This window comes from Telluria sp. RT2P19 (genome assembly GCF_059685725.1).
Window position 1 is genome coordinate 56,261 of record NZ_JCASIL010000002.1, and the last position, 227,599, is coordinate 283,859.

At 65.0% G+C, this 227,599-nt stretch carries 203 protein-coding genes, 1 tRNA gene, 1 pseudogene and 1 other annotated feature (1 of these 206 only partly in view); of the genes and pseudogenes, 87 read left to right on the forward strand and 118 right to left on the reverse strand.

The window, feature by feature from the left end; translation table 11 throughout:
- Positions 1-471 precede the first annotated feature (471 nt).
- The 10 genes from miaB (at position 472) to AC56KW_RS02425 (ending at position 11,508) form a co-directional block, all read left to right on the forward strand.
- The gene (gene miaB / locus AC56KW_RS02380; protein WP_497169127.1) at positions 472-1,833 is read left to right on the forward strand and encodes a tRNA (N6-isopentenyl adenosine(37)-C2)-methylthiotransferase MiaB; all 1,362 of its coding nucleotides are present in this window, start codon (positions 472-474) and stop codon (positions 1,831-1,833) included.
- Complete coding sequence (locus AC56KW_RS02385) at positions 1,830-2,924, forward strand: PhoH family protein (RefSeq protein ID WP_497169128.1); 1,095 nt, start codon at positions 1,830-1,832, stop codon at positions 2,922-2,924. Before miaB ends, AC56KW_RS02385 begins: the two co-directional genes overlap by 4 nt.
- The gene (ybeY, locus tag AC56KW_RS02390; protein ID WP_497169129.1) at positions 2,899-3,366 is read left to right on the forward strand and encodes an rRNA maturation RNase YbeY; all 468 of its coding nucleotides are present in this window, start codon (positions 2,899-2,901) and stop codon (positions 3,364-3,366) included. Before AC56KW_RS02385 ends, ybeY begins: the two co-directional genes overlap by 26 nt.
- Before the next feature lie 93 nt (positions 3,367-3,459).
- Complete coding sequence (locus AC56KW_RS02395) at positions 3,460-4,338, forward strand: CorC family transporter (RefSeq protein WP_497169130.1); 879 nt, start codon at positions 3,460-3,462, stop codon at positions 4,336-4,338.
- Complete coding sequence (gene lnt, locus AC56KW_RS02400; protein ID WP_497169131.1) at positions 4,338-5,906, forward strand: apolipoprotein N-acyltransferase; 1,569 nt, start codon at positions 4,338-4,340, stop codon at positions 5,904-5,906. Before AC56KW_RS02395 ends, lnt begins: the two co-directional genes overlap by 1 nt.
- Positions 5,907-6,110: 204 nt before the next feature.
- The gene (glyQ, locus tag AC56KW_RS02405) at positions 6,111-7,025 is read left to right on the forward strand and encodes a glycine--tRNA ligase subunit alpha (RefSeq protein ID WP_497169132.1); all 915 of its coding nucleotides are present in this window, start codon (positions 6,111-6,113) and stop codon (positions 7,023-7,025) included.
- A gap of 17 nt (positions 7,026-7,042) precedes the next feature.
- Positions 7,043-9,151 carry a glycine--tRNA ligase subunit beta gene (gene glyS / locus AC56KW_RS02410; protein WP_497169133.1) on the forward strand — a complete coding sequence of 703 codons (2,109 nt, stop codon included), beginning with the start codon at positions 7,043-7,045 and terminating at the stop codon, positions 9,149-9,151.
- 34 nt (positions 9,152-9,185) lie between these two features.
- Entirely contained in the window at positions 9,186-9,761 is a 576-nt protein-coding gene (gene gmhB, locus AC56KW_RS02415; protein WP_497169134.1) for a D-glycero-beta-D-manno-heptose 1,7-bisphosphate 7-phosphatase, read from the forward strand.
- Positions 9,762-9,826: 65 nt separating this feature from the next.
- Entirely contained in the window at positions 9,827-10,567 is a 741-nt protein-coding gene (locus AC56KW_RS02420) for a lysophospholipid acyltransferase family protein (protein ID WP_497169135.1), read from the forward strand.
- A gap of 41 nt (positions 10,568-10,608) precedes the next feature.
- On the forward strand, positions 10,609-11,508 hold the full coding sequence (locus AC56KW_RS02425) for a M48 family metallopeptidase (protein WP_497169136.1): 900 nt from the start codon (positions 10,609-10,611) through the stop codon (positions 11,506-11,508).
- Positions 11,509-12,256: 748 nt separating this feature from the next.
- On the opposite strand, the gene AC56KW_RS02430 is transcribed toward AC56KW_RS02425, so the two are convergent.
- From AC56KW_RS02430 to AC56KW_RS02455, 6 genes are all read right to left on the reverse strand, one after another.
- Positions 12,257-12,718 carry a YcxB family protein gene (locus tag AC56KW_RS02430; protein ID WP_497169137.1) on the reverse strand — a complete coding sequence of 154 codons (462 nt, stop codon included), beginning with the start codon at positions 12,716-12,718 and terminating at the stop codon, positions 12,257-12,259.
- Between the two features lie 143 nt (positions 12,719-12,861).
- On the reverse strand, positions 12,862-14,148 hold the full coding sequence (gene waaA / locus AC56KW_RS02435; RefSeq protein WP_497169138.1) for a lipid IV(A) 3-deoxy-D-manno-octulosonic acid transferase: 1,287 nt from the start codon (positions 14,146-14,148) through the stop codon (positions 12,862-12,864).
- An 8-nt stretch (positions 14,149-14,156) separates the two neighbouring features.
- On the reverse strand, positions 14,157-15,137 hold the full coding sequence (waaC, locus tag AC56KW_RS02440; RefSeq protein WP_497169139.1) for a lipopolysaccharide heptosyltransferase I: 981 nt from the start codon (positions 15,135-15,137) through the stop codon (positions 14,157-14,159).
- Positions 15,138-15,147: 10 nt separating this feature from the next.
- Entirely contained in the window at positions 15,148-16,530 is a 1,383-nt protein-coding gene (locus tag AC56KW_RS02445; protein WP_497169140.1) for a phosphomannomutase/phosphoglucomutase, read from the reverse strand.
- 265 nt (positions 16,531-16,795) lie between these two features.
- Positions 16,796-17,107 (reverse strand): H-NS histone family protein, encoded by a 312-nt coding sequence (locus AC56KW_RS02450; protein ID WP_497169490.1) that lies wholly within the window; start codon positions 17,105-17,107, stop codon positions 16,796-16,798.
- A 101-nt stretch (positions 17,108-17,208) separates the two neighbouring features.
- Entirely contained in the window at positions 17,209-18,303 is a 1,095-nt protein-coding gene (locus AC56KW_RS02455) for an MraY family glycosyltransferase (RefSeq protein ID WP_497169141.1), read from the reverse strand.
- A 301-nt stretch (positions 18,304-18,604) separates the two neighbouring features.
- On the opposite strand from AC56KW_RS02455, the gene AC56KW_RS02460 reads away from it, so the two are divergent.
- Positions 18,605-19,453 carry a symmetrical bis(5'-nucleosyl)-tetraphosphatase gene (locus tag AC56KW_RS02460; protein WP_497169142.1) on the forward strand — a complete coding sequence of 283 codons (849 nt, stop codon included), beginning with the start codon at positions 18,605-18,607 and terminating at the stop codon, positions 19,451-19,453.
- Here the strand turns inward: AC56KW_RS02460 and AC56KW_RS02465 are convergent.
- From AC56KW_RS02465 to AC56KW_RS02490, 6 genes are read right to left on the reverse strand one after another with little or no spacing between them, the layout of a single operon-like run.
- Positions 19,450-20,181, reverse strand: coding sequence for a lysophospholipid acyltransferase family protein (locus AC56KW_RS02465; protein WP_497169143.1), 732 nt, complete (start codon positions 20,179-20,181; stop codon positions 19,450-19,452). The two genes, AC56KW_RS02460 and AC56KW_RS02465, sit on opposite strands and share 4 nt — an antisense overlap.
- Before the next feature lie 54 nt (positions 20,182-20,235).
- Complete coding sequence (locus tag AC56KW_RS02470) at positions 20,236-21,519, reverse strand: dihydroorotase (protein WP_497169144.1); 1,284 nt, start codon at positions 21,517-21,519, stop codon at positions 20,236-20,238.
- Positions 21,516-22,490: an aspartate carbamoyltransferase catalytic subunit gene (locus AC56KW_RS02475; protein ID WP_497169145.1), complete on the reverse strand. Its 975-nt coding sequence runs from the start codon at positions 22,488-22,490 to the stop codon at positions 21,516-21,518. The genes AC56KW_RS02470 and AC56KW_RS02475 overlap by 4 nt, the downstream gene beginning before the upstream one ends.
- On the reverse strand, positions 22,474-23,001 hold the full coding sequence (pyrR, locus tag AC56KW_RS02480) for a bifunctional pyr operon transcriptional regulator/uracil phosphoribosyltransferase PyrR (protein WP_497169146.1): 528 nt from the start codon (positions 22,999-23,001) through the stop codon (positions 22,474-22,476). Before pyrR ends, AC56KW_RS02475 begins: the two co-directional genes overlap by 17 nt.
- Positions 22,988-23,392, reverse strand: a complete 405-nt coding sequence (gene ruvX, locus AC56KW_RS02485; protein ID WP_497169147.1) for a Holliday junction resolvase RuvX — start codon at positions 23,390-23,392, stop codon at positions 22,988-22,990. Before ruvX ends, pyrR begins: the two co-directional genes overlap by 14 nt.
- A 14-nt stretch (positions 23,393-23,406) precedes the next feature.
- Positions 23,407-24,063: a YqgE/AlgH family protein gene (locus AC56KW_RS02490; protein WP_497169148.1), complete on the reverse strand. Its 657-nt coding sequence runs from the start codon at positions 24,061-24,063 to the stop codon at positions 23,407-23,409.
- A 193-nt stretch (positions 24,064-24,256) separates the two neighbouring features.
- Here AC56KW_RS02490 and AC56KW_RS02495 point away from each other — a divergent pair, with 193 nt between their 5' ends.
- Positions 24,257-25,732, forward strand: a complete 1,476-nt coding sequence (locus AC56KW_RS02495) for a cryptochrome/photolyase family protein (protein ID WP_497169149.1) — start codon at positions 24,257-24,259, stop codon at positions 25,730-25,732.
- Between the two features lie 15 nt (positions 25,733-25,747).
- On the opposite strand, the gene AC56KW_RS02500 is transcribed toward AC56KW_RS02495, so the two are convergent.
- The 6 genes from AC56KW_RS02500 to AC56KW_RS02525 form a co-directional block, all read right to left on the reverse strand.
- Positions 25,748-31,033 carry a hybrid sensor histidine kinase/response regulator gene (locus AC56KW_RS02500; protein ID WP_497169150.1) on the reverse strand — a complete coding sequence of 1,762 codons (5,286 nt, stop codon included), beginning with the start codon at positions 31,031-31,033 and terminating at the stop codon, positions 25,748-25,750.
- 7 nt (positions 31,034-31,040) lie between these two features.
- Positions 31,041-33,314, reverse strand: coding sequence for a methyl-accepting chemotaxis protein (locus AC56KW_RS02505; protein WP_497169151.1), 2,274 nt, complete (start codon positions 33,312-33,314; stop codon positions 31,041-31,043).
- A 39-nt stretch (positions 33,315-33,353) separates the two neighbouring features.
- Positions 33,354-33,899: a chemotaxis protein CheW gene (locus tag AC56KW_RS02510; RefSeq protein WP_497169152.1), complete on the reverse strand. Its 546-nt coding sequence runs from the start codon at positions 33,897-33,899 to the stop codon at positions 33,354-33,356.
- The gene (locus tag AC56KW_RS02515) at positions 33,896-34,282 is read right to left on the reverse strand and encodes a response regulator (RefSeq protein ID WP_497169153.1); all 387 of its coding nucleotides are present in this window, start codon (positions 34,280-34,282) and stop codon (positions 33,896-33,898) included. Before AC56KW_RS02515 ends, AC56KW_RS02510 begins: the two co-directional genes overlap by 4 nt.
- A gap of 25 nt (positions 34,283-34,307) precedes the next feature.
- Complete coding sequence (locus AC56KW_RS02520; RefSeq protein WP_497169154.1) at positions 34,308-34,703, reverse strand: response regulator; 396 nt, start codon at positions 34,701-34,703, stop codon at positions 34,308-34,310.
- 147 nt (positions 34,704-34,850) lie between these two features.
- Positions 34,851-35,003, reverse strand: a complete 153-nt coding sequence (locus AC56KW_RS02525) for a rubredoxin (RefSeq protein WP_497169491.1) — start codon at positions 35,001-35,003, stop codon at positions 34,851-34,853.
- A 98-nt stretch (positions 35,004-35,101) separates the two neighbouring features.
- On the opposite strand from AC56KW_RS02525, the gene thiD reads away from it, so the two are divergent.
- Both thiD and hemL read left to right on the forward strand, forming a co-directional pair.
- Positions 35,102-35,911: a bifunctional hydroxymethylpyrimidine kinase/phosphomethylpyrimidine kinase gene (gene thiD, locus AC56KW_RS02530; RefSeq protein ID WP_497169155.1), complete on the forward strand. Its 810-nt coding sequence runs from the start codon at positions 35,102-35,104 to the stop codon at positions 35,909-35,911.
- A gap of 44 nt (positions 35,912-35,955) precedes the next feature.
- A complete protein-coding gene (gene hemL, locus AC56KW_RS02535) occupies positions 35,956-37,254 on the forward strand; it encodes a glutamate-1-semialdehyde 2,1-aminomutase (protein WP_497169156.1) in 1,299 nt (432 codons plus the stop codon).
- Positions 37,255-37,383: 129 nt separating this feature from the next.
- On the opposite strand, the gene AC56KW_RS02540 is transcribed toward hemL, so the two are convergent.
- The 9 genes from AC56KW_RS02540 to mpl all read right to left on the reverse strand — a co-directional run bounded on the left by AC56KW_RS02540 (position 37,384) and on the right by mpl (position 46,030).
- Positions 37,384-37,620, reverse strand: coding sequence for a hypothetical protein (locus tag AC56KW_RS02540; RefSeq protein WP_497169157.1), 237 nt, complete (start codon positions 37,618-37,620; stop codon positions 37,384-37,386).
- A gap of 27 nt (positions 37,621-37,647) precedes the next feature.
- Entirely contained in the window at positions 37,648-38,613 is a 966-nt protein-coding gene (gene corA / locus AC56KW_RS02545; RefSeq protein WP_497169158.1) for a magnesium/cobalt transporter CorA, read from the reverse strand.
- A 151-nt stretch (positions 38,614-38,764) separates the two neighbouring features.
- On the reverse strand, positions 38,765-39,481 hold the full coding sequence (gene mtgA, locus AC56KW_RS02550) for a monofunctional biosynthetic peptidoglycan transglycosylase (protein WP_497169159.1): 717 nt from the start codon (positions 39,479-39,481) through the stop codon (positions 38,765-38,767).
- A gap of 6 nt (positions 39,482-39,487) precedes the next feature.
- Positions 39,488-40,321, reverse strand: coding sequence for a shikimate dehydrogenase (aroE, locus tag AC56KW_RS02555; RefSeq protein ID WP_497169160.1), 834 nt, complete (start codon positions 40,319-40,321; stop codon positions 39,488-39,490).
- Entirely contained in the window at positions 40,318-41,175 is an 858-nt protein-coding gene (locus tag AC56KW_RS02560; protein WP_497169492.1) for a TonB C-terminal domain-containing protein, read from the reverse strand. The genes aroE and AC56KW_RS02560 overlap by 4 nt, the downstream gene beginning before the upstream one ends.
- A 229-nt stretch (positions 41,176-41,404) precedes the next feature.
- Positions 41,405-43,447 (reverse strand): ribonuclease catalytic domain-containing protein, encoded by a 2,043-nt coding sequence (locus tag AC56KW_RS02565; RefSeq protein ID WP_497169161.1) that lies wholly within the window; start codon positions 43,445-43,447, stop codon positions 41,405-41,407.
- Positions 43,448-43,449: 2 nt separating this feature from the next.
- Positions 43,450-44,052: a chorismate--pyruvate lyase family protein gene (locus AC56KW_RS02570; RefSeq protein WP_497169162.1), complete on the reverse strand. Its 603-nt coding sequence runs from the start codon at positions 44,050-44,052 to the stop codon at positions 43,450-43,452.
- Positions 44,049-44,651, reverse strand: coding sequence for a YqiA/YcfP family alpha/beta fold hydrolase (locus AC56KW_RS02575; protein WP_497169163.1), 603 nt, complete (start codon positions 44,649-44,651; stop codon positions 44,049-44,051). Before AC56KW_RS02575 ends, AC56KW_RS02570 begins: the two co-directional genes overlap by 4 nt.
- A complete protein-coding gene (mpl, locus tag AC56KW_RS02580; RefSeq protein WP_497169164.1) occupies positions 44,648-46,030 on the reverse strand; it encodes a UDP-N-acetylmuramate:L-alanyl-gamma-D-glutamyl-meso-diaminopimelate ligase in 1,383 nt (460 codons plus the stop codon). The genes AC56KW_RS02575 and mpl overlap by 4 nt, the downstream gene beginning before the upstream one ends.
- Positions 46,031-46,119: 89 nt before the next feature.
- Here mpl and AC56KW_RS02585 point away from each other — a divergent pair, with 89 nt between their 5' ends.
- The 8 genes from AC56KW_RS02585 (at position 46,120) to AC56KW_RS02620 (ending at position 53,096) form a co-directional block, all read left to right on the forward strand.
- Positions 46,120-46,749 carry a hypothetical protein gene (locus AC56KW_RS02585; RefSeq protein WP_497169165.1) on the forward strand — a complete coding sequence of 210 codons (630 nt, stop codon included), beginning with the start codon at positions 46,120-46,122 and terminating at the stop codon, positions 46,747-46,749.
- 10 nt (positions 46,750-46,759) lie between these two features.
- Complete coding sequence (locus AC56KW_RS02590; protein WP_497169166.1) at positions 46,760-47,317, forward strand: TlpA family protein disulfide reductase; 558 nt, start codon at positions 46,760-46,762, stop codon at positions 47,315-47,317.
- A gap of 143 nt (positions 47,318-47,460) precedes the next feature.
- On the forward strand, positions 47,461-47,892 hold the full coding sequence (gene aroQ / locus AC56KW_RS02595; protein ID WP_497169167.1) for a type II 3-dehydroquinate dehydratase: 432 nt from the start codon (positions 47,461-47,463) through the stop codon (positions 47,890-47,892).
- A 96-nt stretch (positions 47,893-47,988) separates the two neighbouring features.
- Positions 47,989-48,453: an acetyl-CoA carboxylase biotin carboxyl carrier protein gene (gene accB / locus AC56KW_RS02600; RefSeq protein WP_497169168.1), complete on the forward strand. Its 465-nt coding sequence runs from the start codon at positions 47,989-47,991 to the stop codon at positions 48,451-48,453.
- 112 nt (positions 48,454-48,565) lie between these two features.
- A complete protein-coding gene (gene accC, locus AC56KW_RS02605; protein WP_497169169.1) occupies positions 48,566-49,966 on the forward strand; it encodes an acetyl-CoA carboxylase biotin carboxylase subunit in 1,401 nt (466 codons plus the stop codon).
- Positions 49,963-50,913 (forward strand): 50S ribosomal protein L11 methyltransferase, encoded by a 951-nt coding sequence (gene prmA / locus AC56KW_RS02610; protein ID WP_497169170.1) that lies wholly within the window; start codon positions 49,963-49,965, stop codon positions 50,911-50,913. The genes accC and prmA overlap by 4 nt, the downstream gene beginning before the upstream one ends.
- Before the next feature lie 6 nt (positions 50,914-50,919).
- Positions 50,920-52,143, forward strand: coding sequence for a DUF3426 domain-containing protein (locus tag AC56KW_RS02615; RefSeq protein ID WP_497169171.1), 1,224 nt, complete (start codon positions 50,920-50,922; stop codon positions 52,141-52,143).
- 11 nt (positions 52,144-52,154) lie between these two features.
- Positions 52,155-53,096 carry a carbohydrate kinase family protein gene (locus AC56KW_RS02620; RefSeq protein ID WP_497169172.1) on the forward strand — a complete coding sequence of 314 codons (942 nt, stop codon included), beginning with the start codon at positions 52,155-52,157 and terminating at the stop codon, positions 53,094-53,096.
- Between the two features lie 97 nt (positions 53,097-53,193).
- Here the strand turns inward: AC56KW_RS02620 and AC56KW_RS02625 are convergent, their stop codons facing one another.
- On the reverse strand, positions 53,194-53,721 hold the full coding sequence (locus AC56KW_RS02625) for a YggT family protein (protein WP_497169173.1): 528 nt from the start codon (positions 53,719-53,721) through the stop codon (positions 53,194-53,196).
- 115 nt (positions 53,722-53,836) lie between these two features.
- On the reverse strand, positions 53,837-55,276 hold the full coding sequence (locus AC56KW_RS02630) for a hypothetical protein (RefSeq protein WP_497169174.1): 1,440 nt from the start codon (positions 55,274-55,276) through the stop codon (positions 53,837-53,839).
- Between the two features lie 720 nt (positions 55,277-55,996).
- Here AC56KW_RS02630 and AC56KW_RS02635 point away from each other — a divergent pair.
- Positions 55,997-56,425, forward strand: a complete 429-nt coding sequence (locus AC56KW_RS02635; protein WP_497169175.1) for a DoxX family protein — start codon at positions 55,997-55,999, stop codon at positions 56,423-56,425.
- Between the two features lie 30 nt (positions 56,426-56,455).
- Positions 56,456-58,342 carry a tetratricopeptide repeat protein gene (locus tag AC56KW_RS02640; protein ID WP_497169176.1) on the forward strand — a complete coding sequence of 629 codons (1,887 nt, stop codon included), beginning with the start codon at positions 56,456-56,458 and terminating at the stop codon, positions 58,340-58,342.
- Between the two features lie 17 nt (positions 58,343-58,359).
- Here the strand turns inward: AC56KW_RS02640 and AC56KW_RS02645 are convergent, their stop codons facing one another.
- The 10 genes and pseudogenes from AC56KW_RS02645 to AC56KW_RS02690 all read right to left on the reverse strand — a co-directional run bounded on the left by AC56KW_RS02645 (position 58,360) and on the right by AC56KW_RS02690 (position 70,671).
- The gene (locus tag AC56KW_RS02645; protein WP_497169177.1) at positions 58,360-58,800 is read right to left on the reverse strand and encodes a hypothetical protein; all 441 of its coding nucleotides are present in this window, start codon (positions 58,798-58,800) and stop codon (positions 58,360-58,362) included.
- A gap of 69 nt (positions 58,801-58,869) precedes the next feature.
- A complete protein-coding gene (locus tag AC56KW_RS02650; RefSeq protein WP_497169178.1) occupies positions 58,870-60,597 on the reverse strand; it encodes a PQQ-dependent sugar dehydrogenase in 1,728 nt (575 codons plus the stop codon).
- Positions 60,598-60,741: 144 nt separating this feature from the next.
- A pseudogene (locus AC56KW_RS02655) lies at positions 60,742-61,026 on the reverse strand (IS1595 family transposase); the annotation flags it as partial.
- Between the two features lie 193 nt (positions 61,027-61,219).
- Positions 61,220-62,326, reverse strand: a complete 1,107-nt coding sequence (locus AC56KW_RS02660; RefSeq protein ID WP_497169179.1) for a ribonucleotide-diphosphate reductase subunit beta — start codon at positions 62,324-62,326, stop codon at positions 61,220-61,222.
- 202 nt (positions 62,327-62,528) lie between these two features.
- Complete coding sequence (locus AC56KW_RS02665) at positions 62,529-65,459, reverse strand: ribonucleoside-diphosphate reductase subunit alpha (protein WP_497169180.1); 2,931 nt, start codon at positions 65,457-65,459, stop codon at positions 62,529-62,531.
- A gap of 591 nt (positions 65,460-66,050) precedes the next feature.
- A complete protein-coding gene (locus tag AC56KW_RS02670; protein ID WP_497169181.1) occupies positions 66,051-67,520 on the reverse strand; it encodes a sigma-54-dependent transcriptional regulator in 1,470 nt (489 codons plus the stop codon).
- Between the two features lie 3 nt (positions 67,521-67,523).
- A complete protein-coding gene (locus AC56KW_RS02675) occupies positions 67,524-69,161 on the reverse strand; it encodes a sensor histidine kinase (protein ID WP_497169182.1) in 1,638 nt (545 codons plus the stop codon).
- Positions 69,162-69,164: 3 nt separating this feature from the next.
- Positions 69,165-69,413, reverse strand: a complete 249-nt coding sequence (locus AC56KW_RS02680; protein ID WP_497169183.1) for a PP0621 family protein — start codon at positions 69,411-69,413, stop codon at positions 69,165-69,167.
- A 1-nt stretch (position 69,414) separates the two neighbouring features.
- Positions 69,415-70,218, reverse strand: a complete 804-nt coding sequence (locus tag AC56KW_RS02685) for a cytochrome C assembly family protein (RefSeq protein WP_497169184.1) — start codon at positions 70,216-70,218, stop codon at positions 69,415-69,417.
- 147 nt (positions 70,219-70,365) lie between these two features.
- Positions 70,366-70,671 carry a hypothetical protein gene (locus AC56KW_RS02690; RefSeq protein ID WP_497169185.1) on the reverse strand — a complete coding sequence of 102 codons (306 nt, stop codon included), beginning with the start codon at positions 70,669-70,671 and terminating at the stop codon, positions 70,366-70,368.
- A gap of 246 nt (positions 70,672-70,917) precedes the next feature.
- Between AC56KW_RS02690 and ffh the strand changes: the two genes are divergently transcribed.
- Together ffh and AC56KW_RS02700 are read left to right on the forward strand one after the other, a co-directional pair.
- Positions 70,918-72,285, forward strand: a complete 1,368-nt coding sequence (ffh, locus tag AC56KW_RS02695) for a signal recognition particle protein (protein ID WP_497169186.1) — start codon at positions 70,918-70,920, stop codon at positions 72,283-72,285.
- Positions 72,286-72,514: 229 nt separating this feature from the next.
- Positions 72,515-72,898 carry an SWIB/MDM2 domain-containing protein gene (locus tag AC56KW_RS02700; RefSeq protein ID WP_497169187.1) on the forward strand — a complete coding sequence of 128 codons (384 nt, stop codon included), beginning with the start codon at positions 72,515-72,517 and terminating at the stop codon, positions 72,896-72,898.
- 129 nt (positions 72,899-73,027) lie between these two features.
- On the opposite strand, the gene AC56KW_RS02705 is transcribed toward AC56KW_RS02700, so the two are convergent.
- From AC56KW_RS02705 to AC56KW_RS02745, 9 genes are all read right to left on the reverse strand, one after another.
- Entirely contained in the window at positions 73,028-74,593 is a 1,566-nt protein-coding gene (locus tag AC56KW_RS02705; RefSeq protein ID WP_497169188.1) for a glucosyltransferase domain-containing protein, read from the reverse strand.
- Positions 74,590-74,970 carry a GtrA family protein gene (locus tag AC56KW_RS02710; protein WP_497169189.1) on the reverse strand — a complete coding sequence of 127 codons (381 nt, stop codon included), beginning with the start codon at positions 74,968-74,970 and terminating at the stop codon, positions 74,590-74,592. The genes AC56KW_RS02705 and AC56KW_RS02710 overlap by 4 nt, the downstream gene beginning before the upstream one ends.
- A 1-nt stretch (position 74,971) precedes the next feature.
- Complete coding sequence (locus tag AC56KW_RS02715) at positions 74,972-75,928, reverse strand: WxcM-like domain-containing protein (RefSeq protein ID WP_497169190.1); 957 nt, start codon at positions 75,926-75,928, stop codon at positions 74,972-74,974.
- On the reverse strand, positions 75,912-76,859 hold the full coding sequence (locus AC56KW_RS02720) for a glycosyltransferase family 2 protein (protein ID WP_497169191.1): 948 nt from the start codon (positions 76,857-76,859) through the stop codon (positions 75,912-75,914). The genes AC56KW_RS02715 and AC56KW_RS02720 overlap by 17 nt, the downstream gene beginning before the upstream one ends.
- Positions 76,860-77,963 carry a DegT/DnrJ/EryC1/StrS family aminotransferase gene (locus AC56KW_RS02725; protein WP_497169192.1) on the reverse strand — a complete coding sequence of 368 codons (1,104 nt, stop codon included), beginning with the start codon at positions 77,961-77,963 and terminating at the stop codon, positions 76,860-76,862. It abuts the gene before it with no gap.
- Between the two features lie 210 nt (positions 77,964-78,173).
- Positions 78,174-79,556 carry an alkaline phosphatase gene (locus tag AC56KW_RS02730; RefSeq protein WP_497169193.1) on the reverse strand — a complete coding sequence of 461 codons (1,383 nt, stop codon included), beginning with the start codon at positions 79,554-79,556 and terminating at the stop codon, positions 78,174-78,176.
- Between the two features lie 19 nt (positions 79,557-79,575).
- A complete protein-coding gene (locus tag AC56KW_RS02735; RefSeq protein ID WP_497169194.1) occupies positions 79,576-81,021 on the reverse strand; it encodes an alkaline phosphatase in 1,446 nt (481 codons plus the stop codon).
- 170 nt (positions 81,022-81,191) lie between these two features.
- Complete coding sequence (locus AC56KW_RS02740; RefSeq protein ID WP_497169195.1) at positions 81,192-81,866, reverse strand: lytic transglycosylase domain-containing protein; 675 nt, start codon at positions 81,864-81,866, stop codon at positions 81,192-81,194.
- Positions 81,866-83,587, reverse strand: coding sequence for a proline--tRNA ligase (locus AC56KW_RS02745; RefSeq protein ID WP_497169196.1), 1,722 nt, complete (start codon positions 83,585-83,587; stop codon positions 81,866-81,868). Before AC56KW_RS02745 ends, AC56KW_RS02740 begins: the two co-directional genes overlap by 1 nt.
- Before the next feature lie 206 nt (positions 83,588-83,793).
- Between AC56KW_RS02745 and AC56KW_RS02750 the strand changes: the two genes are divergently transcribed.
- Positions 83,794-84,423, forward strand: a complete 630-nt coding sequence (locus AC56KW_RS02750; protein WP_497169197.1) for an RNA pyrophosphohydrolase — start codon at positions 83,794-83,796, stop codon at positions 84,421-84,423.
- A gap of 107 nt (positions 84,424-84,530) precedes the next feature.
- Positions 84,531-84,959, forward strand: a complete 429-nt coding sequence (locus tag AC56KW_RS02755; RefSeq protein ID WP_497169198.1) for a DUF1841 family protein — start codon at positions 84,531-84,533, stop codon at positions 84,957-84,959.
- A 24-nt stretch (positions 84,960-84,983) separates the two neighbouring features.
- Here the strand turns inward: AC56KW_RS02755 and AC56KW_RS02760 are convergent, their stop codons facing one another.
- From AC56KW_RS02760 to AC56KW_RS02770, 3 genes are all read right to left on the reverse strand, one after another.
- On the reverse strand, positions 84,984-86,504 hold the full coding sequence (locus AC56KW_RS02760; protein WP_497169199.1) for a SulP family inorganic anion transporter: 1,521 nt from the start codon (positions 86,502-86,504) through the stop codon (positions 84,984-84,986).
- A gap of 212 nt (positions 86,505-86,716) precedes the next feature.
- Complete coding sequence (locus AC56KW_RS02765) at positions 86,717-87,055, reverse strand: c-type cytochrome (protein ID WP_497169200.1); 339 nt, start codon at positions 87,053-87,055, stop codon at positions 86,717-86,719.
- Positions 87,056-87,063: 8 nt separating this feature from the next.
- Positions 87,064-87,420, reverse strand: coding sequence for a c-type cytochrome (locus AC56KW_RS02770; RefSeq protein ID WP_497169201.1), 357 nt, complete (start codon positions 87,418-87,420; stop codon positions 87,064-87,066).
- 191 nt (positions 87,421-87,611) lie between these two features.
- Between AC56KW_RS02770 and AC56KW_RS02775 the strand changes: the two genes are divergently transcribed.
- The 4 genes from AC56KW_RS02775 to AC56KW_RS02790 all read left to right on the forward strand — a co-directional run bounded on the left by AC56KW_RS02775 (position 87,612) and on the right by AC56KW_RS02790 (position 92,201).
- Complete coding sequence (locus AC56KW_RS02775) at positions 87,612-88,457, forward strand: AAA family ATPase (protein ID WP_497169202.1); 846 nt, start codon at positions 87,612-87,614, stop codon at positions 88,455-88,457.
- A gap of 31 nt (positions 88,458-88,488) precedes the next feature.
- The gene (locus tag AC56KW_RS02780) at positions 88,489-89,658 is read left to right on the forward strand and encodes a vWA domain-containing protein (protein WP_497169203.1); all 1,170 of its coding nucleotides are present in this window, start codon (positions 88,489-88,491) and stop codon (positions 89,656-89,658) included.
- A gap of 223 nt (positions 89,659-89,881) precedes the next feature.
- Positions 89,882-91,072, forward strand: a complete 1,191-nt coding sequence (locus tag AC56KW_RS02785; protein WP_497169204.1) for a cation:proton antiporter — start codon at positions 89,882-89,884, stop codon at positions 91,070-91,072.
- Positions 91,062-92,201: a YbdK family carboxylate-amine ligase gene (locus tag AC56KW_RS02790; protein WP_497169205.1), complete on the forward strand. Its 1,140-nt coding sequence runs from the start codon at positions 91,062-91,064 to the stop codon at positions 92,199-92,201. Before AC56KW_RS02785 ends, AC56KW_RS02790 begins: the two co-directional genes overlap by 11 nt.
- Before the next feature lie 9 nt (positions 92,202-92,210).
- On the opposite strand, the gene AC56KW_RS02795 is transcribed toward AC56KW_RS02790, so the two are convergent.
- A complete protein-coding gene (locus AC56KW_RS02795) occupies positions 92,211-92,549 on the reverse strand; it encodes a hypothetical protein (RefSeq protein WP_497169206.1) in 339 nt (112 codons plus the stop codon).
- Here AC56KW_RS02795 and AC56KW_RS02800 point away from each other — a divergent pair.
- The gene (locus tag AC56KW_RS02800) at positions 92,548-92,724 is read left to right on the forward strand and encodes a hypothetical protein (RefSeq protein ID WP_497169207.1); all 177 of its coding nucleotides are present in this window, start codon (positions 92,548-92,550) and stop codon (positions 92,722-92,724) included. The genes AC56KW_RS02795 and AC56KW_RS02800 overlap by 2 nt on opposite strands.
- Positions 92,725-92,733: 9 nt before the next feature.
- On the opposite strand, the gene AC56KW_RS02805 is transcribed toward AC56KW_RS02800, so the two are convergent.
- Positions 92,734-93,735, reverse strand: a complete 1,002-nt coding sequence (locus tag AC56KW_RS02805) for a gamma-glutamyl-gamma-aminobutyrate hydrolase family protein (RefSeq protein WP_497169208.1) — start codon at positions 93,733-93,735, stop codon at positions 92,734-92,736.
- A 66-nt stretch (positions 93,736-93,801) separates the two neighbouring features.
- A complete protein-coding gene (locus AC56KW_RS02810) occupies positions 93,802-94,620 on the reverse strand; it encodes a response regulator (protein WP_497169209.1) in 819 nt (272 codons plus the stop codon).
- Between the two features lie 178 nt (positions 94,621-94,798).
- On the opposite strand from AC56KW_RS02810, the gene AC56KW_RS02815 reads away from it, so the two are divergent.
- The gene (locus AC56KW_RS02815; protein WP_497169210.1) at positions 94,799-96,796 is read left to right on the forward strand and encodes a DNA topoisomerase IV subunit B; all 1,998 of its coding nucleotides are present in this window, start codon (positions 94,799-94,801) and stop codon (positions 96,794-96,796) included.
- Between the two features lie 33 nt (positions 96,797-96,829).
- The gene (gene parC / locus AC56KW_RS02820) at positions 96,830-99,157 is read left to right on the forward strand and encodes a DNA topoisomerase IV subunit A (protein ID WP_497169211.1); all 2,328 of its coding nucleotides are present in this window, start codon (positions 96,830-96,832) and stop codon (positions 99,155-99,157) included.
- A gap of 68 nt (positions 99,158-99,225) precedes the next feature.
- Here the strand turns inward: parC and AC56KW_RS02825 are convergent, their stop codons facing one another.
- Together AC56KW_RS02825 and AC56KW_RS02830 are read right to left on the reverse strand one after the other, a co-directional pair.
- Positions 99,226-99,720, reverse strand: a complete 495-nt coding sequence (locus AC56KW_RS02825; protein WP_497169212.1) for a hypothetical protein — start codon at positions 99,718-99,720, stop codon at positions 99,226-99,228.
- 145 nt (positions 99,721-99,865) lie between these two features.
- Entirely contained in the window at positions 99,866-101,278 is a 1,413-nt protein-coding gene (locus AC56KW_RS02830) for an IgA Peptidase M64 (protein ID WP_497169213.1), read from the reverse strand.
- Positions 101,279-101,425: 147 nt separating this feature from the next.
- On the opposite strand from AC56KW_RS02830, the gene AC56KW_RS02835 reads away from it, so the two are divergent.
- The gene (locus AC56KW_RS02835) at positions 101,426-102,457 is read left to right on the forward strand and encodes an alpha/beta fold hydrolase (RefSeq protein WP_497169214.1); all 1,032 of its coding nucleotides are present in this window, start codon (positions 101,426-101,428) and stop codon (positions 102,455-102,457) included.
- Positions 102,458-102,469: 12 nt separating this feature from the next.
- Here AC56KW_RS02835 and AC56KW_RS02840 read toward each other — a convergent pair whose 3' ends face one another.
- Together AC56KW_RS02840 and AC56KW_RS02845 are read right to left on the reverse strand one after the other, a co-directional pair.
- Positions 102,470-103,690 carry a cyanophycinase gene (locus tag AC56KW_RS02840; protein ID WP_497169215.1) on the reverse strand — a complete coding sequence of 407 codons (1,221 nt, stop codon included), beginning with the start codon at positions 103,688-103,690 and terminating at the stop codon, positions 102,470-102,472.
- Between the two features lie 67 nt (positions 103,691-103,757).
- Positions 103,758-104,195, reverse strand: a complete 438-nt coding sequence (locus AC56KW_RS02845; protein ID WP_497169216.1) for a GNAT family N-acetyltransferase — start codon at positions 104,193-104,195, stop codon at positions 103,758-103,760.
- A gap of 174 nt (positions 104,196-104,369) precedes the next feature.
- Between AC56KW_RS02845 and argH the strand changes: the two genes are divergently transcribed.
- From argH to AC56KW_RS02860, 3 genes are all read left to right on the forward strand, one after another.
- A complete protein-coding gene (gene argH / locus AC56KW_RS02850) occupies positions 104,370-105,767 on the forward strand; it encodes an argininosuccinate lyase (protein ID WP_497169217.1) in 1,398 nt (465 codons plus the stop codon).
- A 173-nt stretch (positions 105,768-105,940) separates the two neighbouring features.
- Positions 105,941-106,606, forward strand: a complete 666-nt coding sequence (locus tag AC56KW_RS02855; protein WP_497169218.1) for an HAD-IA family hydrolase — start codon at positions 105,941-105,943, stop codon at positions 106,604-106,606.
- Positions 106,607-106,671: 65 nt separating this feature from the next.
- Positions 106,672-106,899 (forward strand): hypothetical protein, encoded by a 228-nt coding sequence (locus AC56KW_RS02860; RefSeq protein WP_497169219.1) that lies wholly within the window; start codon positions 106,672-106,674, stop codon positions 106,897-106,899.
- 9 nt (positions 106,900-106,908) lie between these two features.
- On the opposite strand, the gene AC56KW_RS02865 is transcribed toward AC56KW_RS02860, so the two are convergent.
- From AC56KW_RS02865 to paaA, 13 genes are all read right to left on the reverse strand, one after another.
- Entirely contained in the window at positions 106,909-107,376 is a 468-nt protein-coding gene (locus AC56KW_RS02865) for a cupin domain-containing protein (protein WP_497169220.1), read from the reverse strand.
- Positions 107,377-107,417: 41 nt separating this feature from the next.
- Complete coding sequence (gene paaZ, locus AC56KW_RS02870; protein WP_497169221.1) at positions 107,418-109,469, reverse strand: phenylacetic acid degradation bifunctional protein PaaZ; 2,052 nt, start codon at positions 109,467-109,469, stop codon at positions 107,418-107,420.
- Between the two features lie 21 nt (positions 109,470-109,490).
- A complete protein-coding gene (gene paaY / locus AC56KW_RS02875; RefSeq protein ID WP_497169222.1) occupies positions 109,491-110,090 on the reverse strand; it encodes a phenylacetic acid degradation protein PaaY in 600 nt (199 codons plus the stop codon).
- A gap of 2 nt (positions 110,091-110,092) precedes the next feature.
- A complete protein-coding gene (gene pcaF, locus AC56KW_RS02880; protein ID WP_497169223.1) occupies positions 110,093-111,298 on the reverse strand; it encodes a 3-oxoadipyl-CoA thiolase in 1,206 nt (401 codons plus the stop codon).
- Positions 111,299-111,322: 24 nt separating this feature from the next.
- Positions 111,323-112,636, reverse strand: coding sequence for a phenylacetate--CoA ligase PaaK (gene paaK / locus AC56KW_RS02885; protein WP_497169224.1), 1,314 nt, complete (start codon positions 112,634-112,636; stop codon positions 111,323-111,325).
- A gap of 24 nt (positions 112,637-112,660) precedes the next feature.
- Entirely contained in the window at positions 112,661-113,098 is a 438-nt protein-coding gene (paaI, locus tag AC56KW_RS02890; protein WP_497169225.1) for a hydroxyphenylacetyl-CoA thioesterase PaaI, read from the reverse strand.
- Complete coding sequence (gene paaH / locus AC56KW_RS02895) at positions 113,088-114,617, reverse strand: 3-hydroxyacyl-CoA dehydrogenase PaaH (protein ID WP_497169226.1); 1,530 nt, start codon at positions 114,615-114,617, stop codon at positions 113,088-113,090. The genes paaI and paaH overlap by 11 nt, the downstream gene beginning before the upstream one ends.
- Before the next feature lie 2 nt (positions 114,618-114,619).
- Positions 114,620-115,411: a 2-(1,2-epoxy-1,2-dihydrophenyl)acetyl-CoA isomerase PaaG gene (gene paaG / locus AC56KW_RS02900; protein ID WP_497169227.1), complete on the reverse strand. Its 792-nt coding sequence runs from the start codon at positions 115,409-115,411 to the stop codon at positions 114,620-114,622.
- Between the two features lie 153 nt (positions 115,412-115,564).
- A complete protein-coding gene (paaE, locus tag AC56KW_RS02905; protein ID WP_497169228.1) occupies positions 115,565-116,641 on the reverse strand; it encodes a 1,2-phenylacetyl-CoA epoxidase subunit PaaE in 1,077 nt (358 codons plus the stop codon).
- Positions 116,642-116,682: 41 nt separating this feature from the next.
- A complete protein-coding gene (paaD, locus tag AC56KW_RS02910) occupies positions 116,683-117,195 on the reverse strand; it encodes a 1,2-phenylacetyl-CoA epoxidase subunit PaaD (protein WP_497169229.1) in 513 nt (170 codons plus the stop codon).
- Positions 117,195-117,947 carry a 1,2-phenylacetyl-CoA epoxidase subunit PaaC gene (paaC, locus tag AC56KW_RS02915; RefSeq protein WP_497169230.1) on the reverse strand — a complete coding sequence of 251 codons (753 nt, stop codon included), beginning with the start codon at positions 117,945-117,947 and terminating at the stop codon, positions 117,195-117,197. Before paaC ends, paaD begins: the two co-directional genes overlap by 1 nt.
- An 8-nt stretch (positions 117,948-117,955) precedes the next feature.
- Complete coding sequence (paaB, locus tag AC56KW_RS02920; RefSeq protein ID WP_109346252.1) at positions 117,956-118,240, reverse strand: 1,2-phenylacetyl-CoA epoxidase subunit PaaB; 285 nt, start codon at positions 118,238-118,240, stop codon at positions 117,956-117,958.
- Between the two features lie 89 nt (positions 118,241-118,329).
- Complete coding sequence (paaA, locus tag AC56KW_RS02925) at positions 118,330-119,319, reverse strand: 1,2-phenylacetyl-CoA epoxidase subunit PaaA (protein WP_320467449.1); 990 nt, start codon at positions 119,317-119,319, stop codon at positions 118,330-118,332.
- A 118-nt stretch (positions 119,320-119,437) separates the two neighbouring features.
- Here paaA and paaX point away from each other — a divergent pair, with 118 nt between their 5' ends.
- Positions 119,438-120,373: a phenylacetic acid degradation operon negative regulatory protein PaaX gene (paaX, locus tag AC56KW_RS02930; RefSeq protein ID WP_497169231.1), complete on the forward strand. Its 936-nt coding sequence runs from the start codon at positions 119,438-119,440 to the stop codon at positions 120,371-120,373.
- On the opposite strand, the gene AC56KW_RS02935 is transcribed toward paaX, so the two are convergent.
- Positions 120,374-120,856, reverse strand: a complete 483-nt coding sequence (locus AC56KW_RS02935) for an NAD(P)-dependent oxidoreductase (RefSeq protein WP_497169232.1) — start codon at positions 120,854-120,856, stop codon at positions 120,374-120,376.
- Between AC56KW_RS02935 and AC56KW_RS02940 the strand changes: the two genes are divergently transcribed.
- The gene (locus tag AC56KW_RS02940) at positions 120,845-121,123 is read left to right on the forward strand and encodes a LysR substrate-binding domain-containing protein (RefSeq protein ID WP_497169233.1); all 279 of its coding nucleotides are present in this window, start codon (positions 120,845-120,847) and stop codon (positions 121,121-121,123) included. The genes AC56KW_RS02935 and AC56KW_RS02940 overlap by 12 nt on opposite strands.
- 65 nt (positions 121,124-121,188) lie before the next feature.
- Positions 121,189-122,322 (forward strand): M14 family metallopeptidase, encoded by a 1,134-nt coding sequence (locus AC56KW_RS02945; protein WP_497169234.1) that lies wholly within the window; start codon positions 121,189-121,191, stop codon positions 122,320-122,322.
- 337 nt (positions 122,323-122,659) lie between these two features.
- Here AC56KW_RS02945 and AC56KW_RS02950 read toward each other — a convergent pair whose 3' ends face one another.
- Positions 122,660-122,902, reverse strand: coding sequence for a hypothetical protein (locus AC56KW_RS02950; protein ID WP_497169235.1), 243 nt, complete (start codon positions 122,900-122,902; stop codon positions 122,660-122,662).
- Positions 122,903-122,916: 14 nt separating this feature from the next.
- A complete protein-coding gene (gene pmbA / locus AC56KW_RS02955; RefSeq protein WP_497169236.1) occupies positions 122,917-124,269 on the reverse strand; it encodes a metalloprotease PmbA in 1,353 nt (450 codons plus the stop codon).
- A gap of 94 nt (positions 124,270-124,363) precedes the next feature.
- On the opposite strand from pmbA, the gene yjgA reads away from it, so the two are divergent.
- From yjgA to AC56KW_RS02970, 3 genes are read left to right on the forward strand one after another with little or no spacing between them, the layout of a single operon-like run.
- On the forward strand, positions 124,364-124,963 hold the full coding sequence (gene yjgA, locus AC56KW_RS02960; protein ID WP_497169237.1) for a ribosome biogenesis factor YjgA: 600 nt from the start codon (positions 124,364-124,366) through the stop codon (positions 124,961-124,963).
- A complete protein-coding gene (mog, locus tag AC56KW_RS02965; protein WP_497169238.1) occupies positions 124,941-125,573 on the forward strand; it encodes a molybdopterin adenylyltransferase in 633 nt (210 codons plus the stop codon). Before yjgA ends, mog begins: the two co-directional genes overlap by 23 nt.
- A gap of 12 nt (positions 125,574-125,585) precedes the next feature.
- Positions 125,586-126,254 (forward strand): alpha/beta hydrolase, encoded by a 669-nt coding sequence (locus tag AC56KW_RS02970; RefSeq protein WP_497169239.1) that lies wholly within the window; start codon positions 125,586-125,588, stop codon positions 126,252-126,254.
- A gap of 70 nt (positions 126,255-126,324) precedes the next feature.
- Here the strand turns inward: AC56KW_RS02970 and AC56KW_RS02975 are convergent, their stop codons facing one another.
- Positions 126,325-127,653: an aspartate aminotransferase family protein gene (locus AC56KW_RS02975; RefSeq protein ID WP_497169240.1), complete on the reverse strand. Its 1,329-nt coding sequence runs from the start codon at positions 127,651-127,653 to the stop codon at positions 126,325-126,327.
- Between the two features lie 165 nt (positions 127,654-127,818).
- On the opposite strand from AC56KW_RS02975, the gene AC56KW_RS02980 reads away from it, so the two are divergent.
- Positions 127,819-127,977 carry a hypothetical protein gene (locus AC56KW_RS02980; protein ID WP_497169241.1) on the forward strand — a complete coding sequence of 53 codons (159 nt, stop codon included), beginning with the start codon at positions 127,819-127,821 and terminating at the stop codon, positions 127,975-127,977.
- 59 nt (positions 127,978-128,036) lie between these two features.
- Here the strand turns inward: AC56KW_RS02980 and AC56KW_RS02985 are convergent, their stop codons facing one another.
- The 3 genes from AC56KW_RS02985 to AC56KW_RS02995 form a co-directional block, all read right to left on the reverse strand.
- Complete coding sequence (locus tag AC56KW_RS02985; RefSeq protein WP_497169242.1) at positions 128,037-128,885, reverse strand: fumarylacetoacetate hydrolase family protein; 849 nt, start codon at positions 128,883-128,885, stop codon at positions 128,037-128,039.
- 71 nt (positions 128,886-128,956) lie between these two features.
- Positions 128,957-129,319: a c-type cytochrome gene (locus tag AC56KW_RS02990; protein WP_497169243.1), complete on the reverse strand. Its 363-nt coding sequence runs from the start codon at positions 129,317-129,319 to the stop codon at positions 128,957-128,959.
- A complete protein-coding gene (locus AC56KW_RS02995) occupies positions 129,316-129,888 on the reverse strand; it encodes a c-type cytochrome (protein ID WP_497169244.1) in 573 nt (190 codons plus the stop codon). The genes AC56KW_RS02990 and AC56KW_RS02995 overlap by 4 nt, the downstream gene beginning before the upstream one ends.
- Positions 129,889-129,974: 86 nt before the next feature.
- On the opposite strand from AC56KW_RS02995, the gene AC56KW_RS03000 reads away from it, so the two are divergent.
- The 4 genes from AC56KW_RS03000 to AC56KW_RS03015 are packed head-to-tail and all read left to right on the forward strand — an operon-like array spanning position 129,975 to position 134,177.
- On the forward strand, positions 129,975-130,370 hold the full coding sequence (locus AC56KW_RS03000; protein WP_497169245.1) for a c-type cytochrome: 396 nt from the start codon (positions 129,975-129,977) through the stop codon (positions 130,368-130,370).
- Complete coding sequence (coxB, locus tag AC56KW_RS03005) at positions 130,367-131,329, forward strand: cytochrome c oxidase subunit II (protein WP_497169246.1); 963 nt, start codon at positions 130,367-130,369, stop codon at positions 131,327-131,329. Before AC56KW_RS03000 ends, coxB begins: the two co-directional genes overlap by 4 nt.
- Positions 131,326-133,848, forward strand: coding sequence for a cytochrome c oxidase subunit I (gene ctaD, locus AC56KW_RS03010; RefSeq protein WP_497169247.1), 2,523 nt, complete (start codon positions 131,326-131,328; stop codon positions 133,846-133,848). Before coxB ends, ctaD begins: the two co-directional genes overlap by 4 nt.
- Positions 133,849-133,850: 2 nt before the next feature.
- On the forward strand, positions 133,851-134,177 hold the full coding sequence (locus AC56KW_RS03015) for a hypothetical protein (RefSeq protein WP_497169248.1): 327 nt from the start codon (positions 133,851-133,853) through the stop codon (positions 134,175-134,177).
- A gap of 141 nt (positions 134,178-134,318) precedes the next feature.
- Here the strand turns inward: AC56KW_RS03015 and AC56KW_RS03020 are convergent, their stop codons facing one another.
- From AC56KW_RS03020 to AC56KW_RS03030, 3 genes are read right to left on the reverse strand one after another with little or no spacing between them, the layout of a single operon-like run.
- Positions 134,319-135,635, reverse strand: coding sequence for a PQQ-dependent sugar dehydrogenase (locus tag AC56KW_RS03020; protein ID WP_497169249.1), 1,317 nt, complete (start codon positions 135,633-135,635; stop codon positions 134,319-134,321).
- 57 nt (positions 135,636-135,692) lie between these two features.
- The gene (locus AC56KW_RS03025; RefSeq protein WP_497169250.1) at positions 135,693-136,988 is read right to left on the reverse strand and encodes an MFS transporter; all 1,296 of its coding nucleotides are present in this window, start codon (positions 136,986-136,988) and stop codon (positions 135,693-135,695) included.
- Entirely contained in the window at positions 136,985-138,379 is a 1,395-nt protein-coding gene (locus AC56KW_RS03030; RefSeq protein ID WP_497169251.1) for a KamA family radical SAM protein, read from the reverse strand. Before AC56KW_RS03030 ends, AC56KW_RS03025 begins: the two co-directional genes overlap by 4 nt.
- 285 nt (positions 138,380-138,664) lie before the next feature.
- Between AC56KW_RS03030 and AC56KW_RS03035 the strand changes: the two genes are divergently transcribed.
- Together AC56KW_RS03035 and AC56KW_RS03040 are read left to right on the forward strand one after the other, a co-directional pair.
- On the forward strand, positions 138,665-139,120 hold the full coding sequence (locus tag AC56KW_RS03035) for a cache domain-containing protein (protein WP_497169252.1): 456 nt from the start codon (positions 138,665-138,667) through the stop codon (positions 139,118-139,120).
- 58 nt (positions 139,121-139,178) lie between these two features.
- Entirely contained in the window at positions 139,179-140,879 is a 1,701-nt protein-coding gene (locus AC56KW_RS03040) for a methyl-accepting chemotaxis protein (protein ID WP_497169253.1), read from the forward strand.
- A 90-nt stretch (positions 140,880-140,969) separates the two neighbouring features.
- Here AC56KW_RS03040 and AC56KW_RS03045 read toward each other — a convergent pair whose 3' ends face one another.
- Positions 140,970-141,539, reverse strand: a complete 570-nt coding sequence (locus tag AC56KW_RS03045) for a DNA-3-methyladenine glycosylase (protein WP_497169254.1) — start codon at positions 141,537-141,539, stop codon at positions 140,970-140,972.
- A gap of 160 nt (positions 141,540-141,699) precedes the next feature.
- Between AC56KW_RS03045 and AC56KW_RS03050 the strand changes: the two genes are divergently transcribed.
- Both AC56KW_RS03050 and AC56KW_RS03055 read left to right on the forward strand, forming a co-directional pair.
- Entirely contained in the window at positions 141,700-142,557 is an 858-nt protein-coding gene (locus AC56KW_RS03050) for an HDOD domain-containing protein (protein WP_497169255.1), read from the forward strand.
- A 68-nt stretch (positions 142,558-142,625) separates the two neighbouring features.
- Positions 142,626-143,804, forward strand: a complete 1,179-nt coding sequence (locus AC56KW_RS03055) for a tetratricopeptide repeat protein (RefSeq protein ID WP_497169256.1) — start codon at positions 142,626-142,628, stop codon at positions 143,802-143,804.
- Positions 143,805-143,808: 4 nt separating this feature from the next.
- On the opposite strand, the gene AC56KW_RS03060 is transcribed toward AC56KW_RS03055, so the two are convergent.
- The 6 genes from AC56KW_RS03060 to AC56KW_RS03085 all read right to left on the reverse strand — a co-directional run bounded on the left by AC56KW_RS03060 (position 143,809) and on the right by AC56KW_RS03085 (position 151,824).
- On the reverse strand, positions 143,809-144,309 hold the full coding sequence (locus tag AC56KW_RS03060) for a DNA-deoxyinosine glycosylase (protein ID WP_497169257.1): 501 nt from the start codon (positions 144,307-144,309) through the stop codon (positions 143,809-143,811).
- A gap of 114 nt (positions 144,310-144,423) precedes the next feature.
- A complete protein-coding gene (locus AC56KW_RS03065; RefSeq protein WP_497169258.1) occupies positions 144,424-145,923 on the reverse strand; it encodes an efflux transporter outer membrane subunit in 1,500 nt (499 codons plus the stop codon).
- Between the two features lies 1 nt (position 145,924).
- Positions 145,925-149,104 carry an efflux RND transporter permease subunit gene (locus tag AC56KW_RS03070; protein ID WP_497169259.1) on the reverse strand — a complete coding sequence of 1,060 codons (3,180 nt, stop codon included), beginning with the start codon at positions 149,102-149,104 and terminating at the stop codon, positions 145,925-145,927.
- A gap of 6 nt (positions 149,105-149,110) precedes the next feature.
- Positions 149,111-150,352 (reverse strand): efflux RND transporter periplasmic adaptor subunit, encoded by a 1,242-nt coding sequence (locus AC56KW_RS03075; protein ID WP_497169260.1) that lies wholly within the window; start codon positions 150,350-150,352, stop codon positions 149,111-149,113.
- A 402-nt stretch (positions 150,353-150,754) separates the two neighbouring features.
- Positions 150,755-151,600 (reverse strand): alpha/beta hydrolase, encoded by an 846-nt coding sequence (locus AC56KW_RS03080; protein WP_497169261.1) that lies wholly within the window; start codon positions 151,598-151,600, stop codon positions 150,755-150,757.
- Positions 151,597-151,824 carry a hypothetical protein gene (locus AC56KW_RS03085; protein ID WP_497169262.1) on the reverse strand — a complete coding sequence of 76 codons (228 nt, stop codon included), beginning with the start codon at positions 151,822-151,824 and terminating at the stop codon, positions 151,597-151,599. Before AC56KW_RS03085 ends, AC56KW_RS03080 begins: the two co-directional genes overlap by 4 nt.
- A gap of 154 nt (positions 151,825-151,978) precedes the next feature.
- On the opposite strand from AC56KW_RS03085, the gene AC56KW_RS03090 reads away from it, so the two are divergent.
- The 4 genes from AC56KW_RS03090 (at position 151,979) to AC56KW_RS03105 (ending at position 154,992) form a co-directional block, all read left to right on the forward strand.
- A complete protein-coding gene (locus AC56KW_RS03090) occupies positions 151,979-152,956 on the forward strand; it encodes a LysR family transcriptional regulator (protein WP_497169263.1) in 978 nt (325 codons plus the stop codon).
- Positions 152,957-152,998: 42 nt separating this feature from the next.
- Positions 152,999-153,445, forward strand: coding sequence for an Mpo1 family 2-hydroxy fatty acid dioxygenase (locus AC56KW_RS03095; RefSeq protein WP_497169493.1), 447 nt, complete (start codon positions 152,999-153,001; stop codon positions 153,443-153,445).
- A gap of 117 nt (positions 153,446-153,562) precedes the next feature.
- On the forward strand, positions 153,563-154,501 hold the full coding sequence (locus tag AC56KW_RS03100; protein ID WP_497169264.1) for a DMT family transporter: 939 nt from the start codon (positions 153,563-153,565) through the stop codon (positions 154,499-154,501).
- A complete protein-coding gene (locus AC56KW_RS03105; protein ID WP_497169265.1) occupies positions 154,498-154,992 on the forward strand; it encodes a GNAT family N-acetyltransferase in 495 nt (164 codons plus the stop codon). The genes AC56KW_RS03100 and AC56KW_RS03105 overlap by 4 nt, the downstream gene beginning before the upstream one ends.
- Positions 154,993-155,266: 274 nt before the next feature.
- On the opposite strand, the gene hutI is transcribed toward AC56KW_RS03105, so the two are convergent.
- The 8 genes from hutI to ada form a co-directional block, all read right to left on the reverse strand.
- Positions 155,267-156,490 (reverse strand): imidazolonepropionase, encoded by a 1,224-nt coding sequence (hutI, locus tag AC56KW_RS03110; protein ID WP_497169266.1) that lies wholly within the window; start codon positions 156,488-156,490, stop codon positions 155,267-155,269.
- Positions 156,483-157,088: a HutD/Ves family protein gene (locus AC56KW_RS03115; RefSeq protein WP_497169267.1), complete on the reverse strand. Its 606-nt coding sequence runs from the start codon at positions 157,086-157,088 to the stop codon at positions 156,483-156,485. The genes hutI and AC56KW_RS03115 overlap by 8 nt, the downstream gene beginning before the upstream one ends.
- A gap of 15 nt (positions 157,089-157,103) precedes the next feature.
- The gene (locus tag AC56KW_RS03120; RefSeq protein WP_497169268.1) at positions 157,104-158,486 is read right to left on the reverse strand and encodes a formimidoylglutamate deiminase; all 1,383 of its coding nucleotides are present in this window, start codon (positions 158,484-158,486) and stop codon (positions 157,104-157,106) included.
- Entirely contained in the window at positions 158,483-159,271 is a 789-nt protein-coding gene (gene hutG, locus AC56KW_RS03125) for an N-formylglutamate deformylase (RefSeq protein ID WP_497169269.1), read from the reverse strand. Before hutG ends, AC56KW_RS03120 begins: the two co-directional genes overlap by 4 nt.
- A 50-nt stretch (positions 159,272-159,321) precedes the next feature.
- A complete protein-coding gene (hutH, locus tag AC56KW_RS03130; protein WP_497169270.1) occupies positions 159,322-160,866 on the reverse strand; it encodes a histidine ammonia-lyase in 1,545 nt (514 codons plus the stop codon).
- Between the two features lie 11 nt (positions 160,867-160,877).
- The gene (gene hutU / locus AC56KW_RS03135; protein ID WP_497169271.1) at positions 160,878-162,587 is read right to left on the reverse strand and encodes a urocanate hydratase; all 1,710 of its coding nucleotides are present in this window, start codon (positions 162,585-162,587) and stop codon (positions 160,878-160,880) included.
- 92 nt (positions 162,588-162,679) lie between these two features.
- Positions 162,680-164,362: an amidohydrolase gene (locus tag AC56KW_RS03140; protein WP_497169272.1), complete on the reverse strand. Its 1,683-nt coding sequence runs from the start codon at positions 164,360-164,362 to the stop codon at positions 162,680-162,682.
- Between the two features lie 115 nt (positions 164,363-164,477).
- On the reverse strand, positions 164,478-165,569 hold the full coding sequence (gene ada, locus AC56KW_RS03145) for a bifunctional DNA-binding transcriptional regulator/O6-methylguanine-DNA methyltransferase Ada (RefSeq protein WP_497169273.1): 1,092 nt from the start codon (positions 165,567-165,569) through the stop codon (positions 164,478-164,480).
- Positions 165,570-165,728: 159 nt separating this feature from the next.
- Between ada and hutC the strand changes: the two genes are divergently transcribed.
- The 10 genes from hutC (at position 165,729) to AC56KW_RS03195 (ending at position 174,167) form a co-directional block, all read left to right on the forward strand.
- Entirely contained in the window at positions 165,729-166,430 is a 702-nt protein-coding gene (gene hutC / locus AC56KW_RS03150; protein WP_497169494.1) for a histidine utilization transcriptional repressor HutC, read from the forward strand.
- Positions 166,431-166,520: 90 nt separating this feature from the next.
- Positions 166,521-166,922: a response regulator gene (locus tag AC56KW_RS03155; protein ID WP_497169274.1), complete on the forward strand. Its 402-nt coding sequence runs from the start codon at positions 166,521-166,523 to the stop codon at positions 166,920-166,922.
- 230 nt (positions 166,923-167,152) lie between these two features.
- Positions 167,153-167,479, forward strand: coding sequence for a thioredoxin TrxA (trxA, locus tag AC56KW_RS03160; RefSeq protein WP_005665082.1), 327 nt, complete (start codon positions 167,153-167,155; stop codon positions 167,477-167,479).
- Positions 167,480-167,605: 126 nt separating this feature from the next.
- Complete coding sequence (gene rho, locus AC56KW_RS03165) at positions 167,606-168,868, forward strand: transcription termination factor Rho (protein WP_005665081.1); 1,263 nt, start codon at positions 167,606-167,608, stop codon at positions 168,866-168,868.
- A gap of 188 nt (positions 168,869-169,056) precedes the next feature.
- The gene (locus AC56KW_RS03170) at positions 169,057-169,326 is read left to right on the forward strand and encodes a type B 50S ribosomal protein L31 (protein WP_497169275.1); all 270 of its coding nucleotides are present in this window, start codon (positions 169,057-169,059) and stop codon (positions 169,324-169,326) included.
- A 112-nt stretch (positions 169,327-169,438) separates the two neighbouring features.
- Positions 169,439-171,160: an ArnT family glycosyltransferase gene (locus AC56KW_RS03175; protein ID WP_497169276.1), complete on the forward strand. Its 1,722-nt coding sequence runs from the start codon at positions 169,439-169,441 to the stop codon at positions 171,158-171,160.
- A 266-nt stretch (positions 171,161-171,426) separates the two neighbouring features.
- The gene (locus tag AC56KW_RS03180; RefSeq protein ID WP_497169277.1) at positions 171,427-171,894 is read left to right on the forward strand and encodes a hypothetical protein; all 468 of its coding nucleotides are present in this window, start codon (positions 171,427-171,429) and stop codon (positions 171,892-171,894) included.
- A gap of 139 nt (positions 171,895-172,033) precedes the next feature.
- Positions 172,034-172,118, forward strand: a tRNA-Leu gene (locus AC56KW_RS03185).
- A 162-nt stretch (positions 172,119-172,280) separates the two neighbouring features.
- Positions 172,281-172,916, forward strand: coding sequence for a tyrosine-type recombinase/integrase (locus AC56KW_RS03190; RefSeq protein ID WP_497169278.1), 636 nt, complete (start codon positions 172,281-172,283; stop codon positions 172,914-172,916).
- Positions 172,917-172,944: 28 nt separating this feature from the next.
- Positions 172,945-174,167 (forward strand): IS3 family transposase gene (locus AC56KW_RS03195; protein ID WP_497169279.1). Its coding sequence is split into 2 segments (ribosomal slippage): positions 172,945-173,233 and positions 173,233-174,167, totalling 1,224 coding nucleotides; the frame shifts between segments, so codons are not numbered across the junction.
- Positions 173,223-173,339, forward strand: a sequence feature (AL1L pseudoknot). It overlaps the preceding gene by 117 nt.
- A 36-nt stretch (positions 174,168-174,203) precedes the next feature.
- On the opposite strand, the gene AC56KW_RS03200 is transcribed toward AC56KW_RS03195, so the two are convergent.
- On the reverse strand, positions 174,204-174,848 hold the full coding sequence (locus AC56KW_RS03200; RefSeq protein WP_497169280.1) for an integrase domain-containing protein: 645 nt from the start codon (positions 174,846-174,848) through the stop codon (positions 174,204-174,206).
- A gap of 1,000 nt (positions 174,849-175,848) precedes the next feature.
- Here AC56KW_RS03200 and AC56KW_RS03205 point away from each other — a divergent pair.
- The 3 genes from AC56KW_RS03205 to AC56KW_RS03215 are packed head-to-tail and all read left to right on the forward strand — an operon-like array spanning position 175,849 to position 177,218.
- Positions 175,849-176,145 (forward strand): hypothetical protein, encoded by a 297-nt coding sequence (locus AC56KW_RS03205; protein ID WP_497169281.1) that lies wholly within the window; start codon positions 175,849-175,851, stop codon positions 176,143-176,145.
- A 60-nt stretch (positions 176,146-176,205) separates the two neighbouring features.
- A complete protein-coding gene (locus tag AC56KW_RS03210; protein ID WP_497169282.1) occupies positions 176,206-176,925 on the forward strand; it encodes a hypothetical protein in 720 nt (239 codons plus the stop codon).
- 2 nt (positions 176,926-176,927) lie between these two features.
- The gene (locus AC56KW_RS03215; protein WP_497169283.1) at positions 176,928-177,218 is read left to right on the forward strand and encodes a hypothetical protein; all 291 of its coding nucleotides are present in this window, start codon (positions 176,928-176,930) and stop codon (positions 177,216-177,218) included.
- A gap of 355 nt (positions 177,219-177,573) precedes the next feature.
- Here AC56KW_RS03215 and AC56KW_RS03220 read toward each other — a convergent pair whose 3' ends face one another.
- Positions 177,574-178,155, reverse strand: a complete 582-nt coding sequence (locus tag AC56KW_RS03220) for a recombinase family protein (RefSeq protein ID WP_497169284.1) — start codon at positions 178,153-178,155, stop codon at positions 177,574-177,576.
- Positions 178,156-178,289: 134 nt separating this feature from the next.
- Here AC56KW_RS03220 and AC56KW_RS03225 point away from each other — a divergent pair, with 134 nt between their 5' ends.
- Both AC56KW_RS03225 and AC56KW_RS03230 read left to right on the forward strand, forming a co-directional pair.
- A complete protein-coding gene (locus tag AC56KW_RS03225) occupies positions 178,290-178,748 on the forward strand; it encodes a hypothetical protein (RefSeq protein ID WP_497169285.1) in 459 nt (152 codons plus the stop codon).
- Positions 178,749-179,070: 322 nt separating this feature from the next.
- On the forward strand, positions 179,071-179,943 hold the full coding sequence (locus AC56KW_RS03230) for a tetratricopeptide repeat protein (RefSeq protein WP_497169286.1): 873 nt from the start codon (positions 179,071-179,073) through the stop codon (positions 179,941-179,943).
- A 116-nt stretch (positions 179,944-180,059) separates the two neighbouring features.
- On the opposite strand, the gene AC56KW_RS03235 is transcribed toward AC56KW_RS03230, so the two are convergent.
- Positions 180,060-180,887, reverse strand: a complete 828-nt coding sequence (locus AC56KW_RS03235; RefSeq protein WP_497169287.1) for a hypothetical protein — start codon at positions 180,885-180,887, stop codon at positions 180,060-180,062.
- On the reverse strand, positions 180,887-181,597 hold the full coding sequence (locus AC56KW_RS03240; RefSeq protein WP_497169288.1) for a hypothetical protein: 711 nt from the start codon (positions 181,595-181,597) through the stop codon (positions 180,887-180,889). Before AC56KW_RS03240 ends, AC56KW_RS03235 begins: the two co-directional genes overlap by 1 nt.
- A gap of 624 nt (positions 181,598-182,221) precedes the next feature.
- Between AC56KW_RS03240 and AC56KW_RS03245 the strand changes: the two genes are divergently transcribed.
- Complete coding sequence (locus AC56KW_RS03245; protein WP_497169289.1) at positions 182,222-185,569, forward strand: MHYT domain-containing protein; 3,348 nt, start codon at positions 182,222-182,224, stop codon at positions 185,567-185,569.
- Complete coding sequence (locus tag AC56KW_RS03250; RefSeq protein WP_497169290.1) at positions 185,566-186,561, forward strand: response regulator; 996 nt, start codon at positions 185,566-185,568, stop codon at positions 186,559-186,561. The genes AC56KW_RS03245 and AC56KW_RS03250 overlap by 4 nt, the downstream gene beginning before the upstream one ends.
- 138 nt (positions 186,562-186,699) lie before the next feature.
- On the opposite strand, the gene AC56KW_RS03255 is transcribed toward AC56KW_RS03250, so the two are convergent.
- The 5 genes from AC56KW_RS03255 to AC56KW_RS03275 all read right to left on the reverse strand — a co-directional run bounded on the left by AC56KW_RS03255 (position 186,700) and on the right by AC56KW_RS03275 (position 193,648).
- A complete protein-coding gene (locus AC56KW_RS03255; protein WP_497169291.1) occupies positions 186,700-187,869 on the reverse strand; it encodes a glycosyltransferase family 4 protein in 1,170 nt (389 codons plus the stop codon).
- A gap of 12 nt (positions 187,870-187,881) precedes the next feature.
- Complete coding sequence (locus AC56KW_RS03260) at positions 187,882-189,021, reverse strand: glycosyltransferase family 4 protein (RefSeq protein WP_497169292.1); 1,140 nt, start codon at positions 189,019-189,021, stop codon at positions 187,882-187,884.
- Entirely contained in the window at positions 189,018-189,980 is a 963-nt protein-coding gene (locus tag AC56KW_RS03265; RefSeq protein WP_497169293.1) for a GDP-mannose 4,6-dehydratase, read from the reverse strand. The genes AC56KW_RS03260 and AC56KW_RS03265 overlap by 4 nt, the downstream gene beginning before the upstream one ends.
- 1 nt (position 189,981) lies before the next feature.
- On the reverse strand, positions 189,982-191,022 hold the full coding sequence (gmd, locus tag AC56KW_RS03270) for a GDP-mannose 4,6-dehydratase (RefSeq protein ID WP_497169294.1): 1,041 nt from the start codon (positions 191,020-191,022) through the stop codon (positions 189,982-189,984).
- Between the two features lie 313 nt (positions 191,023-191,335).
- Positions 191,336-193,648 (reverse strand): NADP-dependent malic enzyme, encoded by a 2,313-nt coding sequence (locus AC56KW_RS03275; protein WP_497169295.1) that lies wholly within the window; start codon positions 193,646-193,648, stop codon positions 191,336-191,338.
- A 136-nt stretch (positions 193,649-193,784) separates the two neighbouring features.
- Here AC56KW_RS03275 and thiL point away from each other — a divergent pair, with 136 nt between their 5' ends.
- Entirely contained in the window at positions 193,785-194,753 is a 969-nt protein-coding gene (thiL, locus tag AC56KW_RS03280; RefSeq protein WP_497169296.1) for a thiamine-phosphate kinase, read from the forward strand.
- 227 nt (positions 194,754-194,980) lie between these two features.
- On the forward strand, positions 194,981-196,144 hold the full coding sequence (locus AC56KW_RS03285; RefSeq protein WP_497169297.1) for an acyltransferase family protein: 1,164 nt from the start codon (positions 194,981-194,983) through the stop codon (positions 196,142-196,144).
- Between the two features lie 190 nt (positions 196,145-196,334).
- Here the strand turns inward: AC56KW_RS03285 and AC56KW_RS03290 are convergent, their stop codons facing one another.
- Positions 196,335-198,947, reverse strand: a complete 2,613-nt coding sequence (locus AC56KW_RS03290; RefSeq protein WP_497169298.1) for an EAL domain-containing protein — start codon at positions 198,945-198,947, stop codon at positions 196,335-196,337.
- Positions 198,944-200,989 (reverse strand): sensor histidine kinase, YfiR-like protein-associated, encoded by a 2,046-nt coding sequence (locus tag AC56KW_RS03295; RefSeq protein ID WP_497169299.1) that lies wholly within the window; start codon positions 200,987-200,989, stop codon positions 198,944-198,946. Before AC56KW_RS03295 ends, AC56KW_RS03290 begins: the two co-directional genes overlap by 4 nt.
- A gap of 314 nt (positions 200,990-201,303) precedes the next feature.
- On the opposite strand from AC56KW_RS03295, the gene AC56KW_RS03300 reads away from it, so the two are divergent.
- From AC56KW_RS03300 to AC56KW_RS03310, 3 genes are read left to right on the forward strand one after another with little or no spacing between them, the layout of a single operon-like run.
- Positions 201,304-201,786, forward strand: coding sequence for a CinA family protein (locus tag AC56KW_RS03300; RefSeq protein WP_497169300.1), 483 nt, complete (start codon positions 201,304-201,306; stop codon positions 201,784-201,786).
- 8 nt (positions 201,787-201,794) lie between these two features.
- On the forward strand, positions 201,795-202,736 hold the full coding sequence (locus AC56KW_RS03305) for a metallophosphoesterase family protein (protein ID WP_497169301.1): 942 nt from the start codon (positions 201,795-201,797) through the stop codon (positions 202,734-202,736).
- 14 nt (positions 202,737-202,750) lie between these two features.
- The gene (locus tag AC56KW_RS03310) at positions 202,751-205,594 is read left to right on the forward strand and encodes a M16 family metallopeptidase (RefSeq protein WP_497169302.1); all 2,844 of its coding nucleotides are present in this window, start codon (positions 202,751-202,753) and stop codon (positions 205,592-205,594) included.
- Here AC56KW_RS03310 and fdhD read toward each other — a convergent pair.
- Positions 205,591-206,481, reverse strand: coding sequence for a formate dehydrogenase accessory sulfurtransferase FdhD (fdhD, locus tag AC56KW_RS03315; protein ID WP_497169303.1), 891 nt, complete (start codon positions 206,479-206,481; stop codon positions 205,591-205,593). The genes AC56KW_RS03310 and fdhD overlap by 4 nt on opposite strands.
- A gap of 160 nt (positions 206,482-206,641) precedes the next feature.
- Between fdhD and AC56KW_RS03320 the strand changes: the two genes are divergently transcribed.
- Both AC56KW_RS03320 and AC56KW_RS03325 read left to right on the forward strand, forming a co-directional pair.
- The gene (locus AC56KW_RS03320) at positions 206,642-206,974 is read left to right on the forward strand and encodes an ArsR/SmtB family transcription factor (RefSeq protein ID WP_497169495.1); all 333 of its coding nucleotides are present in this window, start codon (positions 206,642-206,644) and stop codon (positions 206,972-206,974) included.
- Positions 206,971-207,960, forward strand: a complete 990-nt coding sequence (locus tag AC56KW_RS03325; RefSeq protein ID WP_497169304.1) for a cation diffusion facilitator family transporter — start codon at positions 206,971-206,973, stop codon at positions 207,958-207,960. Before AC56KW_RS03320 ends, AC56KW_RS03325 begins: the two co-directional genes overlap by 4 nt.
- A gap of 28 nt (positions 207,961-207,988) precedes the next feature.
- Here the strand turns inward: AC56KW_RS03325 and cysK are convergent, their stop codons facing one another.
- The 3 genes from cysK to tcdA are packed head-to-tail and all read right to left on the reverse strand — an operon-like array spanning position 207,989 to position 210,437.
- On the reverse strand, positions 207,989-208,933 hold the full coding sequence (gene cysK, locus AC56KW_RS03330) for a cysteine synthase A (protein ID WP_497169305.1): 945 nt from the start codon (positions 208,931-208,933) through the stop codon (positions 207,989-207,991).
- A 28-nt stretch (positions 208,934-208,961) separates the two neighbouring features.
- The gene (locus AC56KW_RS03335; protein ID WP_497169306.1) at positions 208,962-209,495 is read right to left on the reverse strand and encodes an FKBP-type peptidyl-prolyl cis-trans isomerase; all 534 of its coding nucleotides are present in this window, start codon (positions 209,493-209,495) and stop codon (positions 208,962-208,964) included.
- A gap of 42 nt (positions 209,496-209,537) precedes the next feature.
- Positions 209,538-210,437, reverse strand: a complete 900-nt coding sequence (gene tcdA / locus AC56KW_RS03340) for a tRNA cyclic N6-threonylcarbamoyladenosine(37) synthase TcdA (RefSeq protein WP_497169307.1) — start codon at positions 210,435-210,437, stop codon at positions 209,538-209,540.
- 98 nt (positions 210,438-210,535) lie between these two features.
- On the opposite strand from tcdA, the gene pdxH reads away from it, so the two are divergent.
- The gene (gene pdxH, locus AC56KW_RS03345) at positions 210,536-211,735 is read left to right on the forward strand and encodes a pyridoxamine 5'-phosphate oxidase (RefSeq protein WP_497169308.1); all 1,200 of its coding nucleotides are present in this window, start codon (positions 210,536-210,538) and stop codon (positions 211,733-211,735) included.
- Positions 211,736-211,785: 50 nt separating this feature from the next.
- A complete protein-coding gene (locus tag AC56KW_RS03350; protein WP_497169309.1) occupies positions 211,786-213,021 on the forward strand; it encodes a class I SAM-dependent methyltransferase in 1,236 nt (411 codons plus the stop codon).
- A gap of 39 nt (positions 213,022-213,060) precedes the next feature.
- Here the strand turns inward: AC56KW_RS03350 and msrA are convergent, their stop codons facing one another.
- Positions 213,061-213,603, reverse strand: coding sequence for a peptide-methionine (S)-S-oxide reductase MsrA (gene msrA, locus AC56KW_RS03355; protein ID WP_497169310.1), 543 nt, complete (start codon positions 213,601-213,603; stop codon positions 213,061-213,063).
- Between the two features lie 155 nt (positions 213,604-213,758).
- Here msrA and AC56KW_RS03360 point away from each other — a divergent pair, with 155 nt between their 5' ends.
- A complete protein-coding gene (locus AC56KW_RS03360; protein WP_497169311.1) occupies positions 213,759-214,271 on the forward strand; it encodes a flavin reductase family protein in 513 nt (170 codons plus the stop codon).
- A gap of 106 nt (positions 214,272-214,377) precedes the next feature.
- Complete coding sequence (locus AC56KW_RS03365) at positions 214,378-215,571, forward strand: acyl-CoA dehydrogenase (RefSeq protein WP_497169312.1); 1,194 nt, start codon at positions 214,378-214,380, stop codon at positions 215,569-215,571.
- On the opposite strand, the gene AC56KW_RS03370 is transcribed toward AC56KW_RS03365, so the two are convergent.
- The 5 genes from AC56KW_RS03370 to AC56KW_RS03390 form a co-directional block, all read right to left on the reverse strand.
- A complete protein-coding gene (locus AC56KW_RS03370; protein WP_497169313.1) occupies positions 215,572-216,420 on the reverse strand; it encodes an oxygenase MpaB family protein in 849 nt (282 codons plus the stop codon).
- A 27-nt stretch (positions 216,421-216,447) separates the two neighbouring features.
- Entirely contained in the window at positions 216,448-216,795 is a 348-nt protein-coding gene (locus AC56KW_RS03375; protein ID WP_497169314.1) for a hypothetical protein, read from the reverse strand.
- 61 nt (positions 216,796-216,856) lie between these two features.
- Entirely contained in the window at positions 216,857-217,957 is a 1,101-nt protein-coding gene (locus tag AC56KW_RS03380; RefSeq protein WP_497169315.1) for a chemotaxis protein CheB, read from the reverse strand.
- A gap of 1 nt (position 217,958) precedes the next feature.
- Positions 217,959-222,125 (reverse strand): CheR family methyltransferase, encoded by a 4,167-nt coding sequence (locus tag AC56KW_RS03385; RefSeq protein ID WP_497169316.1) that lies wholly within the window; start codon positions 222,123-222,125, stop codon positions 217,959-217,961.
- A 140-nt stretch (positions 222,126-222,265) separates the two neighbouring features.
- Positions 222,266-224,554 carry a DOMON domain-containing protein gene (locus AC56KW_RS03390; protein WP_497169317.1) on the reverse strand — a complete coding sequence of 763 codons (2,289 nt, stop codon included), beginning with the start codon at positions 224,552-224,554 and terminating at the stop codon, positions 222,266-222,268.
- 265 nt (positions 224,555-224,819) lie between these two features.
- Between AC56KW_RS03390 and AC56KW_RS03395 the strand changes: the two genes are divergently transcribed.
- Complete coding sequence (locus tag AC56KW_RS03395; protein ID WP_497169318.1) at positions 224,820-226,925, forward strand: putative bifunctional diguanylate cyclase/phosphodiesterase; 2,106 nt, start codon at positions 224,820-224,822, stop codon at positions 226,923-226,925.
- 602 nt (positions 226,926-227,527) lie between these two features.
- On the opposite strand, the gene AC56KW_RS03400 is transcribed toward AC56KW_RS03395, so the two are convergent.
- Positions 227,528-227,599, reverse strand: partial view of an OmpW/AlkL family protein gene (locus AC56KW_RS03400; RefSeq protein WP_497169319.1) — the end only. 612 nt of this gene lie beyond the right edge of the window; 72 of the gene's 684 nt are visible here — the last part of the coding sequence; its start codon lies off the right edge, out of view; the stop codon is at positions 227,528-227,530.

Here is a 227,599-nt window from a genome sequence, read left to right on the forward strand (position 1 = left end):
GCCCACAGTGCTCCATTTCTTTCCGCATGCGCACTTGTCTTTCAAACAAATTATCAGCCGCTCACGCCAGTGCGATCACGAACCGGCGCATGTGACTCCTTGTCGGAAATCAAGCTATCGTGTGGAAAGCTTGTCACGTTTGCATTTCAGCACATGGGGCTCAATTGTGGCGCACGCAAGAGATTTCTTGGATAAATTTTGTAAATCGGAATCCACTCCGAAGTCATTGTTTTACATAGAGAAACACTTCATGCCGCCATGCCTATGTGTTGTCAATAATAAAGTATGTGCATTCGCGAACTTTTAACAATCTGAGCATTACTGCAATTACTTTAGGTAAAGAAATTAACATTTCCGTGTGACATCAAAAGAGTGCACACACCCGTGATGTGAAGAGATGGTGACCGAATTACGGTAAACTGACCCGTTCCCGCCTTGTCGATGCAGTGCTCGCCCCCAATTAGCAATTTCATGCAGAAAAAAGTATTCATTAAAACCTTCGGCTGCCAGATGAACGAGTACGACTCGGACAAGATGGTCGATGTCCTTGGCGCCTCGGATGGACTGGTGCGCACCGACACGCCGGAAGACGCGGACGTCATCCTGTTCAATACCTGCTCGATCCGCGAAAAATCGCAGGAAAAAGTATTTTCCGACCTCGGTCGGATCAAGCAGCTCAAGCGCGACAAGCCAGACCTGGTGATTGGCGTCGGCGGTTGCGTGGCGTCGCAAGAAGGCGACGCCATCGTCAAGCGCGCGCCATTCGTCGATGTCGTCTTCGGCCCTCAGACCCTGCACCGTCTCCCCCAATTGATCCAGGAACGGCGCCAGTCAGGCAAGGCGCAGGTCGATATCAGCTTCCCCGAGATCGAAAAATTCGACTTTTTGCCGCCGGCGAAAGTCGAAGGCCCGGTTGCCTATGTCTCGATCATGGAAGGCTGCAGCAAGTACTGCAGCTATTGCGTGGTGCCGTACACCCGGGGCGAGGAAGTCTCGCGCCGCTTCGAGGACGTGCTGACCGAGGTTGCCGGCCTCGCCGCCCAGGGCGTGAAAGAAATCATGCTGCTGGGCCAGAACGTGAATGCCTTCCGTGGCGCCATGGAAAGCGGTGACACCGCCGACTTCGCCCTGCTGCTCGACTACATCGCCGAGATTCCCGGGATCGAGCGCCTGCGCTTCGTCACCAGCCATCCGAAGGAATTCAGCCAGCGCCTGATCGACGCCTATGCCAGGATTCCGCAGCTGGTCAGCCACCTCTACCTGCCGGTGCAGCACGGTTCCGACCGCGTGCTCAACGCCATGAAGCGCGGGTATACCGGCCTCGAGTACAAATCGATCATCCGCCGCCTGCGCGCGGTGCGTCCGAACATGACGTTCTCGTCGGACTTCATCGTTGGCTTCCCGGGCGAGACCGAGGCCGACTTCGAGGCCATGATGAAACTGGTCGAGGACGTGAATTTCGATAACAGTTTCAGCTTCATCTTCAGCAAGCGTCCGGGCACCCCGGCCGCGAACCTGGACGACGACACCCCGCATGAGGTCAAGCTGGCGCGCCTGCAACGCCTGCAAGCCCTGATCGACGCCAATACGCGCAAGCACAGCGCCGCCATGGTAGGGTCTGTGCAGCGGGTGCTGGTCGAAGGCGTCGCCAAGAAGGACGCCACCCAATTGCAGGGCCGCGCCGAGAACAACCGGGTGGTCCTGTTCCCGCTGGACGCGACGAATGCCGCACTGATCGGCCAGTTGGCCGACGTGCGCATCGCCGCCAGCCACGATTACTATTTGCGCGGCGAACTCGTCGCCAACCTCGATACGATAGCCAAAGCCAGTTGAAAACACAGCCAACCCTGCCCTCGTACTTCATTCCCGAGCCGCTCGACAATACGCGGCTTGCCCACCTGTGCGGTCCACTCGACGAGAACCTGCGCCAGATCTCGGCCGCACTCGACGTCACGGTGTTTCGCCGCGGCGAGAAATTCATCGTCACCGGCGCCAATTCCGAGCGCGCCGTCGAATTGCTGGAACGTTTTTATGCGGTCGCCAACAAGGTCGTGCCGATCGAAGAGGTGCAACTGGCCCTGGTCGAGCAGCGCGCCGGCCTGAAGCCGCGCGCCGCCGCCGACGCCGCGCCTGCCGAACAGCCGGCCAAGGCGGATGCCCCGGACGAGGACGGCGTAGAAGCGGCGCCGGAAAGCCTCGAAAGCCCGATCCTCAAGACGCGCCGCAGCGACCTGCGCGGCCGCACGCCGCACCAGATCCAGTACCTGAACGCGGTGCTGAACCACGACATCAGCTTCGGCATCGGCCCGGCCGGCACCGGCAAGACCTATCTTGCCGTGGCCTGCGCGGTCGACGCCCTCGAGCGCGACGCCGTCAAGCGCATCATCCTGACCCGTCCGGCGGTCGAGGCCGGCGAGCGCCTGGGCTTCCTGCCGGGCGACCTGGCGCAAAAGGTGGATCCGTACCTGCGTCCTTTGTATGACGCGCTGTACGACCTGCTCGGCTTTGACCGCACGCAGAAGCTGTTCGAGAAGCAGGTGATCGAGATCGCGCCGCTGGCCTATATGCGCGGCCGCACGCTGAACCACGCCTTCGTGATCCTGGACGAAGCCCAGAATACGACCGTCGAGCAGATGAAGATGTTCCTGACCCGGATCGGCTTCGGCAGCAAGGCCGTCGTCACCGGCGACGTGACGCAAGTCGACCTGCACAAGACCCAGCGCAGCGGTCTGGTCGACGCCATGCACGTGCTGAAAGACGTGCGCGGCATCGCCTTCACCCAGTTCTCGAGCGCCGACGTGGTGCGCCATCCGCTGGTGGCGCGCATCATCGATGCCTATGACAAGGATATGTCCGTCCAGGAACTGGGCGCCCTCCCCAAACCGACCCCGGTGAAACATGCAAGAAAAAAAACATCCTCTTGAACTCGAAGTCCAGTTCGCCGATACGCGCCTCGAAGGCGAGATCACCGAAGCCAAGCTGCAGCGCTGGGTCGAGGCGTCCCTGCTCGGCCCGGCCGAGCTGACCATCCGCTTCGTCAATGCCGAAGAAGGCCAGGCCCTCAACAAGGCCTACCGCGGCAAGGACTACGCCACCAACGTCCTGACCTTCGCCTATAACGAAGAGGAAGAACTGGGCGAGGACGATCCGACCCAGGCCGACATTGTGCTGTGCACCGACGTGCTGCAGCGCGAGGCCGAAGAACAAGGCAAGACGGTCGAGGAACACGCGGCCCACCTGGTCGTGCACGGCGTGCTGCACGCCCAGGGCTGGGACCACGAAAACGACGATGACGCCGAAGAAATGGAGCAGTTCGAACGCGACATCATGGAGGTGCTGGGGTTCCCGGATCCGTACGCGGATTGAGACGGCCGGCCGGGCGCGCACTGCTGTAAATACTGGGTGCGCGCCTATTTGGTGTATCCTACACCCCATTGCAACAACGGCTTCCCGCCAACTATGCCCGAGTATCCCAGTGACGTCCGCCAGGACGCCAAACCCCACAGGTCGCTGCTGGAACGGCTGACCGCCTTCATCTCCCCCGAGCCCGAAAATCGCGCAGAGCTCCTCGAAGTGCTGCACGATGCCCATGAACGCAACCTTCTCGACGCCGATGCGCTGTCGATGATCGAGGGCGTGTTCCAGGTGTCCGACCTGTCGGCGCGCGACATCATGGTTCCCCGCTCCCAAATGGACGTGATCGACATCACGAAGCCGATCGAGGAGTGGATGCCCAGCGTGCTCGAAACCGCCCACTCGCGTTTCCCCGCCATCGAAGGCGAGCGCGACAAGGTGGTCGGCATCCTGCTGGCCAAGGATTTGCTGCGTTATTACGCTGAAGAATCGTTCGACGTGCGCACCAAGTTGCGCCCCGCGGTCTTCATTCCCGAATCGAAACGCCTGAACGTGCTGCTGCGCGACTTCCGCGCCAACCACAACCACATGGCGATCGTGGTCGACGAGTATTCCGGCGTCGCCGGCCTGATCACCATCGAGGACGTGCTCGAGCAGATCGTCGGCGATATCGAGGACGAGTACGACTTCGACGAAGAAGAAGACAACATCATCTCGATCCGCGAAGGCCAGCACGGCCCGCGCTGGCGCATCAAGGCGCTGACCGAGATCGACCAGTTCAACGAAGAACTCGGCACCAGCCTGCCGGACGACGAGGTCGACACCATCGGCGGCCTGATCGCGAGCTACCTGGGCCACATGCCGCACAAGGGCGAAGTGGTCGACCTGCACGGCTTGCGCTTCGAGATCCTGCGCGCCGACGCGCGCCAGATCCACGTCCTGCTGGTCGAACAGCTGCCTCCGGCTCAAGACGACCGCGATTGATGCTGCGCCGCCGGACCCAGCCCACGACAGCGTCCGATCCGGCGCTGCGCGGCAGCAAACCTTCTGCGCTGCTGCTGTTTACCGCCGTCCTGGCCGGCGCTTCTTCCATCCTGTCCTTCCAGCCCTATGGCTGGTGGCCGCTGCAATTGCTGTCGCTGGCCTGGTTTTTCTACCAGGTGGGCATGGGAAGTTCCGTCAAGCGTGCAACCCTGATCGGCTGGGCCTTCGGCTTTGGCTGGACCCTTGCCGGCGTGCACTGGCTATACGTCTTTGGCACCCGCTTCGCCCACTTGCCAGCCGTGCTGGCAGTCGTGGGTCTGGTCCTGCTGTGCCTGTACATGGGCCTATTCGGGGCACTGACGGCCGGCGCCGCGACCTGGCTGCGCAAGCGCTGGTCGCTGCCGGTGCCGGCCTTCCTGCTGCTGGTACTGCCCACCACCTGGGGCGTGTCGGAGTGGCTGCGCGGCTGGGTGTTCACGGGATTCCCCTGGGCGTCGTCGGGCTATGCACACGACCTCGCGCCGCTGGCGGGCTTCGCCCCGCTGCTTGGCGTGTACGGCATCGGCATCCTGGTCGGCGTCGGCGCCGGCTGCATCGCGATGCTGACCCAGCGTGCGCGCTGGCCGGCGATCGGCCTGCTGGCCGGCCTGATGCTGGCCGGCGCCGGCCTGCGCACGGTCGAGTGGACCCATGTCAGTGGCCAGCCGATCACCGTGCGTCTCTTGCAAGGTAATATCCCGCAAGACAGGAAATTCGATATGGAATTCCTGAGCAGCATCGTGACGCGCTACCAGGCCATGATCACGGCAGCCCCGGCCGACCTGATCGCCACGCCGGAAACCGCCCTGCCCGTCTTCCCGCACAACTTGCCTGCCGGCTACCTGGACGGCCTGCAGCGCTACGCCACCTCGACCGGCAGCACGCTGGCGATCGGCATGCCCTTGTTCGACAGCCCGGAAAAATACGGCAACAGCCTGATCACGATGAGCCCCGCGCCCAAGCCTTACCGCTACGACAAGGCGCACCTGGTGCCGTTCGGCGAATTCATCCCGCCGGGCTTCCGCTGGTTCACCAACATGATGAACATCCCGCTCAACGACGCCACCCGCGGCGCCGCGCTGCAGGCGCCGTTCCAGGTCAAGGACCAGTGGGTGCAGCCGAATATCTGCTACGAGGACGTATTCGGCGAAGAGATCGCCCACCAGCTGCGCAATGCGCAGCACCCGGCGACCCTGCTGCTGAACGTGTCGAACCTGTCGTGGTATGGCCAGTCGGTGGCGATCCCGCAGCATTTGCAGATCTCGCGCATGCGCACCCTGGAAACGGGCCGTCCGATGCTGCGTTCGACCAATGACGGCGCCACCGCCGTGATCGACCACCGGGGCAATATCACGCACCTGCTGCCGTTCTATGCCGACGGCGTGCTCAGTGCGACGGTGCGCGGCGCAAGCGGCATGACGCCCTTCATCCGCCTTGGCAGCGCAGCGTTCCTGCTGCTGGGAGGCGTGATGCTGCTCGGTGCGTGGATTGCCGGCCGCCGCTATCGCAAAAAGTCCGCGGCATCGTAGGGTGGACGGCCATGCCGTCCACGCGTCGATTGTCAGCGTTTCCCTGGTCGTGCCGGATGATTTTTCAGCTAACTATCACCGCGTGGACGGCGAAGCCGTCCACGCTACGTCAAATCACCTCCCAGTGGGGTGAAGAAATTCAGTAGAATTAGTCATTTGGCAAACATACCGCGTTCGCGGCCCCAGGGCCGCGTCCCATTCGAGATGCTCACATTCCAACAAATCATCCTTACCCTGCAGACCTACTGGGACAAGCAGGGCTGCGCACTGCTCCAGCCCTATGACATGGAAGTCGGCGCTGGCACCTTCCACACCGGCACCTTCCTGCGTGCGATCGGCCCGGAGCCGTGGCGCGCCGCCTATGTGCAGCCGTCGCGCCGGCCGAAGGATGGCCGCTATGGCGAGAATCCGAACCGCCTGCAGCACTATTACCAGTACCAGGTGGCACTGAAGCCGGCGCCCGAGAACATCCTCGACCTGTACCTCGGCTCGCTCGAAGCCCTGGGCCTGGACCTGAAAAAGAATGACGTGCGCTTCGTCGAGGACGACTGGGAAAGCCCGACCCTGGGCGCCTGGGGCCTCGGTTGGGAAGTCTGGCTGAACGGCATGGAAGTCACGCAGTTCACCTATTTCCAGCAGGTCGGCGGCCTCGATTGCAAGCCGGTGCTGGGCGAGATCACGTATGGCATCGAGCGCCTGGCCATGTACCTGCAGGGCGTCGAGAACGTGTACGACCTGGTGTGGACCGAATGGGAAGAAAACGGGGTTCGCAAATCCCTGAGCTACGGCGACGTGTTCCACCAGAACGAAGTCGAGCAGTCGACCTACAACTTCGAGCATTCGAACACCGAGATCCTGTTCCAGGCGTTCAACAACCACGAATCCGAAGCCAAGCGCCTGGTCGAACTGCAACTGACCCTGCCCGCCTACGAGCAGATCATGAAGGCCTCGCACAGCTTCAACCTGCTGGACGCGCGCGGCGCGATCTCGGTGACCGAACGCGCCGCCTATATCGGCCGCGTACGCACACTGTCGCGCCTGGTGGCGCAAGCCTATTACGATTCGCGCGAGAAGCTGGGCTTCCCGATGGCTCCGAAGACCGAACCAGCTGCAGCTTGAAAAGAACAGAACAGACCATGAACCAAACACTCCTCGTCGAACTGCAGACCGAAGAACTGCCGCCGAAGGCGCTCGTCAAGCTGGGCGCGGCCTTTGCCGCCGGCATCTCGAACGGCCTCAAGACCCGCGATTTCCTGGAAGCCGACAGCAGCGTCACCACCCACGCCACCCCGCGCCGCCTGGCGGTCACGATCACGAACGTGCGCGACACCTCGCCCGACAAATCGATCCGCGAGAAAGTGCTGCCGGTGTCGGTGGCGCTGGACAAGGAAGGCAATCCGAGCGCGCCGCTGGCCAAGAAGCTGGCTGCGCTGGGCTTTCCCGACCTGACGATCGACCAGCTCGAACGGGCGCAGGACGGCAAGGCCGAGAGCTTCTTCTACACCCATACCGCCGCCGGCAGCGCCCTTGCCGGCGCCCTGCAGGACGTGCTGCTCGATACGGTGGCCAAACTGCCGATCCCGAAGGTCATGAGCTACCAGCGCCCGAGCGGCGACACCGTGCAGTTCGTGCGTCCGGTGCACCTCCTGACCGCGCTGCACGGCGACCAGGTGCTGCCATTGACCCTGCTGGGCCTCACCGCCGGCCGCACCACCATGGGCCACCGCTTCCTGTCGCACGGCGGCGCGATCACCATCGAGCATGCCGACAACTATGCAAACGTGCTGGAAGCCGAAGGCAAAGTCCTGTCGTCGCCTGATGCGCGCAAGGAAAGCATCCGCACCCAGTTGCTGGCAAAAGCCGGCCCCGACCAGGTCCTGATGCCGGAAGCGCTGCTGGACGAAGTGGCGGCCCTGGTCGAGTGGCCGGTGGTCTATGAATGCCGCTTCGAAGAGGAATTCCTGGCCGTGCCGCAGGAATGCCTGATCCTCACCATGCAAACGAACCAGAAATACTTCGCGCTGACCGACAGCGAAGACAAGCTGCGCTCGCGCTTCCTGATCGTGTCGAACATCGCGACCGACGACCCCACCGCCATCGTCGGCGGCAACGAGCGCGTGGTGCGACCGCGCCTGTCGGACGCCAAGTTCTTCTTCGAGCAGGATAAAAAGAAAACGCTGGAGTCGCGCCTGCCGCAGCTGGCCAGCGTCGTGTACCACAACAAGCTGGGCTCGCAGGCCGAGCGCAGCGAGCGCGTGACCAAGCTGGCGACCTATATCGCCACCCGCCTGGGCTTCGACGCGGCGCTGGCCGAACGCGGCGCGCGCCTGTCCAAGGCCGACCTCCTGACCGACATGGTCGGCGAGTTCCCCGAGCTGCAAGGCATCATGGGCACGTATTACGCGCGCCACGACGGCGAGCACGACGAAGTGGCGCGCGCGGCCTCGGAGCACTACCAGCCGCGCTTCGCCGGCGACGCCCTGCCGGCCACCAACACCGGCCTGGCGGTCGCACTGGCCGACAAGCTGGAAACCCTGGTCGGCATCTGGGCCATCGGCCTGCAGCCGACCGGCGAGAAGGATCCGTTCGCGCTGCGCCGCCACGCCATGGGCATCATGCGCATGCTGGTCGAGAAGCGCCTGCCGCTGTCGATCGCCGACATGCTGGCCGACGCGGTCACCGCTTTCGCCGACCAGAGCGCGCGCATCGGAGAACTGCGGGACCCACGCGCGGAAGTCACGGTCTTCATGCTGGACCGCCTGCGCGGCATGCTGCGCGAGCGCGGCTTCTCGCCGAACGAGGTCGAAGCGGTGCTGGCCCAGAATCCCGACCGCGTCGACGACGTGGTGCAGCGCCTGGAAGCTGTGCAGGCCTTCGCGGCGCTGCCCGAGGCGGCCTCGCTGGCCGCCGCCAACAAGCGCATCACCAATATCCTCAAGAAGAACGAGGAAGCGATGCCGGCCAACGCCGCGATCAACCCCGCCCTGCTGCAGGACGAGGCCGAGAAGGCACTGGCGGCCGCGGTCACCCGTGTGCAGCCCGACGTCGACGCGGCGTTTGCCGCCGGCGACTTCAGCGGCACGCTCAAGACCCTGGCGCAGCTGCGCGACCAGGTCGACGCCTTCTTCAACGACGTGATGGTGATGGTCGACGACATCAATCTGCGCAACAACCGCCTGGCCCTGCTGGCGGTCTTGCACGGCATGATGAACCGCGTGGCCGACATCTCGAAGCTGGCGGCATAAGATGGGGCACGAGCGAGCCAAGGAAGAACGGGCGATGAAGCTCATCATCCTCGACCGGGACGGCGTGATCAATCACGATTCACCGGACTTCATCAAGTCGCCGGCGGAGTGGATCCCGATCCCCGGCTCGCTCGAGGCGATCGCCCGACTGAACCAGGCGGGCTACCGGGTCGTGGTCGCCACCAACCAGTCGGGCGTCGCGCGCGGCCTGTTCGACATCACGACCCTGAACGCCATCCACGCCAAGCTGCATGCCAGCGCCCAGCTGGTGGGCGCCGACATCGACGCCATCTTCTTTTGCCCGCATGCGGCGATCGACGGCTGCGATTGCCGCAAGCCCAAGTCGGGCATGTTCGAAGAGATCGGCAAGCGCTTCAAGGTCAACCTCAAGGGCGTGCCCACCGTGGGCGACTCGCTGCGCGACCTGCAGGCGGGCTTCAACCGCGGCTGCACGCCCTACCTGGTGCTGACCGGGAAAGGCGAGAAAACGCAAGCGACCGGCGGCCTGCCGCCCGGCACCCAGGTGTTCCCGGACCTGGCGGCGATGGTGAACGCGTTCCTGAAGCCTTCGAGCCCGCCCTCTGGTGCAACCGGCGCGCAAGCTGCATAATTAAGCCATCATAAAAAAAGTAGTCCCGCACCATCCAGAACCAGATCGATTTGTCCGGAGCCCCTTTGCGTAACTTCAGTTTGTTCCTGCGTTCCCTGCTGTTCACGATCGTCATGATCGTCGCTACCGTCATCTGGGCTTGCCTTTGCTTCCTGGCCGCGCCGCTGTCGTACAACAAGCGCTTCTGGTTCACCTCGCGCTGGAACGTCTTCATCATCTGGTGCGCGCGCGTCATCTGCGGCATCCGCTACCAATTCAAGGGCTACGAGAACCTGCCGGACGCGCCGGCCATCGTGCTCTCGAAGCACCAGTCGGCGTGGGAAACCATCTTCCTGCTGCCGAATCTCACGCGCCCGCTGGTCTACGTCTTCAAGAAGGAAATCCTGTACATCCCCTTCTTCGGCTGGGCCATGGGCCTGCTGCGCATGATCCCGATCGACCGCAAACAGGGCAAGAATGCCTTCGGCGCCGTCGTTCGCCACGGCAAGCGGCGCCTGGCCGACGGGCAGTGGATCATCATGTTCCCCGAAGGGACCCGCATCCCGGTCGGCCAGAAGGGCAAGTACAAGAGCGGCGGCACACGCCTGGCTGTGGAAACCCAAGCGGTGGTGGTGCCGATCGCGCATAATTCGGGCGAGTGCTGGCCCAAGAATTCATTCATCAAACGGCCCGGATTGATCACGGTCTCGATCGGCAAGCCGATCTCGCCCGAAGGCCATACTCCCGACAGCCTGATGCAAGAGGTGGAAAATTGGATAGAATCCGAAATGCGCGTCATTTCGCCCCACGTCTACAGAGGTGGTTGAGCGACGTCAGCGCCCAGATTCGTGAGTCGAGGCCACAGACCATGGCCTCGTCGAAAGTCGACGGGCACCAGCTGGAATTGTTTGCACAAGAATTCTTCGCGGCGCTGAAGCCTTCCGACAGGCCGGCGCCGCCCGCGCAGCCATTATTCAAGGCGCCGCCGGCGCCGCCCCGTATCAAGCTTCCCTCGCCGCCCGTTGGCCCGCAAGACCCTCCCCTGAAACGCATCACTCTCGGCCACCACACGATCGAGTACGCCCTGCGCCGCTCCTCGCGTCGCTCGATCGGCTTTACGATCGATGACGACGGCCTGCGCGTGACGGCGCCGCGCCGCGTGACGCTCGAGGAAATCGACAACGCCCTGCGCGCCAAGCAGCGCTGGATCACGGCCAAGCTGCTCGAACGGGGCGAACGGCGCGACCAGCGCCAGCAACGGCAACCCATCGAATGGAAGGATGGCGCGCGCCTGCCCTACCTGGGCGGCGACATCGTGCTGCGGCTCGAGGAAGCAGCGCGCAGCCACTGCCAGTTCGATGCGGCGAACAAGGAATTGTGGATCGGCGTGGTGCCGGGGCTGTCGGAATGGCAGCTCAAGGAGCGCGTGAAGATCTGGTTCCAGGCCGAGGCCAAGCGTCTGTTCCGCGAGCGCCTTGACCATTTCGCCCCGCAGCTGGGCGTGAGCTACAGCAGCTTTACCCTGTCGTCGGCCGGTTCGCGCTGGGGGTCGTGCACGGTAGGCGGCAGCATTCGCCTCAATTGGCGGCTGATCCACTATCCCCTGTCGCTGATCGACTACGTGGTGGCGCACGAACTGGCCCACCTGCGCGAGATGAACCACAGCCCGGCGTTCTGGGCCACGGTGGGCGAGGTGTATCCGGATTACGACGGCGCGCGGCTGGCATTGCGCCGCCGCTCGCACGAGATGCCGGTGTTGTTCGAGTAGGGTGGACGGGTCTCCCGTCCACGCGTCCGACACCGCTCGCTGACCGCGAAAATTCAGCGCAACGCCAGCTCGTGCCGCGCCGCCGCTCGCACGAGATGCCCGTGTTGTTCGCGTAGGGTGGACGGGTCTTCCGTCTACGCGTCCAACACCGCTCGCTGGCCGAGAAAATTCAGCGCAACGCCAGCTCGTGCCGCGCCGCCGCTCGCACGAGATGCCCGTGTTGTTCGCGTAGGGTGGACGGGTCTCCCGTCCACGCGTCCAACACCGCTCGCTGACCGGGAAAATTCAGCGCAACGCCAGCTCGTGCCGCGCCGCCGCTCGCACGAGATGCCCGTGTTGTTCGCGTAGGGTGGACGGGTCTCCCATCCACGCGTCCAACACCGCTCGCTGACCGCGAAATTCAGCGCAACACCAGCGCGTGCCGCGCCGCCGCTCGCACGAGATGCCCGTGTTGTTCGCGTAGCGTGGACGGGTCTCCCGTCCACGCGTCCAACACCGCTCGCTGGCCGCGAAAATTCAGCGCAACACCAGCTCGGGCCGCGCCGCCGCTCGCACGAGATGCCGGTGTTGTCCGCGTAGGGTGGACGGGTCTCTCGTCCACGCGTCCAACACCGCTCGCTGGCCGCGAAAATTCAGCGCAACGCCAGCTCGTGCCGCGCCGCCGCTCGCACGAGATGCCCGTGTTGTTCGCGTAGGGTGGACGGGTCTCCCGTCCACGCGTCCAACACCGCTCGCTGGCCGCGAAAATTCAGCGCAACGCCAGCTCGTGCCGCGCCGCCGCCAGCTCGCGCATGGCGTCCACCTGCCGCTCCGACAGGCAGCGGAACGGAATCGGCAAGGTGCCGCGCTTGAGCACCATCATGAAACCGCGCGAGTAGGTGCGCACGGCGGCCACGTCTTCCCAGTCGATCAAGGTCACGCCGCCGCTGGTGCGCACGATGCCGTGTTCATCGATGGTGAATTCATAGGTACGGCGCCCGCGTCCGAGCAGGACGAAGTTCAGGGCCGCGCTGAAGGTGCTTTTCAGGCGCAGGAACAGGCTGGCCGGCCAGCGCACGCGCCGGCGGCGAATCAGGAAGCCGCCGTGCTGCCACATGAAACTGGTGTACTCGCGCAGCGTATAGCGCACGAAGAAATGCAGCGCATCGAGCGGGAGCGCGCCGCCGGCGCGTGGCGGCGCCGAGACGTCGGTCGCCGGTGATGCGGTCATGATGGCCTCCAGCGCCTCTGCCGCCTGTTCTTGGACCAGTACAGCGACGGGCTTCCCTGTGCCGACCGGCCTCGGGTGATTTAACGACAACATGGCGCATCCCCTTTTGTTTTGTACCGTGCAGATTGGAATGGTATCAAAACCTACCGGATATACCGTTGCACGAGTTCAACAGTGCGCAGGGTCGCGCCGCGGTGGCGGTTGGCGAAAGCCAGCGCCTTTTCACCCATCGCCACCCGCGCCGTCCGGTCGCGCAGCAGGCCTGCCGCCGCCGCCGCCAGGGCGTCGGCATCAGGCAGCCGCAGTGCGGCGCCGTCGCCCACGGCTTCATTGGTGGCGTCGAGGAAGTTGAAAGTGTGTTGGCCCACCAGCACCGGTTTGCCCAGCGCGCAGGCTTCGATCAGGTTCTGGCCGCCCAGCGGCAGCAGGCTGCCGCCGATATACGCGCAATCGCAGGCGGCGTAATAGGCGAACATCTCGCCCATCGAGTCGCCCAGCAGCACGTCGGCGCCCTCCACGCCGTGGTCGAGATCGAGTTGCGAACGCCGCGCCAGCGTCAAACCGCGCGCCGCGGCCAAGAAAGCGACTTCGTCGAAACGCTGCGGATGGCGCGGCACGATCGCCAGCAGCGCGCCGGCCGGCTTGTCCGCCAGGCGCTGCCAGGCGTCGAGGATCAGCGCCTCTTCGCCTTCACGGGTGCTGGCGCACAGGAATACGGGCCGTTCCGGGCCGCCGGAGCGGATGCGGCTGCGCAGCCAGTCGCCCTTTTCCAGCGCCGCCGCTGGCGGCGTCACGTCGAACTTGACGCTGCCGGTGACCACCACGTTCGGCGCGCCGAGCGAGCCTATACGCTCGGCGTCCGCTTGGGTCTGGGCCGCGACCAGCGTGAAGCCGCGCGCCGCCTCCAGCATCACGGCGCCGGCCTTGCGGCCCCGCTTCAGGGATTTCTCGGACAGGCGGGCATTGGCCAGGACGACCGGCACGCCCTGCTGGTTACAGGCGCGGATCAGGTTGGGCCAGACCTCGGTCTCCATCAGGATGCAGGCGCGCGGGCGGTGACGGCGCAGGAAGCGCCGCGTCATCGCCCCTGTATCGTACGGCAGGTAGCTCTGCACCACGCGCTCGCCGTGGTGGGCGAACAGCGATTTGCCGGTGGCGCGGCCGGTCGGCGTCATATGGGTCAGCAGGATGCGGCAGTCGGGATAGGCGGCCAGCAGCGCATCGATCACCGGTTCGGCGGCGCGCGTTTCGCCGACCGAGACGGCGTGCACCATGATCGTGAAGCGTCCGGCCGGCGCCGGGCCGCCGAGGGCCAGGCGTTCGCCCCAGTGCTCGCGATAGCCCGGCTCCATGCGTCCGCGCCACCACAGGCGGCCCAGCACGACCGGCAATGCGAGCCACCACAGGCCGGAGTACAGCGTGCGATTCATGCCTTGTCCTATGCCAGTTCCAGCAACCGGCGTGCGGCTGCCAGCACCTCGTCGACGGATGGCGGCGCACCCAGTTCGCCAAGATTGACGATGCGTTCGGACCAGTTGCCTTCGGTCTTCCACTTCGGCGAATCACAATAGATTTCGATCGTCGGCCGCATGAAAGCGGCGGCGATGTGGGTCAGGCCGGTGTCGACGCCCACCGCGAGCCGCGCATGCTGGGCCAGCGTCACGGCGTCCATCATCGACAGCCTGGGCAGCACGCGCGCGTTCGGCATGCCGGCGGCCAGCGTCTCGGCGTCGATGCGTTCGGCTTGCGAACCCCAGGGCAGCAGCACCGGCATCGGCGCCAGCGCGTTGCCCAGCGCGATCCAGTTGGCGTCGGCCCACTTCTTGGCCGCGCGCGCCGTGCCGTGGAAGAACACGGCGTAATCTTCATGTGGCAGGAAATCCGGCCGCGCCGCCGCATCCGGCGCCGGCAAGCCGAAGTCGGGCGCCGTGTCGACCGGATAGTCGAGCGCCGCCCCCGCCACCAGCCGCCCACGCGCTACCGCGTGCGTGCGCGGGCTCAGGGGAATGCTGTCGGTGTGGAAGATGCGCGAGATGCCTTCATAGCCCGAGCCTTCGCTGCCGTTGGCCAGGCCGACTTTCTTGCCGCCCTTGCGGATGCGGGCGGCGCCCATGATGATGCCGGTCTTGAGCAGGCCCTGGGTGTCGAACACATAATCGTATTCTTCTTCGCGCAGCGTACGGAAGAAGCCCCTGATCTCGGCCCGTGTTTCCGTATTTCCGAGGCTCTTGCGCCAGCGCCGCAAGGCCCAGGGGATGATCTTGCGCACGTGCGGATTCAGGCGCACCAGGCTCACATACCCCTCCTCCACCACCCAGTCGACGGTGGCGCCCGGATGGCGGCGCAGCAGGTCGGCCACCATCGGCAGGTTGTGCAGCACGTCGCCCAGGGACGACACGCGCACCAGCAGGATTTTCAAGCGAAGGTCCTTAGAAAGGCAGTTCGGCGTCCGGCTTGGCGGCCAGGATCACGCTCTTGAATTCGCCCTGGATGCGCGCCAGCGCTTCCGGATTCTCGCCTTCGAAACGCAGCACCACGACCGGGGTCGTGTTCGACGAACGTGCAAGGCCGAAGCCGTCCGCGTACTCGACGCGCAGGCCGTCGATGTCGTTGATCTTTTCCGAGGTCGGGAAGGTGGCGTCACTGCGCAGCTTGTCGATCAGGGCGAAGTTCTCGCCTTCCTGCAGGTGCAGGTGCAGTTCCGGGGTGCTGCTGGCGATCGGCAGGCCGTTGAGCAGCGCCGTCGGGTTCTGGCCCTTGGTCAGGATCTCGAGCATGCGCGCGCCGGCGTACAGGCCGTCATCGAAGCCATACCAGCGGTCCTTGAAGAAGATATGGCCGCTCATCTCGCCGCCCAGCGGCGCGCCGGTTTCCTTCAGCTTGGCTTTCACCAGCGAGTGGCCGGTCTTCCACATCAGCGGGCGGCCGCCGTTCTTCTCGATGTACGGCGCCAGGTGACGCGTGCACTTGACGTCGTACAGGATCTCGGCGCCCGGGTTGCGCGACAGGACGTCGGCCGCGAACAGCATCATCTGGCGGTCCGGGAAGATGATCTGGCCATCCTTGGTGACGATGCCGAGGCGGTCGCCGTCGCCATCGAAGGCCAGGCCGATCTCGGCGTCGGTCTCTTGCAGGGCCTTGATCAGGTCTTGCAGGTTTTCCGGATGGGCCGGGTCCGGGTGGTGGTTCGGGAAGGTGCCATCGACTTCGCAGAACAGCTCGACGACTTCGGCGCCCATGCCGCGGAACAGCTCGGGGGCGAAGGCGCCGGCGACGCCGTTGCCGCAGTCGACCGCGATCTTGATCGGACGCGCCAGCTTGACGTCGCCCACGATGCGCTCGATGTAGGCGGCGCGGATATCGTGCGTGCTGTAGTGGCCGCGCTGGTCGGCGATCTTGCCGTCATAGGCGGCGATACTGTCGTGCAGGGCGGTGATGGCGTCGCCGTAGATCGCCTCGCCGGCCATGACCATCTTGAAGCCGTTGTAGTCGGGCGGGTTGTGGCTGCCGGTAACCATGATGCCCGAACGGGTATCCAGCACATTGGTACCGAAATACACCATCGGGGTGGCGACCATGCCCAGGTCGATCACGTCGACGCCGGCGTCGCGCAGGCCATCGCTCAGGGCGGCGGTCAGTTCCGGCCCCGACAGGCGGCCGTCGCGGCCGATCACGACCTTGCGCTCTCCCTTGGCCAGTGCGGCGCTGCCGAACGCGCGGCCGATGTGGCGCGCAATGCCCGCATCCAGCGTCTTGTCGATGATGCCGCGAATGTCATAGGCCTTGAAGATCGTTTTTGAGAGAGCAACCATGTTCTTCCTTGGAATTCTTGAGGGCATGCAGCGGTCTTGCTCGACCGTGGACAGCGCCGGATGTTGGAGGAATGATAAAAAAATTGCTTGCTATTGTACCGGCAAGCGCTGGCCCGTGGGAATGGCGCGCGGATGATGGGTAATGCGGGGAATTGCGTGATGTGCGGCTGGAGAGGGGCAGCAGCTTGCCGGCGCCGGCGTTGCGAAAGTGAGGTTCCGCAATGCCCTGCGCCACGCTCTGGCTTAAGCCAGAGCCGGGAAATGCTTAAACGCGCAGGTCGTCGATCGACTTGCCGCCTTCGACCCATTCCTTGACCCACTTTGGCTGGCGGCCACGGCCGGTCCATTGCAGGTTGGAATCGTCTGGGTGGCGATAGCGCACGGCGACGGTGGCGCCTTTCGAACCGCGGCCAGTGGTGGCCATCAGGTCTTTCAGCGGCATGCCGACGCTTTGGGCGATGGCCAGGATTTGTTCGCGTGCTTTTTGCACTTCCTGGACTTCACGCTTCTTCATCTCCTGCTTGATTTGCTCTTGCAGGTTGCGCAAATCGCCTACGGACATATTCGACAGATCCATCATCGTTCCTCGTTCGTTAAAAATTAAATGCAGATTCAGCAATTACCGAATCTAGTGAATTCTCACTAAATGTCGCAATATAATACAACAATAAACCTTGCTCAGTCTTTCTTGCTAAAAAAAAGCCACCGGGGAGACTTGAATCGAACAATACGGCCATACAACCAGAGGTAACTGATTATGAACAACAAACAGAAGAACATCAGGGCCGTGGTGTTTTTCCAGAACACCGTTGCCGGTATCACCGCCAGGAGTGAAAAGAGCCATAAATAAGGGGAAGTCCGTGCATTGCGCTTCATCAATGCCCGTGCTTCTCGTGGCCCTACCGTCCATTGCACGATACGGCGGAATATCAAACTGTGCAGGTGAATACCATCGGGCATCGTGGGCGACTTACCGCGCACAAACATGCGGCGATAAGCGGAGAATATCGTTTCGAAAGCCGGATAAATCAGTAACAGCGCCGCATACCAGGTCGAGACGCCCGGATTGCGCATCACCAGCAGCAGCGCCAGTTCGCCCAGCAGGAATCCAAGGAAATACGCGCCGCCATCGCCCAGGAAGATCAGGCCTACCGGGTAGTTCCAGATCAGGAAGCCCGCGGTGGCGCCGGCCACGATCAGCGCGGCCACCAGCACGAACATATCGCCCACCTGCAGCGCCACATACGACAGCGACAGCAGCATGAATACGCTGATCACGCCCGCCAGGCCATTGAAACCGTCGATGATGTTGATGGCATTGGCGATGCCCGCCACCGCCAGCATCGTCAAGGGCAGCACGATCCACACTGCCTCGATCGGGACCACGGTCCACGGCAGGTCGAGCCGGCCGACGCGGGCGTCGAGCAGCCAGTAGCCCAGCGCCGCCGCGATCATCGTCAATACCAGCCGGCGCAGTGGAGACACGCGGCCGGTGTAATCCTCGGCGATGCCGCCCGAGAGTGCGATGGCGGCGCAGGCAATCAGGCTGGCGAGCCATCCCATCATTTGCGGCTCGCGCAGGATCGATATCCCGGAGGCCACCACCACCGCGAGGAAAATCGGAATGCCGCCGATACGCGCGACGACATGCGAGTGCACTTTCTGCACACCGCCAAAATCGCCATCGAGCCCCAGCCCATGTTTTCGCGCGGTCTTGATTACCAGCAGCGTCAGCAATGCGCAGGAAAGGAAGCTCACGAAAAACGAGAACATTATTGTTTTCTTTCGATGCCTGTATGTGGAGCCCAGCTGGCAGCGGCTGGCAAATGGACGGCCATGGCGCGCTATTCATGAAGGAAAGCCGGATTCATTGTACCGGAATGGAAGGGCAATTCCGGACGCACGTATTAAGCGCGTTCGCAGTGTTGGAAGTGAGTCAAGAAACCACCTATTTCACGCATTTTTCAGGCCCGCGGCAACAGCGCGACTCGGCAAATCAGAGGCCACCGCCCGCTGGCGAGTAAAATCATCCGGTATCCGCAATAGACGCTGCTCATCAGCCAAACTCGAGAATATGAAAACCTATGCCATTGGCGACTTGCAGGGCTGCGCGCACGAGGCGCAACTGCTACTGGAGCGCATCTTCGACGAAGCGGGCAATGACGCCCGCATCCTGTTCGTCGGCGACCTGATTAATCGCGGTCCCGATTCGCTGACCGCGCTGCGGCGCATGAAGGCGCTGTCCGAATCGAGCGGCGGCCGTATCGAAGCCCTGCTCGGCAACCACGACCTGCACCTGATCGCGGTGGCCGCCGGCGCCCAGCGCATCAGCCGCTCCGACACCCTCGACGAGATCCTGGCCGCGCCCGACCGCGATGAGCTGGTCGGCTGGCTGCGCCGGCGTCCGCTGGCGATGTTCGTCGACGCCCACCTGCTGGTGCATGCCGGCGTGGCGCCGCAATGGGATGCGCGCCAGACCATGGCGCTGGCCGGCGAGGTCGAGGCCGCGCTGCGCGGCGACGGCTGGCTCGACTTCCTCGCCGCGATGTACGGCAACCAGCCCGACCGCTGGGACGATGGCCTGGCGGGCCATGAACGCCTGCGCTGCATCGTCAACGCCCTCACCCGCATGCGCCTGTGCGCGCCGGACGGCACGATGGACTTCGAGCATAAGGAAAGCGACGCCGGCCCGGCCGGCACCGGCCTGCTGCCATGGTTCGACTTGCCGGGACGCGCGACCCAGGACGTGACGGTGGTGTTCGGCCACTGGTCGGCGCTGGGACTGGTGCAGCGGCCGAATTTGATCGGGCTCGATAGCGGCTGCGTGTGGGGCGGCAAACTGACGGCGGTATGCCTGGATGACCGCACCTTGCTGCAGGTAGACTGTCCCGAATACCGGGAACACGGCGGCAAGAAGCGTTAAATCTTCACTGCCGTGGCCACCGCGTCCTGCGCCGCCAGCGCCAGCTCGCGCCGGTGCGCGCCGCTACTCTCGAGCGGCGCCAGGCAGGCCAGGCGCGCCGTCACGGGCGGGCCCTGCAGGATCCGCAGCAGGCTGTCGACGAACGTCGTGTCGCCCACGTATTCGATCGACGGGTGCAGGCCGCCACGCGCGTCCACGTACGACAGCGCGTACGGCTGCACCGGCACGCCGGCATCGATCGCGGCCTCGAACAGGTTGGCGTGGAACGGCAGCACCTGGCCCTGCAGGCCGGTGGTCCCTTCCGGGAACAGGGCGACCCGCTCTCCCGCCTGCAGCACCTCGACCAGGCCCTTGAACACATGGCGCAGCTCGCGCCGGTTGCCGCGCGCGATGAACACGGTGCCGGCACCGGCCGCCAGCCAGCCCATCACCGGCCAGGAGCGGATCTCGGCCTTGGCCACGAAGCGGCACGGGTCGAGCGCATTGATGACGAAGATGTCGAGCCAGGACACATGGTTGGCCACCACCAGCGCGTGTTCGAGCGCCGGCACGCCGCCGGCATGCTCGACGCCGACCCGGCACAGGCGCAGCAGGCGGCGCGACCAGCCGCGCGTCAGGCGCGATCGCAGCGCCGAGGAAGCAAAAGGGAAAACCAGCGCGCAGGTCGCCAGTCCTTCGCACAGATGGATGGCGACACGCGCGAGGCGCCAGGCAAGCCGGATCTTCAAGGTAGTGAAAACGAAGCGGACGGCGGCTTCATGAAAGCGCACCGTCCCGGTGGATCAGCGCTGGTACGCCACGCGACCGCGCACGATGGTGGCCCTGACCTGCCCGGCCAGTTCATAGCCGAGGAAAGGCGTGTGCTTGCCCTGGCTGGCCAGGGTCTTGCCCTCGACCTTCCAGCGCGCGGTCGGATCGAACAGCACCACGTCGGCCGCGGCGCCCACGCCCAGGGTGCCAGCTGGCAGGCCGGCGATGCGGGCCGCGTCGTGCGTGATGCGGCTGAGCGCCAATGGCAGCGCCTTGCCGGCGTCCTGTTGATCCTCGGCCCACTTGAGCGTGAGGCTGAGCAGCAGTTCCAGGCCGGTGGCGCCGGGCGAGGCTTCGCCGAACGGCAGCAGCTTCTCGTCATCGTCGACCGGGGTGTGGTCGGAGCAGACCGCATCGACCGTGCCATCGAGGACGGCGGCGCGGATCGCATCGCGGTCGCGCTGGGCGCGCAGCGGCGGCGTCAGGCGCGCGTTGGAATCGAAGAAGCCGATGTCGGCGTCGGTCATGTGCAGGTGGTGTACGCCAACATCGACGCTGACGTCCAGTCCTTCCTTCTTGGCGGCGCGGATCAGGTCCAGGCCGGCGGCGGACGAAATGCGGCACAGGTGCACGCGCGCGCCGGTGGCGCGCATCAGTTCAAAGATCGTGTGCAGCGCGATGGTCTCGGACATCACCGGCACGCCCGACAGGCCCAGGCGCGACGCCAGCGGGCCGCTGTGGGCCACACCGCCGCGGCCGATGTGGGCGTCTTGCGGACGCAGCCACACGGTGTAGCCGAAGGTCTTGGCGTACTGCATGGCGCGCAGCAGCACATTGGTGTCGAGGATCGGTTCCTCGGCCTGGGCGAAGCCGATGCAGCCGGCTTCGGTCAGTTCTGCCATTTCGGTCAGCGCCTGGCCCTTCAGGCCGACGGTCAGCGCGCCCAGCGGGTGCACATTGGCCTGGTCCACGATGCGCGCGCGGTGCTTGAGCATCTCGACCAGGCCCGGCTCGTCGAGCACCGGGTCGGTGTCGGGCGGGCACACGAGCGTCGTCACGCCGCCCTGCATCGCGGCCTGCAGCTCGGATTCGAGCGTGGCCTTGTATTCGTAACCCGGCTCGCGCAGGCGCGCCGACAGGTCGACCAGGCCGGGAGCGACCACCAGGCCGCTGGCATCGATGCTGCGGTCGGCGGTGAAGCCATCGGGCGCGGTGCCCACGGCGGCGATCCTGCCGTCGACGATGTACAGGTCTTGCGTGGCGTCGATGCCGTTCGCCGGGTCGATCACTCGCCCGTTCTTGATATGAAGTTTCATGCGTGGGTTCCTGCCAAAATGCTCATCACCGCCATCCGTACCGCGATCCCGAAGGTCACCTGCGGCAGGATCACCGCCTGGCTGCCGTCCGCCACCGCCGAATCGATCTCGACGCCGCGGTTCATCGGGCCCGGGTGCATCACGATCGCGTCCGGTTTCGCCAGCGCCAGGCGCTCGGGCGTCAGGCCGTAGCTCTTGAAATATTCTTGCGCCGACGGCAGCAGCGCACCGCTCATGCGCTCGTTCTGCAGGCGCAGCATGATGATGACGTCGACATCCTTCAAGCCTTCATCCATGTTGGTGAAGGTGCGCACGCCCATCTGTTCCAGACCGCCCGGCAGCAGCGTGTGCGGACCGATGGCGCGCACTTCGGGCACGCCCAGCGTGGTCAGGGCGTGGATGTCCGAACGCGCCACGCGGCTGTGCAGGATGTCGCCGACGATGGCCACGCGCAGGTTCGTGAAGTCTTTCTTGTAGTGCCGGATCGTGTACATGTCCAGCAGGCCCTGGGTCGGGTGGGCGTGGCGGCCATCGCCGGCGTTCACGACGTGCACGTCCGAGCGGGTGCGGTTCAGGTGCTGGGCGATCATGTACGGCGCGCCCGACTGCGAGTGGCGCACCACGAACATGTCGGCATGCATCGCGGCCAGGTTGTCGATCGTGTCGAGCAGCGATTCGCCCTTGGTGGTCGACGAAGCCTGGATATTCAGGTTGATGACGTCGGCCGACAGGCGCTTCGAGGCGATCTCGAAGGTGGTGCGGGTGCGCGTCGAGTTTTCGAAGAACAGGTTGAACACGCTCTTGCCGCGCATGAGCGGGACTTTCTTCACTTCGCGGTCGGAGATGCCGACGAAGCTCGATGCGGTGTCGAGGATGTGGTCGATGTGCGACTTCTTGAGTCCCTCGATGGTGAGCAGGTGCTGCAGCTCGCCGTTCTTGTTCAGTTGCGGGTTGTTAAGCAGGATCGGCATTGTCTTCTTCGATGGTCAGCGAGAGTTGGCCTGTTTCATCGCGCTGCAGGCACAGCGACTGGTTTGCCTCGAGCGAGGTGCGGACGCCGACAAAATCTGCCGCCACCGGCAGTTCGCGCCCGCCGCGGTCGGCCAGCGCGGCCAGTTTGATGCAGGCCGGCCGACCGTAGTCGAACAGCACGTTGATCGCGGCGCGCGTGGTACGGCCCGTTTGCAGCACGTCGTCGACCAGCACGATGGTCGCGCCATCGACCGCGAAGCGGATATGGGTCGGCTTCACGTCAGGGTGCAGGCCCTTGCGCGCATAGTCGTCGCGGTAGAACGACACATCGATCGAGCCCAGGCGGGCGGTCAGGTCGAGGTCGCGCGCGAGCCGTTCGGCCAGCCAGGCGCCGCCGGAATGGATGCCGACGATGGCGGCATCCTGGACGCCGTCCAGGCCCGCGCGGACCTGGCCCAGCAACTCGCGGTACAGCGCCTCCGCGTCGAGGTTGAGGTTAGTTGTTGGCATTAGGTGGGGAAAATGCGTCAAAGTATTGTTGCAAAATAATGGCGGCCGCCTTGTCGTCGATGACCTGGCCACGCTTCGAGGCGATCACGGCCGAGGAATAGCGTTCGTCGACCATGTCCACCGGCAGGTTGAAGCGGCCATGCAATTGGTTGGCGAAGCGGCGGCTGCGCAGGGTCATGTCGTGCTCGGCGCCGTCGCGATGGCGCGGCTCGCCGACCACCAGGCGCGCCGGCGACCACTCGGCGATCAGTTCGCCGATGATCTTGAAGCGGGTGGCGTTGTCGATGGCGGAAATGACGCGCAGCGGCTGTGCCTGCCCGGTCAGGGTATTGCCCATGGCGATGCCGATCCGCTTGACGCCGAAGTCGAAGCCGAAAACGATATCAACCATGCAAGTACGGCGATTTACGCATGTCCGGCTTCAGTGGCGAGCATGAAGGGGTCGATACCCAGCAGTTTGATGGCGGCGTTGTAGCGCTCTTCGATCGGCAGTTCGAACAGCACGCGCGCGTCGGCGCCCACCGTCAGCCAGCCGTTGCGCGAGATTTCTTCTTCGAGCTGGCCGGGGCTCCAGCCGGCGTAGCCGATCGAGACCAGCATGCGCGCCGGACCGCCGCCGCTGGCGACAGCTTCGAGCACATCGATCGACGTCGTGAAGGCGACGTCGTCGGTGACGGAGAGCGAGGATGAATAGCGACCGCCCGGCGAATGCAGCACGAAGCCGCGGTCGTCCTGCACCGGGCCGCCGAACATGATCGGTTCATCGACCACGGTCGCGCGCAGGCCTTCGGCTAGCTTCAGGTCGACGCGGTCGAACAGCGTTTCCATTGTCATGTCGGTCGGTTTGTTGATGACCACGCCCAGCACGCCCTTGTCGTTGTGCTCGCAGACATAGACGACAGTGCCGCCGAAGATCGGGTCCTGGATCGATGGCATGGCGATCAGGAAGTGATTCGCCAGGTTCAGTCCGGATGCTGCCGGGCCGGCCTTGGCGAGGGGTTCGTCCTGCTCCCGGGGCATGCCCGGCATCGGTAGAGTTTTGCCAACTTTGGTCTTTTTCATACGGATACTCTCAAAAGGCGCACTCTCGCGTTAACACTTCGATGAACGACTGCCGAGGTTCTGCAGCACAACGTTACGCTTTTCCCTAGTTTACACCTATTTGGTCCAGGGACCCTCGGAACCATCGCGACATCGATACCACGGCCCGATGCTGGGCAGTAAAATCTGTTCCCGCCTTGACCCTGCACATGTGATGAATTTGAGCAATTCTTTAGTCTGGTTCCGCCGCGATCTGCGCGCTTTCGACCATGCCGCCCTGCACCATGCCCTGCGTTCGTCGCAACAGGTGTACTGCGTTTTCGTGTATGACACCGGCATCCTCGACGGGTTGCCGCGCGATGACCGCCGCCTGCGTTTCATCCACGCGAGCCTGGCCAGCCTGGATGCGGAGCTGCGTCGTTTAGGAGGCTACCTCATCGTGCGCCACGGCAGCGCCCGGGACGAAATCCTTGCATTGGCGAAAGCGCTGGAAGTCGATACGGTGCATGCCTGTAGCGACTATGAACCGCTGGCGATCGCGCGCGACGCCGAGGTGGCCGAGCAGCTTGCCGCACAAGGGCGCGTCTTTCGTTCGTACAAGGACCAGGTCATCTTCGAAAAAGGTGAAGTGCTGACGCTCTCGGGCCAGCCGTTCTCGGTGTTTACGCCCTACAAGAATGCCTGGCTCAAGCGGCTGGCGGCGCGGCCCGATACGCTCGCGGCGTATCCGGTCGACGCGTACGCGCATGCGTTTGCGGCGCCTTCTTCGCGCTCCGCCTTGCCGGCGCTGGAAGACATCGGCTTCGATTCGGGTGAACCGCCATTGCCGGCTGGCATGGAAGGGGCCGAAGGATTGTTCGAGGCCTTCGTGGCCGACATCGCCGACTATGGCCGCGCGCGCGATTTTCCGGCCGAGGATGGCACATCGCGCCTGTCGACGCACCTGCGCTTCGGCACTACTTCGATCCGCCACCTGGTGCGCACGGCGCAGCAGCTGATGCAGTCGGGCGCCGGCGGCAATGGCGCATCGGTATGGCTGTCCGAACTGGTCTGGCGCGATTTCTATGCGATGGTGCTGGCGCAGAATCCGCACGTGGTCGAGCGTTCGTTCAAGCCGGCCTTCGATGCGGTGCAGTGGGATGACGATGTCGATGCGGATGCGTTGTTCGCGACCTGGTGCGAAGGCCGCACCGGGTATCCGCTGGTCGACGCGGCGATGGTGCAGCTCAATACGACGGGTTTCATGCACAACCGGCTGCGCATGGTGACAGCCAGTTTCCTGACCAAGGACCTCGGCGTCGACTGGCGCCGCGGCGAGCGCTATTTCGCGTTGAAGCTGAACGACTACGACATGGCCTCGAACAACGGCGGCTGGCAATGGGCGGCGTCGACCGGCTGCGATGCGCAGCCGTGGTTCAGGATTTTCAATCCGGTGACGCAGTCGACGCGCTTCGATGCGCGTGGGGAGTTCATCCGGCGTTATCTGCCGCAACTGGGTAGGCTCGACGGCAAGCAGATTCACGCGCCATGGCTGGTGAAAGCCGAGGCGCTGGCCGAGCGCGGCGTGGTGCTGGGGCGGGATTATCCGGCGCCGGTCGTGGACCATGACATGGCGCGCAAGCGCACGCTGGAGCGGTTCGCGGTGGTCAGGAAAACGGTGGCGGCCGACGGGAATGCCGGGGACGATTAAGGCCCGGCCACCCCGTCACGCCACCTCGCGATTCAGCAGCCCGGCAATCGCCGCCAGCAGCACCGGCTCCTGATAAGGCTTGCCGTAGTAGGCATTCACCCCCAGCCCCATGGCCACATTGCGGTGCTTGTCGGCCGTACGCGACGTGATCATGATGATCGGAATATCCCTGGTCGCCTCATTGCCGCGCACATGGCGCGTCAGGTCGAAGCCATCCATGCGTGGCATCTCGATATCGACCAGCATCAGGTCGGGCGCGCCCCGCTTGACCAGGTCCAGCGCCTCGACGCCATCCTTGGCCAGCTGCACGCGATAACCCTCGCGCTCCAGCAGGCGCTGGGTCACGCGGCGCACCGTGAGCGAATCGTCGACCACCATCACGGTCGGCCGCCGGACCTGGCGCGCCACCTCTTTCTTCAGGGGCACCGCCGCCTCGGGCTGCTGCGCCAATGCCAGCGGATCGAGGATCAGCACGATCTCGCCCGAACCCAGCACCGTCGCACCGGCAATGCCCGGCACCCGCGCCAGCTGCGGACCGATATTCTTGACCACCACCTCGCGGTTGCCGAGCACCTCGTCCACGCGCAGCGCGATGCGCAGGCTGGGCCCGTTCAGCACCAACACCGGCGTCGAGCGCTGGGTCGCCGGCCGCTCCTGCTCGTCCTCGCCCAAGAGGCCAGGCAAGGCGTGCAACGCCAGCGCCTCGCCGCCCAGCACGATGCCGCCGGCGTCGATCGCCGCCGCCAGATCCAGCGCGCGCACCTGCTCTACCCGTTCCACCAGCGTCGACGGCACCGCATGGGTGCGCCCGCCCGCCGTCACCAGCACGACTTGCGCGACCGCGAGGGTCAGCGGCAGGGTAATGGTGAAGCGGGCGCCCTGCCCCGGCTCGGACACGATCGCCACCCGGCCACCGAGCGCCCGGGCTTCGGAGCGCACCACGTCCATGCCGACGCCGCGGCCGGCCAGTTCGGTCAGCGTGTCGGCGGTCGAGAAGCCCGGCTCGAAGATCAGCTCGGCCACGTCCTGGTCGGACGCCTCCTCGCCTTCGGCCAGCAGGCCACTCGCCACGGCCTTGGCACGGATGCGTTCCAGGTCCAGGCCGGCCCCGTCATCGCCGAACACGATCATGACTTCGTTGCCATGCTGGCTGACCTGCACCAGCAATTCACCGGTTTCCGCCTTGCCCGCGTCCTGGCGCGCCGCGCGCGGCTCGATGCCGTGCACGATCGCATTCCGCAGCAGGTGCTCGAATGGCGCCGCCATCTGCTCCAGCACGCCGCGATCGATTTCCACGGCGCCGCCGCGGATGTCGAGGTTGACGCGCTTGTCGGTTTCCTTCGCGGTCTGGCGCGCGACGCGGAACAGGCGTTCCGACAAGCTGGCGAACGGCACCATCCGCACCCGCATCAGGTCGCGCTGCAGGTCGCGCGTCATGCGCGCCTGGCTCGCCAGTTCGTCGTTGGCGCCGTCGACCGCACGCGCCAGGCTTTCCTGGAACGAGGCGACGTCGTCGACGCTCTCGGCCAGCATGCGCGTCAGTTCCTGCAGGCGCGTGAAGCGGTCGAATTCGAGCGGGTCGAATTCGCGCTCGCCCGAGATCGACAGGCGTGACGCAATCTGCGACTCGGCCTGCATCTCGATTTCGCGCAACTGGCGCCGCAGGCGCGACACATTGTCCGAGAAGTCGCCCAGCGAGCCCTTGAGCGCGCCCATCTGGTTTTCCAGGCGCGAGCGCGTGATCGATACTTCGCCCGCCTGGTTCACCACGCGGTCGAGGATATCGGCGCGCACCCGCACCAGCGGCGAACGGGCCGGCTCGGCCGGCGCCGGTGCCGCCTCGGCCTGCGCCGTGGTGTGCGGCGCGCCTGCGGCGCGCTGCTGCAACTGTTCGAACAGCAGCAGCGCCGCGTCGTAGTTGGCCAGCAGCTCGTCGAACGCGGTGGCCGGCAAGGTCGAGGTCCCGGCATGGACCATGTTCTCGATCTGCGTTTCCAGTTCGTGCGCGTGCTGGCCCAGACGCATCGCACCGGCCATGCGCGCGCTGCCCTTGACCGTATGCAAGTCGCGCTGCATGCCCTGCGCGATCGCGGTATTGGATGGCTCCTGCTGCCACTGGCGCAGGTCATGGCCGATACGCGGCAGCAGGTCGGCCGCTTCTTCCAGGAACACCGGCAGCAGGTCCTGGTCGATTTCGTCGGCATAGCTGGCGCCTACCAGCTCGGGCTCGGGCTCGGGCTCGGGCTCGGGTCCGGCCTTGTACTCCGGTTCCGGCTCGGGCTGCGCTTGCGCCAGCACCGCTTCATCCGGCGTCACGGCCACGAACCCGGGGTTTGGCAGCGGCAGGTCGGGCTGGGGAACAGCCTGGTCCAGTTCCGGCGCGGCAAACGCGTCGTCGACGAAGGAGTCGAACAGGTCGTCGACCTCGTCCGTCACCGCCCTGTTCTGCTCGCGCACGGACGCCGGGGGCGCCTCGAACGCGGGCGGGTCGGCCAACAGCTGCTCGTAGGCCGCCGTAAACAGCGCGTCGAGCTGTCTGGCCAGCGCCGGGGCGGCCTCGCCATACAAGGCCGCCGCCTGCTGGCTGGCCAGGCGCTCGCGCAGCGCCGCCAGTTGGTCGACCAGGTCGGGCTGGTTCGGGGCCAGCTCTCCCAGGGTGAACACCTGCAGCATCGTGCGCATGCGCGACAGGGTCGCGTCGAACAGGTCGACCTGGCCGTCTTCGAGCTCCGTGCCGGGCGCCGCCAGCTTCTCGAGCGTCGTCTCCAGCGCATGCGCGAGGTCGCGCAAGGCGCTATAGCCGACCGTGGCCGAGGTGCCGGACAGCGTGTGCGCGGCCGTCACCGCATCCTGCACCGATCCGCCATCGAGGCCGCGGCGCAACGCGCCGAAGGCCTGCTCCAGGTTGGCGCACAGCGCCTCGGTTTCGCCCAGGTAGACGTCGTGCAGCGCCTGCGGGATGGCCAGGTCGCCAACGCGCCTGACGCCATCGTCCATGCCCAGCGGCTCGTCGAGCAGCGGGATGTCAGCGAGCGCCGGCGCTTCGATGATGTCGTCCAGCACCAGCGGTTCGGACGCCTGAACGTCATCCGCGGGCGGCTCGAACGGCCCGCCCTCCTGCACCCGCGCGGCGGCCTCGACCAGCGCCGCGCCATCGCGGTCAGGCGTACGCCCGGCGGCCAGTTCGGCCACCCAGGCATCCAGTTCGGCATAGGCGTGGGCCAGCAGCGCCAGCAGGTCGGCGGTGGCCGAGCGGCCGTCGGCCAGCCAGACATTCATCACGCGTTCGATGGCGGCGGCGGTGGCGCCGAAGGCATCCAGGTCCACCATGCGGCTGCTGCCCTTGAGCGTGTGGAAGCTGCGGCGCAGCAGCGTCAAGGTTTCCTGGTTGCCCGGCTCGTCGGCCGCGCGCGGCAGGGTCTCGACCACGAAGGCCAGCACTTCCTGCGCTTCGGCGATGAAGATCCCGAGCAGTTCGGCATCGGCGCCGTCGGCTTCGTGCGCCACGGGAGCCTCATCGGTCTCGACCTCGACCGGGGCTTGCGCCCTGGCCTCGACGAACTCGAACGGCAGCTCGCGCAGCAGGCGCTTGTCGGCGTCGAACGTGAAGCGGCCGCGCGCGGCCTCGCTGTCCTGGGCCAGCAGGTCGGCGAAGAAGCCGAGCGCGCCGATGTTCTGGGCGATATTGTGCAGCGCAGCGTGCTGGCTGGTCACGTCGGCCGCGCTGGAGGACAGCGCGCGCACCGCCTGCTCGACATGGTCGACGGCCAGCACTGCCTGGTCCTGGTCGAGGATGGCGAACGCCCCCTGCAACTGGTGCAGGATCGGCGCCGCCTGGTCGAGCACCTGGCGCTTCGACGGGTCGTCGTAATAATCGTCGAGCAGCTTCTCGATCTGGCGCAGTCCCGTCTTGACCTCGTTCGCCAGCACGGCCACGGTCTGGCCCTGCTGGATCTGGCGCGCCAGTTCGCCCTGCCAGTGCGGGGCGTCGGGCGGGGTTTCGCCGGCGGCCAGCGCCAGCAGGCGCGCGCCGACGGCTTCGGCGTTCTCCGCGAAATCCTCGGGCAATTGGCGCAACTGGTCCAGGCCGTTCTCGACGAACAGCATGGCGGCCGCCATCTCGAGCCCGAACTGGTCGTCGCGGCCCGACTGCACCGAGTCGCTGGCCGCGCGGCCCAGTTCGCGCAGCAGCTGGGCCAGCGCGGGGGCGCCCAGCTTTTCGCTGGCGCCCGCCAGGCGCGCCAGCGCGTCGTTGAAATCGTGCTCGACCTCGGCATTTGGCGTGTCTTCGCCGGCGATGCGGTCCCAGTCCGACTTGGTGCGCGCCAGCGCTTCGCGCGCCTCTTGCAGGGCGTGGCGGTCGAGCTTGCCGTAGCGGCGCTCGGCATAGTCGGGCGGCACGGCGCCGTCCAGGTCCAGGGCCTCGCGCAAGGCACGCGCCTCGGGTCCCGGCGCGCGCGCGGCGGCGATGAAGAACAGCGCGTCGCGCAGCATGGCCTCGGGCGCATCCTGTTCGCCCTTGGCCAGGCGCCGCAACTGCAGGTTGACCTGACCGAACAGCTGCTTGATGTAGAGGTCGCTCTCGACCTGGCCATCGGCCACCACGGTGGCGAAGGCGTGCATCGCCTGCCAGAACACGCGCGCGCGCGCGTCTGTCTGCGTGGCGCCGATCGGCGCGATGGCGGCCGCCAGGTCGGCGGCGTGGATCTGGCGACCGGCGTCATCCCCGGCCTTCAGGTAGGGCAGCAGCGCTTTTTCGAAACGGCCGCGGCAGGCCGCGATATCGGCCCCGCCCGCGCCTTCTGGGGCGGGCAGCGCGGGCAGCGATGACAGGTCGAGCGGCAGCAGGTCGGACGGGTGGACCTTGCGCTCGCCCTGGCGCTCGACCATGTCGCGGTAATACGGGAACAGGCGCGCCGGCTGCTGCGGCATGCCGGCCAGGAGTTCGTCGAGGTATTCGCCCAGGGCGACGAAGGCGTCCAGCACCACCTGCACGCTATCCGGGGTGCATGGCAGCTGCCGGTCCTTGAACCGGTCGAGCACCGCCTCGGCCGCGCCGGTGTACACCCCGACGCTCTCGACGTCGACCATCTGCAGGGCGCCGTGCGCCTGGTGCAGGTGGGTCTTGGCGTGCAGCAGCAGGGTCGGCTGGGCCTCGGGAGCGCGCTCGGCGGCCTCGCGCAGGGAAGTGGACGCGCGCGCCAGGGCGTCGCGGATCTCGCCGATGACCCAGGACAGCGGGCCGGTATCGAAGCTGGTGCGGCTCAGGGGCGCGGTCAAGGTCGGGCTCGGGATAACCATGGGCCGCTCAGGATACCACGCGGAAGCGCGACACCGAATCCTTGAGCTCCTGGGCCAGGCTGGCCAGTTCATGAATCGATTGCGCGGTCTGGCGGGTGCCCTGCTGGGTATGCTCGGTCACCGACAGGATCTGTTGCATCTTGTCGGCCACGCCGGTGGCCTTGGTGGCCTGGCGCTCGGTCGCCGTCGACATGTCGCTGATCAGCTCACCCAGGCGGTTCGACACGCGCGAGATGTCCGACAGCGCGGCGCCGGCGGCGTCCGACAGGCGCGCGCCCTCGACCACGCCCTGGGTCGATTTTTCCATGGCCGCCACCGCGTCGTGGGTGTCGGCCTGGATGGTGCGCACCAGCGCGCCGATCTGCTTGGCCGCGTCGCCCGAGCGTTCCGCCAGGCGCTGCACCTCTTCGGCCACCACCGAGAAGCCGCGGCCGGCCTCGCCGGCCGACGCGGCCTGGATCGCGGCGTTCAGCGCCAGCACGTTGGTCTGCTCGGTAATGTCCGAGATCAGCTCGGTGATCTCGCCGATCTCCTGCGACGATTCGCCCAGGCGCTTGATGCGCTTCGAGGTTTCCTGGATCTGCTCGCGGATTTCCTGCATGCCGCGAATCGCGTTCTGCACCGCGGTCGCGCCCTGCTCCGCCGCCGCCACCGACTGGCGCGCCACGTCGGCCGATTCGAGGGCCGAGCGCGACACGTCGGTGATCAGGCCGGCCAGGCGCAAGGTCGTGCTCGACGCGTCCTGGATCTCGCGCGACTGCTGCTCGGCGGCGCCCAGCAACTCGGTCGACACGGTCTGTGCGCCGTTCGAGGCGCGCGCCACCTGCTCCGAGGTCTTGATGACGCGCACCACCAGCTCGCGCAGTTCCTCGACCGTGTAGTTGACCGAGTCGGCGATCGCGCCGGTGATGTCTTCCGACACCGTGGCCTGCACGGTCAGGTCGCCGTCCGCCACTTCTTGCAGCTCGTTCATCAGGCGCAGGATCGCGGTCTGGTTCTGTTCATTGGTGGCCTTGGCTTCTTCTTCCTTGGCCTGGGCCAGCTGGCGCATGGCTTCCGCTTCGCGGCGGCGTTCCTCGGCGCTGCGCGCGCGTTCGGCGGCGTCGCCCAGCATGGCGCGCGAGATGCCCAGCGCCGCCACCAGCGTGAACAGGGCGGCGCAGACGGCCAGCCAGAACCAGCCGCTGGTGCCGGCCTGGTCGCGCTGGTAGTTCTGGTGCAGCCCGGCCAGCATGACGCGCAGCTGTTCGCTGTCGCGCGAGATCACGCGCTCGGCGGCGCGCGCGCTGGCGTAGTTGGTCAGGTTGCCCAAGAGCGGGGTAATGGTGGCGACGTATTCCTGGAAGCTGTCGCGGATGCGCGCCAGGCGCAGGCGCTGCTCGAGATCGGTCAGTGGCGCCAGGCCCAGCTTGCCGCCGCCGTCGAGCAGGCCGTCGATGATCGCATTGAGCGAGGCGATGTCGCCCATGATGTAGGTTACCGCGTTCTGGGCCGAACCCGGCGTGGTGAAGGTCTGGGTGCCGGCCGACAGGCGCTGGGCCAGCGACTGCATGCTCAGCGCCGCCACCTGGCGCCGGGCGTCGGTCGATTCGTCGCGCTGCAGGCGCTCGGCGATCGCGGTCAGTTCCGGACCCACCTCTTCGTACTGGCGCAGGCTGACGCCGAAGGCCAGCAGGTTGCGCTTGTTGGAGAGGATGCTGGCGGCGGCCTTGGACGACGCGTTCCACAGCACGATCGCCTTTTGCAGGTCGGTGGCGCGCTGGCCGCTGGCGGCCGGGATGCGGCCGGTCGGCGACTGGCCGCCACGCGCCAGCAGATCCAGTTCGCGGCCGAGCTGGGTGCGGCTGTCTTCGAGCTGGGCGAAGGCGGCGGCGTCACCGCGCAGGGCGATCGGGGCCGCCTTGGCGAAACGCTGCGAGTGCATCACGGCGTCGCCGGTCACCTGGCTCTGGCCGGCCAGGCGGGCGTCGTAGGCCGAGTTCTGCCAGGCCGCCAGCATGGTCAGCAGCACGCCGCCGACGAAGGCGCCGAGCAGCAGGTTCAGGCGGCCCGGCTGGAACTGCGCGCCGAACGGGGTCGCGCGCAAGTCCTGGCCGCTGTCCGCCGCCAGCGCCTCGTTGGCGCTGCGGCTGCGAAAACCCCCGAGGCGGCGCGCGGCCGCGGTGGCCGAGCCGCCCACGTCGGGATGGGATTCCAGTGCAGACTCGCCGGCCGGCGCCGGCGCAAGGGCGGCGTCGCCCTTCGCGAAGAAGTTCGTGGTCAGTTTCGAAGCGAATCCCATTGCGGCTCCCTGTTGCTGCTATAAGTATGGTTGTATGAACTAGCGGGCCACTTGCAGGAAGCGCTGTTCCCGCACCAGCGCCGCCAGCGACAGCGGCGTCCACGTGTTGCCGTCGGCGTCGCGCAGGGCGTCGCCCGCGCGCTGCATCGCGCTTGCCTGGCGCAGGCCATGCACGTTCGACGCCAGCAAGGCGCAGTTGACGCCGAGATGCGCTGCGAACACCGCCAGGCGCGGCGTCGCGGCGCTGTCGGCCGGCGTGTCCTCGCCCAGGTAGCGCGCCAGGTCGATCACGCCCAGCAGGCTGCCGCGCACATTGGCCAGGCCGAGGTACCAGGGCTGGGTCAGCGGGACGGCGGTCAGCGGGACGGGGGCGACGATTTCGCCGACCTCGAGCAGGTCGACCAGGTAGCGCGTGGCGCCGATCGACAGGCCCAGCTGGCCGGAACTGGCGCCGGCGCCCGTTTTGGCGGCCTGCATCTTTTCGAGCAGCTGCTCCTGGTAGAGACGCAGGCGGGTGCGCCGGGCCGCGGGATCGCGCCGGCCGCCCTGTTCGCTGTCGCTGTCGCCGCCCGCCGCCGAAGTCATGCGCTCACGCCACCGGCGCTGGCCAGGGCCGCGATGCTGGCCAGCAGGCGCTCCGGATCGACCGGCTTGACCAGATAGTCCCTGGCGCCCTGGCGCATGCCCCAGATGCGGTCGGTTTCCTGGTTCTTGCTGCTGCAGATGATGACCGGCAGCCCCGCCAGTTCCGGGTCGCGCGCGATGGCGCGCGTCACCTGGAAGCCATTGGCGCCCGGCATGACCACGTCCATGAGGATCAGTTCGGGCCGTTCGGCGCGGATGCGCTCGATGGCTTCGTCGCCATTCACGGCGGTGCTGACGGCAAAGCCGTTCTTTACCAGGATGTCGGTCAGGTACAGGCGTTCGGTCGGGGAATCGTCGACGATGAGGATCTTGTTGATGGCCACTTACGGCTCCGGCTCGGTAATGATGTCAGTCCTGCGGCGCTGCGTGTTCGCGCACGGCCGCCAGCAGACTGTCTTTGGTAAAGGGTTTGGTGAGATAGGCGCTGGCGCCGACCATCGCGCCGCGCGCACGGTCGAACAGGCCGTCCTTGGACGACAGCATCAGCACGGGCGTCGCGCGAAAGCGCGCACTCTTCTTGATCAGGGCGCAAGTCTGGTAACCGTCCAGGCGCGGCATCAAAATGTCGCAAAACACCAGCGCCGGATGATGGTCGTTGATCTTGGCCAGGGCGTCGAAGCCGTCGTCGGCCAGCACCACCTGGTAACCGGCCTGGTTCAGGAAAATCTCGGCGGAGCGGCGGATCGTGCTGCTATCGTCGATTACCATGATGGTCAGGGCCGTGGATTGCGGCGAGGTCGTCATTGTCGTTTCACTTCGGCTTGAAGCGTCACGATAGCACAGGGAATCTTTCTTGTGGGCAAAGTGTTGCAACGAGTCAACTAGCCTGGAAGATGGCACCGCGCCTATAGACGAGATGCCATTATCAAGCTGATCACGTTGCTGACTTTTTTATATCGCCGTCATCTCGAAATCGTCCTTGCGCGCGCCGCATTCCGGGCATGTCCAGTTCATCGGAACGTCGGCCCAGCGTGTGCCGGGGGCGATGCCATCGTCGGGTGCACCGACTTCCTCGTCGTAGACCCAGCCACAAATCAGGCACATCCAGGTCTGGAAAGGCGCGGTGGATTCGGTACTCACAGTATTGGTCCTTGTATCTAGTAAAATGTGGAATCGGAATCCGGCATCTTAATCTACCCGACGTGCAAAACCAAACGTTCCCCCTCATCCTGAGCTTCGGCGTCTGCGATCCCGTCGGCGCCCTCGGCGTGCAGGCGGATTGCGCCGCCTTCTCGGCCCTCGGATGCCATGGCCTGTCGGCCATCGCCGGCCTGCTCGTCTCGGACAGCGCGCGCATCGAGAATATGTACGAGCTCGACAGTGACTGGATGGCCGAGCAGGCGCGTACCCTGCTGGAAGACATGCCGATCGCCGCCTTCAAGGTGGGCGCCGTCGGTTCGGCCCTGCACCTGGCCGCGATCGCCGAGATCGTGTCCGACTATCCGGACGCGCCGCTGATCCTCGATCCCTTCCTGTCGGCCCTGCCCGACGCCGGCCTGGGCGACGAAGAAATGCTGTCGGCGCTGCGCTCGATCCTGGCGCCGCAGGCCACCGCCCTGATCCTGTCCCAGCCCGAACTGGGCCGCATGGCCGAATTGTGGCGCGACGGCGCCGACGGCGAACATGGCGCGCTCGAGGAAGACGTGGCCGAACTCGTCTCCAGCGGCCTGCAATATGTGCTGGTCACCGGCAGTCGCGACGAACTTGGCACCTGCTCGAACCGCCTGTACGACGCCAGCGGCGAAGTCGCGCGGGTCGAGTGGCAGCACCTGCCCGGCCCCTTCCTGGGCGCCGGCAACACCTATTCGGCCGCCTTCACCGCCTGCATGGCGCGCGGCATGGACGCGCCGCAGGCGCTGGCGCTGGCCCAGGAATACACGAACGGCGCGCTCGAGCATGCGCAGCGCTTCGGCATGGGCAAGTTCATTCCCAGTAAATTCTTCCGTCCCTAGTCGCCTCGCGCGGACGGGTTCTTTTCCATCACGAAGCATCGATCATGACCACTGAACAATCCACCTCGCGCAACGACACCCTGTTCGCCCGCGCCCAGCAATCGACCCCGGGCGGCGTCAACTCGCCGGTGCGCGCCTTCCGCTCGGTGGGCGGCACGCCGCGCTTCATCGAGCGCGCCAAGGGCCCGTATTTCTGGGACGCCGACGGCAAGCGCTACATCGACTACATCGGTTCCTGGGGTCCGGCCATCCTCGGCCACGCCAGGCCCGAGGTGGTGAAGGCGGTGCAGGCGGCGGCCGAGAATGGCCTGTCGTTCGGCGCGCCGACCGAGGGCGAGATCGAGATCGCCGAGGAAATCTGCCGCCTGCTGCCGTCGATCGAGCAGGTTCGGCTGGTCTCGTCGGGCACCGAGGCGACCATGAGCGCGCTGCGCCTGGCGCGCGGCGCCACCGGCCGCGACAAGATCGTCAAGTTCGAGGGCTGCTACCACGGCCACGCCGATTCGCTGCTGGTCAAGGCCGGCAGCGGCCTGCTCACCTTCGGCAATCCGACCTCGGCCGGCGTGCCGGAAGACTTCGTCAAGCACACGCTGGTGCTCGACTACAACAACGTCCCGCAGCTGGAAGACGCCTTCGCCTCGATGGGCGACACCATCGCCTGCGTGATCGTGGAACCGGTGGCCGGCAATATGAACCTGATCCGCGCCACGCCGGAATTCCTGGGCCGCATGCGCGAGCTGTGCACCGAACACGGCGCGGTGCTGATCTTCGACGAGGTGATGTGCGGCTTTCGCGTGGGCCTCGAAGGCGCCCAGGGCATGTACGGCATCACGCCCGACCTGACCGCGCTGGGCAAGGTGATCGGCGGCGGCATGCCGGTGGCGGCCTTCGGCGGCCGTCTTGACCTGATGCAGAAAATGGCGCCGATCGGCCCGGTGTACCAGGCCGGGACCCTGTCGGGCAATCCTGTCGCGGTGGCGGCCGGCATGACTACCCTCAAGCTGATCCAGGAAGAAGGTTTTTATGAGAAGCTGACGGCGACCGCCGACCGCCTGGTGACGGGACTGACCGCGGCCGCGCAGGAAGCCGGCATCGATTTTTGCGGTGACTCGGTCGGCGGCATGTTCGGCATGTACTTCTCGAAGGACATCCCGGGCAGCTACAGCGAGATGATGGCGGGCGACAAGGAGCGCTTCAACCGCTTCTTCCACGGCATGCTCGAAGAAGGCGTGTATTTTGCGCCGGCCATGTTCGAGGCGGGCTTCGTGTCGATCCAGCACGACGACGCCGTGATCGACGAGACGATCGAGGCGGCGCGGCGCGTGTTCAAGCGGATCGGCTGAGGAACGGGGACGGCGCAATGCCGTCCTGCTCAATCCAGTGCCCGCTTACGCACGTGGTTCCCTTGCCCGGGCGCTTCGCCCGGGCCGCCAGCCGGTCTGGCCTTGAACTGAGGCGTCATCGTCCGCCGGCTAGCGGTTTTCGGGATCGGCGCGTCGCTCGGGAGGGTCGCCCTCTTCAAAGCCGGCGACAAACACCATGAGCAAATCGCTGGCAACCTTCTCATGCCCCGCTTCGAGCAAGCGGTTCGCCATCCTCGTCAGCGCGATCGGATCGATCTTGCCGCTGGCGTCATCGACCGCACGCCGCGTTACCTTGCCAAGCTCGAATGCCAGCTCTGCAGTTGCGGTGTTTCCTTTGTCACTCATGGACTATCCTTTCATTTGCGGCATGGTTTATTTCAGCCACCCGCGCCGGCGGAAATACCATAGCGGCGCCACGCCGCAGCCGATCATCAGCGCCACCGCGAACGGGTAGCCGAAACGCCATTGCAGCTCCGGAAACACCGTGAAGTTCATGCCATACACGCTGGCGATCAGGGTCGGCGGCAGGAAGGCGACCGAGGCCACCGAGAAGATCTTGATGATCTTGTTCTGGTTGATGTTGATGAAGCCGACGGTGGCGTCCATCAGGAAGTTCACCTTGTCGAACAGGAACGACGTGTGGCCATCCAGCGACTCGATGTCGCGCAGGATCTGGCGCGCTTCCTCGAACTGGTCCGAGTTGAGCAAGCGGCCGCGCATCAGGAAGCTGACCGCGCGCCGGGTATCCATCATGTTGCGGCGGATGCGGCCGTTCAAGTCTTCCTCGTGCGCGATGGCGTTCAGCGCGGCGGCCGCGTCCTGGTCGGTGAATTCCTTCTGCAGCACGCGGGTCGAGACTTCTTCGAGGCTTTCGTAGATGCCTTCGAGCGCGTCGGCCGAATACTCGGCATCGGTCGCGTACAGGTCGAGCAGCACGTCCATATAGTCTTCGATCGAGCCGGGCCGCGAACGGGCGCGCATGCGCACCAGGCGGAACACGGGCAAGTCGTCGTTGTGGACCGAGAACAGGATTTTGCCGGACAGGATGAAGGCCACCGTGATCACCCGCGACGGGCCGTCTTCTTCCTCGAGCAGGAAATCGGTGCGCAGGTGCAGGTCGCCGTTTTCGGCTTCGTAGTAGCGCGCCGAAGCCTCGATGTCCTGGACCTCGTCCTCGCCCGGCAGGGTTACGCCATACTTGGACTTGACCCAGGTGCGCTCTTCCTCGCTTGGGTCGGTCAGGTCGACCCAGACCGGCGCGACGTTCTCCAGGTCTTCCCGGGAAGCGATCGTTGCCTGGTTCAGGCGGCCATTCTGTAGGACAAATACGTTGATCATGCGCTCAGGTCTCGTTCGCGATTTCTTGCCGGGTCGGAAAGTAGCGCAAGTGTAACCGTTCGTCCCGCAAGGGGCCAACCCCGTACCGACAATTTCGCCCCGAACGCCTAATTAGCGGACGATCGTTCGCCTTCAGGCCCGAGCGATCGGATCAAGGCACGTCGGCGAACCGCATCTGGCGCATGATCGCGTTGGTGCGGCGCTGCAGGTAGTTGGTCGTGCCGTGCTTGTCGTAGTAGCGCGGATTGGGCAGCATCACCGCCAGCCGGGCCGCCTGGGCCTGGCTCAGGCTGGCGGCCGAGGTCTTGTAGTAGTGGCGCGCCGCTGCTTCCGCGCCGAACACGCCACGGCCATATTCGACCACGTTCAGGTAGAGCTCGAGGATGCGCTCCTTGCTCATCACCGTCTCGAGCATGAAGGCGATCACCAGTTCCTGGCCCTTGCGCAGATAGCTGCGCGAGCCGGACAGGAATAGGTTCTTGGCCAGTTGCTGGGTGATCGTCGAGCCGCCGCCGACCACCTTGCTGCGCCGGTTGTTGCGCTCGTAGGCGCGCTCGATCCCTTCCCAGTCCACGCCATTGTGCACGCTGAAATTGGCGTCTTCCGACGCCACCACGGCGCGCTTCAGGTGGCGCGAAATGCGCGCGTACGGCACCCACTGGTGCTTGAGCGTCGCGTTCGGATTCTTTTCGCGCAGCTGGGACAGCTGCTCGCGCATGAAGCTGGTCGAGCCGGGATTGAACTGGGAATACCAGCACACCATGGCGAAGAAATACAGCTGGACCAGCAGCACCAGCAGCAGCGGGCCCAGGAAGATCCACTTGATCCAGCGGCGCCCGGTCGGCGCGGCCTTGCGCGATTTAGCCATGCCTGATTATTGTTGCATCGGTTGACGCATCGACGCCAGGACCTCATCGGTGCCGGGCCGCACGCCGCGCCACAGCAGGAAGGCCTCGGCCGCCTGCTCGACCAGCATGCCCAGCCCGTCGCGCACGCTGGCGCCACGGCTCGCTGCGAATTCCATGAAGACGGTTGGTTTATTTCCGTACATCATATCCAAAGCCAGCACGCCGGGGCCGAATACCGGGGAAGGCACCGGCGGCACGTCGGCCGCCAGGCTGGCCGAGGTGGCGTTGACGACCACGTCGAAGCCGCCCTCCACGTCGGCGAAAGCGCTCACGGCCAGGCGCTGGGCGTGATCTTTGAAATCGGCCACCAGCCTGTCGGCGGTCGCCAGCGTACGGTTGGCGATGACGATCTGGCGCGGGTTTTCCAGCAACAGCGGCAGCAGCGCACCGCGTGCGGCGCCGCCGGCGCCCAGCAACAGGATGCGCTTGCCGGCCAGCGGCACGCCGGCATTGCGCACGATGTCGGCCACCAGGCCGGGGCCATCGGTGTTGTCGCCGACGATGTCGCCGTGCGCGAAGATCAAGGTGTTGACGGCGCCGGCGGCCTGGGCGCGTGGCGCCAGCCGGGTCGCCAGCGTCGCCGCTTCGAGCTTGAACGGCACGGTGACGTTGGCGCCGCGATAGCCTTCGGCCACCAGGCGCTGCACGGTGGCCGCGAACCCGTCGACCGGCGCCAGGCAGCGTTCATACGTCAGGTCCTGGCCGGTCTGGCGCGCGTAGGCGGCGTGGATCTGCGGGGATTTGCTGTGGGCGATCGGATTGCCGATGACGCAGTATTTGTCGGTCACGGGGCGGCTCATTGCCTGCCTTCGCCAAGGGTTGCCTGCATCTTGTCCTCACGGGTGAATCGGAAACGGGTAAACACTTCCCACAGGTCGTCCTTGCCCTGGCTGCGCATATTGGACGGGAAGGCGCCGAACGGCGCCGAGCGACGGACGATCTCGAGCGCGGCCTTGTCGAGGGCCGGATTGCCCGAGCTGCGCTCGACGCGCGGGCCGCCGTCCTTCAGGTACAGGGTGCCGTCCTGGAACACGGGGATATAGACCACCAGGTCGCCGTACAGCTTGCGGCCGGCCTGCTGGGGGAAATTCAGGGTGCCGATTTCCTCGATGCGCTTTTGCATCGCCTTGTAGTAGAGCGCATAGCCGACCTGGCGCGTGCTGGGCGTGATCTGGGTGCGCTTGGGCCGGCGGTTTTCTTCCTCGATGCGCTCGAAGATCTCGGCGCTGGTGCGCGAGATGGCGCGGGTGGTGTCAAGGTTGTCGTTGCCGGTGCGGGTCGGGTCGGGCTTTTCTTGCTCGGTGACGGGCGGCGCACTGAAATTGCCGCCGCTGCGGGCGCGCGTCAGCACGTTCTGCTGCAAGCGCTCGAGTTCGGCGATGCGGCGCTGCAAGGCCTTGATGCTGTCACCGTCCTCGACCTTGCGCAGGTCGGGCAGCGGCGACTTGGCCCGGCCCGCTTCCGCCGTGCCGCCGCCGTCCAGGTTGGCCTGGGCCAGTGCGTCGGCCTTGGCGGGGGCGCGGTCGTGCTTGGCGTTGACCAGCACCACTTCCAGTCCGGGATCGGCCGGCCGCTGGCGGAAAGCGTCCGGCGCGGCAAAGCGTATCGCCAGCAGCCCGGCGTGGGCAGCCACCGATACGGCCAGGGCGATCATCAGGGGACGGTTTTGGAGGAAAGACTTCACGCGCTACGGGTGGCCTGGTGGGGCAATTGAATCAGAGAATTGATCCATTCTAACCCGGCGGGGGCGGATGAGGGAGGGTGAACAATGCGGGGGCAAAGCGATGTGGTTGGTTCGATAACGTGGGGAGCTTCGGCGCGGGGCGCGGGTTCCGCCTTTGCGGGAACCCACGTTTCCTGCGCTATTCGCGCGCAGCGCGAATCTATTGCGCCGACGCTGGCGCCGGCTGCGGCGCATCCCCGGTATCGACCGCCGCCACCGCGCCTTCGGCCTCGACCACCTCGGCCACCGCGGCCTCGCCGGTGTCCGTTTCTTCTTCATAGTCGAGCGAGGCATCCGGCTCGGCCGCCGCCACTTCGAGCAGGCGCGCTTCCAGGGTCAGCTCGACTTCGTCCCAGCGCACGATGTCGAGTTTCACCTGGGCGCCGCGCGCCACCTGGGGCATGCCGGTCAGGCGCACCACCAGCGGCACGTCGACCAGGCGCACCAGATCCTCTTTCAGCACGACGGCCTCGGCCTGCTTGACGTTCTCCTGCCCCAGCCAGCGCAGGCACCAGTAGCGTTCCATGTTCTGCTGGAAGTCGTTATAGGCCGCATACGCCGCATCGAACGCCGAGACGATGGAGAACAGCGTCGCGTCGCGGTGCTTGAACGGCGCCACCAGCGGCGCCGTCACGCCATTGGATGCGCAGGCCAGGATCTGCCACTGGTTGATCAGGTCGGTGTAGCGGCGCAGCGGCGAGGTGCTCCAGGCATATTGATCCACGCCCAGGCCCTGGTGCGGCGCCGCGTGCGTGACCATGCGCACCTGCATCTTGGCGGCCCAGCCGCCGGCGCCCGGCGTCTGCGAACGGTAGATGCCCGGCACGCCCGAGTCGTGCAGCAGCTTGCCCCAGGTGCTGTTGGCGAAGATCATCAGCTCGGCCACGATCTTGTCCAGCGGCGCGCCGCGCTTGCGGCGCACGATCGAGACCACGTCGTCCTCGACGTAGAAATTGAAGTCGACCCGATTCGCCTGCTCGGGCTTGAGACCGAACGCTTCGCGCTTCTTCATGCGGCCCGCTTCGAGCTGCAGCGCCCACTGCCAGATCAGGCCCAGCTCGTCCTTGTGCGGATAGTCGCCCTCGCCGCTCTCGAGGGTTTGCTCATTGACCAGGTCGTCCAGGTCGTTGTGGCGCAGATTGCTCTTGACCGGCACCCGCTCGGCGCGGGTGGTGGTCGACTTGACGCTCCAGTCGCTCGGATCGAGCACGGCGTACAGCGACAGCGCCGGGCAATCGTTGCCCTCGGCCAGGGTGAAAGCGTTCACCACCTCGTCCGGCAGCATGGTGATCTTGTCGCCCGGCATATACACGGTGGACATGCGCGCGCGCGCGATCTTGTCGATCGCGTCGTCCGGGCGGATGCCCAGGCCGGGCGCCGCGATGTGGATGCCGACCTTGACCGTGCCGTCGTCCAGGCGCACGACCGAGAATGCATCGTCGATCTCGGTGGTGGTCACGTCGTCGATCGAGAAGGCGGCGACGTCGGCCAGCGGCAGGTCGCCTGGCGCGGTCGGGATTTCCACCGGCGCAAAGCCGGCGCCGCGCGGGAAGTTCTCGAACAGGAAGCGGCCCATATGCAGTTCCTTGGGCGAGGCCAGGCCGCCCACGTCCAGCATCAGGCGCTGCGGGCTGGTCTGCAGTTCGCTGGCCGCCGTCTCGAACGCCTTGTATTCGATGGTGTTCTTGTCGGGCTTGAACAGCAGCTGGTGCACGATCGGCTGCATCGACGGCGGCAGCTTGCCCGCCTTCAGCGCCTCGACATAGCCGGCCTGGATGATGGCTTGCTGCTTTTTCTTTTCGATGCCGGCCAGCGCCGCTTTCAGCGACTGTTCCGGCGCCGCCTTGTAGCGTCCACGGCCCTTCTTGTAGAAATAGATGGGCGAGCCGTGCAGGGCCAGCACCAGGCCGGCGGCCTCGTGCGGCAGCGGCGCGTGGCCGAAGTACTCGGCGCCGAGTTCGGCGAAACCGAACTCTTCTTCGCCGGCGACTTCCCACAGGAAATCGAGATCGACTTCGGCGACGATGGCCTTGGCCGCGTCGAGCAGGGCTTGCGGATCGGGCTTCTCGAACTGCAGCAGCACGTCGCGCGCCTTGACCTTGGTGCGCTTACCGCTCGGCATCTCCACCTGATAGGCCTCGCCCGCGTGCGACAGGATGGCGCCGACCTTGAAGTCGCCCGATTCCTCGAAAAATACGTTCATATTTACAGTATGTTCTTCATGGTTGCGGCCGCTCCCAGGTCTAGCACCGCGGGCAAGAATACCTCGGTGACCAGGAGCAGGCCTTGACGGCGGCGATAGACGCAGCGCCGCGCGTAATAAATGTTCGTGTCGGTGTCGCCCTGTTTGCCGAGCGCCGCGTGCGCACGGCGCACCAGCGGATGGACCGCAGACAGGCGCGCGAATTCCAGTTGCCCGCGCCGCACCAGCGGGTCGTAGAACAGCGTCGTGCCCAGCGAGCGCTCGCCCAGCGCCGAGAATAGCGGCCAGTCGGTGGCGTCGCAATCCATCGGCACCACCGTGTGGGCGAACACCACCGGCTTGCCGTCGCACTCCAGCAGCACTTCGCGTTCCCAGGCCCGCTGCACACGGGGCAAGCCGATCGCCGCGGCTTCGTCCACCAGGCACGGCGCGCTACGCTGGTGCAGGCGGCGCACGCGGAAGGCGGCGCTACTCGCCACCAGGCGCGCCGTCAGCGAACCGGGCGTGACCAGCCAGTCGTGCATTTGCTGTGGCGCGCGCACCGCGCTCGCGTGCGGCCGCCAGGCAGCCAGGCGGTAGGATTTGTTGCACCCTGCGCCCTTCACTGCGCCGCGTCCGCCGGGCCGAAGCCGCAGAAGGCCAGCACCTCATCCACGTACTGCGCGAATTCGGGAATCGCATGGTCGCTGCCGTCGATCACGTGCTGGCGTGCTCCCGCATAGTGGGCCACCATGTCGCGGTAGTCCAGCACTTCGTCGCCGGTCGCGGCCAGCAAGAAATAACGCTCGGGCCGCGTGATGCGTTGCGTGCGCAGCGCGGCCAGTTCGCCGACATACTCCTCGCGAAAATCGAACGGTTCGTCCGAATGCCAGGCGGTGGTCACGCCGACATGCTGCGACAGGTTGCGGGTCGGGTCGACCGAGGGATTGATGACGACCGCGCGCACGCCCAGGCGCTCGGCCAGCCAGCTTGCATAAAAACCGCCGAGCGAAGAGCCGACGATGGCTAAATGATCCGGCGCGTGGCGTTCGACCAGCCCGAGGGCCAGGTCCATCGCCGCTTTCGGCGAAGCCGGCAGCTGCGGACAGATCAGGCGTTCGCCCAGGCCAGCCTGCCCGAGCCTGTCCTGCACCACGCGCGCCTTGAACGAGCGCGGCGAGGACCGGAAACCGTGCAGGTACAGCAGATACGGGGCCGAACTCATGGCGCCAGCGCGTCCAGCAGTTTCTGGTGCACGCCGCCAAAGCCGCCATTGCTCATCACGAGGATGTGGTCACCCGGCTGGGCCTGCTGCACGATGGCTTGCACCATATAGTCGATCTGGTCGAAACTGTGCGCGATCTTGCCCAGCGGTTGCAGGGCGTCGGACAGCGACCAGCCCAGCGCCTGCTGGCTGCCGAAGCCGAACACGAGGTCGGCATCCTTCAGGCTGCCCGGCAGCGCATCTTTCATGGCGCCCAGCTTCATCGTGTTCGAACGCGGCTCGAGCACGGCCAGGATGCGTCCGCCCGTGGCGCCAGCGGCGCCGAGCTTCTGGCGCAGGCCGCCGACCGTGGTGGCGATCGCCGTCGGATGATGGGCGAAATCGTCGTACACGGTAATGCTGTTGACCACGCCGCGCACTTCCATGCGGCGCTTGACGTTCTGGAAGCGCGACAGCGAGTCGATCGCCTGCGCCACCGGCACGCCGACGTGGCGCGCGGCGGCGATCGCGGCCAGCGCGTTCGAGCGGTTGTGCTTGCCGGTCAGGTCCCAGTGCACGGTGCCCTGGAGTTCGTTATTGAACAGCACGTCGAAGCTGGCGCCGCCCGGATGCTCGACCATATTCCAGTCGACGCCGTCGGCCGAGCCGAAGCTCTCCTTCTCGCTCCAGCAGCCGCGCTTGAGCACACGGCCGATCGACGCTTCGTCGCCATTCACGACCAGCCGCCCCACGCCCGGCACGGTGCGCACCAGGTGGTGGAACTGGGTCTCGATGGCGCCGATGTCGGGGAAGATGTCGGCGTGGTCGTATTCCAGGTTGTTCAGCACCGCGGTCTTGGCGTGGTAGTGCACGAACTTGCTGCGCTTGTCGAAGAAGGCGGTGTCGTATTCGTCGGCCTCGATCACGAAGAAGTCGCTCGGCTTGTCGCCATGCAGGCGCGCCGAGACGCCGAAATTCATCGGCACGCCGCCGATCAGGAAGCCCGGCGCATAGCCCGCGTCTTCCAGGATCCAGGCCAGCATCGAGGTGGTCGTGGTCTTGCCGTGCGTGCCGGCCACGGCCAGCACCCATTTCTCGCGCAGGATGTGCTCGCCAATCCACTGGGGGCCGGAGACATATTTCAGGCCGCGGTTCAGGATCTCTTCGATCAGTGGATTACCGCGCGTCATGACATTACCGATCACATACAGGTCGGGATTGAGCGCTACCTGTTCCGGGCCATAGCCCTGGATCAGTTCGATCCCCTGGCTTTCGAGCTGGGTGCTCATCGGGGGATAGACGTTGGCGTCGCAACCGGTCACACGGTGGCCCGCCTCCTTGGCCAGGACGGCCAGGCCGCCCATGAAGGTACCGCAGATGCCGAGGATATGAATGTGCATGGATAAAATATCTAGCCAGGGGTGAATGGACGAATACGCGATTCTACCCGAGCCGCTGTCATTTTCCGTTCAAGAGTATGATCCAGGGCATGACGCCGAACTTGAACAACGATCTTCTCCAGCTGCGTAACGAGATCGCGCTGGCTGCCGCGCGCATGATTGCGCAGGATGGCGCCGATCTCGATACCGCACGCCGCAAGGCCGCCCGCCAGGTGCTCGGCGTGACCCCTTCGAGACCGAACATGATGCCCGACGACGCCCAGATAGAGGACGAGGTGCGCAAGTACCTGGACTTGTTCGGCGGCGCCGCCCATACCGAACGCCTGGCGTCCCTGCGCGCCACCGCGCTGCAGGTGATGGAAGCGCTGGGCGAGTTCAACCCCTACCTCACCGGCCCGGTGCTGAACGGCCTCGCGGCCGAGCACGACGCCATCCATCTCCAGCTGTTCGCCGACAGCGCCAAGGAGGTGCAGATCTACCTGCTCAACCGGAATGTTAATATCGACATCTCGGAAACCCCGCATTTCAAGGGGGGCCGCCATGCACCGGTCGAGACCGTGAGTTTCCCGTGGATGAAAGAGACGGTGCATGCCGAGCTGTATGAATACCAGGACTTGCGCGGCGCGCTCAAGCCGCGCGCCGACGGCCGCCCGCAGCGCATCGACACTGCCGGCCTGCGCGCCCTGATCGGGGCGGACAACAAGACTGATACTGAGTGAAAGCTGAAGAATGAACAAGAAACACCTCGCTGCCTACGCGGCCGTCGCCGTGCTGTTCGGCGTGATGGGCGCCATGGTGGCGCTCTACAAGAAGCCGGCGCCGGTGGCGCCGGCCACCGTCGCCACCGAAGGCCAGGTCACCAATCCGGTGACCAACCTGTATGCACAGTCGCTCAACGACCTCGAAGGCAAGCCGCAGCCGCTGGCGCAGTGGCAGGGCAAACCCCTGCTGGTCAATTTCTGGGCCACCTGGTGCGGGCCTTGCGTGCGCGAGATGCCCGAGCTGTCGCACCTGGCCGGCGAAGACGGCGGCAAGCGCTTCAACGTCATCGGCATCGGCATCGATTCGCCGACCAATATGAGCGAATTCGCCGCCAAGATGAAGATCGCCTATCCGCTGTACGTGGGCGGCATGGGCGGCACCGAGCTGTCGCGCGGATTCGGCAATACCAACGGCGGTTTACCGTATACCGTGCTGATCGGCGCCGATGGCCAGGTCATCAAGACGTATCTCGGCGAACTGAAGTTCGACGAATTACGCGCCGACCTGGCGAAACTGGGGTCGTGAACCCGACTTTGGCCAGCGGGATTACGAACGACCGTACGATTCTAAATGCCGCCAATTCCTCGTATCGACGGGCTATTTTACTGCTTGCCAATAGCTGAGCTAGGCGGCACAATGCCTGACTTTCGGGCTTCCAGACTCTCACCATGGCGAAAAAGCTACTGCTGCTGAACGGCCCCAACCTCAATTTATTGGGGACGCGGGAACCGGCGGTGTACGGCACGACCACGTTGGCCGACATCGAAGAAGCGGCGGTTGCGCAGGCGAATGAAGCCGGCGCGGCGCTGGAATACTTCCAGAGCAACCATGAGGGAGCGTTGATCGACCGCATCCATGCCGCCCGTACCGAGGGCGTGGATTTCATCGTCATCAACCCTGGTGGCCTGACCCATACCAGCGTAGCCCTGCGCGATGCGTTCGCCTCGGTGGCCATTCCTTTCGTCGAGGTGCATATTTCAAATGTCCACCAACGCGAATCCTTCCGGCACCATTCCTACCTGTCCGGCATTGCGCGCGGCGTGATCTGCGGGCTGGGAGTGGACGGATATCGGTTTGCCATCGACTTCGCACTTAAATAGCGTTAATCTACGTCAACTTCATGTAACAGCGGCCGCACGGTGCATTTTGGGTGCAACGGCCTGCTCTCTAAAACGAATAATTCCAAGGGGTTTCACATGGATCTACGAAAACTCAAGACCTTGATCGACCTGGTCGCTGAATCGGACATCGCAGAACTCGAAGTGACCGAGGGCGAAAGCAAGGTTCGCATCGTCAAGTCGTCCGCAATCCCGCAGAACCAGATGGTCATGCTGCCGCATCAAGGCGTCCAGCAATACTCGGCGCCTGCACAAGCGCCTGCGGCTCCTGCCCCTGCAGCCGCACCGGCCGTCGCCGCCGAGCCGACCGGCCATGTGGTCAAGTCGCCGATGGTCGGCACCTTCTACCGCTCGTCGGCCCCTGGCGCGGCCGCCTTCGTCGAAGTCGGCCAGAGCATCAAGGAAGGCGATACCCTGTGCATCATCGAAGCGATGAAGCTCCTGAACGAAATCGATGCCGACCTCTCCGGCACCGTCACCAAGATCCTCGTGGAAAACGGCCAGCCGGTCGAATTCGGCCAGCCACTGTTCGTGATCGGCTGATCTGCCTTTAAAGCAGACGGCGCGCAAGCCGCGCTGCCTGCTTACCTCCATGACGTGTCCGGCGCCGCTTGTATTCCAGCCGCGCCGGTTTTCACTGAATACCGGACCTACCATGTTTGAAAAAATCCTCATCGCCAACCGTGGTGAAATCGCGCTGCGTATCCAGCGCGCCTGCCGCGAGCTGGGCATCAAGACGGTCGTCGTGCACTCCGAGGCCGACAAGGACGCCAAGTACGTGAAGCTGGCCGACGAATCGGTCTGCATCGGACCGGCGCAATCGAGCCTCAGCTACCTGAACATGCCCGCGATCATCAGCGCGGCCGAAGTGACCGACGCCGAGGCGATCCACCCTGGCTACGGCTTCCTGTCTGAGAACGCCGACTTCGCCGAGCGCGTCGAGAAATCCGGCTTCGTCTTCATCGGCCCGCGCTCCGACTCGATTCGCCTGATGGGCGACAAGGTCTCGGCCAAGCAGGCGATGATCCGCGCCGGCGTGCCGTGCGTGCCGGGCTCCGACGGCGCCCTGCCGGACGATCCGAAAGAGATCGTGCAGACCGCGCGCCGCGTCGGCTATCCGGTCATCATCAAGGCCGCCGGCGGCGGCGGTGGCCGCGGCATGCGCGTGGTGCATACCGAAGCGGCGCTGCTGGGCGCCGTGCAGATGACCAAGACCGAGGCCGGCACCGCCTTCGGCAATCCTGAAGTCTATATGGAGAAGTTCCTGGAAAATCCGCGTCACGTGGAAATCCAGATCCTCGCCGATGAACACAAGAACGCCGTCTGGCTGGGCGAACGCGACTGCTCGATGCAGCGCCGCCACCAGAAGGTGATCGAGGAAGCGCCGGCGCCGGGCATCCCGCGCAAACTGATCGAAAAGATCGGCGACCGCTGCGCCGAAGCCTGCCGCAAGATCGGCTACCGCGGCGCCGGCACCTTCGAATTCCTGTACGAGAACGGCGAGTTCTACTTCATCGAGATGAACACCCGCGTCCAGGTCGAGCACCCGGTCACCGAGATGATCACCGGGATCGACATCGTCCAGGAACAGATCCGCATCGCCTGCGGCGAGAAACTCCGTTTCCGCCAGCGCGACATCATGTTGTCGGGCCACGCGATCGAATGCCGCATCAATGCCGAGGATCCGTTCAAGTTCACCCCGTCGCCAGGCCGCATCACCGGCTGGCACCCGCCGGGCGGCCCTGGCATCCGTGTCGATTCGCACTCGTATGCGGGCTACTATGTGCCGCCTCATTACGACTCGATGATCGGCAAGGTAATTTCGTACGGTGCGACCCGTGAGCAGGCGATCCGCCGCATGCAAATCGCGCTCTCCGAAATGGTGGTCGAGGGTATCCTCACCAATATTCCGCTGCATCGCGAACTGATGGTCGACGCCCGGTTCATCGAAGGCGGCACCAATATCCACTACCTGGAGCAGAAACTGGCCGCCAAGCCCGACCTGCCGAAGGAAACGGCGCTCGGCGCCAAATCGGAAGCCAAGGTACAAGAATGAGCTGGACTGAAGTCGTCATCGAGATCGCCCGCGACCACGCGGAAGCGCTGTCCGACGCCCTGATGGAAGCCGGCGCGCTGTCGGTGTCCGTCGAGGACGCCGACGAGGGCACCGAAGACGAAAAACCCCTGTTCGGCGAGCCGGGCATGGAACCGACCCAGGCGGCCTGGGACCACAGCCGCGTCGTGGCCCTGACCGATACGGATGCCGACCAGCTGGCGATCGTCACCGAAGCCGCGCAGGCGATCCGGCTCGACATCGTGCCGGCCTTCACCACCCGCAAGGTCGAAGACGCCGACTGGGTGCGCCTGACGCAGTCGCAGTTCGAGCCTATCCACATCGGCAAGAATATCTGGGTCGTGCCGAGCTGGCACGAGGCGCCCGATCCGTCCGGCCTGATCCTCGAACTCGATCCGGGCCTGGCCTTCGGCACCGGCAGCCATCCGACCACCCGTCTGTGCATGGAGTGGCTCGAGGCCCATCCGGCGCCGGGCAAGTCGGTGCTGGACTACGGCTGCGGCTCGGGCATCCTGGCGATGGTGGCCAAGAAGCTCGGCGCGCACGACGTCGCCGGTGTCGACATCGATCCGCAGGCGATCGAGTCGGCGCGCGCCAACGCCGAACGCAATAACGTCGAGATCGACTACTACCTGCCCGACACCTTCGCCGCCTCCGGCAACGAGCGTCATGCGGGTGGCAAATTCGATATCGTGGTGGCCAATATCCTGTCGAGCCCATTGAAGCTGATGGCGCCGATGCTGGCCGGCCGCGTGGCCGCTGGCGGTTCGCTCATCCTGTCGGGCGTGCTGGCGCGCCAGGCCGAAGAAGTCGCCGCCGCCTACGCGCCTTTCATCAAGCTGGGCGTCTGGGCCGAGCAGGACGGCTGGGTTGCCCTTCACGGCACGCTTGGCCAGGACAGCGCGCCGCCGCCCCGCTCCCAGGGCTAGGCCGGCATGGCGCTCGCCACCCAATGTCCCCACTGCGGCACGCTGTTCCGCGTCGCCGCGGACCAGCTCAAGCTGCGGGGGGGCATCGTGCGCTGTGGCGCGTGCCAGCAAGTCTTTGACGGCAATACGGGGCTGGTCGACCTGACCGCCCCGCCGTCTTCTCCTGCTCCCCCTTCTCTTCCTGCGCCAGGCGCCGGACCGGCCGCCACGCAAGACGCGCCCGAGACCGGCGCCGCCGGTGCTCCCGATACCGATCAAGACGGCGAAGAGCCGATCTACACGCTCGAATTCGACCGTGCGCTGTCGCCCTACGGCATCCTGCCGCATGCCTCGAATGCACAGGACGACGAGCCGGAGGTGGCGGTGGAGGCCGAACCCGCACCTGCCCCTGTGGCCGACCTCCAGGTCGATGAAGAGATCGTCGCGGCCCCGCCGCCGGACGCTGGCCACGATCACGACGACGCACCCGGGCCGGTCGAAGAAGCGCTGGCGAGCGCCGAGCCCCCGGCGCCGCGCCAGCCGGCGCCAGACGCGCCTCCACTGCTGCTGCGCGAATCGGCCGGCGGCTCGCCGCCGATCGTCTCGCCCGCCGCGCTGCCCCCCCCCCCAAAACCCGCGCGCACCCGCGCCGCCGAAGCCCGTGCGCGCCGTTCCAAGCTGACCCCGACCCGGATCGAAGACACGCCCAGGCTGCGCGTGCCCGAGATCGACGAACCCGAGTTCGTGCGCCGCGGCCGCCAGCGCGAGCAGTCCGGCAAGGCCGTGCGCATCGCGCTGGTCGCCGGCAGCGTGCTGTTGCTGGTGGCGCTCGTCCTGCAGGCGATGATGAGCTCGCGCGACGTGCTGGCGGCACGCTATCCGGCCCTGCGTCCGGCCCTGGCCTCGACCTGCGCCGTGTTCGGCTGCAAGGTCGGCCTGCCGGCGCGGCCGGACGCGCTGGTGATCGAAACCGGTGAGCTGATCACCCTGGGCGGCAACGCCTATACCCTGAGCACCGTGCTGCGCAACGGCGGCGACCTGGCGCTGGCCTGGCCCAGCATCGAGCTGACCCTGAACGACGCCGACGACCAGCCGCTGGTGCGGCGCGTGTTCGGCCCGCGCGACTACGCGCCCCAGGCCGCAACCGCCCCCACCGGCTTCGGTGCGCGCGCCGAGCAGCCGGTCAAGATCCATTTCAGGCTGGAAGGACTCGAACCTTCCGGCTACCACATTGCCGTTTTCTACCCCTGAAGGCCCACCCCATGACCAAAACCGCCCTGATCTGCGGCTCGCTCGCATTCGACAAGATCATGCAATACCACGGCCGCTTCGGCGACACCCTGCTGGCAGACCAGCTGCACCGCGTGAACGTGTCGTTCCTGGTGCCGACCCTGCGCACCGAATACGGCGGCTGCGCGGCCAATATCGCCTACAACCTCAAGCTGCTGGGCGGCGAACCGCTGATGATGGGCACCCTGGGCATGGACGGCGGCGACTACCTGAAGCGCATGGAAGAACAGGGGCTGCAGACGCGCGGTATCCGTACCATCGCCGACGCCTATACCGCGCAGTGCTTCGTCACCGCCGACCAGGACAACAACCAGATCAACGCCTTCCACCCGGGCGCGATGCAGTTCTCGCATCAGAACAACGTGGCCGACCAGGGCCCGCTGCGGGTCGCGATCATCTCGCCGGACGGCCGCGATGGCATGATCAAGCACGCGCGCGATTGCGCCGAACAGAAGATCCCGTTCATGTTCGATCCGGGCCAGCAGCTGCCGATGTTCTCGGGCGACGAGCTGCTCACCTTCATCGGCCAGGCCAGCTACCTGGCGTGCAATGACTACGAATTCGAGATGGTGATGGACCGCACCGGCTTGAGCCAGGCCGAGATCGCGGCGCGCCTCGACGCGCTGATCATCACGCGCGGCGCCGAAGGCTCGGACATCCACGCCGGCGGCGAGCACCACCGCATTCCAGCCGTGCAGGCCGCCAACGTGGTCGACCCGACCGGCTGCGGCGACGCCTACCGCGCCGGCCTGCTGTTCGGCATCACCAATGACCTGGACTGGGCCACGAGCGGCCGCATCGCCAGCCTGCTGGGAGCGATCAAGATCGCCTCGCAGGGCGGCCAGAATCACGGTTTCACGCCGCAGGAGTTCGACCAGCAGTTCGAGGCGGCGTTCGGGTTCAAGTTCCGCTGATGACGCGGGCCGTGCGATGGCACGGCCAGGTCGTCACGGGATAAAAAAAATGGCCTTGCGTATGCAAGGCCATTTGCATTTGGCGCAGCGACGGCGGCTAGAAGCCGAACACCTGCCGCAACACGAACAGCAGGATCTGGATCAGCACCAGCGCCACCAGCACCGACAGGTCGATGCCGCCGATCGGCGGGACCACGCGCCGGATCGGACGCAGCACCGGCTGGTTGAGTGCGTGCACGAACGGCGCCAGCGGGGCGTTCGGGTTCACCCAGCTGAAGATCGCCTCGATGATCAGGAGCGCCATGAAGCCATACAGGATCCAGTTCAGGAAGCGGTGCAGCGCATACAGCAGCATCATCTCGCCGCTGCCGCCGCGCAGCAGCAGGAGCGCGCTGGCCACCAGCACCACCAGGAAGGCGCCGATCAGGCTCGCCCAGTCGTAGCCCCGGGTACCCGGCACCACGCGCCGCAGCGGCATCACCAGCCAGTCGGTAATGGTGTGCACGAACTGGCGGATCTGGTCGGGCAGGCGCACGCGGATCGCGTTCGTCCAGAAGCGCAGCAACAGCACGCCCCCCAGCAAGCCTGCGACGATATCGACGATAAACTGAAGAATGGACAGCACGGACTCTCCTCAAAAAAAAACCGCTGTGCGAACAATCACACAGCGGCATTGTGCCTGAAGCAGACCCGACTTGCCATGCGCACACTGTGCGCCGCAAGCCGGACCTCGTCCGGTATTAAGGACGGCTGCTGGTCGGGAACGGCCATGCGGTCGGCGCCAGCACGGTCTTGGCAGGAGCGGCGCTTGGCGCTGCCGTAGGCGCTGCCGCCGCCCCTGCAGCAGCGGCTGCCGGTTGCGCGGCGGTCGTCGCTGCCGGCTTGGCGGCCGGCTTCTTGGCGGCCGGCTTCTTGGCGGCCGGTTTGGCTGCCGCAGGCTTGGCTTCCGGCTTGGCTTCCGGCTTGGCGTCCGCCTTGGCTTCCGCCTTGGTGTCGGCCTTCGCTTCGGTCTTGGCGTCGGGCTTCACTTCCGGCTTGGTATCGGCCTTGGTGTCGACTTTTGCTTCCGGCTTGGCATCGGCCTTGGCTTCCGCCTTGGCGTCCGCCTTGACGGCGACAGGCTTGCTGGCAACGGTTTTGGTCGCAGCAGCTTTCACTGGAGCAGCTTTTTTGGTGGCTGGAGCAGCCTTTTTCGACGCCGGCGCAGCTGTATTAGCGGCCGGCGAGGCTTTTTTTGCTGCAGGCGTCGCTTTCTTGGCTGCTGGTTTGGCGGCGGTTTTGGTGGCGGTCGCTTTTTTAGCTGCCGGTTTGGCGGCGGTTTTGGTGGCGGTCGCCTTTTTAGCTGCCGGTTTAGCGGCGCCTTTGGTGGCGGTCGCTTTCTTGGCTGCCGGTTTGGCGGCGGTTTTGGTGGCGGTCGCTTTCTTGGCTGCCGGTTTGGCGGCGGCTTTGGTGGCGGTCGCTTTCTTCGCTGCCGGTTTAGCGGCGGTTTTGGTCGCGGTCGCTTTCTTGGCTGCCGGTTTTGCGGCGGCTTTGGTCGCGGTCGCTTTCTTTGCTACCGGTTTAGCGGCCGATTTGGTTGCGGTCGCTTTTTTCGCGGCTGGTTTAGCTGCGGCTTTGGTCGCGGTTTTAGCGGTCGACTTGGCGGCTGGTTTAGCTGCGGCCTTTTTCGCTGCAGGCTTTGCTGCCGGTTTGGCGGCTGCTTTCTTTGCCGCCGGCTTGGCTGCCGATTTAGCTGCCGATTTAGCTGCCGATTTAGCGGCCGGTTTGGCTGCCGGCTTGGCGGCGGCTTTCTTCGCTGCCGGCTTGGTTGCAGCTTTTGCTGCCGGTTTAGCGGCGGCTTTCTTCACTGCAGGTTTTGCTGCAGGTTTTGCTGCCGACTTGGCTGCCGATTTGGCTGGCGATTTGGTCGCGGTCTTGGCCGTTGCTTTGGTAGCAGTGGTTTTGGTCGCGGCGGTCTTGGTTGCGGTAGCTTTCTTTGCAGCAGGCTTAGCAGCGGTTTTCGCCGCCGGCTTGCTCGCAGCCTTGGCTGCCGGCTTGGCGGCTGCCTTGGTGGCGGTGGTCTTGGTCGCTGCTTTCTTGGCGACTGGTTTCTCTGCTGCAGCTTTTGCGGTCGTCTTCGTCGTGGACGAAGGCGCGCTCTTTGCTGCTGCCTTTGCTGCTGGTTTCTTAGCGGTTGCCATTCTTGTTCTCCTTCATCTGCGATGAGAAATACGCCCAGGGTTTAAAACCCGCCGGATCAATCCCGGCGAATTATTCATCGGACCAAAGCAAGCGTCGATTTAGGCCAATGAATCCGGCACCGGCTGAACTGCTGCAACTCCTCACAGTGGCAGCGCTTCAGCCAACGTCGACAGGACACCGTCCCAGCGTTTCACATCGCTACCCTTCCGGGTGCGAAAAGAAAAAGCCGCCTTGCCTGAGCAATTGGTCAGACAAGCCGGCTTGTTCTTTTCGCGTCGCTTCCGTGCATACTGTTTGGTTCAGCGTCCTATTATTCGATCGATTTTGCCCGATGCCCGCGACAATATCACATCTTCTCGATTTGACAAATTCAATCACGTAAAGTACGCGCATTCTTTGTGAGCGCGCAACCGTGAATCGCAAATGAAGTCGCGTGATTTGGACGATGAATTGGGCAAGCGCGAACCAATCACCCGCATGCCCGACATGCGCTACCGCCTTTACCTATCGGGTTTCAACTCATCGATAAGCTGAACTCACGCTGGAATCACCCCGGCGCCATACCGCCGCCAGCACGCCATATTCCTCGATCCGCCTCCGCATCACCGCAAAGCGCCTGTCATCGCGCTGCTGCATCTGAATCAAGGTCATCCGAGTAAGTCTGACTGTACGCAAGCCGTATTCTGCGCGCCCGATCACGCCCTTCGAAAGGACCATCCATGCAACACCATCCCCCCCACGATAATCCCTCGGCCATTCCGATACTCGGCCGCATCATGATGGCCATCCTGTTTCTCTTCAGCGGCATCGAAAAGGTGCTGGACCCGGGCCACACCATCGAGGCGATCCGCTCGGTCGGCCTGCCCTTCCCCCACCTGGGTCTGGCCATTGCCATATTGCTTGGGCTGGGCGGCGGTGCGATGCTTGTCCTGGGCATCAGGACGCGCATGGTGGCGGTCGTCCTCGCGGTGTACTGCGTGGTCGCCGGCGTCATTTTCCACAACCCATTCGAAAGCATTCCGCAGGCTATCCAGCTGATCAAGAACGTCGCGATCGCCGGCGGCCTGCTGCAGGTGGCGGCATTCGGCGCGGGCCGCTACGCGCTCGACCGCATGTCCACGGGGCGCAAGCTCACCCACCGGGCGTAAGGCCCTGCCACCCCAGAAGGAGACCAGACCATGAACGATGACGCTACCCGGACCCGACGTCCGGTCACTGCGCCGCTCGCACGCATCCTCGCCGGCGCCGGCGGCGTCGGCATCGCCGTCGCCGTCATCTGTGGCGCGACGCTCGCCGCCAGGGATGCGCCGCCATCCGACCGCAGCACGGCCGCCCCGGACTTCGATCCCCTGTTCGGGGACGTGATCTGCGCTCCCGGCCGCGCGGGTCCGCCACCGCTGCTGGCCCACCTGGTACGGGCCCAGGCCCAGCCGCCGGGAGAAACCGGCCCCTTCGTACCGGGTCGGCAAGCACCGGTCACGCCCACTGTCGGTCCGGGCCTGGCGACGCCGCCGCCCCTGTATGACAACCTGGGCAAGCTGCATATGCCGATCACCACCAGGAACCCACGCGCCCAGGCCTATTTCGACCAGGGCATCCGCCTGGCCTTCGCCTTCAACCACGCCGAGGCGGCGCGCGCCTTCCGCGCCGCCCAGGACATCGACCCCGCCTGCGCCATGTGCTACTGGGGCGAAGCCCTGGTGCTGGGCCCGAATATCAATGCCCCGATGTTCCCGGAAGCGGTCGCGCCGGCGCTGGCCGCCGCGGCCGAGGCGAGCCGGCTGGCCGCGCGTGCCCGGCCCGAGGAGCAGGCCGTGATCCGCGCCATGGCGCTGCGCTACAGCGCCGATCCGAAGACGGAGCGGCCCGCGCTCGACAAAGCCTACGCCGATGCGATGGCCGACGCCGCGCGCGACTTCCCGCAGCACGACAGCCTGCAGGTGCTGTTCGCAGAATCGCTGATGAACCTGTCGCCCTGGGACTACTGGGCGGCCGGCGGCGCCCAGCCGAAGAACCGGACCGCGGAACTGGTCGCCGCCCTCGAACGGGTGCTGGCGCGCACCCCGACCCATCCCGGCGCCGCCCACTACTATATCCACGTGATGGAAGCATCGAGCCGGCCCGACAAGGCGCTGCCGGCGGCGCGTCTGCTGGCGCGCCAGATCCCGGGCGCCGGCCATATCGTGCACATGCCGTCGCATATCTACTACCGGCTGGGCATGTATCGCGAATCGCTGCAGGCGAACCTCGACGCGGTCGCCGTCGACGAGCGCTATTTCAGCAAGGCCGCCAGCGATCCCATCTACCGCGGCGCCTACTACCCGCACAATATTCATTTCGTGATGGTGTCGGCCCTGATGGGTGGCGACGGGCGTGCGGCGCTCGCCGCCGCGGACAAGCTCGACAAGGAAATTCCGCCCGAACTCCTCAAGTCCGTCGGCGCACTGCAGCCGGTCAAGTCGGCGCCCTACTTCGCCCATGTCCAGTTCAGCGACGCCGATACGCTGCTTGCGCTGCCCGATCCGGGGTCCGAGTTCATCCTGGTGCAGGCCATGTGGCGCTACGCCCGCGCCGTGGGACATGCGCGCAAGGGCGCGCTGGACGCGTCCCGCGGCGAGATCGCCGCGCTCGAGCGCATCGAAAAGCGGGGCGACTTCAAGCCGCTTGCCGACTGGGCCGTGCCTGGCGCCGAAATCGTGCGGACCGCCCGCCTCGTCGCACAGGCGCGCCTGGCCGAGGCCGAAGGCGACCTGCCGCGCGCCATCGGCGCCTACCGCGAGGCGGTAGCGGTACAGGACGCGCTACCCTATACGGAGCCGCCCCACTGGTACTATCCGGTGCGCCAGTCGCTTGGCATGGTCCTGCTGCGCGCCGGCCAGCTTGAAGCGGCGGAGAAGGTGTTGCGCGAGTCGCTCGTGCGCACGCCGAGCAACGGTTGGGCGCTGCGGGGCTTGATGGAGGTGTATCGCGAACGGGGCGACGAGAAAGCACTCGTCGCGACCCGGAAGCAGTTCGCGAACACCTGGCTCGGCAAGCCCGGCGGGCCGCCGCTGTCGGTGCTCTAGCAGGCCGCGACGGCCCGTCAGAGCACGAAAGGCCCGTACCAGTAAGTGATGTCGATGACGCCGCCACGCTTGGACACATAGGCCTGGCGCGTCTCGCAGTTGACGTAGAGCGAGCGGAAGGTGCCATCCAGTTGCCGGATCAAGGGGCCGGCCGGATGGCTGCCATAAGGGATCAGCACGTGGTTCGGCGTTTCCCGGACCTGCGACTTGCCGGGTTTCGGATACGTGTTCGTATTGAGCATGCCGACCAGCTTGAAGCCGCCCTTGACGTCGCGCTCCACAGCCTGCTCGATCAGGCTGTCGCAGGCCGGGTTGCGCGGTGTGTCCTTGTCGTAGCCGCCCAGCACCAGCGGCGGCATGACGAGGGGGGCTGCCTGCTTGCTGGCGCAGGCCGTGAGGATGCAGGTCGCCAGGATGGCGAGCCGGCCATACGTGGATGTGGCAGTCGGTTCACGCATAATTGCCTCCGGGGGATCGGTGCCGCAGCGCCGCATCGATCCCATCTTAGCGCAAGGCCCGGCGCCGATCTAGCGTTTCGGCGCAGGCTTGGGTACGACGCGCCACACCGTGCCGCCGGCGTCGTCCACCACCAGCAACGCGCCGTCCTGCGCCACTTCGACCGCGGCCGGCCGGCCCCAGACGTCGCGGTCGCTGATCACCATGCCGCTCATGAAGTCCTGGTACTGCCCGGTCGGCACGCCGTCCTTCATGAACACGCGCGCCACCTTGTAGCCGGTGCGCACCCCGCGGTTCCAGGAACCGTGCAGCGCGACGAAGATGTCGCCCTCGTACTCTTTCGGGAACGCGTGTTGCGCGCCTTTCGGTGCGTGATACACCACCATGCCCAGCGGCGCCGAGTGGGCCTGCAGCAGCACGTCCGGGGTGATCGTCTTGCCCTTCAGGTCCGGGCGGATACCTTTCTGGCGCGGGTCTTCATTGTCGCCGATGTAGTACCACGGCCAGCCATAGAAGCCGCCCTGCTTCACGCGCGTCAGGTAGTCCGGCGGCAGGTTGTCACCCAGCGCATCGCGTTCGTTCACATTGCACATCACGTCGCCGGTCGCCGGATAGACCAGCATGCCGACGCAGTTGCGCAGGCCCGTCGCATAGGTGCGGCGGTTCTTGCCGTCCGGGTCGAAGGCCATCACGGTGGCGCGGTCGGTCTCGACGCCCCAGGCGGCGCCGAAGCCGTGCTGCTTCTCCCATTCGGGCAGCGGCAGCGGCGGCTTGGGTCCGATGTCGCTGGCGACGTTGGTGGCCGAGCCGATCGACAGCAGCAGCGTCTTGCCGTCCTTCGAGAACGCCAGGGTGCGGGTGGTGTGGCCGCCGCTGGTCTCGGACAGCTCCGGGATCACCACCTCGGCCTCGGCGCGCGCCTTCAGGTCGCCGTTGCGATATGGGATGCGCACCACCGAATTGACGCCCGCCACGTACAGATAGCGCGGATCGGCGCCCGACGGCCAGAAGGCCATGCCGTAGGGACGCGACAGGCCGCTGGCGAATACCGCTGCGGTATCGGCCTTGACGCCGTTCTTCGAGCGCAGCACCTTGACTTCGCCGGCGCCGGTCGCGGCCAGGAACACGTCGCCGTTCGGCGCGCGCAGGGCCACGCGCGGCTTGTCGTCATCCTGGGCGAACACGCCGACCTCGAAGCCGGGCATCACGACCGGCATCGAGCCGTTCGGACGCGCCTGCACGCGCGGGCCGTTGCCCGCGCTCTCGGTGGCGAACGGTCTGGCCAGCTCGCTCGGCTTGAAGTGGAAGACCTTGCCGGGCTGGGTGTCGTCCCAGGAACCGGCGCGCTGGGCCGGCTTGGCGGTGGCGGCCGGCGCAGCGGCACCGGCGCCAGCGCCGGCGGGGCCTTGCAGGCTGGCCAGGTAGTCGATCAGCGCCGTGCGCATCTGCTGGTCCGGCAGGCCGACCGGCATCGTGGTGCCGGGCACCCGTTTGGACGGGTCAAGCAAGAACACGTCGAGTTCCTCCCGGGTCCAGACCGTGCCCGCCGCGCCGGCCTTGGCAAGCGCGCCCGAATAATTAAAACCGGGGACGCCGGCGGCCTTGCGGCCGACGACGCCGAACACGCCCGGGCCGGCCAGCGGCGACAGTTTGGCATCGACCGTATGGCAGCTGGCGCAGTTGTTCTGGAAGATAGTGCGGCCGGCGGCGACCTGGGGCGCGGGTGCGGCGTGGGCGACGGATACCGTCGCCAGGCTGGCGAGCATGAGGGCATGCAGCGTCAGGGGTTTGGCTTGCAAGATTGTCTCCTGGTCAGGCGTAAAAAACCGCCATCATAGGTCAACTCTTGCCCCTTGCGCGCATTCCATATGTATCAAGTATCTGGCGAATAGGGACATGGCGGAAGAGCCAAAAACAAGGCGCTGCCATCGTTCGCTGTGGCTGACTCCGAATATGCTACGCAGCAATTGCTCGACGGGTAGTGACTCGCCCACCATCGAGTGCCCAATGCCATCCCAGGTAATTGATAGACGACGCGGCGTCACGCCATGAAACCGTGCCAGCTATTGCTTGAATCGCCGGTGGCAGGCATGGACGTTTTGCACCTGGACGGCGCCTTGGGCACTGCTGCGAACCCGTGCGCCGGCGCTGACATTGACGGCCTGGTGCGCAATACCGTGGGCACGGGCGAAGGCGGGTTAGGCTGCATTGGCGTCGCTCGGCACCAGCTGGGAGAACAGCGTGGCGAACAACGGGGCTTTCACCGTGCGCTCCTATCGACGTCGACAGGAGTTGGACCGCCGATCAGCTCAGCAGTTCAGCAGTTCAGCAGTTCAATGCTCATCCACAGCTAACGGGTACAGCGCAAAAAACAAAACCCCGCGCTTGCGGGGTTTGTCGTTCATGCGATGCGGGTAGCCATCAATCCCAGCTCAGCGTACCGCCGGTCTGGTACTCGGTCACACGCGTCTCGAAGAAGTTACGTTCCTTCTTCAAGTCGATCATCTCGCTCATCCACGGGAACGGGTTCTCTTCGTTCGGGAACAGCGGCTCCAGGCCGATCTGCACCGCGCGGCGGTTGGCGATGAAGCGCAGGTAGCCCTTGAACATCGGGGCGTTCAGGCCCAGCACGCCGCGTGGCATGGTGTCTTCGGCGTAGCGGTATTCCAGGTCGACGGCCTGCAGGAACAGGGCCTTGATCTCTTCGCGGAAGGCCGGGGTCCACAGCTGCGGGTTTTCCATCTTGATCGTGTTGATCAGGTCGATGCCGAAGTTCACGTGCATCGACTCGTCGCGCAGGATGTACTGGTACTGCTCGGCGGCGCCGGTCATCTTGTTCTGGCGGCCCAGCGCCAGGATCTGGGTGAAGCCGACGTAGAAGAACAGGCCTTCCATCAGGCAGGCGAAGACAATGATCGACTTCAGCAGCTTCTGGTCGTTTTCCAGCGTGCCGGTCGTAAATTCAGGGTTGGTCAGGACGTCGATGAACGGGATCAGGAACTGGTCCTTGTCGTGGATCGATTCGATCTCGTTGTAGGCGTTGAAGATCTCGCCTTCGTCCAGGCCCAGGGATTCGACGATGTACTGGTAGGCGTGGGTGTGGATCGCCTCTTCGAAGGCCTGGCGCAGCAGGTACTGGCGGCACTCCGGGGCGGTGATGTGGCGATAGGTGCCCAGCACGATATTGTTCGCGGCCAGCGAATCGGCGGTCACGAAGAAGCCCAGGTTACGCTTGACCAGGCGGCGCTCGTCTTCCGACAGGCCGTTCGGGTTCTTCCACAGCTCGATGTCGCGCTGCATGTTCACTTCTTGCGGCATCCAGTGGTTGGCGCAGCCGGCCAGGTATTTGTCCCATGCCCATTTGTATTTGAACGGTACCAGCTGGTTCACGTCGGTCGCGCCGTTGATGATGCGCTTGTCGTCGGCGTTGACGCGCTTGGCCACCTCAGCGGCGGGCGCGGCGTCAGGATTGGCGGTGGTTTGCGGGGCGCGCGGGGCGCTGGTTGGTTCGTCGTCCCAGGAGAGCATGGTGATTTCCTTCCGGTGTGAGTCTGTCGCGGGCAATCGCGTCACAGATCACACATAGTGTTGTTGGCAGTCGTCCGCCAGGGGGAACCTTTGACGTTTGCGAGGTGCGGGCAAACTTGGGTTCCCGCCTGCGCGGGAACGACGGTGTTAAGAGTCGTGGTGCAAGCCGGCGATCACGCCAGCCCGCACTTGCTACGGCGGATTACTGGCAGGCTTCGCATTCCTCGAAACCGTCGTCGCCCGGACGCAGGTAGCAGGCAGCGCCTTCATCCATTTCGGCGACGGCTGCGGTTGGCGCTGCGGCGACTGGCGCTGCGGCTGCCGGTGCTGCATGGCCGCCGGTCAGGCCGCCCGAGACCGACACCGCGTTCAGGGCGCCGGTGCGGGTGGTCGACTTCTCCAGGTGGGTCGCGGCGATCGTGCGCAGGTAGTAGGTGGTCTTCAGGCCACGCAACCACGCGAGCTTGTACGTTTCATCGAGCTTCTTGCCCGAGGCGCCGGCCATGTAGATGTTCAGCGACTGCGCCTGGTCGATCCACTTCTGGCGGCGCGAGGCGGCTTCGACCAGCCACTTCGGCTCGATCTCGAAGGCGGTCGCATAGATGTCGCGCAGGTCTTGCGGCACACGGTCGATCTTGCTCAGCGAACCGTCGAAGTACTTCAGGTCGGCGATCATGACTTCGTCCCACAGGTCGCGCGCCTTCAGGTCGCGCACCAGGCAGGCATTGATCTCGGTGAATTCGCCCGACAGGTTCGACTTCACGTACAGATTCTGGAAGGTCGGCTCGATGCAGGCCGACACGCCGATGATGTTCGAGATGGTCGCGGTCGGGGCGATCGCCACGCAGTTCGAGTTACGCATGCCGAACTCTTTGATGCGCTCGCGCACCGGGGTCCAGTCCATCGATTCGCTGGTGTCCTGTTCCAGGTAGCCGCCGCGTTCTTCGGCCAGCAGCTTGATCGAATCCTGCGGCAGGATGCCGCGGTCCCACAGCGAACCTTCGTAGGTGTCGTAGCGGCCGCGCTCTTCGGCCAGCTCGGTCGAGGCCAGGTAGGCGTAGTAGCAGACCGCTTCCATCGAGGTGTCGGCGAACTTCACCGCTTGTTCTGACGCGAACGGGATGCGCATCATGTGCAGGCAGTCCTGGTGACCCATGACGCCCATGCCCACCGGACGGTGGCGCAGGTTCGAGTTGCGCGCTTTTTCGACCGCGTAGTAGTTGATGTCGATGACGTTGTCGAGCATGCGCATCGCGGTGCGGATGGTCTTTTGCAGCTTGACGTGGTCCAGGCCATCGCCCTTCATGTGCTGCGGCAGGTTCACCGAGCCCAGGTTGCAGACGGCGATTTCGTCGGCGCTGGTGTTCAGGGTAATCTCGGTGCACAGGTTCGACGAGTGCACCACGCCCACGTGCTGCTGCGGCGAGCGGATATTGCATGGGTCCTTGAAGGTGATCCATGGGTGGCCGGTTTCGAACAGCATCGACAGCATCTTGCGCCACAGGTCCAGCGCTTCGATCTTCTTGAACACCGACATTTCGCCGTTGGCGGCCTTGGCTTCATAGGCCAGGTAGGCTTTTTCGAAGGCCTTGCCGGTCAGGTCGTGCAGGTCTGGCGTCTCGGATGGCGAGAACAGGGTCCAGGCGCCCTTCTCCATCACGCGCTTCATGAACAGGTCGGGAATCCAGTTCGCGGTGTTCATGTCGTGGGTGCGGCGGCGGTCGTCGCCGGTGTTCTTGCGCAGGTCCAGGAATTCTTCGATGTCCAGGTGCCAGGTTTCCAGGTAGGCGCAGACCGCGCCCTTGCGCTTGCCGCCCTGGTTCACCGCCACGGCGGTGTCGTTGACCACTTTCAGGAACGGGACCACGCCCTGCGAACGGCCGTTGGTGCCCTTGATGCGCGAACCCAGCGCGCGGACCGGGGTCCAGTCGTTGCCCAGGCCGCCGGCGAACTTCGACAGCAGTGCGTTCTCTTTGATGGCGTCGTAGATGCCTTCCAGGTCGTCGCCGACGGTGGTCAGGTAGCACGACGACAGCTGCGAGCGGCGGGTGCCCGAGTTGAACAGGGTCGGGGTCGAGCTCATGAAGTCGAACGACGACAGCAGGTTGTAGAACTCGATCGCGCGCGCTTCACGGTCGTCTTCGCGCAGGGCCAGGCCCATCGCGACACGCATGTAGAAGGCCTGCGGCATTTCGATGCGCACGTCGCGCACGTGCAGGAAGTAGCGGTCGTACAGGGTTTGCAGGCCGATGTAGCCGAACTGCAGGTCGCGGTCGGCGACGATGGCTTTCGCCAGGCGCTCGAGGTCGTACTTGCCCAGTTCTTCGTCCAGCAGCTCGTTCTGGATACCCTTCGCGATGTATCGCGGGAAGTAGGTGAGGTATTCGGCGGCGGCGCCAGCTTGCGGCACTTCGTGTTCGAAGACTTCCTTGCGGATGGTGTGCAGCAGGATGCGGGCCGTCACCTGGCTGTAGGCCGGGTCCTTTTCCATCAGGGCCCTGGCAGCCAGGATGGCGGACTTGTACAGCTCTTCGACCGGCACGCCGTCGTACAGGTTCTTGAGGGTCTCGGCGACGATCGCGTCGGCGTCGACGTGCTTTTCCAGGCCCGAGCAGGCCGCATTGACCAGGGCGTGGACGTCGTTGATGTCCAGCAGGCGGCGCTCGCCGCCATCGATCACGTGGATCTGCGGCGCGGCGACCGGGGCGCCGCCCGCGGCTTCCTTGGCGGCGCGGCGCTCGTCCATGCGCTTGGCGCGGTACAGCACGTATTCACGCGCGACGTCGTGTTCGCCCGAACGCATCAGCGACAGCTCGACCTGGTCCTGCACGTCTTCGATGTGGAAGGTGCCGCCGTTCGGCTGGCGGCGCACCAGTGCGGCCACGACGTTACCGGTCAGCTGTTCCACCAGTTCGCGGATGCGCGCCGACACCGCGCCCTGGCCGCCGGCCACGGCCAGGAAAGCCTTGGTCATCGCGACCGAGATCTTGGTCGGCTCGAAAGCGACGACGGCGCCGTTGCGGCGGATGACGCGATAGTCGCCGCGCGCGACGATCTCGGTCGGGGTCGGTCCGGTCGACGTCGATCCTGGGGTGACGTGTTGGTTGATCGAGATGTTCTGTGCTGTGTGCATTGCGCCTCCAGGTGCGCGGTCAAGACCGCTGCTTGTTTACATGGCGACCGTCTTGCAGCCTCGCGCAACCCGGTCCGTCAACAAATTAAAAGAAAAGCGATACCCCGCCAGCCGATGGCCCACGCTGGCATACGGAAGAAGCAGGGTACAAATAATTAAATAAAGCGTATCGGCAAGTGCTAAATCGACAAATCTAGGAACAAATTTGTGGGCAACTTGTGGACAACCTACGGACAACTCACGGATAACTATTGCACTAGTGTCTTTCCGTCTACTACCACTACATCTAGTGCCTAGCTTTGATATGAGACTAATTGTAGTACCTGATTTGCGGTACAGGCAAGCGAATAAATGGTCAAAATTTTCGGTTTCGAGGTCTGTGCAGTCTTGACATTTGGCCGCCCCCCAATAGACGGGGACCTCGCAGTGAGCAAGTACTAACATCCAAAATCGGCTAAAAAAGATATCCTGCTATCAGTACGTTGTCTCACTCGTCAATATGAGGCGGTATGCGCTGCAGGCGTGCATCATGCCCCTGCTTAGTTGCTGAAGAGAAACAAGCAGAATGCCCATGCGGCGTTGTGCGCGCGGTCAATCGTCCGGCGCGCAAATATCGAGCTTCTGCATTTGATAGCGCAGCTGGCGCACGCTGATACCGAGCAGGTTTGCCGCCTGGGTGCGGTTGAACTGGGTCTGCTGCAGCGCGCGCTGGATGATGTCGCGCTCGACCTGTTCAAGATATTCGGGCAGGTTGCTCGGCAGTTCCGCAGGACCGCGGGCGACCGGGGCCGCAGATTTGACAGGCGCGGCGGACACGGCGCCCGCAGCCGGGATCGCACCGGGACCCGGGATCGGCGGCGCCGGTTCCGGTGCGCCCGCCGCAGCAAGCACCTCGCCCTGCCCTGCTTCCGCCAACCTTGCCGCCTTGAGCGACAAATCGCCCACCTGGATCACGCCATCGTTGGCAAACGCCAGCGCCCGCTCGAGCACATTCTCCAGCTCGCGTACATTGCCCGGGAAGGTGTACGCCTTCAAGGCCTCCAGTACGCCCGGCCCGAGCGACGCCTGGCCAGGCCCGGCCAGCCGGTTCAGGATGCCGCCGGCCAGCAGGGCCAGATCGTCGAGCCGCGCGCGCAGCGGCGGCAGCGCCAGCTCGATCACGTTCAGGCGATAGAACAGGTCCTGCCTGAACTTGCCGGTTTCGACGCAGCGCGCCAGATCCTGGTGGGTGGCGCTGATGATGCGCACGTCGACCGGTTCCTCGCCCGTGGCGCCGATCTTGCGCACGCGCCGTTCCTGGATCGCGCGCAGCAGCTTGACCTGCATCGCCAGCGGCAAGTCCGCCACTTCGTCCAGCATCAGCGTTCCGCCATTGGCGGCCTGGAAGAAGCCGTCGCGTTCCTCGGCCGCGCCGGTGAAGGCGCCCTTGCGGTAGCCGAAGAACTCGGCCTCCATCAGCGTCTCGGGAATCGCGCCGCAGTTCACCGCCACGAAGGGTTTGCCGGCGCGCGAACTCTGGGCGTGGATCTCGCGCGCGGCCAGTTCCTTGCCGCTGCCGGATTCACCCGTGATCGAGATCGGCGCCATCGAGCGCGCCAGGCGCGCGATCTGCGCCCGCAGCGACTGCATCGCCGGCGAGTGGCCGATCATGCGCGACTCGACCACGCCGCCATCCTGGGCCGCGGCGCCGCCTTCCGACAATTTCAGGGCCGAGCGCACCATCACGCGCAGCGCGTCGAGCGCCACCGGCTTGGCGATATAGTCGAAAGCGCCGGCCTTGAGCGCCACCACCGCGTTCTCGGCGCTGCCGTAGGCCGTGATCACGGCGACCGGCGTGCCCTTGCCCGAGGCGGCGATCTCGCGCACCAGTTCCAGGCCCAGGCCATCGGGCAGGCGCATATCGGTCAGCACCAGCGCGTATTCGTGCTCGTCGAACAGGGCGCGCGCCTGGCGCAGGGTGGCGGCGCTGTCGACGTCGAGACCCATCTTGAGCAGGGTGATCTCGAGCAGCTCGCGCAGGTCGGCTTCGTCGTCGAGCACCAGGATGCGGGGCGCGCTCATGGCTTACTCGAGCGCGAAGGTGATGACAAAGCGGCCGCTGGCCTTGCGCGGGCCCAGCGCGATTGGATCGAACCGGTATTCATAATCGAGTTTCGCATCGTTGTTCAGGCACAGTTCACGCGCCAGGTAGAGTCCCAGGCCGGTTCCCTTGCTCGAGGTGGTATAGAACGGCTCGAACAGGTGGTCGCGCACTTCGGGCGTGATGCCGGGGCCGTCGTCCTGCACGTGCAGCTCGCGCCGCCCGGCGGCGTCGCGCGCGGGGAAGATGCGGATGCTGGCCGGCTGGCGGCTGGCGTAGCGCACCGCGTTGTTCAGCAGGTTGAGCAGCACCTCGTGCAGGTGCAGCGGATCGAAGCGCACCGCACTGCCGCCGGGCTCGCCTATATGGACTATATCACTCGCCAGGCCGTGGATTTCGCAGAATTCGGCTTTCAGCTCTTCCAGGAAAGCGGCCAGCGGCACCGGCCCGCCATTCGGCTGGGCCTTGCGCGACAGCTGCAGGATGTCCTCGACCATGCGGTTCACGCGCGTGACGTTGTCGCGCACGATCTTCAAGAGCCGCACCTCGGCCGGGCCGTGCAGGTCTTCGGCCAACAGGTCGGTGGCGTGGCCGATCGCCGACAGCGGGTTGCGCACCTCGTGCGCGATGCTGGCGGTCAGGCGGCCCATCGAGGCCAGCTTGAGTTGCTGCGCCTGGTTCTCGATGGCGCTCACGTCCTGCATGAAGACCACGCTGCGGCCCGCGGCCTCGAAGCCATCGGCCACGCGCGCGAAGCGCAGCTTGAGGTGCACCGGCTGGTCGCGCCGGCCGCGCACTTCACCGGCGCCGTCGCCTTCGCGGTAGGGTTTCAGGGTGACGAAGAATTTGTCGTTGTCGGGCACGGCCAGCCAGGCGTCGAAAGCCAGCGCCACCGGCTCGAAGGCCGGCGCCGCGCGCAGCGAGAACACCGAGGTGTCGGCCAGGCCCAGCATGCGGCGCGCCGCCGGGTTGCCGGTGAAGACGGCGCCGTCCTCCCCCACCACCAGGATGCCGTCGCCGACGTCGGCGATCACGATCTCGTTGATCGCCTGCTGGATGCGCAGGTCGGCGCCACGCTCCGCCGCCAGCTCTTCCTGCTTGAGCAGGCGCGCCGCCAGCCGGTTCACCATCAGCACGCCGGCGAAGAAGGCGGCGCCGAACAGGCCGGCCTGCATCAGCGGCGGGTCGCGGCCGTCGATCACCAGCTGCCAGACGTTCAGGCCGAGCAGGAACAGGGTCGCGACCGCCGCCGAGAACAGCGCCAGCACCAGCGGCGCCAGGATCGCGGCGCCGGCCAGCGGGAACAGATACAGGATGCCAAGGCCGCTGCGCATGCCGCCGGCGGCGATGTAGAGCAGCGAGATCACCGCCAGGTCGATCCCGATCTGCACCCCGAGCTGGATCAGGAAGCGGCGCTGCCAGCGCGCCGCCAGCGCGAACAGCGCCGCCGCCGCCACATAGAAGACGCAGGTCTCGGTATTGACCGGGTCGGGCCGCAGCTGTCCGCTTTCAAGGTCGACGCCCAGGTATAGCAGCAGCACCAGCGCAATGACGATGCGGGTGACGGTGAAGGTCTGGAGCGAACGCCACAACGTGACCCGCGCTCCCATCGACAATGGCATCGACTACTTGGGCGGCAGGCGCACGTGGCCTGGCGAGCAGTAATCCAGGCCGTCGGCGTGCACCGACTCGGAGGCCGGGAAGTACATGCCGCAGTGCGCGCACTGGGCCATGGCCTCGATCTGGCCGGCCGGCGCGGCCGGGCCGCGCGCCGTGTTGGGAGGAACCCCGTTGCGCTTGGCAAGCGCGCGCAGCTTGCTGCGCACGGCGAAGACGATGAGGACGATGAGGGCAATCCAGAACAAGATACGCATATCAGTAGACTCCCCGGTGCAGGACGACTTCGAGCACGAAGCGGCTGCCGACGTAGGCCAGCGCCAGGGTGGCGAAGCCTGCCAGCGTGAAGCGCAGCGCGGTCTTGCCGCGCCAGCCCTGCCACCTGCGCCCGGCCAGCAGCGCCGCGAACAGCGCCCACGAGAGCAGCGCGAACACGCTCTTGTGGTCGAGCAGCAGCGGCCGGCCGAACACCTGTTCGGAGAACACGAAGCCCGACAGTACCGTCAGGCTGAGCAAGACGAAGCCGATCCAGATCACACGGAACAACAGTTTTTCCATGGTGAGCAACGCCGGGAGCTGGTCGAGCGCGGAGCCAAACCAGCCGCCGCCGGCGGTGCGGGTGTGCAGCCGCGTCTCTTGCAGTGCCATCAGCACGGCGTGGAACGCGGCGATGGTCAGGGTGCTGTAGGCCAGCACCGCGACCGCGATGTGCCAGCCGAAGGCGGCGGTCTTGCCGGCCAGCGGCGTCAGGGTGCCCGGGAACAGCAGCGGCAGCAGGGCCGCCGCGAAGGCAAACGGCATCACCAGGCGGCGCATGCCGTCGAGGGCGAAATTACGGTTCTCGGCCCAATAGGCGGCCACCGACACCCACAGCGCGCTGGACAGCATGATGGCGAAGCCGACCCGCAGCCGTCCCGGCACCATCATGTCCATGCCGAGCGCGACGCCGTGCAGGGCCCAGGCCCCGGCGGTCACGCCCGAGATGACGGCGCCCAGGCGCGATGGCAGCAGGGCGCATACCGCGTACAGCAAGGCAGCGGCAAGGAAGAGGGAATTCTGCATAATAAGAGTCTACACCATCGGCGCGGGCCGGGGGCAAGCCCCCTCCCCGCCGATGACCGCGCCCACATAGGTACACGCCGGGCGTTCAATCGACCGCTGCCATGCGCAACCCGTCATCGTGATGCCGCTCCTGCTCTTCCATCACCGTCAACCCCAGCTCACGCTCGAGCACGTTGAACACCGGCGCCGCCGGACCGCGCGGGCGCGGATCCGGCCGCCGTCCGTGTACTGCGCGAACGGCTCCAGGAGTAGCAGGTAGTCGACCCATTTGCCCCACACATTCAGCGGCGAACGCGCCATCCGCCTTGCCACGGCTTGCGCCATGAGGTCGGTCGTGACCTGGATGTGCTGGGACGTGATGCCATGGAAATGCGGCGGGTCGGCCATCGCCGCGCTGCCAGCGGCAACCGTCAGGGAGAACGCGACCAATGTCTTGCCGACCAACCTCACCATGATGGTTCTTCCTGTTTCGTTGAACTAACGCTTGCCGCAAAGGCAAGTCGACAATACACCATGGCCGACATTGGTCGTGTTTGCGGTATGCCAAAAGGCGACAGCATCGGCAGGAATTGGCCGGGACAGGACAGGTTCGGCGTGAGGGGCTATGCAGCGAGGCGGCGCTGCAAGGTAAAATGATGCGTTGGCGACTGCGCCAAGCCTGAATTGCGCTTCTTTCTCGCTTCTTTCTATTAGGTAGACATGTTAGATAACCTCACCCAACGCCTTGCCAAGGTCGTCAAGACCATGCGCGGCGAGGCCCGCCTGACCGAGGCGAACACCGCGGAAATGCTGCGCGAAGTACGCATGGCCCTGCTCGAGGCCGACGTGGCGCTGCCGGCGGTGCGCGAATTCATCGCCAAGGTCAAAGAAAAAGCCCTGGGCGAAGAAGTCGTCGGCTCGCTGTCGCCCGGCCAGGCCCTGGTCGGCGTGGTGCAGAAAGAGCTGGCCGCCCTGATGGGCGCCGACCTCGGCCCCGAGGCCACCCAGCTCTCCTTCGCCCAGCAACCGCCCGCGATCATCCTGATGGCCGGCCTGCAGGGTGTGGGCAAGACCACCACCACCGGCAAGCTGGCCAAGTACCTCAAGGAACAGAAAAAGAAGAAGGTCCTGACCGTCTCGGCCGACGTCTATCGCCCTGCCGCGATCGCCCAGCTGGAAGCAGTGTCGAAGCAGGTGGGCGCCGACTTCTTTCCCAGTACCGCCAGCGACAAGCCGGTCGACATCGCCCGTAACGCGCTCGACTGGGCCAAGAAGCACTACCACGACGTCCTGATCATCGACACCGCCGGCCGCCTGGGTATCGACGAGGCGATGATGCAAGAGATCGCCGCCGTGCACGGCGCCGTCAATCCGGTGGAAACGCTGTTCGTGGTCGACGCCATGCTGGGCCAGGATGCGATCAACACCGCCAAGGCCTTCAACGACGCCCTGCCCCTGACCGGCATCGTGCTGACCAAGCTCGATGGCGATTCGCGCGGCGGCGCGGCGCTGTCGGTACGCCACGTGACCGGCAAACCAATCAAGTTTGCCGGCGTGTCCGAAAAACTCGACGGCCTGGAAGCCTTCGACCCCACCCGCATGGCCAACCGCGTGCTGGGCATGGGCGACATCCTGGCGCTGGTCGAAGAAGCGCGCAAGGGCGTCGATGCCGAGGCGGCGGCCGAACTGGCCAACAAGATCAAGGTTGGCGGCCGTTTCGACATGAACGACTTCAAGGCGCAGCTGACGCAAATGAAGAAAATGGGCGGCATGGCCGGCCTGATGGACAAGCTGCCGGCCCAGTTCCAGCAGGCCGCAAGCGGCGCCAATATGGACCAGGCCGAAAAATCGGTGCGGCGCATGGTGGGCATCATCGATTCGATGACCCCGCACGAGCGCGCCAAGCCCGAACTGATCAAGGCCAACCGCAAACGCCGCATCGCGGCCGGCGCCGGCGTCCAGGTGCAGGAAGTAAACCGCATGCTGAACCAGTATGATCAGATGCAGACCATGATGAAAAAACTCAAAGGCGGCGGCTTGATGAAGATGATGCGCGGGATGAAGGGCATGATGCCCGGCATGCGTTAATCTGTATGTCGATAGAGACCGCGCAAAGTATCGCTTTGCGCGGTTTTTTTTACGTTCCTTGTCAGCGAATTTTCGTTCTCATGCGTTGTTGTGTGCGATAACGCCCATTTGGTGGGTTTTACGAGTGAAAAAGTTTTGAAAAAGGCTTGCACGATCTGTAAAACGCTACCAATATAGGCGTGCGATAAATTACGCACTTTTCCACGTGTTCGTTTTAGGAGGCTCGAAGATGGCAACAGCCAAAAAAACCACTGCAGCGCCAGCAAAAAAAGCCGCTGCCAAGCCTGCTGCAGCGGCCAAGCCGGCAGCAAAAAAGGCAGCACCAGCAGCGAAATCCGCTGCTGAAAAACCGGCGGCAGCACGCAAGCCGAACGCTGCGTTCATGAAAGCCATGACCCCGTCCGCCACGCTCGCTGCCGTCGTCGGCGACAAGCCGCTGCCGCGTACCGAAGTCACCAAGAAAGTCTGGGATTACATCAAGTCGAAAGACCTGCAAGATCCGGCAAACCGTCGCATGATCAATGCCGACGACAAGCTGAAAGCGGTTTTCGGCGGCAAAGAGCAAGTCTCGATGTTTGAAATGACCAAGCTTATTTCGGACCACCTGAAATAAACCACGGTCATATTTCATAAGCTCGGCATGCATGAAAGCCCCGGATTAATCCGGGGTTTTTTATTATTTAGAAGCACATGATTTTCTTGAATCGGATTTCAAGAATTGCGGGAATAGCCGTGCATTGTTTCACTTTGTTCGGCCTGACAACCCAAGATGCGCGCTATCGGGTCGGTTTCCAAGCTTGAGCAGGTAGACATCGCCAACGCGGCGCAGTGACCCTTCATGAGGCCACACCGGCATTTGCTCGAATTGACCGATGAGCGCAGTGCGCGTGGCCGGTGGTGCGGCTTGTACCCGGTCGAAACCCAACACCCGGAAATAGGCCGTGATTCGATTCAGGTTGCCGTTATCCCATCCGAAGAACGAACCTCGGGTAACGCTGGTTTTAGCGGATGCAAACACGCTCGGACGTTGCGATTCGCCATACCCATAAACGTCGAGCCAAAGCGGCGCGCCGGCATCGGCGTCGGCCCCCAACTGGCGCAAGCGCGCGCCGATCTCGAAGCCCATGAAGCGGTCCTGTTGTTGCACCATCGTGGCAGCAGCCACATATTGCGATGTCAAATTGATGATCTGCAGCTGGAAGAGCGCGAACACTGCCAATCCGATCATCCAGGCAGTACTTTGCCGGGACGTGAATGCGAGAAGTGCGCATAACCAGATAACATAAGGCAGAGCAACCATGGAGCGCAGCGGCAAATCCCACGTACCTGTCACCAGGTTCAGCAAAAACGGGGTACCCAGCAACACCAGGAACAGCAGCAGGTGTGGCAATGCCAAGCCAAGGCGTGCACGGGCGACGGCGATGGCGGTGCATGCCAGCGCCACGACAGCGGCTGGCATGGCGGCACCGAATAGATCGGCGCTGCCGGAATAGACAGCCCAGGCATGCATGGCAATCGTGCCAACCAGCCACCGAGTGGCTTTCAGGTTATCCAGATTGATGAAACCCGCAACGTACACAGGCTGAATGCCGGATGCAGCCATCGCGAGTTTGTTAAAGACGTAATACAGTATCGTGCCCGCCAGAAGACAAACACCGCTGTACAAGAATTGGCCCACGATGTGCCGTAATGGAAATGGACCGGTGCCATTCATCGAACGGCACAGCGCCACACCAATCGTTCCACAGGCGAACATCACCAGGAATGCCTGATAAAGACCCGCGCATAGCGCCAGCAGCAGTCCGATCCCCAGCAACCGGCCCGCCTCCAGACGCGAAAAGCGCAGCGGAGCTCCATGCGGCCTCGCAGCGTGCAACGCCAGTGCAGCGGCAACCAGCACGAAGCCCACGCCAATGGCAGGCACATTGGCCGAGAACTCGGCGATCAACCACAAGGTTGGATAAGTGACGAAGAAACCAAACGCCGCATAACTGCGCCAGCCTGGCACCATACCGTGTGCGCGCACGAGAAGCATCTGCGACAAGGCCGCCATGACAGACAGGAACAGGTAAGGGCTGAATGGAATCGATGGCTGCGGGAACAGCAAGGTCTCTATCAGGTAAGTGGTAAAACGTCCCTGTGCGATCCAGATCTCGCTACTGGTGCGCACCGCAGCCAGTTCATCATCAATAGACGGCGAGTAATTGCTTAAAAAGTAAATATTAGAGAGCGCGGCAATCAGCGCCAGCACCAGAAACTCGCGCCAACTGAAGCGCTGCCGTTGTATCCACAAAGTGAGTGAACTCATCGCATCTTTCCGACAAATGCAAATTTTGAAAGAAGGTATGTGACTGGCATGGTTACCATGATAGCAATGGCCGGGGCCAATATCGGGTGCTGGTGCAGTCCCTCGACCCAGGCCCACACCACTGCCGCGCCGGTCAAGTATTGAAGCAGATAGATGAGGGGCAGCATCAGCGCGGAGCGGTATCCCCGGTGAGATTTGAAGACGAAAACACGACCAAGAACATAGCTGATCGCGATGCCAATGACAAAGGCGATCGCGTAGCTGACCTGGACGGTTGTTATCCGTAACAGGCCTAGATATATCACATAGGTGATTAGAGTATTGAGGCCCCCTGCAAGCAAGAAGCGCAGGCCGGCACCGCCGCCACTCTCATGCATATCAGTGCGGCATCAACTTGACGTATTCGTCATAACTACGAATGTAATCGGCATCGTCATAATGGTGCGACGCGAATACCAGCAGCACCGCATCGCTTGAGTATTTGTACTGGATACCCCATGTCTTCGGAGGCAAATACAGTCCAGTCGTTGCGGTGTCCAATACAAATTCCTCGCGTTTTTTGCCGTCGAACGCAACCACGTTGACCGAACCCTTGATAGCGATTAAAAATTGATGACATTCATGATGTGCATGCTCGCCACGCGTCTCTGCTGTTGGTACGCCATACACCAAGAAATAGCGCAAGGGTACGAATGGAATATCCCGGTCAAATTCACCCACTGACAGACTGCCGCGAATATCGGCGGCTTCCTTCATCTTGTGCAGGGTAACGCCGGATACCTCGGTAGTCATGACGTTCGATGAAGGTCGCTTCTGGCCCGACAAATCGCCCTGGAAGCCGGTTACTGCGACTGGCTTGGCATCCACGTAACCGACGATCTTGGCAGGATTGCCGACCACGATCGCATTCGGCGGCACCGAGCGGGTAACCACGGCGCCTGCGCCGATCATCGCGCCTTGCGCGATGCTAATACCCGGCAGGATAGTCGCATTGGCGCCAATGGAAGCGCCACGGCGGATGACTGTACGCGCAAATTTTTCTGGAAACTGTTTACTACGCGGGAAAATGTCATTTGTAAATGTGACGTTCGGTCCAACAAAAACGTCGTCTTCCAGCGTTACCCCGTCCCACAGCTGGACGCCACACTTGATGGTGACACGATCACCTATCGTCACATCATTTTCAATAAAAACATTGTCACAAACATTGCACTCCCGCCCGATATGCGCCCCAGGTAGGACATGGGCAAAGGCCCACACCCGTGTACCCGCGCCGATATAGGTCGATTCGCACAAAGCGCGTTCGTGAACAAAATAATCAGTGTCGGTGTGCATGGGCGCCTTCGAAAACGTGAGATTGACGGTGAATGGCGTTGGGTCGCTGCTTGGTGTTTTCGTAAGTACGCCAGGCATACACGCCAACGATGCCGAGTCCGAGCAGGTTCATCGAACCGAGCAGCGCGATGGTCAAGATGGTCATCGCATAGCCGGGTACCGTAATCAGCCCGTTCAAACGCGCCACGAGAACGACCATTCCCAGCGCGGCAACGAACACCGTACCCGCAGCGCCAATTCGGATCAGCAATTTGATGGGAAGGTCCGTGAACGAGAACACACTATCCATCAAGTACTTCCACTTTTTCTTGAACGTCCAGCCTGACTTTCCATGCTGGCGCTCCAAGCGCGTATAGCCCACGACCTTGCGGCGGTAGCCAATCCAGAAAAGTTGCCCGATCAGCGAGGAATGCTGTTCTTCGAGAGTAAGCAGCGTATCGCGGACATCGCGATTGCAGCCGAACATGTCCACGCCGCCAGGGGGGATCTCATTCATGACGAATTTGCGGTACAGCCCCCAGAAAGCGCCTGACATCAAACGTGAAACGAGCGGATCGTTCCGGCCTTCCCGCACACCCACGACCACATCGGCTTCGTTGCGCCGCAAGATAGCGTCCATTTGCAGTACCAGCTCTGGCGGCTCTTGTAAATCCGCCGCCATCACGGCAAAGCGTTGCCCCCTGGCGAACTGGAAACCCATGCGAATGGCTGAAAACGAGCCGAAATTTCGTGAAAGCAATATCAATTGCGATCGAAATGTTTGCTGTGGCAATTGCTGACGCAATAACATGTAGCAATTGTCAGGGCTGGCGTCGACGACCATCACCGCTTCAAAATCACCGCCTTGACGATCGTTCAGGTTCGTGAGCGCGCTCAACAACGCTGGCAGCGAACCTTCATTCCCATAGACAGGAATAATCAAGCTGAGCATTTACTTGCCGGATTCAAAGTAGCCCCGGACCGCCGCGATGACGCGCTCGACACTATCGCTATCAAGGCCGGGGAAACATGGCAGCGTCACGACGGTTGCGCTGGCGCTGTCCGTCACCGGTAAAGAGACCGCCGCGGACGCCGGATAGGCGGCCTGGCGATGATCGGGGACCGGATAATGAATATCGGTCGTGATGCCCGCCAGCGCCATGGCGGCCATGAACGCCGCGCGGTCCTGCACCCGGATCACGTACAGGTGAGCGACGAAATCGTCAGCGGTCGACGCTGGCAACAGCACGGGCAGGTCTGCGAAGGCAGCGTTGTAGCGCATGGCGATATCCCGCCTCTGCGCATTCCAGCTGTCGAGCATGGGTAATTTTTCGCGCAGCACCGCGGCTTGCAGCTCGTCGAGGCGGCTATTGCGTCCACCCGCTTCAGCAACGTGGTATTTGCTGCCCCATCCGTATTGTCGGAGGCGGCGAGCGCGTGTTTCCAATTCAGCGCTATTGGTGGTCATTGCACCGCCATCGCCGATGGCGCCAAGATTCTTGGTCGGATAAAAGCTATAGCAAGCAAGGTCGCCAAAGCTGCCCGCGCGCTTGCCAGCGCGTATGGCGCCATGCGACTGCGCGCAGTCCTCGATCAAAGGCACATTGGCGTCGGCCGCCATCCCGACCAGCGCCTCGATATCCGCCATTTGCCCATACAGATGCGTCACGATGACGGCATCGATGCCACCGGCCAGCGCTGCCTGCAAGGCTGCAGGGGCCATCGTCAGCGTGGCAGGATCGACGTCCACATAGACGAGCTCAGCGCCAACGGCATGCGCGGCGGTGCTGCCATAGAAGCCGGCATTGGCAACCAGTGCAACCCGCTTGCCAGGACCGATGTTGAGTGTACGTAATGCAATTTCTAATGCATCAGTCCCGTTAGCTACCGAGATACACGCTTCGACACCCTGAAAAGCGGCAAATTCCGTTTCAAAGGCGTTGACCTCCGCCCCGAGAACATACCAGCTACGCTCGACGACACGCGCCATCGCCCCCAATAGATCGATGCCGGCGTCGGCAATTTTTGACGAAAAAAGCGGGATTTTGCTAGCCATGAGTTGGATTAAAAACACCGATTGACGAAAAGCTATTGAAATAATGATACCGTAGTTTTTGGATGAATTAACAACAAATCATCAAAACCACAGTGTTTTTTCGCTACAGATTATCGACAATCAAAATAGCAACCCGATTGTCATGGCAGGTCGTAGCACAAAGGTCTATCGCACCACTGGCAGGCCGTCATATCGGCCGGCAGGCCTTGCTTACAACCCCGCCGCCGCCTTCATCAGGTGAAATACCCGGGTATTCTCGATCGTCCCCTTGAACGGCGCCGATCCCGCCCCGGTCGCATACAGTTTCACGTCGCCGCCGCCATGGGTTTCCGACGACTTGTGCACCCCGGTCTCCTGGTGATAATCGTCGCTCTGCGCCACCACGCTGTCGACGTCGGCGCGTACATCAGGACGGTTCGGGCCGTTACCGAACACCAGCGTCGTAAAGGTCTTGCCGTCCGCGTCCTTCCGCGGCTCTCCCGTGGCATAGTCGCGCACGATGTCCGTGATCGGATTGCCGCGCTTCGGATAGCCGTTGATCTGCATCGTGTGGTCATGGTCGGCGGTCAGCACGATCAACGTGTTCTGCAGGCCAGGGTCGATCACGCGCATGCGTTCGATCGCCAGCTGCAGGGCGTCGTCGAAGGCCACCGTCTCTTCCAGCGCATGCTTGGCGCGGGTATCGTGCAGGGCGTGGTCGATCTTGCCGCCTTCGACCATCAGGAAGAAACCGTTCGGATTCTTCGACAGCAGGTCGATCGCCTTGCCGGTCATCTCGGCCAGCGTCGGCTGTTCGGGACGGCGCTGGTATGAATAATCGAGGTGGCTGGTGGCGCTGAATATGCCGACGAACTTGCGGCCCGGCTGGGCCGACATCATGCCGGCGCGGGTGCCGGCCACGTAGTAGCCGGCGCCGGCGAATTCAGCCATCAGGTCGCGCCCGTCGGGGCGGCCCTTCGGATTGGTGGCGGGATCGACCGGCGTGAAGTGGTTGCGCCCTCCTCCCATCAGCACGTCGACGCCGTCGCCCAGCGCCTTGTTGTAGCCGGCGCCGCCGGGCACGATCTGCTGCGCGATCGTGTACACCGCGTCGCGGCTGCAGGTGTGCGCGAAGGTCGACGCCGGCGTGGCGTGGGTCAGCTCGGTGGTGGTGATGGCGCCGGTGGCCTTGCCCTGGGCCTTGGCCAGCTCCAGGATCGTCACGGCCGGCGCGCCATTGTCGGCGCCGCACTGGTCGACGCCCTCTTTCGTCGGCGCGATCGGACGCGCGCCGGCCTGCGAGATGACGTCGTTGTTCAGCTTCAGGCCGGTCATGTAGGCGCCCATCGACGGCGCGCTGTCGGTGGTCTGATAGTCGAGCGAATAGGTCTTGATGCGCGCGGTGCGCTCCATCAGGCGCTCGAAATGCAGCAGGCTGTCCTCGCCGCCGCGATAGATGCGGGCGGCGGTGATCGTGGTCGGGCCCATGCCGTCGCCCAGGAAGAAGATGATGTTCTTCGCCTTGTGCTGGGCGGCTGCGGGAGTCGACAAGGCTGCGGCAAGGGGAACGAATGCGGCGGCCAGCAGCAGCGGGGTAAAGCGTTTGAAAGTCATGGAGGCTCCTGGTCGCGGCTTACAGGCCGGCGGCGGTCTTGATCAGGTTGAACACGCGGGTGTTGTCGATGGTCCCGCGGAACAGTTCAGCGTTGGCGCCGGTCGCGCCCAGGTAGACGTCGCTGCCGCCATGGGTCTCGGCGCCCGTGCGGGTGCGCACCACGGCTTCCTGGTGGTAGTCATCGCGCGTCACGACATCGTCGGTCAGGTGCACGCTGCGGTCGCCCGCGTGGCGCTGCTCGCCGGTGCCGAAGCCGATGATCGTGTACGGCTGGCCCTTGCCATCCAGGGTCGGTTTGCCATCGGCGGTGCGCACCAGGCCCAGCACCCCGGGATTGGTCGGCGTAGTCTTGCCGGTGCGGGCCGCATATCCGTTGAGCAGCAAGGTGTGGTCATGGTCGGCGGTGGCGACGATCAGGGTGTTCTCGAGGCCCGGATCCAGCGCTTCCATGCGCTCGATCACCGCCTGCAGCGCCGCGTTATAGGTCACGGTCTCTTGCAGCGCGCGCTGGCCGAGGGTCGCGTGCAGCGCGTGGTCGATCAGGCCGCCCTCGACCATCAGGAAGAAGCCGTTCCTGTTCGGCGCCAGCAGCTCGATCGCCTTGGTCGCCATCGCCGGCAGGGCCGGCTGGCGGCCTGGATCGCGGGTGGCGTCGTAGTCCATGTGGTTGGGTGCGAACAGGCCGACCGCCGGCTGGCCCGGTTGCAGGGCCGCGAACTGCGCGGTGTCGTTCACCACGCGGACACCCTGCGAGCCCAGTTCGGCCAGCAGGTCGCGGTTGTCTGCGCGCTTGCCGCCCTGTGCGAATGGCGTGAAGTTCTGGGCGCCGCCGCCGAACAGCACGTCCAGGCCACGCTCGCCGAGCGCCTTGTTGTAGCCCGCGCCGCCCGGCACCAGGCTGGCGGCGATGTCGGTTTCCAGCTTGCGGTGGCAGGCGTGGGCATAGGTCGAGGCGGGGGTGGCGTCGGTGACGCTGGTATTGGTGACCACGCCGACCGCCATGCCGCGGCGCCTGGCCAGCTCCAGCAGCGTGGTCGCGGCCGTGCCGTTCTCGCAACGGCTGACCAGGTTGTTGCCGTTGGCGTCCTTGCCAGGTGCGACCGAGCGGGTGCCGAAGGACATCGAGACCACGCCATTATTGTGCTTCACGCCGGTCATGTAGGCGGCCATCGAGGCGGCGCTGTCGGTGACTTGCGCATCGTTCGAGAAGGTTTTCACGAACGCCGATTCGGGCAGCCTGTCGATTGCCAGTTCGCCGTCTTCGCCGGCGGCGAAGATGCGCGCCGCGGTCAGGGTGTTGATCCCCATGCCGTCGCCGAGGAAGAAGATGACGTTCCTGGCGCGATGGTCGACGGCGTTGACGCCTTGCGCGGTGACGGTGGATGGGGGCGAAGCGGGCGGCGTTGCCGCGCAGCCGGCGAGCGTCGCCAGCAGCGTGGCGGCGGGCAGAAGGGTCAGTCGCATGCAGTCCTCACGTTGGAAAGAGGAAAGTTTACACTGCCCAGGTGACCAGATGGTGAACTGATATGTTGGGGATTTGTACGGCGGATTCGTTTGTTCGGCGGCGGGCTGGACGCGTGGACGGCAGGGCCGTCCACGCTACATCGCCGCCAATCAGTCGCAGGGCTGGCAAATCAGCTGCCGGCGCGTTCGGCCGGCGCGGGCGGCACCTGCGCACGCACCTTCGCCGCCGGAGCGAACTCCCACTTCTTCCACGCCGCCAGCACCGCATTCGGGTACTTGGGCTTGCCCCGGCTACCGTTATAACGCCCCAGCGCCAGGTACAGGTCGCCCCGTTCCATGTCGATATACATGCGCAGGATCGCGCAGCCGTAGCGCAGGTTGGTCTGCATGTGGAACAGGCGGCGCCGGTCGCCGTCGCCGATCACGCGGGTCCAGAACGGCATCACTTGCATATAGCCGCGTGCGCCGGCGATCGAGATCGCGTACTTGCGATAGGCCGATTCAACCTGGATCAGGCCCAGCACCAGCCCGGGATCGAGGCCGGCGCGGGTCGATTCATACCAGACCGTCTCGAGGAACTCGGTGCGGGTCTGGACGTCGGGCAGGCGCCTGGCGAGCCGGCCTGACATCTCCTGGAGCCAGGCCTGGTAGCGCGAGCGCGCCGCCTCGCTGCGGAAAGTCGGCCGCGGCGGACGCGCGTCGGCGATGGCGTTGGCCAGCGCCAGGCGCACCGAGTCCGACAGCGCTTCTTCTTTCTGGTTGCCGGCAACCGCCTCCCCGCCACCCAGGCCGAAGGCGCATGCCAGCACGGCGCCCCCTAGCCGGGAGGCGAGGCGCACACGCATCACTTGCCCAGCTTGCCCTTGATGAAGGCGACCATGTCGGCCACGGCCACGGCGCTGGCCGCTTCGTCGCGGCGGCCCTGGTATTCCAGGTTGCCTTCCTTCAGGCCGCGCTCGCCGATCACGACGCGGTGCGGCACGCCGATCAGTTCCCAGTCGGCGAACATCGCCCCCGGACGCAGGCCCCGGTCGTCGACGATCACGTCGACCCCAGCCGCCTGCATCTCGGCGTACAGCTGTTCGGTGGCTTGCTTGACCATCTCGCTGCGATCCAGGCCCATCGGGCACAGCACCAGCTCGAACGGCGCGATGGAATCAGGCCACACGATGCCCTTGTCGTCGAAGTTCTGCTCGATCGCCGCGCCCAGGATGCGGGTCACGCCGATGCCGTAGCAGCCCATCTGCAGCGGCGCGGGACGACCGCCTTCGTCGAGGAAGGTCGCGCCCATCGCTTCGGAATAGGCGGTGCCGAGCTGGAACACATGGCCCACTTCGATGCCGCGCTCGATCGCCAGCACGCCCTTGCCGTCCGGCGAAGCGTCGCCCTCGACCACGTTGCGCAGGTCGGCCACCACGGGTTCCGGCAGGTCGCGGCCCCAGTTGGCGCCGGTGTAGTGGGCATCGAGCTCGTTGGCGCCGCAGACGAAGTCGGCCATGTTGGCGACGGTGCGGTCGGCAACCACATTGACCGGCAGCCTGGTATTGATCGGACCCAGGTAGCCCGGCACGGTGCCGAACACCTCGAGGATCTCGGACTCTAGCGAGAAGCGGAAGTCCTTCAGGCCCGGCACTTTCGACACCTTGATCTCGTTGAGTTCATGGTCGCCGCGCAGCAGCAGCACCCAGAAGCTCTTCTTGCCTTCTTCGCTCTCGACGGTCAGGGCGATGGTCTTGACGGTCTGCGCCAGCGGCAGGTTCAAGAACTCGGCCACGCTTTCGCACTTGGTCTTGCCCGGGGTCGGGGTCTTGGCCAGTGCTTGCGTGCCGGCTGCGCGTTCGCCGCTGGCGACGGCTTCGGCCGCTTCCATATTGGCCGCGTAGTCCGAGTCCGGGCAGTACACCAGCGCGTCTTCGCCGGTGCTGGCGATGACGTGGAATTCATGCGAACCGGTGCCGCCGATGGCGCCGTTGTCGGCCGCCACCGCGCGGAACTTCAGGCCGAAGCGGTTGAAGATCCGGGTGTAGGCGTCGAACATGGTCTGGTAGGACTTCTGCATGCCTTCCAGGTCGCGGTCGAACGAGTACGCATCCTTCATCGTGAATTCGCGGCCGCGCATCAGGCCGAAGCGCGGACGGCGCTCGTCGCGGAACTTGGTCTGGATGTGATAGAAGTTGACCGGCAGCTGGCGGTACGACTTGATTTCGCTGCGCACGACGTCGGTGACCACTTCCTCGGAGGTCGGCTGGATCGCAAAATCGCGGCCGTGACGGTCCTTGACGCGCATCAGCTCGTCGCCCATCTTGTCCCAGCGGCCGGTTTCTTGCCACAGTTCGGCTGGCTGGACCAGCGGCATCAGGAGTTCGATGGCGCCCGCGCGGTTCATTTCTTCACGGACGATCGCCTCGACCTTGCGGATGACGCGCAGTCCGACCGGCATATAGGTATAGATGCCGGAACCCAGGCGCTTGATCATCCCTGCGCGCATCATCAGCTTGTGGCTGACGATCTCGGCATCGGAAGGCGCTTCTTTAAGAGTTGAAATAAAAAATCGTGAGGCGCGCATATCAGTGAATTCTTTTTAAAAAGAGAGGGTTATAATCGACCTAATTTTAAAGGATTAGCCGGCTGATGCGTCCAATCTTTCTACAAACAGGGTCCGCAAACAGCAGCATCCACCGCGCGAGCGGTGCGCAAGACCCACGGGCGTACAGAATTTGTAGGTAAAAATATAAGGGACGATCCGCCGGCAGAAAGTATCGAGGTGCACTTATGCTCGACCGTGAAGGGTTCCGGCCCAACGTCGGCATCATCTTGCTGAACGCTAACAACGAGGTTTGGTGGGGCAAGCGGGTGCGCGAGCACTCATGGCAATTCCCGCAAGGGGGTATCAAGTACGGAGAAACGCCAGAACAGGCAATGTACCGCGAGCTCGAGGAAGAAATCGGCCTGCGCCAGGAGCACGTCAAGATCGTGGGACGAACCCGCGACTGGCTGCGCTACGAGGTGCCCGATCACTTCATCAAGCGCGAGATCCGTGGGCACTACCGCGGCCAGAAGCAGATCTGGTTCCTGTTGCGCATGGTTGCGCGCGACAACGAGGTCAATCTGCGCCTGACCGACCATCCCGAGTTCGATGCCTGGCGCTGGCACGATTACTGGGTGCCGCTGGATGTGGTGATCGAGTTCAAGCGCGACGTCTACCAGCGCGCCTTGCAGGAACTGTCGCGTTTCGTCACCTGGCCGGCCAAGGGCCAGCACGGCGAACGGCGCCACAGTGCGCGCTACCTGCGCCAGCCGCACGGCCGCTCGCAGGGTGCCAAGCCGGGCCAGGACATGGTCGCGGCCAACGGGGGCAATCCGGCCGGACCGGAAACGCTGGTGTTGGCGCCGAATAAATAGTCATGTGGCCACTACCGGGGAAGCGCACGCCGCTTCCCCGCGTCCCTGCGGGCGGCGCGCGCGCCATCGCGCTACAATGCCCGCTTTCTTCTTTTCCCCTCCCCGCCATGTTCACTCCGTCCTCGCACGACGTGCGCCGCTTTTTCTGCGAAGCCTACCGCAAGCACCGTAACGGCGAGATCCTGACCCCGATGGATGCGATGGCGGTCGACTGGATCGTCCAGCATCCCGAGTACCACGACCAGTTCGAGGACGTCGAGGCGGCGATCGCGGCCGACTACTCGGTCGAGGGCGGCAAGCCGAACCCGTTCCTGCACCTGTCGATGCACCTGTCGATCGCCGAGCAGATCTCGATCGACCAGCCGCGCGGCATCCGCGCCGCCCACGACGCCCTGGTGGCCCGCCGCGGCCAGCACGACGCGCATCACGAAATCATGGAATGCCTGGGCGAGATGATCTGGGCTTCGCAACGCAATGGCGCGCCGCCGGATACCGAGGCGTATATCGACTGCGTGCGCCGGCGCGCATTCGCCTGACGCATCCTCTTGGTCGAGCGCGGCTTACGCCAGCTTGTCGTCCGCGACCCGGTAGCGCGGGTCTTCCACCACATTCACTTCGACCATGCCCTGGGCCTTGTCCAGCAGCTCGCGGCAGTCCGGACTCAAGTGACGCAGGTGCAGGCGCTTGCCCAGCAGGCGATAGCGCTCGGCCAGGGCGTCGATCGCCTGGATCGCCGAATGGTCGACCACCCGCGCCCGCATGAAGTCGATGACCACGTCCTGCGGATCGTCTTTTGGCGCGAACAGCGCCTGGAACGGCGTCACCGAGGCGAAGAACAGCGTGCCTTCCAGCGCATAGACTTTCCAGCCATGCTCATCGAGCGAGACGGCGGCCCGTACCTGCTTGGCGTGCTGCCAGGCGAATACCAGCGCCGACACGATCACGCCGGCGATCACGGCCACGGCCAGGTCGAACACCAGCGTGATGCCGGCCACCAGCACGATCACGAACAGGTCGGCGCGCGGCACGCGTCCGACCAGGCGGAAGGTACCCCACTCGAAGGTCTTTTCGCACACCACGAACATCACGCCGACCAGGGCCGCCAGCGGGATGGCCTCGATCCAGGTCGAGCCGAACAGGATGAAGGCCAGCAGGAACAGCGCGGCGGCGATGCCGGACAGGCGACCGGTGGCGCCGCTGTTCACATTGATCATGCTCTGGCCGATCAGCGCGCAGCCGCCCATGCCGCCGAACAGGCCGGCGACGACATTGGCGGCGCCCAGCGCCAGTGATTCGCGGTTCGGCTGGCCGCGGGTGTCGGTAATCTCGTCGATCAGGGTGAGCGTCAGCAGCGACTCGATCAGGCCAACGCCGGCCATGACGAGGGCGTAGGGGAAGACGATGCGCAGCGTCTCCAGGTTCCACGGCACGTCCGGCAGCGCGAAGCTGGGCAGGCCGCCGGCGATCGAGCCGAGGTCGCCCACGGTCTTGGTGTCGATGCCGAGCAGCGCGCAGCCGACGCTTGCCACCAGGATGCCGACCAGGGTCGATGGCACGGCTTTCGTGAGACGCGGGGTCAGGTAGATCACGGCCATCGTGACGACGATGACGCCGGCCATGAGCGCCAGTTCGGGGCCGGCCATCCACTGCGCCGCGCCGTCCGGGCCGGCTTCCTTGAAGTGGTTGAACTGGGCCAGGAAGATCACCAGCGCGAGGCCGTTGACGAAGCCCAGCATCACCGGATGCGGCACCATGCGGATGAATTTCCCCAGGCGGGCGGCGGCGAACAGCAGTTGCAGCACGCCCATCAGCACCACCGCCGCCAGCAGGTATTGCGCGCCGTGCTGCACCACCAGCGCCACCATCACTACCGCCAGCGAACCGGCGGCGGCCGAGATCATGCCGGGCCGGCCGCCGAAGCTCGATGTGATGAAGGCGACCAGCACCGCCGCGTACAGGCCGGTGAGGGGAGACAGGTGGGCGACCAGGGCGAAAGCAATCGCCTCAGGCACCAGGGCCAGCGCGACGGTGAGGCCGGCCAGCAGGTTGATCTTCAGGTAGTGAGGGGTAAGCGACGGCACGGTGTGACTCCAGCGGTGGGCGGTGGCTGGGGTCGGGTACGTGGTCTGCGTATTGCCTGGGTTCCCGCCTGCGCGGGAACCCAGGCCCGCACCGCAGCCCGGACACGTCCACCACCAGAACAAACATCCCCTGCCACCCATGTGGCAGAAGGGATCGGCATGTTACCAGTTGATGCTGGAGTGCGTGTCGCGGCGGCGCGACTGGCCTGGCGCTACTTCTTGACCACCAGTTGCGACGGCAGGCTGGACAAATACGCGCCGAGGTCGGACATATCCTGGTTCGACAGCGGCTGCACGATGGCGGCCATGATCGGGTTGACGCGGCCATTGGCGCCGGAACCGCGCTTGTAGGCGCGCAGCGCATGCGTGAGATAGTCGGCATGCTGGCCGGCCAGCTTCGGATAGGTCGGGTCGATCGCCTTGTTGAAATCGGCGCCGTGGCAGGAGGCGCAGTTGTATTTCTGGGCCAGGGCTTCGCCGCGCTTGACGTCGTTGGCGCTGGCCGCGAAGGAGATGGCGCCGAGGGCCAGCAGGAGCATCGTTTTCTTCATGGCGGTCCTCATCGCTTGGCGGTCGTCTGGTTCGGCGATTGCTGGGAGTAATAGGCCGCCACGTCGGCGATGTCCTGGTCGCTCATCGAGCGCGCGATGCCGGTCATGGAAGGATGCTTGCGGTCGCCCTTGCGATAGGCCTTGAGTGCCGATTCGATGTACTTGGCCGACTGGCCGCCAATCATTGGCACGCGGTATACCTCGGGGAATGCCGTTTTATAGCCGCCCGGGATGGCATGGCAGCCGATGCACATCTCGATCTTGGCGGTTGCCGCCTGGGGATTACCGACCACTTCCGCGGCGGATGCGCTGCCGGCGGCGCCGGCGAGAAGCGCCAGCGCCAGTGGTACCAGAGTTTTTTTCATGGGCGTCTCGTTAGTTATATGTCGAAAATCGCAACCGCACAAAAACTTAGCAAAGGCTTACCAACCGGCCGATTCTATCTGAAGACTTGACACCAGTCTACAAACTGGCGTCCCGCGCCCCGGGCGGCGGGTGGGCCACGGTTTTGTCATATACTCGCCGCACTTCCTTTCGTTTTCTTTCGTCACCCGCCATGCATGCATCTCCCCGCTTCGAAGGCAGCGACAACTATGTCGCCACCGCCGACCTGAAACTGGCCGTCAACGCGGCCCTGACCCTGGGCCGTCCCCTGCTGATCAAGGGCGAGCCTGGCACCGGCAAGACCATGCTGGCCGAAGAGGTCGCAGCCGCGTTGAACATGCCGCTCTTGCAGTGGCACGTGAAGTCGACCACCAAGGCCCAGCAGGGCCTGTACGAGTACGACGCCGTCTCGCGCCTGCGCGATTCGCAGCTGGGTGACGAGCGGGTGCGCGACATCCAGAACTACATCGTCAAGGGCGTGCTGTGGCAAGCCTTCACCGCGCCCGAGCCGGTGGTGCTGCTGATCGACGAAGTCGACAAGGCCGACATCGAGTTCCCGAATGACCTGCTGCGCGAACTCGATCGCATGGAGTTCTATGTCTACGAGACGCGCGAGATGGTGGTGGCCAAACACCGTCCGCTGGTGATCATCACGTCGAACAACGAAAAAGAGCTGCCCGACGCCTTTTTGCGCCGCTGCTTCTTCCATTACATCCAGTTCCCGGACCGCGAGACGATGGCCGACATCGTGGGCGTGCACTTCCCGCGCCTGAAGCAGGATTTGCTGGCGGCCGCGCTGCAAAGCTTCTATGCGCTGCGCGACGTCCCCGGCATCAAGAAGAAGCCGTCGACCTCGGAATTTCTGGACTGGCTCAAGCTGCTGCTGGCCGAGGATGTGCCGGCCGAGGCGCTGCGCGCCGAGCACGCGACGCCGCCGCTGCACGGCGCCCTGCTCAAGAACGAGCAGGACATCGCCCTGTTCGACCGCCTGATGTTCATGTCGAGGAACAAGCGATGATGGCCATGGAGCCGCACACCGGGGCTTGACCATGCTGATCGATTTCTTCCGCGCCCTGCGCGAGGCCAAGGTGCCGGTCTCGATCCGCGAATTCCTGACCTTGCTCGAAGCCCTGCAGCGCCAGGTGATCCTGCCCTCGCTCGACGAGTTCTATTACCTCGCGCGCCTGACGCTGGTGAAGGATGAGGCGCATTTCGACAAGTTCGACCGCGTGTTCGGCCTCTGGTTCAGGGGCGTCGATGCGGTGTTCGACGAGAAGGCCGACATCCCGCTGGAGTGGCTGATCAAGCGCTTCGAACGGGAGCTGACGCCGGAACAGAAGGCGCAGCTCGAAAAATTCGGCTACGACAAGCTGCAGCAGCGCCTGCAAGAGCTGCTGAACGAACAGAAGGAACGCCACGCCGGCGGTAGTAAATGGATCGGCACCGGCGGCACCTCGCCTTTCGGCCATGGCGGCACCAATCCGGAAGGGATCCGTATCGGCGGCACTGGCCGCAACCGCAGCGCGGTGAAGGTATGGGAGCAGCGCACCTTCCGCGACTACGACGACGAGCGCGAACTGGGCACGCGTAATCTGAAGGTGGCCCTGCGCCGCCTGCGCCGCTTCGCGCGCGAGGGCGCGGCCGATGAACTGGCGCTGGACGACACCATCCGCGCTACCGCCAGCAACGCCGGCTGGCTCGACATCCGCATGCGGCCCGAACGCAAGAACCGGATCAAGGTGGTGATGCTGCTGGACGTGGGCGGCTCGATGGACGACCACATCGAGCGTACCGAAGAACTGTTTTCGGCGGCCAGCAGTGAATTCAAGAACATGGAGTTCTATTACTTCCATAACTGCGTCTACGACTATCTGTGGAAGAACAACCATCGCCGCCACAGCGAGCGATTTCCAAGCTGGGACGTGCTGCGCAAGTATCCGGCCGACACACGGGTGATCTTTGTCGGCGACGCCACCATGAGCCCGTATGAGGTGATGGCGCCGGGCGGATCGGTCGAGTACAACAACGAGGAACCGGGCGCGGCCTGGCTGGCGCGTTTCGTGTCGGCCTTTCCCAAGTTCGCCTGGCTCAATCCGGAGCCCGAACATCTGTGGCAGTACCGGCAATCGATCGCCCTGATTCGCCAGATCATGAATAACCGCATGTTTCCGATCACGCTCGAAGGGTTGGAACGGGCGATGCGTTTGCTTAGCAAGTAATACCCCATAGCAAATAATGTCTTGCCACACTGTGTTAGTGCGGACACGGACGGCCCCGCTGGAATCGCTATGATCGAGCCACTCGCCCGCCGCTCGCCGTGCTTCAACACAAGGCGCGTGGACGGGCGAGCCAGGACAATCGTGCTTGCCCCGCCGGCTTGTAGACTCCGTCTACACTGCATGGCAAGCGCGCACCGAACATAAGAATCGAGGGGAACAACGAATGCCAGACCTGCTGTCCTTGTTGACAAGCCTTGCGTGGCCGCTGGCGATCGTACTCGCCTGGCTGGCCGGTGAATTCGGCCAGCGCTGGACCGGCCTGCCGCGCATCAGTTTCTATGGCCTGGTCGGCTTCGCCCTTGGCAGCACGCAGATCGGCGCCCTGCCCGCCCCCGACCTGGGACCGGTCTCGCTGTTGGCCAATGTCGCCTTCGGCCTGATCCTGTTCGAACTCGGCAACCGCATCAACCTGCGCTGGCTGGTCAACAATCCCTGGATCGGCGTGGCGGGCCTGGTCGAGGCAGGATTGACCTTCATCCTCGTCTATTTTGTCGCCAGCGCCTTCGGCACCGGCCAGCTGACGGCCCTCCTGATGGCCGCGCTGTCGATGGCGACCTCGCCCGCCACCGTGGTGCGGGTCGTCAATGAGCAGAAAAGCTCGGGCCAGATGACCGAACGCGTGCTGCACCTGTCGGCCCAGAACTGCGTGCTGTCGGTATTCGCCTTCAACGTCATCATCGGCATCTGGCTGTTCCACACCTACGACGCTGTCGGCGAAGCCCTGTGGCAAAGCCTGGTGATGCTGGCCGGCTCGATCCTGGTCGGCGCCATCTTCGGCGTGGTGACCCCGAGCCTGCTGCGTGCGATCGGCAATCCGCAGCAGGATACCACCGTCGCCTTTGCCCTGGCGGTCATCCTGCTGGTGTCGGTCTGTGAGGTCTCGGGCATGTCGCCGGTGGTGGCGGCGCTGGCCTTCGGCCTGACGGTGCGCTACCGCCGCGTGGCCTTCACCCAGACCCAGCGCAATTTCGGCGCGCTGGGCGAGGTGCTGACCGTGCTGCTGTTCGTCTATGCCGCCTCCACGCTCGACTGGCGCCTGGTCACCGCCGGCACGGCGCTCGCGATCAGCGTGGTGCTGGTGCGCATGGTCGCCAAGGTGCTTGGGGTGACGGCGTTCGCCCAGCTGTCGGGCGTCACCTGGCGCAAGGGCGCGCTCACCGGCCTCGGACTGGCGCCGCTGGCCGTGTTCGTGATCCTGCTGCTCGAGCACGCGCGCTATGCCGGCCTGAAAGTGGTCGAAGAACTGTATGCGATGGCGGCCGTGACCATGCTGCTCGAAGTCTTCGGTCCGATCATCATCCAGCGCGCGCTGATCTGGGCGCGCGAAGCACCGGAGTCGACCCATGCCGCTTGAAGCCTTCAATCCCTCGCAGCCACTCACCTTCGGGGTCGAGCTGGAACTGCAGCTGGTCAGCCTGTCGGATTTCAACCTGACCGCCGCCAGCCCCGACCTGATGCACCTGTTGACGCGCAAACCCTTCCCGGGCAACGTCACGCCCGAGATCACCGAGAGCATGATCGAGATTAACTCGAGCGTGCACACCGAATACGCGCCGCTGCTGGCCGAACTGACCGAGATCCGCGACACCCTGGTCGCGGCCAGCGACGTGCTCAATATCGGCATCGCCGGCGGCGGCACGCACCCGTTCCAGCACTGGTCCGACCAGCGCATCTCGGCCAAGCCGCGCTATGAATACCTGTCGCAGTTGTACGGCTACCTGGCCAAGCAGTTCACGGTGTTCGGCCAGCACGTGCACATCGGCTGCGCCAACGGCGACGACGCGCTGTACCTGCTGCATGCGCTGAACCGCTACCTGCCGCACTTCATCGCGCTGTCGGCGTCGTCGCCCTTCGTCCAGGGCCATGACAGCCTGTTCGAATCGGCGCGGCTGAACTCCGTGTTCGCTTTCCCGATGAGCGGCCGTGCGCCGTTCACGCTCACCTGGCAAGAGTTCACCGACGTTTATTTTGCCAAGATGGAGCGCACCAATATCATCAAGAGCATGAAGGACTTTTATTGGGACCTGCGGCCGAAACCCGAGTACGGCACCATCGAGCTGCGCGTGTGCGACACGCCGCTGACGGTGGAACGGGCGGCGGCGCTGGCCGGCTACCTGCAGGCGCTGTGCCGGCACCTGCTGGAAAAGAAAGAACAAGCACTTGTAGAGGACATGCCTGTAGAAGACGACTACCTGGTCTACAACTACAACCGCTTCCAGGCCTGCCGCTTCGGCCTGGAAGGCAGCATCACGCATCCAAAAACCTACGACAACGTGCCGATGCGCGAAGACATCCTGGCCACGCTCGAAAAAATGCTGCCGCATGCCGAAGCGCTGGGCAGCGTGGAAGCCCTGCGCCACCTGGCGGCGGCCGTGCACGACGGCAGCGACGCCACCATCCTGCGCCGCCACGCGGAGCGCGAAGGCAGCGTCGAGGGCATGGTCAACGCGGCGATCCAGCATTTCCGCGGTGGCCGCACCTAGACCGCCCTGTCAGCCGGCCAGCGGCGCGGCCTTGCCGGCCCAGCCGCCCTTCATGAAGCGCGCCAGCAAAGGCTGGCGCGCTGGCGCTGGCGGCGGCAGTTTGGCGTCGACCACGACCGCCCACTGGTCGGCCAGCTGCTCGCAGGTGGCGCGCAGCACCGGGTCGATGGTCGGCAGGCGCGACAGCGCGCACAGGTGGCGCTCGATCACCGAGGCCAGCTTCACGCAGGGCTGCTCGCCGTCACCGCGCGTCGTGTAGTTCGACATCAGGTGCAATAGCGAAGCGACCAGCAGCACGTCCTGGCTGCGCGGTTCCGACGACGTCGTGTGTGCGGTGGAAATGGTCATGCAAGCGTCTCCCAAAAAGCGGTTGCGGTGCGCAACGGTCAAGCGTGAATTACAACGAGATGAGAATGATTCTCATTTCATTATTCACGCGGCGCGCGGCGAAAGCAAGCGTTTTCGGCAAGCGAATCGCGGTATGGAGGGGGACTGGCGGCAGTCGATTCTTGGCAGCAACTAATGCCGGGAATTACAGCCGGGTTTCACGCGCGGCACGCAGGAATTCGTCGAGCACCGGCGTGCAATCGAGCAGGTCGACGCCTCCGGCGCGATGGAATTCGGGGTGCCACTGCAGGCCCATGACGAAGTTGGCGCGCTGGTAGCGGATCGCCTCGACGATGCCGTCAGGCTCGGACATGGCCTCGATGCGGATATCGCGCCCGAGGTCCTTGACCGCCTGGTGGTGGATCGAGTTGACCATCGCTTTCTCGACCTTGGGGAACATGCGGCCCAGTGACGAGCCCTTGGGGAACACGATGGCGTGGCGGTGCGCATCGTACAGATCGTGTACATGGGCCAGCGCATCGGGCATGTCGGTGGCGACGTCCTGGTGCAGGGTGCCGCCGAAGGCCACATTGATCAGCTGGCAACCGCGGCATACGCCCAGCACCGGCTTGCCGGCATCGACGAATTCGTGCAGCAGTTCGAGCTCGTACACGTCGCGCGCGCGGTCGCCGCTCCATTCGGGGCGGGTCGGGGTTTCGGAATACGTTTGCGGCGCCACGTCGGCCCCGCCCTGCAGCACCAGGCCGTCGAGGTGGCGCGCATAGTGGCGCAGGGTGATATTGCTGGGGTGGAGCAAGCCGTTGGTATTGACGGTGGGGATCATGAACACCAGCACATCACGCGACATCACCCACTGGGCGATCGACTCTTCGAGGTACTGCAGGTTCTTGCTGAGCAGTCCCTTGGCCCCGGCCTCGGGATGGAAGATACGGGCCGAGACGCCGATGTGCAGGGTGCGCTGCATGAAATCGCGGTTGAAGCGTTCGCGCAAGGAGCGAAAACGCGAGGTGATGACCCTGCCGGCCAGCGCGACCGCATTGTCGCCATCGCGCAGGTAGCGCGCCGGCCCGCGCGCGGTCTGGCCGCCGCTGGCGCGGCGATCGGGCACGCGTACACGTGTCTCGCGGCGCTCGTCGATGTCCGCGTTCGGGTCATCGTTGCGCTTGATTTTATCGTCTTCAGCCATGGTTATTAATATAACTTCGCCATCACTGCGCACGATATAAAGTTGTTACAAAACGTCGCGTGCCGCCTACACCGGCAAGTCCAGCAGCTTCTGGAAAGTCAGCATCCAGTGGCGGCCGGCGACCGGCGTCGCCAGCATGCCGCGCGCGCCGGCGCGGCGTGCGCGGACGCTATCGTAGTGAAAGGATTGCTCGACCAGGAACACGACCGGCGTCCGCTGCGCCCCCTGCTGCGACTTGATCGAACTGCACAGATCGTATGGTTCGATGCCGCTCGCCGCAGTGTTGATCAAGACGAGCGAGACCGGCGTTTCGTCGCACAGGTGCACCGCGGCGCACAGGCTGTCGGTCCATTCCACCGGCACCCGGCGCGGTCCGAGCACGCGCGCCACCTGGTTGCGCAGCTTGCACTCCTTGTCGACGATCAGGACGGCCCCATCTACGGGGCCGCGGCGCTGGCGCGCGTAGAATGCGGGCGTTTCGCAGTCCGGCGCCAGGCGCGGACGGCGCCGCCGCTCGGCCAGCACGCGCCGGGTGTGGGTGCTCTGCTGCACCAGGACATGAACCCGGCTATCGAGCAGATCGGCCAGCGCCGCGTACAGTTGCAAGGGCTCGACCGGCCGCGCCAGCGTGCGCCAGGGGCCGGCATCGGGATTGCCGATGACGAGCGCCGGCTGCAGCGATCCGGGCGGCAGGCAGCCGAGCCTGGTCAGCGCGGTCGGACTGTCGCCGTTGGCGATATACAGGTCCGGCTCTTGCAAACTGTCGTCATGCAGGCAAGAATACGACGGTCCCACGCCCGGCGCCTGCGCCAGCAAGGCTTCGAGTCGCGCGGTTTCGCCCGGGGTAAACCCGAGCAGGCGGACGGTGAACTGATAGCTGGCCATGTACATCGGTAGCGCCCCTCCCTGGCATCGCCGTGACAATCCGACTTAATCTAGCACAAACGTGCGAAGCGAAAAGCACGTCACAGCGAAAACTACTGTATATTTAAACAGTAAAAAAGCCCAACCTTTTCCTCCCGACAAGTTAGAATGCCGGAGCATTCGACAAACAATCTTCAAGATGGCCTCCAAGAAACCCGTTCCAGACTACAGCGAATCATCCATCCGCGTCCTCAAGGGACTCGAACCTGTGAAACAGCGTCCGGGCATGTATACCCGGACGGAGAACCCGCTCCACATCATCCAGGAAGTGATCGACAACGCCTCGGACGAAGCGCTGGGCGGTCACTGCAAGAACATCGGCGTGACCCTGAACCCCGACGGTTCGATCACGGTCGAGGATGACGGTCGCGGCATCCCGGTCGGCATCCACCCGGAAGAAGGCGTGTCCACGGTCGAGATCGTGTTCACCCGCCTGCACGCCGGCGGCAAGTTCGACAAGGGCTCGGGCGGCGCCTACGCCTTCTCGGGCGGCCTGCACGGCGTCGGCGTCTCGGTCACCAATGCGCTGTCCAAGCGCCTCGAGATCGAGGTGTGGCGCAAGGACGACCAGGGCAACGGCCAGCACAAGCTGGTGTTTGCCGACGGCGACGTGATCGAGCCGCTGACCTCTTCGCCAGCCGAACGCGGCGGCAAGAAGAACGGCACCCGCGTCACCGCCTGGCCCGACGGCAAATATTTCGACTCCCCGAACATCCCGCTGGGCGACCTGCAGCGCCTGCTGCGCTCGAAGGCGGTGCTGTTGCCGGGCGTGACCGTCACGCTCACCAACGGCAAGACCGGCGATGTCCAGACCTGGCGCTACGATGAAGGCCTGCGCGGCTACCTGAACGAAGCGCTGGCCCAGAGCTCGAGCGGCGAGACCCTGATCCCGCTGTTCGAAGGCGCGCAGTTCGCCGCCGCGGGCGACGACAGCTTCGCCGAGGGCGAAGGCGCGGACTGGGTCGTGGCCTGGACCGAGGAAGGCGGCGTGGTGCGCGAGTCCTACGTCAACCTGATCCCGACCGTGAGCGGCGGCACCCACGAAGCCGGCCTGCGCGACGGCCTGTTCGGCGCCGTGAAGAATTTCGTCGAGCTGCATGGCCTGCTGCCGAAGGGTGTCAAGCTGCTGCCCGAAGACGTCTTCGCGCGCGTCTCGTTCGTGCTGTCGGCCAAGGTGCTGGACCCGCAGTTCCAGGGCCAGACCAAGGAACGCCTGAACTCGCGCGATGCGCTCAAGCTGGTCTCGACGTTTACCAAGCCGCCGCTCGAATTGTGGCTGAACCAGCACGTCGAATACGGCAAGAAGCTGGCCGAGCTGGTGATCAAGCAGGCCCAGTCGCGCCTGCGCTCGCTGCAAAAAGTCGAGAAGAAGAAATCGTCCGGCGTGGCCGTGTTGCCGGGCAAGCTGACCGATTGCGAGTCGAGCGACATCACCCGCAATGAACTGTTCCTGGTCGAGGGCGATTCGGCCGGCGGTTCGGCCAAGATGGGCCGCGACAAGGAATTCCAGGCCATCCTGCCGCTGCGCGGCAAGGTGCTCAACTCGTGGGAGACCGACCGTGATCGCCTGTTCGCCAACAACGAGATCCACGATATCTCGGTGGCAATCGGCGTCGATCCGCACGGACCGAACGACTCGCCCGACCTGACCAGCCTGCGCTACGGGAAGATCTGCATCCTGTCGGATGCCGACGTCGACGGTTCGCACATCCAGGTGCTGCTCTTGACGCTGTTCTTCAAGCACTTCCCGGCCCTGTTCCGCAACGGGAATATCTGCATCGCGCGTCCGCCGCTTTACCGCGTCGACGTGCCGGCGCGCGGCAAGAAGCCGATCCAGAAGCTGTATGCGCTGGACGATGGCGAGCTGCTGGCGATCGAGGACAAGCTCAAGAAAGAAGGCCTGAAGGAAGGCGTATGGAGCATTTCGCGCTTCAAGGGCCTGGGCGAGATGAACGCCGAGCAGCTGTGGGAAACGACGATGAACCCGGACACGCGCCGCCTGCTGCCGGTATCGTTCGGCCAGTACGACCTGGCCGAATCGGCATCGCGTTTCAATATGCTGATGGGCAAGGGCGAAGCCGCCGCACGCCGCGCCTGGATCGAGGAACACGGTAACGAGACCGAGGCGGATATCTAATCGTCCGCCCACGCGAGCAACCGAACACACATCATGACGAATCAACCAAGTCTCTTTGAACAGCAACACGAGCCCTCGGACGTCGAGACGCTCACCCTGTCCACCTTCGCCGAGCGCGCCTACCTCGACTACGCCGTCTCGGTGGTCAAGGGCCGCGCCCTGCCGGACGTGTCGGACGGCCAGAAGCCGGTCCAGCGCCGCATCCTGTACGCGATGAACGAACTGGGCCTGGGCCCGACCGCCAAGCCGCGCAAGTCCGCGGCCGTGGTCGGGGACGTGCTCGGCAAGCTGCACCCGCACGGCGACCAGTCGGTGTACGACGCGCTGGTGCGCATGGCGCAGGACTTTTCGCTGCGCTACCCGCTGATCGACGGCCAGGGCAATTTCGGCTCGCGCGACGGCGACGGCGCGGCGGCAATGCGCTATACCGAAGCCCGCCTGACCCCGATCTCGCGCCTCCTGATGGACGAAATCGACATGGGCACGGTCGACTACCAGCCCAACTACGATGGCTCGACCCTTGAACCGCGCACCCTGCCGGCACGCCTGCCGATGGTGCTGCTCAACGGCGCCTCGGGCATCGCGGTCGGCCTGGCCACCGAGATCCCCTCGCACAATCTGCGCGAAGTCGCGACAGCGGCGGTAACGATGATCCGCAACCCCAAGATCACCCACGCCGAACTGATGACGCTGATCCCCGGCCCGGACTTCCCGGGCGGCGGCCAGATCATCACCCCGGCATCAGCGATCGCCGACATGTACGCGGTCGGCCGCGGCTCGATGAAGGTGCGCGCGCGCTGGAAGATCGAAGAACTGGCGCGCGGCCAGTGGCAGGCGGTGGTCCATGAACTGCCGCCGGGCTGCTCGTCGCAGCGCGTGCTGGAAGAAATCGAAGAACTGACCAACCCGAAGGTCAAGGCCGGCAAGAAGGCGCTGCTGCCCGAGCAGCTGGCGCTGAAGAACACGATCCTCGGCGCGCTCGACGCGGTGCGCGACGAATCGGGCCGCGACGCCCCGGTGCGCCTGGTGTTCGAGCCGAAGTCGAAGAACGTCGACCAGGGCGAGTTCATGCTGATGCTGCTCGCGCACACCTCGCTCGAGTCTTCAAGCCCGATCAACCTCGTGATGATCGGCGGCGACGGCCGTCCGCGCCAGAAGGGCTTGACGGCGATCCTGCAGGAGTGGATCGACTACCGCTTCGTGACCGTGCGCCGCCGGACCGAATTCAAGCTGGGCAAGGTCAACGACCGCATCCACATCCTGGAAGGCCGCGAGACGGTCTTGCTGAACATCGACAAGGTGATCGCCATCATCCGCAATTCGGATGAGCCCAAGGCGGCGCTGATCGAGGAATTCCGCCTGAGCGAACGCCAGGCCGAAGACATCCTCGAGATCCGCCTGCGCCAGCTGGCGCGCCTGGAAGCGATCAAGATCCAGCAGGAGCTGGCCGAGCTGCGCACCGACAAGGCGAAACTCGAGGACATCCTCGAGAACCCGTCGTCGATGAAGCGCCTGATCATTCGCGAAATCGAAGCCGACGCCAAGCAGTTCGGCGACGACCGCCGCACCATCATCGAGGAAGCACAGCGCGCGGTGGCCGAGCAGAAGGTCATCGACGAGCCGGTGACGGTGATCGTGTCGGAAAAAGGCTGGGTGCGCGCGCGTACCGGCATCGGCCACGATCCGGCGCAGTTCACCTTCAAGGCCGGCGATTCGCTGTACAAGGCCTTCGAGTGCCGCACGGTGGATCATCTGCTGGGCGTGGGCGACAACGGCAAGGTGTATTCGGTGCCGGTGGCGGCGCTCCCTGGGTCGCGTGGCGACGGGGTGCCGATCACGACGCTGGTCGATTTGTCGGGTGGTGTGCGGATCCTGCACTACTTCGCCGGCAATCCGGAGACACGCCTGCTGATCTCGACCTCGGATGCGTTCGGGTTCATTACCAAGGCCGGCGATATGGTCAGCCGCCTGAAGGGTGGCAAGTCGTTCATCACCTTGAACGACGGTGCTGCGCCGTTGCCGCCGCGGGTGGTGTCGGATACTGCCGGTGCGATTGCCTGCCTGTCGGAGAAGGGCCGCGTGCTGGTGTTCGGTATCGACGAGATGAAGGTGCTGACCAATGGCGGCCGGGGCGTGATCCTGATGGAACTGGAGCCGAAAGAGAAGATGCTGGCCGCGCAGCCGATCAGCCAGAAGGGTGTGAATGTGGTTGGCACCTGGGCCGGGGACAAGGCGCGTACCGTCGAGTTGTTCGCGTCGGGACTGGAGCCGCACTTCGGCAAGCGGGCGCGCAAGGGCAAGGCCTTGTCGGCGCGACTGAAGGCGGCGGACTTGGCGATGCGGGCGGCCGACGGTTCGTAACCCCGACCATTCCTGCTGATCAAAAAAAATGCCGGCGCGAGCCGGCATTGTCGTTTCAAGCCAGGGGCTTAGTTACGGGCTGCGGCCTTGTGCACCTCGGCTTGCGCTTCGGCACGCACCTGCTCGGTCTTGGCCGCAGCAGTGGCCTTGTCGGCTGCCGCGTCGACTTGTGCCTTCAGCACTTTTTCGTCGGCCTTGATCATTTTCTTCTCGGCTTTCAGATTGGCGTCTGCCACTTTCTCTTCAGCCTTGGCCATCGCCTTGGCGCGGTCTTCCGGATCGGCCTTGGCCACGTTCGCCGCTGCGTCGGTGTGCGACTCGACCAGGTTGGCATGGGCCTTCGACTTGGTCTCGGCGGCCTTGGCCATGGTCTTGTTCACTTTTTCGTCCGCCTTGATCGCGGTCTTGATTTCTTTCTGTTCAGCCTTGATCACGTCTTTCTCGGCATTGGCTTCTGCCTTGACGATGCGATTGTCGGCGGCGGTGGTCGCTGGCGCGGTGGTTTGTGCATGGGCAGCGGTAGCCATCAGGCCGGCGATGAGGGTGGCGAGCAGTTTGTTCATGATGTGTTTCCTTTCTGGTGGTCTCTGCACAGAGCGGGTTGCCTGTGCAGTCGTTGTTGTTCTTCAGTGATTCCAGAATAGGCCGATCGCATCGCCGGGTCTGTTAGCCAGGCCACAGTCAAATTGTCAGAGTTGTAAGCAAAGATTACCGCTGCTTCGTCCCCGCATGGAGATCGATGATGGCGCCGATGCCTTCCTGGCATACCGGGCAGAAGGTTTCGCTGCGGTCGAACATAAGGCATTGCATCGCCGGCCGGTAGTACCCGCTGGCCTCGTAGTTCGCACCTTCGAAGGCGCCGATCGTGTGCCGGTGCGGCTGCTGCGCGAACAGCGCGTTCGTGCGCTCGAGGTCTTCATGGAACAAGGCGCTCATCTCGGATTCGGGACGATTCTCGGCCCGCAGCGCGGCGCGCCTTTTCTGGTAGGCGCGCGACGCTTCCTCATATTCAGCCTTGGGCCACGGCGTCGGCAGCGGCGTCCCATCCTTCACGTGGCGCTTCCATTTGAGGTTGGCCGGATCGCGCAGCGCGGTGACGTTCGGCTCCCACGGCTCCATGCGGCCGCTGGCCGGCTGGTAGGCCACCGGCGAGGTGTAGTACTCGTCGGCCAGGCCGGCGAAGTGGTGGCCGAATTCGTGCACGAACAGGTAGCCAGACCAGTCGTTGCTCGCCGCCGCGGTGCTGAACTGGCCGAAGATGCCGCCCCCGCCATACGTCTCGTTGTTTACCAGGATCTCGATGAATTCATAGGGCGCGTGCTGGGCGATGTCGCGCAGCGCGCGGTTGTCGAGCGTGAGCACATAGCGCTCGCTGCCGAAGATATCGTAGCGCGTGCCCAGCGCCGATGGATTGTGCACGCCGGTCGACGGACGGCTGATGCCGGATTTCTCGGTCGGCACCGCCATCGCCCAGACGTTGAAATCCTGCGCGCGTTCGCGAAACGGCGACACCGAGAACAGATGCTTCGTCAGGCGCCGTGCGTCCTGCTCGAATTTCTTCATGTCCTTTTGCGTGTAGCCGTCGCCCAGGATCAGGAGGTCGACCTTGTCGGCCGACTGCCCGCTCGCATGGATCGCGATCGGTTTCGCCAGGGCCGGCGGCTGGCGCCGGATCACGTCCTGCGCGTTCGGATCGACCTCGACGCTCCAGGCCACCGAAAACTGGTTGCGCTCGTCGCGCTTGAGGATGCGCACCCGCACCGGCTGCTCGAATCGCGGAAAGCGCACCGACTCCTGGAACGCGCGGCTGATCCGGCTTGCTTCCCCGGTCGTGCGCCACTCGCCGAACACGGTCGAGAAGCCGCGCGAGTACAGCAGGTCGCCGGTTTTCGCGTCGACCACCTCCACGCGGTTCTGGCCACGGTTGGTGTCGTCGAGGTTGCGCGCCATGCTGCCCGGCCAGGGCAGCGGCTCGATCACCACGCGCTCGATGGCGTAATGGTCGGACAGCGCATTGCCGCCATGGGTGTAGTCGAGACGGACCGTGGCCGGTTGGGCGGCGCTGGCGATAGAAGCAAGTGCGCCAAGCAGCAGCGCGACGAAGGAGTGGAACAGGCGCATCGCGATTTCCTCGAAAGTAGACCGGGATATTGTAAGCCTGGCATCCATCGCCGCGGCAGTCTCCCTTTCAACGCCATGCATGGCGCATTGACGCAGGAAGGGTCAGCCGCCAGACTCGATCGTCCTTCCCTACCGACCCGTCTATCCATGCCCCGCCTGCGCGCCTGCCTCCTCATCCCCCTGTTCGCGGCCTCGTTCGCCCACGCCGCTCCCGCCTGCAAGCCCGGCCAACCCGTCGACGAAAGCGGCTTCGTGAACGTCGGCGGCATCGAGCAGTGGGTCACGGTCAGCGGCGACGACTGCGCCAATCCGGTCCTGCTGTACGTGCATGGCGGCCCCGGCAACCCGACCTCGCTTTATGGCGCCGGCCCCTACGCGCCGTGGCGCAAGCGCGTCACGCTGGCGCAGTGGGACCAGCGCGGCAGCGGCATGACCTGGGGCCGCAACCGCCCCGACGAGGACGTGCCCCTGAGCGTCGGGCAGATCCGCGACGACGGCATCGATGTGGCGCGCTACCTGGCGCAGCGCTTCGGCAAGCGCAAGGTGATCCTGCTGGGTAGCTCGTGGGGGTCGATGATCGGCGTGCACATGGCCAAGCAAAGTCCCCAGCTGTTCTGCGCGTACGTTGGCTTATCCCAGCTAGTCGGCCAGCGCGCGAACATGACCACCTGGGGCTCGCTGCTCGAGCGTGCGCGCGCCGCCGGCGACACGGCAACCATCACCCAGCTCGAAGCGCTTGGGCCGCCGCCATGGACCAATCCCCGCAACTTCGGCGTCGTGCGCCGCGCCGTGCGCAAATACGAGGCCTGGGTGACCGATCCCACGCCGCGCGCCTGGTACGAGGTGCTGCCGCGCTACGCGACGCCGCAGGCGCAGGCCGACTACACGGCCGGTGAGGATTACTCGTTCCTCAAGTACGTCGGCTGGAAAGGCGACGGCATGGCGTCGACCACCGACCTGTACGCCCTTGGATCGCGCTTCGAGCTGCCCGTGCACCTGGTGCAGGGCAAGGAGGACCTGCTGACCGAGCCGCGGGTCACGCGGCGCTGGTTCGAGTCGATTACCGCGCCGGACAAGTCGCTGGTCGAGGTGCCGCGCGCCGGCCACGATCCGAACGTGCCGCTGATCGACGCACAAGAACAGGTGCTGGGCGAGCGCCTGCAGTGGCGCTGCGACTGACTGTCGTGGCAACTACCGGTATTGGTACAAAGGCCGCTGCACCACGATCGGCCGGATATCGAGCCGCACGTTGTAGACCGAATAGGCTTCGCTGAACGCCGACTGGTAGCCCACGCTCTCGCCGACCCGACTGAGCTTGAACTCGAAGCCGAGGTCGGGCCGTTCGGCATTGGGGCTGTCCAGCGACAGTCCGATCGCGTCGACCTGGTCGCTGTCGATCAGCTTGGCCATGAGGTCCACCACCGTGCCATTGCCGAGGATATCGGCCGAGAACAGCGGTCCGCGCCAGTACGGCTTCTTGGTGTCGACCTTGCCATGCGCCTTCTCGGGCGCCGGGGTGAACGTCTTGGTGGCCAGGTTGAAGCGGTCGCCGTTGTCGAGGTAGCTCAGGCGCCCGTTGGCGAGGTTGAAGCTGCCGTCGCGCGTGGCCGCTTCGCTCAGGTCGACCAGCAGCGCGCCGCGGTAGCCGATCACTTCGACCTCGCGTTTCGGCCCCACGACCATCGCCGTGTTCTCGTCGATCCCCAGGCCGATCTTGTAGCCCTTGGCCAGCATGGCCGGCAGCATGCGCGCGAAGCGTCCGCGCACCAGCAGGTGCTGGTCGATGAAGACGTCGTCGCCGATGAAACCCAGGCCGCGTGTGATCTGGCGGCCGTCGTCGACGCCATGCTGGAGTGTGGACAGGATCGAGCGCGGATGGCCGAACATGGTGCTGCTCATGATGGCCGCGCCGGCGCTCGAGCCGGCGATCACGCCGCCGCGCCGGTACATGTCCCACAGCGCCTCGAGCACCTGCGTATTGCTGCCGTCGGGCCGGCGCAGGGCGCTGGTAATGCGGCCCTGGTCGCCACCCGAGAAATAGGCGCCGCCGGCCGCGCGCACCTGGTCGGCCAGCTTGGGATCGTCGGCGGCGGCGCGCACGTCGGCGCCCTGCAGGTGCTGGGCAACCGGCACGAAGAAGGCGTCCGCGCCATACCGGTTCAGGCGTTCTACCAGGTAGCCGCCGGCGCGCTCGGGACTGGCCGAGGCGGAGGCGAACACGGCAATGCGCGCGCCTTTTCCGCCCGCAAGCTGGACGATGCGTTCCCACACGGCATCGTTATCGGCACGCAGCGCGCCGCCGATGATGACGAGCGAGCCTTTCGGCGGTACGGGTGCCCTGTCGGCGGCATGGCTGGCGCTACTCGCCAGCAATGCCAGCGTGATTACGGCATGGACGACGAATCGGAACATAGGACTTCCTCTGATGAGCCATCAGAGTAAGCCTGATTCCAGATCCACGTCGCCATGTTGAGTACGCTCAGGATAAATAGATGTTGGGAAAGTAACGCTCCATCAATGTCTCTGGATACAAGGGCGCGGTAAACCCGAAGCGTTCGTACAAGCCATGCGAATCCTTGGTGGCCAGCGTGAAGCGGCGCAGCTTCTGCAGGCTGGGGTGGCCCAGCACCACGCCGATCAGCTGCTTGCCATAGCCTTCCCCCCGGTACTCGGGCAAGACGAAGACGTCCACCAGGTTGGCGAAGGTGGCGTAGTCGGTGATCACGCGGGCGAACGCCATCTGGCGGCCATCGAGGTAGCCACCGAAGCACAGCGAATTCTCGATGGCGCGCTCGACGGTCGGACGGGAAATGCCCACCGCCCAGGTCGACTGCTCACTGAGGAAGCGGTAGATCATCGGAATATCGAGCCGGGACTGGTCGGTACTGACCTGGAAGCTGGAATCGTTCGTAATCATTGTGCTTGCAAAGCTGGCAAAAAAACCATTCTAGCGCCGTTTGGCTCCCGGATTGGTTTCAATTGCGGTCTTTACGCGGCTTTTTTTCCTGAGTTTTCCTGGAGTAATCTGCCCACGGGATGGCGTCGTGGCGGCGCGGTTTATAATCGTCGAATCCCCAACCGGAATTCCACCATGACCGAACAATTCTCCAAAAAAGCCGAAGCCTGGTCGGCCCGCTTCTCCGAACCCGTGTCCGATCTCGTCAAGCGCTATACCGCCTCGGTGTTCTTCGACAAGCGCCTGGCGCAATACGACATCCAGGGCTCGCTGGCGCACGCCGAGATGCTGGCGGCCCAGGGCATCATCAGCGAGCACGACCGTGCCAAGATCGAGCGCGGCATGACGCAAATCCGGTCCGAGATCGAGGCCGGCAGCTTCGAATGGCTGCTCGACCTGGAAGACGTCCACCTGAACATCGAGAAGCGCCTGACCGAACTGGTCGGCGACGCCGGCAAGCGCCTGCATACCGGACGCTCGCGCAACGACCAGGTCGCGACCGACATCCGCCTGTACGTGCGCGCGGCGATCGATGATATCCTGGTCCTGCTGAACGGCCTGCGCGGCGCGCTGACCGACCTGGCCGAGCGCCACGCCGATACCATCATGCCCGGCTTCACCCACCTGCAGGTGGCGCAGCCGATCACCTTCGGCCACCACATGCTGGCCTATGTCGAGATGTTCGGCCGCGACGCCGAGCGCATGCAGGATGCGCGCCGCCGCGTGAACCGCCTGCCGCTGGGCGCCGCCGCCCTGGCCGGCACTACCTTCCCGATCGACCGCCTGCGCGTGGCCAAGACCCTCGGCTTCGACGACGTCTGCCACAATTCGCTCGACGCCGTGTCCGACCGCGACTTCGCGATCGAGTTCACCGCCGCAGCATCGATCCTGATGATGCACGTCTCGCGCTTCTCGGAAGAGCTGGTCATGTGGATCAGCCCGCGCATCGGCTTCATCGACATCGCCGACCGCTTCTGCACCGGCTCGTCGATCATGCCGCAAAAGAAAAACCCGGACGTGCCGGAACTGGCACGCGGCAAGACCGGCCGCGTCTACGGCCATTTGACCGGCCTCCTGACCCTGATGAAAGGCCAGCCGCTGGCCTACAACAAGGACAACCAGGAAGACAAGGAACCGCTGTTCGACACGGTCGACACGGTGCTTGATACGCTGCGCATCTTCACCGACATGGCGTCGGGCATCACGGTCAAGGCCGAGAACATGCGCGCCGCGGCGCTGCAGGGCTACGCCACCGCGACCGACCTGGCCGACTACCTGGTCAAGAAAGGCCTGCCGTTCCGCGATGCCCACGAAGCCGTGGCCCATGCGGTGCGCGCCTGCGACCAGGCGGGCTGCGACCTGTCCGAGATGTCGCTCGAGACGCTGCAGGGCTTCTCGCCGCTGATCGAACCGGACGTGTTCGACGTGCTGACCCTCGAGGGCTCGGTGGCGGCGCGCGACCACGTGGGCGGCACGGCGCCGAACCAGGTGCGCGCGGCAATCGCGCGCGTGCGCCAGCAGCTGGCCGGGTAATTCAGCCGTCGTTCCCGCCCTCGCAGGGCGTCTTGGCGGGACCCAGGTCCTGCCAAGACGCCGTAACGCGACATGGTTAGCTTCCCGCCAAGGCGCACGGCAAGGGCGGACGACGTGCTCCTTCCCTCGTCCAGGGCTTATCCCCCTGTTAACTCTTCTTTAGCAACAAATCCATGACCGCCCTTCCCTCCCGCGACTACGCTGCTTTCCTGTTCGACATGGATGGCACCATCCTCACTTCGATCATCGCCGCCGAGCGCGTGTGGGCCAACTGGGCCCGCAGCCATGGCCTGGACGTCGATGTCTTCCTGCCGACCATCCACGGCAAGCGCAGCATCGATACGGTGCGCGGCGTCGGCCTGCCTGATATCGACGCAGAAGCGGAAGCGCAGCGCATCACAGAGGCCGAGATCGAGGATGTCGAAGGCATCGAGGCGATCGCAGGCGTGGCGGCTTTTCTTGCGACCCTGCCGGCCGAGCGCTGGGCCATCGTGACCTCGGCCCCGCGCGCGCTGGCCGAGGCGCGCATCGCCGCGGCCGGGCTGCCGGCGCCGCCAGTGATGGTGGCGGCCGAAGACGTCCAGCGCGGCAAGCCGGCGCCGGATCCGTTCCTGCTGGGCGCCGAAAAGCTGGGCATGCGCCCGCAGGATTGCCTGGTGTTCGAGGATACGCTGGCCGGCCTGCAGTCGGCCGCGGCGGCGGGGATGGACAGCATCGTCGTCACCGCCACCCACCATCACCCGCTGGAGACCACGGTAACCGGCGTGCCGGACTACGACGACCTGCGCGCCATCCGTACCCCGGAAGGCCTGCTGCGGCTGGAACGCACGCGGTCCTGAATCGTGCACCTGCATGACGCCAGCCATGGTCCCATACGGGACCAACCGCATTATGGAGATGGATCATGCAGCGCTATGCGAACCGAAGCGGCCATTCCGGTGTCGTTGCCTATGAACTCGGGGCCGGATCGATCACGGTGAAATTCACGGGCGGCGACCGCTACCTGTACGACGTGGACAGCGCCGGCGCCGACCATATCGCGCGCATGTGCGAACTGGCGTGCGAAGGTCACGGACTGTCGACCTACATCAGCCAGCATGTGCGCGAACGTTACGCGCGCAAGCTGGATTGACGCCAACCGTCAGGCAGTCCGTTTGGGATAAGGCGTGCCGTCCTTGTGCAGATAGGCGTTGGACGCCTGCTCGTAGCGCATGTCGATATCGGCATAGGTCGCCACGTCGGCCTTGTCGCGTGAACCCACCGCCAGGAACACGCCCGGCCCCCAGCTGCGGTTGACCAGTTGGTGGCCATTCGGACGGGCGGCCTGAAAAGCGGCATGGTCGCCGGCGCGCATCAGGGGTTCACCCTCATCGGTGACGAGCACCAGCTCGCCCGAGACGATCGTGACGAATTCGTCCTCATGCGAGTGCCAGTGGCGCTGCGACGATGCGGCGCCCGGTTGCAGCTCGACCAGGTTGACGCCGAACTGGGTCAGGCCGCCGGCATCGCCCAGTGCCTGGCGCGTGCGGCCATCCACCGCTTCATGGAATGGCGCCGGATAGCCGGTGCCGCTCAACACCGGAATACTGCTCAAATCGAGTCTCGACATCGCACATCCTTTCGTCAGCATGGGATGAGTGAAGCGCCGGATCAGGCGCGCTTCAGTACCAGCGTCAGGATATCGTAACTGGCCACCAGTTCGTCGCGCTGGTTGGTGACCTGCACATCCCACGCCACCACGCCCTGTCCTCTTCCCTGCTCGTCCGCGCGATTGCGGTCGACCTTGCGCTTGCAGGTCAGGCGTGCACGGATGGTGTCGCCGATCGCCACCGGCGCCACGAAGCGCAGGTTATCCAGGCCGTAGTTGGCCAGCACCGGGCCCGGCGCCGGCGACACGAACAGGCCCGCCGCCGCCGACAGCACGAAGTAGCCGTGCGCGATGCGCTGGCCGAACTGCGTGTCCTTCGCCGCGATCTCGTCGAAATGCATGTAGAAATAGTCGCCCGACACCCCGCCGAAGTTGACGATGTCGGCTTCGCTCACCGTGCGGCGGTGCGTCAGGAGAGAATGGCCCATCTCCAGGTCTTCGAAGTAGCGGCGGAAAGGGTGGATCTCGCTTTCCTTGACGGCGCCGCCGCGCACGTATTCGCCGGTGATGGCGCCGAGCATGGTCGGCGAACCCTGCACCGCGGCGCGCTGCAGGAAGTGCTTGACGGCGCGGATGCCGCCCAGCTCCTCGCCGCCGCCGGCGCGGCCCGGGCCGCCGTGCTTGAGTTGCGGCAGCGGCGAGCCGTGGCCGGTGCTGTCGACGGCCGCTTCACGGTCGAGTATCAGTACGCGGCCGTGCGAGGCGGCGGCCACCGGCACGGCGTAGGCGGCGAGCGCCGGATCCCTGGTGGCGAAGGTGGTCACCAGGCTGCCCTTGCCGCGCGCGGCCAGTTCCAGCGCCTCGTCGATGTCGCGGTAAGTCATCAGGGTACTGACCGGGCCGAAGGCTTCCACGTCGTGCACGGCCGCGTTGTCCATGGCGTTACGGCACAGCAGCAGGGTCGGCGCGAAGAAAGCGCCGCTGGCCACATTGTCGCCGACCGGACTGAAACCGTCGCGCGCGCTGAACAGCACTTCGTTGCCGCGCGCGAGCAGCTCGACCCGCTCGCTCACGTCGCGGTGCTGGTCCATCGACGCCAGCGCGCCCATGCGCACGCCCTCGACCTTGGGATTGCCGACCGTGATCTTCGCCAGGCGTTCGCGCAAGCGCTGGCCAACCGCGTCGACCAGCGTTTCCGGCACGATGACACGCCGTATCGCGGTGCATTTCTGGCCGGCCTTGCCGGTCATCTCGCGCGCTACTTCCTTGACGAACAGGTCGAACTCGGGATCGTCGGGCGTCACGTCAGGCGCCAGGATCGCGCAGTTGAGCGAGTCGGCTTCGGCCGTGAACGGCACCGATTCGCGGATCAGGTTCGGGTTGACGCGCAGCCTGGCGGCGGTGTCGGCCGAGCCGGTGAAGGTGACGGCGTCGAAGCCCCCCAGGCGATCGAGCAGGTCGCCGGTGCTGCCGATCACGAGCTGCAGCGCGCCGCTTGGCAACAGGTTCGACTCCATCATCATCTTGACCACGGCATGGGTCAGGTAGCTGGTGGCGGTGGCCGGCTTGGCGATGCAGGGCATGGCCGCCAGGAAGCTCGGCGCGAATTTCTCGAGCAGGCCCCAGATCGGGAAGTTGAAGGCGTTGATGTGCACCGCCACCCCGCCGCGCGGCACCAGGATGTGGGTGCCGGCGAAGCCGCCGCGCTTGCCCAGCGCCATGGCCGGGCCTTCGTGCAGCACGTTCGACGAAGGCAGTTCGCGCGAGCCCATGCCGGCATAGGCGAACAGGGTGCCGATGCCGCCTTCGACATCGACCCAGCTGTCCTGGCGCGTGGCGCCGGTCAGGTGCGAGATCTCGTACAGTTCTTCCTTGCGTTCCATGAGATAGAGCGCCAGCGCCTTCAGGCATTGGGCGCGCTTCTGGAAGTCCAGGCCCATCAGGCTCTTGATGCCCGTCTTGCGCGCGAAGGTCAAGGCTTCGTCGAAATCGATCTTCTCGGCGTGCGTGTGATAGATCAGCGCGCTGTCGAGGGCGCTGTGCAGCGCGGTATGCGACTCCTGGCCGTGCCAGCGGCCGGCGATCAGGCTCTGCAGGGTGGGAATATTGCCCATGTCTTGTCTCCTTTTGTTTCTTCAGGCTTTCGGCTTGTGCATGCCATCAAGGTCGAATGCGATGCGCTGCCGGTCCGGCTGCACCTCGGTGTCCGCCTCGACTTCGCGCATGGTCTGCAGCGAGCGTACGTTCAGTTCGTGGTACTGGCGGGTGCCGAAGCTTTTCCATTGCACTTCTTCGTCGGTGAGTTCGCGCATGACCCTGGCCGGCGCTCCCATCACCATCGAGCGCGGCGGAATCACCATGCCCGCCTTCACGAAACTCATCGCGGCCACGATCGATTCCTCGCCGACCACCGCCTTGTCCATCACCACCGCGTTCATGCCGACCATGGCGTTGCGCTTGACGCGGCAGCCGTGCAGCACGGCGCCGTGGCCGATGTGGCCGTCGACTTCGACCACCGTGTCCTCGTCCGGGAAGCCGTGCATCACGCAGGTGTCCTGCAGGTTGGCGCCCTCTTCCAGGATCAGGCGGCCGAAGTCGCCGCGCAGCGAGGCCAGCGGACCGATATAGCAGCGCGGGCCAACGACCACGTCGCCGATCAATACCGCCGACGGGTGGACGTAGGCGCTCGGATGCACCACCGGCCGCACGCCGTCGATCTCGTAGACCTTCACCATGGTCAGACCCGTTCGACGATCAGCGCGATGCCCTGGCCGACGCCGATGCACATCGTGCACAGGGCGTAGCGGCCGCCCGTGCGGTGCAGCTGGTTGACGGCCGTCGTCACCAGGCGCGCGCCGGAAGCGCCGAGCGGGTGGCCGATGGCGATCGCGCCGCCGTTCGGGTTGACGCGGGCGTCGTCGTCCGCCAGGCCAAGGTCGCGCGTCACGGCCAGGCCCTGGGCGGCAAAGGCCTCATTCAGTTCGATCACGTCCATCTGGTCGAGCGTGAGGCCGGTCTGGGCCAGCAGCTTCTTCACCGCGGGCGCCGGGCCGTAGCCCATGATGCGCGGCGCCAGGCCAACGGTCGCCATGCCGACCACGCGGGCGCGCGGCGTCAAGCCGTAGCGGGCGGCGGCGGCGCCTGACGCCAGCAGCAGCGCACAGGCGCCGTCGTTCAGGCTCGACGCATTGCCCGCGCTGACCGAGCCGTCCGGCGTGACCACGCCTTTCAACCTGGCCAGCGCGTCGATGCTGGTCTCCGGGCGCGGCTGCTCATCGGTGTCGACCACGCGTGACTCACCTTTTTTCCCATGCACCGTGACCGGGATGATCTCGTCCTTGAAGAAGCCTGCTTCATGCGCGCGTGCCCAGCGCTGCTGGCTGCGCAGTGCGAACGCATCCTGGTCGGCGCGCTCGATGCCGAACTCACGCGCCACGTTCTCGGCGGTCTCGGGCATCGAATCGATGCCGTACTTGGCCTTCATTGCCGGATTGACGAAGCGCCAGCCGAGGGTCGTATCCTCGATCCTGGCCGTGCGCGAAAACGCGCTGTCGGCCTTGCCCATCACGAACGGCGCGCGGGTCATGCTTTCGACACCGCCGGCGATCACGAGTTGCGCTTCGCCGGCCTTGATCGCGCGCGCGGCCGTGCCCACGGCGTCCATGCCGGAACCGCACAGGCGGTTGATGGTGTTGCCCGGCACGTCTTGCGGCAGGCCGGCCAGCAGCGCGGCCATGCGGCCCACGTTGCGGTTGTCCTCGCCGGCCTGGTTGGCGCAGCCGTAGAACAGGTCGTCGACCGCGGTCCAGTCGACATCCTGGTTGCGGGCCATCAGGGCCGCGATCGGCAGCGCGGCCAGGTCGTCGGCGCGGATGCTGGACAAGGCGCCGCCGTAGCGGCCGAAGGGGGTGCGGACGGCGTCAACGATGAAGGCGTCGGTCATGGCTCTCTCCTGTTAGTGCATTTTTCATTGTCTTGGACGGTGGTCGACCACGCGCCTGGCCTTGCCGGTCAGGGTGCGCTCGATGCCTTGCGGCGGCATCAAGGTCACGCGGGTGGTCACGCCGACATAGGTCTTGATGCAGTGCTGGAGCTCGCGACACAGCGCGGCCACCGAATCGGGCGGCAGGCTCGTGTCCCGCAACTCGCCCAGCACCTCGAGCGTGTCGAGATGGCCGTCGCGCGCCACCACCAGCTGGTATTGCGGCGCCAGCGCCGGCATCTTGCAGATCAGTTCCTCGATCTGGCTCGGGAACACGTTCACGCCGCGGATGATCAGCATATCGTCCGAGCGGCCCGTGATGCGGCCCATGCGGCGCATCGAGCGCGAGGTCGGCGCCAGCAGCCGGGTCAGGTCGCGCGTGCGATAGCGGATGATCGGCAGCGCCTCCTTGGTGAGCGAGGTGAATACCAGTTCGCCTTCGGCGCCATCGGGTAGTACCTCGCCGGTCTCGGGGTCGATGATCTCGGGATAGAAATGGTCTTCCCAGATCACGGGCCCGTCCTTGCTCTCGATGCATTCGCTGGCCACACCCGGGCCCATCACTTCGGACAGGCCATAGATGTCGACCGCGTCGATGCCGGCGCGCGTTTCGAGCTCGCGCCGCATCGCATCGGTCCACGGCTCGGCGCCGAAGATGCCGACCTTGAGCGACGACTGGGCCGGATCGCGCCCCTGGCGCGCGAACTCCTCGACGATATTGAGCATGTACGAGGGCGTGACCATGATGATCGACGGCTTGAAGTCGCAGATCAGCTGAACCTGCTTCTCGGTCTGGCCGCCCGACATCGGGATCACGGTGCAGCCCAGGCGCTCGGCGCCATAGTGGGCGCCCAGGCCGCCGGTGAACAGGCCGTAGCCGTAGGAGATGTGCACCAGGTCGCCCTTGCGTCCGCCCGCGGCACGGATCGAGCGCGCCACGACATTGGCCCAGGTGTCGATATCGTTTTGCGTATAGCCGACCACGGTTGGCTTGCCGGTGGTGCCGGACGACGCATGCACCCGCACCACCTCTTCGCGCGGCACGGCGAACAGGCCGAACGGGTAGTTGTCGCGCAGCGTCTTTTTCTCGGTGAACGGAAACTTCGCCAGGTCGGCCAGCGTTTTCAAGTCGCCCGGGTGGACGCCGGCTGCGTCGAAAGCGGCGCGGTAGTGCGGCACGTTGTCGTAGGCGTGCTTGAGCGTCCACTGCAGGCGTTGCAGCTGGAGCGCCTGCAGCTCGTCGCGGCTGGCGCGCTCGATCGGTTCCAGCTCGCCGTCAGCGGGAATACGTTGGACCATCTCGTTCTCCTCTCGGTTTCCAGTTCAGGCGTCGAGCGGCACCAGGGTGCCGGCGACGCGATGCGACTTGCCCCGGAACAGCGCGATCTTGCGCCCGTCCTGATCAAGCACGGTGACGTCGTAGACGCCGGTCTTGCCCTGCAGTGCCTGCTCAACCGCCTCGGCCACCAGCACGTCGCCGGGACGGCCGGGAGCCAGGTAGTCGATGGTGCAGCCAGCGCCCACGGTGTTGAAGTTGTGCGAGTTGCAGGCGAAGGCGAAGGCGCTGTCGGCCAGCATGAAGATGTAGCCGCCATGGCAGGTGGCGTGACCGTTGAGCATGTCGTCGCGCACCTTCATCGACATGCGCGCATAGCCCGGGCGGATCTCGGCCAGCTGCATGCCCAGGCTGCGGCTGGTCGGATCGCGTTCGAACATCGTGCGGCCGGCCAGTTCGGCCAGCCGTTGTGGATCATTGAGCATGGAAGCGCGCTCCGTGTGGATCGGCCGCCAGCTTGCGGCGCAGCAGCGGCGACACGCGGTAGCGGTCTTCGCCATAGGTCGCGGCCAGGTTCGACAGCACGGTCACGACATGGCGCAGGCCGACCGCGTCGAGCCAGGCCAGCGGGCCACGCGGATAATTGACGCCCTTCTGCATCGCGATGTCGACGGCGCGGGCGCTGCACACGCCCTGGTTGACGGCGTCGGCGGCCTCGTTGGCCAGCATCGCCACGGTGCGCATCACGGCCATGCCGGGCACGTCGTCCAGGCGCGTCACGGCGAAGCCCGCGGCCTGGAACAGGCCGACCGCGGCTTGCCACGCGCTGTCGCTGCACTGGTCGGCGCGCGCCAGCGCGATGCGGGTGGCGCCGGCGGCATCGTGCAACAGGTCGAACACGATCGTGTCGCGGTGGCCATCGGCCTCGGCGCGCTCGGTGGCGCTGCGGCCATCGCTCAGGTAGATGGCGGCGTCGCCGCAATACAGGCCAGGCGCGACCTCGATCGCGACCGGCTCGATGCCCGCGCCGCGCAGGCGCTCGGCGATCGCCTCGATCATGCCGGTGGCGCTGGCGTAGCGCACCGTCGCCGGTGCGGCGCCGGGGGCTTCTTCCTGCGGCGCCGGCCTGGCGGCGGCGTCGCCGTAGCGGTAGAAGCCACGGCCGGTCTTGCGGCCCAGGAAGCCGGCGCTGACCAGTTCCTGCTGCACGATCGAAGGCGTGAAGCGTGGATCGTTGTAGTAGGCGGCGAACACCGAGTTCGTGACCGAAAAATTGACGTCGTGCCCGATCAGATCCATCAGTTCGAACGGACCCATGCGAAAACCCCCGCAGTCCCGCATCACGGCGTCGAGCGTCGCCACGTCGGCGGCCTGCTCCAGCAGCAGGCGCAAGGCTTCGGCGTAGTACGGCCGGGCGACGCGGTTGACGATGAAGCCCGGCGTCGACCTGGCGTGCACCGGGCTCTTGCCCCAGCTTTCGGCGGTAGCGTGGACGACGTCCGCGACGTCGCGATCGGTCGCCAGGCCACTGATCACCTCGACCAGCGCCATCAGCGGTACCGGGTTAAAGAAATGCATGCCGACCAGTCGTTCGGGGTGCTTCAGGTGCGCGCCGATGGCGGTGACCGAGATCGACGAGGTATTGGTGGCCAGGATGCAGCGTGCGCCGACGATGCCTTCCAGCTCGGCGAACAGGGCGCGCTTGGCGTCCAGGTCCTCGACGATGGCCTCGATCACGAGCGCGGCACCGACGGCCTCCTGCAGCGATGAGATGCGCATCAGGCGCTCGCGCGCCAGGTCGGATGCGACCGCGCCCATGCGGCCCTTCTCGACCAGTTTTGCATAGGTCTTGCCGATGCCGGCGATGGCCTGGTCGGCGGCATCGGGGCGGGTATCGAACAGCAGGACCTGGTGGCCGGCGGTGGCCGCGACCTGGGCGATGCCGGCGCCCATCGCGCCGCTGCCGATCACGGCGACCGTGCTGCCTGGAGGGATGGCGTGCATGCTCATTCTCCCTTGAAGTGCGGGGTGCGCTTGGCCATGAAGGCGGCCACGCCTTCGCGGTAGTCGTGGCTGTAGCCGAGTTCGCGCATCATGCCGGCCTCGAGCTGCAGCTGGTCTTCGAGCGAATTGGCGTAGCTGGCCTGCAAGGCTTTCTTGGTGAAAGCCAGGCCCTTGGTCGGCGCGGCGGCGAAGTGTTCGGCCATGGCCATCGCTTCGTCCATCAGGGCTTCGTCGGGCACGCAGCGCCAGATCAGGCCCCATTCCTCGGCCTTTTCGGCGCTGAGCTTTTCGCCCAGCATCGCCAGGCCCATGGCGCGCGCGTGGCCGACCAGGCGCGGCAAGTGCCAGGTGCCGCCGGTGTCGGGGATCAGGCCGAGTTTACTGAAGGCTTCGATGAAGCTGGCCGATTTCGCGGCCAGCACGATGTCGCAGGCCAGCGCCAGGTTGGCGCCAGCGCCGGCGGCCACGCCATTGACGGCGCAGATGACGGGCAGCGGCAGGTTCTTCAGGGTGAGCACCAGCGGCGCGTAGAACTTCTCGACCGATTCGCCCAGGTCGACGCTCGGCGCGCCGGGGTCGACGGCGCGGTCGGACAGGTCCTGGCCGGCGCAGAAACCCCGGCCGGCGCCGGTCAGCACCAGCACCCGCACCGATTGGTCGGCCTGCACGCGCGTGAGGGCGTCGCGCACTTCGAGGTGCATGGCCCGGGTGAAGCTGTTGAGGCGATCGGGGCGGCTCAACGTGAGCAGCGCGATGCCGTTGTCGATCTTGAACTGGATGGATTCGTAAGTCATTGTTGTCTCCACTACTCTCGTTATCGTTCGATCCGTCATCCCCGCCGAGCGCGGATCCAGGTTCTTCGCTACGCCACGTAAGTCAGCCTGGGTTCCCGCCAAGGGGCCCGGCGAGGGCGGGAACGACGTTCACAAGCTGCCGGCTATCGATGTTTATTCATGGATGTCGAAGTCGACCACCAGCTTGTCGGTGACAGGGAAACTCTGGCAGCTCAGCACGAAACCACGTGCCACTTCGTAATCCTCGAGCGCATAGTTCACGTCCATCTCGACTTCGCCGTCGAGCACCTTGCAGCGGCAGGTCGAGCACACGCCGCCCTTGCACGAGTAGCGCATGTCCAGCCCGGCGCGCAGGCCGGCGTCGAGCAGCGATTCCTTGTCCTTGTCCATGGTGAAGCTGGCGGCGTTGCCGTCCATGATCACGGTCACTTCGGTGCGGTGCCGCGCCTCCGATTCCACCGACCGCGGCTTGCGCTCGCGCGTCGGCGCGCTGGCGGCGAACAGCTCGATGCGGATGTTTTCCTTGGCCAGGCCGGCTTGCTGCAGCGAGCGCGAGACGCCGTGCATCATGTCTTCGGGCCCGCAGATGAAGGCGACGTCGATGTCCTTGATATCGATCCAGTGACGCAGGAACTGGCTGCACTTTTCTTCGGTGATGCGGCCGTTGAACAGCTCGATGTCCTGCTGCTCGCGGCTCATCACGTACACCAGGCGCAGGCGGCCCATGTACTGGTCCTTCAGGTCGGTGAGCTCGTCGCGGAAGATCACGCTCGACGAGGCGCGGTTGCCATAAACGATGGTGAAGCGGCTCTCCGGTTCGGCCTGCAGGGTGGTCTTCACGATCGACAGGATCGGCGTGATGCCGCTGCCGGCGGCGAAGGCCAGGTAATGGCGGCTGCTGGCAGCATCGATCGGCACGTTGAAGTTGCCGCTGGGCGGCATCACGTCCAGCGTGATGCCGGGCTGGAGATGTTCGTTGGCCCAGCTTGAAAACAGGCCGCCGCTGCAGCGCTTGATCGCCACCCGCAGCTGCGCGTCCTGCACGGCCGAGCAGATCGAGTAGGAGCGGCGCACGTCTTCGCCATCGATCGTCGTGCGCAGGGTCAGGTACTGGCCCTGGCGGTAGGCGAAGGTGTCCTTCAGCTCGGGCGGGACGTCGAAGGTGACGGCGATGGCGTCACGCGTCTCGTGCTTCACCTTCGAGACGGTCAGTGGATAGAATTTGCTCATGCTGGCCTCATTCGGCAACTTGGTGACAACTGCGTGACCACTTAGTGGCACTTGAAATAATCAAACGGCTCGCGGCAGTCGAGGCACTTGTACAGCGCCTTGCACGGGGTCGAGCCGAATTCGCTGGTCAGCTGGGTGTGGGGCGAGCCGCAGTGCGGACAGCTGACATCGGGCGCGGCGCGGCGGCGGATGCCGGCGTGCAGGCCGCTGATGTCGATCGCCTGCTGCACCGGTGGCGCGATGCCGTAGCCTTTCAACGCCGCCTTGCCGGCCTCGCTCATCCAATCGGTGGTCCAGGCGGGCGACAGGCGGCTCTCGATGCGGACCTGCTCGATGCCGTGCGCGTGCAGGGCCTCGCTGACCGAATCCGAGATCACCTGCATCGCCGGGCAGCCGGAATACGTTGGCGTGATCGTGACCACGCAGGTGTCGTCTTCCAGGCGCACATCGCGCACGATGCCGAGATCGACCACCGAGATGACCGGGATCTCCGGATCGGCGACTTCGCCGAGCCAGCTCCAGACCTGGTCGACGCTGACGTCCAGGGCGGTCATTACCAGGTCGCTCCCGGATAGGCGCGCTGCAGGAACTGCATCTCGGCCAGGATGAAGCCGAGGCGCTCGCTGTGGCGGCCCTGTTTTCCACCACGTTGCATCCAGGCGTCGGGCGACGGCATCGCCAGGGTCGCTTCGTTCAGAACCTCGGCCAGGTGGTCGAGGCACTGCTTGCGCAGCAGTTCGGCGGCCGGCGCCACGCCCTGCTCCACCATCGCGTTGTCGATCTCGTCGTAGATGAACATCTCGCCGCCATACATCCACAGCTCGTCGAGCGCGGCCTGCATCATCGCGCGGCTCTGGTCGGTGCCGTCGCCCAGGCGCACCACCAGGTCGCCGCTGCGGCGCAGGTGGTAAGTCACTTCCTTGATCGACTTGGCGGCGATCTCGCGGATGCGTTCATCGCTCGAGCGCGTCAGGCCATCCATCAGGAAGTAGTGCCAGGTGTCGAACAGGAACTGGCGCATCAAGGTGTCGGCGTAGCTGCCGTTGGGCTGCTCCACCAGCAGGCAGTTGCGGTAGTCATGCGCGTCGCGCAGGAAAGCCAGGCGGTCTTCGTCGCGGCCCTTGCCTTCGAGTTCACCGGCATAGCTCAGCCACATGCGGGTCTGGCCCAGCAGGTCGAGGGCGACGTTGGACAGGGCCATGTCTTCCTCGAGCGCGGGGCCCTTGCCGACCAGCTGGCACAGTTGCTGCGACAGGATCAGGGCGTTGTCGCCCTGGCGCAGCAGGTAGTCAAGCTTCGCATCCATGACCGCGCTCACAGGTTCTTGACTTCTTCCGGCATCGGGAAGAAGGTCGGGTGGCGGTAGACCTTGCTGTTGGCCGGCTCGAACAGCGATTCCTTGTCAAGCGGGCTGCTGGCGACGATGTCGGCGGCGCGCACGACCCAGATCGAGACGCCTTCGTTGCGGCGGGTGTAGACGTCGCGGGCGTTGTTGATCGCCATGTCGGCGTCAGGGGCGTGCAGGCTGCCAACGTGCTTGTGGGCGAGGCCGTGCTGGCTGCGGATGAAGACTTCCCACAGGGGCCATTCTTTGCTCATGATGTGTCTCCGTGATGCGTATGCGTAGATCCGAGGGGCGTTCACAGCGTGGGGTGGACGGGAAACCCGTCCACCCCACGCCCACCTTTTCAGGCGGCGGCCTTCTTGGCGGCTTGCTTGTCGGCGTGGGCGACGAGGGCGTCGCGGAACCATTCGCCGTCGTCCCAGGCCTTGACACGCGTGCGCAGGCGCTCGCGGTTGCAGGGGCCGTTGCCCTTCAGGACGTTGTAAAACTCGGACCAGTCGATCTCGCCGAAATCGTAGGAACCGCGCTCGGCATTCCACTTGAGGTCGGGGTCGGGAACCGTCAGGCCCAGGTATTCGGCCTGCGGCACGGTCTGGTCGACCATGCGCTGGCGCAGCTCGTCGTTCGAGAACAGCTTGATGCGCCAGGCCGTCGATTGCGCACTATTGACCGATTCGGCATCCGACGGGCCGAACATCATCAACGACGGCCACCACCAGCGGTTGAGCGCATCCTGCGCCATCGCCTTCTGCTCCGGCGTGCCCTTGGCCAGCGCCATCATGATGTCGTAGCCCTGGCGCGCATGGAAGGATTCTTCCTTGCAGACGCGCACCATGGCGCGGGCGTACGGACCGTACGAGCAGCGGCACAGCGGGATCTGGTTGATGATCGCCGAACCATCCACCAGCCAGCCGATCGCGCCCATGTCGGCCCAGCTCAGCGTCGGATAGTTGAAGATGCTCGAATACTTGGCCTTGCCGGCATGCAGGGCCTGCAGCAGTTCGTCGCGCGAGACGCCCAGCGTCTCGGCGGCGCTGTACAGGTACAGGCCGTGGCCGGCCTCGTCCTGGATCTTGGCCAGGAGGACCGACTTGCGCTGCAGGGTCGGCGCGCGCGTCACCCAGTTGCCCTCGGGGAGCTGGCCGACGATCTCGGAATGCGCGTGCTGCGAGATCTGGCGGATCAGCGTCTTGCGGTACGCTTCCGGCATCCAGTCCTTCGGTTCGATCTTGATCCCGGCGTCGATGCGCGCCTGGAACGCCTGCTCTTCGGCGCTCATGTCCTGTTCTGTGCGGACTTTCTTGAGGCCGGTCTCCACCATTTGTGCATACATGCGCTTCTCCCGTGGTTCTCTACAATTGCAAACCCGTCCGAATCATAATACGATACAAAAAACTTGATGTACACAATAATTTTGAATCATATCGCCGCACAAAAACTTGATTGCCATCATGAAACGATTGTCTTGCACTGAGTGGATCGCCCACAGCCTGGCCACCGATCCGCCGCGCCACAAATCGCTGGTGGTGACCGTCTGCGGCGACACGATCGCGCCGCACGGCGGCGCATTCTGGCTGGGAAGCATGATCGAGTTGCTGGCGCCGCTGGGCGTGGGCGACCGGCTGGTGCGCACCAGCGTGTTCCGCCTGGTGCAGGAGGGCTGGCTGACGGCCAGCCGCGAAGGCCGCCGCAGCCGCTATGCGATCGAGCCGAAGGCGCTGCCCCGCTTCGAACGCGCCAACCGCCGCATCTATTCGGCGCCGGGCCTGGACTGGGACGGCCGCTGGACCTTCGTGCTGGCGCCGCACGGCAAGAGCGGCAGCATCGACAGCGAATTGCGCACCTTGCTGCGCAAGGAACTCGAGTGGGAGGGCTTTGCGATGCTGGCGACGGGCGTGATGGCGCATCCCGCGCCCGAGCGCGATACGCTGCGCGAGATCCTGGCGCGCGTCGACGCCGCCGACAAGGTGTTCGTGTGCCAGGTGGACGAGTTGCCGGGCATGGGTACGCGTGCGTTGCCCGGGCTGGTGGGCGACTGCTGGAACCTGGACGCGGTGGTCGCCGCCTACCGCGGCTTCATCGACAGCTTCGCGCCGCTGCCAGCGCTGCTGGCGACGGGCGACTTTAGCGCCGAGCAGGCGTTCGCGATCCGCACCCTGCTGATCCACGCCTACCGCCGGGTGCAGCTGCACGACCCGATGCTGCCGCTGGCCCTGCTGCCGCAACCGTGGCCGGGGGCCGACGCCTATGCGCTGGCGCGCGAGATCTACCGCCTGTGCCACGCGCGCGCCGAGGAACACGTGCTGGCCATGCTGCGCAAGGAAGACGCGGCGACGCCAGAAGCCGACGCCGCCTATCACGGCCGCTTCGGTGGCCTGCGGGCCTGATCATGCCTGGCTGGCGACGGTGAAGCGCGCCCGCAGGTGGCGCGGCTGTTCGATCTCGTCGGCGATCGCCAGCGCCAGGTCGGCCACGGCGATGCCGGCCGGCTTGTCGCCGTCCATCAGCAGATCGTCGGCGCCGACACGGTAGCTGCCGGTGGCATCGCCCTGCCCCAGCAACGCGGGCGGGCTCAAGAAGGTCCAGTCCAGCACCGTGTCGGCGCGCAGCCGGTTCGGGACATCGCGCGCCGCCTGCGCACCGGGCACGATAGTGGGCCGCACATGATCGAGGAAGGCCGGCGTGTCGACCAGTTGCACGCCGGGCGCCACGAACAGGCTGCCGGCGCCGCCGACCACCAGCAGGCGCCGCACGCCGCTCGCCGCGACGCCGCCCTCGATGGCCGCGCTGCCGCGCAGGAAGTTGTCGTACAGGGCGGGATCGCTCCAGCCCGGACTGAAGGCCGAGACGACGGCGTCATGGGCGCGCACGGCGTCGGCGACCGCATCGTCAGCAACCAGCTCTCGCTGCAGCAGATGTGCGAACAGGGCATGGGACTGGCGCTGCTGGGCCACGCCGACGTCCATCCCGCGCTCGAGCGCGGCCTTCTCGTGCGCGTGCTGCCGCACTGGCAGTTGCCGGCACTGCCGGTGGCGGCCATGACCCCGCGGCGCGATGGCGATCCGGCCAAGGTGCGGGTGGCGCTGGACGCCCTGCAGCGCCATTTCGCGGCCCTGCCGGGCGCCAGCCCTGCCTAGCGAGGGCGCCCCGAAACCGGGTATCATCAGTGCTTCAACGTACCCTCCCAACACAGGACAACACCATGTCTATCAAGATCAGCAGCCAATTCGACGCTGGCGCCATCGACGTCGTGAGCGCCACGAGCGCCAGCGCCATCGACCTGAACATCCGCAAGGACTCGCACGCCGACATCATCCAGTGGTTCTACTTCCGCCTGCAAGGCGCGCAAGGCGAAGCCTGCTCCATCCGCCTGCTCAACGCCGGCAACGCGGCCTATCCGGCCGGCTGGGAAGGCTACCAGGCGATGGCGAGCTACGACCGCGTGAACTGGTTCCGCGTGCCGACCAGCTTCGACGGCCAGGTGCTCACCATCGAGCACACCCCGGGCATGGACAGCGTCTACTACGCCTACTTCGAGCCGTATTCGTGGGAGCGCCACCTGGAGCTGCTCGACCGCGCCCAGATGGCCGAGAACGTGCGCATGCTCGACCTGGGTTCGACCGTCGACGGCCGCGACCTGAACATGCTGGTGATCGGCGAACCGGCCGAAGGCAAGAAGAAGGTGTGGGTGATCGCGCGCCAGCACCCGGGCGAGACCATGGCCGAATGGTTCGTCGAGGGCATGCTCGACGCGCTGCTCGACCCGGCCCACCCGTTCGGGCGCCAGTTGCTGAAGGAATCGGTGTTCTACGTGGTGCCGAACATGAACCCGGACGGCTCGGTGCGCGGTAACCTGCGCACCAATGCGGCCGGCGCGAACCTGAACCGCGAATGGCTCAATCCGAGCATGGAGCGCAGCCCCGAGGTGTTCCTGGTGCTGAAGAAGATGCACGAGACGGGCGTCGACCTGTGCCTGGACGTGCATGGCGACGAAGGCCTGCCGTATGTGTTCGTGGCCGGCAGCGAATCTCTGCCGAACTTCACCAGGGAGCAAGGCGAAGCGCAAGACCGCTTCATCGCCGACTTCAAGATCGCCAGCCCGGACTTCCAGGACGTGCACGGCTACGGCGCGACGCCTTATACCGAAGAGACCCTGACCATGGGTTCGCCGCACATCACCCACGCCTTCGGCTGCCTGTCATTGACGCTGGAATTGCCGTTCAAGGACAACGCCAACGACCCGGACCCGCAAGTCGGTTGGGATGGCGCACGCAGCGCGCGCCTGGGCGCAGCAGTGCTGCAGCCGGTGCTGAACGCGGTCCGCGCGATCAAGTAAAACGGCTCGACCCGTAAAAAACGCTCCGCAGGTCGGAGCGTTTTTCATGGTGCTCCCGCTTCGGATCGGCATCCCGAACCATCGGCCCAGCGCAAAGCGGCCGCTGCCGCGCAGCGCGATGCACAGCGCCCGACAACCCATCAGGAAGGCAAACGCGACGCCACGGTCGATCCAGGACCAGGTGGGACCGAACGCGCAGCAGATGCCAGCCATCTGCAGGGCGATCAGGAGGCCGAGGGGTCGCGGCCGGAACCCCCCAGCGTCAACCCTTGCCGCGGGTGCGGGTGTTCATCGACCGGGTGGGCCGCCTGTATGCGGAGCGCTTCGGCGCAGACTCCTAGAGCGCCACGCCGAGGTGCGACTGCACCCACGCGTTCGCATCGTCGCTGTTGTCGAAGTGCAGGGACGCGATCGCGGTCTTGTCGGGCGCGAGAAAGGTGGCGTACACCTTGCGGCTATCCGCGCCGCCCGAACTGAGCAGGTCGGATTGCGGGGCCAGCTCGACCGTGGCCACCAGGTCGAGATTGAGCAGCACCGTCTTGGGGCTGCTTTCCTTGTCGATGCGAACGAATCGGCCCATGGCGGTGTCTTCCTTTAGTTACCGGCGATGACCATCTTCTCGATCAGGATCGAGCCGGTGGTCTTGTTGCCGCGTACGAGGGTATCGTTACCAACTGCAACGATTTGCTGGAACATCTCGCGCATATTGCCGGCGATCGTGATTTCTTCGACCGGATACTGGATGACGCCGTTCTCGACCCAGTAGCCCGACGCGCCGCGCGAATAGTCGCCGGTCACGTAGTTGACGCCCTGGCCCATCAGCTCAGTCACCAGGAGACCGGTGCCGAGCTTGCGCAGCATGCCTTCGAAGTCGTCGCTGCGGCGGGTGTCCTTCGAGACGATCTCGAGGTTGTGCGAACCGCCGGCGTTGCCCGTGGTCTGCATGCCCAGCTTGCGCGCCGAGTACGAGGACAGGAAGTAGCCCTGCAGCACGCCATCCTTGATGACCTTGCGGCGCACGGTCTTGACGCCCTCTTCGTCGAAGGGCGCCGAACCGACCGCGCCGATCAGGTGCGGGTCTTCGACGATCTGGATGTGCGACGGGAAGACCTGCTTGCCCAGCGTATCGAGCAGGAAGGTGGATTTGCGGTACAGCGCGCCGCCCGACACGGCTTGCACGAAGGCGCCCAGGAGGCCCGCGGCCAGGGGCGCTTCGAACAGCACCGGGCAGGTGCGGGTATTGAGTTTGCGCGCGTTCAGGCGCGCCAGCGCGCGCTCGGCGGCGTAGCGGCCCACTTTCTCGGGCTTGGCCAGTTCTTTCGGGTTGCGCGACGAGGTGTACCAGTCGTCGCGCTGCATCTGGTTGCCCTTGCCGGCGATCGGCGCGACCGAGATCGTGTGGCGCGAGAACGGATAGCCGCCGATGAAGCCGCGCGAGTTGGCGCCGACGAAATGCGACTGCTGCACGTAGACGCTGGCGCCTTCGCTGTTGGTGATGCGCTTGTCGACCTCGAAAGCGGCGTTTTCGCAGCGCTTGGCCAGCTCGACCGCCCCTTCGGTGTCGATCTGCCATGGATAGAACAGGCGCAGGTCGCGCGGCGCAAGCTCCAGGAGGTCGGCATCCGGCAGGCCGGCGCAATCGTCCTCGGCGGTGAAGCGGGCGATATTGGCCGCTGCCTCGACGGTCGCCCTGAGCGAGGCGGTCGAGAAGTCGGAGGTGCTGGCGTTGCCGCGGCGCTGGCCCACATAGACGGTCACGCCCAGGCCCTTGTCCTTGTTTTGCTCGATCGTCTCGATGTTGCCTTTACGCACAGAAACCGACAAACCGCTCCCTTCGCTGATCTCGACCGAGGCGTCGGTCGCGCCCTGTTCGCGGGCAAACGCGAGCACGTCGCGCGCCAGCTGTTTGAGCTGATCCTGGGTGTGGGTAAAAGCGGTGTCGTTCATAGGTGTTTTTCTTGGCAGGCCCTAAAACAGTTATCATAGCAGCCGTTTACAGTTTTCACTGATCGGCCCAGCGCCAATCAAATCCATTCATATCATGCCTAATCCAAATCGCGGCTCGGTCGGCTTCCAGTCGAACGAATTCGAACCCGAATACGACCGCCCTTCCAAGTCGGAACTCAAGCGCCAGTCGAACGAGCTGCAAAAGCTCGGCGAGCAGCTCGTCGAGGCGCCGCGCGACCGCGTCAAGCGCGTGCCGATGCCGGACGACATTCGCGATGTCATCCTTGAAACCCAGACCATCACCAACCACGAAGGCCGCCGCCGCGCCCTGCAGTTCGTGGGCAAGAAGATGCGCACCCTGGACGAGGAAGAAATCGCCGTCATCCAGCGCACCATCGACAGCTGGAAAGGCGCCTCGAAAGCCGAGACGGCGGCCCTGCACGCGCTCGAGCGCCGCCGCGAAAAACTGCTGGCCGACGACAAGGCGCTGACCACCCTGCTCGAAGAGAATCCCGAGCTCGACGTCCAGCACCTGCGCACCCTGATCCGCAACGCGCGCAAGGAAGTGGCCGAGTCCAAGCCGCCGAAGGCCTACCGCGAGATCTTCCAGATCCTGAAGGACCTGGGCAAGAAGAAGAAAACCGACGCCGATGCTGACGAAGAAGGCAACGATGACGAGTCCGACGACGAATAATGAAGAGCTGGTGATCGGCCTGGTGTCGGTCTCCGACCGCGCCAGCGGCGGCGTCTATGAAGACAAGGGCATTCCCGCCTTGACCGAATGGCTCGCCGGCGCGATCACCACCCCATACCGCATCGAGACGCGCCTGATCCCCGACGACCGCGCGAACATCGAGGCGACCCTGGTCGAACTGGTCGACACGGCGCGCTGCCACCTGGTGCTGACCACGGGCGGCACCGGCCCGGCGCGGCGCGACGTCACGCCCGAGGCGACGCTGGCCGTCGGCACCAAGGAGATGCCCGGCTTCGGCGAGCAGATGCGCCAGATCAGCCTGCGCTTCGTGCCGACCGCGATCCTGTCGCGCCAGAGCGCCGTGATCCGCGAAGCGCGGGTGAACGGCGCCGACCATGCGGCGCTGATCATGAACCTGCCGGGCCAGCCGAAGTCGATCAAGGAAACCCTCGAGGGCTTGAAGGACGACGCCGGCAACACGGTCGTCGGCGGCATCTTTGCCGCCGTCCCCTATTGCATCGACCTGATCGGCGGCCCATACATGGAAACCGATCCGGCGGTGAGCAAGACCTTCCGTCCCAAATCGGCATTGCGCCCGCCTGCTGCTTAACCAAAGGAAGCCATGACCCAGCTGCTTGAAAACATCGAAGTCGACACCGCGCCGAATCCGGAAATCGCCATCATCTGGCTGCACGGCCTGGGCGCCGACGGCAACGACTTCGTGCCGATCGTGCGCGAACTGGACTTGTCCGGCCTGCCCGCCATCCGCTTCGTGTTCCCGCATGCGAACACGATGCCGGTGACGATCAACGGCGGCTACGTGATGCGCTCGTGGTACGACATCGTCGCCACCGACCTGGTGCGGCGTGAGGACGAAGCCGGCCTGCGCGCCTCGCAGCTGCAGGTCGAGGCGCTGATCGCGCGCGAAAAAGAGCGCGGCATCCCGGCGTCGCGCATCATCCTGGCCGGTTTCTCGCAGGGCTGCGCGATGACGCTGCAGACCGGCCTGCGCCACCCGGAACCGCTGGCCGGCATGATGTGCCTGTCGGGCTACCTGCCGCTGGCGGGACTCGCCGGCGCCGAGCGCCATGAGGCCAGCAAGTCCACGCCGATCTTCATGGCGCACGGCGTGCAGGATCCGGTGGTGCCGTTCGCCCGCGCCGAAGATTCGCGAAAAGTGCTCGAATCGCTCGGCTACCAGGTCGAGTGGCATGCCTACCAGATGCAGCACACGCTGTGCCTCGAAGAGGTGCAGGACATCGCGAAGTGGATCCGCAAGGTCGTGGGCTGACGTAGATTACGGCTCTGCATGCCGCCTTGGCTTCGCGCCAGGCGCCCGGCGCGGGCGGGAGCCCGAGTTGCTAACCCGTCCGCAAGGCGGCCTCCACCGCATCGCTCAGGCGCGACACGATTTCGGACAGATCCGCCGGCGTCGCGATGAACGGCGGCGCCAGCAGCACATGGTCGCCGTGCTGCCCATCGATCGTGCCCCCCATCGGATAGACCAGCAGGCCGCGCGCCATCGCCTCGGCCTTGATCGCCGCATGCAGTTTGCGCTCCGGCGCGAACGGCTCCCTGGTCTCGCGATCCTTCACGAATTCCAGCGCCAGCAACAGCCCGCGCCCGCGGATGTCGCCGACGTGCTCGTGCACCCCGAACACATCCCCCAGCATGCGGCGCAGCATCGCGCCGCGGCTGCGCACCCGCGCCAGCAGGTCGTCGCGCTCGATCACCTGCTGCACCGCCAGCGCCGCGCTCGCCGCCACCGGGTGGCCGATATACGTGTGCCCGTGCTGGAACATGCCGCTGCGGCTGCGCAGGCATTCGACGATCGCCTTGTGCGCCAATACCGCCCCGATCGGCTGGTAGCCGGCGCCCAGGCCCTTGGCCACGGCCACGATGTCGGGCGCCACGCCATCTTGCTCGATCGCGTACATGGTGCCGGTGCGGCCCATGCCGCACATGACTTCATCGGCGATGAACAGGATGCGGTAACGATCGCAGATATCGCGCACGCCCTGGAAGTAGCCCGGCGTCGGCGGAATCGCGCCGCCGGTGGCTCCCACCACCGGCTCGGCGACGAAGGCGATGATGTTCTCGGGCCCGGCGCTCAGGATGGTCGTCTCGAGTTCGTCGAGCAGGCCGGCGGTGTAGTCGTCGACACTCATGTGGGCGGCGCGGCCGCGGTATTCGTAGCAGGCCGACACCCGCAGCGCATCCTTCAATAGCGGCGCGAACGCCCGCCGGCGCCATTCGTTGCCGCCCACGCCCAGCGCGCCGAGCGTGTTGCCGTGGTAGCTCTGGCGGCGCGCCAGGAAACGGGTGCGCTGCGGCTCGCCCATCTCGACCCAGTACTGGCGCGCCAGCTTGAGCGCGGTCTCCATCGCCTCGGAGCCGCCCGAGACGAAGTAGACGCCGCCCATGTCCTCGGGCCCGCCCTCGACCAGCCGCCTGCCCAGCTGCTCGGCCACGTCGGTGGTGAAAAAGGCGGTGTGGGCGTAGGCGCAGCGGTCGATCTGGCGGTGCATGGCGGCGATCACGTCGGGGTGGCCATGCCCGAGCGAGGAGACGGCGGCGCCGCTGCTGGCGTCGATGTAGGTCTTGCCGTTGCTGTCGCGTAGCAGGACGCCTTCGCCGCCGGCCGCGAGGGGCGGCGCCTGGCGCAGGCTGCGATGAATGATGTGGCTCATGGACGCTTACCTCCGATCTCCGATAAGGACGACACTAGACGATAAGCGCGCTGGCGAAGGCTTCTTTTGATTTTTAGCGCAGGCCGTGCGAATATTTTCCCGGTATCACTACGGGACAACACATGCGCGAGCACATGGTCATGGCGCGCCAGCGGGACCCGTGCGGTGTCGCACCGGGCGTACGCCGATGCGCTCGCGCTGTTCGGCGGGCATGGCGGGGTCGACCTCATCGGGATCGACGGCCATGACACCTTGCTGGCCATGGCGATGAATACGGCGCGCACCGGCACGCCCGGGGAAGGCACGTGGCGCGTGCCGGATTGAAGCCAGGGAAGAAGCCTGGCTCCCCGCCTGCGCGGGGATGACGTGCCGACGATGCGGACTTATTTTGGGAAGGCGACGACTTGCGCCTGCTGCTCGCCCAAGCCCGCGATCCCCAGGCGCAGCTGGTCGCCCTTCTTGAGGAAGCGCTGCGGCGAACGGCCCATGCCCACGCCCGGCGGGGTGCCGGTGGTGATGATGTCGCCCGGCTCCAGGGTCATGAAGCGCGATACGTAGCTGACGATCTGGGCCACGCTGAAGATCATGCTTCCGGTATTGCCGGTCTGCATGCGCTTGCCGTTCAGCTCCAGGTAAAGGTCGAGGTCTTGCACGTCGAGGATCTCGTCGCGCGTGACCAGGAACGGGCCGACCGGGCCGAAGGTGTCGCAGCCTTTGCCTTTATCCCACTGCGAACCCATCTCGAACTGGAAGGCGCGCTCCGAGACGTCGTTGACCACGCAGTAGCCGGCCACGTATTTCAGTGCCTGTTCTTCGGTCACGTACTGTGCGCGGGTGCCGATGATCACGCCCAGCTCGACTTCCCAGTCGGTCTTCTTCGAGCCTTTCGGCAGCACGATGGCGTCGTCCGGGCCGTTCAGGGAGCTGATCGCCTTGGTGAAGAACACCGGCTCGCTCGGCATCGTGGACTTGGTCTCGGCCACGTGGTCGGCATAGTTCATGCCGATGCCGATGAATTTTCCGGGGCCCTTGACCGGCACGCCCAGGCGCGGATTGCCGCGCACCAGCGGCAGGGTTTTCTGGTCGATCTTCGCCAGCTTGCGCAGCGCCTTGTCGGACAACTGCGACGCATCGATGTCGTCGATGACGCCGGACAGGTCGCGCAGGCGGCCCTCTTCGTCGAACAGGCCCGGCTTCTCTTTGCCAGGGCGGCCATAGCGCACCAATCTCATGATTCTTCCTCGGTCGTGAACGCGCGGACCATGGGGGTCCGCATCAAACCGGGGATGATACCAAGGATCGGCTATTGACTGAGCAGGTAGGCGCTGATGTCGATCGCATCGCGCTCGCTCACGCCCATGACCGGCATCGCATTACCCGGGTCGATCGCCTGCGGGTCCATGATCCAGCGCACCAGGTTGGCCTGGGTATTGGGCACCTTGCCGGCGATGTAGCGGCGCTCCGCCATGTCGCCGAGCGGCCGGCCGACATAGACTTTCGAGCCGGCGATGCTGGGCACCGCGTGGCAGGAATGGCAGGCGTACTGCGTCAGCGCGACCATGCCGCGTTCCGGGTCGCCCTGGATGCCGGGCGCCGGCCGCGTCGGACCGCAGGCTGCCAGCAGCGCGGCCAGCGCCAGCATGGCCGGGATGCAGACTGCGTTCATGGCGCCTCCTCTTGCGTTGCGCTTGCCGCGCGATCACGGACCGACGTCATGCGGCGGAAGTCTTCCGGCGTCATGTCCGGCATCGTCGCCACGAAGGCCACGACGGCCCAGATATCGTTGTCGCTCAGGTGGTATTCCCAGGCCGGCATGCCGCTCATCTTGATGCCGTTGCGCGTGATCCAGTACAGCTCGCGCGTTTCCCAATTGACGTCGGCGTCGACCAGCGGCCCCGGCACCGGCTGCATGCTCATGCCCTGCCTGAGCGGCGCCACGCCCGGCCCGCCGTGGCACTGGATGCAGTTGGCCTTGTAGACGGCGGCGCCGCGCAGCACCTGCTCCGGCGCGCCCAGTCCCTCGGGCACCTGGATGTCGCGCGCATGGCTCTGCACCGAGTACTGCAAGCCTTCCTCGAAGACGGTATAGATCAGCGGGTAGTGCTGCTGGGTGGCGGCGATATTGTAGAAGCCGCCGCGCAGGACGATCAGCCCGGTGACGGCGCCGATCAGCCCTGCCCCAAGCAGGGTCAGCACCATGGTCTTGACGATAAGTCGCGCGCGATTGGATAGCATAACCTAGGGCGTTCAGTTAGAAAAATGACATCTGATTTCTTGTATTATAAAAGCCACAGCCTTTTCACGAAAAACCAACCGTGCGCATGAATATCTGTCTTTACGACTGCCCGCCCCTGACGCGGCGCGCCGGCGCCATGCTGCTGTGCGCAGTGCTGGCGAGCGCTTGCAGCAGCCAGCAAAAGCCCAGCCGCGTCGAGGGTGGCGATCCGGAGCGCGGCCGCCTGCTGACCCAGCAATACCAGTGCGCGGCCTGCCACTATATTCCCGAGGTGCAGGGCACGAATGGCGATGCCGGTCCTTCGCTCCAGTACATGGGCCGCCTGAGCTATATCGCCGGCAGCATTCCGAACCAGCCCGAGAACATGGTCCGCTTCCTGCAGAATCCGCCCGCGGTCAAGCCCGGCACCCTGATGCCGGCGCTCGGCATATCCGAAGAAGAGGCACGTCATATGGCTGCTTTCATGTACACCCTCCGATGAACGAACTGCAATCCGTCCTCCACCCGGCAGGCGCCGATGCCGCCATCATCCACCAGTTCACCTGGGTGCTGTTTGTCGGCGGCACGCTGATCTTCGTTTTCGTGATGACCTTGCTGACCCTGGCCATGCGCCGCCAGGCGCGTCCGATCCGCCCAGCCATCTGGATCTTCGGCGCCGGCATCGCGTTCCCGGTCGTGGTGCTCACCGCCCTGCTGGCCTGGAGCACCTGGCGCAGCGGGCAGCTGGCGGAACAGACCTCGCACAAGGCGCTGACGATCTCGGTCACCGGCAAGATGTGGTGGTGGGAAGTACGCTACCGTGATCCGGCGACCAACCGCGAGATCGTCACCGCCAACGAAATCCACATCCCGGTCGGTGAACCGGTCTACCTCGGCATGACGGCCTCGGACGTGATCCACAGCCTGTGGGTGCCGTCGCTGGCCGGCAAGCGCGACATGATCCCGGGCCGCGTCACCGGCCTGACCCTGCGCGCCGACAAGCCGGGCGTGTACCGCGGCCAGTGCGCCGAATACTGCGGCGAGCAGCATGCACGCATGGCATTCCACGTGATCGCCCTGCCGCGCCCCGAATACGACGCCTGGCTGGCGCGCCAGGCCCAGCCCGCCCTGCCGGCCGACACCACGGTGCTGCAGCGCGGCCGCGACGCCTTCCTGGCGCAGCAGTGCCAGGCCTGCCACACCATTCGCGGCGTGACCGACGTGCCGCCGTTCTCGGAGCAGGCACGGATCGCCGACACCTCGCGCCAGGGTCCCGACCTGACCCACGTCGGCAGCCGCCGCGAGATCGCGGCCGGTACCCTGCGTAATCACCGTGGCACGCTGGCCGGCTGGATCGCCGACCCGCAAAGCATCAAGCCGGGCGTGTTCATGCCCCCTTCACAAGACCTGGACGGCGAAACCCTGCGCGCACTGGCCACCTACCTCGAGCACCTGAAATGACGACGCGCGACGCTACCCTGAACCACGACGACCTGCCCAATCCGCTGCCACGTCCGCCGCTGGAGCTGACCCGCCTGGAAGAGGTCTGGGAAACCCCGCGCGGCTGGCGTTTCTTCAAGTCGGTCAACAACACCAATATCGGCCTGCTGTACATCGGCACCGCGATCCTGTTCTTCATCCTGGCCGGCATCCTGGCGCTGATCATGCGGGTGCAGCTGGCGGTGCCGGACAACGACCTGGTGGCGGCCAGCACCTACAACCAGATCTTCACGATGCACGGCACCGTGATGATGTTCCTGTTCGCGATTCCGATCGTCGAGGCGATCGCCGTCTACCTGCTGCCCAATATGCTGGGCGCGCGCGACCTGCCCTTCCCCCGGTTGTCGGCGTATGCGTTCTGGGCCTATGCCTTCGGCGGCCTGGCGTTCTTCTGCACCCTGTTCTGGGGCCTGGCGCCGGACGGCGGCTGGTTCATGTATCCGCCGCTCACCGGCATGAAGTATTCGCCCGGCCTGAACGCCGACTTCTGGCTGCTGGGGATCGGCTTCATCGAGATTTCGGCCATCGCCGGCGCGATCGAGCTGATCGTCGGCATCCTGTTCACCCGCGCGCCGGGCATGACCTTGCGCCGCATGCCGGTCTATGCCTGGGCGATGCTGGTGGTGGGCGTGATGATCATCATCGCCTTCCCGGCCGTGATCGCCGGCACCGCGCTGCTCGAACTCGAGCGCGCCTTCAATATGCCGATCTTCGACGCCGAGCGTGGCGGCGACCCGTTGATCTGGCAGCACCTGTTCTGGTTCTTCGGCCACCCCGAGGTCTACATCATCTTCCTGCCGGCGGCCGGCATGATCTCGACCATGATCCCGACCATTGCCCAGAACCGCCTGGTGGGACGGCGTGTGATCGTCGTCGCGCTGGTGGGGGTCGGCATCTTCAGCTTCGGCCTGTGGGCCCACCACATGTTCACCGCCGGCCTGGGCGTGCTCGAAATGAGCCTGATCTCGGCCGCCAGCATGGCGGTCGCGATCCCGACCGGCATCCAGGTGTTCGGCTGGATCGCCACCCTGTGGAGCGGGCGCATCAGGATGAACGCGCCGACGCTGTTCATGCTCGGTTTCATGTTCATCTTCGTGCTGGGCGGGTTGACCGGCGTGATGGTGGCCGTGATCCCGTTCGACTGGCAGGCGCACGACACCTATTTCATCGTGGCCCACCTGCACTACGTGCTGATCGGGGGCATGGTGTTCCCGGTATTCGCCGCCATCTATTACTGGCTGCCGCTCGTCAACGGCAACCAGATGTCCGAGCGCTGGGCCAAGCCGATCTTCTGGCTGCTGTTCGGCGGCTTCAACATCACCTTCTTCCCGATGCACTTCACGGGCCTTTATGGCATGCCGCGCCGCGTCTACACCTACTCGCACGAGATGGGCTGGGACTGGCTCAATATGCTCTCGACCGTCGGCGCCTTCATGTTCGCGCTCGGCATCGTCATCATGATCATCGACGCTGCCCGCACGCTGCGCCGCCCGTCCAAGGACGTCGGCAATCCATGGAATGCGGCGACCCTCGAATGGCTGCCGTCCGAGGACTACGGCAACCGCAGCATCCCGATCATCACGTCCGACGATCCGCTGTGGGACCAGCCGACCCTGTCGAAGGAAGTTGCAGAAGGCCGCCATTACCTGCCGAACACCGTCACCGGCCGCCGCGAGACGATCGCCACCAGCCCGGTTGCCGCCCGCCCGGCCTACCTCATGATCCTGCCGGGCGACAGCTGGCTGACCGTGATCGGCGCCGCCGGCACCGCCGGCTTCTTCCTGCTGCTGACCGTGAAGGCGATGCTACTGGCGTTTATCTGCGGCGTCATCGCGATCACGTCCATCATCGGCTGGCTGTGGGACTCGGACCGCAGCGTGAACATGCGCGAAGCGCCGATCGGCGGCGGCATCAAGCTGCCGGTCGGCGCGGTCGGCATGGGTTCGCACTCGTGGTGGGGCACCTTCATCATGCTGATCGTGATCTACGGGATCTTCTGGTCCTTCGCCTACACCTATATCCATACCTCGATGCGGCTCGAGATCTGTCCGCCGCCGGGCGCCTCGCTGCCCGACGGTATGTATACCCTCGGCGCGGCCGCGCTGCTGCTGCTCGGTTCCGCCCTGGTCTGGTTCAGCGGCCGCCTGCAGGGCCACGGCATGGCCTTCACGACGCTGGCGGCGCTGGCCTGCACCACGGCCGCCTTCCTGCTCGACGTGCACAGCTGGCGCCTGGTCCACCTGGACGGCACCAAGGATGCGTGGAACGCCTCGATCTCGATCCTGCTCGGCTTCCAGGGCGTGATGCTGTTCGTGCTGCTGCTCGCCGCCCCTTACCTGTGCGTGCGCGCCTGGCGCGGCCTGGTCAAGCCTGACAACCGCGCCACGCGCGACAATATCGCGCTGATCTGGCATTACGTGACCCTGCAGGGCCTCACCGCCATGGTGGTGATCCGCGGCCTGCTGCTGGTGATGGATTGAACATGGACGACCGTTTCTTCCAGCGCGCCGTGCGCGCCTCGCTTCCCCTCCTGATCTGGGCCGCCCACTTCGGCTTCAGCTATATCGTGGCGGCCGCCCAGTGCACGCCCGGCGCCTGGCGGCCCGAGGGGCCCAATCCCTGGCTGCTGGGAGGCGCGACGGTGCTGGCGCTGCTGGGGTGCGTGTGGCTCGGCATTGCTGCCGGCAAGCGCCTGCGGCAAGGGTCGACCGAGTTCGTGGATTATGTGGCGGCGGCCAGCGCGGTGCTGGCGTCCGTGGCGATCGTGTGGACCGGGATGCCGGTACTGTTGGTGAGTGGCTGCGCCTGATCCAGCCCAGCCGCCTGTCCCAGCCATCGCACCGTGGGGTGGGCGGATCCCGTCCACGCGCTCAGCCATCGGATGCATTGCCACGACGCCGCCCCTGTTGAACGCGTGGATGGCAAAGCCATCCACGCCACGTCGCCGCGATCAGCCCGGATCCGGCACCACCCGCCAGATCACGTTGCCGACGTCGTCGGCCACCAGCACCGCACCCTTCCGGTCAACCGCCACGCCCACCGGACGGCCGTGCGCCTCGCCATCCTGGTTGACGAAGCCGGTCAGCATGTCGACCGGCTTGCCCACAGGCCGGCCATCCTTGAACGGCACGAACACCACGTTGTAGCCCGAGCGCGGCTTGCGGTTCCAGGAGCCGTGGTTGCCGATGATGGCGCCATTCCTGTATTGGGCCGGCAGCAGCGCGCCTTCGTAGAAAGCCAGGCCCAGCGCCGCCACGTGGGCGCCCAGTGCGTAGTCCGGCACGATCGCCTGTGCCACCAGGTCGGGCCGCGGCGGCTTGACGCGGGTGTCGACGTTGTTGCCGAAATAGCTATACGGCCAGCCATAGAAGCCGCCATCCTTCACCGACGTCAGGTAATCGGGTACCAGGTCGCTGCCGATCAGGTCGCGCTCGTTCACCACCGTCCACAAGGCGCCGGTCTCGGGATTCCAGGCCATGCCGTTCGGATTGCGCAGGCCCGAGGCGAACACGCGGGTCTTGCCGCTCGCGAGATCGATCTCCAGGATCGCGGCGCGGTCCTTTTCATGCTCCATGCCGTTCTCGGCGACGTTGCTGTTCGAGCCCGTGGTGGCGTACAGCTTGGTGCCGTCCTTGCTGGCGATGATGTTCTTGGTCCAGTGGTGGTTCAGCGCACCGCCCGGCAGCGGCGCCACCTGCTGCGGCTGGTCGAGGATCTCGGTCGCACCGTCCTTGTACGGAAAACGCACCACCGCATCGGTGTTGGCCACGTAGAGAGAATCGCCCACCAGCGCCATGCCGAACGGCGAATGCAGGTCTTTCAGGAACACGCTTTTCAGCTCGGCCACGCCGTCGCCGTCCGCATCGCGCAACAGGCTGATACGGTTCGCGCTCGGCACGCCGGCGCCGGCGCGCGCCATGACCTTGCTCGTCACCCAGTTGGCGATGCCCTTCTTCGCGGGACGCTCCGGCGCATTCGTCTCGGCCACCAGCACGTCGCCATTCGGCAGCACATACATCCAGCGCGGATGGTCGAGCGCGGTGCCGAAGGCATTGACCGCCAGGCCGGGCGCCGGGGTCGGCGTCGTGTTCGCGGGCCAGCGCCTGGCCGGCGCGATATGCATGGTCGGGATCAGGGTCTTGTTCGGCGCTTTCAGCGTCGGCTGCGGACCGACGTCGGCTCCCAGCGGCAAGGTCGATTTATCGCCGCAGGCCGCCAGCAAGAGCATGCCGGCGCCTGCGCACAGGAGCGGAAGTGGTTTGCGCATGACTTTCCCCAAGATATGCAATGGAGAAAGTGTATATGACAAAGTTGCCTTTGCACGCTACGGCTGAGCGAGCCCAGCCGCCGGCATCGTGCGCCGCCGCGCGAAACGCCATAGCCCGGGCAACTGGACCAGCACCAGCAGCGCAAACGCGGCGCGGTAGGCGGCCGCCGGCGTGCGCCCGAGCGCGTCGGGCTCCCACAGTCCGATCACCAGGCCGAAGCCGGCCTGCACCAGGAAGGCGCCGATGAAGATCAAGAGGTTGAGGAAGGTCGCGGCGCGCCCCGTCAATTCACGCGGCACCGACTGCGCCACGATCGCGTATTCGATGCCGGTGATCGTACCCACCAGCGTGAACATCACCGACAGCACCGCGAAGCTGGGCCGGTGGTCGACCACCATGGCCGCCTGCACGAGAATGAAGAAGGTGATGCCGGCCGCCGCCACGTCGAGTGGCGGCATGCCGCGCCGCCCGGCCCATTCGGTGACCATGCCGACCGCGATCGCGCCGAACACCACCGCCGCCATGCCCAGGTAGAGCAGGTAGGCGACGGCGGGCTCGGAGAAGCGCCCCGCATCCAGCAGCCAGCGCCCGATCCACAAGCCCTGCACGCCGAAGAACACCGCGTGCGGGACCAGCACCAGCGAAGAGACCGCGCGAAAGCCCGGCGCCCGCCACACCTCGCGCAGGGCCGGCAGCAGCGGGCCGCGCTGCGCTGCCGGACCATCGGCCTTCGGATACAGCAGCGCGATCAACAGCCCGGTACAGGCCACCAGCGCCGCCAGCAGGCAAAACAGGCCGCGCCAGTCGGTGTATTCGAGCACGGCGCGCACCGGCATGGTGGCGCTGGCCGCACCCATGCCACCCACCGCGATCAGGTAACCGTGCACCGACGCCAGCCTATCCGGCGCGACCCAGGTGGACAAGGCCTTGACCGCCGCCATGAAGCAGCCGCCCAGGCCGCAGCCCATGACGGCGCGCGCCGCCAGCAGGCCATGAAAGGTACTGCAGTGCGCGAACAGCAGCGCGCCGCAGGACGCGAGCAGCAGCAGCGCCACCTGCACGCGGCGCGGCCCGTAGCGGTCCAGCGCCATCCCGACCGGCAGCTGGACCAGGGCGAAGGTGAAGAAGAAGGCGCTGGTGAGCAGCCCGAGCTGGCCCGGCGTGAGCGCCAGCGCGCCCACCAGGTGCGGGGCCAGCACCGCGTTCGCGTTGCGCAGCAGCGAAGACAGGAAGTGCCCCAGCGCGAACGGCAGGAACACGTAGAGGAATACCCCTACGCCGGACCGGCGCAGGGGGCCAGGCGCCGCCAGGGCGCAAGCGGGCGGCATCGCCGGACCCGGCTTGTCGCTCACGCCGCGTCGGGCTGGGCGGCGCCGCGCTCGCCCAGCGGCACCAGCGGGATCACGCGCCCGCCGGGACCGGGCAGCGGGGCGCCGCTTTCCAGCTCGAAGAAGAAGCGGTCGCGCCCGAAGGCGGGTGTCAACTGGTCGAGCCAGGTCGCATTGGCGTCGTACTTGGCGAAGAACGGGCGCCGCACCCACTCGGGATTGCGCGCCTGCAGGAACTGCAGCGCGAACAGCTTTTCGCCATTGATGGTCACCACGCCGTCGATGACGACCTTGCCGGGGAAGGCGCTCATCGACGGCCCGCGCACGGTGCGCGACAGGCCCGAAACCATCGAATACGCCTGCTGGAAGATCTCGTGGGCGCGCGCCAGCGGCAGGGCGAAGTAGTCGCGCGGGCCGGTGTCGCGCTCGACGAACATGTAATAGGGGATCGCGCCCAGGCGCACGCCGGTAGTCCACAGCTCGGCCCAGCTCTTCGGGTCTTCGTTGATGTGGCGGATCAGGGGGCCCTGCATGCGCAGGGTAGCGCCGGTGCCGACGATGCGCTTGACCGCCTGCTGGGCGATCGGCTGGCGGATCTCGACCGCGTGGTTGTAGTGGCCCATGATGGCCAGGTTCTTCCCGCTCGCCACCACCTTCTCGAACAAGCGCAGCAAGTCGTCGCTGTCCTTGTCCGACACGAAGCGCTGCGGCCAGTAGGCGACCGACTTGGTGCCGAGGCGGATGTTCTGGATGTGGGCCAGCTCGGGCGCCAGCAGCGGCTCGATGCATTCGGCGAGCGAGCGCGTATTCATGATCATCGGGTCGCCGCCGGTGATCAGGACGTCGGTTACCTCCGGATGCATCTCGAGATAGGCCACCAGCTCGCCGCATTCGCGCGCATCGAACTTCATGTCTTCCATGCCGACGAACTGCGGCCAGCGAAAGCAAAAGGTGCAATAGGCATGGCAGGTCTGGCCGGCGCTGGGAAAGAACAGCACCGTTTCCTTGTACTTGTGCTGCAGGCCCCTGAGCGGCGCATCGTTCACGCGCGGCACGTTGTGCGTCATCTGGCCGGCCGGGTGCGGGTTCATGCGCATGCGGATGGCGTGCGCCAGGCGCGCAATCGCGGCGGCGTCCTTCCTGTACAGCACCAGCTCGCGCAACTGCGCGTATTCCTGGGCCGGCAGCATGTCGCGGTGCGGGAAGGTCAGGCGGTAGATCGGATCGTCCGGCACGCGCTTCCAGTCGATCAGCTCATCCATCACATAGGCATTGGTGCGAAACGGCAGCACATGGGACACCACCTGTACGGCTTCCTGCAGCTCGGGTGTGAGCCGTTCCCATTGGCGTGAAGTGACGACGGTCTGGCGCGTGTAAGGCTTGAACTTGGAAGGCGTCGATGCAGTCGTGGCCACGAGGATTCTCCAGGGGGATGATGGGACCGGCAGCGACTTGCCGGGAAGCATTCATCTTAGGGAACGCCCATGCACAGGAATTGCCATCAATCAACCTGAGTATGCGCCGATGCCGGGCGGCGACAAACCTGCGCCGTAGTAGCCACGAATGAGGCAACGGTACAACGCGGACGGCGCTCGGTATCTGCCCTTGTGCGAACGCAATCCGGCGTGAGCGCGGCTCGCTACATTAGTACGTGCACTTGAGAAATATTCCACGGAAGACACACGAAAAGGAAGCCGCCCATGAAGATGATCGCCACTGCCGCCGCCCTGTGCCTGGGACTGGCCAGCGCCACTGCCCTGGCCAATGAGCCGACCGAGAAAGACGCCGTCGCGATGGCCGAGCGCGGCGCCGCCCTGATCAAGGCCAAGGGAAAGGCGCAGATGATGAAGCTGATTAATGCCAGGGACCCGAGTTTCGTCCAGGGCGCGCTGTATGTCGATTTGCGCGACGTCAAGACCGGCATCGTGCTGGCCCACCCTTATAACCCGTCGATCGTCGGCAAGGATTTGACCGACGTGCCGGATGCGAACGGCAAGAAGTATCGGCGCGAGATCATCGAACTGGCCGCCGCCAAGGGCAAGGGGTGGGTCGATTACCAGTACAAGAACCCGACGAGCGGCAAGATCGAGCCGAAGACCACGTATATCCTGCTGGTCGATGACGTGGTACTCGAAGCCGGCATCTACAAGAAGTAAGCCCTGCCCCGCCGCCAGCGCGCACCGTGCTGGCGGCCATTCTTGCGGAGTGATTCCCATGCTGAACAAACTGCGGATCGGCCAGAAACTGCTGCTGGCCCCGGGACTCGTGCTCGTCCTGCTGACCCTGCTCTCGGCAGCCGCCTACTACGGCATGGTGCGCCAGAACGCGTCGCTCGAACACATGGTGCAGGTGCGCGCGGCGCGCCTGCAGGCGGTGGCCGACGTCGCCGGCGAGGCGCGCTTCGCGCACGCCAACACCTACCAGTTGCTGGCCTGGGTCAACGGCAGCTTCGCCCGGAACCGGCTGGCGGCCCTGACGGCGGACATCGGGCGCAGACACGCCGCCATCGGCGACAGGCTGGGCCAGTTCGCCCACGGCGCCGAGCCGGATGAACGCGCGCCGATCGAAGCCTCGCAGGCGGCGCTCGCGCGCTACCGCAAGGCGGTCGGCGAGACGGTCGAAATGGCCTCGGTCGACCAGTCGATCGCCACCAACGCGATGCAGAAGGCCGAGCAGCAGTTCGGCGCCCTCGACGCCGAGTTGATCCGCCTGGCCCAGCTCGAGAAAAAGATGAGCGAGAACGCGCACGCCGCCGCCAAGGCGGAGTTTCGCAGCCTGGGATGGAGCATGGCCGGCCTGGTGCTGTTGTCGATCGGGTTGTCGCTGGTGGTGACGATGCTGGTGCGCCGCTCGATGCTGGCCGGGATCAACGCGATCGCGCGCACCGTCGGCGAACTGGCCGAGGGCCGGCTCGACGCGCCGCCGCTCAGGGCGCGTGGACGCGACGAGATCGACGACACCGCGCGCGCACTGGACCACACCATCGCGCGCCTGAACGCGGCCCTGCACAGCGTGATGAATGCGGTGCGCTCGATCGATACGGCGTCGCAGGAAATCGCCAGCGGCAACCTCGACCTGTCGACCCGCACCGAGATGCAGGCCGGCTCGCTCGAGCAGACCGCCAGCACCATGGAAACCCTGACCACGGCGGTCAAGGACAACGCCAGCAACGCGCGCCAGGCCTCCGAACTGGCGGCGGAAGCGGCGCAACTGGCCTCGCGCGGCGGCCAGGCGGTGCAGCAGGCGGTGACGACGATGGAATCGATCCAGGCGAGTTCGCGCAAGATCGTCGAGATCATCGGCGTCATCGACGGCATCTCGTTCCAGACCAATATCCTGGCCCTGAACGCGGCGGTGGAAGCGGCGCGCGCGGGCGAACAGGGACGGGGCTTCGCGGTCGTGGCGTCCGAGGTGCGCACGCTGGCCCAGCGCTCGGCGGCGGCGGCCAAGGAAATCAAGGGCCTGATCGCCGACTCGGTGAGCATCATCGAACGCGGCAACGCCGCGGTCAGCGAAGCCGGCGCCAGCATGGGCGACATCGTGTCCTCGGTACGCCAGGTGAACGACATCATCGGCCGCATCAGCATCGCCAGCACCGAACAGGCCGACGGCATCGCCGAAGTCAATCGCGCGGTCGGGCAAATGGATGGCATGACCCAGCAGAACGCGGCCCTGGTCGAGCAGGCCGCGGCGGCGGCCGAGAGCCTGCACGAGCAGACCGTCAACCTGGCCAAGGCGGTGGCGATCTTCCGCATCGCGCCGGGCTTCGATGCCGAAGCGCAGCACGCACCGGTAGCGCAGGAATCGCGGGACGCCGGCTTCCAGGGCGTGAGCGAACGGCGCGCACCGGGCAGTGTGATGCGGGGCGGTCCAGTGCGCGCCCTCCCCGCCGCTTTCACGCGCCGCCGCGCCTGAATACTGCCGAGCCAGGATAGGCTCGACTGTCAGCACGTCGCACCCGTCCTCGCCGGGCGCCCTGGCGGGCGCCTTAGCGGGTGCTTCGCTTCACCGGAACGGCCGACTCACAAACTTCGACCCCGCCAAGCCGAACCGCCACGGCACATCGACCGCCTTCGAAATGCCGATGCGTGGCCCAGCCACGAGCGCCAATCCCGCCTCGGCCGGCAGCAGCTCGAACGGCGCCTCGAACAGCGCCTTGCCATTGAGCGCCCGCGTCACACCGAGTGCCTGGCACAGCTTGCCTGGCCCGGAACACAGCAGGCGCTCGTCGATCGCATCGCGCCGCGCGCGCATGACGTCGAGTCCCGCCACCGGTTCCAGCGCGCGGATCAGCACCCCGGCGCCATGGCCGGCCTCCTGGCACACGAAGTTCAGGCACCAGTGAATGCCGTACGACCTGTAAACATAGGCATGCGCGGGTGGCCCGAACATCGACGCATTGCGCTCGGTCGGTCCGGAATACGCATGCGAGGCCGGGTCCTCATGATCATAGGCTTCCGTCTCGACGATGCGGCCGCCGACGCCGTCCACCAGCACCGTGACACCGATCAGCTGCTGCGCGACGACGTCCGCCGGCTTCGAAAAATCAATCCCTGCAATTGTAGAAATAGCCATGCGCCGATTCTAGCGCGGGACAGGACGACCCGCCGTTTTGGTGAAATAGATACAAGAACAGAGTGATAATGACATTGCCTTGCTGCAATATCGAAATGACTCGGGTATAGTGACGACGTCCTCCGCATTTCCGCGAAGCATATTCGCGCCCTCCATTTCCATGAACACCGCCGTCGAGCCCATCCCGCAGATCGACCAGGTCGATGCCCTGATCAAGTCGATCCGCATCCCGCCGCGGCCAAGTCTGCTCGCCGACCTGCAGCGCGAACTGGCGGCCGAAGACCCCTCGCTGGACGCCATCGGCAAGACCGTGGCAAGCGACGTCGGCATGTCCGGCGCGCTCCTGAAGCTGGCCAATTCGTCCATCTATGGCGGCCGGCACAAGGCCAAGTCGATCGAGCAAGCCATCCTGTTCCTCGGCATCAACCAGGTCGCGGCCATGATGACCGGGCTGCTGGCGCGCCAGGCGATTCCCGCCAACAGCGCGGCCCTGGCCAGCTTCTGGGACATCTCCACCCGCCGCGCACAGGCGATGGTGTTCCTGTCGCGCCGCCTGCGGATCGGCGAGGCGGACGTGGCGCATACCTTCGGCCTGTTCTGCGACACCGGCGTGCCGCTGCTGATGGACCGTTTCAAGGATTACAACGTGACCTATGGCGCGGCTTCGCTCGAAGCCGCCCGCCCCTTCACCGCGCTCGAAGTGGAGCGCCACCAGACCAGCCACGCCGCCGTCGGCTGCCTGCTGGCGCGTAACTGGGGCCTGTCGGACCAGGTATCCTGGGCCATCCTGCACCATCACGACTACGCGGTGATCGAAGACGCATCGACGGCATCGCAGGTGCGCTCGCTGGTCGCGCTGTCGCTGCTGGCCGAGAACGCGATCTGCCGCTACCAGGGTCATGCCGAGTCGAACGAATGGAACAAGGGCGGCGCCGCGGCCTGCGCCTATCTCGGCTTGTCGGACGAAGAAACCGCCGAGATCCTGGACGAGTTGCTGGAAGCCTTCCACGAGGATTGACGTGCTTTACTTCTGCCTGGCGCGAGCGGATACTGGGATGTAAATACCCGCGCGCACAGGGAGGAGACATGAACACCCTCGCCATCGGATGGCTGTCGCTATCCTTGCTGCTGGCCGGCTGCGCCAGCACCGCCCCCGCTCCCACACCGCCGCCCGCGCTGTTCGCCGATGACCGTTTCGCGGCGCCGTCCGAACCGGTCGGCGCGAAAGACCTGTTCACGCTCAGCCCCGCCATGCGCGACTACCTGCACAGCGCCGCCTTCACCCAGCGCCTGCGCAGCAAGGGCATGCGCCACGGCCTGATCGACGCGCTGTACAGCAAGAGCGACCTGAAGCTCGAATACGAATCGCGCATCACCCGCACCGCCAGCGAAACCTATGATGCGCGCATGGGCAACTGCCTGTCGCTGGTCATCATGACGGCCGCCTTCGCAAAGCAACTCGGGATGCCGGTGCACTTCCAGAGCGTGGAAGTCGAGAACAGCTGGAGCCGCACCGCCGGCCTGTATCTGTCGAGCGCCCACATCAACATCGGCCTGGGCCAGCGTCCGGGCGATGCCCTGCGCGGCTACGATCCCAACCGCGTGCTGGTAGTCGATTTCATCCCGCGCGACGAAGCGGCGAGCCTGCGCACGCGCGAACTGGACGAAGAAGACGTCGTCGCCTTGTACCTGAATAACCGGGCCGCCGAGGCGCTGGTGCAGGACCGCATCGATGACGCCTACTGGTGGGCGCGCGCGGCCGTCGTGGCGAAGCCGGGGACGGCGACCACGCTCAATACGCTGGCCGTGATCTACCAGCGCCACGGTGAGCTGGCCCTGGCCGAGAGTACCTTCCAGGCCGCGCTCACGCGCGAGCCCGAGAACCTGTCAGTGCTGCGCAACCTCGAACCGCTGCTGCTGGCGCTGGGCCGGCCGCAGGAAGCGCAGGCGCTGGCCAGGCGGATCGCCTCGATCGAGCCGACACCGCCCTACTACTACTTCGACAAGGGCATGGTGGCGCTCAAGGCCGGCGACTTCGACGAGGCCGTGGCGCACTTCGCGCGCGAGGTGCGGCGCGCGCCGTATAACGATGAGTTCAGGTTCTGGCTGGGGATCGCGCACCTGAAGCTGGGACACCTGGGCGATGCGCGCGAGCATATCGCGCTGGCGGTCGATCACAGCACGCGCGGGGATATGCGCGAGGTGTATTCGGCCAAGCTGGCGTATTTGCGCAAGGTGGCGACGACGGGGACGCGACTGCGATAAATCGCTACTCGCTGTCCCGCAATGTGCGCCAGATGTCCAGCTTCTGATCGAAAGACATCGCCATATGCGCAGGTGAACTCGATGGCAGCACGACAGTACGATAGCCAGCGGCCGAAAACTGCGGAGCGAACTTACCCGACGCCTGGCCATTGAAGCCAACCGTTTCCAGCAGCGGGCACATTTCACGCAGCCGCTCGAAGTCATTGGCGGCCGGCTTGCGAATCGCCGAATCGAGGCTGCCGGCACGTTCGCATTCGCCCAGCACATCCCACAGGCCGACGCCATGCGCCAGCAGGCGAGGCAGGCGTTCGGCGTAGGGAAGCGCTGCCAGGTCGGCGTCCACGACGCTTGAAATCAGACGCCAGAATTGATTGCGTGGATGGGCATAGTACTGGCCGGCTGCCAGCGAGGCGGCGCCCGGGAAACTGCCCAGCACAAGAATACGTACGCCGGCATCGATCACGGGGGCCAGGCCGGTCAGCAAAGAGGAAGGTGCGCTCGACATGGCCGCATTGTAGCGCGCCGCATACGGCTGTCCTGCAAGCAGATGAAAAAAGCGGCGGTACGCTCGCACGCACCGCCGCAAAGGGCAAACAACTTTGCCAGGGGGGTAGTCAGATCATCGTTGGGCCAGCGTCGCGCCTTGTGCCTGCGGCGCATCCCAGCCGCCACCCAGCGACCGGATCAGCGCCACGGTCGTCAATGCGCGATCACCACGCAGCTGCACCGCGGTACGCTCCACCGCCGCCAGGTTGCGCTGCGCATCGAGCAGCTCCAGGTAGCTCGACCGGCCAGCGTCATACAGTTTCCGCGCCAGGTCGGCCGAGCGGCGCGCCGATACCACGGCGGCGTCGATCTGCGCCGACTGGCCGGCCAGGATGCGCAGGCCCGACAGGTTGTCCTCGACTTCGGCGAACGCCACCAGCACGCTCTGGCGATAGGCGCCGACCGATTCTTCGAGCGCCGCTTCGCTGCGCACCACGTTGTTGCGGTTGCGGCCGCCGTCGATCAGGGGCATCGACGCCAGCGCCCCGATCACCCACGAACGGCTGCTCCACTTGAAGACTTCCGAGAACACCCCGCCCACGCCGCCGCCATCGGCGTTGATGGTCAGCGCCGGGAACATGGCGCCGCGCGCCACGCCGATGCGGGCGTTGGACGCTTCCATCGCACGCTGGGCGGCGACGATGTCGGGACGGCGCTCGAGCAGCGTCGATGGCAGGCCGGCCGGGATCGCCGGCATCAGGCTCGCATCCAGCAGCGGGCTAGGGCCGGCCACGTAGTCGGCCGCCGGTTTGCCCAGCAGGACCGCCAGCGCATGCTCGGTGGTGGCGCGCTGGCGCTGCACGCCGATCGCTTCGGCGCGCGCCGTGGCCAGCTCGGTGCGGGCGCGCGACAGGTCGAATTCGCCGATGTCGCCCAGGTCGAAGCGGCGCTGGGTCACGCCCACGCTTTCTTCACGCAGGCGCACGGTCTGCGCCACCGTCTCGAGTTCGGCGTCCAGCGCGCGCAGCCTGAAGTACGTCTGGGCCACGTCGGCCTGGAGCGAGAGCAGCACCGAGCGGAAGTTCGCTTCCGACGTCGCCGCGTCGCCGCGCGCCGCCGACACGCCGGCCGCCACGCGGCCGAACAGGTCGACCTCGTAGCTGGCGGACAGGCGCGCCGTATAGCTGTTGCGCGCTTCGGTGTCGCTGCCCTGCGGCAGGCTCGATTCCAGCGGCGACAGGCGGGCGCGCTGGGCGCCGATGCCGATCCCCACTTGCGGGATGCGGTCGGCTTCGGCGATGCCGGCGATGGCCCGCGCCTGCTTGACGCGGCTGGCAGCGACCGACAGGTTGGCGTTATTGGCGGCGGCTTCCTCGATCAGCGCGGTGAGCGCCGGGTCGTTGAAGGCCAGCCACCACTGGCCGCGCGGCTGCGCCTCGGCCGGCTGCGCCGGCTTCCAGCGCGAGCCGTCGGCACCCGCCACTTCCAGGTCTGCCGCTGTCGGCGCCTGCGACTCGCGGAAGGCGGCCGGGGTGGCCACCTGCGGCTGGACGAAATCGGGCGTGGCGCAGGCGCTCAGCAGCAGGGCCGCCAGCAGCGGCGCGACGCCGCGCCGAATGAAGGGATTATTCATCTCAATGTACTCCTTCCGCGCTGTGCGCCACGGCGGGCGCCTTCGCAGGTTTTTCAAAACGTTTCGCCAGCATGCGCAGCAGCACGTAGAACAGCGGCGTCAGGAACAGGCCGAAGAACGTCACGCCCAGCATGCCCCAGAACACGGCGATACCGATCGCGTGGCGCATCTCGGCGCCGGCGCCGCTCGAGAACACCAGCGGCACCACGCCGGCGATGAAGGCGATCGACGTCATCAGGATCGGACGCAGACGCAGGCGGGAAGCTTCCAGGGCCGCTTCGACCACGGTGCGGCCATGGTCTTCGAGTTCGCGGGCAAACTCCACGATCAGGATCGCGTTCTTGGACGCCAGTCCCACCAGCACGAACAGGGCGATCTGGGTGAACACATTGTTGTCGCCACCGGTGAGCTTGACGCCCAGCAGCGCGCACAGGATGGACATCGGCACGATCAGGATCACCGACAGCGGCAGGGTCCAGCTTTCGTACTGGGCCGCCAGCACCAGGAACACCAGCAGCACGCACAGCGGGAACACATAGATCATGGTATTACCCGACAGGATGTCCTGGTAGGTCAGTTCGGTCCACTCGTAGCTCACGCCTTTCGGCAGCGTCTCTTTTGCGAGCTGCTCCATGATGGCCTGGGCCTGGCCGCTCGAGATCCCGGGGGCCGCGCCGCCATTGAGTTCAGCCGCGACGTAGCCGTTGTAACGCGTCACGCGGTCCGGACCATAGGTATCGGTCACGCGCATCACCGACGACAGCGGAATCATCTCACCGGTGTTGCTCCTCACCTTCAGCTGTTCGATCTGCTCGCGGTGCGAACGGAACTCGGCGTCGGCCTGGACCCGTACCTGGTAGGTACGGCCGAACTGGTTGAAGTCGTTCACGTACATCGAACCCAGGTTCACCTGCAAGGTCTGGTTGATGGAGGCCAGCGACACGCCCAGCTGCTTGGCTTTCACGCGATCGATGTTGGCGAACAGCTGCGGCACGTTGATCTGGTAACCCGAGAACACGCCCGCCAGCTCGGGAGTCTGCCAGGCGCGCGCCTGCAGCGCCTGCACCGCCTTGTACAGCTCTTCGTAGCCGACGTTGCCGCGGTCCTCGATCATCATCTTGAAGCCGCCGGTGGTGCCCAGGCCATTCACCGGTGGCGGCGACAGCACCAGCACGAAGGCGTCTTCCACCGCGCCCATGCGCTTGTTGATCTCGGCGGCGATGCCGTCGGCGCTCTGCTCCTTGCCCTTGCGCTCGCTGAACGGCTTCAGGCCGGTAAACACGATGCCGGCATTCGGCGCATTGGTGAAGCCATTGATCGACAGGCCGGGGAAGGCGATCGACGATTCCACGCCAGGAATCTCCTGAGCGATCTTCGACATCTGGCGAATCACGGCGTCGGTACGGTCGAGCGAGGCGGCGTCGGGCAACTGGGCGAAGCCGATCAGGTAGGCCTTGTCCTGCTGCGGCACGAAGCCCGGCGGCACCGACTTGAACACGAACACGGCGGCCACGCCGAGCAGCAGGTAGACGGCGATGGAGGCGGTCTTGCGGCGCAGGACGGTTTTCACGCCGCCTTCATACTTCTGGGACGAACGGCCGAAGAACCGGTTGAACGCGGCGAAGAAGCGGCCGAACACACTGTCGATCATGCGCGTCAGGCGGTCCTTCTTGGCGCCGTGCGGCTGCAGGATCGCGGCCGACAGGGCCGGCGCCAGCGTCAGCGACACGAAGGCCGAGATCACGGTCGAAATCGCGATGGTCAGGGCGAACTGGCGGTAGAACTGGCCGGTCAGGCCCGCAACGAAGGCGATCGGCACGAACACGGCGCACAGCACCAGGGCGATCGCGATGATCGGGCCGCTGACTTCCTTCATCGCCTGGATGGTCGCGTCGTGCGGCGTCAGGCCGTCGCTGATATTGCGCTCGACGTTTTCCACCACCACGATGGCATCGTCGACGACGATACCGATCGCCAGCACCAGGCCGAACAGCGACAGCGTATTGATCGAGAAGCCGAACGCCAGCATCACGGCGAAAGTGCCGACCACCGATACCGGCACCGCCAGCAGCGGGATGATCGACGCGCGCCAGGTCTGCAGGAAGATGATCACGACCAGGGCCACCAGCACCACCGCCTCGAACAGGGTCTTGATCACCGAGTCGATCGACTCGCGCACGAACTGGGTCGGGTCATACACGATCGAGTGCTTGACGCCTTCAGGGAAGTCTTTCGACAGCGCGTCCATCGTGGCGCGCACGTCGGCGGACAGTTGCAGGTCGTTGGCGCCAGGGGCGGCGAAGATCGGGATCGCGACCGCCGACTTATTGTTCAGCAGCGAACGCAGGGCGTACGAACTCGAGCCCAGTTCCAGGCGCGCCACATCCTTGAGCAGGGTGGTGCCGCCATCGGCATTGGTCTTGAGGACGATGTCGCCGAACTGCTCGACGCTCTGCAGGCGGCCCTGCGTGTTGACGGTCAGCTGGAAGTCGGCGTCCTTCGCCGGTCCCTGGCCGATCACGCCGGCCGCGACCTGCACGTTCTGCTCGCGGATCGCGTCGACGACGTCGCCCGCGGTCAGGTTGCGCTCGGCCACCTTCTGCGGATTGAGCCAAACCCGCATCGCGTAGTCGCCCGAACCGAACAGCTGCACCTCGCCCATGCCCTTGATCCGGGCCAGCTGGTCCTTCACGTTCAGCACCGCGTAGTTGCGCAGGTACAGGTCGTCATACTGGCCGTTCGGTGAATTCAGGTGCACCACCATGGTCAGGTTGGGCGACGACTTCACCGTGGTCACGCCGATCTGGCGTACCTCTTCCGGCAGACGCGGCAAGGCGCGCTGGACCCGGTTCTGCACCGCGGTCTCGGCCTGTTCGACGTCGGTGCCGATCTTGAAGGTCACGGTCAGCGCCAGCGCGCCGTCCGAGGTGTTCTGCGAGGACATGTACAGCATGTCCTCGACGCCGTTGATCTGTTCCTCCAGCGGCGTGGCCACCGTTTCGGCGATCACTTTCGGGTTAGCGCCAGGATACTGGGCGCGCACCACCACCGATGGCGGCACCACTTCCGGGTATTCGGAAATCGGCAGCATGAAGATGGAGATCAGGCCGCCAACGAAGATGATCACCGACAGCACCGCCGCGAAGATCGGCTTGTCGACAAAGAATCGAGAGAAGTTCATGGCCGCTTACTCCTTGGTATCGGCCAGCGCCAGCTTGTCGGCCTTGGCCGGCGTCGCTGCGGCGGCCGCGGGTGTGGCTGGCGCCACCATCGGGACGGTTTGCGCCGCGATTGGCGCGCCGGGACGCACGCGCTGCAGGCCGTTGACCACGATCTTCTCGCCTGCTTTCAGGCCTTCGCGCACGACGCGCAGATTGTCGTCCAGCGGCCCGAGCTTGACGGCGCGGTATTCGGCCTTGCCGTCCTTGTCGACCACGTACACGAACTTGCGGTCCTGGTCGGTACCGATGGCGCGGTCCTGGATCAGGATCTGCTGGCTCGGCACGCCGCCGGCGACCTGCACGCGGGCGAACAGTCCTGGCGCCAGCTGGCGCTCGGCATTGGCCAGGGTGGCGCGCATGCGCACGCTGCCGCTGCGGCTGTCGAGCTGGTTGTCGACGAATTCGAGCCTGCCACTGTGCGGGAAGCCCTCCTCGCCGGCCAGGCCGACCTTGACGTCGACCGGGTTGCCGGCATGGGTGCGGCGGCTCACGCGCAGATAGGTGTCTTCGTCGCCGTCGAAGCTGGCGTAGATGCGGTCCAGCGACACGACCGAGGTCAGCACGGCGCTGGCGTCGACCAGGTTGCCGAGGGTGATTTCGGCTTTCGAGACGCGCCCGTCGATCGGTGCGGTGACGCGGGTGTAGGCCAGGTTCAGGCGCGCGGCTTCGTGCTCGGCGGCGGCGGCGCGGGCGCTGGCGTCGAGTTCCTTCTGGCCGGCGTCGCGTTCGTCGAACTCGCGCTGGGCGATGGCTTTGTCGGCCAGCAGGCGCTCGGCGCGCTGCAGTTCCAGGCGCGCCAGGTCGGCCCTGGCGCGGGCGGCGGCGGCGGCGGCCTGGGTGCGGTCGGACTCGGCCTGGTAGGGACGCGGGTCGATCACGAACAATACGTCGCCCTTCTTGACCTCGGCGCCCGGCTTGAAGTTCACGGCGGTGATGTAACCCGAGACGCGCGGACGGATCTCGACCACGTCGATCGCTTCCAGGCGGCCCGAGAATTCCTGGGTCTCGAGGACGGGTTTTTGCAGCACCACGGCGGCGGAAACCGGCGGCGCGGCGGGCGCGGCTGCCGGTGTATCGTTGCTGTTGGCGTCGGCACAGCCGGTCAAGCCGGCGCCGACCACGCCGGCGAGCGCCAGCGCGGCCACGATCACGCGCAGGTTGCCCTGCATCAGGCCCTGTGTTTTGCCCAGTTCTGGTTGGTTATTCATGATTAACCCTTTTATTAACGACGATTGAAAAGACAATAAAACCCCGTCCGGCGTTGCCGACTTGTCGTGTCGAGCGAAACGCTGGCGAAAAGAAGCCCCTTCCGCGCCGCAGCGCGGAAAAAAATGCAGTATCTGGATAGAGCGCGGCCGGTCAGTTCATGCCGGCGGCGCCGGGCTCAGGCCCGTGGACAGTCGCGCACTGCTTGCAACCGGCGGCCCCTTGCCTGCTCGTTGTGAATCATGGCGACCCTCCTTTTTGATTTACTCTTACTTACCCATCAAAACTGCGAAAGACGCAGTTACAACAGAGCCCCCACCGGTGCGCCTGGCACGGTGTCTTGCGATACGGTTGCTTGCCTGGCTGGCTCGGCCAGGCCTCAGGTAGGCTTCAGTGCTGGCTGCTCAAGCGCCCCCGCGCCCCTCCAGCCGCGCGAGGAAGCTGGAGATTTCGAGCATTGCCTGCACCTTGCAGGCGCATTCGTTGCGCCCGTTCGGATCCTGCAGATCAGGTGCGGCCATGCGGCGCACGGTGGTGCAGATTCCGGCGTTGATCAGCTTGGCGCCGTATTGTTCAGCCTCGTCGCGTAATGGATCATCTTCGGCCGACAGGATCAGCGCCGGCGCGAGGTTCTTGAGGCGGCTCGAGTGCAACGGCGCCGCATACGGATGCGAGCGGTCGGCCGCGTGGGGCAGGTAACCGCGGTAGGCAGCCGCACATACGGTAGCCGCCTTCTCGCGATCGGCGCAATACGTCATTTGGCGCATCGAGCCCGTGGAGAGGGCCGGGTCGAGCATCGGCATTACCAGGATCTGGCCGGCCAGGGCCGGGCCGCCGCGGTCGCGCGACATCAGCGCGCATACCGCCGCCAGGTTGGCGCCGGCTTCGATACCAGCGGTGACCATCTGCTTGCCGTTCCAGCCCAGTTTGGTCTTGTTCTTCTTGGCCCACTGCAGCACGGCATGAGCATCCTCGACCGCGGCCGGGAACGGGCTCACCGTCGCCAGCGTATAAGTGGTGGCCAGCACCAGCGGCAGGTGGTCGCATTCGGCCAGGCTGCGCAGGAAGTCGTCGCACTCGTCCAGGTCGCCGCTGTCGAAGCCGCCGCCATGGAAATACACGACCAGCATGTCGCGCTTGACTGCAGGGCCGGCGGCATACAGCCTTGCTACAAGCGGGCCGGCGGCGCCGCCGACTTCGAGCTCGCGCACCTTCAGGGTGCGGTCGGCGGCTTCCAGCACGGCGCTCATCGGATGGCCCCCTGCTTCTGGAGCTCGACGATGCGTTCATCGACGCCGGCGCAATCGCCGGCGCAGCTCATCTGCATTTCGAGGGACAGCGCATGGAAGCCACGGGCCTCGGCGCCGGCGGCGCGCGAGTAGGCATCGGTGCAGAGCAGTGCCGCCAGGGCGGCGCCGCTCAGGGCGACTGCTACCGTGGTGAAGATTCCGTTCTGAATATTCCGATGGCTCATGGTCCTGCTCCGTTCGTGGGTAAATACTTTGTTGCGATGCACACATAATAGTCTTCATCTACAATCAGATAAAGATAGCAATACCGAATTGATTGTTCGGATTGCTGAACAATGGCTGTTTTTCCTTGCGACGTTTTGATCCGGAGAACAAGATATGAACAAACTCCAGGCCATGGAAGTGTTCGTGCAGGTGGTCGACGCCGGCAGCTTCACGCGCGCGGCGGAGACCTTGCAGCTGCCCAAGGCGACGGTGTCGACCCTGGTACAGGCGCTGGAATCTTCGCTTGCCTCCAAGCTTTTGCATCGCACGACGCGTCACGTATCGGTGACCTCGGACGGCGCCGCCTATTACGAGCGCTGCGTGCGGATCCTGTCCGACGTGCGCGATGCCGAGGAATCGCTGTCGCGCCACCGGTTCAGTCCCAGCGGGCGGCTACGGGTGGATACGCCGACCGGATTGTCGACCGAGATCCTGATTCCCGCCCTGCCCGACTTCTTCGAGCGCTATCCGGATATCACACTCGAACTCGGCACCACGGACCGGCCCGTCGACCTGGTCGAGGAAGGGGTCGACTGCGCCGTACGTGGTGGGGAGTTGTTGGATACCAACCTGATCGCGCGCCGCGTGGGGGTGATCAATTTTGTCACCTGCGCCTCGCCCGGTTACGTGGAGCGCTATGGCATGCCCATGCATCCGCGCGACCTGGAGCGGCACCGCTGCGTGAACTATTTTTCAGCAAAGAATGGCAAGATTGCCAACTGGGACTATACGCGTGACGGCGAGCGGATCGAGATGACCTTGCCCGGCGTGATCGCGCTGAACGACTCGAACGCGTACATCCAGGCCGGCCTGTCGGGGCTGGGCGTGATCAATATGACGGACTACCTCCTCAATGAACACCTGGCCACCGGCAAGATGGTGCGCCTGCTGCCGGAATGGCGCTGCGATCCGCTGCCGGTGCACGTCGTTTACCCGCACAACCGCCACCTGTCGGCCAAGGTACGGGTATTCGTCGAGTGGATTTCGGAATTGTTCGCGAACCACCCGAACCTGCGCCTGCAGCCGGCCGATACCACGGCGCCCGTACCCGCATTGCCTTCGGGGACCCGGCAATTCGGACAGGGCGACTGAGCAGGCGTAGAATCGCCGCTACAACAACAGGAGACCGCCGTGATGGAATATGCTTCTACGCCGCGCGATATCGATGTGCTGCTGGCCCGCTACGCCGAGAGCCACCGCAATACCGTCAATGAACTGATTCATATCGTCTGCATTCCGGCCATCGTATTCAGCTTGCTGGGCATCCTGTGGGCGATTCATCCGGGTGTGGCGCTGCTGGCCGTGGCTGCCGCGCTGGTGTATTACGTCAAGCTGTCGCGGGCCTTCGCCTTGGGGATGGCGGTGATGGCGGCCGTGATGTTGACGCTGTTGAGCATGCTGCCGGAGGGGACCGTGCTGGTGACCTCGATCGCCGTATTCGTACTGGCCTGGATCGGGCAATTCATTGGGCACCATATCGAGGGCAAGAAGCCGTCGTTCTTCGATGACCTGCGGTTCTTGTTGATCGGGCCGTTATTTGTACTGAGTTTTTTATATCGGAAGATGCGGCTGGCCTATTGATGCGCATGTCCTCGGTGAGCGCATGGACGGCCCCCTACTGTGCTATCGATGCAACATGGTGAAGGCATAAATTGAAAGATGCCGGCAGGAACGTTGCGGGCGAACTATACTCCCGCGATGTCTTCTCCCGTCCTCTTCATCATCGCCTCACTGATCTGGGGCTCGACCTTCTGGGCCATCACCCTACAGCTGGGACACGCCGCTCCTGCCGTTTCCGTGGCCTATCGTTTCTTCCTCGCTGCAGCCGCCCTGTTCGCCATCTGCCTGGTGCGCCGCGACAGCCTGGTGCTGCCCTGGCGCACCCACCGCTGGATGGCGCTGCAAGGGATGCTGACCTTCGGCATCTCGTATATCTGCACCTATGAATCCGAGCAGCATATCGTCTCCGGCCTGGTGGCCGTGATGTTCGCGCTGATGGTGTTCTGGACCCCGATCTGGAGCCGCATCTTTTTCGGCACCGCGATCAATGGGCGTACCTGGACTTGCGGCGCTGTCGCCACCGTCGGCGTGGCGCTGCTGTTCTGGCACTCGATCGGCGACGCCTGGCATGAACTGCAAACAGGCGGCGACGGCCACTTCCTGGCCGGCGTGGTGCTCGCGCTGGCCGCCACGCTGGCAAGCTCGGCAGGCAGCATCGTCGTCAACAAGGTCAAGGAGCACAGTTCCAACCTGCCCCTGACGATGGCCTGGTCGATGCTGTGGGGCGCCTCGATGGTGGCCGTGTGGTCGCTCGCCAATGGCGACGCCTTCATCCTGCCCGACGGCACCACCTATTGGGCGGGCCTGTTCTACCTGTCGATCTTCGGCTCCGTCATCGCCTTCTTTGCCTATTTCACCCTGATCGGCCGCATCGGCGCCAACAAGGCCGTCTACATCGGCGTCGTCACGCCCGTGCTGTCGGTGCTGCTGTCGGTCCTGCTCGAGGACTACCGTCCCGGCCTGCTCGAATTCCTGGGCATGGTGCTGTGCCTGGCCAGCGTCGCCTGGGCCGTGCGCGCACCCGCCGTCAAGAGCGTGCAATCCGCTAACCTGAACAATGCCATCGAATCGCCATGAGTCTTGATACCACCTTCTCCATCCGCCCCGCCCAGCCACGGGACGTCGCCCACATCCACGCCATGATCGTGGAACTGGCCGTATTCGAAAAGCTCGAACACATGGTGGTCGCCACCGAAGCCCTGCTGCACGAGGGCCTGTTCGGCGCCCGACCTTCGTGCGAGGCGATTGTCGGAGAAGAAAACGGCGAAGTCGTCACCTTCGCCCTGTTCTTCCACAACTTCTCGACCTTCCTTACCAGGAAGGGCTTATACCTGGAAGACCTGTATGTGAAGCAGTCGCACCGCGGCAAGAAATACGGCACGCAGATGCTGCAACGCCTGGCGCAGCTGGCGGTCGAACGCGGATGCGGGCGTTTCGAATGGTCTGTACTCGATTGGAACGAACCGGCAATCCAATTTTATAAAGCCATGGGCGCGGATATCTTGTCGGAATGGCGGATCTGCCGCGTAACGGGCGATCGCCTGGCATCGCTGGCCCAACGGGGCTAAGGCGCCCCACAAAGAAAAACCCACGGGCCTTGGCGCCGTGGGCAAACCCATTTTGGCAAATGGGGAGGGGAGATGGGAATCACATGAATGACTATAGTCGGCCATTCTTAATGATCCATTAAACCTTACATTTTCTTACCGCTGTCACCACTTGTCTCTCTGTGTACGCCTTGTGTCCATCATCTCCGGTGAGCAAGAAAACCGGTTTGCGGGCCATCAAGCGACTACTGCTGTATCGATCAGGTGTTGCGTGGAGAGGACAGTGATTGCCGCACTAGCCAGGCAGATGCGGTAAGCGCAACACGCCGCCATTGACGACGGCCTGGCACGGGTTGAAGCCGATCGCATACGCCAGGTCGGCAGGACGGGCGATCTTCCACAGCGCCAGGTCGGCGCGCTTGCCGACCGTCAGGGTGCCGATCTCCGCCTGCAGGCCCAGGGCCAGCGCGCCGTGAAAGGTCGCGCCGAGCAGGGCTTCCTGCGGCGTCAGGCGCCACAAGGTGCAGGCCATATTCATCGCCAGCAACAGCGACGTCATCGGCGAGGTGCCGGGATTGCAGTCGGTCGCCACCGCCATCGGCACGCCCGCTTCGCGCAGGGCGGCGATGGGCGGCGTCACGGTCTCGCGCAAGAAGTAATAAGCGCCCGGCAGCAAGACCGCCACCGTGCCCGCGCGCGCCATCGCGGCGATGCCTTGCTGGCTCAGGTGCTCCAGGTGGTCGGCCGACAGGCCTTGATAGCGCGCCACCAGCGCTGCCCCACCCTGGTCCGATAACTGTTCGGCATGCAGCTTGAGCGGCAGGTCGAGCTTGCGCGCCGCCTCGAACACGCGCTCGGTCTGGGCGAGCGTAAAACCGATCCGCTCGCAGAAGGCGTCCACCGCGTCGACCAGGCCAAGCTGCGCCAGCGCCGGCAGCATGCGCTCGCAGACGTCAAGCACGTAGTCGTCCTGGCGGCCGGCGAATTCCGGCGGCAGCGCGTGCGCGCCAAGGAAGGTGGTCGCCACCCGCACCGGCAGCACTTCGCCGATGCGGCGCGCGGCGCGCAGCATGCGTTCTTCCGCCCCGCGTTCGAGGCCATAGCCGGATTTGATTTCGAGCGTGGTCACGCCTTCGGCCAGCAGCGCGCGCACGCGCGGCAGGCTTGCTTCAACGAGTGCGTCAATGCTGGCGTCCCGGGTCGCGCGCACCGTGGACATGATGCCGCCGCCCTGGCGCGCGATGTCTTCATAGGTGGCGCCGTTCAGGCGCGCTTCCCATTCGTTGCTGCGGTTGCCGGCGTGGACGACGTGGGTGTGGCAGTCCACCAGGCCCGGCGTCATCCAGGCGCCGCCGCAGTCATGCACCCGCCCTGCTCGCGGCGCGTCGGCGCGCTCGCCGATCCAGGCGATGCGGCCGTCCTTGACCGCCAGTGCGGCGTCCATCCGCTCGCCGTAGCCGTTTTCCATCGTCGCCAGATGGACGTTGGTAAACAGCAGGTCGGGCCGGTCCTCAGTCATACATCGCTTCGTCGTCGTCTTCCGAATAGTAGTGGACGTCGACGATGAAGATCGTCGCCTGCCCCGCTTCCAGCGACCACACCGTGCCCTGGTCGAGGATCACGGCGTCGTAGCGCACCAGGCCGATGCGCTCGTCGTCGCTGGCCAGCTGCAGGCTGTCGCCCTCGGCCAGGAACAGCACCGTCACCTCGGCGCGCGCCACGAACGTGGAGTCGCCGCTCAGGCGCCGCCGTCCGAACTGGTGCCAGCAACGGTCGCTGCGCGACATGACGTTGAAATCGAGCGTCGGCCCGCGGTTGAGCCGGGCCTGCACCTCGGAGCCGCCGTCGAAGGCGATCACCGGCTCGGCGTCGCTGATCAGGGCCGGTTCGCCATCGATCTGCAAGGTCATGCCATGGCCGTCGACCAGCGCCAGCGTGCGGTCGACGCCCGGGAACGGCGAGAAGGCGCCGTCCTCGGCGATGGTCGCCAGGCTGACGCGCCAATCGAAATCGTCGAAACCGGCATCAAGCGGGCCGATCGCGATCTCGATCGTGCTGCCGGCGCCGTTCTTCCACGGCACCGGGGACAAGCCTGCAAACGGAATCAAGACAGTCATGAGCTCACCTATTGATCACTGCGTGGTCACTGCGCGCAAATCCCTGATCGCCTGGCGGTAGCGCTGGGCGACTTCCTCCTGCGCCACGTGGCGTCCATTCTCCACGACCCAGCGGCCACCGCACAGCACGTCGCGCACCAGGTTGTCGTTGCCACAGAATACAACACGTCCAAGCACTTCGGTCTCATTCACGCCATCGAGGTTCGGATGATTCGCGTCGAGCACCAGCAGATCGGCACGCTTGCCGGCTTCCAGGGCACCGACGCGCCTGCCAGCCGCATGGGCGCCGCCGGCCAGGGCGGCCTGCCACAGATAGTCGCCGACATGGCGCTGTTCGCGCGTGTGGGCCACGTTGCGCTTCTGGTGCAGCAGGCGCTGTCCATACTCGAGCCAGCGCAGTTCTTCCACCGGGCTTTGCGACACATGGCTGTCGCTGCCGACGCCGAAGCGTCCGCCCGCCTCGATGAAGGGAGCCAGCGGGAACAGGCCGTCCCCCAGGTTGGCCTCGGTGGTCGGGCACAGGCCGGCCACCGCGCCGCTGCGCGCCAGGGCCGCGACTTCTGCGTCGTTCACATGGGTCGCGTGCACCAGGCACCAGCGCGCGTCGAGCGCCACATGGTCCATCAGGTACTCGACCGGACGCCGCCCCGCGTGCGCCATGCACTGCGCCACTTCGCCCTGCTGCTCGGCGATGTGGATGTGCAGCGGACGCCCGTGCGGCAGGCCGCGCGCCAGCGCCTTGACCTGATCGATCGTGGCGGCGCGCAGCGAGTGTGGCGCGGCGCCGACTTCCAGCTGGCCGCCACGCAGCGGTGCCAGCGACTCGACGATGCCGAGCACGTCATCCACGTTCGTGCGAAAGCGCGCCTGCGCCGGTGCGAGCGGTTGCTGGCCGAAGCCGGCGTGGCTGTACAGTACCGGCAGCAGCGTCAATCCCATGCCGGTCGCCTGCCCTGCCGCGGCCACGCACGCGGCCGTCTCGGCCGGCCGCGCATAGCTGGCGCCGTCGACATCGCGCTGCAGGTAGTGGAATTCGCATAGCGAAGTGTAGCCGTGGCGCAGGCATTCCGTAAAAAGCTGGGCCGCGATGGCCTCGATCTGTTCGGGCGTGATGCGAGCGGCGAAGCGGTACATCAGGTCGCGCCAGGTCCAGAAACTGTCCGGCCCCTCGCCGGCGCGCTCCGTCAGGCCGCCCAGCGCGCGCTGGAAAGTGTGCGAGTGCAGGTTGACCATGCCGGGCAGGATGTATTCGGCCTGTCTCACAGCGCGCGACGCCGGCGCGCCAGGCGACACCCGGGCCAGGTCGCCGTGTTCGTCCCATTCGAGCAGCACGTCGCGCCGCCAGCCCTGCGGCAGCAGCGCATGGCGCGCGAACAGCGCATTGCCTCCAGCCTTCATGGGCCCACCCACGCCACCGCCGCGCCGATCATGTCGCGCAGCAGCGGCTGCAGGCCGGCCGCGACATCCGGACGGTATTCGAAGGGCGGCGCCTCGTTCATGTACAGGCACTGGCATTTCTCGAGCTGGATCGCGTGCACGCCAGTCGACGGCTGGCCGTAGTGGCGCGTGATATGGCCGCCCTTGAAGCGACCGTTCAGGGCGATGGAATAACGCTCCTGCGCGCGCGCAACGCCAAGGACCGCCTGTTCGAGACCCGGCGCGCATGACTTGCCTTCGGCAGTGCCGAAGTTCAGGTCAGGCAGCTTGCCTTCGAAGAAGCGCGGCACGATCGAGGCGATCGAATGCGCGTCCCACAGCACCACGCGGCCGTGCTGCGCCTTCAGCCGATCCAGTTCGGCGCGCAGCTGTTCGTGATACGGCCGCCAGTAGCGCTCCAGGCGCCGCCCCACCTCCGCCTGGTCCGGCTCCCGGCCCTCCTGGTACAGGCGCTCGCGCCCGAAGGTATCGAGCGGGCACAGGCCGGTGGTGTCCAGGCCCGGGTACAGGTTGGTGTCCTCGGGCGGGCGATTCAGGTCGATCAGGTAGCGCGACCAGCGCGCTGAGATGGTCGAGACGCCCATCTCTTCGAGGAAGCCGTACAGTTCCGGCAAGTGCCAGTCGGTGTCGGCGCGCGCCTGGGCGCAGGGCGCCAGCGTCGCCGCCACCTCGTCGGGAATATCGGTGCCCGCATGCGGCATCGATACCAGCACGGGGAGCCTGCCTGCCTTGAACCGGAACGCCATCTTTCCTCCTGTGGTGCGATCAGTACAGCCCTGATCAGCAAAATGCCTGTTTACGGATGCAGCACCGTGAACAACTCCTTGCACGACGCCGACAGCGCGCCGTCGACCACCAGCTTGCGCGCGGCCTCGATATCGGGCGCGAAGAAGCGGTCGGCGTCGTAGGGAGCGACCTGCCGGCGCAGCTGGGCATGCACCGATTCCAGCGTCTGCGAGCTCTTCAGCGGGCGGTGGAATTCGATCCCCTGGCTTGCCGCCAGCAGCTCGATCCCGACGATGACCGCCGTATTGTGCGCCATCTGGTCGAGACGGCGCGCAGCGAAGGTCGCCATGCTCACGTGGTCTTCCTGGTTGGCCGACGTCGGCAGGCTGTCGACGCTGGCTGGATGGGCCAGGGACTTGTTCTCGGAGGCCAGCGCGGCGGCCGTCACGTGGGCGATCATGAAGCCGGAGTTCAGCCCCGGTTCGCGCACCAGGAAGGCCGGCAGGCCGGACAGGTTGGCGTCGATCAGAAGCGCGATGCGGCGCTCGGCCAGCGCACCGATCTCGGCGATCGCCAGCGCCAGCGTGTCGGCCGCGAAGGCCACCGGCTCGGCGTGGAAGTTACCGCCCGAGATGATTTCGCCACCCTCGAACAGCAGCGGGTTATCCGTCACGGCGTTCGCCTCGATCAGCAAGGTACGGCCGGCGTTGGCGATCAGGTCCATCACGGCCCCCATCACCTGCGGCTGGCAGCGCAGGCTGTAGGGGTCCTGCACCCGCTCGTCGCCCACCAGGTGCGAGGCGCGGATCGCGCTGCCCGCCACCAGTTCGCGATAGATCCTGGCCGCCGCGATCTGGCCCGGCTGGCCGCGCACCGCGTGGATGCGCGCGTCGAACGGCGCATCGCTGCCGCGCGCGGCATCCACCGACAGCGAGCCGGTGACCATCGCCGCCTCCAGCAGGCGTTCGGCCATGAACAGGCCGTGCAGCGCCAGCGCGGTCGAGACCTGGGTGCCGTTGATCAGGGCCAGGCCCTCTTTCGCGGCCAGCGTGACCGGCTCGATGCCGGCCGCGCGCAGGGCGTCGCCGGCTTCCACCAGCACGCCGTTGTGGCGCACCGGCCCCACGCCCAGCATCGCCAGCGTCATGTGGGCCAGCGGCGCCAGGTCGCCCGAGGCGCCGACCGAGCCCTGGCACGGGATGGCCGGCATGATGTTGGCGTTGTACAGGGCGATCAGGGTCTCGACGATCACGGGACGCACGCCCGAGTAGCCGCGCGCCAGGCTGCCGATCTTGGTCAGCAGGATCAGGCGCACGATCGTGTCCGACAGCAGTTCGCCGGTGCCCACCGCATGCGACAGGATCAGGTTGCGCTGCAGGGTGGCCAGCTGGTCGTGCGGGATATGGGCCTTGGCCAGGATGCCGAAGCCGGTGTTGATGCCATAGGCCGGGTCGCCCCTGGCGACGATGGCGTCGACCGTGGCGGCCGAGGCCGCGATGGCGTCCCAGGCGCCGCCGGCCAGGCTCAAGGCATGGTGGCCGGCCCAGACCGCGCGCAGGTCGGCCAGGCGCAGTTCGCCGGGTTGCAGGGTGAGGCTTTGATTGGTGTCGTTCATGGTTGCTACGTTTATTTGATCATTGGAAGGTTCAGGCCGTTGAGCCTGGCGCAGTCGATGGCGCTTTCATAGCCGGCGTCGGCGTGGCGCATCACGCCCGAGGCGCTGTCGTTCACCAGCACCCGCGCCAGGCGCCTGGCCGCCGCTTCGCTGCCGTCGGCCACGATCACCACGCCGGAATGCTGCGAGTAACCCATGCCCACGCCGCCGCCGTGGTGCAGCGAGACCCAGGTCGCGCCGCCGGCCGTGTTGAGCAAGGCGTTCAGCAGCGGCCAGTCGGACACCGCATCGGTGCCGTCGCGCATGGCTTCGGTCTCGCGGTTGGGGCTGGCCACCGAGCCGGTGTCGAGGTGGTCGCGGCCGATCACGACCGGCGCCTTCAGTTCGCCCGTGCGCACCATCTCGTTGAAGGCCAGGCCGGCGAGGTGGCGCTCGCCCAGGCCCAGCCAGCAGATGCGCGCCGGCAGGCCCTGGAAGGCGATGCGCTCGCGCGCCATGTCGAGCCAGCGGTGCACCCGCGCGTCGTGCGGGAACAGTGCTTTTATTTTCGCGTCGGTTTTATAGATGTCTTCCGGGTCGCCCGACAGCGCCACCCAGCGGAACGGACCGCGGCCCTCGCAGAACTGCGGCCGGATATAGGCCGGCACGAAGCCGGGGAAGTCGAAGGCGTCCTGTATGCCCTGGTCCTTGGCCACCTGGCGGATATTGTTGCCGTAGTCGACGGCGTAGGCGCCCAGGACCTTGAAGTCGAGGATGGCGCGCACGTGGATCGCGCACGACGCCGCCGCTTCCGCCTTCAGGCGCGCATGCTGGCCTGGGTCTTGCTGCGCGGCCTTCCACTGCTCGACGCTCCACCCGAGCGGCAGGTAGCCGTTGATCAGGTCGTGGGCCGAGGTCTGGTCGGTGACCAGGTCGGGCACCAAGCCGCCCTCGCGCGCGCGGCGTACGAGCTCGGGCAGCACCTCGGCCGCATTGCCGAGCAGGCCGATCGAGACCGCTTGTCGCGCGGCCTTGTGCTGGCGGATCATGGCGAGGGCCTCGTCGATATCGCGCGCCTGCTTGTCCAGGTAGCGGGTGCGCAGGCGGAAGTCGATGCTGCTCTGCTGGCATTCAACCGTCAGCGACACCGCGCCGGCGAAGGTCGCCGCCAGCGGCTGGGCGCCGCCCATGCCGCCCAGGCCCGCCGTCAGGACCCAGCGGCCAGCCATGTCGCCGCCGAAGTGCTGGCGGCCCGCCTCGGCGAAGGTTTCATAGGTGCCCTGCACGATGCCCTGGGTGCCGATATAGATCCAGCTGCCGGCCGTCATCTGGCCGTACATGAACAGGCCCTTGCGATCGAGTTCGTTGAAGTGTTCCCAGTCGGCCCATTTCGGCACCAGGTTCGAGTTCGCCAGCAGCACGCGCGGCGCATCCGCGTGGGTCTGGAACACGCCGACCGGCTTGCCGGACTGGATGAGCAAGGTCTGGTCGTCTTCGAGCTCGCGCAGCGAGGCCAGGATCTGGTCGTAGCACTCCCAGTTGCGGGCGGCGCGGCCGATGCCGCCGTAAACCACCAGGCGCTGCGGATTTTCCGCGACCTCGGCGTCGAGGTTGTTCTGGATCATGCGGTAGGCGGCTTCGGTCAGCCAGCTCTTGCAACTGAGCTGGCTGCCGCGCGGGGCCTGGATCACCCGGGTCGGGTCAAAGCGTGGGTCGTCGAGACGGGACGAATCGGTGGGCATGGCGGCTCCTTCGGTCGGTGACACGGCGCACGCCAGCGGCGCGCGCCGTAAAGCTGCTCTGAAGTCTAGGTTGTCTATACAACCCCGTCAAATCATTTTTTGAAGACCTGACGGCCCGCCACCCACGTCTCCAGCACGCCCGTCTTGTGGATATCGTAGGTCGGCATGCGGAACAGATCCTGGTCGATCACGATGAAGTCGGCCTGCTTGCCCGGCTCCAGCGAACCCAGGTTTTGTTCCTGGTGCCCCGCCCAGGCGGCGTCCAAGGTAAAGCAGCGGAAGGCTTCCTTGAGCGACATCGCCTGGTTCGGATACCAGCCGGCCACCGGCTGCCCTTGCGCATCCTGGCGCGTTACGGCGGCGTGGATGCCGAAGAACGGGTTCGGCGACTCGACCGGGAAGTCCGATCCGCAGGCGATGCGCGAACCCTGGTGCAGGAAGCTGCGCCAGGCATAGGCGCCCTTGATGCGCTCGGGTCCGACGCGGGTCTCGGCCATGTTCTTGTCCGACGTCGCGTGCGTCGGCTGCATCGACGGGATGATGTCCAGCGTCCTGAAGCGCGGGATGTCGGAAGGCGTTACCACCTGGGCGTGCTCGATGCGGTGGCGCTGGGCGCCACTCTTGGTGGCCGTCAGCTCCTTCTGGTAGATGTCGAGGATCTGCTTGTTGCCGGCATCGCCGATCGCGTGGACATTGACCTGGTAGCCCTTGCGCATGGCCTTGGCCATCATCGCGTCCATCTGCGCGGTCTTGTAGAACAGCAGGCCGTGCGAGTGCGACTCGTCGCTGTACGGCTTGATCAGGGCCGCGCCCCGGCTGCCCAGGGCGCCGTCCGAATACAGCTTGACGGCGCGCAGCGCATACATGCCGTTGCCGTAATCCTTCAGCGGGCCCTTGACCGCCAGCTGGTCGAAGTCCTTGTCGGTGCCGGCGATCATGCCGTATACCCGGGTGGTCAGCTTGCCCTGGTCGGCATAGGCGCGGTACAGGCGGTCCTGGGCCACGTCGACGCCGGCGTCGTGCACGCTGGTCAGGCCCACGCGCGCCAGTTCGCCCAGCGCGCGCTCGAGCATGACGCGTCCCTCGGCCTCGGTCTGCTGCGGCAGCACGCGGGTCAGCAGCTCCTGGGCGGTGTCGACCAGCACGCCGGTTGCCTCGCCGTTGGCGTCGCGCACGATCTTGCCGCCGACCGGGTCCGGCGTCGACCTGGTGATGCCGGCCAGCGCCAGCCCACGGCTATTGGTCCAGCCGGCGTGGCCGTCGACCCGCTCCAGCCACACCGGTCGGTCCTTGATAACACCATCGAGTTCCTTCGCCGTCGGGAAGCGGCCCAGCTTCCAGTTTTCCTGGTTCCAGCCGCGGCCGCGGATCCATTCGTGGCCGGCGTTGGCGCGCGCGTAATCGCCGATCGCCTTCAAGGCGCCGTCGAGCGAGGTGCTGTGGAACAGGTCGAGCTGGGTCAGTTGCTGGCCCAGGCCGAACACATGGCCGTGGGCGTCGATCAGGCCCGGCAGCAAGGTGCGCCCCGCCATGTCGATGCGTTTGGCGTTCGGCGCCCTGGTGGCGACATCCGCGCCGCTGCCGACCGCGATGATGCGGCCCTTGTCGTCGAAGGCGATGGACGTGAACTGGACCAGCTCGCCCTTTGTGTTCAGGGTGTAGCCGTTGGCGTTGTCGACCAGGGTGTCGGCGTGTGCCAGGGTCGCGCCAACCGCGCTGCCGAGGACAGTCAGGACGAACAGGGAATAGTGCAGGGGATTCTGGCGCGCGCGCATGCTGTTTTTTCTCTCCGTTGTGGTGGGTCCCGCGCTTCGTGGGCGCGGCAGGAAAGAGTGTATAGAAGAACGCGCCAAGGGCATAGCGCCCGGCGCGGCTTCGGCATGGCGGTATTTACCGGGCGTCCTCGCGTTCGCGGTCGAGCAGCGCGCGCTTGCGCTCGATGCCCCAGCGGTAGCCTGACAGTGCGCCGGAGGTAGCCACCACGCGGTGGCAGGGAATCGCGACCGCCACCGGATTGGCGGCGCAGGCCCCGGCCACGGCGCGCGCTCCACCGACCAGGCCGATCCGCCCGGCCAGTTCGGCATAGGTGACCGTCCGGCCCGAGGGAATCGCACGCAGCGCCTGCCACACGCGCTGCTGGAAGGCGGTGCCGCGCACGTCGAGCGGCAGGTCGAGGCCGATGCGCGGCGCCTCGACCAGGCCGATGACTTGCGCCACGGTGCGCTCGAAGCCTTCCTCGGCGCCCAGCAGCGCGGCCTTCGGGAAGCGCGCCTGCAGGTCTTCCACCAGCGGCTCGGGCTCCTCGCCCATCAGGATCGCGCAGATGCCGCGTTCGGTGGCCGCGACCAGGATCGCGCCCAGCGAGCATTCGGCCACGGCAAAGCGGATCGTTTCGCCGCGTCCGCCGGCGCGGTAGTTCGCCGGCAGCATGCCCAGCACCTGCGTCGACGCCGCATAGAAGCGGCCGCTGGAACCGTAGCCGGCGCCGTACAGCGCGTCGGTGACCGAGGCGCCCCCTTCGAGCTCCTGGCGCACGCGGGCGCCACGTTTTGCCGCCGCATAGGCCTTGGGCGTAATCCCCGTCTGCGTCTTGAACACGCGGTGGAAGTGGAAGCGGCTCATGCCGGCGGCCCGGGCCAGGGTGTCGAGGTCGGGTGCTTCGTTGGACGCCTCGATCAGGCGGCAGGCGCGCGCCACCGCCTCGCGCTGGCGCTCGGCCAGCGGCGGCAGGTGCGGCGCGCAGCGCAGGCAGGGCCGGAAACCCGCCGCTTCGGCCTGTTCGCTGCTGGCGTGGAAGGCGACGTTGGCGCGCTTGGCGCCGCGTGACGGACACGAGGGCCGGCAGTAGACGCCGGTGGTACGCACCGAGTAATAAAAGCGGCCGTCGGCGGCGGCATCGCGCCGCTGCACGGCGTCCCAGCGCGCGTCGTCGCTGTCTTCAATCGGCGCGCTGTCGTGGTGTCGCGAAGTTGTCGTGGTCATGGCCGTGCTCCGTGGTCAGGCAGTGGCGCCATCCTACAACCGTCCCGGCCCTCCCGCACTCCGGGTCTTGCTTTCGAATCCCGATGCTAGAATCGGACTTCGGTCGCACAGGCCAGGCATTCGGAGATGAGTTTGGAAGCACAGACCGCGCAAGAGAGCATGCAGGAAAAGTCGCCCATTTTCCAGCAGATCAAGGATTACCTGGTTGGCGAGATCGCCTCCGGCCGCTGGAAAGAGGGCGACCTGGTGCCGTCGGAGCAGGCGCTGGTGCGCCAGTTCGGGGTCTCGCGCATGACCGTCAACCGCGCCGTGCGCGAACTCACCGCCGAGCAGGTGCTGGTGCGGCGCCAGGGCTCGGGCACCTATGTCGCCCCGCAAAAATACCAGGCGACCCTGGTCGAGATCCGCAATATCGCCGACGAGATCCGCGCACGCGGCAAGCTGCACACGAGCCGCGTGCTGGCGCTGCAGGCCAGGCCGGCCGACGAGGCGCTGGCCGCCGAGTTCGAGCTCGAATCGGGCCTGCCCCTGTTCCACTCGCTGATCGTCCACTGCGAGAACGAGGTGCCGGTCCAGCTCGAGGACCGCTGGGTAAACCCGGCTTGCGCCCCGGCCTACCTGGAACAGGATTTCTCGCGCATCACGCCCAACGAACACCTGATGGCGGCCGCGCCGCTGCAGGGCGCCACCTATACGATAGAGGCGCAGCCGGCGCCAACGGAAGAAGCGCGCCTGCTGGCGATCGATGCCGGCGCCCCGTGCCTGGTGCTGCACCGGCGCACCACCTCGGCCGGCCGGGTGGCGTCGGTGGCCACGATGTGGCATCCAGGCCACCTCGCGCGCTTCACGGGCAGCGTCTGACAAATAAATACAGCATGAGACAACCCGCAGTGCCAGTTTTTCGCCATAATGGCCGTCGACCCGACATTACCCATTCCAGATAACACGCACATGCCTCCCGATGCCGCCGCCGTGTCGCGTTCCGCGCAACTGCACGTGATGGTGCTCGACGATGATCATTTGCTGCTCGAGATGATGCGCGAGATGCTGGGTGTGTGCGGGATATCCAGGATCATCCTCGAACACGACGCGCGCCAGGCCCTGGCCCGGTTCGGCGAATTCATGCCCGACGTGCTGATCTGCGACCTGGTGCTGCCCGAGATGGATGGGATAGAGTTCCTGCAGGCCGCGGCAAGCCACGGCTACCGCGGCAAGGTGATCCTGCTGTCGGCCCTCGAGGACGGGGTGCGCGAGGCGGCGGCCGAACTGGCGCGCGCCCTCGGGTTGCGGATGGTCGGGTCCTTTCGCAAGCCGCTCGCGCCCGAGCAGTTGCGCCAGGCACTGGCATGTTGAGATTTTGTACAAACCGCCGAACACTTTTTAAAAAAATGGGGTATCATTCGCCTCATTCCCCGCCTGACACCCTCTAGCCGTTCTTCCAATATTGAAATTCGCACACAGTGCCTCCACCATTGTGTAGCTGCAATATTAGGCAAGAAAGTAAACACGGTAGCCGGTCGAGACATTCCGCATGACGAGTCTCAAGGCGTTAATAACGATTCTTACCTCACATTGAGGAAACCATGAGCGAAAACATCAAACACATCAGCGATGCATCCTTCGAAGCCGACGTGCTCAAGTCCGAGCAGCCGGTGCTGGTCGATTTCTGGGCCGAGTGGTGCGGTCCTTGCAAGATGATTGCCCCCATCCTGGAAGAAGTAGCCAAGGAATACGCAGGCAAGATCACGATCGCCAAGATGGACGTCGACGCGAACCAGGCCGTGCCGGCCCAGTTCGGTATCCGCGGCATCCCGACCCTGATCCTGTTCAAGAACGGCCAGGTCGCAGCCCAGAAAGTCGGTGCCGTCGCCAAAGGCCCGCTGACCGCTTTCATCGACAGCAATATCTGATATAAGATAACGGTGACGGCGCGCCCGCGCCGCCGCCATGTTCGGCCGGGAGCCACACTCCCGCCTTGATTAACCCACGCAGTCCCCTCCCCTACCTAATTCACCCGTCACGGGTCACCCACACACATGCATTTATCTGAACTGAAGGCGATGCACGTTTCCGCGCTGCTGGAAATGGCAATCGGCCTCGACATCGACAACGCAGCCCGCCTGCGCAAACAGGAACTGATGTTCGCGATCCTGAAAAAGCGCGCCAAGCAGGGCGAACAGATCTTCGGCGACGGCGCGCTCGAAGTGCTGCCGGACGGTTTCGGTTTCCTGCGCTCGCCGGATGCGAGCTATATGGCTTCGACCGACGACATCTATATCTCCCCGTCGCAGATCCGTCGTTTCAACTTGCATACGGGTGACTCGATCGAAGGTGAAGTGCGTACGCCGAAGGATGGCGAGCGCTATTTCGCCCTGGTCAAGGTCGACAAGGTCAACGGCGAATCGCCGGAAGCCTCGAAGCATCGCATCCTGTTCGAAAACCTGACGCCGCTGCACCCGAACGAGCCGCTGCGCCTGGAGCGCGACATGAACGGCGCCGAGAACATCACCGGCCGCATCGTCGACCTGATCTCGCCGATCGGCAAGGGCCAGCGCGGCCTGCTGGTGGCGTCGCCGAAGTCGGGCAAATCGGTCATGCTGCAGCACATCGCGCATGCGATCACCGCAAACCACCCCGACGTCACCTTGATCGTGCTGCTGATCGACGAACGTCCCGAAGAAGTGACCGAGATGCAGCGTTCGGTGCGCGGCGAAGTCGTCGCCTCGACGTTTGACGAACCGGCCACCCGCCACGTGCAGGTCGCCGAGATGGTGCTCGAGAAGGCCAAGCGCCTGGTCGAAATGAAGAAGGACGTGGTCATCCTGCTGGACTCGATCACCCGCCTCGCGCGCGCCTACAACACCGTGATCCCGGCCTCGGGCAAGGTGCTGACCGGTGGTGTCGACGCCAACGCGCTGCAGCGTCCGAAGCGCTTCTTCGGCGCCGCCCGTAACGTCGAGGAAGGCGGCTCGCTGACCATCGTCGCGACCGCGCTGATCGAGACCGGCTCGCGCATGGACGACGTGATCTACGAGGAATTCAAGGGCACCGGCAATATGGAGGTGCACCTGGAGCGCCGCCTGGCCGAGAAGCGCGTCTACCCGGCGATCAACCTGAACAAATCGGGCACCCGCCGCGAAGAGCTGCTGATCAAGCCCGACCAGCTGCAGAAGATCTGGATCCTGCGTAAGCTCCTGTACTCGATGGACGAGATCGAGGCGATGGAGTTCATCCTCGACAAGATGCGCGCGACCAAGAACAATGTCGAGTTCTTCGACATGATGCGCCGCGGCGGCTGATACGCCCCGACGCAACGCGTGCGAAGGCAGCCTCCGGGCTGCCTTTTTACTTGGCATTGCCTGGCGCTGGAAACCGCTTTATAATCTCCGGTTCAGTCCAACCCCTGGCAAGTGATCGGCAATCGGGTCAAGAAGCAGTCCGACCGACGAAGTGCTGTTTGGCTACCAACTCAATAGAAAGCAGAACCATGAAGACCGATACCCATCCAGATTACCGCGAAGTCGTCTTCCACGACCTGTCGTGCGACTTCAAATTCGTGACCCGTTCGACCATCAACACCCGCGAAACGATCAACCACGAAGGTAAAGATTACCCACTGGTCAAGATCGAGGTGTCGGCTGAATCGCACCCGTTCTTCACCGGCAAGCACAAGATCGTCGACACCGCTGGTCGCGTCGAGAAATTCCGCCAGAAGTTCGGCGCGGTCGGCTCGAAGACCTCGGTCGCCAACGGCTAATTGCCGAAGTAGATTCCTTGAAGCCTCCGGGCTTCGCGAAAGAAGCCGCTTCCGCGGCTTCTTTTTTTTTCGCAGCTATACTACGCAGTTATTTTATCCATCAGATTTGCCGATGAAACCAGTCCGTCTTCCCGCCGCCGCCACCCTGGCGCTGCCCCGCTGGGCCCTGCTCGCGCTGGGCATGCTGTACATCCTGCCCGGTGTGATCGGCCGCGACTTGTGGAAGGAAGACGCCGGCAGCTTCGGCATCATGTGGACCATGGCGCACGGCGGCCCGGGCGACTGGCTGTACCCGAACATCGCCGGCCTGGCCAGCGTCGACGAAGGCCCGCTGGCGTTCTGGCTGGGCGCCATCTGCATCAAGCTGTTCGGCTGGATCCTGGGCGACGTGCTGGCCGCACGCGTCTCGACCATCGGCATCTTCGTGCTGGGCACGATGTCGCTGTGGTACACCGCCTTCCACCTCGGCCGCCGCGCCGAGGCGCAGCCGCTGCGCCTGGCCTTCGGCGGCCAGCCCGAGCCCGACGACTATGGCCGCACGCTGGGCGACACCGCCGTCCTGATCTACCTGGGCAGCCTGGGCCTGCTGCTGCAGAGCCACCTGACCCTGGCCGCGACCCTGCAAGGCGCGCTGCTGGCCTATTTCCTGTACCGCGCCGTGCGCTACGTCGAGCACGCCAGCATCCGCAACGCGGTGCTGGTCGGCGTCGCCCTGGGCGCCCTGACGCTGACCCAGGGCTTCCTGCCGCCGCTGGTGCTGATCGTCGCCCTGTTCGCCTGCACCCGCTACCTGGACATGCCTGCAGGCCAGGCGCTGCGCGACCTGGCCGTCGCGGCCGGCGTCGGCTTCGGGCTGACCCTGCTCTGGATCCTTCCCGCCGTTGCCGTGCAGCCGTATGGGCTGTCGCCGGTCGCCGACTGGCTGGCGTGGAACGCCGAGCAGTTCGGCCTGCCCGGCTGGACCGCGCTGAAAGCCTTCTTCCGGATCGGCATCTGGTTCTTCTGGCCGGCCTGGCCGTTCGCCCTGTGGGCGATCTGGGCCTGGCGCCGCCAGCAGCAGATGCTGCACATCGTGCTGCCGGTGTTCTTCTTCCTGGCCCTGGTGCTGCAGCTGCTGTGCGACCCGGTGCCGGAAAACAGTGACTTCCTCAAGATGCTGCCGCCGCTGGCCCTGATGGCCGCCTTCGGCCTGCCGACCATGAAACGCGGCACGATCAACGCCATCGACTGGTTCTCGGTGATGGTGCTGACCATGCTGGGCGCCACCATCTGGCTGTTCTGGATCGCCAAGCTGACCGGCTGGCCGGCCCAACTGGCCAAGAACGCCCTCAAGCTGGTGCCCGGCTTCACGCCGGAAATCGGCATCGTCACCTTCACGGTTGCGGCCGCGGCCAGCGTGGGCTGGGTGATGCTGGTGCACTGGCGCCTGTCGCGCCAGCCGTCCGTGCTGTGGCGCGCCGTGGTGCTGTCGTCCGGCGGCCTGATCCTGTTATGGGTGCTGTTGATGACATTGTTCCTGCCCGACTTAAACTATGGCAAGAGCTATGCCGGCGTGGCCCAGCAGATCGCGGCGCGCCTGCCGGCCGACACCGACTGTATCGACACCAATGTCGGCCCGGCCCAGCGCGCCTCGCTGGCTTTCTATGGCCGCCTGCCATTCGTCACCCTGGCCGGCGGCAAGTGCGATTATGTCCTGTTGCAAGACAGTATGCGCAGCCGCAATGACCGTGCGCTGCTGCGCAAATGGGGCGTGCGCGACACGATCCCACTGTGGGAAGGCCGGCGCGCCTCGGACCGGGACGAGCGCTTCAGGCTATTCCGCCGGACCCAGTAAGCACCTGCTTCGACAAGCCGCACCGTATGCGGCTTGTTTTTTTGAAGCCTGCGAGCAACGATATTCATCTGTGCGCGGCATGCCTTGCCAATATGAGAACCTGTTCACAGAGGACGCCTGTTTGCGTTGAGTCAAATACCGGCCCAATCCTGCTCGTCACAATCATTTTGTCGATGAGGATCAAACCTGGGCTGATGCGTGAACGCCAGTTGGATTGATGGCGTTGACAAGAATCGTTGCACAAGATGCTGTGAGGAGAGATCACCATGAAGAGTGTAACGTTTTCAGAGATCGTTCGCGTCCGGGAACGACCCGGCTTCCTGCGCCGCATCGACACCTGGCGCCAGTCCCTGCCCTGGGCGCTGACCCTGCTGGGCGGCCTGCCCCTGCTGATCGTGGCGCTGCACCTGATCGACCCCGAGGCGCCGCTGCCCTATATCGTGTTGCCGGCGATTGTGGGCGGACTGCTGCCGGTATGCATGCTCGGCCCGGGGCGCTTCGAGATGCGCACACGCTTCGATGCCCACTACATGATCAGCACGCTCGACGAAGCGCTCGGCGCGCTGGGCTACCGGCGCTTCGCTGCCGACAGCACCAGCATCCGTTACTTCCGGCCGCGGCCCTGGTTGAGCGCGCAAGAAGGCGCAATCAATGTCGCGGTGCGCGAGCATATGCTGGAAATTATCGGGCCGGTGGGGAGTTTGCGCTTGTTGCAGCATCGGATTGCGCGCTGAGCGATCGGACGCGGCAGGCGACGGTTTGCGACCGCGCCCGGCTTGACCCTTTCTGCGCCATCCATGCCACGCGTGTAAATTTGTCGCTTACACTGGTCAGTTGCGCAGTCGATGTGCTAAGATGCGCGCCTGCTATTGGGCCTCTGTGGCGGAATTGGTAGACGCACTTGACTCAAAATCAAGCGCCGAGAGGCGTGCCGGTTCGATTCCGGCCGGAGGCACCATTACCTTGTAGCATGATGTACTACTGAATGTCGAAACCCGCGCTCTCATAGAGGACGCGGGTTTTTTGTTGCATCAGGCTGTGCCATCAAAAGGCATGACAGCCCAAAATTTTGATGGTACTTTCGTTGGTACTCCCAAGCAACGAACATCAAAGTACCAACATGCCCTTAACCGATACCTTCGTCCGTCAGCTCAAGCATACTGGCAAACCCGCCGGTGTAAAGTATTCCGACACTCTTGCGCTGTATTTGCATGTAAAAGAATCCGGCAAATACTGGCGCATGAGCTACCGATTCAACGGCAAGCAGCGCCTGCTGGCTCTGGGTGTCTATCCCACCGTCACCCTCGCCCGTGCGCGTCAGTTGCGAGACGAGGCGCGTCAGCTCGTCAGCTCCGGTATCGATCCCATGCAGGCCAAACGCGACGGACGAGCCGCGAAGGTGCTAGCGGCGTCCAATAGCTTTGAGAACATGGCCCGCGCGTATCTGGACAAGGTTGCGCCTAACCGCTCCGCGAGTACACTAGAGAAGAATACGTCCTGGCTAGAGCGAAACGTATTCCCAATCATCGGCGCTATGCCCATTTCGGTGATAGGGCCTCGTGACGTGCTGGCGATGCTTCAGAAGATTGAGGCACGTGGTGCTTTGGAGTCTGCGCACAAGATCAAGCAGCTATGCGGTCAGGTGTTCCGGTTCGCCGTCGCTAGCGGAATGGCAGATCGAGATGTGACGGCAGACCTGCGTGGCGCGCTGGCTAGCGTACCGAAGAACCACTATGAATCGCCCCGGGTTTTGTAGAGGCTCCATTCTTTGAGAAAATGGAGCCATGAAGAAGCAACCCAAGTATTCCCCCGAAGTCATTGAGCGCGCTGTGCGCATGGTCAGCGAAGCAGCCAGCGAGTACGAATCGCAGTGGGCAGCGATCACGTCGATCGCTGCCAAGATCGGCTGCACACCTGAAACGCTGCGCCGCTGGGTACGCCAGCAAGAGCGTGATACCGGCCAGCGCCCAGGGACGACCACTGCCGAAGAGGAGCGCATCAAGGCGCTGGAGCGAGAAGTGCGCGAGCTGCGCAAGGCAAATGAGATCTTGCGTCTGGCGAGTGCGTTTTTCGCCCAGGCGGAGCTCGGCCGCCACTTCAAGCCGTGAGGGCATTCATCGACCAGCACCGCCATGCCTACGGTGTCGAGCCGATCTGCAAGGTGATGCAGGTCGCGCCGTCGGGCTACTGGCGTTACGCGGCGCAACAGCGTAACCCGGCGTTGCGATGCGCACGTGTCCAGCGCGACGACGTGCTGAGCGTCGACATCGAACGGGTCTGGCAAGCGAACATGCAGGTCTACGGGGCTGACAAAGTGTGGCGCCAGCTGCGCCGTGAGGAGACCGACGTAGCCCGCTGTACCGTGGAGCGCCTGATGCGCAAGGCCGGCCTGCGAGGCGTCATGCGCGGCAAAGTCGTGCGCACCACGGTTGCCGATGCGAAGGCGCCATGCCCTCTTGATCGGGTCAACCGACAGTTCAAGGCGCAGCGGCCAAACCAGCTGTGGGTCAGCGATTTCACTTACGTCTCGACTTGGCAGGGCTTCGTCTACGTGGCTTTCGTCATCGATGTTTTTGCTCGCCGAATCGTCGGCTGGCGTGTCAGCAGCTCGATGCGGACCGACTTCGTGCTCGACGCCCTGGAGCAAGCACTGTACGCCCGCCAGCCGGAACGAAACGCATTGGTCCATCACAGCGATAGGGGCTCGCAATACGTGTCGATCAAGTACAGTGAGCGATTGGCAGCAGCCGGCATTGAGCCATCTGTGGGCAGCAAGGGCGACAGCTACGACAACGCCCTGGCCGAGACCATCAACGGGCTCTACAAGGCTGAGTTGATCCACCGCCGCGCTCCCTGGAAGACGCGTGAGGCCGTTGAACTGGCTACCCTGGAATGGGTGTCCTGGTTTAACCACCACCGCTTGCTCGAACCACTCGGCTATATACCGCCGGCGGAAGCTGAGGCAAACTATTACAAGCAACTGAGCGGTCAAGCCATCCCGGCCTGACTCACACTAACCGGCCTCCACGAAAGCCGGGGCGATTCACTTCTGCTGCTCCAGCACCGTCTGCGCTGCCTTGACGGCCCCTATGGCCCTCTCAAGGCCCTGTGGAGCCACTACAACGGACCTAGCTCGCCCTCCCTTGGTTCCGTCCCTGACGATAATCGGCTGTCCTTGAGCTAAGGCCTTTCCCCACTCGCGCAATGAGTTGGCTGACATGATCGCCTCGCGCTCACGCAGGCCCAAGCTACGACTCAATTCGATGAGAGCCTTGGTGTTCGCCGGCGCCCGCTCCAATGCACGTTGAAGCACTTCGGGATCAACCACTTTACCGGACCCCATCCGGGTACCTGATGGCACCCCGAGTTCTTTGTTCGAACACACGTCTTGGGCGAACTCGGCGCGTCCCCCTCCCTCCAGGGCGCGCCGAACGTGGCTCATCTCGTTTTGAATCGATCGGGCGCTAATGCCTTTTTCGATGCGTCCTGCGACAAAGCCCTTCAGCTGCTTGGCCGTCAACGAGGCCGGATCCACCGCACCCCATCGCTGCTGCTTCCCGAAGGCCTCAAGCGCCTTGAACGTGGTCTGCATCCTGGTCTTCGTTAGCGTCGCGGCACCCTTGTCAGCCAAAGCCGCCTTCATGAATTTCGCAGTTGTGGAGTCACTTTGCTTGTAAGTCTTAACCATCAAAAAGTCTCACGAATTTGGGAAAAAATCCTGGTACTGCCAACACCGAGCTGCATGCACGGTGGTCATACGTCGTTTAGATGGGAGTGGCCAGCCGTCATGCAGACGGGGGGTAGTTCGGCCTGGTGAAGCATGCTGAATAGGTGCGCTATGGGCCGCGCCAGGCCTTGCAGGGGACTCCTTTCTGGATTGGTTTTGAGGTGGTTTTTACGCATGGAAAATGCGCGTCACTTCGGGCTCGGTTTGCAGGAGCCGCATGGTTGCTAGGGTTTGATGGCGGGTCGAGACCGCGTCACTACTGGGTAGTGACGCATTAAAAAAATGACGTAGCAGATCGCAAACGAGCATGTCAGCACATGATCGGGCGATGGTGGCTACATCAGAATTGTGTATAGGCGGCCAGAGGCCGAGTTGTTGAGTGGCTGTGAGGCCGTTCAGATCCATCCCGCTAAGCGGTAAGAAATCTTGGAGATAACGCTCTTTCGCTGAAGGGCTTCCAACGAAAAAGGTAGGTTGCAGGTAAAAATATGCCGCAGGGCGACAGAATCATTTTACAGGCAAAGTTTCCATATGGGAATGCTTAAACTACCTGCAACTGTACCAATCAAAGCCGCCTTCGAGCGGCTTTTTTGTTGCCCGCCCCGTGCGGTTTTTTTATGTCCGGATTTTTATAAATCAACAAAGACAAGAGCGCCACTGCGACCATCGTGCTTTCCTTGATGACAACTGTTGTCAAATCTGGCACGGCGGTGATCGCCTTGGTAAAAGTCCTGCCTTTCTTCTAACTGCTCCAGTCGTCCCAGCAACTTTCCCGGCTTGGACTGATTTTTGCGATGCAAAGATCAGTCGGGTAGCTGCGAGCCGCTTTACTATTGATAACCTATTTTGTCAAGAGTTAAAAACTGCCGAAATCTAACAAAAAACATTGATGAAACAAAAATTTTTGTTTACACTGTATTTATTGTTTAAATAAATTAATTTAAAGAAAGTACGAAACTAAATGAAGATAGACAAACGCCATGATGAGTTGTTGACTTCCCGTTTGGAAGAAATCGTAACCAAAGGATGTGCCTTCATCGCCTGGAACGAACTCTATCTTTGGTATGGGGTTCAGAAACTTGCTGCACGTACCTACCGTGATCTTGCTGAACGCTGGGATGAAATCACTAACACTCATGAGCTAGAGCATCTTGGAAAGCTCGCATTTGTTCAGAGTCCCTGGGCGCGCGGTGGTGGTGCAGGCATCTACTTGTTCGGCAGCGAAATGCCCCAGATCGTGAACGACTACGACGAATAAAAAAGTGGTTTTGACAAATAACCAATCGAACAATAACTGTAAAACTGATAAGAAGACTTTATGAACAAAGCAAAACTGGCTGACCTATACGAAAGCAACTCAACCATCCGTGCAATTCTGGATATGTTAGCTGAAAGAGCGAACAACTCGAAGATAAGCTTCGCCAAAAGGATTCATTTCCTTCTTAAAAAGAGAGGCGTTGTCGTTACGTATAGGGAGTTAATTGCCGCGTTTCGCCTCTTGCAGGAAGCAGGATGTGGAATTTTCGTAAGAGGTTCAAAAGGTTATTCGTCGCGTTTTGACTGGGCAGTCAAGACAACACTAGTCGCTTACCATGCGGGTGATGCGATTGGGGAGCAAGCCGAGCAGGAGGAAGAAGACGAGGAAGACGAGGAAGACGAGGAGGAGGAAGAAGACGAAGAAGACGAAGACGAAGAAGACGAGGAGGAAGACGATGATGATGAAGATGACGAATCGGAAGCGCGCGCAATACGTCATTCGTTTGTACTTCGTCTCGACCTAAGAATCTCCCTATATTTGCCGGCAAGCCTGAACCAGACCGAAGCTAACCGTCTTGCCCAGTTTGCGGACTCTCTATCATTCACCGATCCATTCGAGAGTGAAGAGGACGAAGATGAGGAATACGACGATGAGGAAATTAAGCATTCCTATGTACTGCGCCCGGGTCAGCGCGTAACGCTTCGATTACCTGCAGATCTTACGCTACGGGAATCGACACGACTTGCGGAGTTCATTCGCGCTTTGCCTTTCACCGGATAACTGTGCCGATTGAAATTGAACTGCAAGTTGTAATGATCTTGCCTCGCGAGGGCATCATTATTACTCAGTATGTAACGAGGCCTCGGCAAGGGTTCTCATTGAGAGAGGAATCAAATCTCAACGGTTGTCCAATTGCCAGCCTCACATCAACGAAAGCCATGAATACCGATGGTCTACGCCGGCGTGACCTCATCAGCTTCCAGTTGATCGACAAACGCCATGCGGGAAAAATTTCTGCAGCGCAGATGGTTTATTTGCGAGGGGTTGACCCCGAAGGATTGTTTCCTGACTAGAGTATAGGTGGCTTTTGCATAGGAAGCCGCTGTGATGTGTCTGTACTCACTTTCTTATGAGTAACTGAAAGTTTCAGGTGGACCAAGATTCGCCTTTGCCCATGGCATCGTTGTAGGCTTAGGCCAGCAGATAAGCGTGGCGCGCCGCGGCCGGCATGGCAGATGCAGCCATTACGAGCCAGTGCGCGCGCCGTGTCGGGGAGGCCATTCCATGCCGGTGTGTGGGTCTTCCGCCTGAACCGGGTAGGCGCCGCCGCCGGCTTCCTGGTCGTCTTCGTACAGCTTGAGATTCCATCCGCCCCCAAAATCGGCAGGGCGAGGCTGGATTTTGTAAGTACGGCGCGTGTCGTTCCCCTTACTGGATACTGGCGGCTGGCTTCACGACGCGCATGACGCTGGCGCGGGAAATGCCGAATGCGCGGGCCAGGGCGCTGATCGATTCGCCGGCTTGGTGTTGCTTGGCCATCGCCGCGCGCTGCTCATCGGTCGTGCTGGTCGGGCGGCCTAGGGTCTTGCCCTCTGCCTTTGCCCTGGCCAGGCCTGACTGCGTGCGTTCGACCAGCAGGTCACGCTCCATTTCCGCGACTGCGGCCAGCATGGTCAGCATCAGCTTGCCGGCGGCGCTGGTCAAGTCCAGCTTACCGAGCTGTAGCACGACAACCTCGATCCGGCGCGCGGCCAGCGCTTTGATCGTGGCGCCAACATCCTGGGCATCGCGGCCGAGGCGATCCAGCTTGGTCACCACCAGCGTCTCGCCATCGCGTATCTGGCTGAGCATCGTGGCGAACTGCGGGCGCTGGGAGGCGGAAACCTTGCCCGATATGCCTTCGTCGGCATACCAGTACACGATGGCATAGCCGGCAGACTCGATCTCGCGGCGCTGGTTCTCCGTCGTTTGGTCTTTCGTGCTGACCCTGCCGTATCCAAAAATTGCCATAGTAATAATCTCCGCTGGCCGACAGCATCCAACGCTGTCCAATAACGTCCATTCTACATGTGAACACGTTCAAAAGTAAAATTGGTATTTTATGAACATGCGTAGCGCCGGCTGATGAGGCCTGTTCAAAACCGGTGGTTTCTAAACACCTGGAAAAGCTGTTGTTTAAGGAACTAATAGAATTGACAGTGAGGAAGAAATTGATAGGATGTAATGATCAAAAAAAAATCGGAGCAGTTCTAATGCACATGTCAACTAAACAACAACTTTTGTCAGAGACGAAACCGTTGCCCTCGAATCGCAACCTGGCACTTGTTTTAGCTTTTTTTGCCCTAGCCCTTGCCGTTGCGGACGCGATCAAACACAGCGTAGGCTATCTCAATATGCAGGTCCTGTTGGTGCTTCCTTCGCATCCCCAAGCGTTCTTGGGGTACGTTGCAGAAGGTCTCGGTGCTAGTCTGGCTCCTGCTGCGATTCACATTGCGGTGGCGTCGTGCTTTAAGACACAGCGGACCAGTCGCAAGCGGTGGAACATTTTGCTTGGGTGGTCAATTGCTACAGCAGTCCTAGCTGTGATGCGCCTGCTGGGATAACTAATGCCTTTCGATATCTGAAGGACTAATACCGCGACTGTGCCTTTGCAACGTTCACCGAATTATCTATTCTGCGTTACGACAACGCCATTCTGGCACCGTACTGATGAAAAGCGATAATTAAGCTTCTAGAAATGATGAACCACGTTACCCCCGCCAACTGAATTTGATCGATTTTATTGACCACGGCCTCTCATGTTCATAACACGTGTGTCCAAGCGGCAAATCAACTTCATCAGCTAGACTGCAGGCTTGCTATTCATCGCTACGCTAACAGTCTGGGTGCCAGCCGGCAAACCATGATTTAAAGATTAAATTGCGAATGAGAAAATATCTAAATATATTACAAGATTTAGAGAAGTCAATCTTAGCGGGTGATAAGGACCTCATTCGTTTTGTTGCATGCGCTAATGACAAACATCTCTACAGCCAAGATCTGGAAACATCGAATGAATTATTAAGACGTTGTGCGGAAGTCGGTGTATGTGAAGCTCATCGGGAACTTTCTCGTCGGCACTGCGTCGGCGAACTACTTCCTTTAGATAAAGCGAAAGCGCTCGCATACGTGCACTCGGAAGCTGAATTAGGATCTGCGTCAGCTATGTATATTCTAGGAGGGATGTATAGCACCGGTCAGTCGAATTATGCAACGCATCTACCGACTGATCTAGTTCCTATGGATATAGATAAAGCGATCATTTGGTACCGGAAGGCAGCGGATCTATGGTTCAGCGACGCACCGGAAAAGTTGGCGGACATTCTTCGTCGAAATCGAATGGCGCGTGACTGCTCGCCGGACGAGTTGAGGGAAATAACAAAACGGTATGAACAGTCAGATAGCTACTTCAAGTTAGGCAATATGTACTGTGTAGACAGGGAATGCTCAAGTCCAGAGGAAATTCAGAAAGCAACGCGCTACTATAACATTGGTCTATCATCCAAGAACAGGACCGTGGTTACTCAATGCACCGAGATACTTGCAAGCTGGGGCGAAAATATATCTGAAACAAAAGGCAAACCTGATGGCGTTACGGCTACTGAGGTCATTATCGCCCCAATTGCTTTATATGTTTGGTTTATCGTAGGAACGGGACTTTTGGGTGTCTTTATCGCAATTAGCGCAGTTACCATTCCACTGTTAATTGGCGGAGGAATAATATATCTTATTTGGCAACTACTCAAAAAAAATCGGTGATGTTTTGGAACCTCGGGTGCCCTATCTGCAGCGTGGCAAACAGGGCATCTTGTAGTTAGACGCTTCAAGCAATCATAAAAACAAAAAGCCCGCTTTAGCGGGCTTTCATTATCAAGTCAATGAAGCGGCGACCTTCCTAAAGCAGCAGTTTGAATTTTTTCCAAGTATTCCGACATTCTTCTCGGGTCTTCGAACTGATATACCTCAGCATTTGCCTTCAGTAAGTTGAGGGCAGATTCGGAATTTCTCCCACCACCAGCAACGATGACGTATTTTTTAGTACTAGCCCCACAAATTTCCGACGCCGCTTTAAGAACTAAACATTTAGCTTGCGCCTCGTACTTCTTAGCAGTATATGCCTGTTGAGACATAGTAAAATCAACAGTTTCAGTAACATGCATCACTGAGTTCTTCAAAGCAAAATCGGCATATAGTCCTTGCTTAGCCTCAATTGGGTATCGCTGAACAATTTTATGATCATTTATATCCGAGGGATCACTTGCAAGAATCCCTAACGAAGAGAACTGCTTCTTTAGACTGGCGCGCAGTTTTGAGCGCTCCCTCTTGATACCTTGCACAATTTTTTTAGGAGGATTTACAGACTCACTCATTATACGATTCATCTGCTCCAAATATTCTTCACGATCCGAAAATGCAAAAACGCCTTCAAATGGATCGAGATGAAAAAAACTCCCCATCAACTTCATCATTACTCCAAGTTGAGTAAGATTTGTGCAAGTCGACGCAATTTGTTTAACTCTCATTCCTACTTCAGGAAGTGAGTCAACAGGGTAATTAGGATTGATCGCAGTTATTTTTCCAGTGTCGTCACTGAAGGACACATCCCATCCAAGATCACTGAAAGCAACGACGCCAACAACAAGACAGTCTATCCGCTCTGGATTTGGCGTAATTTTTACTAGACTATATTTTGCAATATTCATTATAACTCCTGCTCGACGGCCGCGATCCTATTTGAACGTTCAGTTCTCCACCAGGTGTCAAGCAAATCTACATCTGGAGGGGCCAGCCACTCTGTCGGCATACTCGCACAGGTATCACTCATCCAGTCTTGAGGTAACGTGCGGATGCGTTGCGCTATCGTCAGTCCTCTTGACTTCTCGTACGGATGAAACTGCTCCCAGTATGGCTTACAGATCAGTGTCTTGCTGCCAGGATCCATTGGGAGTAAAGGGATAGGTATTGAATGATATATAAAGGCTCGACTGGCGTCGATGAGTTTCGCAACGATGTCTCCGGCAAGGTCAAGGTAGAGGTAGTTAGCGAGGTGACGATCGACGTTATGTACTGTGAGATCGAACGCAAAAGTGTCTGAAAATATGCCACCATTAGTTACCTGAGGAAGTGCAGTAAAAACGTCCTTCTGCCCCCCACCTTCCCATACCGAGCCAAACATCCGTTCAGACTGTCCTTGAACCTCGACAACTACCCAGTCAGCCACAGGTATCCCAACAGCTCTGGCAAGCGACGCGCAGATCCATTCAGTAGCTGGCAACATTGGATGCCGCTTTACGCTCTTGCAGAGGTAGCGCTTTTCCGTTGAACTCTCGATGGCAATGCAGTCGGCGTCAGCAGTTTGGGGAGGTGGCTTGGTTCGGTCACAAACAACCGTGAGGAAGCTGGTCTGAGACATAAGGCAGGTGTTGTAGTTATAGACAACGCTTTGTAGCTGCACCTTCTACATGAAAGCGTTTTTTCAGGTATGGCAGAGGACGCCCGAGTATATGCTCGTTGCTACTCGACAAAAGTCACCAAATGTTGCCAGCACAAGAGAACCGGTCATCACTATGGCTAATGTTGCTTTTATTTAACGAATTAGTAGACTGACATTGATTTTAACCGAATCTTAGCAGCGCCTGCCTACTGTGCAGCACATTTTGTTGGTATTTTTGATGGTATCAATCCATCGATTTCGTGAATTTTCATAGACGAATGTGATTCCGGCCGGAGGCACCACTGCAGCGATTGTCGTACCTGCTTGAAGCCCGCATCCATCAGGAACTGCGGGCTTTTTGCTATCTGCCGCCATCAAATCTTCCTGCCATGACGGCTCAGGTAAATTCCTCACCTGCATATTGCCTTGGCGCGCCGCGCCAGGCGCACCTGACCGGCGTCCGATGGAACGGAATGGTCGCTCAGGCGCTACAAAACATCGCTTAAAATCGGCAGATCCAGCAATCGCCTGTATTTCCAATTGGGAAGATGCGATACTCGCAGTCAAGTCTCATTGGTCTACCTCAGCCTGCCAACCGATTTCATGCTTCAACTATTCAACGCCCCCACCGACCCCACCATGCTGGCCTATGGCGTGTATGAGCCGCGCCTGGTCGTGCTGTCGCTGCTGGTGGCGATTTTTTCCTCGTGGATGGGTCTGCAGATCACGGGCCGCGCCAGCAGCAGTGCGGCGCACCGCGCCATCGTGCTCGGCGCCGGCAGCCTGGCGCTGGGCGCCGGCGTGTGGTCGATGCACTTCATCGGCATGCTCGCCTTCAACCTGTGTACGCCGGTGCACTACGACCACGGGATCACGCTGCTGTCGGCCCTGCCCAGCATCGGCGCGTCGTGGGTCGCGCTGAACCTGATCTCCCGCCCGCAGCTGCGCCTGTCCCACCTGCTGGTGGGCGGGGTGCTGGTCGGCGCAGGGATCGGCGCCATGCACTACGCCGGCATGGCCGGCATGCGCATGCGCCTCGACCTCTATTACGACCCGGCCATGTTCGCGCTGTCGATCGTGGTGGCGGTGGTGCTGGCCACGCTGGCCCTGGGCGTGCGCCACGGCCTGTCGCGCTGGAAGTCGATGACCGAGTCGCGCCGCCTGCTGGTCGCGGCGGTGGTGATGGGCTGCGCCATCGCCGGCATGCACTATACCGGCATGGCGGCTGCCCGCTTCGCCGGCGAAGTCGACCCGCAAGGCCTGTCCGGTTCGAACAGCGACTTCCTGGCGCTGTCGATCACGCTCATCACGGTGGCGCTGTCGCTGGGCGTGGTAGCCGCCAATGGCCTGCTGCGCTACCGCGACATGTACCTCGAGCTGTCGCGCAGCGAAGCCTGGATGCGCGCCCTGCTCACCACCACCGTCGATGGCGTGATCACGGTCGGACGCGACGGCACCATCACCGAGTTCAACGCCTCGGCCGAGCGCATTTTCGGCTGGCGCCGCGCCGAGATCGTGGGCCGCAACATCGGCCTGCTGCTCAATGAACGGGACCGCGGCGCCGGGCGCGGCCTGCTGCACGTGCTGGGCAAGGGCAGCCTGGAAGGCGTCAATACCAGCATGGAGACCTTCGGCGTGCGCAAGGACGGCAGCCTGGTGCCGGTGCGCGGCGCGCTCGGCCACGCCAAGCTGGGCCAGCAAGACCTGTTTGTCTGCTTCGTTACCGACATCAGCGAACGGCGCGCCATGGAACAGGCGCTGCGCGACAGCGAGCAGCAGTTCCGCTCCCTGATCGGCAACATCCCCGGTATCTCCTACCGCAGCAAGCTCAGTGGCGACTGGCCGATGGTCTTCATGAGCGACGCGGTCGAGCGCGTCACTGGCTACCCGGCCGCCGACTTCCTGGGCGAGCCGCCGCGCCGCGTGTTCGGCGCCCTGATCCACGCCGAAGACCGCATCCGGGTGGCCAGGCAGACCGGCGCCGCGCTGCGCGAAGGGCGCCCCTACCTGGTGGAATACCGCCTGCTGCACGCCGATGGCGGCGTGCGCTGGCTGTGGGAAAACGGCACCGCGGTGCGCGACGATGCCGGCGAGGTGCAGTGGCTGGACGGCGTCATCCTCGACATCACCGAGCGCCGCCAGATGGAAGAAGCGCTGCGCGCCGCCAAGGAAACGGCCGAACAGGCCGCGGCCGCGCGCGCGACCTTCGTGGCCAACATGAGCCACGAGATCCGCACCCCGATGAACTCGATCCTCGGTTTCACCGACGTGCTGCTGGACGGCGAATTGAACGTGGAGCAGCGGCGCCACCTGGACACGGTCCGCAGCGCCGGCCGCGCCCTGCTGCGCCTGCTCAACGAGATCCTCGACACCGCCAAGCTCGAAAAAGGCGCGGTCGAGCTGGAACAGGACGACTACAACCTGTTGTCCCTGATCGACGAACTGTCCTCGACCCTGGCCGCGAACGCACGCGCCAAGGGCCTGCACCTGGACATCCAGTATGATCCGGCACTGCCGACCGGCCTGCGCGGCGACGAGCTGCGCATGCGCCAGGTGCTGACCAACCTGCTGGACAATGCGATCAAGTTCACGAGCAAGGGCAGTGTCACCCTCAAGGTGGGCGCCGAGGGCGACCAGCTGTGCATCGCGGTCAGCGATACCGGCATCGGCATCGCGCCCGAGCGCCTGCTCGCCATCTTCGATCCATTCACCCAGGCCGACGCCTCGATGACGCGCCGCTTCGGCGGCACGGGCCTGGGCACCACGATCAGCAAGCAGCTGGTCGAGCTGATGGGCGGACGGATCTGGGCCGAGAGCACGCTGGGACAGGGCACCACCTTCCATGTGCGGGCGCCGCTGGTGCTGGCGCGCTTCGCCAACCAGGCGCCGCGCGTGCGCAGCGCCGCCGTGCTGCCGCCGCTGCGCGTGCTGGTGGCCGACGACGTGCCGCAGAACCTGGAGCTGATGCAGCTACTGATGACCCGCCGCGGCCACACCATGACCGCGGTGCGCGACGGCGCGGCCGTGGTCGAACTGGCCGCCAGCGGCGCGTTCGACATCGTGCTGATGGACTTCCAGATGCCGACCATGGACGGCCTGGCCGCCACCCGCGCCATCAGGTCCCAGGAACAGGCAAGCGGGCGTCCACGCCTGCCGGTGATCGCAATGACGGCCAGCGTGCTGCAGGAACACCGCAGCGCCAGCGTCGACGCCGGCATGGACGGTTTCGCCAGCAAGCCGGTCGACTGGTTTGCGCTGTCGCACGAGATCGCGCGCGTGCTCGGCCTGTCGAACAGCGCGCCCGACAGCGCCGGCATGCCCGGTGCGCCGCGCGAGGTGCTGAACCGGCGCGCCGGCCTGCACCGCTGGAGCAACCGCGAAGACGCCTATGCCGAGGCGCTCGAGCATTTCGGCCGCCAGTACGCCGACCTGGGCCAGACGCTGCGCCTGCACGCCGCCGCCGGCGATCACCAGCAGCTGCGCATGCTGGCGCACAAGGTGCGCGGCGCAGCCGCCAACGTCGGGCTCGAACTGCTGGCGGACGCCCTGGCCGCGCTGGAGCAGGCCACCAATGCGGTGCCGACCGACGCGCGCCAGGTCGCCAATACCCTGGTGGTGGCGAACCACGCGCTGGATGCGGCGCTGAAGGCGCTGAACGCCGTGGCGGCGGCGCCCGCGCCGGTGGCGCAAGGCGGCGCGGTCGACCTGGGGCGTGCACGGCGCGCCGGCGGCGTGCTGCTCGAGGCACTGCGCCGCGGCGCCCTGAACGACGGCGCCATGGCCAGCCTGGCCGCGGCGCTGGCGGCGCATCCCGCTGCCACCCGTGTCACCCAGGTCCAGTCGGCGATCGCCGACTTCGACTTCGACCTCGCCCTCGGGCACCTGGAGGCCGTGATCGGCCTGCTGGGTGATGGGGCACTTGACGACGTTTTCGAAGATTTTCCAGCATGAGCCAACCGAATACCCGACCATTGATCCTCGCGGTCGACGATGAAGCCAGCAATCTGCAGTTGCTGCGCCAGATCCTGCAAGACCACTACCGCCTGCTGTTCGCCAAGGACGGCGCGCGCGCGCTCGAACTGGCGCGCCAGGAGCAGCCCGACCTGGTGCTGCTCGACGTGATGATGCCCGGAATGTCCGGCTACGAGGTGTGCGCCGCCCTGAAGGCGCACCCGAGCACCGCCTCGGTGCCGGTGATCTTCGTTACCGCCCTGACCGAGACCGCCGACGAAGTCGAAGGCTTCGAGGCCGGCGCGGTCGACTACATCACCAAGCCGGTCAGCCCGCCGGTGGTGCGCGCGCGCGTGCGCACCCACCTGTCGCTGGTGCGCATGGAAGAGCTGCGCGCGAGCCGCCTCGAGATCGTGCAGCGCCTGGGCCTGGCGGCCGAGTACAAGGACAACGAGACCGGCCTGCACGTGATCCGCATGAGCCACTTCTCGCGCATCCTCGGCATCGCCGCCGGCATGACCGAACCCGAGGCCGACGACCTGCTGCACGCGGCGCCGATGCACGACGTCGGCAAGATCGGGATACCCGACCGCATCCTGCAGAAACCGGGACCGCTCGACCCCGACGAATGGAAGATCATGCAGGGCCACGTGACGATCGGCGCCGAGATCATCGGCGAGCACGAAGGCGGCATGCTGGCGCTGGCGCGCCAGATCGCGCTGACCCACCACGAGAAATACGACGGCAGCGGCTATCCGAACGCCCTGGCGGGAGAGGATATCCCGCTGGTGGGCAGGATCGTGGCGATCGCCGACGTGTTCGACGCCCTGACCTCGGTGCGGCCGTACAAGAAGGCCTGGACCGAGGAAGAGGCGGTCAATTTCCTGCGCGAGCAGAAGGGCCGCCATTTCGATCCGCAGCTGGTGGACCTGTTCGCCGACCAGATGCCGGCGATTCGCGAGATCAGGTTGAGGTGGGCCGAGAAAGCGTGAACGGTCATTTCGGTTAGCGCTCAGACCGTCGTTCCCGCGCAGGCGGGAACGCGAGGCGTGCATGCGCCGCGGTGAGCTTGGCCGTACTACAGCGCCCGCTTACCTGGGTTTGGACTGCGCGGGGACGACGTGCCGGCGTCAGCGAATGAACTCGGATCCTGGCTGTTCGACCACTGCATCGACGGCCTTGGGCGCACGCCTTGCCGCCAGCTCTTGATACAGCGCCGTATAGTTGGCCGCCATCTGTTCCGACGTAAACAGCTCTTCGAAGCGCTGCTCCGCGCGCCGCCCCATGGCGCGCGCCAGCTCGGGGTTGTCCCACAAGGTGCGCATCGCCGCGCGCAGCGCCTCGGCGTCGGACGGCGGCACCACCAGGCCGGTGTCGCCATCGATATTGATATACGTGGTGCCGGTGCCGATCTCGCTCGAGATCATCGGTTTGCCGTACATCGCGCCTTCGAGCAGCGAGATGCCGAAGGCTTCCGAGCGCAGGTGCGACGGGAAGGCGACGGCGTAGCTCAGTGTCAGCAGCGCCGCCTTGTCGGGCTCATCGATCGCGCCGACGAACATCACGTTCGACAGGCCCAGGCGCGCGGCCTGTTCCTTGAGCTCTTGCTCGATCGGCCCGGCGCCGACGATCACGATCGGATAGTCGGTGCCCGCCGCCGCCTCGAGCAGGATGTGCAGCCCCTTGTAGTAGCGCAGCACGCCCACGAACAGGAAGAACTTCGGCCCCACGCGCTCGCGCCAGTAGGCCAGGCGGTCGGGATCGGGCTGGGGATAGGTGCCGCGGTCAAGGCCGAAGGGAATCACTGTCGTTTTTCCCCTGTACCGCGCCAGCACGGTCGACGAACCCAGGTAATTGGGTGAGGTCGCGACGATCGCATCGACGCTTTTGAGGAAGCGGTGCTTGAGCGGCTGGTACAGGCGCAGCAGGTTGCGCTGGCGCACGATGTCGGAGTGGTAGGTGACGACCGTCGGCTTGTCGACCCGGGCCATGAAGTGGGCCAGGTCCATGAACGGCCACGGAAAGTGGTAGTGCACCACGTCGGCCTGTTTCGCCAGGCGCGCCAGCGCGCCGATCGACTGCACCGAGATCGCGTTGGAGGCGATTTCGGCATTGAGCGGCACGCGGTGCACCATATGGCCTTCGAACTCGAACGGGACCAGGTTGTCCTGGCGCGACAGCGACAGCACGGTATTGGTCACACCGAGGCGGCCGGTGCCCACGCACATCTGGCGGATCACCTGTTCGACCCCACCCACCGAATCCGGGTGATAGGTCTTGTAGAAATGAAGGACACGCATAATCATCTCAGCTTACTGCGAAAGGACGGCACGGTACACCGCCGCCGTCAGGCGTGCGGTGTTTTGCCATGTCAGTTGTTCGGCACGGGCGCGTCCAGCGGCGATACAGCGCGTGCGCGCAACACTGTCCGTGGCCAGTATGCGCATGGCGTCGCCAATGTCGCCGATTGACAACGGATCGACCAGCAGCGCCGCATCGCCCGCCACCTCGGGCAGCGACGTCTTGTTGGCGGCCACCACCGGGACATTCGAGGCGAACGCTTCCAGGACCGGAATGCCATAGCCCTCGTACAGCGAAGGAAAGACGAACACGCCGGCGCCGGCGTACAGGTGGCGCAATTGCCCATGATCGGTCAGGCGATCCAGCCAGACCAGGTTCTCGCCCGCGCCCTGCGCCGCCTTCAGCGCCGCCACCAGGGCCTCGCTGCGGGCGCCGGGGGCGCCGACGATCACCAGGCCGCGTTCACGACGCAAGGGCGCCGGCAGCGCGAGCCACGCTTCCAGCAGGCGCTCGACGTTCTTGCGCGGCTGCAGGGTGCCAACAAACAAGAAATAGCCTGGTTGCAGGCCATAGGAAGCCAGCGTCGCCTCGACCCCCTGCGGCGCGGCGGCCGTGAGCCATTCCTCGTCGACGCCGCAAGGCACCACCGAGACGCGCCGTTCGTCGATGCCGAAGCACTCGACCAGTTCGGCGATGGCGAAATGCGACAGCGCGATCACATGGTCGGCCTTGCGCGCCGCCTTGGCCTGCAGCCAGTTTTTCAGCTTGCGCAGGCGCGGATTGCACCATTCGGGGTGCTTGATCGGCAGCGCATCGTGCAGGCTGGCCACTACCGGGCAATCCATGCGCACCACGCGGTAATCGGTAACGTGGAAAATATCCGCCGGCATATGGACCCGGTGCGCACCCGGCGTCACCAGGTCCAGCAAGGTCGCTGCCTCGAAGGATTGAGGGAAAGCCCGGCCAATGGTGATACCCGTGCTGCCCTTGCGCGGACGCGGCCACGAAAACGGCGCCACCTCGCAGCCCGTTGCGGGCAGGTGCTGCATCAAGGCCCGGGTATAGACGCCGATGCCGTCCAGCCGGCCGCCCGTCAGGCCGGGCTCGACCATGGTAGTCCCCAGCCCGACCTTGAAGACTGCGGGTTTCACGCCCTGTACATCCAATCCAGGGTGTCGTGCAGCGGGGTCGGCGCCAGCTCGCCGATCACGGCGCTCAGCTTGCGATTGCTGCCAGTCAGTTGTAGCACGTCGTTGGCGCGCACGAAGGCGGGGTTCACCTGCACGTCGATACGGTACCCGGCGATCTCGCCCATCATCTCGATCACGCTCGACAGCGAGTGCGGGGTGCCGGAACAGACATTGAAGGCTTCGCCGGCGGGCGCCGCCGCCAGCAGGCGGCGATAGCTGCGCGCCACCATGCGCACGTCGGAGAAATCGCGGGCGATGGCAAGGTTGCCCAATTCGATGCGGGCTTCGTTGCGGCGGAAGTGGTTGACGATCTTGGGCAGCAAGAAATTCTCTGCCTGGCCGACGCCCGTGTAGTTAAATGGACGCACGATCGTGATCGGCAGCTTGTCCATCCACAGGCGCGCCATGTATTCCATTGCCAGCTTGCTGACGGCGTAGTCGTTGGCCGGCGCCGGCGGCACGCTTTCGTCGATCACCGGCACATCGGCATTGCCATAGATATTGGCCGACGAGGCCAGCAGCACGCTGGTCGGGCGCTGCTGGGAGGCAGCGAGCGCTTCGAGCAGGTTGCGCGTGCCGACCACGTTGACGCGGTAGATGGCCTCGACATTGGCATGGCCGACGAAGGCGATGCCGGCCAGGTGGGCCACGACGTCGGGCCTGGCCTCGGCGACCATGGCGGCCACCGCATCGCGGTCGCACAGGTCGACCGCGAACATATCTGAATGCGTATCGGGTCCGGTGTCCTGGCCCGGCATCACGGTGCCGAACACGCGGTAGCCCGCGGCCGTCAGCTCCTGCGCCAGGTAATGCCCGGTGAAGCCGCGCAGGCCCGTGATCAGGGCGCGGCGGCCCTCCCCTTCACGTTCCGTCGCGCGATGCGCCAGAGCGGAAACGTCCTCCGTGGCCAGGCGCGTCATATCAGAACGAGAAACCCTGTTCGTTGCGACGCAGGTCGGCGTCGACCATCATCTGGCACAGCTCTTCGAGCGTGGTCTTGGGTTCCCAGCCCAGCTCGCGCTTGGCTTTCTCGGGGTCGCCGATGAGCAGGTCGACTTCGGCCGGACGGTAGAACTTGGGCGACACGCCCACCAGCTGCTTGCCGCTCTTGCTGCAATGGGCGACTTCCTGCTCGCCGCTGCCGCTCCAGTCGAGGGTGACGTCGGCGGCCTTGAAGGCCATGGTGACGAAGTCGCGCACGGTCTCGGTGCGGTTGGTCGCCAGCACATAGGTGTCAGGCTTGTCGGCCTGCAGCATGCGCCACATGCCTTCGACGTATTCCTTGGCGAAGCCCCAGTCGCGCTTGGCGTCCATATTGCCCAGCTCGAGCAGCTCCAGCTTGCCCTGCACGATCTTGGCCACCGAATCGGTGATCTTGCGCGTCACGAACTCGCGGCCGCGCAACGGCGACTCGTGGTTGAACAGGATGCCCGAGGAACCGAAGATGTCATACGACTCGCGGTAGTTGATGGTCATCCAGTGCGCGTACAGCTTGGCCACGCCATACGGGCTGCGCGGGTAGAACGGCGTGTCTTCTTTTTGTGGGATGGCCTGCACCTTGCCGAACATTTCCGAGGTCGACGCCTGGTAGAAGCGGATCTTCGGATTGACGATGCGGATGGCTTCCAGCAGGTTGACGGCCCCCAGGCCGGTAATCGAGGCGGTGGTCAGCGGCTGGTCGAAGGACACGCCGACGAAACTCTGGGCCGCCAGGTTGTACACCTCGCCAGGCTGCGCGGTTTCGATCAGGCGCAGGCTGGAGGCCAGGTCGGTCAGGTCGTATTCGACCAGCGACAGGTTCGGATGCGAAGTGATGCCGAGTTCATCGATGCGCCAGAAATTGACCGAGCTTGAGCGACGGTAGGTGCCGGTGACGTGATAGCCTTTTTCCAGGAGCAACTGCGCCAAATAGGCGCCATCCTGGCCGGTGATACCGGTAATGAGGGCTCGTTTGTTTTGCATGTTCTTGGATGGATAAGAAGGTGGTCTTGCGGGCGCCACGACGTAGCTGACGAGCCCGGCCAAGCAAGGATTGTAACAGAGGAGGTCGGTTTGCCAGATTGCACTTGAGCATAAGACAAGCCCAGTCGTGCAATAACAGCAACACTTATCTGGACATTATGACCCGAAAATGACGCGTTGCGACTCTCGCTTACGGATTGTTACCAGTGTCTTTGCGAGATGACAAACGACGACATTCCAGCACAGCTGGTGACAAAAACGCCTGACGCAGCGCAGGAGCGCTGGGTCAGGCGTAGCGTACCAACAGGTTAAATTACCGCTGGGAAACCGCATCCACGACGGCAAGGGCCGTCATATTGACGATCCGGCGCACCGTGGCCGACGGGGTCAGGATGTGCACGGCGCGCGCGCAGCCGAGCAGGACCGGACCGATGGCGATGCCGTTGCCGGCCGCCGTCTTGACCAGGTTGTACGAGATATTGGCGGCGTCGATATTCGGCAACACCAGCAGGTTGGCGTCGCCCTGGAGGGTCGATTCCGGCATGATCTTGGCGCGCATCTTGGCGTCGAGCGCGGCGTCGCCGTGCATCTCGCCGTCGATTTCGAGCTCGGGCTTCTTCTGCTGCACCAGGGCCAGGGCGGCGCGCATCTTTTGCGCCGATTCCGAATTGGCGCTGCCGAAGTTCGAGTGCGACAGCAGGGCCGCGCGCGGCGCGATGCCGAAGCGCTCCATTTCCTCGGCCGCCATGATCGTGATCTCGGCCAGCTGCTCGGCGTTCGGGTTCTCGTTGACGTGGGTATCGACCATGGCCAGCTGGCGTTCCGGCGTGATGATGAAGTTCATCGCCGCGTAAACATTGGCGCCGGCGCGCTTGCCCAGCACCTGGTCGATGAATTCCAGGTGGTTCTGGGTGGTGCCGTAGGTGCCGCAGATCATGCCGTCGGCTTCGCCCTTGTGGATCATCATGGCGCCGATCAGCGTATGACGGCGGCGCATCTTGAGCCGGGCCAGGTCCGGCGTCACGCCCTTGCGCATCGTCATCTGGTGATAGGTGGTCCAGTAGTCGCGGTAGCGCTCGTCGAAATCGGGGTTGATCACGTCGAAGTGCTCGCCCAGCTTGAGGCGCAGGCCGAACTTCTCGATGCGCTGCTCCAGCACCGCCGGACGGCCGACCAGGATCGGGCGCGCCAGCTTCTCGTCGACCACCACCTGCACCGCGCGCAGCACGCGCTCGTCCTCGCCCTCGGCGTAGACGATGCGTTTCAGTTCCGCGGGCGCCGCCTTGGCCACCGTGAACAGCGGCTTCATGAAGGTGCCGCTGCGGTACACGAACTGCTGCAGGGTTTCGGCGTAGGCTTCCAGGTCGTCGATCGGACGGGTGGCGACGCCGCCATCCATCGCGGCCTTGGCCACGGCCGGCGCGATATGGGTCAGGAGGCGCGGGTCGAACGGCATCGGGATCAGGTATTCCGGACCGAACGACAGGTTCGAGATGCCGTAGGCCGAGGCCACGATGTCCGACTGCTCGGCATGGGCCAGGTCGGCGATCGCATGCACCACGGCGATTTCCATTTCGCGCGTGATGGTGGTCGCGCCGCAGTCCAGGGCGCCGCGGAACATATAAGGGAAGCACAGGACGTTGTTGACCTGGTTCGGATAGTCCGAACGGCCGGTGGCGATGATGGCGTCGCCGCGCACCGCCTTGGCGTCTTCAGGAAGGATTTCCGGATTCGGATTGGCCAGCGCCAGGATCAGCGGGTTCGGCCCCATCTTGGCGACCATGTCCTGTTTCAGCACGCCGCCGGCGGACAGGCCCAGGAAGATGTCGGCGCCGGGAATGACGTCGGCCAGCGAGCGGTGCTCGGTATCTTGCGCGAAGCGTTCCTTGTCCGGGTCCATCAGCTCGACGCGGCCTTTATAGACCACGCCGGCCAGGTCGGTCACGAAGATGTTTTCGATCGGGAATCCCAGGTCGACGATCAGGTCGAGGCAGGCCAGCGCGGCCGCGCCGGCGCCGGAGACTACCAGTTTGCATTCCTTGAGATTCTTGCCGACGACCTTCAGGCCATTCAGGATGGCGGCGCCGACGATGATCGCGGTGCCGTGCTGGTCGTCGTGGAAGACCGGGATCTTCATCCGCTCGCGCAGTTTGCGCTCGATGTAGAAGCACTCGGGCGCCTTGATGTCTTCGAGGTTCACGCCGCCGAAAGTCGGCTCGAGCGCGGCGATGATATCGACCAGTTTATCGGGATCGGTCTCGTTGATCTCGATGTCGAACACGTCGATCGCGGCGAACTTCTTGAACAGCACGCCCTTGCCTTCCATGACCGGCTTCGACGCCAGCGGGCCGATATTGCCCAGGCCCAGCACGGCAGTGCCGTTCGAGATCACGGCGACCAGGTTGCCGCGGGCAGTGTATTTGTAGGCGTTGGCCGGGTCCTTGACGATCTCTTCGCAAGGCGCGGCCACACCCGGCGAATAGGCCAGCGCGAGGTCGCGCTGGTTCAGCAGGCCCTTCGTGGGCGCCACGCTGATCTTGCCGGGACGGGGAAACTGGTGATACTCGAGCGCTGCTTGACGCAGTTGCTGACGTAATTCTTCTTTTTTGTCAGATGACGAATCCATGCTGGGCAGCCTTCCTGAAGCAAATCGGGGTCTCTGATTCTATCAGACAGCAAGTTGTCAATGGCTACGTATTTTTACCATTCTGCCTGCCAGTTATGTGCAGGTGCAGCATTTCCTGGGGCTGTACAATCGCCGCATGCTTTCCGAATTCGACCTCATCAAGCGCTACTTCAAGCGCGAACGCCCTGGACGCGCAACCCTGGGCATCGGCGACGACTGCGCCCTGCTCACGCCCATGCCTGGCCGCCAGATCGCCATTTCGTCCGACATGCTGGTCGAAGACCGTCACTTTTTCGCCGGCGCCGATCCAGTCATGCTGGGCCACAAGGCCTTGGCCGTGAACCTGTCCGACCTGGCGGCGATGGGCGCCCGGCCGGTTGCTTTTACCTTGGCCCTGGCGCTGCCGCTGGCCGATCCGGCATGGCTGGAAGGCTTTTCGCGTGGCCTGTTCGCGCTGGCCGACGCGCATGACTGCGAATTGATCGGCGGTGATACCACCAAGGGGCCGCTCAATATCTGCATCACCGTGTTCGGCGAACTGGCGCCGGGTCACGCGCTGCGGCGGTCGGCGGCGCGGCCGGGCGACGATATCTGGATCTCGGGCACGCTGGGCGATGCGCGCCTGGCGCTGGCCGGCTATTGGAAAGAGGTCGACCTCGATCCCCGTGAGCATGCGCAGGCGGCGCTGCGCTTGCACATGCCCACCCCGCGCGTGGCCCTGGGCCTGGCGCTGGCCGCGGCCCCCTGCGCGCACGCCGCGCTCGATATCTCGGACGGCCTGGTGGGCGATCTCGGCCACATCCTCGCGGCGTCCGGTGTCGGCGCCACGCTCGACGTCGACGCCCTGCCGGCCGGGCCCGTGCTGGCGCGGCAAGACCAGCAGCTGCGGCGCCGCTTCACGGCGGCAGGCGGCGACGACTACGAACTCTGTTTCACGGCCCCAGGCGAGCAGCGCGCAGCGGTGATCGCAGCAGCGGCGCTGGCCGCCACCCCGGTCACCCGGGTCGGCACGATCGAGGCCGCACCCGGCCTGCGCCTGGTCGACGCGCACGGCGCGCCGCTCGACCTGGGCTTGACGGGCTGGGACCATTTCAGCGTGGACTGATGAGCGCGGCTTGTCAATGTCACCACATGGGCGCTAGATGATCTTCGGTTGGACGACTGTCGTCAATCTCATGCTGCGCCATGGTGTTCTTGCTCAGCATCATCCGACCCTTGGTAGGAATCAACTCTCCCGACCACAGCCCACAGCGTTGCAAAAATGTAACTTGTTGTAAATAAGTTATGTCAGTACACTTCTCTCTTAATGCCTGAGTAATGGCGTTGTAGCAAATGGCGTACCTGCGACAGGTGTGCGTTTTTCCTCCTGTTGGCGCAGACAAGATCAACGGCAGTTGTTCGGACCAGCCTGAACTACAGAGGGAGGTAACTGTGCATCACACAGATACGCCAGGTAATGATCATTTGCTAAGCGGTCAGCAGTTGGACTACCTGGACGGGTGGCGGGGCGTCGCGATATCTTTACTTTTGATCGGGCATTTTGTTCCGTATTGGCGAATCGAATTTGCCGGAACGCTGGGTGTGCATTTCTTTTTTGTATTGTCAGGATTTCTAATGGCAAAACAACTTTTTCTGCATAAAGTCTCCCTTTCCACATTCTACAAGCGCCGCATTTCAAGGATCTTCCCGGCTCTGTATGTGTTTATCGCAGTGACGATCCTGCTTCACTTGATGTTGGAACTTCGTGTATCTTGGGAAGCGGCATTGGGCGCGACAGCGCTCATCAGGAATTATTACCCTGATGGATTCGAGGACACACTCCCTTTTGATCATATCTGGTCCCTGTCAGTGGAGGAACACAGCTATATTCTGCTCTCGGCAGTTGTCGTTCTATTTCGGAGTAAAATCGACAAGCAGCTGATCGTACTGGGGGTTCTGTCGTGCTGCTGCATTTTCATGGCTGCCTTGTATGAAGCGAAGTTCGACGGGCCGTTCGTCTATGGCCAAAAATTCGTACATACGGAAGTTGCTGCATTTGGCATATTCTTTTCCGGATTTCTTCTTCTGTGCCTGCGAAATATCAACAGAGCGATTCCGCCATATGTCTTTTACGCCTTGCCGGTAGTTGTCGTTGTCACTTATAACGTCAGTGCGCCCTACTCGGTAAAGATGCTGGTCGGCCTGGGAGCGCTCGCCTTGACTGTCAACATTCTTCATAAGGCACCTGGCTGGATGTTGCGTGCGCTTTCCTCGACAGGACTCCGCAAGCTGGGACTATGGTCCTATTCGCTGTATTTGTGGCAGCAGCCATTTTTCGCTCTCAAGAATAAAGAAATAATCTCGGCGCCAACGGCCTTTGTCCTGGCATTAACTGCCGGAATAGTGTCGTATTATCTAATCGAGGCGCCTGCCAGGAATTATCTGAATAAAACTTGGGCAAAGAAGAAACCACAGCCAACTGCATTGAGTACTTCGGATGCAGCGACTGTCGTTTAGCGCAACAACCGGGGCGATGCCTCATGTTGTACTGTTTCGGAACACGCCTTGATTTTTCGAGGAAACACGAGGGAAGCAGTCTGCTTTTCCATTTTCTGGTTCGACCGCTCGACATATGGCTGTTTCAGCCGGCTTGCCTTTGACACTCGGCATCAGCCTGCTCAGTGCGGCACCTTCCGTGAGAAGAAATTCAGGAAAGCTGGGCTATCTCACCCTGTGCGTTTTCTTCGCGCGGCGCCTTGCGGTCGTCATACGGCCCATACGTCATCCAGTAGTGCCGGAACGCGAGGCGGATATTGTCGCGCAGCTGCTGGTCGTCCCACGGCTTGGTGTAGAAGCGGTAGATCGCGCCGCGGTTGATCGAATCGAGCACCGACTCCACGCCGGTGTAGCCCGACAGGATGATGCGGATGGTCTCGGGGTACATCTCCTTGACCTTGCTGAGGAATTCGGTCCCGCTCATCACCGGCATGCGCTGGTCGCACAGGATCACGTGCACCCGGTACAGCGCCAGCAGATCGAAACCCTCGGCCGGCGAGGACGCCGTCAGCACGCGGTAGCCGTCGCGCCGGAACAGGCGGTGCAGCGCGGTGAGCACGTTCGGGTCGTCGTCGACGATCAGCAGGGTCTGCACCTTGTCGTCGGCGGGCTGCTTGTCTTCAGGCTTGGCGCGGTTGGAGACGACCATCTCGGCCAGCTGGTCGGCCGGCAACGCGCGCGAAAAGTAGAAGCCCTGGATCTGGTCGCAGCGGTGGCGCCGCAGGTAGGCCATCTGGGCCCGGGTCTCGACGCCTTCGGCGATCACCTGCATGTGCAGGCTGTGCGCCATGCTGATGATGGCCAGCGCGATCGCGGCGTCGTCCGGGTTGTTGACGATGTCGCGCACGAAGGCGATGTCGATCTTGAGCTTGTCGATCGGGAAGCGCTTCAGGTAGGCCAGGCTCGAGTAGCCGGTGCCGAAATCGTCGATCGCGATCCGGATCCCCAAGGCCTTGAGGCGCGTGAGGATTTCGGTGGTGTGCTCGGCGTTCTGCATCAGCGCGCTCTCGGTCAGCTCCAGCTCGAGCAGCCCGGCCTCGACGCCGTGGCGCGCCAGCGCGTCCTTGACCACGCCCTCGAGGTCGCCCTCGACGAACTGACGGCTCGACACGTTCACCGCGACCCGCACGTCGCGCACCCCGGCCGCGTTCCAGGCCGCGATCTGGCGGCAAGCCTCGTCGATGATCCAGTCGCCGACCCGCACCACCAGGCCCGTCTCTTCCATCACCGGCACGAATTCGGCCGGATACACGAGGCCGTAGCCGGGACGGTGCCAGCGCAGCAACGCCTCGGTGCCGGCGATGCGGCCGGTGTTCAATTCCATCTTGGGCTGGTAGTGCAGCACGAACTGGGAATCTTCGAGCGCGCCGCGCAGCGCCAGTTCCAGGTCCAGGCGCGCCAGCACCTGCACGTTCATGCCGGCGGTGAAGAAGCGGTAGCCGTCGCGGCCGGCCTCCTTGGCGCGCACCATGGCGGTGTCGGCATACTTGACCAGCGCGCCGGCGTCGACCGTGTCGTCCGGGTACATCGCGATGCCGATGCTGGCCGTGAGCGCGGCCTGCTGGCCGTGCAGGTCGAACGGCAGGCGCAGGGCGTCGCGCACGTCGTTGGCCATGTTTACCGCGTCCTGCTGTTCGCGCGGCATGCTGAGGATCAGCGCGAACTCGTCGCCGCCCAGGCGCCCCACCGCATCGCGTACCTTCACGCAGCGCACCAGGCGCGTGCTGAACTGCCGCAGCAGCTCGTCGCCGCCGCGCGTGCCGAGGGTGTCGTTGATCACCTTGAAGCGGTCGAGCGTGATGCACAGCACCGCCACGCGCCAGTTCTTGTCCTGGGCCAGCTCGATGGAGTCGCGCAGGTTTTCGAAGAACAGGGTGCGGTTGGGCAGGCCGGTCAGGGCGTCGTAGCTGGCTGCGTGGCGCAGGTTTTCCTGGGCCTGCAGGCGCTCGCTGATGTCGCGCGCCACCGCGATCAGCATGCGCTGGGCGCTCTGGCGCGCGTCCGGTTCCTGGAGCTTCCAGCTGATCTCGACCGCCACCGAGCCTTCGCCGCCGGCGCGCAACAGCTCGGTCTCGACGATGTCGGCCTCGGATTCGCCGTCGTGCGCGGCGCCGCCGCCCAGGAGGCGCTCGAGCTGGGTGCGCGTGGCCAGGCCCAGCGCGACCGGATCGATGCGCAGCAGCGCCTCGCGCGAAAAGCCCAGCATGCGGCAGGCGCCTTCCGAGACGTCGACCATCGCCATGCTGGCGGTGTCGATCAGGAACAGGGCGTCCGGGGTGGCATCCATCGCGCCGCGAAAGCGCGCCAGTTCGGCGGTGCGCTCGCGCACCTGGCGCTCCAGCTGGCTGCCGTAGTCGAGCGACTCGCGGTGCAGCAGGCGCACCTCGAGCAGGTTGCGGATGCGGGTCATCACCTCGACCGTGTCGAAGGGCTTGCCGATGAAGTCGCGCGCGCCCGCCTCGAGCGCCGCCAGTTTCTTGTCCGGCTCTGCCGTCACCACCAGCACCGGTAGCCAGGAATCGCGTTCCAGCGGTTTCAGGGCCTCCATCACGTCGAAGCCGTTCATGCCCGGCATGTGCAGGTCGAGGATGATCAGGTCGAAGCGGTGCTTGAGGTGCAGCGCCACCACCTGGCGCGGGTCGTGGGTCGAGCTGACGTTTTCGTAGCCGGTGGTCTTGAGGAGGTATTCGAGCAGTTGCACGTTCACCGGCTCGTCGTCGACGACGAGGATGCGCGCGCGCCGGATGTCGGGCAGGGAAATCATTGGTCCTTCCCTTCCTTCGGCGCGCCTATCGCGGGCTGCTGGGCCAGCGTACTCAACGTACTGTTGATCGCTTCAGTGAATTTCTCGATGTCGATCGGCTTGGTGAGATAGCGGTGGAAGCCTGCCGCCATCCCGCGCTCGATGTCGCGCGGCATGGCGTTGGCGGTCAGCGCGACCACCGGGATCCAGGTCGTCTCGGGATCGGCGCGCAGCTGGCGCAACACCTCGTAGCCGCTCATGCCGGGCAGGTTCAGGTCCATCAGGATGACCTCGGGACGATGCGCCTTGGCCAGCTGCAGGCCGAGGTGGCCATCGGGGGCCGACAGCAGGCGCAGGTCGCGCCGGAAGGCCACGATCTCTTCGACCAGGCGCAGGTTGGCCGGATTGTCCTCGACATACAGCAGCAGGTGCGGCTCGCATTCCTCGGGCACGGCCGCGGGTGCGCGCTCGGCCTCTGGGCCGCGCTCGGGCAGCGCCGACGCCAGCGGCGCGGTGCTGTCCAGTTCGATCCAGAACACGCTGCCGACGCCGGGGCTGCTGCTGACGCCGATCTCGCCGCCCATCAGTTCCACCAGGCGCTTGGTCACCACCAGGCCGATGCCGGTGCCTTCCTGGGCGCCGGCTTCCTGGCCCAGGCGATTGAACGGCTGGAACAGGCTGGCCACCTGTTCCGGATTCAGGCCGTGGCCGGTGTCCTGCACCGACAGCCGCAGGCGCCCCAGGGACGGCTGCTCGCAGGTGACCACCACCGCGCCTTCTTCGCGGTTGTACTTGATGGCGTTCGACAGCAGGTTGAGCAGCACCTGTTTCAGGCGCGTGCGGTCGGCCATCACCACCGCCCCGTCCACCGCCGGAAACAGCGCGCGCACCTTGCGGGTAGCGGCGATCGGCTCGATCATGGTACGCACCTCGAGCAGGATGTCGGCGAGTGCCACCGGCTCCATCGACAGCGTGACGGTGCCCGATTCGACCTTGGCCAGGTCGAGGATCTCGTTGATCAGGGTGAGCAGGTGGCGGCCCGACTTGAGGATGTGGTGCGCGAATTCCTTTTTCTGCTCCAGGGTCGAGGGCAGCGTATCGGAAGTCAGGATCTGGGCGAAGCCGAGGATCGCGTTGAGCGGCGTGCGCAGCTCGTGGCTCATCGAGGACAGGAAGGCCGACTTGGCCTGGTTGGCGCTCTTGGCCTCCTCGTTGGCGTTGGCCAGTTCGGCGTTGGCCAGCGCCAGCTGCAGGGTGCGCTCGTCGACCCGCTGCTCGAGCTGCTCGTTCAGGCGCATCACTTCCTGCTGCGCGCGCGAACGCTGCTGGGCCTCGCGCAGGATGGTGCTGTGGGTGTCTTCAAGCTCGCGGGTGCGGCCCTCGATCTCGGTCAGCATGGCGTTGAACGAATCGGCCAGTTCGGCCGCCTCGTCGTCGCCGATACGCGGCGCGCGGCGCGAATAATCGCGCGTGGCCACCACTTCGCGCGCGATTTCCGTGATCGCCACGATCGGGGCCGTGATCACGCGGCCCAGGCGCCGCATCAACAGGTAGGCGATGGCCATCGCCAGCAGGGTCACTCCGGCGGCGATCGCGAGATAGTCGAGGGTGCGCGCCAGCAGGCGGTTCTCGGCGCGCAGTATGACGGTGCCGACGGTGTCGCCATTCTCGACGATCGGCTGGCGCACCACCAGGTCGTTGTCGCCGCCCTGGGGCAGGCTGGCGGCGTCCAGGCGCTCGGGAATCTGGCGGGGTTCGCCGGCGGCGGCATAGGACGCGAACAGCTTGCCTTGCGCGTCATAGATGGCGGCAGCGCGCACCCGGGGGCTGGTGCGCAGCAGCGCCAGATTTTCGTTGGCCAGGCGCGGGTCGTCGAAGCTCAGGGCGGCGGACGTCATATGGCCAACCAGTTCGGCCTGCGTCGAGAGATCGTTTACCAGGGCGCGGTGGTAGCTGCGCAGGTCATAGGCGATCACGATGGCGATCGAGACCAGCAGAGCGACGAAGGTCGTCGTCATCACCACCGCCACCAGCTTCTTGCGGATCGAGCGCTGGCGGCTCATGCTTCCTCCACGGACCGCTCACGCATGCGCGGCATGTAAAAATTCTAACAAAATCGAGAAATCGGGCATTGCCAGCATAGCAGCACGCTTGTGTCGCATGTCGCACGGAACATTTCCGGTTCCAGGCAGGGAGCTGTCACGACGACAATGCGGCTGGCACTGTAAACGTTCCCCTGTCGTTTGGGTAGCCATTTTTGGATGTTTGCCATGTCGTGCGCCGACACGGCGCGCTAGAATGATCCGTACGCGGACAAGCCCGGCCGGTTTCCCGACGTGGCACTCGCCACGGCCGGCGGCTTGCAAAGGAGACCCACGTGACGAACGAACTTACCGACCTTGCCCAGAAAGTCAGCGACACCCTAGGGCCAAAGAACCTGATGCTGGCCACCGCCGAATCCTGCACCGGCGGCGGCATCGCGTACGCGCTCACCGAGATCCCCGGCTCGGGCGACTGGTTCGACTGCGGCTTCGTGACTTACTCGAACACCGCCAAGAACGAGATGCTGGACGTGCCCGACGCCGTGATCGCGCAATTCGGCGCGGTCAGCGAAGAGGTGGCGGCGGCCATGGCCTCGGGCGCCGTGGCCAACAGCAATGCCGACATCGGCGTCTCGACCACCGGCATCGCCGGCCCGACCGGCGCCGTGCCCGGCAAGCCGATCGGCACCGTGTGCTTCGGCTGGGCGCGCGGCGACCATGTCCATACCGAACGCCTGGTTTTCCAGGGCGACCGCCACGCGGTGCGCGAGCAATCCATCGCCCACGCGCTACGCGGCATCCTGCGCCTGGTGGAATAAGGCGGGCGATGGCGCCAGCATCCGGCCCGGTCGCGGGCGCCATCCTGCTGTCGCTGGCCCTGTGCCCGCCCGCCGCACGGGCGGATGCACCCACGGCGCATACCGCGGTGCATACCGCTGTGCATACCATCTATGCGGCCGGCGACATCGCGCGCTGCAAGCATCCCGACCCGCGCTGGTCGGGCGCCGCCGCCACCGCAACCCTGGTCGAATGGGCGCTGCGCGCCGACCCGCGCGCCGTCGTGCTGACCCTGGGCGACCATACCTATCCGAACGGCACGGCGCGCGAATTCGCCGACTGCTACGGCCCGACCTGGGGACGCTTGCGCGCCCGCACCTGGCCGACGCCCGGCAACCATGAGTACAACACGAAGGATGCGCTACCCTATTTCGATTACTTCGGCGACCGTGCGCGCGGCGTCGACGGCCACGGCTACTACGGCCTGCGGCTGGGCGCCTGGCACATCGTCTCGCTCAACAGCAACCTGAAGGGCGAACGGCACGCGGCCCAGCTGGCGTGGCTGCGCGCCGAGCTGGCAAGCAGCACCGCCTCTTGTACGCTCGCCTTCTGGCACCACCCCGGCTTCAGTTCCGGCGGCCACCGGGGTCCGGGCCACCTGCACGACGCCTGGGATATCCTCTACCGGGCCGGCGCCGAGCTGGTGCTGTCCGGGCACGACCACGACTATGAGCGTTTCGCGCCCCAGGACGCCCACGGCCGGCCAGACCCCGCGCGCGGCCTGCGCCAGTTCGTGGTCGGCACCGGCGGCGCCTACGCCACGCCTTTCCTGCGTATCCGGGATAATAGCGAGGTGCGCGAAGCCAGCTTCGACGGCGTGCTGCGGTTGCGGCTGCTGGCGAACGGCTATGAGTGGCAATTCCTGGCCGCCGACCCCGAACGGGTGCCGGCCGGCGCGACGCTCGACCGCGGCACCGGCAGTTGTCATTGAATTACGGAGAATATTTGAACATCCCCACCCTGATGGTCCCGCTGATGCTGGCCGCTGCGTCAGCAGCCGGCCAGGCCCAGGACCAGCCTCGCGCCCCGGCATCGGCGCCGGTCCCGTCGATCGCTTTCGAGAAAACCGTGCTGCCCAACGGCCTGCAGCTGATCCTGGTCGAGGACAAGCGCCTGCCGATCGTGGCCGTCAACCTGTGGTACCACGTGGGCCCGGCCAACGAGGCGCCCGGCCTGACGGGCTTCGCCCACCTGTTCGAGCACATGATGTTCGCCGCCACCCGCCACATCCCGCGCGGCGAGGCCGACCGCCTGCTCGAAGGCGCGGGCGCGACCGACAGCAACGGCGGTACCGGCTTCGACAGCACCAGCTACTACGACACGGTGCCGAGCAACCAGCTCGAGCTGGCGCTGTGGGTCCATGCCGACCGCATGGGCTTCCTGCTGGACGTGCTCGACCAGCAGGCCCTGACCAACCAGCAGGACGTGGTGCGCAACGAGCGGCGCCAGACGGTCGAGGGCGAACCATACGGCATCGTCGAGGAAGCGCTGCTGCAGACCCTGTTCCCCAAGGGCCATCCATATGCGGCCTCGATCATCGGTTCGCACGCCGACATCCAGGGCGCGCGGCTCGAAGACGTGCGCACCTTCTTCACCGACTACTATGGCCCCAATAATGCCAGCCTGGTGATCGCCGGCGATATCGACAAGGCCAGGACACGCGAACTGGTCACGCGTTATTTCGGCGGCCTGCGCCGTGGGCCGGACGTGGTGCGTCCCAGGATCGTGACGCCGCCGATCACGGCCGAGCGCCGGGTCGTGGTGCGCGACCGGGTCGAGCTGCCGCGCGTGTTCATGGGCTGGCTGACGCCGGCCGCCTACCAGCCGGACGACGCCGAGCTGGCGGTGGCCGCGACCATCCTCGGCGGCGGCAAGTCGAGCCGCCTCTATCAATCGCTGGTGTACGAACGCCAGATCGCGCAGGACGTGTCGAGCACCCAGACCTCGCTCGGCCTGGCCTCGACCTTCGTGGTCGACGTCACCGCGCGCGCCGGCCACACGCCGCAGGAACTGGAAGCGGCGATCGACGCCGAGCTGGAACGGCTGCGCAAGGAAGGTCCGTTCGAGCACGAAGTCGAACGCGCCCGCAACAGCCTCGAGACCGCCCTGCTGGCGTCGCTCGAAAAACTCGGCGGCGACGGCCTGGCCGAGCAGCTCAACCACTACAACCTGTACACGGGCGACCCGGGCTACCTGGAACAAGACCTGGCGCGGCTGCGGCGCATCGATGCCGCCGCCGTCCAGCGCGCCGTGCAGGCCTGGCTCAAGCCAGATGCGCGCGCCGTGGTGACCGGCGTTCCCGGCAAGCCGAGGATCGACGATCCACGCACGCCCAGGCAAGCCAAGCCGGCGCCGGCGGCCGCCGCGCACACCGCGCACATCGCGCTCAACGAGCCCGAACCGTGGCGCGCGACGCCGCCCGTGGCCGGCCCCACGCCGCAAGTCGTGCTGCCGCGCGGGGACACATTCAGGCTCGCGAACGGCCTGACCGTGATCCACCACCACAATCCGGCGCTGCCGCTGGTCTCGAGCCAGTTGGTGGTCAAGAGCGGCGGCGCGGCGAATCCGGCCAGCCTGCCTGGCCTGGCCGGATTCACCGCCCAGATGCTGGAAGAAGGCACGGCCACGCGCAGCGCGCCGCAGATCGCGGACGAGATCGCGCAGCTGGGCGCCTTCATGGATACCGGCAGCAGCGATGACGTCTCGACGGTCTCGCTGCTGGCGCTGCGTTCGACCTTCGCCCGCGCGCTCGAGGTGGTGGCCGACATCGTCCAGCACCCCTCGTTCCCGGCGGCCGAGATCGAGCGCCAGCGGGCGGATCGCCTGGGTTCCCTGACCCAGCAGCGCGACGATCCGGAAACGGTGGCGGCGCTGGCGGCGGCGGGCGCCCTGTTCGGCAGCGCGCATCCGAAGGCCTATGGCCAGCTGGGCCTGGCGCCGGCGATCCGCGCCACCACGCGTGACGACATCGCCGGCTTCTGGCGCCGGCACTACGTCCCATCGAATGCGGCGCTGGTGGTGACCGGCGACATCACGCGCGCCGAGCTGGAAGCGCTGGCCCAGGCGCAGTTCGGCGCCTGGCCGGCGTCTGACGCGCCAACGCTCGCTCCGATCGAGACACGCCCCACGCAGGCGCGCCTGGTCATCGTCGACCAGCCCGACGCAACGCAGACCGCGCTGCAGGTGGCCTGCATGGGCCCCAGCCGCGACACGCCCGACTTCCCGGCCCTGCAGGTGATGAACGGCGCGCTGGGCGGCATGTTCTCGAGCCGCCTGAACCACAACCTGCGCGAGACCAAGGGGTACACCTACGGCATCTACTCGCACTTCGACTACGACCGCGCGCCGGCGCCGTTCTCGGTCGAGGCCAGCGTGCAGCAGGACGCCACCGGCGCATCGGTGCGCGAGATCCTGCGCGAGATCGCCGCCATGCGCGAGCAGCCCTTGTCCAGCGCCGAATTGACGGCGGCGCGCAACGCCCAGCTGCTGTCGCTGCCGGGCCAGTTCGAGACCAATGCCGACATCGGCGCCAGCCTGACCGAGTTGTTCGTCTACGGACTGGCGCCTGATTATTACGACAAGCTGGCGCGGGGGCTGGCCGAAGTCGGCGTGGAAGACGTGCAGGACGTGGCGCGGCGTTACCTCGACCCCGACAAGATGATCGTGGTGGCCGTCGGCGAGCGGCGCAAGATCCTGCCGCAGCTGCACAAGCTCGGCCTGGGCCAGCCGGAGCTGCGCGACGCTGACGGCCAGCTGGCGCCGGTGACCGCGAAAAAGAAGAAGCGCTAGGCGAACGGGCGGGCCAGCCGCTCGTCCTCGCCGGCCATGTCCATCGCGCCGGGATGCGCGTAGCACACGAAATCGCGGCCGCGCGCAAAGGCCAGCAAGGTCATGCCGGCCTGCTCGGCCAGGGCGATCGCGGCCGTCGTCGGCGCCGACATGCCGACCAGCGCCGGCACGCCGGCCATGATCGCTTTTTGCGCCATCTCGAAGCTGACCCGGCTCGTGATGAGCAGGAAGCCCTCGGCGGGCCGCTCCCCTGCCTGCGCCATCGCGCCGATCACCTTGTCCAGCGCATTATGGCGGCCGATGTCTTCGCGCACCAGGCGCAGGCTGCCGTCCATCCCGCACCAGGCGGCGGCATGGGCGGCGCCGGTCAGGTGGGTCAGTTGCTGCCGGGCGCCGATGGCGGCCAGCGCGCGGCGCACGCCGCCGGCATGCAGGCCGCGCGCCGGCGCCAGGGTGGGCAAGGGGCGGCGCACCTGGCGCAGGCTGTCCACGCCGCACAGTCCGCAGCCGGTGCGGCCGGCCATGCTGCGCCGGCGTTCCTTGAGCGCCATGAAGGCGGCGCCGGCGATCTCGAGCTGCACGGTAATGCCCTCCGCGCCGTCTTCGACCTCGATGCCGTAGCAGTCGGCGGCGCGGGCGATGATGCCCTCGCTCAGTGAAAAGCCGAGCGCGAATTCTTCGAGCTCGGCCGGCGTCGCCATCATCACCGCATGCGAGATGCCGTTGTAGACCAGGGCGACCGGCGTTTCGTCGGCCACCATGTCCTCGACCCGGGTGAGGACGTCGGCGCGCATGCGCACGACCGGGCAGGATCGCGCGGTCGTCGTCGTGCCTGCGCCCGGCTCGGCGCCGTACCGTCCGACTCCTGGTATGTCTTTCCCTGTCATCTCCGCTCCCTTGGCTCGGGACTATTCTAGGACGATTATCGAAATCGGCGATTTCGGCAGGCCGTGCTTGCCCGGCGCAGATTTTTGACCTAACATATGAACACCTATTCATATGTTAGATTTTAAGCCGACCTTGAAGCCAACCATCGAACACGCCCGCGTGCATCCGGCAGCCCAAGCCATCGCCCCGCCGCCCGAGGAAGCGATCGGCCAGCTGGCCGATCTGTTCCACCTGCTGGGTGATCCCACCCGGCTGCGCATCGTGCTGGCCTGCCTGGCCCAGCCGACGGCGGTGGGCGAGATCGCAACCGGCCTGGCGCTGTCGAGTTCCCTGGTCAGCCACCACCTGCGCCTGTTGCGCGCGGCCCGCATCGTCAAGGCCGAGCGCCAGGGCAAGCAAGTCTTCTATTCGGCCGCCGACGCCCACATCAGCAGCCTGCTCTCCACCATGTTCGAGCACATCGCCGAACCCGCCAACGGAATGGACGCATGAGCCAAGACCACGCACACGACCACAAGCATGCGCACGATCATGGTCACGATCATCACGACCATGGCCATTCGCATGGCTTCGGCCACCACCACCATCACCACCTGCCCTCGCCCGATGGCCATGGCCGCGCCTTCGCGCTGGCCATCGGCCTGAACCTGGCCTTCGTCATCGTCGAGTTCACCTACGGCTTTATCGCGCACTCCACCGCGCTGATGGCCGACGCCGGCCACAACCTGTCCGATGTGCTGGGCCTGGTGCTCGCCTGGGGCGCGGCCGTGCTGGCCAAGAGCGTCCCCAAGGGCCGCTATACCTACGGCTTGCGCGGTTCGTCGATTCTGGCGGCGCTCGGCAATGGCCTGCTCCTGATGGTGGCCTGTGGCGCCATCGCCTGGGAAGCGGTGCAGCGCATCGCCGAACCGGCGCCCGTCGCCGGCGCCACGGTGTCGATCGTGGCCGCCATCGGGGTCGTGATCAACGGCTTCTCGGCCTGGCTGTTCCTGGCCGGCAGCAAGGGCGACCTGAATATCCGCGGCGCCTACCTGCACATGGCGGCCGACGCGGCGCTATCGCTGGGCGTGGTGATATCGGGCCTGGCGATCATGTACTCGGGCTGGACCTGGATCGATCCGATCGTGAGCCTGGTGATCGTGGTGGTGATCGTGATCGGCACCTGGTCGCTGCTGCGCGAATCGGTGCAACTGTCGATGGCGGCGGTGCCGCCGAACGTGGACGCGGACAAGGTCAAGTCCTTCCTGGCCAGCCGGCCCGGCGTGACCGAAGTCCATGACCTGCACATCTGGGCCATGAGCACGACCGAGACCGCGCTCACCGCCCACCTGGTGATCCCGGGCGGTTACCCTGGAGATGCGACGCTCGACGCGATCGAGCACACGCTGCGCGACGAGTATGCGATCCACCACTGCACGCTGCAGGTGGAACAGGGGACGATCCATCACCATTGCACGCTGCAGGGACATGCGCAGTAAGCGCCTGCCCCGGTAGCTCCAAGGCAAATCAGCCGGCCAGGTTGGCGTACAAGGCCGTGCTGAGATAACGCTCGCCGAACGAAGGAATGATGGTGACGATCAGCTTGCCCGCATTCTCGGGCCGGCGCGCCACCTGGATCGCGGCCCACAGCGCCGCGCCGGAAGAGATGCCGACCAGCAGCCCCTCCTCGCGCGCGGCGGCGCGCGCCGTCTCGAAGGCATCCTCGTTCTTCACGCAGATGACTTCGTCGTAGGACGAGGTATTGAGCACCTGCGGTACGAAGCCGGCGCCGATGCCCTGGATCGGGTGCGGCCCCTTGCTCCCTGCCGACAGCATCGGCGAAGCCTCGGGCTCCACGGCGATCACCTGGAAACCGGGCCGGCGCGGCTTGATGACCTCGCTGACGCCGGTAATCGTGCCGCCGGTGCCCACGCCCGCGACCAGGATGTCGATCTTGCCGTCGGTGTCGCGCCAGATTTCCTCGGCCGTGGTGCGGCGGTGCACCTCGGGGTTGGCGGGATTGTTGAATTGCTGCGGCATGAAGGCGCGCGGGTCGTTCGCCACGATCTCTTCGGCGCGGCGGATCGCGCCGACCATGCCTTCGCTGCCGGGCGTGAGCACCAGTTCGGCGCCGTAGGCGCGCAACAGCATGCGCCGCTCGCTGCTCATGGTCTCGGGCATCACCAGCTTGCAGCGGTAGCCGCGCGCCGCGCACACCATCGCCAGCGCGATGCCGGTATTGCCGCTGGTGGGTTCGACGATGGTGGCATCGGAATCGATCAGGCCGGCCGCCTCGGCGGCCTCGATCATGGCCAGGCCGATGCGGTCCTTGACACTGTGCGCGGGGTTGTGAAATTCCAGCTTGCCGACCAGATCGGCGCCGGAGTGTGCTCCACCCGCCGCCGCCAGCTTGCGAATGCGCACCAGCGGGGTATTGCCGATCAGTTCAGTGACATCGTTCGCGATTCTCATACCGCCTCCCGTTGTCGAACAAACAGCGTTATTTGACGTCCAATAGTTCCACGTCGAAGATCAGGTCGGAATCGGGCGGGATCATGCCGCCGCCCGCGCCGCGCTTGCCATAGGCCAACGCGCTCGGGATGATCAGGGTACGCTTGCCGCCCACCTTCATGCCGGCCACGCCCTGCTCCCAGCCCTTGATCACGCGGCCCGCGCCGAGCTGGAACTCGAGCGGATCACGGCCGGCGTCGAGCGACGAGTCGAACTTGCGTCCGCGCTGCTGCTTGGCCAGCGGCTTGTGGAACCAACCGGTGTAGTTGACCACGACATTGCTGCCGAGGGATGCCTCCTTGCCCTTGCCGACCACGCGGTCGACGATCTCGACCTGGGGCGCGGGCGCCTCGGCCACCGGCGCCGGGACCTGATTGTCCGGCGGCGCGACCGGTGGCGTGCTTGACTGCTGCACGTCCGGCGGCGGCTGGGTGGTCGGCTTGCTGGCGTCCTGGGCGCCTTCCTGCGCCTGGACGCTCGCGGCGGCCAACAGCAGGGCAATGAATGCGGATCGACGAATCATGTGTGCTCTTCCATCAAAGGGCAACCGTGGGTTGCAACAATCTTATGATAACAAGGCCGCTTCGGCTTGCACAGTTTGCCCGACCGGGACGGCGGCCTCGGCGGCGACCTCCGTGGCCTCGGCGGCGGCCGCGGCTTCCGCCAGGCGGCGCAACACCTGCCCCGCCGTCACCATGCCGAAGGTGGCGGTGACCACCATGCTGGAACCGAAGCCGGCGCAATTCAGGCCGGTGATGCTGTTCGGATCGACCGCGCAGGCGTCGCCCGCGTCGGGATAACGCAGCGGTTCCATCGAGAATACGGCGTCGATGTGGTATTTCTGCTTCTCGCCGCGCGAGAATCCGTATTGCGCACGGAGGATCTTGCGCACTTTCTTGAGCAGCGGCTCTTGCTCGGTACGGGCAAGATCGCGGATCTCGACCTTGGTCGGATCGATCTGGCCGCCCGCGCCGCCCACCACCACCAGCGGCATCTTGTTGGCGCTGCACCAGGCGATCAGGGCCGCCTTCGGCTTCACGCTGTCGATGGCGTCGACGACGTAGTCGATATTCTTGTCCGCGATCATTGCCGGGATATTCTCGACATCGATAAAATCCTCGACCAGCGTGACCTGGCAGAAGGGATTGATCTGGGCGATACGTTGTTTCAATGCCTCGATCTTGGCCATGCCGACGGTCGACGACAGCGCCTGGATCTGGCGATTGATATTGGACTCCGCCACATTGTCGAGATCGATCAGGGTCAGGTGGCCGATCGCGCTGCGCGCCAGCGCCTCCACGACCCACGAGCCGACGCCGCCAACGCCGATCACGCAGACGTGCGCCCCACGGAAACGTTCGAGCGCACGCTCGCCATAGAGGCGCGCGATGCCGCCAAAACGGCGCGCGAAGTCGACTTCTTCTTCCAAAGTTGCCGAAAAGAGCTGAGTATTGATCTGGTTCATCCCGATATTGTAGCGGACAGGCCTTTCGCATCTGCACTAAAATACCTCTTAGATAATCAAATATTTTTGCGTGTCGCCAACACATTACGAGAAACGCCATGAGCTCCCTCCTGCCCGACACCGCCCCCGATTTCGACCAGCCTATCGCCGTGCTGAAGCACTGCCACGGACGTATCCGCAAGCAGCTCGCGACCCTCGAAAAACTGCTCGCCCACCTGCCGCAACACGGCGCCGACGAGCAGGCGCGCCAGGCGGCCAGCGCCGTGCTGCGCTATTTCGACAAGGCGGCCCACCTGCACCACGACGACGAGGAGCAGGACCTGATCCCGATGCTGTACGCCACCGCCCAGGGCGAGGACGCCGTCACCCTGCGCGCGCTGGCGCCGACCATCCTGCAGGATCACAAGGATATGGATGCGTTGTGGCAAGACCTGCACGAGCAGCTGACCGCGATTGCCGAAGGCACGGGGACGGCATTGTCCGACAGCCAGGTGCGGCGCTTCGTGGCCAGCTACACCTCGCACATGGAACGCGAGGAAGGCACGGTGGCGCCGATGGCGATGCGCCTGTTCTCGCCAGAACAGATGGCGCGCCTGGGCCAGGCCATGCAACTGCGGCGCGGCATCGCGGCGCCGACCACCCCGTTGTCGCCGGCGCTGGGCCAGGCCGTGGCCGACCTGCGCAAGGATTACGGCCAGGCCAGCCTGGACGAGGCCGACGTGCTCGATGATCCGATCGACCAGTTCACGGCCTGGTTCGAGCAGGCCCTGAAGGCCGAGGTGAACGAGCCCAATGCGATGTCGTTGTCCACCGTCGCCGCCGATGGCCGGCCGAGCTCGCGCATCGTGCTGGTCAAGCAATTCGACCCGCGCGGCTTTACCTGGTACACGAACTACGACAGCAAGAAGGGGTCGGATTTGCGCGACAACAGCTATGCTGCCTTGTTGTTCTTCTGGAGCGAACTCGAACGTCAGGTGCGCATCGAAGGACGTGTGGAGCGCGCCGGGCCGGATGAGAGCGACCGCTATTTCCGCAGCCGTCCCCTCAAGAGCCGGCTGTCGGCGATCGCCTCGCAGCAGAGCGCGCCGATCGCCAGCCGCGCGCAACTCGAACAGAACTACGACGTCGTGGCGCAGGGGGCCGGCGAGGATCCGGCGCGTCCCGACAACTGGGGCGGCTATCGCCTGATCCCCGATCGCATCGAATTCTGGCAAGGCCGGCGCTCGCGCTTCCATGACCGCATCGTCTACGAGCGGCAGGAAGACGGCAGCTGGACGCGCCGGCGTTTGCAACCGTGAGCGGCGAAGGATAGGTCCGCGGGCGGCTGCACCTTCATGGAGGGTGGACCGTGTTCGATCAGATCAAGCTGTCGGCCTCGCAGGCTGGCCTGCGCGGCAAATTGCTGCCGTCGAAGTTGTCAGTACCACTGCGCGTGGAGCTGTGGAACGGGGAGCGCATCGATTTCTCCCCCGACCCGCCCCGGGTCACGATCCGCATTCCCGGCCCCGCAGCCCTGCGCTACCTGCGCTCCCCCTCCCTGTACAGCCTCGGCCGCGCCTATGTCGAGGGCGCGATCGAGGTGATGGGCCGCGCGGCCGACATCATCGCGGTCGGCAACGCCCTGGCGGCCTCCGGCGCGACCGACGGCGCCGGCAACAAGCGCAGCCGGCTGGCGGATGCGCTGCGCTTTCGCGCGAACCACACGCGCGAAACCGACCGCGACGCGATCCGCTACCACTACGACGTCTCCAACGCCTTCTACGCCGCCTGGCTCGATCCCGGCATGGTGTATTCCTGCGCCTATTTCGAGCGGGGTGACGAAGACCTGGCCACCGCGCAAACGCAGAAGATCGACCACATCCTGCGCAAGATCGACCTGCGGCCCGGCCAGACCCTGCTCGACATCGGCTGCGGCTGGGGCGCGCTGGTGCTGCGGGCGGCGGAGAAGTTCGGCGCGCGCTGCGTGGGCGTCACGCTGTCCGAGAACCAGGCCGCACTGGCGCGCGAACGGGTGATGAAGGCCGGGCTGCAGGACCGGATCGAGATCCGCCTGCAGGATTACCGCGACGTCGACGGCCGCTTCGAACGCATCACCAGCGTCGGCATGTTCGAGCACGTCGGCGTGCAGCACCTCAAGGACTATTTCGCGCAGGTGGCGCGCCTGCTGGCCCCTGGCGGCGTAGTAATGAACCACGGGATCACCACCACCGACGTCGACAATGGCGCAACGCCCTACGGCGGCGGCCAGTTCATCGACGAATACGTGTTCCCGCAGGGAGAGCTGGCGCACCTGGCGACCGTGGTGCGGGCGATGCAGGAAGGCGGCCTCGAAGTGCGCGACGTGGAAAACCTGCGCCGGCACTACGCCCATACTTGCGCGCTATGGACCGACAATTTCGAGAACAATGCCGCCCATATCCGCACCTTGACCGACCCCAGGCGCTTCCGCATCTGGCATGTGTATCTGGCCGGCTGCGCCTATGCCTTTGCCCATGACCGGATCAGCCTGTACCAGATCGTGTGTGGCAAGGCGGGGAGCGACCTGGATCAATTGCCATGGTCGCGTAAATATATGTATGCCTGATGGCATGCGGTGGGCGGCCGCGCCGTCCACCGTGTCGTCCTACGCCTTCAGGCGATCCGTGAAAGTCTCGCGAAACTTGCTCACCTTCGGCGCCACCACGAAGGCGCAATACCCCTGCAGGGGGTGCTGGGCAAAGTAATTCTGGTGATAGTCCTCGGCCTTGTACCAGGTTTCCTGCGGCTTGACCTCGGTGACGAGCGGCGCGTTCCACACCAGGCCCATCTCGCCGATCACCTTGTGCGCGACCTCGGCCTGCTCGGGCGAGGTCGTGAAGATCACCGAGCGGTATTGCGTGCCGACATCGTTGCCCTGGCGGTTCAGGGTTGTCGGGTCGTGGATGGTGAAGAAGATCTCGAGGATGTCGCGGTAGCCGATCACGGCGGGATCGAATTCGAGGCGCACCACCTCGGCGTGGCCGGTCGTTCCGCTGCACACCGCCTCATAGCTCGGATGGTCGACCTGGCCCCCCATATAACCCGATTCCACGCGGGAGACGCCGCGCGCCTCGAGGTACACCGCTTCGAGGCACCAGAAGCATCCACCGCCGAGGATGGCCACTTGGGTTGCTGTTTGCTCACTCATAGTTCACCTTGGCATCAAGAAGATTGGCTAATCTTTAATGTAGCGCAAAGCGCCCCGTTCTGCATTGAACCGTTAACGTTGGCACAATGTCATGAGCTGCCGCGGCAAGGACCCGCCCGACGATGGCATAATGAGCGCCAACGCTCAGGAACCGCATGAATACACTATCCGCCCGCGCCACGACGCGCGGCTTTGACGCCACACATTTCCGCCACGCGCTGTCGCAATTTGCGACCGGCGTGACCGTCATTACCACGCGCCTTGCCGACGGCAGCTTCCGCGGCCTCACCGCCAGCTCCTTCAATTCGGTGTCGCTCGATCCACCCCTGGTCTTGTGGAGCCTGGGCGCCGGCGCCAACAGCCTGCCTATCTTCAGCGGCAACTCGCACTACGTCATCAATGTGTTGTCGGCCGGCCAGGAAGACCTGGCCCTGCGCTTTTCGCGCCGCACCGAGAATCCGTTCGCCGATGTCGACTACGAATTGTCGCGCACTGGCCTGCCGATCCTGAAAGGCGTGTCGGCGTGGTTCGAATGCCACAACCGCAGCCGCTATCCCGAGGGCGACCACGTCATCTTCGTCGGCGAGGTCGAGCAATGCCAGGTCCATCCACAGCCGGCCCTGATCTTCCATGGCGGCAAGTTCGGCAGCACGGCCGGCCAAAAATAGAAATTCCTGTCGCAGTTTCAAAAGATACGGCTGCGGCACGTTTCTATAATGTCCAGGCGCCGCACCGCGGCACCTATCGAACTAGAATCCAGAGACAGGAATGACCATGACCCGTACCGACTCGTCCAAAAAAGCCTCGTTCCACTGGGATGACCCGCTGCTGCTGAACAGCCAGCTGCTGGATGACGAACGCATGGTGCGCGACGCGGCTGCCGCCTATTGCCAGGACAAGCTGCAGCCGCGCATCCTCGAGGCCTTCCGCCACGAGTCGATGGATGTCTCGATCTTCCGCGAAATGGGCGACCTCGGCCTGTTGGGCCCGACCATCCCCGAGCAGTACGGCGGCCCCGGCCTCAACTACGTCGCCTACGGCCTGATCGCGCGCGAAGTCGAGCGCGTCGACTCCGGCTACCGCTCGATGATGAGCGTGCAATCGTCGCTGGTGATGGTGCCGATTTACGAATTCGGCACCGAAGAGACGCGCCAGAAATACCTGCCCAAGCTGGCCACCGGCGAGTGGATCGGCTGCTTCGGCCTGACCGAACCGAACCACGGTTCCGACCCGGCCTCGATGGTCACCCGCGCACGCAAGGTGGACGGCGGTTACAGCCTGACCGGCAGCAAGATGTGGATCACCAACTCGCCGGTTGCCGACGTGTTCGTGGTGTGGGCCAAGGACGACGAAGGCGCGATCCGCGGCTTCGTGCTCGAAAAAGACTGGAAGGGTCTGTCGGCTCCGGCGATCCACGGCAAGTTCGGCCTGCGCGCCTCGGTCACCGGCGAAATCGTCATGGACAATGTGTTCTGCCCCGAAGAAAACGCTTTCCCGGAAGTGCGCGGCCTGAAAGGTCCGTTCACTTGCCTCAACTCGGCGCGCTACGGCATCGCCTGGGGTGCGCTGGGCGCGGCCGAGGACTGCTGGCATACCGCGCGCCAGTACACCATGGACCGGACCCAGTTCGGCAAACCCCTGGCGGCGAACCAGCTGGTGCAAAAGAAGCTGGCCGACATGCAGACCGAGATCACCCTCGGCCTGCAGGGCTGCCTGCGCCTGGGCCGCATGAAGGACGAAGGCACGGCGGCGGTCGAGATCACCTCGATCATGAAGCGCAACTCCTGCGGCAAGGCGCTGGACATCGCCCGCGTCGCGCGCGACATGCTGGGCGGTAACGGCATCTCGGACGAGTTCGGCATTATCCGCCACATGGTCAACCTCGAGGTCGTCAACACCTATGAAGGCACGCATGACATCCACGCCCTGATCCTGGGCCGCGCCCAGACCGGCATCGCCGCGTTCTGATCAAGAACGGGCGACGCGCCGCGCGGCCTGGGCCCGCGGTGTATCGCCCAGCGGCACCAGCACGGCGCCCCGCGCCAGCGTGCGCACCAGCGCCGCTTCGCCGAAGCGCAGGCCACGCCCGCGCAGCTGCGGCAGGGACCGTACCGGCTCGGGCGTGATCTCCACCGCGGCGCGCACCAGCAGCCGCTGCAATGGCCGCAGCGGCGCCGGCACAATCGGCGCCTCGCCCATGATCCGCATGAAGTCCGCCAGGATGTTCGACCCCTCCAGAGCGGGCGCGGTATGCAACAGCATCGCTTCCCATTCGCGCCATGAACGCGGCGCCCCGCTCGCGCCATACAGGCGCGCGGCCGGTTCGGCTTCGGCGAAGGCCGCGTCTTTCTCGAGGGAGGAAAGGGGCCGGACGTAGCGGTGATAGGCCTCGGTGAAGCCGAACGAGGCGGTCGCCTGCACCCAGTCGAGCAGGCGTGGATCGTTCGCGTGGTAGGCGACGCCGTCGGGCGTGCTGCCCTTGACGCGGTCATGCATGCGCACCACGTGCGCGATCATCTTCTCGGCCGCGGAGCGCGGCCCATAGACCGTCATCATCGCCGCCGCACCGGTGCGGCGCAGGCGCGTGCCCGGATCGCGCTTGAAACTGCTGTGGTCCCATACGCCGGAGCGCACGGACGGCTCGGCCAGTTCGAGCAGCACCGCCGTCACCCCGCCGATGAACAGGCCGACCGGATTGGCGAATACCTGCCAGGAGATGCCGTCGTGCGGCGCCAGCGCCGCTTCGCCCGCGGGCTGGCTGAAATCGAAGGCCATCCCTGGCGGGGGACGCATCAGGTCGCGTAATGCGGCGAGCATCGCGGTCCCGCGGTCGGTCAGGTCGGCTTATTCGTCGAAGTCCTCGGCCAGGTTCTTCCAGCCGCGGCTCTTGGCGAAGGCCGCGAATTCCTCGGGCGCTTCGAGCACGATCAGGCGGCTTTCTTGCAGGCCGGGATCGCTATGGCTGAAATCGGGCCCCTTGTAGCCGACCGCGCGTAGGCGCTCGATGATCTGGCGCACCAGGACCGTGTCCTTGTAGGCGCCCGGATCGAGCTTGGCCGCGAAGTTCACGTACACGTCGATGATCCCGTAGCCCTCGTCGAAGATGGTGATGTTCTTCACCTCGAGGGTACGGCCTTGTGCGTCCCTGGCCTGGAAAGCGCCGGACAGTTCAATATCGGAATCGGTAGTCATGGCGCCAGCATAACACCGGCGCGCCGGGCGCGGCGTCAGCGATCGGCGCCGGGCATGCGCGTCAGGCGCTTGCGTCGGTTTTCGCCGTGATCAGCCCGCGCAGGACCTCGGCGCTGCGCTGCGCCAGCCTGGCCTGGGCGCTGTAGTCGAGCGAGGCCGCGATATGCTTGTTGCGCAACGCGTCATCGGCCATCCGGCGCAGCAGCATCTCCTTTTCCTGGAGCGCGCGCACCGCGCTCCAGATCGAACCCTCCACCAACTCGCCTTGCAGCGCGACGAGATTGCGCTCCGAGTAGGCATGGCCGGTATGGCAGCGGAAGCGCCGGGGTTGCTGGTCGTTCAGCTCCCACAAGGTGCCATGACACTCGGGGCAGGTAAAAGTCGAAGGCTTCGCGAGTTCTTCCAGACGATGCATTTCCACTCCTTCCATGCCAAATCTGTTTTCCGCCGCCACCCAGGCCGGTATCGGCGGCGCCGCGTCGGCGGCCCGGCCGCCCTGCGCATCCGCTTCGGCCAGGCGCAGCAAAGCCCGCGGGATTTCGTCGAGCCTGAGCACATGGTCGACGGCGACGTTGTCGATGGCGCTCGACGGCATCGACGGCGCCAGCGCCTCGGAAGGGTCCTGCACCACGGCGATGCCGCCACAGGCCTTGATCGCGGCCAGGCCGGCCGTGCCGTCATCCATGGCGCCGGTCAGGATCACGCCGATGGCGCGTGCGCCAAATGCTGCCGCGGCGGCGCGGAACAGGGGATCGATCGCCGGCCGGGTATGGTTTTCTTTCGTGGTCCTGGCCAGCACCACGCTGCACCGCGCGCCGTCACGCACCATGGTCAGGTGCAAGTCGGGCGGGGCCACCAGGACCCGTCCGGCCTCCACCAGGTCGCCGTGACGGGCCTCTCGCACCGGCAGCACCGAGGTGTGCGCCAGCAGCGAAGGCAGGATGCTGTCGTGCGCTCCGATGTGCATGACGATGAGCACCGCGGGCTTGAAGCCGGACGTCAGCCCGGCAATGACCTGGCGCAGCGCGTCCACTCCGCCGGTGGAAGTACCGATGACGACGATGTCGCGGGCGGGAATCGGGGGCGTTTTCATGCCCTCACAATGATCCGTGTCGAGGCTGAAGTCGGTGCGCTGGCGCACAGGCGCGCCGGTCGCCGCCACGTCACTCCTGGCGGCGGCCGGCGTCCTGGCACAGCGTGTGGATCGTCTCGCTCAACACCTCGACCGGCACCGGCTTGGTCAGCCAGGCGGAGAAACCCGCGCTGGCGGCGCGCTGTCCGTGCTTGTCCTGGCCCAGGCCGCTGGTGGCGATCACGGGCAACCCCGCCAGGTCGGGCCTATTCCGGATGGCCTTGATGAAGGCGTAGCCGTCCATGTCCGGCATCGAGATGTCCGAGATGACGGCGTCGAACTGTCGCTGTGCGAGCACCGCGAGCCCCTGGCGGCCGGTCATCGCCACCTCGACCTCGGCGCCCTCGAGTTCGAGCAGCATCTTGACCACCGATGCGGTGTCGTCCGAATCGTCCACCAGCAGCAGCCGGCGCCCGCCGAGATTCGGCATGTCGGGGCTGGCGCCGTCGCCGTGGGTATCCTGCGCCAGCGCCAGCGCCAGGGGCAGGCTCAAGGTGAAGGTGGTGCCCTGGCCGATGCCGGGCGAACGGACGTCGACCGCGCCGCCATGCAGCACCGTAATCTGGCGCACCAGCGCCAGGCCGATGCCCAGTCCCGGCTTGTTGCGCACGGCGGTCGCCGTCCCCTGCCCGAACATCTCGAACACGCGCGGCAGGGCTTCTTCCGAAATGCCGGCCCCGGTGTCGCTCACCTCCAGGTGCGCCTGCCCATCCTCGACGCCCAGGACCACGCGCACCACGCCGCCGGCCGGCGTGAACTTGACCGCATTGCTCAGCAGGTTGAGGATGACCTGCTCGATACGCACCGGATCGGCCGCCACGATCACGGGTGCTTGGCAAGGGATGAATTCGAGCTGCAGGTTGTGCACCGCCGGGTCGGTGCGCATCACGTCCACCAGCTTGCCGGCGATGGCGACCAGGTCGACGTCCTGGATCGCCAGCGCCAGCTTGCCGGTAGCGACGCGCGAGATATCCATCAGGTCTTCGATGATCTTGGCCTGGGCCGTCACCGACTCGCGGATGATCGTGGCCGAGCGCAGGGCCGGCTGCGATTGCCGCACCTCGGGCAGGCGCCCGAGCAGCTCGGCGTTGATGTAGATGATGTTCAGCGGATGGCGCAGCTCATGCGACATCACGGCCAGGAACTCGTCCTTCATCGCGTTGGCCGACTCGGCCTGCGAGCGGCTGGCCTGCTCGCGCGACAGCACCACTTCGCGCTGCTCGTCGTGGTGGACGCGCGAGGTCTGGTCGCGCATGATCTTGGCATAGCCCTCGAAGTCGCCCTTGTGCAGGATCGTGGTGACGCCGATGCAGAAGAAGCGGCTGCCGTCCTTGCGCAGGTACCAGCGCTCGTCCTCGGCACGGCCATTCGCACGCACCCCGCGCCGCTCGGCGTCGGGCACGCCGGCCAGCCGGTCTTCCGGCAGGTAGAGCCGGTCGACGCTGGCGCCCAGCATGTCCTGCTCGGCATAGCCGAAATTGCGTTCTGCGCCCTTGTTCCAGGCGGTGACCAGGCCCTGCCGGTCGGTGGTGATGATCGCGTAGTCGTCGGTGCTGGCGGCCACCAGTCGCATCCACTCCTCGCCGATGCGGGCCTTGGCCTCGGCCTCGCGCCGGCGGCTGATGTCGATGAAGGTCATCACCGCGCCTTCGATCTTGTCTTCGGTCGTGCGGTAAGGCAGCAGGCGCATGAGGTAGTAGCGCCCGTCGTTGCTGCGCACTTCGCGCTCGACCGGATGCAGGGTGTCGAAGGTCGACGCCACGTCGTCGGCCAGCTGGCCATACTCGAGCCGGTGCGTGATGTCGAACAGCGAGCGCCCGATATCGGTCGCGATGATCGAGAAAATATCGGCCGCGCGCGGCGTGAAGCGCTTGATGCACACCGCCCGGTCGACGAAGATCGTGGCGATGTCGGTGGATGCGATCAGGTTGTTCAGGTCGTCGTTCGCCTTGCCGGTCTCTTCGACCTTCACTTTCAGCTCGTAGTTGACGGTGACCAGCTCTTCGTTCACCGACTGCAGCTCTTCCTTGCTGGTCTCGAGCTCTTCGGTGGCCGAACGCAGCTCTTCGTTGATGGCCTGCAATTCCTCGTTGGAAGCGCGATGCTCCTTGTTCGAGATCTCGGCATGTTCGATGGTTTCCTGCAGTTTTTGCTTGTTGCGTTGCAACTCCGCTTCGAGCTGGTTCAACACCAGGTCCTTCGGCTCGATCGCATTCTCGCCCGGTGGCGGGTTCATCGTCCTTTCGATTTCCTCGAACAGGATCAGGACGAAGCCGGTGGCGGCGATCTCATCGGTGAAAGGCCGGACGATCATGTTGACGAAAAAGGTCGAGCCGTCGCGCTTGGTCATGACCTGGTGCGCTTCGACGCTGTTTCCGGTCTGAAGCGCCTGGTACAGGGCCATGCGCAGCTCGAGCCGCAGCTCCGGCAGCACCAGCGCCATCACGTTGCGCGACGGCTCGCCGCCGACATGGCGCAGGAAGCGGCCCGCGGTTTCGGACATGTGGACGATGTCCGAGTCGCGGTCGACGATCAGGCTCGGTGGCGCGAACTGCGTGAGCGCGCGCTGGTGTACCTCGCCATACGAAAACTGGGGCCGCAGCGGCACGCCGGCAAGCGCCGGCTCCGGCATGCGGTGCGGCAATGGGCTGGCCAGCACAGGCAGGTAGCGCGCCGTGCGGGACAGGGTGCGGGCGCGGTAGATGCGGTTCTTCTTGTCGAACGGCACAAACAATTCCGACGCCACATCGGCCGACTCCGACGCGCCGAGGAACAGGAAACCATCCGGGTTCAGGGCCGTATGGAATTTCTCCAGCACGCGCAGCTGGGCTTCCCGGTTCAGGTAGATCAGCACGTTACGGCAAGAGATCATGTCCAGCCGCGAGAATGGCGGATCGCGCAGCAGGTTGTGCGAAGCAAACAGGATGCGGTCGCGCACCGACTTGCGGATCCGGTAGCGCCCTTCTTCCTTGGTGAAGAACTGGCGCAGCTTGGTCGAGGGCACGTCCATGGCGATCGCGGTCGGATAGGTGCCGGCGCGCGCCAGCGAGATCGCGTGCTCGTCGATATCCGACGCGAACAATTGCACCTCGGAAGACTTGGGCAGGGTCGTCCCGAACTCGGACAGCATCATCGCGAGCGAATACGCCTCCTGGCCGGTGGCGCAGGCAGCGACCCAGACACGGATCTGCTGGCCCGGCTGTTTGTTGCGGAACAGCTCGGGGACGACCGTGTTTTCCACTGCCTCCAACGCGTCCCGGTCGCGAAAGAACGCCGTTACGCTGATCAGGAGGTCTTTCAGCAGCAGCTCGAATTCCAGTGGTTCGCGTTCCAGCAGCTCGGCATAGGCAGGCAACGACACCACTCCCTTGACCAGCAGGCGGCGCTCGATGCGGCGCAGCACCGTAGCGCGCTTGTAATGGTGGAAGTCGTGCCCGGTGTCGGCGCACAGCATCATGATGATGCGCTGCAGCGCTTCCTCGTCCCGCGCGTTGGCGCTGCCGCCGTTCCCGCCCTCGGCGGCGTCCGGCTCGGCTTCGATCGCCGCCGAGGGCAGCTGTATGGTGCGTGAAGTCCGCCACAGGTCGGTTAGTTTCGCAGCCATCTCGTGGGCCGGCAGCACGAAGTCGACCACACCGGTGCCGATCGCGGCAACCGGCATGCCTTCGTACTCGCTATCGGCCGGTTCTTGCGCCAGCGTCACGCCACCGAGCTCCTTCACCCGCGCCAGGCCGACTGCGCCGTCCGACCCCGTACCGGACAGGACGACAGCGACGGCGCAGCGCTGGTGCGCCTCGGCCAGCGTGCGGAAGAACAGGTCGATCGCGGTGTGCTTGCCGCGCGACCGCTCGAGCGCCGCGACCACCAGGTGGCCGTCATCCATCGACAACTGCTGGTTGGGCGCGATCACGTACACGTGGCGCGGCTGGATGGGCAAGCGCTCGTTCACCTGGTGCACCGGCATCGGCGTCACTTTTTGCAGGATGGCGCCGGCCGCGCTCTCATGCTCGGGCGACAGGTGCAGGATCACGACGAAGGCCATGCCATGGTCGGCCGGCAAGGCGCTGAACAGGCGCAGCAATGCAGGCAAGCCGCCGGCCGAGGCCCCGATCCCCACCACGAGAAAATCCAGGCCGCTGCGGGCCGGCAATTCCGGCGTATCGTTGGCTGCGACGGCCGATGGCTTGCCTGTATTCATTTTTTCCGGGATTCGAGGATGACAGTGCAGTCTAGCTGATGAATGTTATCGAAGTAAGCCTTTATGCAGGGACATCGCGCTTGCTGGATGCCGACATGTGCGCAGGTGCCACAAGCGCGGCGTGTAATATTTCTAGGCAGCTACACTTCCCATTGCAGCTTGAACGTCAACGACCTGCTGCGCTCGTCGACCAGCGGCAGCTTGTCGTCGACGACGCCGAACGATACCGTGCGTCCGACCCGCCACTGGTAGCGATACAGCAGAGAGCGGTGGACCTGGCGGTCGTTCCAGGCCTCGAGCTGGGTCACGCCATCGTCGCGCCTTGCGGCCCAGGTATTCTGGGCCAGCAGGCGCAGCGAATCGCGCGCGCTGAAATGCAGCATCGCCAGCCAGCGCCAGGCGGTGTCCGAAAACGCCGGCTGGCCCAGCGTGCCCTGTACCCAGGCCCGGTTCACGTGATGGTCCAGCTCCAGCGACCAGCCGCGGCGCAACGGAAAACGCAATCCCACGTCCAGGATGACGTTCCCACCCGGCCCCACGCGGTCGGCATCGGCGTCGAGCTGGCGCCCAAGCGCGGCCTCGAGCGCGATCTTCGATATCCATGGCCCCGGAGTGGTCTCGACGCCGAAGTTGAGCACCCGGGTATCGTGCAGGCGCCCGCCCGGCCGCGCGCGCCGGCGGTCGAATCCCAGTTCGGCCCAGACGCCGGTCTGCAGCGGCGCCGCCATCCATATGCCGGGCCGAAGCTTGCGCTCGACGGTCTCGCCGCCGCGCTGGCCGGCGCCCCGGCCACCCCTGTCGGCCAGCGTGCGCATCTCGTGCACGAGAAAATAGGTCTCGAACTCGTACAGGTCCAGTCCGCCCAGCGATTGCGGGCCCAGGATGCGGTTCATCGATCCCGTGATACGGGCGATGCCGGCCTGCGGCACGAAGCCGTTGTCGTTGACGAAGCCGGGCGCGATCGCTTCCACCTCGGCCTCATGCCACCAGCGCGCCGTCTTGTGCAGGTACTTGCCCCACAGGTAGCCGCCCGAGTCGCCCTCCGCCTTCGCGGGCACGTCGTCTTCGGTGAAGCCGGCCGTGGTGCGCGAGGCCATCGCCACGCCGGACAGCTGGTGCTGGACGCCGTCGCCGGTCTCGCCGCGCCATTGCGCATCGACGCCCAGCACGTCGTTGGTCCCGAAGCGGTGGTAGTCGCGCTGCGAGGCGAAGGCGCCCAGCAGCAGGCCGTCCTGGTGCCAGCGCGCCCGCGCCAGGCTGGCGACGGTACGTCTGGTCTGCGCATATTCCAGCGTGCCATACGGCCGCCCGCGCAGCACCAGGCCGCCCGGCTCGTCGCGCAGGCTCATCGCGGTGGCGTCCATGTGCGCGCCGCGCCAGGTCGCGCGCAGGCCGTATTCCGGGTCGTTCACGGTGCGCGAATAAAAGGCCGGCAGCGGCAGGCCCAGCACGTCGGCGCTCTCCAGGAAGAAGCCGCGCTTCTCGGGCAGGCTGAGCGCGACGTTGCTGGCGCCCTGCGACAGCGGCTCGTCGATCTCGACCTGCGAGAAGTCGGGATTGATGGTGGCGTTGAACACCCAGTCGGCGCGCGGGCGGGCGTTGATTTCCAGTCCAAGTTCGGCCTGCCGGCCGCGCAGGCGCTGGCCCGGCGTCACCGCGCGCTCGCTGCGCACCGTCAGCTCGGGACGCAACTCGACGAAGCGGCGGTCGCGCACCGCTTTTACGGTGGCGTCCATGCCCGCGATCTCCTGCAGGAAGCTCAGGTGGCTCAGCGCATCGATCCGGAACGGCGCCGTCACCAGCAGGGCGCCGTCGGCGTGCGGCACGCTGCGCTCGACCATCATGCGCCAGTTGCGGCCGTCCGCGTACGGGAAGCGCAGGTTCGACAAGGGCCAGCGCACTTCCATGCTGTAGCCGTCGGGCAGGATCTTGACGGCCGTCTCGACCGGGAAGTCCGGGCCCAGGTCGGATTCGTCGTCATCGGCGCGGTGCATGCCGTCGCTGACCACGCCGAGGGTATTGATGCGCACGAACTGGGCCGAGCGGCCGTGGCCGGCCGGGTCGATCCAGATGCCGATGAAGTCCTGGTCGTTCGCGACCTTGTCGCGCCGCGCCAGCAGGCCGCGGCGCCGCTCGGGCGCCGGATCCCAGGCGCGGATGCCGAACACCAGCGCGCCATCGTCGACCAGCAGCTGCACGCTGGTGCGCAAGCCGCCCTCGGTCGGCTGGCCGTCGCGCGGCACGTGCTTGTGGAAATCGTCGTATGGCAGCGCGCGCTGCCAGAGCGCCTCGTCGAGCACGCCGTCGATGCGTGGCGTGTCGTTCGAGTCGATGCGCAGCGCGCGCAAGCCGTCGCGCTCGCCCGAAGCATGCGCGGCGCCGGCGGCAAGGAGAACGGCGAACGGGAAGGAAAATCGGCGCAGGCTCACGGGATGGGCATTGCTCGGGAAAAGGGCCGGGCAGTCTAGCATGCAGGTTGTCAAGATGAAAATTTAACTGACATTCGATGCATCGAGGGTTGCAACCGTGAAACTGACTGAAAAATATGTCACATTCCGTGGTATGGCGTTCTCATTTGACAATCTTTAGCGCTACCAGTCTCGCCGTCATCCTGTGCGCGCAGGTATTTACGCTACCATCGATGCACGATGCATGAAGATCGTATCCACCTCCACTTGATGAGAGTGAGAACAGATGAGTGCGACGCTGCCCATGCTGGATCCATCCCTGCCCGAGCAGGCCGGGACATTGTCGCTCAAGCTGCTGCTCAGTAACCTGCCGGGCGCCGTCTATCGCTGCCATTACGACCGCGACTGGACGATCGAATTTATCAGCGATGGGGTCGAGAAACTGACCGGCTATTCGCCGGCGGCGTTCACCGCGCGACCGGGCATGGCCTTTGGCTCGATCATCTTTCCCGAAGACCGCGTGCTGGTGGACAGCGCCGTCGCGCTGGCGCTGGCCCAGGGCCGCGCCTACCAGGTGACCTACCGGATCCGCACCGCGAGCGGCGAGGTGCGCTGGATCTGCGAGCAGGGTTCGCTCAACCTGTCGAATGGCCCGCCCGGCATGCTCGAAGGCTTCCTGTCCGACTTCACGCGCCTCAAGGTGGCCGATTTCAAGATGCAAGAGCAAGCCTCGTTCCTGCAGCGTGCACGCGACGCCATCATCGCGATGGACATGCATTCGGCCATCACCTACTGGAACCATGGCGCCGAGCGCCTGTACGGCTGGAGCGCCCAGGAAGCGCTCGGCAAGCGCTTCTGCGATCTGTTGTGCGACCAGCCCGCGCTCTACGAAGAAGCATTCAGGCACACGCTCCAGGCCGGGGAATGGTCGGGCGAACTGGCCCACGTGCGGCGCGACGGCTCGACGGTCGACACCGACACCAGCTGGACCCTGCTGGGGCCGAACAGCACGCTCGGCGCCTGCCAGAAGATCCTGGTGATCGGCACCGACATCAGCGAACGCAAGCTGAACGAATCGAGGATCTTCCGGCTCGCCTACTTCGACCACCTGACCGAGCTGCCGAACCGCGCCAACCTGCTCGACCACCTGCGCCGCGCCCTGCTCGGCAGCGCGCGCACACGCAAGTATGGCGCGCTGATGTTCTGCGACCTCGACAATTTTAAATTCCTCAACGACAGCCGGGGCCATGCCGCCGGCGACGAGCTGCTGCAGGCGGTGGCGCGCCGCCTCGAGCATTGCGTGCGCGAGGCCGACATGGTGGCGCGCCTGGGCGGCGACGAGTTCGTGGTGCTGATCCAGCCGGTCGAGGACACGCGTGAACTGGCCGCGAGCCAGGCCGAGATCGTGGCCGCCAAGGTGGTCGCCGCGCTGGCCGCGCCGTTCCAGCTGGGCGACCTGAGCTACTCGGTCTCGGTCAGCATCGGGGTGGTGACCTTGTGCGGTATCCACGACACGGTCGAATCGACCCTGCGCCAGGCCGACGCCGCGATGTACCAGGCCAAGGCCGCGGGCCGCAACACCTTCCGCTTCCACGACCCGGCGGCGCAGGCCGCCTGGTCGGCGCGCGCCGAGCTCGAAGGCGGCCTGCGGCGCGCCCTGCAGAACGACGAGTTCGTGCTGCACTACCAGCCCCAGCTCGACCGCGCGGGCCGCGTGATCGGCGCCGAGGCCCTGCTGCGCTGGCGCCTGCCCAATGGCCGGGTGCTGTATCCGGGTGAGTTCATCCACGCCGCCGAAGAGAGCGGGATCATCATCGATATCGGCAGCTGGGTGCTGCGCACCGCCTGCGCCGAGCTGGCGCGCTGGCAGCGCGTGCCCGAAACGGCCGGCCTGACCCTGTCGGTGAACGTCAGCGCGCGCCAGTTCACCGAGCCCGATTTCGTGCCCATGCTGCAGGCGATCTTCGAGTACAGCGGGGTGCAGCCGTCGGGCCTCAAACTGGAACTGACCGAGGGCCTGGTGGTCACCGATTTCACGCAAACGGCGCACACGATGGCCACGCTCAAGCGGCGCGGGCTGAGTTTTTCGCTGGACGATTTCGGGACCGGATATTCGTCGCTGGCCTACCTGCGCAAGCTGCCGCTCGACCAATTGAAGATCGACCATTCCTTCATGCGCGACGTCCTGACCGACCAGAACGACGCCTCGATCGTGCGCTCGATCATCGCGCTGGGCGACAGCCTGGGCCTGCAGGTGATCGCGGAAGGGGTGGAGACGCCGGGACAGCGCCAGTTTCTATCGGATGCCGGCTGCTACATCTACCAGGGTTTCCTGTACCAGCGCGCGCTCAGCGCGGAGCTTTTCGCGCAATACGCGCGTGGGATGCATTAAGCGCCTACCCCGGCAGGTGCGGGTCGCCAAGTAAAAAAGCCCGCGCGCGGCGTCATGCCGGTAGGGTGGGCGGATTTCCGCCCACGCGTCCAATTATCGTACGCATTGCCGCGACGCGCCCATGATCTGAATTACCGTATGCATTGCCGCGGCGCGCCCGTGATCTGAACGCGTGGGCGGCATAGCCGCCCACCCTACCGGCATCAACGCGCGTGGCGAGCTTCTGTCACGTGGCAAACGCCGCGCTCAGACTTGTAACCCACCGCCAGCACGATCGCCACCGGAGCGCGCGCGGCGTCATGCCGGTAGGGTGGGCGGATTTCCGCCCACGCGTCCAAGTATCGTATGCATCGCCGCGACGCGTCTGTGATCTGAACGCGTGGGCGGCATCAACGCGCGTGGCGAGCTTCTGTCACGTAGCAAACGCCGCGCTCAGAACTTGTAACCCACCGCAAGAACGATCGCCACCGGAGCCCGCGCGGCGTCATGCCGGTAGGGTGGGCGGATTTCCGCCCACGCGTCCAATTACCGTACGCATTGCCGCGACGCGCCCGTGATCTGAACGCGCGTGGCGAGCTTCTGTCACGTGGCAAACGCCGCGCTCAGAACTTGTAACCCACCGCCAGCACGATCGCCACCGGATCCAGCTTCATGAACTGGGTCTGGCCGGTCGA

Excerpts from the sequence above, each read along its gene's own strand:
- AC56KW_RS02755 (WP_497169198.1), top strand. The coding sequence starts at position 84,531 with ATGTTCACTCCGTCCTCGCACGACGTGCGCCGCTTTTTCTGCGAAGCC.
- AC56KW_RS03065 (WP_497169258.1), bottom strand. The coding sequence starts at position 145,923 with ATGAATAATCCCTTCATTCGGCGCGGCGTCGCGCCGCTGCTGGCGGCC.
- ada (WP_497169273.1), bottom strand. The coding sequence starts at position 165,569 with ATGACCACGACAACTTCGCGACACCACGACAGCGCGCCGATTGAAGAC.
- ctaD (WP_497169247.1), top strand. The coding sequence starts at position 131,326 with ATGACGACGCGCGACGCTACCCTGAACCACGACGACCTGCCCAATCCG.
- AC56KW_RS02780 (WP_497169203.1), top strand. The coding sequence starts at position 88,489 with ATGCTGATCGATTTCTTCCGCGCCCTGCGCGAGGCCAAGGTGCCGGTC.
- paaZ (WP_497169221.1), bottom strand. The coding sequence starts at position 109,469 with ATGGGCAATATTCCCACCCTGCAGAGCCTGATCGCCGGCCGCTGGCAC.
- AC56KW_RS02840 (WP_497169215.1), bottom strand. The coding sequence starts at position 103,690 with ATGTTCCGATTCGTCGTCCATGCCGTAATCACGCTGGCATTGCTGGCG.
- AC56KW_RS03210 (WP_497169282.1), top strand. The coding sequence starts at position 176,206 with ATGAACAAAGCAAAACTGGCTGACCTATACGAAAGCAACTCAACCATC.
- AC56KW_RS03295 (WP_497169299.1), bottom strand. The coding sequence starts at position 200,989 with ATGAGCCGCCAGCGCTCGATCCGCAAGAAGCTGGTGGCGGTGGTGATG.
- fdhD (WP_497169303.1), bottom strand. The coding sequence starts at position 206,481 with ATGACAGGGAAAGACATACCAGGAGTCGGACGGTACGGCGCCGAGCCG.
- AC56KW_RS03265 (WP_497169293.1), bottom strand. The coding sequence starts at position 189,980 with ATGACGCGCCTGGCCACGGAGGACGTTTCCGCTCTGGCGCATCGCGCG.
- AC56KW_RS02665 (WP_497169180.1), bottom strand. The coding sequence starts at position 65,459 with ATGCACACAGCACAGAACATCTCGATCAACCAACACGTCACCCCAGGA.
- paaA (WP_320467449.1), bottom strand. The coding sequence starts at position 119,319 with ATGTATGCACAAATGGTGGAGACCGGCCTCAAGAAAGTCCGCACAGAA.
- argH (WP_497169217.1), top strand. The coding sequence starts at position 104,370 with ATGACCGAACAATTCTCCAAAAAAGCCGAAGCCTGGTCGGCCCGCTTC.
- AC56KW_RS02725 (WP_497169192.1), bottom strand. The coding sequence starts at position 77,963 with ATGGCTAGCAAAATCCCGCTTTTTTCGTCAAAAATTGCCGACGCCGGC.
- AC56KW_RS02705 (WP_497169188.1), bottom strand. The coding sequence starts at position 74,593 with ATGAGTTCACTCACTTTGTGGATACAACGGCAGCGCTTCAGTTGGCGC.
- AC56KW_RS02540 (WP_497169157.1), bottom strand. The coding sequence starts at position 37,620 with ATGAGTGACAAAGGAAACACCGCAACTGCAGAGCTGGCATTCGAGCTT.
- AC56KW_RS03140 (WP_497169272.1), bottom strand. The coding sequence starts at position 164,362 with ATGCGCGCGCGCCAGAATCCCCTGCACTATTCCCTGTTCGTCCTGACT.
- AC56KW_RS03000 (WP_497169245.1), top strand. The coding sequence starts at position 129,975 with ATGAATATCTGTCTTTACGACTGCCCGCCCCTGACGCGGCGCGCCGGC.
- hutI (WP_497169266.1), bottom strand. The coding sequence starts at position 156,490 with ATGACTGAGGACCGGCCCGACCTGCTGTTTACCAACGTCCATCTGGCG.
- pcaF (WP_497169223.1), bottom strand. The coding sequence starts at position 111,298 with ATGACCGACGCCTTCATCGTTGACGCCGTCCGCACCCCCTTCGGCCGC.
- AC56KW_RS03175 (WP_497169276.1), top strand. The coding sequence starts at position 169,439 with ATGAAACCAGTCCGTCTTCCCGCCGCCGCCACCCTGGCGCTGCCCCGC.
- AC56KW_RS03240 (WP_497169288.1), bottom strand. The coding sequence starts at position 181,597 with ATGTCTCAGACCAGCTTCCTCACGGTTGTTTGTGACCGAACCAAGCCA.
- AC56KW_RS03080 (WP_497169261.1), bottom strand. The coding sequence starts at position 151,600 with ATGAGCGCCGTGCTGGAAGCCGCCGACCGCACCCTGAAGGTGCGCGAG.
- AC56KW_RS02855 (WP_497169218.1), top strand. The coding sequence starts at position 105,941 with ATGACCGCCCTTCCCTCCCGCGACTACGCTGCTTTCCTGTTCGACATG.
- glyQ (WP_497169132.1), top strand. The coding sequence starts at position 6,111 with ATGCTCACATTCCAACAAATCATCCTTACCCTGCAGACCTACTGGGAC.
- AC56KW_RS03170 (WP_497169275.1), top strand. The coding sequence starts at position 169,057 with ATGAAGACCGATACCCATCCAGATTACCGCGAAGTCGTCTTCCACGAC.
- AC56KW_RS02475 (WP_497169145.1), bottom strand. The coding sequence starts at position 22,490 with ATGCCGATCCTGCTTAACAACCCGCAACTGAACAAGAACGGCGAGCTG.
- AC56KW_RS02845 (WP_497169216.1), bottom strand. The coding sequence starts at position 104,195 with ATGATTACGAACGATTCCAGCTTCCAGGTCAGTACCGACCAGTCCCGG.
- AC56KW_RS02750 (WP_497169197.1), top strand. The coding sequence starts at position 83,794 with ATGCTCGACCGTGAAGGGTTCCGGCCCAACGTCGGCATCATCTTGCTG.
- AC56KW_RS02640 (WP_497169176.1), top strand. The coding sequence starts at position 56,456 with ATGAACGATGACGCTACCCGGACCCGACGTCCGGTCACTGCGCCGCTC.
- AC56KW_RS02635 (WP_497169175.1), top strand. The coding sequence starts at position 55,997 with ATGCAACACCATCCCCCCCACGATAATCCCTCGGCCATTCCGATACTC.
- gmhB (WP_497169134.1), top strand. The coding sequence starts at position 9,186 with ATGAAGCTCATCATCCTCGACCGGGACGGCGTGATCAATCACGATTCA.
- AC56KW_RS03205 (WP_497169281.1), top strand. The coding sequence starts at position 175,849 with ATGAAGATAGACAAACGCCATGATGAGTTGTTGACTTCCCGTTTGGAA.
- thiL (WP_497169296.1), top strand. The coding sequence starts at position 193,785 with ATGCTTTCCGAATTCGACCTCATCAAGCGCTACTTCAAGCGCGAACGC.
- glyS (WP_497169133.1), top strand. The coding sequence starts at position 7,043 with ATGAACCAAACACTCCTCGTCGAACTGCAGACCGAAGAACTGCCGCCG.
- aroE (WP_497169160.1), bottom strand. The coding sequence starts at position 40,321 with ATGAGCCGCCCCGTGACCGACAAATACTGCGTCATCGGCAATCCGATC.
- AC56KW_RS03395 (WP_497169318.1), top strand. The coding sequence starts at position 224,820 with ATGAGTGCGACGCTGCCCATGCTGGATCCATCCCTGCCCGAGCAGGCC.
- AC56KW_RS03095 (WP_497169493.1), top strand. The coding sequence starts at position 152,999 with ATGGAATATGCTTCTACGCCGCGCGATATCGATGTGCTGCTGGCCCGC.
- AC56KW_RS02585 (WP_497169165.1), top strand. The coding sequence starts at position 46,120 with ATGACGCCGAACTTGAACAACGATCTTCTCCAGCTGCGTAACGAGATC.
- AC56KW_RS02450 (WP_497169490.1), bottom strand. The coding sequence starts at position 17,107 with ATGGATCTGTCGAATATGTCCGTAGGCGATTTGCGCAACCTGCAAGAG.
- AC56KW_RS02660 (WP_497169179.1), bottom strand. The coding sequence starts at position 62,326 with ATGCTCTCCTGGGACGACGAACCAACCAGCGCCCCGCGCGCCCCGCAA.
- AC56KW_RS02500 (WP_497169150.1), bottom strand. The coding sequence starts at position 31,033 with ATGGTTATCCCGAGCCCGACCTTGACCGCGCCCCTGAGCCGCACCAGC.
- AC56KW_RS03385 (WP_497169316.1), bottom strand. The coding sequence starts at position 222,125 with ATGAATACAGGCAAGCCATCGGCCGTCGCAGCCAACGATACGCCGGAA.
- AC56KW_RS02470 (WP_497169144.1), bottom strand. The coding sequence starts at position 21,519 with ATGAAACTTCATATCAAGAACGGGCGAGTGATCGACCCGGCGAACGGC.
- corA (WP_497169158.1), bottom strand. The coding sequence starts at position 38,613 with ATGATCAACGTATTTGTCCTACAGAATGGCCGCCTGAACCAGGCAACG.
- accB (WP_497169168.1), top strand. The coding sequence starts at position 47,989 with ATGGATCTACGAAAACTCAAGACCTTGATCGACCTGGTCGCTGAATCG.
- paaX (WP_497169231.1), top strand. The coding sequence starts at position 119,438 with ATGAAACGATTGTCTTGCACTGAGTGGATCGCCCACAGCCTGGCCACC.
- AC56KW_RS02735 (WP_497169194.1), bottom strand. The coding sequence starts at position 81,021 with ATGCGACTGACCCTTCTGCCCGCCGCCACGCTGCTGGCGACGCTCGCC.
- AC56KW_RS03360 (WP_497169311.1), top strand. The coding sequence starts at position 213,759 with ATGAATACACTATCCGCCCGCGCCACGACGCGCGGCTTTGACGCCACA.
- paaK (WP_497169224.1), bottom strand. The coding sequence starts at position 112,636 with ATGGTCCAACGTATTCCCGCTGACGGCGAGCTGGAACCGATCGAGCGC.
- AC56KW_RS03365 (WP_497169312.1), top strand. The coding sequence starts at position 214,378 with ATGACCCGTACCGACTCGTCCAAAAAAGCCTCGTTCCACTGGGATGAC.
- aroQ (WP_497169167.1), top strand. The coding sequence starts at position 47,461 with ATGGCGAAAAAGCTACTGCTGCTGAACGGCCCCAACCTCAATTTATTG.
- AC56KW_RS03055 (WP_497169256.1), top strand. The coding sequence starts at position 142,626 with ATGAACACCCTCGCCATCGGATGGCTGTCGCTATCCTTGCTGCTGGCC.
- AC56KW_RS03090 (WP_497169263.1), top strand. The coding sequence starts at position 151,979 with ATGAACAAACTCCAGGCCATGGAAGTGTTCGTGCAGGTGGTCGACGCC.
- accC (WP_497169169.1), top strand. The coding sequence starts at position 48,566 with ATGTTTGAAAAAATCCTCATCGCCAACCGTGGTGAAATCGCGCTGCGT.
- AC56KW_RS03105 (WP_497169265.1), top strand. The coding sequence starts at position 154,498 with ATGAGTCTTGATACCACCTTCTCCATCCGCCCCGCCCAGCCACGGGAC.
- AC56KW_RS02835 (WP_497169214.1), top strand. The coding sequence starts at position 101,426 with ATGCCCCGCCTGCGCGCCTGCCTCCTCATCCCCCTGTTCGCGGCCTCG.
- AC56KW_RS02990 (WP_497169243.1), bottom strand. The coding sequence starts at position 129,319 with ATGAACGCAGTCTGCATCCCGGCCATGCTGGCGCTGGCCGCGCTGCTG.
- AC56KW_RS02490 (WP_497169148.1), bottom strand. The coding sequence starts at position 24,063 with ATGAAAAAGACCAAAGTTGGCAAAACTCTACCGATGCCGGGCATGCCC.
- AC56KW_RS02560 (WP_497169492.1), bottom strand. The coding sequence starts at position 41,175 with ATGATCGCCCTGGCCGTATCGGTGGCTGCCCACGCCGGGCTGCTGGCG.
- AC56KW_RS02620 (WP_497169172.1), top strand. The coding sequence starts at position 52,155 with ATGACCAAAACCGCCCTGATCTGCGGCTCGCTCGCATTCGACAAGATC.
- AC56KW_RS03015 (WP_497169248.1), top strand. The coding sequence starts at position 133,851 with ATGGACGACCGTTTCTTCCAGCGCGCCGTGCGCGCCTCGCTTCCCCTC.
- AC56KW_RS03075 (WP_497169260.1), bottom strand. The coding sequence starts at position 150,352 with ATGAATAACCAACCAGAACTGGGCAAAACACAGGGCCTGATGCAGGGC.
- AC56KW_RS02690 (WP_497169185.1), bottom strand. The coding sequence starts at position 70,671 with ATGGTGAGGTTGGTCGGCAAGACATTGGTCGCGTTCTCCCTGACGGTT.
- yjgA (WP_497169237.1), top strand. The coding sequence starts at position 124,364 with ATGCCTAATCCAAATCGCGGCTCGGTCGGCTTCCAGTCGAACGAATTC.
- AC56KW_RS03230 (WP_497169286.1), top strand. The coding sequence starts at position 179,071 with ATGAGAAAATATCTAAATATATTACAAGATTTAGAGAAGTCAATCTTA.
- AC56KW_RS02945 (WP_497169234.1), top strand. The coding sequence starts at position 121,189 with ATGTCTATCAAGATCAGCAGCCAATTCGACGCTGGCGCCATCGACGTC.
- AC56KW_RS02565 (WP_497169161.1), bottom strand. The coding sequence starts at position 43,447 with ATGAACGTATTTTTCGAGGAATCGGGCGACTTCAAGGTCGGCGCCATC.
- AC56KW_RS02995 (WP_497169244.1), bottom strand. The coding sequence starts at position 129,888 with ATGCTATCCAATCGCGCGCGACTTATCGTCAAGACCATGGTGCTGACC.
- ffh (WP_497169186.1), top strand. The coding sequence starts at position 70,918 with ATGTTAGATAACCTCACCCAACGCCTTGCCAAGGTCGTCAAGACCATG.
- AC56KW_RS02795 (WP_497169206.1), bottom strand. The coding sequence starts at position 92,549 with ATGACCATTTCCACCGCACACACGACGTCGTCGGAACCGCGCAGCCAG.
- AC56KW_RS03155 (WP_497169274.1), top strand. The coding sequence starts at position 166,521 with ATGCCTCCCGATGCCGCCGCCGTGTCGCGTTCCGCGCAACTGCACGTG.
- hutG (WP_497169269.1), bottom strand. The coding sequence starts at position 159,271 with ATGGCGTTCCGGTTCAAGGCAGGCAGGCTCCCCGTGCTGGTATCGATG.
- AC56KW_RS02975 (WP_497169240.1), bottom strand. The coding sequence starts at position 127,653 with ATGAGCCACATCATTCATCGCAGCCTGCGCCAGGCGCCGCCCCTCGCG.
- AC56KW_RS02770 (WP_497169201.1), bottom strand. The coding sequence starts at position 87,420 with ATGAAAAAAACTCTGGTACCACTGGCGCTGGCGCTTCTCGCCGGCGCC.
- miaB (WP_497169127.1), top strand. The coding sequence starts at position 472 with ATGCAGAAAAAAGTATTCATTAAAACCTTCGGCTGCCAGATGAACGAG.
- AC56KW_RS03200 (WP_497169280.1), bottom strand. The coding sequence starts at position 174,848 with ATGGTTAAGACTTACAAGCAAAGTGACTCCACAACTGCGAAATTCATG.
- AC56KW_RS03290 (WP_497169298.1), bottom strand. The coding sequence starts at position 198,947 with ATGATTTCCCTGCCCGACATCCGGCGCGCGCGCATCCTCGTCGTCGAC.
- AC56KW_RS02865 (WP_497169220.1), bottom strand. The coding sequence starts at position 107,376 with ATGTCGAGACTCGATTTGAGCAGTATTCCGGTGTTGAGCGGCACCGGC.
- AC56KW_RS03285 (WP_497169297.1), top strand. The coding sequence starts at position 194,981 with ATGGCGTACCTGCGACAGGTGTGCGTTTTTCCTCCTGTTGGCGCAGAC.
- AC56KW_RS03250 (WP_497169290.1), top strand. The coding sequence starts at position 185,566 with ATGAGCCAACCGAATACCCGACCATTGATCCTCGCGGTCGACGATGAA.
- AC56KW_RS03085 (WP_497169262.1), bottom strand. The coding sequence starts at position 151,824 with ATGAGCCATCGGAATATTCAGAACGGAATCTTCACCACGGTAGCAGTC.
- AC56KW_RS02510 (WP_497169152.1), bottom strand. The coding sequence starts at position 33,899 with ATGACTTCGGCGGCGGGCGGCGACAGCGACAGCGAACAGGGCGGCCGG.
- AC56KW_RS03190 (WP_497169278.1), top strand. The coding sequence starts at position 172,281 with ATGCCCTTAACCGATACCTTCGTCCGTCAGCTCAAGCATACTGGCAAA.
- AC56KW_RS02675 (WP_497169182.1), bottom strand. The coding sequence starts at position 69,161 with ATGCCATTGTCGATGGGAGCGCGGGTCACGTTGTGGCGTTCGCTCCAG.
- AC56KW_RS02785 (WP_497169204.1), top strand. The coding sequence starts at position 89,882 with ATGCCAGACCTGCTGTCCTTGTTGACAAGCCTTGCGTGGCCGCTGGCG.
- paaG (WP_497169227.1), bottom strand. The coding sequence starts at position 115,411 with ATGACTTACGAATCCATCCAGTTCAAGATCGACAACGGCATCGCGCTG.
- AC56KW_RS02825 (WP_497169212.1), bottom strand. The coding sequence starts at position 99,720 with ATGAACAAACTGCTCGCCACCCTCATCGCCGGCCTGATGGCTACCGCT.
- AC56KW_RS02670 (WP_497169181.1), bottom strand. The coding sequence starts at position 67,520 with ATGAGCGCGCCCCGCATCCTGGTGCTCGACGACGAAGCCGACCTGCGC.
- paaB (WP_109346252.1), bottom strand. The coding sequence starts at position 118,240 with ATGAGCAAAGAATGGCCCCTGTGGGAAGTCTTCATCCGCAGCCAGCAC.
- paaI (WP_497169225.1), bottom strand. The coding sequence starts at position 113,098 with ATGCTCAATGATCCACAACGGCTGGCCGAACTGGCCGGCCGCACGATG.
- trxA (WP_005665082.1), top strand. The coding sequence starts at position 167,153 with ATGAGCGAAAACATCAAACACATCAGCGATGCATCCTTCGAAGCCGAC.
- AC56KW_RS02815 (WP_497169210.1), top strand. The coding sequence starts at position 94,799 with ATGGCCTCCAAGAAACCCGTTCCAGACTACAGCGAATCATCCATCCGC.
- prmA (WP_497169170.1), top strand. The coding sequence starts at position 49,963 with ATGAGCTGGACTGAAGTCGTCATCGAGATCGCCCGCGACCACGCGGAA.
- gmd (WP_497169294.1), bottom strand. The coding sequence starts at position 191,022 with ATGCAAAACAAACGAGCCCTCATTACCGGTATCACCGGCCAGGATGGC.
- AC56KW_RS03180 (WP_497169277.1), top strand. The coding sequence starts at position 171,427 with ATGAAGAGTGTAACGTTTTCAGAGATCGTTCGCGTCCGGGAACGACCC.
- ruvX (WP_497169147.1), bottom strand. The coding sequence starts at position 23,392 with ATGGTTGATATCGTTTTCGGCTTCGACTTCGGCGTCAAGCGGATCGGC.
- AC56KW_RS02790 (WP_497169205.1), top strand. The coding sequence starts at position 91,062 with ATGCCGCTTGAAGCCTTCAATCCCTCGCAGCCACTCACCTTCGGGGTC.
- hutC (WP_497169494.1), top strand. The coding sequence starts at position 165,729 with ATGCAGGAAAAGTCGCCCATTTTCCAGCAGATCAAGGATTACCTGGTT.
- AC56KW_RS02455 (WP_497169141.1), bottom strand. The coding sequence starts at position 18,303 with ATGTTCTCGTTTTTCGTGAGCTTCCTTTCCTGCGCATTGCTGACGCTG.
- rho (WP_005665081.1), top strand. The coding sequence starts at position 167,606 with ATGCATTTATCTGAACTGAAGGCGATGCACGTTTCCGCGCTGCTGGAA.
- pyrR (WP_497169146.1), bottom strand. The coding sequence starts at position 23,001 with ATGCCAACAACTAACCTCAACCTCGACGCGGAGGCGCTGTACCGCGAG.
- AC56KW_RS03275 (WP_497169295.1), bottom strand. The coding sequence starts at position 193,648 with ATGGATTCGTCATCTGACAAAAAAGAAGAATTACGTCAGCAACTGCGT.
- AC56KW_RS02430 (WP_497169137.1), bottom strand. The coding sequence starts at position 12,718 with ATGACCGCATCACCGGCGACCGACGTCTCGGCGCCGCCACGCGCCGGC.
- AC56KW_RS03325 (WP_497169304.1), top strand. The coding sequence starts at position 206,971 with ATGAGCCAAGACCACGCACACGACCACAAGCATGCGCACGATCATGGT.
- AC56KW_RS02495 (WP_497169149.1), top strand. The coding sequence starts at position 24,257 with ATGAATTTGAGCAATTCTTTAGTCTGGTTCCGCCGCGATCTGCGCGCT.
- AC56KW_RS03035 (WP_497169252.1), top strand. The coding sequence starts at position 138,665 with ATGAAGATGATCGCCACTGCCGCCGCCCTGTGCCTGGGACTGGCCAGC.
- AC56KW_RS03100 (WP_497169264.1), top strand. The coding sequence starts at position 153,563 with ATGTCTTCTCCCGTCCTCTTCATCATCGCCTCACTGATCTGGGGCTCG.
- coxB (WP_497169246.1), top strand. The coding sequence starts at position 130,367 with ATGAACGAACTGCAATCCGTCCTCCACCCGGCAGGCGCCGATGCCGCC.
- AC56KW_RS02940 (WP_497169233.1), top strand. The coding sequence starts at position 120,845 with ATGGGCGCGCACGGCGTCGGCGACCGCATCGTCAGCAACCAGCTCTCG.
- msrA (WP_497169310.1), bottom strand. The coding sequence starts at position 213,603 with ATGAGTGAGCAAACAGCAACCCAAGTGGCCATCCTCGGCGGTGGATGC.
- pdxH (WP_497169308.1), top strand. The coding sequence starts at position 210,536 with ATGAGCTCCCTCCTGCCCGACACCGCCCCCGATTTCGACCAGCCTATC.
- AC56KW_RS02830 (WP_497169213.1), bottom strand. The coding sequence starts at position 101,278 with ATGCGCCTGTTCCACTCCTTCGTCGCGCTGCTGCTTGGCGCACTTGCT.
- AC56KW_RS02445 (WP_497169140.1), bottom strand. The coding sequence starts at position 16,530 with ATGGTTGCTCTCTCAAAAACGATCTTCAAGGCCTATGACATTCGCGGC.
- tcdA (WP_497169307.1), bottom strand. The coding sequence starts at position 210,437 with ATGAACCAGATCAATACTCAGCTCTTTTCGGCAACTTTGGAAGAAGAA.
- mog (WP_497169238.1), top strand. The coding sequence starts at position 124,941 with ATGACGAGTCCGACGACGAATAATGAAGAGCTGGTGATCGGCCTGGTG.
- AC56KW_RS02505 (WP_497169151.1), bottom strand. The coding sequence starts at position 33,314 with ATGGGATTCGCTTCGAAACTGACCACGAACTTCTTCGCGAAGGGCGAC.
- paaH (WP_497169226.1), bottom strand. The coding sequence starts at position 114,617 with ATGCACGCCATCCCTCCAGGCAGCACGGTCGCCGTGATCGGCAGCGGC.
- AC56KW_RS02730 (WP_497169193.1), bottom strand. The coding sequence starts at position 79,556 with ATGACTTTCAAACGCTTTACCCCGCTGCTGCTGGCCGCCGCATTCGTT.
- AC56KW_RS02775 (WP_497169202.1), top strand. The coding sequence starts at position 87,612 with ATGCATGCATCTCCCCGCTTCGAAGGCAGCGACAACTATGTCGCCACC.
- AC56KW_RS02630 (WP_497169174.1), bottom strand. The coding sequence starts at position 55,276 with ATGGCAACCGCTAAGAAACCAGCAGCAAAGGCAGCAGCAAAGAGCGCG.
- AC56KW_RS02685 (WP_497169184.1), bottom strand. The coding sequence starts at position 70,218 with ATGCAGAATTCCCTCTTCCTTGCCGCTGCCTTGCTGTACGCGGTATGC.
- AC56KW_RS03045 (WP_497169254.1), bottom strand. The coding sequence starts at position 141,539 with ATGGCTATTTCTACAATTGCAGGGATTGATTTTTCGAAGCCGGCGGAC.
- paaY (WP_497169222.1), bottom strand. The coding sequence starts at position 110,090 with ATGGTGAAGGTCTACGAGATCGACGGCGTGCGGCCGGTGGTGCATCCG.
- AC56KW_RS02645 (WP_497169177.1), bottom strand. The coding sequence starts at position 58,800 with ATGCGTGAACCGACTGCCACATCCACGTATGGCCGGCTCGCCATCCTG.
- AC56KW_RS02720 (WP_497169191.1), bottom strand. The coding sequence starts at position 76,859 with ATGCTCAGCTTGATTATTCCTGTCTATGGGAATGAAGGTTCGCTGCCA.
- AC56KW_RS03235 (WP_497169287.1), bottom strand. The coding sequence starts at position 180,887 with ATGAATATTGCAAAATATAGTCTAGTAAAAATTACGCCAAATCCAGAG.
- AC56KW_RS02590 (WP_497169166.1), top strand. The coding sequence starts at position 46,760 with ATGAACAAGAAACACCTCGCTGCCTACGCGGCCGTCGCCGTGCTGTTC.
- AC56KW_RS02425 (WP_497169136.1), top strand. The coding sequence starts at position 10,609 with ATGGCCTCGTCGAAAGTCGACGGGCACCAGCTGGAATTGTTTGCACAA.
- mtgA (WP_497169159.1), bottom strand. The coding sequence starts at position 39,481 with ATGGCTAAATCGCGCAAGGCCGCGCCGACCGGGCGCCGCTGGATCAAG.
- AC56KW_RS02710 (WP_497169189.1), bottom strand. The coding sequence starts at position 74,970 with ATGCATGAGAGTGGCGGCGGTGCCGGCCTGCGCTTCTTGCTTGCAGGG.
- AC56KW_RS02700 (WP_497169187.1), top strand. The coding sequence starts at position 72,515 with ATGGCAACAGCCAAAAAAACCACTGCAGCGCCAGCAAAAAAAGCCGCT.
- waaA (WP_497169138.1), bottom strand. The coding sequence starts at position 14,148 with ATGAATCGCACGCTGTACTCCGGCCTGTGGTGGCTCGCATTGCCGGTC.
- AC56KW_RS03050 (WP_497169255.1), top strand. The coding sequence starts at position 141,700 with ATGAACACCGCCGTCGAGCCCATCCCGCAGATCGACCAGGTCGATGCC.
- AC56KW_RS03375 (WP_497169314.1), bottom strand. The coding sequence starts at position 216,795 with ATGACTACCGATTCCGATATTGAACTGTCCGGCGCTTTCCAGGCCAGG.
- AC56KW_RS02860 (WP_497169219.1), top strand. The coding sequence starts at position 106,672 with ATGCAGCGCTATGCGAACCGAAGCGGCCATTCCGGTGTCGTTGCCTAT.
- hemL (WP_497169156.1), top strand. The coding sequence starts at position 35,956 with ATGACCACTGAACAATCCACCTCGCGCAACGACACCCTGTTCGCCCGC.
- AC56KW_RS03220 (WP_497169284.1), bottom strand. The coding sequence starts at position 178,155 with ATGGCAATTTTTGGATACGGCAGGGTCAGCACGAAAGACCAAACGACG.
- paaE (WP_497169228.1), bottom strand. The coding sequence starts at position 116,641 with ATGAGCAAATTCTATCCACTGACCGTCTCGAAGGTGAAGCACGAGACG.
- lnt (WP_497169131.1), top strand. The coding sequence starts at position 4,338 with ATGCTGCGCCGCCGGACCCAGCCCACGACAGCGTCCGATCCGGCGCTG.
- mpl (WP_497169164.1), bottom strand. The coding sequence starts at position 46,030 with ATGCACATTCATATCCTCGGCATCTGCGGTACCTTCATGGGCGGCCTG.
- AC56KW_RS03245 (WP_497169289.1), top strand. The coding sequence starts at position 182,222 with ATGCTTCAACTATTCAACGCCCCCACCGACCCCACCATGCTGGCCTAT.
- AC56KW_RS02800 (WP_497169207.1), top strand. The coding sequence starts at position 92,548 with ATGCAAGCGTCTCCCAAAAAGCGGTTGCGGTGCGCAACGGTCAAGCGT.
- AC56KW_RS02525 (WP_497169491.1), bottom strand. The coding sequence starts at position 35,003 with ATGTGCCTGATTTGTGGCTGGGTCTACGACGAGGAAGTCGGTGCACCC.
- AC56KW_RS02460 (WP_497169142.1), top strand. The coding sequence starts at position 18,605 with ATGAAAACCTATGCCATTGGCGACTTGCAGGGCTGCGCGCACGAGGCG.
- AC56KW_RS03120 (WP_497169268.1), bottom strand. The coding sequence starts at position 158,486 with ATGAAGGCTGGAGGCAATGCGCTGTTCGCGCGCCATGCGCTGCTGCCG.
- hutH (WP_497169270.1), bottom strand. The coding sequence starts at position 160,866 with ATGAACGACACCAATCAAAGCCTCACCCTGCAACCCGGCGAACTGCGC.
- AC56KW_RS02395 (WP_497169130.1), top strand. The coding sequence starts at position 3,460 with ATGCCCGAGTATCCCAGTGACGTCCGCCAGGACGCCAAACCCCACAGG.
- AC56KW_RS03040 (WP_497169253.1), top strand. The coding sequence starts at position 139,179 with ATGCTGAACAAACTGCGGATCGGCCAGAAACTGCTGCTGGCCCCGGGA.
- AC56KW_RS02950 (WP_497169235.1), bottom strand. The coding sequence starts at position 122,902 with ATGGGCCGATTCGTTCGCATCGACAAGGAAAGCAGCCCCAAGACGGTG.
- AC56KW_RS02745 (WP_497169196.1), bottom strand. The coding sequence starts at position 83,587 with ATGCGCGCCTCACGATTTTTTATTTCAACTCTTAAAGAAGCGCCTTCC.
- AC56KW_RS03070 (WP_497169259.1), bottom strand. The coding sequence starts at position 149,104 with ATGAACTTCTCTCGATTCTTTGTCGACAAGCCGATCTTCGCGGCGGTG.
- AC56KW_RS03370 (WP_497169313.1), bottom strand. The coding sequence starts at position 216,420 with ATGCTCGCCGCATTACGCGACCTGATGCGTCCCCCGCCAGGGATGGCC.
- paaC (WP_497169230.1), bottom strand. The coding sequence starts at position 117,947 with ATGGATGCGAAGCTTGACTACCTGCTGCGCCAGGGCGACAACGCCCTG.
- AC56KW_RS03255 (WP_497169291.1), bottom strand. The coding sequence starts at position 187,869 with ATGCGTGTCCTTCATTTCTACAAGACCTATCACCCGGATTCGGTGGGT.
- AC56KW_RS02970 (WP_497169239.1), top strand. The coding sequence starts at position 125,586 with ATGACCCAGCTGCTTGAAAACATCGAAGTCGACACCGCGCCGAATCCG.
- AC56KW_RS02765 (WP_497169200.1), bottom strand. The coding sequence starts at position 87,055 with ATGAAGAAAACGATGCTCCTGCTGGCCCTCGGCGCCATCTCCTTCGCG.
- AC56KW_RS02615 (WP_497169171.1), top strand. The coding sequence starts at position 50,920 with ATGGCGCTCGCCACCCAATGTCCCCACTGCGGCACGCTGTTCCGCGTC.
- AC56KW_RS02715 (WP_497169190.1), bottom strand. The coding sequence starts at position 75,928 with ATGCACACCGACACTGATTATTTTGTTCACGAACGCGCTTTGTGCGAA.
- parC (WP_497169211.1), top strand. The coding sequence starts at position 96,830 with ATGACGAATCAACCAAGTCTCTTTGAACAGCAACACGAGCCCTCGGAC.
- AC56KW_RS02810 (WP_497169209.1), bottom strand. The coding sequence starts at position 94,620 with ATGGCCAGCTATCAGTTCACCGTCCGCCTGCTCGGGTTTACCCCGGGC.
- AC56KW_RS02575 (WP_497169163.1), bottom strand. The coding sequence starts at position 44,651 with ATGAGTTCGGCCCCGTATCTGCTGTACCTGCACGGTTTCCGGTCCTCG.
- hutU (WP_497169271.1), bottom strand. The coding sequence starts at position 162,587 with ATGCCCACCGATTCGTCCCGTCTCGACGACCCACGCTTTGACCCGACC.
- AC56KW_RS03060 (WP_497169257.1), bottom strand. The coding sequence starts at position 144,309 with ATGTCGAGCGCACCTTCCTCTTTGCTGACCGGCCTGGCCCCCGTGATC.
- AC56KW_RS03305 (WP_497169301.1), top strand. The coding sequence starts at position 201,795 with ATGGCGCCAGCATCCGGCCCGGTCGCGGGCGCCATCCTGCTGTCGCTG.
- AC56KW_RS03020 (WP_497169249.1), bottom strand. The coding sequence starts at position 135,635 with ATGCGCAAACCACTTCCGCTCCTGTGCGCAGGCGCCGGCATGCTCTTG.
- AC56KW_RS03115 (WP_497169267.1), bottom strand. The coding sequence starts at position 157,088 with ATGACTGTCTTGATTCCGTTTGCAGGCTTGTCCCCGGTGCCGTGGAAG.
- AC56KW_RS02740 (WP_497169195.1), bottom strand. The coding sequence starts at position 81,866 with ATGCGTGTGCGCCTCGCCTCCCGGCTAGGGGGCGCCGTGCTGGCATGC.
- AC56KW_RS02680 (WP_497169183.1), bottom strand. The coding sequence starts at position 69,413 with ATGCGTATCTTGTTCTGGATTGCCCTCATCGTCCTCATCGTCTTCGCC.
- AC56KW_RS02985 (WP_497169242.1), bottom strand. The coding sequence starts at position 128,885 with ATGAGATTGGTGCGCTATGGCCGCCCTGGCAAAGAGAAGCCGGGCCTG.
- ybeY (WP_497169129.1), top strand. The coding sequence starts at position 2,899 with ATGCAAGAAAAAAAACATCCTCTTGAACTCGAAGTCCAGTTCGCCGAT.
- paaD (WP_497169229.1), bottom strand. The coding sequence starts at position 117,195 with ATGACCGCCCTGGACGTCAGCGTCGACCAGGTCTGGAGCTGGCTCGGC.
- AC56KW_RS03335 (WP_497169306.1), bottom strand. The coding sequence starts at position 209,495 with ATGATTCGTCGATCCGCATTCATTGCCCTGCTGTTGGCCGCCGCGAGC.
- pmbA (WP_497169236.1), bottom strand. The coding sequence starts at position 124,269 with ATGAACGACACCGCTTTTACCCACACCCAGGATCAGCTCAAACAGCTG.
- AC56KW_RS02520 (WP_497169154.1), bottom strand. The coding sequence starts at position 34,703 with ATGACGACCTCGCCGCAATCCACGGCCCTGACCATCATGGTAATCGAC.
- cysK (WP_497169305.1), bottom strand. The coding sequence starts at position 208,933 with ATGAGAATCGCGAACGATGTCACTGAACTGATCGGCAATACCCCGCTG.
- AC56KW_RS02805 (WP_497169208.1), bottom strand. The coding sequence starts at position 93,735 with ATGGCTGAAGACGATAAAATCAAGCGCAACGATGACCCGAACGCGGAC.